Here is a 230,136-nt window from a genome sequence, read left to right as displayed (position 1 = left end):
GTTCGGCTTCACGTCCGCATGGCGCGTGTTCATCGCCGACGGCCGCGGCGCCGGCCTGCGCGCGCAGATGCTGATGCTGGCGATCGGCGTGCTGCTGTTCTTCCCGGCGCTTTCCGCCGGCACGCTATTCGGTCATCCGGTCGTCGGCGAAGTGTCGCCCGTCGGCACGTCGGTCCTGATCGGCGCGTTCATGTTCGGCATCGGCATGCAGCTCGGCGGCGGCTGCGCCTCCGGCACGCTGTATACGGTCGGCGGCGGCAGCACGCGGATGGTGGTCACGCTGATCGCATTCATCATCGGCTCGGTGATCGGCACCGCGCACATGCCGTTCTGGTCCGCGCTGCCGCATCTGCCGCCGATCTCGCTCGTGCAGACGCTCGGCGTCGGCCCGGCGATCGCGCTGAACCTCGTGGTGTTCGCGGCCATCGCCGCGCTGACCGTGCTGATCGAAAAGCGCCGTCACGGCCGTCTCGTCAGCGACGTGGATCGCGCCCCGAACGCATCGCCGTGGCTGAATGGCCCGTGGCCGCTCCTCGCCGGCGGCGTCGTGCTCGCGATCCTCAACTTCGTGACGCTCGCGCTGTCGGGCCATCCGTGGGGCATCACGTCGGCATTCGCGCTGTGGGGCGCGAAGGCGTTCTCCGCGATGGGCGTCGACGTCGCGAGCTGGCATGTGTGGAGCACCGGCCCGAACGCGGCCGCCCTTGCCGCACCGATCAGCCACGACGTGAAGTCGGTCATGGACATCGGCATCGTGATCGGCGCGATGGTTGCCGCTTCGCTCGCCGGCCGCTATGCGCCGGTGTGGCGTCTGCCGCTGCGCTCGCTGATCGCGGCGATCGTCGGCGGACTGATTCTCGGCTACGGCGCGCGCCTCGCGTACGGCTGCAATATCGGCGCCTACTTCAGCGGCATTGTGTCGGGCAGCCTGCACGGCTGGCTGTGGCTCGTCTCGGCATTTTTGGGCAACGTGGTCGGCACGAAGCTGCGTCCGGTGTTCGGCCTCGCGGTCGAGCGCGTCAAGCAGACGGGCTGCTGAGCGTGCGGCTTCGGCCGCCTATCGGGCGGGGGCTGCGCCGCCGGCCTCCCTTGCCTCCGTCTGAAGCCGTCGCGCGAGTTCGTCAGCGATCTGCTCCGCGCTTTTCCTGACCGCCGTCTTTTCATCGCGGCCGGACAGCACGACCTTCGCGGCGATCACGTAAGGGTTGAGCTTGATCACGGCGCCCGGCATATCCCTGCTCGCCCCCTCTTCAACAGTTTCATAGAGCGGCGGTAACTCCGGCGTAGCCAGGTTATCGCAGGAAACCGCGACCTGAAACTGGCTTTGGCCCGCGCCCATGCCCACCATCGCGCGACGCAGCCGATTACCCTCATCGACACTGAGAAAAACGCCGCGCACCTGCCAGCCGCCGTGGGGCAGCGGGTCACCCGGCGTGACGCGGCGCGCGTCTACTCCGGCCTTCTTCAGATCGTCCGTCAGAGATTGCGCCATCAGCGCAACCATGTCTCGCGCACGCGCCTGCGGATCCTGCTGCTGACGCAGCGGGCCCTCAGGCACGAGATTGCCCAGGATGCCTCGCGCGCGGTGGCCGGGCCCGCTGTCAGGGGCGATGTTCGCGGCGTCGAGATCGAAATCGGAGACATAGACGACCGGCGGCGCGACAGGAGCCGCGAGCGCCGCCGACGAATCCGCGGCCAGACATGCTTGCGCGCTGGCACACACGTACGTCGCCAGACACACCATTCGCACCCATCGAAACTCCATTGCGCACCTCCACGCTGATCGCCTGGCACTGGTTGCATGGCAGCGACGAAATACGGCATTCATACCGCGGCCGGTTCATCCATCTTAGGTCTTTCAGAAGCGCACCCATGGCTCGATCGTCTGCAGCGCGATCTGAAAATCCTATACTGGGTCGGTGCGGTTGCTGACTTCGCGCCTTGTCTGCACATCCGTTCGCGCGAGTCCAATCGTCCGACATGACGCCGCTGAAACGCGGTGGACCGCGCGTTACGTGATCTGCCTGACAGAACGGAAAACCAAGCCATGCTGACGATCGACGACATCCGCGCCGTGCCGCTGTTCTCGACCCTCCCCGACAGCGAACTGGAAATCCTCGTGCACGCGTGCGCCGACCTGCATCTATGCGCGGGCGAGTTCGCGGTCCATGAAGGCGGCGAGCGCGCGTTATACGCCGTGCTGTCGGGCAAGATGGAAGTCATCAAGACGTTCGACGGCATCGAGCGAACCTTGGGCTGGCGTCTGCCCGGTACGATCTTCGGCGAAGTGCCGCTCGCGCTGAGCTCACCGTTTCCGGGCGCGTATCGAGCGGCCGAGCCTTCGCGCGTGATGCGGGTCGACGCGCCGCAATACTATGCGCTCGCGGCGGCGTCGCCCGAGGTGGCGTTCAAGATGGGGGCGCTTGCTCGCGAACGCATCGGCGGGCTGCAAAGTCTTTCCGCCGAGCCGCCGAAGGCGCGTGTGACGATCGTCGGCAACCGTTGGGACAATGCGTGCACGCTGCTGCGCCAGTTCCTCGCGCGCAATCAGATCAGCGTCGACTGGCTGGCGCCGGATGCGCCCGAACTGGCCGCGCGCTGGCCTGGCACATGTCCGGCGGAAGGCGAGTGCCCCGCTTTGCGCCTCGTCGACGGCACGGTGCTGAGGCGGCCCGCGACCCGCGAGCTTGCGGGACTGCTCGGCCTCCAGACGCAGCCGCGTCTGGCCGGATACGACACGGCGATCATCGGCGGCGGCCCCGCGGGGCTGGCGGCGGCGGTATACGGCGCGTCGGAAGGTCTGCGCACGCTGGTGCTCGAGCGCGAGGCGCCGGGCGGACAGGCGGGCACGTCCTCGCGCATCGAAAATTATCTCGGCTTTCCCAACGGTGTTTCCGGCGACGAACTCGCGAGCCGCGCGCTGCAACAGGCACGGCGGCTCGGCGCGGAGATCCTCGTGACGCGCTCGGTCGAGCGCATCGATGTGCAGGCGCGGCGGATTCATCTCGATGGCGGCGACGCCGTGCACGCTCGAACCATCATTCTCGCGACGGGCGTCACGTGGCGGCGGCTTGCGATCGACGGCTTCGACCGCTTGATCGGCAAGGGGATTTACTACGGCGCGGCGCGCAGCGAAGCGAGCGCGACGCACGGCCTCGATGTCCATCTGATCGGCGGCGGCAATTCGGCCGGCCAGGCGGCGTTGTACTTCGCCAATCATGCGCGCAGCGTGACGCTCGTCGTGCGCGGCGATTCGCTCGAAAAGGGCATGTCGCGCTATCTCGTCGAACAGCTAGCGGGCAAATCGAATGTCGCGGTGCGGCTGCGCTCGGAAGTCGTCGGCGCGCATGGCGATACGCATTTGACGGCCATCACCGTTCGCGATTCGACGAGCGACGCAGTGAGCCGACACGACTGCGGCGGTCTGTTCGTCTTCATCGGAGCGGATGCGCAGACGGAGTGGCTGCCGCCCGAAATCGCGCGCGACGTGCGCGGCTACGTTCTGACCGGCGATGACGTCGTCAAGGCCGGACGCTGGTCGCATCAGCGCGATCCTTATCTGCTCGAATCGAGCGTGGCTGGCGTGTTCGCGTGCGGAGACGTGAGACTGAGTCCTGTGAAGCGCGTCGCTTCGGCCGTCGGCGAGGGCAGCATGGCGATTGCTTTCGCACACAGGTATTTGCAGTCGGACGGTGCTTGAGTTCGTCGCGTGAGTTTCTGCTGCGCGATCGGTTGCGCGGTCGCTATGTATTCGCAGGCAGCGCGACGCGTTCCAATACCGTCATCGGGCCGAGCCTTTCGATCACATCCAGTTGAGCCGCGTCGCGCACGAACAGCGAGCCCGCAAAGCCGAGCGCGTTGACCGACACGCCTTCGACTCGCTCTTGCGATCTCGGCACGAGCAACATCCAGCGCCGCGTGACCAGCAGGTTGTAGGGCGTCGCATGACAGCAGGCACGGTCGATTTCGAGCGCGCCGATATCCGCCGCGTCGAGCAGCGTGCGATAGCGGGAAAGCGCCAGCTTCGGCGCATCCGCGCGAGCCAGATCATCGGCATGAAAGCGTGCGAACGCATGCCGAAACGGCAGATCCGGCAAGCCGTTCTCCGCACCGAGCAAGGGCTCGACAGGCACGGACGGATCGACTTCCCCGAGCGGCAGCGGCACGATCTGCAGGTGCTTGTGCGGCTGGCTCGCGCCCGCCTGCGTGCCGGCGTTGTAAAAGCCGATGCCGTCGAATTCGGCCATGCACGCGAGCAGCGCTTCGAAATCGGCAAGATTGAGCAGCGCTTCCTGCGGTTCGAATTCGCGCGTGACGATCAGCAGATGATGATCGATCACGTTGAACTTGTTCAGCAACGCGAGGTGAGTATCGGAGATGTCGGCGACGAACAGATCCGGCTCATAGGGAAGAAATGGGTTCGCCTGAAGGTGCTTTGCCGTCTGCAGTTTTCGCGCTTGCTCGCGTTGCTGTTCCTTGCGCGTCAGGCTCGACACCTGACGCACGAGAAAGCGGATGCCGCCGCTGTCGATCACGGACTGTTGCGTGTCGATCGGTCGCAGCGCGCCGCAGCTCAGCGCATGTCCGGTCTGTCGCACAATGGCGGGCCACAGCGTGCCCGGAATCAGGCGTCGTTGTCGTTCCATAGGACGTCGGCAGGCGTGGCGGCGCGCGTGAAGCGGGTGAACGCGCAGCCGCTACAGCTTGTAGCCTATCGTGCGCAAAAGATCCTTGCGCCATTGAATGTCTTCCGCGCTTTCCGTGCCGACAGGCGAAAAACCATCGACCACGCCGACGATGCCTCGCCCCTGATCTGTTTCAGCGATCAGCACTTCGACGGGATTCGCCGTTGCGCAGAAGATGCGGCAGACCTCCGGCACGGCCTTGATCGTGTTCAGCACGTTGACGGGGAAAAAGCCGTCGCCCAGAAACACGAAGAAGCTATGGCCCGCGCCGACGTTGGTTGCGTTCTGGCATGCCATCTCGACGAGGCTTTCGTCCGTGCCGGAGCGCCGCACGAGGCGCTTGCCGGAAGCCTCGCAAAACGCGAGACCGAACTTGATGCCGGGCACCGTGCCGACCATCGCTTCGTGAATATCCTCGACAGATTTGATGAAGTGGCTTTGCCCGAGAATGAAGTTGGTCGCTTCGGGCTTGACGACCTTGACGGCGGACAATTGCATGGTGGACCTCGCTCCATTGCGGCAACACGCCGATGAAAACACGTCGAACATGGGCCAACGCGACCGTGGATGGTTCGCGCGTCAGCCGGTCTTCGTCGATCCGGCTTCTAGCCTAGTACTAACCGCGCGTGAGCGAAACCTCGACCGACCACGAGCCGCGGGATTCGAATGCGCCCAGACACCGCTTCCGAGTCGCGCCAGTCCAGGATCGCGCAGGCCGAGAAAGCCTGACTTATGGCGGCACTGATCGACCAAAAGCCGATTGATCCTCATAGCGTTTTGACCCGCTTTAAACCCCTTTCGCACCGCGGCGACCTCTCCGGGTCAACAAGGTCAACCGCCGGTTTACGCCCCCGACCGAGTGTGCAAGTATCTTCACCAAGCCGCATCCCGCACACTCTTGCGAGGTTCACGATGGCCTGGAAACTTTGGAAGACCGAGAAGCGGTACGACGAGACGCGAAGCTGGCCGAGCGGCACGCATGAGTCGTTGAAGCAGCTTCTGGATATGTACCTGGGCAGCGACTCGCCACCGTTTGCGAACTGGGCCGCGCCTGGAATTACTTTTGCGCCCGAAGTCGAAACGCTCGCGCGAAACGGAGTTCGGGGGTATCAGCTTGCCCTCTGGTTGTGGCTTTTCGCCGAGAAGCACGGCACGATCGCGGCAAAAATGGTGCGTGAGTCTTTGTGCCTGCTCGCCGACGCGATGCAACCGTCGTCCGGCGACAGGATCGACTCGCTCCTCGACCTCGAAAACCGCCTCGCGCATTCTGTCGAGGACCTTTCCGCTCAACAGCGCACCTTCCGACTGGAGGGCATGTCCGTCGAGCTACCCATGGAGTTTTTCCTCGCTACTGCCTTCCTCCGGCTCGCACCGGACTCGCCTTATGCCGGGAACGAAGGCACCTACCTGCAAGGCAACGACTTCAAACTGGCTGACTGTTTTCACCATGCGACCGAAGAGGGGCTGGCGGTATTCCGGCCCATGATAGACGCGGTCGACTTCGACGCGAAATCGCTGCCCAACTGGAGATGGAGCGCTCATCCCGGCGCCGCCGAGCGACACCTGCAACGCCGCCACAAGAATCCCCTTTTCGCCCTTCATCGCCAGATGGTGACGGCTCACGAGGTCTATGAGGCACGGCTTGCCGACGCTCGGGCCATCGAGGACATCAGGACCGAGCTCAATGAGACTAGCCGGTCGTTCTCCGAGACGACCGAATTGCCCTTGAACTGGCAGCCCTTCCTCGAAGGATACCGGGACCACGTCGACAGGCTTGACGAACGCCGGCTCGTCGTTGGCGGGCAGAGCACGCCGCTCGGCAATGCAATTGCAGCGTTGCGCGCCGACATACTCGCGACCTGGCGCGCTTCGATTCACAAGAACCGGCACAATCTCGCGACTCTGGAGCAGGAAGAAGCGAAACGGGCCGAGCGACGGACGCTGCTGTATGGATGCGAGTGGACGGCCCAGCTTTTGAGCCACGGGTCGCTGATTCCGCCGGAAGAGGTGGTTCCCGCCCTGCTAAGCGAGCCCCCCTCCGAGCTGGAAAAGGTGGTGACCGGTTTGCGGGGCGAACCGCGACTGCATGAGACGCTTGCGCAGTGTTGTGCAACTGCGCATCGGCTTGTGAACGAGCTTCGCGCGGCTGGCCATCAGCTTCCCGACATCGACGACAAGCTTCGCATTCTGGATGGTGCGCCCGGCCAGTTGCCGGTCTGATCGGCTTCCAGGTGTGCCATGTCTTGTTACCTAATTGGATGCCACGCCCGACCCACAAAAGGCCACTTATGAACTCTTCCTCTCGCGACGCGCTCGATGTAGCGACCGAGGCGGTATCTATGCTTTCAGAGTACCTGGAGCTTTCGCTAGACAAAGGAAAGAGCCTGATTTTTGTGCTCTCTCAAGGCGAAAATAGCGAAGTCTACCTTGGTGATCCTGGCGAGCCAGACGCGGACTGGATAAGCTGCGCGGCCATTCCGAACAAGCTGGTCCGCGCGCTTCTGGAGACCACGCGGTCAGGATTCAACCAATTGGTCATTGAAGGACAGGCCTACCGCTTCGCTCGGACCTTCGCGCAAGTTGCCGGGCAGGGCGCTGTCGTCTTCACGCCTGCGTAGACGTTGTAGCCAATCACGTTGATGCATTTGACCATGGATGATCGTGACGATTTCCTTGTGCGCAACATGTCGTTGCGCGAGGTCGATCTGGCGGTCGAATGGGCTGCGGCAGAGGGTTGGAATCCGGGCCTCGACGACGCGAGGTGCTTCTGGAATGCGGACCCCAATGGCTTTTTCGTCGGTACCTGGCGCGGGGAGCCGGTGGCATGTATCTCGGCAGTCGCCTACGATGAGCGCTTCGGTTTCATTGGCCTCTACATCGTCAAGCCGGCGTTTCGCGCCAGGGGTTTCGGTCTGCGCACCTGGCAGCACGCGATGCGCTATCTGGGCGATCGTACGATCGGCCTGGATGGTGTCGTTGCCCAGCAGCAGAACTATCAAAAATCCGGCTTCCAGCCCGCCTATCGCAACATCCGCTTCCTGGGCGTCGTGCAAGCCGCGTCGAGGCCAAACCTGACGAACGCGCGGGAGGTACCCTTCGCGCAATTGGTTGCCTACGACAGCGCATGTTTTTCGACCGCCCGTCCCCGCTTCCTGGCAGACTGGATCGCGCAACCACAGGCGCTGGCCCTGGCGGATGTGCGCAACGCTCAGATAAGGGGTTACGGCGTGCTGCGCCGTTGCGGGACCGGCTACAAGATCGGTCCGCTCTTTGCCGACGACGCACGGATTGCCAACGATCTGTTCGACGGACTGGTCGCGAGCGTCGCAGGCGAAGCCATCGCGTTCGACGTCCCGGAGGTCAACGCGGCCGCCGTAGCGCTCGCTGAACGCTACGGCATGGTTAGCGCGTTCGAAACGGCGCGAATGTACACTCGCGCCCCGCCGGCCATTCCCGTGCAACGCGTGTTCGGGGTGAGTTCGTTCGAACTAGGTTGACTGCAAAGATCGAGCCGCTGGAAAAAATCGGTCGGTGATGCGCTAGACCTCCACTACGATCCGAGCGGTCCGCCCCGAAAGGGAACGATCATCGAGCGACCGTAAGCGGCGACTCATGCTTCAAGCTTCACTTCGTCGCGCGAAGGCTTGGTACGAACGCTCAGATAGCCGACGGTCTTGCCGCCTTCAATCACCGGCGTGACGTTCGCGCATACCCAATAATGGTCGCCATTCTTGCGGCGGTTTTTCACGAGCGCTGTCCTCGCGACATGAACGTCACTTTCGCGAGACCCACTTCTTCCTTTCCGGAACTTCGACGACGGCGTCGACCGGTGTGAACGGTGCGTGAAAATGATCGACGAGGAAGTCGATGAAGGCGCGCGCCCGCGCGGTCTGATTGCGCTGCCTGGGGTAATAGACGAAGAGGTCCGCGGACGGCAGCACGGTATTCGGCAGCACCAGCTTAAGACGCCCGCTCTGTAAATACTTGGCCAGATCCCATTCAGAGCGAATCAGAATCCCATGACCGTCGAGCGCCCACCGAAGGGCAATGTCGCCGTCATTGCTCGATAGCGCGCCTTTCACCTTGATCGCCTCGATGTGGTCGTTCACGATGTAGCGCCACACGCCATAAGCGTCATCGTTCTGCCGATGAATGATGCAGCGATGCTGGTGCAGGTCCTCCACCCGCTCGGGCGTTCCAAAACGTTCCAGATATTTCGGGGACGCGCAAAGAAAACGGCGATTGCTCATGATGCGCCTGGCGCTCAGGCGACTGTCGGGTAGCTCGCCGAACCGTATCGCCATGTCGAAGGCCCCTTCGACGAGATCGACCGGCCGGTCTGTCACCTCGAATTGAACTTCGACATTCGGAAAACGCTTTGCGAAGTCAGAGACGAGCGGTGCGATGGTCGTCCTGCCAAAACCGAGCGTCGCGTTGACGCGCAACGGCCCATGCGGATCGCGTCTGGCGCCGGATATGGCCTCCTCCATCTCGCGGACCTGCCCGACGATCTGGGACGCGTAGCGCAGATAAGTCTCGCCCTCGGGCGTCAGGCTGACGCTGCGCGTGGTCCGGTTGACCAGACGCGCGCCGAGCCGCTGCTCGATGATCCCCAGCCGCTTGGTCGCCGCTGGCGGACTCAGATCGAGCGCCCGGGCGGCGCCGGACATGCTCCTGAGTTTCGCAAGGAGAATGAAGAACTCAAAGTCGGATGCGGGGGCAGTACTCACTTTGGGTGAAATATGTAGTGAACTTAAGTGAATTCTAGCAAGCTCTTTCGCGGCTAAGCTATGCACCACATTGAAGCCGGCGTGGCTCAATAACTGTTCAACTCTTGGAGACAGTGGCGTGAGAATCGTTGAAATCCGCGAAAAAACCATTCCGATCAGTTCCCCGATCCGGAACGCCTACATCGACTTCAGCAAAATGACCTTGAGTCTCGTCGCGGTCGTCACGGACGTCATTCGCGACGGCAAGCCGGTGATCGGCTACGGCTTCAACTCGAACGGCCGTTACGGCCAGGGCAAGCTGATGCGCGAGCGCTTCATCCCGCGCCTGCTCGAGGCCGCCCCTGCCTCGCTGGTCGACGACTCCGGCGACAACCTCGATCCCCACAAGATCTGGGCGACGATGTTCATCAACGAGAAGCCCGGTGGCCACGGTGAGCGGTCCGTCGCCATCGGCACGATCGACATGGCCGTCTGGGACGCGGTGGCGAAAATCGCGGGCAAACCGCTGTTTCAGCTGCTCGCGGAACGGCACGGCAATGGCCAGGCCAACCGCAAGATCTTCGTCTACGCGGCGGGCGGCTACTACTATCCGGGCCAGGACCACGAAAAGCTCAAGGATGAGATGCGCAGCTACATCGACCGGGGCTACACGGTCGTGAAGAAGAAAATCGGCGGTGCCTCGCTCGACGAAGACCTGCGACGCATCGACTCGATCCTCAGCGTGCTGCAGGACGGCCAGAAGCTCGCGGTCGATGCCAATGGCCGCTTCGACCTCGATACGGCGATCAGGTATGCGAAGGCCCTGTCGCAGTACGACCTGTTCTGGTACGAAGAGGCGGGCGACCCGCTCGACTTCGAGTTGCAGGCGACGCTGCGCAACTACTATGACAAGCCGATGGCAACTGGCGAAAACCTGTTCTCGATGCAGGATGCTCGCAACCTGATCCGCTACGGCGGCATGCGCCCCGATCGCGACTGGCTGCAATTCGATTGCGCGTTGAGCTACGGCCTCGTTGAATATCTGCGAACGCTCGACATGCTGCATCAGCATGGCTGGTCGCGCAGCCGTTGTATTCCCCACGGCGGGCACCAGATGTCGCTGAACATCGCGGCGGGCCTCGGACTTGGCGGCAACGAATCGTACCCGGACCTGTTCCAGCCATACGGCGGCTTCCCCGACGGCGTTCGCGTCGATAACGGATACATCACGATGCCGGAGCTGCACGGCATCGGCTTCGAAGGCAAATCCGACCTCATCGCCGAGATGCGCAAGTTGGCTGAATAACGCGCGCTCGCAACGGCACCGACCAATATTCCCGGTTGAATGGCTTATATAAAGACGGAACGAAGCCGGCTCAATGCGGCCTTTCCACGCTACCGCGTGGGAGGGCCGCATTTTCCCTTTGAAGACGCCATGCACAGGAGACAGACATGCCCGTATCGAAAGTAAGAAGAGCACTTTCCAAGCTGTACGTTCAGGTCCTCATCGGGATCGTGGCCGGTGTCCTGCTCGGCCACTTCTACCCCGAGCTCGCCTCGCAGATGAAACCGCTGGGCGACCTGTTCATCAAGCTGATCCGGATGCTGCTTGCACCGATCATCTTTGCATCGGTCGTGGTCGGGATTGCGCGCATGAACGACCTTCATCAAGCGGGCCGGGTTGGCGTGAAAGCCCTCCTGTATTTCGAACTGGCGTCGACCATTGCGCTGATAGCGGGAATGATAGTCGTCAATGTCATCAAACCCGGCAGCGGAATGAACATCGATCCCTCGCAGATCGATGCCGCCGCGATTTCGACCTACACGCACGCGGCGCAGCAACACGGCATGCTCGACTTCTTCATGAGCATCGTTCCGAATAGCATCGTCGGGGCATTCGCCAACGGCGAGATGCTTCCCATCATTTTCTTTTCAGTCCTGCTCGCCATCTCGCTGGCAAAGCTCGGACCTCGTGCCGCGCCATTCGTCGACATGCTCGACATGTTCCTTCAAGGAATGTTCGGCGTCGTGCGAATCGTCATGTACGTTGCTCCGATCGGCGCGTTCGGGGGCATGGCCTTCACCATCGGCAAATACGGCATCGGCACGTTGGCATCGTTCGGCGAGTTGATGCTTTGTCTGTATCTGACTTCGTTCTTCTTCGTGTTCGTCGTGCTCGGCCTCGTCATGAAAATGTGCGGGCTGTCGCTGTGGAAGTTTCTCCGCTACATCAGGGACGAGATTCTGATTACGCTCGGCACGGCGTCGACGGAAGCGGTGTTGCCGCAGATGCTGATCAAGATGGAGGCGATGGGCTGCGCTCGCCCAGTGGTCGGCATGGTCTTGCCCACCGGCTACACGTTCAATGCCGATGGAACGGCGATTTATCTGACGATGGCGGCCTTGTTCATCGCCCAGGCGATGAACGTCCACCTGAGCATCTGGGACCAGTTGCTCGTGCTCGGCGTACTGCTGCTCACGTCGAAGGGCTCTGCGGGTGTGGCCGGGGCGGGATTCGTCGCACTGGCCGCGACGCTCGCCTCGATGCACAAGATTCCCGTGGAAGGCCTCGTGCTGCTGCTCGGCGTGGACCGCTTTCTCAACGAGGCGCGCGCAGTCACGAACCTGATCGGCAATGGCGTTGCCACCGTCGTCGTCGCTCGCTGGGAGGGGCAACTCGACAGGAACCTGGCGCGCGCGGTGCTGGATCGCGACAATACGCCTCACTTCCGCACACCTGATCCTGCCGCGCAACCGGCGACGCCGCCGGCACCGACGACCGAAGCTGCCGCGGTTCTCGACGGCTCGCCGAATCATCGCTAGAACTGAACTTTTCCGGGTCAGTGCCGTTAATGCAGAGACATCTCACTCCACCGAATTCAGCATGAAACTGACCATCAAGTTCCGTCTTCTCGCCTCACTCGCCTTGCTCGGGTTCCTGCTGACGGTGACCGGCGTGCTGGGGATCGCCGGCATGCGTGGTTCAAACCATGCCGTTGCGCAGGCGTACACGAACGACGTGGCTGCCGCAACCGCGCTCGGCAAGTCCAACCTGAACCTGACGGTAGTGCGTACCACGCTCGACCGCGTGCTGCTGCACCCGGAAGCAGCGGACAGAGCCGCGCTCATCGATAAGGCGCGCAACTATCTTGCGGTCTCCGACAAGGCCTGGAAAGAGTACCGCGCACTGCCCGTTTCCGAGGCCGAGGCGGCCTTGTCGAAGGCCGTGGCCGACGCCCGTGAAGCGATGCTGCAGGGCGCACTCGAGCCGATGATGGACGCGATGAGCCGTGGCGATCATGAAGCCGCCGACCACGATGCGATGGTCTTGATGCCACCGCTGTCGGCGGCTCTCACGCAGAAAACCGCGGATCTGGACAAGTTTCGCAACGAGCAGGGTAATGTGCGTTACAAGACGGCACAGGACCGCTATGACACCCTCGTGACAATTACCGGAATCGCGATCGCCGTCGGTCTTCTGACCTGCGTCACCTGCGGTTTCACGCTGCTTCGCGCAATCGCGCGCCCGATCGATATGACGGTGCGTCATGTCGAGCGACTCGCTCAGGGTGACATGTCGCAGCAATTGCGCTTCGACAGTGATGACGAAATGGGTCGCCTCGTCAGAAGCGTCGGGCAGATGCAGAAGGACATCGGCACGATGATCGAACAGATCGCGCGCGGCAGCGAGTCGATCGCATCCGCGACCCAGCAGATCTCGGCCGGCAACGCGGACCTGTCGGCGCGCACCGAGTCGCAGGCGGCGTCCATCGAGGAAACGGCGGCGAGCATGGAGCAACTCACCAATGCCGTCACGGAGAACGCCGCGCACGCGCGTGAAGCGCGCGAGCTGGCCGACGCGACGAAGGCGACGGCCGGTGCGGGTGCGGACGTGGTGCGTCAGGTCATCGCCGCGATGAGCGACATTCACGACGGTGCGAAGAGGATGGGCGAGATCATTGGCGTGATCGAAGGCATCGCCTTTCAAACCAACATCCTTGCGTTGAATGCGGCTGTCGAGGCGGCTCGCGCCGGAGAGGAAGGACGTGGCTTTGCCGTCGTCGCTGGCGAGGTGCGCAATCTCGCCCAGCGCTCAGCGACAGCGGCGAAGGAAATCAAGGAGCTTATCGACGCGTCGACAGCCCGCGTCGCGGACGGTTCGCGCCTGGTCGGTCGGGCCGGTGAGACCATGGGCGAAGTACAGACGGCCGTCAGCCGCGTCACGTCGATCATGAGCGACATCGCGACGGCCTCGGCCGAACAGAGCGATGGCATCGAGGAAGTCAATCGGGCGATTACGCAGATGGACCAGATGTCGCAGCAAAATGCCGCGCTGGTCGAGCAGGCAGCCGCCGCGGCCGCATCGCTGACCGAGCAGACCGGTCTGTTGACGAAGGCGGCTGGTCGATTTCGCTTTGCGTCCCTGTCCTGATGCCGCGCTACGGGCTCGCCCGCCGCTGCTGGCCTTAGCTGCGCGCGTCGCCGGAGGTCGTGGCGTCGGGCTCACCGGTAGGCGCCGCCTCGAGAAAGCCGCGCCCCATCTCAGCCTCGAAGCGCGAAGCGCTGCCCTCCCAGATGATGCGTGCATGTTCGAGCACGTAGACACGGTCCGCATGCGGCAGCGCAAACCTGACGTTCTGCTCGCCCAGCAATACGGTAATGGGCGTGGACTTTTGCAGCGAATCCAGCGCTTTCGACAATTGTTCGAGAATCACGGGCGCGAGCCCCAATGTCGGTTCGTCGAGAATCAGCAGCTTCGGCTGAGACATTAGCGCGCGCGCGATCGCGAGCATTTGCTGCTCGCCGCCGGAAAGCGTGCGCGCGGTTTGGCCCTGGCGCGATTTCAGGATCGGAAAGAGATCGAACAGCCACGACAGCTGTTTGGCGCGCATAGTATCGGCGAGACGATATCCGCCGAGTTCGAGATTCTCGCGTACCGTCATGTCGCCGAACAGCTCGCGCGTTTCCGGGCATTGCACGAGGCCGGCGCGCGAGATCGCGGCTCCGCTGCTACCGCGCAGATCGCGCCCGTCGAAGCGAATCGTCCCCTTGTACGGCACGAGGCCCGACAGCGCGTTGAAAAGCGTCGTCTTGCCCGCGCCGTTCAGACCGACAACCGATACGAACTCGCCCTCGCGCACTTGCAGACTGACGTCGTCGAGTGCGCACGCCTTGTCGTATAGCACACGCACGCCGGTCACCTCGAGGATCGTCGACCTGGCAATGCCCGCGGCTCCGCTGCGCTGGCGCAACTCCAGCTTGCCGCCCAGATAAACCCGGCGCACCGTCTCGTTCTGCATCACTTGTTCGGCGGTGCCCTCGGCGACATGCTCGCCAAGGTACATCGCGAGCACGCGGTCGGCGAGCGCGGACAGACTTTTGACGTTGTGATCGACCAGCAGCACCGCGCGGCCCTCGGCGCGAAAGCCGCGAATCAGCTCGGAAAACGCCTCCGATTCCGCCACCGTCAGTCCCGCGAACGGCTCGTCCACCAGCACGACCTGCGGGTCGCGCGCAATCGCTTTGGCCATCTCCATGCGGCGCAGATCCGCAAATGGCAGTGTCGCGGGATGCCGATGCATGACGGTGGCAAGGCCCACACGCGCGGCAATTTCCTGCGCACGCTGGTGTACGTGCGGTTCGGCGGCCAGCTTGACCAGCGAATCTGGAAGCAGCGCGAGCTTGATGTGTTCCAGCACCGTCTGCCGATGGAGCGGCCGCGAATGCTGAAACACGATGCCCACGCCCACGCGCGCGATCCGGTGCGGCGCCCAGCCGGCCATCTCCACGCCATTCACCTTGACCGACCCCGCGTTGGGCCGCTCGATCCCCATGATCAGTTTCATGACGGTGGACTTGCCCGAGCCGTTTGGTCCGATCAGGCCCAGAATCTCGCCGGGCCGGATGTCGAAGCCGATATCCCTGACGGCGACGAGACCGCCGAAGCGCTTGGTCAGTCCGCGTACGGAGAGCAGCGGCGTGTCGTTCATTGGCGCTCCCTCGCACGCAGCAGATTGCCGAGCAGACCGTCTGGAAAGAACAGCAGCGCCGCCAGTGCGACCGCCGCGACGACGAATGTGTTGAGCTGGCCGAGCGGGCGCAGAAACTCGCCGGCGACGATCAGGAAGATCGAGCCGAGCACCGCGCCGAGTATCGTGCGGCGTCCGCCGAGCACGGCCGCGATGATGATCTGAACTCCCACGCTGAGATCCACCACCGTGCTCACGGAGGCCGTGCCCTGGTAGAACACCAGCATCGCGCCGGCCACACCGGAGAAAACGGCGCTGATGCAAAAGGCCACGAGCTTGTGTCGCGTGACATTGAAACCCAGCGCCTGCGCGCCGGTCGCGTCCTGGCCGCTTGCCTGCAGAATCAGACCGACTGCCGAACGCGACAGGCCGAACAGCAGGACGGCGCAAACGATCAGGAACGCGAGCGCGATCCAGTAGTTATGGTTCGCATCGATCGACATCACGTCCGGCACCATCATGCCGATCTCGCCGCCAGTTATGCCCGCAAAGATCACGATGGCGTTCTGCAGCAGCAGCACGGCCACGAGCGTAACCAGCCCGAAGTAAGGACCGCGCAACCGCAGCGCGGGCACCGCCAGCAGCAGGCCGCCCACCAGCGCGACGACGCCGCCAGCGAGCACGCAAACGGGTATGGGCAGACCCCATCTGGCGTCGAGGATCGCGGCCGAATAGGCGCCGAGTCCGATCAGGAACGTCGGCCCGAAGTTGACCTCGCCGGCAAAACCGAACAACAGGTCCCACGACATGGCGAACACGCCGAAGTAATACGCAACCGTGAGCACGCCGAGGATGTAGCCCGAAAGCCACCACGGCAGCGTCGCCGCCATCGCGGCGAGCGCAACGGCAATCCATGCGCCACGCGAACGGAGAAGAACGGACATGGGGATACGCTCCATTCGCACTGTTAGCGGCGTCCCAGGAAGCCCTGGGGTCTTACATACACCACGAGCACCAGCAGCAGCAACGCGGGCAGCGGCCGCAGGGTCGGCGCGATCAGATAGGCCGTCATGGTTTCCAGATAACCGACGACATATGCGGCCATCAGCGAACCGGACACGCTGCCGAGCCCGCCCAGCACCACAATGGAGAATGCGCTGGCCGTGAGCTGCCCGGCATTGTTGGTGCTCACGCCGAGGAACGAAGCGAGCAGCACGCCCGCGACGCCGGCCAGCACCCCATAGATGCTCCACGCGAGAAGATAGATTCGCGAGAGTTCGAAACCGAGCAGCGTGAGACCACGAGGGTTCATCGAAGCCGCGAGCAGCGCCTTGCCCACGCGCGTGCGGTTCACGAACAGCCACAACATGCCGATCACGGCCCAGCAGACCACCGCGATCATGATTTCGTTGAACGGCACGCGCACGCTGCCGACCATCGCCACACCGCTGATCAGCGGGCGCATCGTCACCGGGTTGTCGGTGAAGAGCCACGCCATGCCCTGCTGGATCATGATGCCCCACAGCAGCGTGCCGGTGAGCACGAAGATTTCCTTCTCTTCGCCGGGAATCGCGGCCGAGCGTTGAATGGGCCGCACCACCATCAGGTAGGTGACGAAGGCCGTCACGAGACCCGCCAACACGCCGAGCAGCGTGCCGAGATAGGTGCCAAGTCCCGCCTCGCCCGCGAGCATCCAGCCCATCAGCGCCGCGACCAGCATCACGCCGCCGTGCGCGAGATTCAAGATGCCGGAGACGCCGAAGATCAACGTGAAACCGATCGCGCCCAGCGCGTAGAGGGAACTGATTGCAAAGCCGTCGACGAGAATCTGCAGTAGCAACATGCCCGGCCTTTCATGTTGGTTAAGGTGTCGATGCGTGCGCTGTCCGGGCCTTCGCTATGCGCGGGTCCGGACAGTCGCGATCTTCGCGCTGCTAGTTCGCGCTTGCCTGCTGCACCTTGATGAAGGTCGGGAATTTGATCACGCCGTTGGCAATCGACCTGGGCCAGATCGCAACCTGCTTGCCGTTTTGCCATTGCAGGTCGATGCCCGTGATATAGCCGGGCCCGTACTTCAGCGCGTGCGTGAACTGATCGCTCTTGCCGTAGAACTGCCAGCGTCCGATCGTGCCCACGTAGTCGGTTTTCTCGAGTGCGTCGACCATCTGGTCCGGGTCGGTCGAGCCCTTGTTGCGCTTGATCGCGTCCGCGACGATGTAGACGAGGTCGTAGCTCGTGAAGCCGCAATACGCCGGAGAGACGCCGAACTTCTTCTGATACTCATCCGTAAAAGGTACCGTTTTCGGCGTGATCGCCACGCCCGGCGCCGCGGCCGAGGCCGTGATCACGCCTTCCGTCGCGCCGTTCGTGTCCTTCCAGAAGCTCGTGGTCGTGGCCTGCGAGCTTTGGCCCGACATCGGGATCGGCACCTGCTGGTCGTGCCATTGCACGGTCGGCTGCACGCCAACGTGGCTGATGCCGGTGGTGATCGTGTCGGGGTGCTTCGCCTCGATCTGGTTGAAGATCGGCGTGAAGTCGGAAGTGTCAGGATTGAAGCGGATGTGATCGAGCACCTGAAGTCCCGCTTTGGGCAGGCATTCGAGGTAGCGTTCGTCGAGCGGCTTGGTCCACGCCGCGTCCTCGCTCATGACGACCGTCGTTTTCATCTTGAACTGGCCGACCAGAACGTCGTGTGAGAAGTCGCAGATGGACTGCGCGATGAACGCCGACGTCATCCAGCCGTGGAACGTGTACTTGTAGTGGTCGTAGTCGTCGTGAACGTGCTTCGAAATGTCGTTGCTAGCCGCGCCGGGAGTGATGAAGGGCACCTTCAGACGTCCCGACCACGGCTCCATCGCGAGCGCCACTTCGCTGATGTAGCTGCCGATCACAGCGACCACCTTGTCCTGGGTCGCTGCGCGCTGGAAGGCGCGCACGCCGTCCGAAGCCGATGAATGGTCGTCGTAAGCAACGATCTGGATGGGCCGGCCATCGACGCCACCGCTGGCGTTGATCTGGTCCGCGGCGAGTTGCGCCGCCTTGCTGATCGAAGCGCCCGCCACCGAGGATTCTTCGCTGATCACGCCGATCTTGATCGGCTCTGCCGCGGCATGGGCGCCTGCCGCCAGACCGAGGCCCGCCGCTGCCATCCCCGTCGCGACGACGCAATGAAGGTTTCGCCACACGTTGTTCCTGGACATCATGCATCTCCGATTCGAAAGGATCGTTGAGCAACATTTGCCCGCCACATCGCAGCATTTGAAGAATGCGCACACAACAATATTCACCAGCCTTGCAGCGCTCAATCGGTACAAACGATGAGCGGGTCCCTACGGATTTCATGGTGCAGAGCGGAAAAAATTTCACTGCGCGCGCCGCCGGACGCGGTGTGTCCAAAGTGAGAGCGATGGCTATGGCCCGCGAGATTCGCGGCCTTCTTCCTCTCGCTCATTCGTCATCCGAAGCATTGTGGCCGCATCGCTTCGCGGGTTTGTGCGGCGGTTCAATGGACCAACCCGCGCCATGATCAGCTTCAAGAGCCATGGCTTCAATGATCCAGCGGACGGCCCTGTTCGCCTGCCTCCGCGCGTGCTCGACGTTCCGCCGACGCGCAAGAGCGTCTTCGTCAATCCGACGCTCGTCAAGCAATATCGCGGGTACCCGGACCAGCTGAAGGCGCTCGAAGCGGGCCGTGCGCGGCCTCGCGTGAAAGACTGGCAGCAGATCGAGGGGATTCTCGGCGACGCGTTGCAACTCGCGCTGACGGGGCAGGCCGCGCCCGGCGCAGCCTTGCATCAGGCGGTGCAGAAGATCGCCCAGGCCAACGCCGCATTGCAGTGACAGCGCTGACAAGCGTGGGAAAGAGTCGATGAGCGGGTTGCGACGTTATCTGCCGCTGATCGTAGTGATGAGTCCAGCCGCGCTCGTGCTCGGCTTGCTGGCGCTCTACCCGGTGGCGCGCGTGCTGATCGATTCGTTTTCTCCGTGAATTACGCGTCGGGGCATCGCTCGTTCATCGGGCTCGCCAACTATCGATCGGTCATTGCGGACGGCAAGTTCGGCACGAGTTTCGTCAATACGATCCAGTTCATGAGCGGGACCTCGCTCGCTGAAGTCTGCAATGCGGCATGGCCCAGTCGGTGCTGAACTCGGTGTGGGGATGTCGGCCATCGATGGCAGCCGCTTGCTGTCCGCACTGACCTTGACGGGCGGCCACGACACCTGCGCCTACACGGTCGATGACCGGCTCGCGCGCACGCAGCATGCCACGCTCGACGATCAGTTGCACCATGGCGTGCGGGTCCTCGACATCCGCTGCCGCCATGTGCGTGATCGCTTCGCGATTCATCACGGCGGCATCCCGCTGGGTCTGACTTTCGACGATGTGGTGCGGACATGCGCTCAGTTTTTCGCGCTTCGCCGCGGCGAATGTATCGTCATGTCCGTCAAGGACGAATGGCCCGCGCGTGACTGCGCCCGCGCGTTTGCCGCGACCTTCGAATGGTAGGTGGAAAGACATACGGATGTGCGCTGGCACCTTGCTTCCGGGCGGCCGCTGCTGGAGGCGGTACGCGGGAGCATCGTGCTACTGCGGCGCTTCGCAAGTGAAGAGCCGCTCGGCATCGACCTGACAGTCTGGCCCGAGAACGCGACGTTCGATATAGATGTCGTGCCGGCGCCGACATTGATCGCTTACCAATGGCGCACCATCGATTCACTGTTGAACCTCGCCCCCGCTCTGTGCGGCGAACGGTGGGTCATCAACTTTTGCAGCGGAAGGGGATGGCGGCGGCGCCGGTCGTCGTGGAGTGTGGCGATACACGGCATCGCGGCATTCACGAGCAACTTGCGGAGCGACTCGCGGCTCGTCCGGAACCATGCGGGCCGCCGATGCTCGACTTTCGCGACTGGCAGGACTGGCGCCTCGTTGATGCGTTGATCGACTGCAACTGGAGCCGATAAGGTTTCGCTGCGGGTATGACGTTGCCCGCGAACGTCAGCGCGGTTCCTTGTTTGCCCGAGGCTGCCGCGGTGGCTGCTTCGATTCTTGTCCGCGTTGCGCCGGTTCACGCGTACAGGCGTCCGGCGGCTTGGCATAAGGAACGTCTTCGCGGCAACACGCATAGATCGGAAATCCATACGCGTTCGTGCCGACGATGGTCGTTGGCCCGTGAAGCGGGCACACCGCCTTCATGACGCCTCCTTGAAACTCATCGATCAATCGCTTCCATCTTACGCTCGCGTGCGAACGGTGTTCTAGCCACGCCGCAGCGTTCGCCATTCTCGACAGCACGCGCCGGGGACGAGCGACGCTACCTGGGTAGCCGCCCTCTCGTGCAGCGAGCCGCCCGGGCCCCAGGCAGGAGTGCCTGATAGGGTCGGCTGAATTGTCATTTCTTGCATACCATGCAATGATGCAATCCCGTGGGGCCCACTGCAGTGTCCTGTCATTTCGGCCATTGTCGTGACATTGTTGGGGTGCTCTATAAAGCAATCGGAGAGCGCGCTCATCATCGCTGGCCATTCGCGTCCTTCATTCGCACGTTTAAACGTCGACTTAGCTCGACTACGACCCTAACAGCCGATCTTTCGGAATAGGGTATTCACCTAGCCCTTCTTCTCAAAAATTTAACAATTTGAAGTTAGAATGAATGTTCTAAAATCGATTGTTATGTCATTTCATGACAGTTGAAGTAGCGGGCAAAGCATCAGGTCAGCGGCACGGCCGGCCTGACGAGGGTTATGGCCAACTGATCGGCCGCGACCCGATGATGAACACCGTGCCGTCATTCGACTGTCGAATACCGACGATCAGAAGTGCGATCCGGGCCGAACTGCTTTTGTAGTGTTTATTTAGTCTTACTAATAACACTTTTGCTCCGGAATCCTTTCCGACCGACATTCAGCACATTCATTGCGCATGTCGTCTCCGGGGCAAGCGGGTTCGAAATCCATCCATGGAGAAGCAATGAGAGACCTTTCGTCCGAAGTTTTGCTGAAATTCTGCCGAACGAATGCGTCGATTTTTCTTTCGCTCGCCAGCGAAGCGTTTGAAGGGCACAGAAACTCGCCAACCTGAACCGGCAGGCGAGAAACACCTTTCGGGGCATCTGGAATCTTTGAGCAGTGCGCCGGCGCGGCATGTCGCCGCGAGCTGACGCACCGGGCTCCATTCGCGCAATACCACAAGCCTATAAAAACCCGCGCAGTTCAATCAATGCCGCGGCCGTTCCTCCCTCGACGCTGGAGGCGGCAGCGCGTTGTGGCAAAGCAATGGCGGGGTGTGCGAGACGGCCATTGGGTATTTACGATCCTCGCAGACATTACGATCACGGACGGAAACGATGACGAAACGAATCGTAGTAGTAACGGGCGGCATGGGCGGCCTGGGAGAAGCGATCAGTACGAAACTGCACGACGCAGGGTATGCGGTGGTAGTCACGCACTCGCCGAACAACACCGGTGCGGACAAATGGCTGGCTGACATGGAAACTCAGGGCCGGAGCTTCCGCGCTTACCCGGTCGATGTGGCCGACTACGACTCATGCCTGCGTTGCGCGGACAAGATTCGGGCGGAGGTCGGCCCGGTCGACATCCTGGTCAACAACGCGGGGATCACGCAAGACATGACCCTCAGGAAGATGGACAAGGTGAACTGGGATGCGGTCATTCGCACGAACCTCGATTCGATCTTCAACATGACCAAGCCGCTGTGCGAAGAGATGGTCGCACGAGGCTGGGGGCGCATCGTCAATATTTCGTCCGTCAACGGTTCAAAAGGCTCGGTCGGCCAGACCAACTACGCCGCGGCCAAGGCCGGCATGCACGGCTTCACCAAGTCGCTAGCACTGGAAGTGGCGCGCAAAGGGGTCACCGTCAACACGATTTCGCCGGGCTACCTGGCCACCAAGATGGTTACCGCGATTCCGCAGGAGATCCTCGATACGAAGATCCTGCCGCATATCCCGATGGGACGTCTCGGCAAGCCCGAGGAAGTCGCGGCGCTCGTGCTCTATCTCTGCTCGGACGATGCCGGCTTCGTGACCGGCTCCAATATCGCGATCAACGGTGGCCAGCACATGCAGTAACGCGACACGCCGCGCCGGTACGCCCCGGAACATCGGACCAAGCGGCGTGAACCATTCACGCAACACCCCTGTGCTTCCATGAGAGGAACGTGTCATGAGTGAGACCTGGATGGGCCTGATCATTGGGGGCTCGGCCCTCAGCATCGCAATGCTGATGGTGATTGATCACTATCGCCGTGAGCGCAGACGGGCACGACTGCTACGACATCTGGATCATCATGAGTGGTGGCATCAACCGCGCGGGCGAATGTAGGCGCATCGTCCGTGCCAATAACAAATCAGATACATCGAGAGGGCTGAAGAATGACACCGGAAACCACCGGACAACTAAAGGCCACAGGCCATCAGATTACGGTTCGTACGAGGCGCGGCTGCATGCGGGTCGCCGCGGTGTGGCAGGTATTGATGCCGGTCGCAGATGCCATCGAGGACGTACGGATTACGAGCAACCGCAAACATGACGTCGAAGACATGACGATCGCGTTTGCCGACAGGCTCTCCGGATCGCTGCACACCGTTCTCAGGCAGTTCCAGACGATGCCGTGGGTGGCCGCCGCGGAGCTTTGCTGAACACCGGGGCCGTGCCGCTTGCAATGGGTCGCGTCGCCACGCGACCCCGCGCGCGTCATGCTACCTGGCCCGCCGGGTAGCTGGCGGGCGCGCGCCCCGCATGGGTTGTTTGGCACGAACCGGCCAATTGAAGCCGGACGTATACGACCGGACCCAGCCGGTCACCACCTGAGAGAAGTGGATGAAAACAACAATCAAGAAAGGGCCCCCGGACAGGGAGAGCCCCTATACACCCCTGACCGCTGGAGATGCGATTTCCCATCTCGAACGGATCCTGTCCTCCGATGGCGCGGATTCGTTGTTCAGCCGGACCTACTGGCGCGCGCGTGTTCAGCAGGTGAGCGCTACTCAAGGACTGACTCCGCAGCAGCAGGCAAGGCTCGTGAAGTTGCTCGAGTCGCTCCCGCCCCCGGTCCCGAGCGAAGAATCATCCTAGTCACTTTTCGACCTCGCTACATCGTGGAGATTCGGGCGCAACTCGATTGGCAGGCGGCTGCCGGCTCGGACAGCCAATCGCCAATCCGCGGTCGGACGCCGTCCGCGATGGATCAGAGCTGATCGTCGACATCCAGCAGCCGATCCTCCACCTGCAGGTCTTCGGCGCACTCTCCCCGCAAGGGCAGCTCACCGCCTTCCGCTCGGAGTCGATCGCGGACCATTTGGCAGAGGCGTTCGCGCACGAGGATACGTTGTGCCGTGTCCATCTGCGCGTAACGCTGAATCTGCGAATCCGAAAAGTGGAGTGTGAGCACGCATCGCGCATCCAGCGTCGTGTCGCCATGGGACTCGACGACCCAGGAGGCCTGGATGAAGAACGTCCGGCCGTCGTCGTAGCTGCTGATCGCGGGCGCCTTCGGCGACTCGAATAGCGTGGAAAGAGCCAGTTCGATTTCTTCGACGCGCTGGTTCAGATCGATGTCTTTCATTGAAAGTCCTCCTTTTGGTCGAGGGCCCGGTTGCATGGCATCGGGCGTCGTCGTGACCGCGGGGTCGCTCGACGCTGCGCCCGCGTCGCCCGCTGGCACGACGGCGCGCGCGTGTCCGCACTATGCGTGCCGGCTTTGCGCCTGGCCCCGCCGAATAGATGAATCGATGAATACGCGAGCAAGAACTGTGTCCGGCTGCCGCTGGCCGCCCAATGAAGAGGCAGCGTGCTTCGGCTGGAGCCGTCGAAATCGCTGGCGCGTCCGGAAGTGGGCTCGCGGCTCGTGAAGCAAAGCGCGGACTACGCCCGTGCCGTCGAACAGATCGTCGGCTTGCAAGCCGAAGGCCTCCGTAGTCAGGCTATCCAAACCCTGAACAAGGACCTGCTGCCGATCTACGTCGGTTACACGGCGATACTCGAGGACATCAACCAGCTCTCATTGATTCTGGTCGAGCAGAACGCGCGCAAGGCGCTGGGCATCACGCACAACGCCGTGGTGCTCGAGCGCGGCTCGGTCGTTCATTCGAGTACGGCGGCCGAGTTGCTGGCCCAGGATCACAAGATCGATACCTTGCTGGCCGTGTCTCGACATTAGAGGCGCGCGATGCGCCGGGCTGCGCCCTATGGGCTACGCCGCGAAAGTCGCAACCGCCCTGTTGAACGCATCCGGTCTCGCGACATTCATCCCATGCGACGCACCGTCGATCGTTTCGCGTTCAGCAAACTCGATCCACTGTTCGAGCTTGTCGACCGTATTGCGGAACATACGGGGACTTTTCTGGCCATCGATCAACAACGTACGGCACTTGATATCGCGCGCGGCTTCCGGCGTATAGGCGGGAAGCGGATCGAGCAACTGCTTTGGCAGCGTCAGCGCATTGTCGAGCGCCATGCGACGAAAGCTCTCCGGGCTTTTGTTCCAGAAACCCGGCATGCTCACCGAGTCGACGAACATCGACAAGCCGGCGTCGAACTCGCCCCGCTCGATCAGTTCCGCGACCCGTGCGCGCAACACGTTGGTCGCCGGCGGCATGAACGCGGGCTGCCCCCTCGGTTCGGTTTGCAGCGGGCCGCCGGGATCGGCTAGCGTCAGCGTTTTCACGAGGCGCGGAAATTCTCGCGCGAGATGGAAAGCCACGCACCCACCCCGCGAGTGACCGACCAGATGAACGGGAGCAAGGTCGAGCGCCGTGATGAATCCGGCAATTTCCTCGACATGCGCCTCCCAACTGAAGTCGCTGTGTCCAAATGCATCGATCTCGGGCCAGTAATGGCTCAAGCTCGGCGCGAAGCAGCGAAACCGGCCCGACAGGGAGGCCATCTGGGCGTCCCAATAGCGATAGTCGCAAAGCGAGCCGTGCACGAACACCATCGGCTCGCCGCGCCCGGACTCGACATACGGTATCGCAAGACTCGATGCGGTGGTCACAAACGATGGCGCGGACGCGCCAAAGGCCGAGGCCAGAATCGATGGGCTGATACGTGCATTCATCACTGGGCTCCTTTGCCGCCACTATCGAGGGTGTCTTCGCAAAAGAAAATCGCATAATATTGATGGAATCGATCTACTTTTCTGATATCAACGATCATGGCAACGGAAATGAAAGCGCTCGATCTGGACGTGCTGTCCATGATCATCGCGGTCGCGGACGCCGGCACGATCAGTCGCGCGGCGCAGGTCGTGCATCGTTCGCAATCGGCGGTGAGCATGCAGATCAAGACGCTCGAGACGGCGCTCGGCAAGGCGCTTTTCGTGCGCAAGCCTCGCAGCGTGGTGCCGACGCAGGACGGCGAAATGCTGTTGACCTACGCGCGACGGATGATCGCCCTGCGCGACGAAGCGTGGGCGGCGGTGGTACGGCCCGACGTGACCGGACGCGTGGTGATCGGCGTGCCTGACGACTATGCGACGTCACTGTTCCCGCCGATCCTCAAGAAATTCTCGGCGACCTATCCGAAGGCGGAGATTCAGGTAGTGGGCCTGCCAAGCGTCGCTCTCGAGCCCATGTTGAAGGACGGCACGGTCGATCTCGTCTGCGCGACGCGCGTGAAAGGATTGCACGGCGAGTTCCTGCGTCATGAACCGATGGTCTGGGCCGCCGCGCCAGGCGCGACCGAGATCTGGCGTGAAAGGCCCTTGCCCATCGCCGTGTTTTTGCCCGGCAGCGTCGCGCGGGAGAAAGCCATCCGGAGCCTGGAGCGCGCGCGCATCACGTATCGAACCTCGTATGAAAGTCCGAGTCTGCTGGGTCTGCTGACGATGGCCGAGGCCGGACTCGCGGTGACTCCTTTGGCCAAGTGCGCGGTACCGGCTCACTTCTCGCTGCTGGGAGCCGCGAATGGCCTGCCGGAAATCGGCACGCTTGAAGTCGTGCTGGCGCGAAGTGCTGCTTCGAAACGACCTGTGTGCGATTTTCTCGCGGAACGCATTCTCGCCGACCTGAAGAATTAACCCGCAGATCGACGGTTGCGTATCACGCCGCGGCGGACAGTTCCGACGGAGCGTACTTCGAGGTCGCGAGCGCTTCGGCGGGAACGGCAACGTGCCCGCGCCGCACCGGCGCGCCGCCGCGAAACAGTTCGCTCGGGCGCTCTCGTCCGCCGCAAAAACGTGGCGGTGCCAACGACCTCAGGACGACTCCCCCTCCTCGACCCCGCGCGACGCGCACATCCGCCACGAAGCCTTCGGCACTGGAGCGGTTTGCGCAACGTCGCGCCACCAGCGTTCGCCGCGATGCACCGCGGTCAAATCGAGCCGCTCGCCCATGCGCGGTGTCGACAGCGCGACGCCGCGCGCGAGCGCCAGCCCCGTCACCCTTTCGAACGGCTCCTGCCAGCGATGCATCGCGAGGTCGAAGGTGCCGTTATGGATCGGCACGAGCCAGCGGCCGCGCAGGTCGATATGCGCCTGCACGGTTTCTTCGGGCTGCATATGGACGTATGGCCACATCGCGTCGTACGCGCCGGTCTCGATCAACGTGACGTCGAATGGTCCGAGGCGCTCGCCGATCTCGCTGAAACCATCGAAGTAACCGGTGTCGCCACTGAAAAACACGCGCAAATCGTGATCGACGATCACCCACGACGCCCACAACGTCCGGTTGCCGTCGAACAGGCTGCGCCCGGAGAAGTGCTGCGCGGGCGTCGCGGTGAACTCGATGCCCTCGACCGCCGTGCCCTGCCACCAGTCGAACTGCCGGACCTTCGCCGCATCGATACCCCATTCGATGAGCCGGTCGCCGACCCCAAGCGGCGTCAAAAACACCTCGGTACGCTGCGCCAGTATCAGCACGGTTTCGCGGTCGAGATGGTCGTAGTGATCGTGCGACAGGATCACGCCGCGCAGCGGCGGCAAATCGTCGAGCGAGATCGGCGGCGCATGAAAGCGCTTCGGACCGAGATTGCGGAACGGAGACGCCCGCTCGGCGAACACGGGATCGGTCAGCCAGAACTTGCCGCGCAACTTCAGCAGCATCGTCGAATGACCGAGCCGGTACAGGCTGCGGTCGGGCGCCATGTCGAGTTGCGCGCGCGTCAGCGTTTCGACCGGCAACGCGTCGGCCGGCACGGTGCCGCTCGGCTTGTTGAACAACACCGTCCACGCTAGCCCGAGCGTTTTGCGCAGGCTGTCCGCCGGACGCGGCTTGACGTTGCGGAAGCGCTCGCCGTCATGCTGCGGCGACAGGCTGAACCTCGCGCGGCTGCGCTGTGCGGCGTTCACGCCGAGCATTCGGCGGACAAAAGCGGGAAGCGACGTCATGAAGTTGACCTTCGAAGAAAATTTACACTCGGCAGTGTAGTTTCTTTTCAAGAAAAGTAAACTGGCCAGTGTAAAATCGCTCGATGGAATCCAGTCCCCGCCCCCAACGTCTGACTGACCGAAAGCGCGTCGCGATCGTCGCTGCTGCGATCGAGGAATTCCTCGCGGCCGGCTACGACGCAACCAGCATGGACCGCATCGCCGCCCGCGCGAATGTCTCGAAGCGCACGGTCTATAACCATTTCCCGAGCAAGGAAGCGCTTTTCGCGGCGATTCTCCAGCAATTGTGGGACGCGAGCCAGGACGGCGATGCGCCCTCTTATCGCGCCGACCAACCGTTGCGCGCGCAGTTGCTCGAGCTGCTGGAGCGCAAGCTGCGGCTGCTTCACGACGAGTCCTTTTTGTCGCTTGCACGGGTGGCGATCGCGGCTGGCATCCATTCGCCGGAGCGCGCACGCGAGATGGTCGCTCGCATGGGGGAACGCGAGGAGGATCTGACGGCGTGGCTCCGGGCGGCTGCCGCGGACGGCCGCATCAAGACCGAGGACCCCGTCTTCGCAGCACTGCAGTTGCAGGGGCTCGTGAAGGCTTTTGCCTTCTGGCCGCAAGTGGCGATGGGTCAAGTGCCGCTCGATGCCAGCGAGCAGAAGAGGATCGCGGAAGCGGCGGCGGATATGTTTCTCGCGCGGTATGCGTGAGTCGGTTCGTCGGGTTGGGGCGTCAGGTCGATCGCGTCGCGACGAGCGTACGCGTAGCAATCGCTGTGGCTTTACCCGACAGGGCAAGAAGTTCTTTGCTCGAAGGCGGAGGTGCACGCAGCAACCTTCCGGGAAGCGGCGCCGCGAGAGCGAACTCTTTCTTTTTCGCAAACGTTTGCCCCCAGGTATCAAGTCTCAGCATCCCAAGCCGAAAACGCGTACATCGCCACGAAACTTTGGAGACCCCGACGTGACGCGCGCCGTGCTCTTACTTGCCGTAATGTTTGTAACAGGCTGCGCACAACTGCAGCAGCCCAATACGGCTCAAGCCGAGAAACCTGCGGTGTCGAACGTGATCATGAAGTTCGACATTCCCGCCGATGCACTCGGCGCGCGCGATCCGCAACTGACTACGGTGCTCGCCAAGGCGGGTGCGCTCGCCGCCGCGCAGAAGCAGCCCACTGTGATCCGTGTAACGGCGCTGGGCCAGGACTTCAAGTACATCAACCAGGCGATCTGGCGGGGCGTGCCGCAGCAGGGGCTCAAACCCACGCTCGAAAACCTTACGACCGGCGCGAACCAGACGTACAGCGTCTCGATCCAGCCGCTACATGCGGGGAGCTGACACGATGCGCCTGATTGCTTTCGCCGCGGCATCGCTATGCTTAGGTTCGGCCGCATGGGCGGGCCAGCCCGCTGCCAGCGCGCCTGCGACTGCGGCCGGCACTGCCGCCGCTGCCACCACAGCCTCTGCGGACAAGGTCTACCCGCCGCTGCCCACGCTCTCCATGCTGCCGCCCTCCACCGGCGACGACGACGACCTTCCCGCGCCGCGCTCCACGTCGCACAACAAGAAGAAGACGCACCAGCACGATTGCCGCTGCGCGATGCCGACGCCGCGCCTCGTCGTCTCCGATGAGTCGCGCACCTATCTCAAGGACATCGAGCGGCAGCTCGATTCCGCGCTGGCGCAGTAAAGCAGGACCTGGAGCCCCGACCCATGGACAAGCAGAAGACCAACGCCTTCCGCCCTTTGCGGTCGTGGGCCATATGCGCCTGGGCGGCGCTGCTGGCGCTCGGCAGTTCGGCCGCGCAAGCCGCTCCGTCCGCCGACGATTGCTTCGACAAGGCCGGCGCTTACCAGGGCGTCAATCCGCACGTGCTGCGCGCCGTGGCATGGCGCGAATCGAAAGGCGACGCGAGCGCCATCAACCGCAACGCCAACGGTTCGATCGACGTGGGACAACTGCAGATCAATTCGATCCACTTTCCTGAACTCGAGAGCCGGGGCATTCCGCACCGCGCGCTGACGGACCCGTGCGTGAATATCTTCGTAGCCGCGTGGCTGCTCAAGCAGAAGATGGTGCGATACGGCAACACATGGCGCGCAATCGGAGCGTATCACTCGGAATCGCCGCACGAGCGCGACGCCTACGCGCGCAGCATCCAGGCGATTCTCGTGAGCTGGGGGCTGTTGCAGCCGGAGCGGTGAAGTTCAGGCGCAGGCCTGTCGGGGCCAAGCCGCCACGCCCGACCTGACGAAGCAGGCAAACGCACCCCGCGCCGCTAACTGCTCGCCGATGCAAGCTCCATTCGCTTGCGCTGCAGGAACCGACGCACGGCCGGATCACGCTCCAGACCGATCGCCAGATCGTACGCGCCGAGTGCTTGCGCGGTCGCGCCGGTGCGCGCGAGCAGGTTGGCGCGTGCGGCCCAGTAGGGCTGGTAGTCGGCCAGCCGCGGGTCGTCCGCATACGGCGCAAGCGCGTCGAGCGCCGCCTGCGGGCCGTCGCGTTCGGCCACGGCAAGCGCGCGGTTCACAGCCACTACCGGCGACGCCGCAATGGCGAACAGCCCATCGTAGAGCTGCACGATTTCGTCCCAGTTCGGGCGACGCGTCCGGCAGCGATCCACATGCGCCGACTGCAGCGCGGCCTCGAGCTGAAAGCGCCCGATTGCGTTGAGCGCGTTCGCGCGCCGCAGCAGTGCGTTCGCCGCGTCGATCATCGGCGCGTTCCACGTTGCAGGGTCCTGGGCCGACAGCGGAACGTAGTCGCCAGCCGCATCGCGTCGCGCATCACGTCGCGCCTGAGCAAACAGCATCAGCGCGAGCAGGCCCAACGTCTCGGGTTCGTCAGGAAGCAGCTCGACGAGCAGTCGCGCGAGATACAGCGCCTCGTCCGCCAGGTCGCGCCGCTCGGTATCGCCGCCGACCGGATCCGTCCAGCCCTCCGCATACGCCGCATAGACCGCTTCGAGCACCGCGTCGAGCCGGCCGGGCAGCTCCTCGCGCTCGGGCACGCTGAACGGAATGCCCGCCTCGCGGATCTTCGTCTTCGCCCGCACGAGACGTTTGCTCATCGCGGCGGGCGACATCAGGAACGCCGACGCAATCGTCTTCGCTTCCAGCCCCAACACCACTTGCAGCATCAGCGGCGTGCGAATCGCGGCCTCGAGCGCAGGGTGCGTGCACGCGAACAGCAGCGCAAGCCGCCGGTCGGGCAACGCGCCTGCCTCGCTCTCGTCGATCTGGTCGGCGAGGATCATCAGCTGGTTCGCCACGTCGTCGCCGACCTGGCGGCGACGCGCGCCGTCGATCGCCCGGCGGCGCGCAACCGTCATCAGCCACGCTTCGGGACTCGCGGGACAGCCGTGCTCCGGCCAGTCCGCGAGCGCGGCCGCGAATGCGTCGGCGAGCGCGTCCTCGGCTGCGGCGACGTCGCGCGTGCGCATTGCCAGCAGCGCGACGAGCTTGCCGTAGCTGCGGCGGGCGACCGCCTCGGCAATCGAACGCGCGGCGCCGTCATCGCCAAGGGCGCCGCCGGACGCACTCATGCAGTGGGTGCCTCGTAAGGCGCGGTCCAGACCGGGCGCACCTCCATGACGCCGTGCGCCGCGCCGGGACAACGCGACGCCCACGACATCGCCGCGTCGAGGTTCGGCACGTCGATCAGGTAGTAGCCGGCGAGTTGCTCCTTCGAATCGGAATACGGTCCATCGAGCACCTGCGGCTTGCCGTCGACGAGCCGCACCGTGGTGGCCGTGTTCGTGTGCTGCAGCCGGTTGGCCCCCACCAGAGCCCCCGCTTTTTTCAACGATTCGGTGTACGCGTGATAGGCGGCAACGCCTTGCTGCCGCTCGCTGTCGGTCATCTTGTTCCAGCCGTTTTCTTCCGAGTAGATCATCAACAGGTATTCCATTTGAGCCTCCGTCATGGGGTTGAGGCGGATGAATTGCGTCGGCCGCCATCACAATGACGCGCGGGCCGCATGCTGACGGACAGGGGCGTCAAAAAAATCGCGGACGACCACCTGGGACCCACGCCGCATTTGGAAAAAGACGCGTGGATCGCAGCCCGTTCGACCGTGTTTCGCAAAGCATTGTCGGACGGGTTCAGTGCCTTGTCGACGGGGGATCGGCTTCGGCGCGGCAAGGCCGGACCGCGATCCCTGTTCGGCATGATCCGGTGTCGGCGGAATACTCGCTAGATCCTGACCGGGACAAAGGCCGGACCGAGATCGGACGTGAGAATTTCCGAAACGAAATCGATAAATACGCGGGTCTTGGTCGGCAATCGTCGGCCGGCAGGATGAACGGCGTGGATGGGCATCGGCGCCGGCGCGAAATCCGGCAACAGGCTGACGACCGCACCGCTCGCGATCTCCGGTGCAAAGAGCCACGCCGGCGCTTGAACCAGTCCCATATGGGCGAGCACGGCAGCGCGAATCTGTTCCGCGTCGCCGGTGTGAAAATTGCCGGACGGGACGTGCAAGTCGGGACCGTCGACGTTTTCGAAGCGCCACGCCCGCGGCTCGCGCAGCGGTGCGAAAACGACGCAGGCATGTCGGGCGAGCTCCTGTGGCCGTTCGGGGCGCCCGTGTTTTTCGAGGTAATCCGGCGTTGCGACGACAACGACTGGGCTCGATGCCAGCTGCCTTGCAATCATCGAAGAGTCGGCAAGCCGCCCGCTTTTGATCGAAAGGTCGAAGCCCTCCTCGACCAGATTGACGGTTCGCTCCGTTGCCGACAGGTCCACGGATACGTTCGGATACCTGGCGAAAAATGCCGGCAGGCGCGGCACCACATGCAGCCGGCCAAAAACCGGCGCCACGGTGACCCGGACCATCCCGGCCGGCGAAACCTGACCGCGCCCGACGGACGATTCGAGCTCCGTGAAATCTCCAATGATGCGCAAACCCGCTTCATAGACCGATTGTCCCGTCTCGGTCAGCGTCATGCTGCGCGACGTGCGCCTGACCAGTTGCGCGCCAAGATGGCGTTCGAGCGACGCGATCTGCTTGCTGACCGCGGGCTGGCCCACGCCTATTTCGCGCGCCGCCGCTGCGAAACTCCCGCTCTCGACGATGCGGACGAAAAGTTTGAGCGCATCCAGACGGTCCACCCCTTGCCTCCCAAAACTTCCAGAATGGAATTGATTGTATTCCGTTCGGCCTTCTTCTGGACGCTCTGTGGAATCGATATCGTCTGCCCATCGACCACCGCTAACGAAGGAGCAAGTGATGAGCGTCGTACAGCAGATCAACCTGATCGAGATGCGGCACCCCTTGAGTGACGACGACCGCGAGGCGGCGATATCGGTGCTCGACCGTACTCAGCGACTCTTTGCGGAATTCGGCGGAGCCTCGCGTGAGGCCTACGACGCGATGACGGCGCAAACGCCTATTGCGGATGGCGTCGATCTTCAAAGAGTCGAGAGCGCGGACGTACAGGGTTGGTGGATTCGGCCCGAATCCGCCGTGGCCGGCCGCGCGATCCTCTTTCTGCACGGAGGCGCGTTCGTACTCGGGTCTGCCACCGGTTATCGCGGCCTGGCGAGTCAGATCGCCGTGCGTGCCGGCATCGACACCTTCGTTCTCGACTATCCGCTTGCGCCCGAGCATCCGTTTCCCGCGGCATACGATGCCGTGATCGAAGCGTTGCGGTGGATGGCGCAGTCAGGCATTCGCGACATCGCGCTGGTTGGCGACTCGGCAGGCGGCGGGCTCGCGCTTGCGGCGCTGGGCGCTGATGGAGGTCGGTCGATGAACGTTTCTTGTGTGGCCACTTTTTCGCCGTGGCTCGATCTTGCGTTGACGGGCCCGTCGTCGCGCAGTGAGGAGACCCGCGACCCGGTCTTGACGCGGCCCATACTCGCCGATGCCGCGGCCGCGTACCTTGGGTCAGCCGATCCCGCGGACCGACGCGCGTCGCCGCTGTACCACGTTCCCGCACATCTGCCGCCGATCGCCATTCAGGTCGGTACGGACGAACTGCTGCTCGACGACGCCCGGCGCTACGCGGCTGCCGCTGCACAGCGGGGAAACACGGTGCAGTTGGAAATCTACGAGGGACTCCATCACGTGTTCCAACGCTCGACCGACGAGCTTGCAAGCGCCCGATACGCGTTGGACCAGGTCGCGGGGTTTGTCTTGCGATGCGGATCGGCTATCGCTAGCCCCTGAGATTCCTCTGCGATCCCGGCGAGGCTGGCCCGCGCGGACCTCGACTCGAACGCCGCAAAAAAAATGGCGCCGCAGGCATTCAGCCCACGGCGCCATTTCGTGGCGCTACGACGCGAACCGCACGCCGTAGTCCGACAGCACACTTACATCGTCACGGCGTCGGCGACTTCCTTGAAGTCTTCGATCTGGTCGAAGTTCATGTATTGATAGATCTTGTCGCCGTTGGCATTGAGCACGCTCATGTCGGCCATGTACTCCTCCTTGGTCGGGATCTTGCCCAGGCGCGAGCAGATCGCCGCCAGTTCCGCCGAGCCGAGGTACACGTTCGTGTTCTTGCCGAGGCGGTTCGGGAAGTTACGGGTCGACGTCGACATGACCGTCGCGCCTTCGCGCACCTGTGCCTGGTTGCCCATGCACAGCGAGCAGCCCGGCATTTCGGTACGCGCACCCGCCGTGCCGAAGACGCCGTAATGGCCTTCCTCGGTCAGTTGCTTCTGGTCCATCTTGGTCGGCGGGGCCACCCACAGCTTGACCGGGATGTCGCGCTTACCTTCCAGCAGCTTCGACGCGGCGCGGAAGTGACCGATGTTGGTCATGCACGAGCCGATGAACACTTCGTCGATCTTCGCGCCGGCCACGTCCGACAGCGTCTTCACGTCGTCCGGATCGTTCGGGCAGGCCACGATCGGCTCGTGGATGTCGGCGAGATCGATCTCGATGACGGCTGCGTATTCGGCGTCGGCATCCGGCGACAGCAGTTGCGGGTCGGCCAGCCACTGCTCCATCGCCTTGATGCGGCGCTGCAGGCTGCGCGGATCCTGGTAGCCCTGGGCGATCATCCACTTCAGCAGCGTGACGTTGCTGTTCAGATATTCGATGATCGGCTCCTTGTTCAGGTGCACCGTGCAACCGGCGGCCGAGCGCTCGGCGGAAGCATCCGACAGTTCGAACGCTTGCTCGACCTTCAGATCGGGCAGGCCTTCGATTTCGAGAATGCGGCCGGAGAAGACGTTCTTCTTGCCTTGCTTGGCAACCGTCAGCGTGCCTTGCTTGATCGCGTACAGCGGAATCGCGTTGACGAGGTCACGCAGGGTCACGCCCGGCTGCATCTTGCCCTTGAAGCGGACCAGCACCGATTCCGGCATGTCCAGCGGCATCGTGCCGGTGGCGGCCGCGAAGGCGACCAGACCCGAACCGGCCGGGAAGCTGATGCCGATCGGGAAGCGCGTGTGCGAGTCGCCGCCGGTGCCCACGGTGTCGGGCAACAGCATGCGGTTCAGCCACGAGTGGATCACGCCGTCGCCCGGGCGCAGCGCGATGCCGCCACGGTTGCTGATGAAGTTCGGCAGCGTCTGGTGGGTCTTGACGTCCACCGGCTTCGGATAAGCGGCGGTGTGGCAGAACGACTGCATGACGAGATCGGCCGAGAAGCCGAGGCACGCCAGGTCCTTCAGTTCGTCGCGGGTCATCGGGCCCGTGGTGTCCTGCGAGCCGACCGAGGTCATCTTCGGTTCGCAGTACGTGCCCGGACGGACGCCCTCGCCTTCCGGCAGCCCGCAAGCGCGGCCGACCATCTTCTGCGCCAGCGAGAAACCCTTGCCGCTGTTGGCGGGCTGCTGCGGCAGGCGGAACAGCGTCGACGGGGCGAGGCCCAGCGCTTCACGTGCCTTGGCGGTCAGGCCGCGACCGATGATCAGCGGAATGCGGCCGCCGGCGCGCACTTCATCGAACAGCACGTCGGACTTGACCTGGAACTCGGCGATCACTGCGCCGTTCTTCAGGGCTTTGCCTTCGTACGGGCGCAGTTCGACCACGTCGCCCATTTCCATCTGCGACACGTCGAGTTCGATCGGCAGAGCGCCAGCGTCTTCCATCGTGTTGTAGAAGATCGGGGCGATCTTGCTGCCGAGGCACACGCCGCCGAAGCGCTTGTTCGGGATGAAGGGGATGTCTTCGCCCGTGAACCACAGCACCGAGTTGGTCGCCGACTTGCGCGAGGAGCCGGTGCCGACCACGTCGCCCACGTAGGCGACCAGGTGGCCCTTTTCCTTCAGCGACTCGATGAACTTGACCGGGCCACGCTTGCCGTCTTCTTCCGGCGTGATACCGGGACGCGCGTTCTTCAGCATCGCCAGCGCGTGCAACGGGATGTCCGGACGGGTGGTGGCATCCGGCGCTGGCGAGAGGTCGTCGGTATTGGTCTCGCCCGTCACCTTGAAGACGGTGATGGTCAGGCTTTGCGGCACTTCCGGACGGCTCGTGAACCATTCGGCGTCGGCCCAGCTCTGCATCACGGCCTTCGCATTGGCGTTGCCCTTGTCGGCCAGTTCCTTGACGTCGTGGAACTGGTCGAACATCAGCAGCGTTTTCTTCAGCGCGTCGGCGGCCACGGTGCCCACTTCGGCGTCGGACAGCAGTTCGATCAGCGGCTGGATGTTGTAGCCGCCCAGCATCGTGCCGAGCAGTTCGGTGGCACGGGCGCGCGAGATCAGCGCGCAGGCGGTCTGGCCTTGGGCCACGGCCGCGAGGAAGCCTGCCTTCACGCGGGCGGCTTCGTCCACACCAGCGGGCACGCGGTTAGCGATCAGGTCGAGCAGCGTCTGCTCTTCGCCAGCGGGCGGGTTCGTCAGGAGTTCGACCAGCTCGGCGGTTTGCTGAGCCGTCAGCGGCAAGGGAGGAATGCCGAGCGCGGCGCGTGCGGCCACGTGAGCACGAAAATTTTCAAGCATGGGGGACCTGCTGGTATTTGCGTTTCAGGGAAAGGCTTTTAAGGCACTCCAAGCTGTGCCGGGCACTGCTTCGATCGCGATTTTAATTGCAATACCCACGCAAGGTCAAATGTCTTATGTCTTATATAAGAGTCAGTTGCGAAAATCGTCGATGCGCCGTGCGCTTCAGGACCGCCAACCGGACTCCGCGCCCCCCGTCCTGTACCGCAAAAGCGCCGACTGTGTAAGCCGCTTCAATCATTCGCAGCGCCCCGAAGGCTTTGATTACTGCCCGCTTAACAGCTACAACAGAGGATGTCCGGCGATGTTCTTCCCAGCCGGATCCAACCGGCAGCGGAGGCGTGAATGAGCTATCAACTGATGGGCAGCATCCTCGAAGTGTGTGAATGCAAGGTGCTGTGTCCGTGCTGGATCGGAGAAGATCCCGATAACGGCATTTGCCGCAGCGCGCTTGCATACCACTACGATCAAGGCATGATCGACGGCGTCGATGTATCGGGCCTGACGATCGCGTTCGCGGCGTTCATTCCCGGCAACGTGCTCAAAGGCGGCTGGCGCGTCGCGATGTTCGTCGACGAGCGCGCGAGCGACGCGCAATTCGACGCCCTGGTTAGCGTGCACCGTGGCGAGCGCGGTGGCCCCATCGCGGATCTCGTGCAGTTGATCGGCGAAGTCGTGTCCGTGGAACGCGCGCCGATCGAATACGCAGTCGTCGACGGCAAGGGCAGGATGAAAGTCGGTGAAGCCATCGAGGCCGAGTTGGAGCCCTATCGCGGCCCGACCGGCGAGCCGACCAAACTGGTCGAAAGCATCTTTTCGACGATACCCGGTTCCCCGGCTTTCGTCGGCAAGGCGAACGCATTCCGCCTGCGGCACGAAAAGCTCGATCTCGACCTCGCCTTGACCGGACATAACGCCATTCAGGGATCGTTCAGCTTCGCGTCGTGAAGATGCTCGCACGCTCGCGGCTGTTCGCGCCGCTTTTCGTCGCATTGACGGGCAGCGCGTGGATCGCGTTATGGATATGGGATGCGGGGCCCTATGCGCGTTTTCTGCATCATGCGAGTTGGGCCGAACTGCCGCTCGTCGGCGCGATATGCCGTGAGGTGCCCGGCGCGAGCCTCACGATTGCGGCATTGCTGCACAGCGTCGCATGGCTGCTGATGATCGCGGCGATGATGCTGCCGACCGCCTTCCCGCTCTTCGACACCTTCCGGCGGATGACCATCGCGCGCGCAAACCGGCGCACGCTGATGGCGCTTCTGATCGTCGGTTATGCGACGACGTGGGCGCTGTTCGGCGTGCTCGCGCACGGCTTCGACGCGGCGCTCCATCTGGTCGTGGACCAGTCTGCGAGCTTGCTTGCAAACGGCTGGCTGATCGGCGCCGCGATCGTCGGGCTCGCGGGCCTTTATCAGTTCAGCAGTCTCAAGCATCGATGTCTCGACAAATGCCGCTCCCCGCTGATGTTCATCACCGAGCATTGGCGTGGCAGGAGCGCGCGCCGCGAGAGCTTTGCGCTCGGCATCGGTCACGGCGCTTTCTGCGTCGGCTGCTGTTGGGCCCTGATGCTGCTGATGTTCGCGGTCGGCACTGGCAGCGTCGGCTGGATGCTGGCGCTGGGCGCGATCATGTCGGCCGAGAAGAATTTCCGCTGGGGCAGGTCCATCGGCAAGCCGCTCGGCATTGCGTTGCTTGTGTGGTCCGCATGGATCGTCGTACAGCACGCCCGCATCGCCTGACCCATGCGCGGCATCTTGCGCCCGCGTAGCCCCGTTACCCCTCTCCGCTTCCAAAGAACGCAGTGAGTTCGTCAGCGACCGCGCGCGGTTGTTCTTCTGGAATGAAGTGCCCGCAGTGACTAATGGTGCGGCCTTTGACGTCGGTGAAAAAGGCTCTCAAAGGTGTTGCCATATCGGCGATGGAACCTTGATCGGCACCGAGCGTCAGCAGTGGCAGGTCGAGCATGCCTCGTTGCTTCAGTTCTGCATTCTGTTGGGCGGACACATGCGCGGCCCGGTAATACGCAAGGCCCGCGCGTAAGCCGCCGTCTTTCTTGAGAATGCGTAGATATTCATCGATATCGGCGTCAGTGAAAGTATCGGGATTGGCCGCCTTTCGCCGCAAAAACCAGTCGAGGTATTCACGTTCCTTGCCGGCGAGCAGCACTTCCGGCAGGTCCGGTAGCCCGTGAAATGCGAAATGCCAGGTGCGCCATGCACGCCCGGGCGCGCTCGGCAACGCATCAGGCAACGTCACGCCGGGGATCCCCGCATCCAGCAGCGCGAGTCGCCGGACCTTGTCGCCGAACATTACGGCGTAAGGAAAAGCCACTCACGCTCCAATGTCGTGTGCAGCAAGACAGTACCGGGTGATCCCCAGTTGCTGGAGCAAACCGTGAACATGGCTCGCAAGGGTTTGCGTGTCGTAGCCGTCCATCGGACGATCCGAATCACCTTGTCCGGGAAGGTCCGGTGCGACGACTCGGTAGGTCTTTGCAAGCAGTCCCATCACTTTGCGCCAGGCGAACCAGCTCTCGGGAAAGCCCGCGAGCAACACGACCACGTCGCCCTGTGGGTTTCCACCGGTGACGTAGTGCAGCCTCAGTCCGTCTACGGTTGCGAACTTGTGCTCGAATCCTGCTAGCCCCGCCACGGGCCTTGCTACTGGCAACGTGCTTACGATTCCGGAACTCCCTGATGGCATGGGCGAGTGATGTGTTTTCACGAACGAGACTCCTCTGGGTTGGGGGATGACACCGTTGAGCGGTTTTTCTCATCGGCGGATAATGTTAGGAAATAATCATTTCCTAATAGGGCGAGCGGCACGCGGAGGTCATGCGATGCTATGTCTTGCCGTGATTAGTCCAGCAGACGCATGGCCTGATCCGTCGCCGCCATCATGTGTGCCCGGGATCGCCCGACTTTGCCGACGACCCTGAAACCTTGCGTCAGACTCAGCAGAGCGCGGCCGGTAGCGTCTGGATCCACGGCGGACGCGATCGAACCGTCTGTCTGGCCCACTCGGATCAAACGACACAACAGACGCTCCGTTCGCTGCAAAGATGCGACCACATGACTCGCGATCTCATCGTCGAAGGCCAGCAGGTCGACTGCACTTCCGACTACGAGACAGCCCCGCTTGCCCTCATCGCCAATTGCAGACTCAGCATAAAACCGCAGAATGGCCCGTACCTTGTCGCGGCCGGTCTGCTCCGCGTCGAGCAGGCCCTGCAACTGGCCATTTCGTAGGTGGATGTAGCGCTCGAGCGCGGCAAGGAATACCGCTCGCTTATCTGCGAACGCCTTATAGATACTGCCGGCCGTGAGCCCCATCGCGGACCCGAGATCGCCAAGAGACGTCCCTTGATAACCGCGCTCGCGAAAAATCTGGATTGCGCCGTCCAGCGCGACGTCCATGTCGAATTCGCGTGGACGACCTGGAGCACGTGCCTGTCTGGCGGCATGGTTGCGTGTAGTCATACGGCGATTATAGGAAATGATCATTTCCTAATCAAGATGTGCCAACGTGTACAGGTATTCGCGCCAGGCTCGTCCACCGTCTCATCCACTTTTTCCGTGTCCAACTTATCTGAGGCCACTGGGGACGATCGGCCGCGACGCGGTCCAGCCAATCCGGTGTAGTCTGACAGTCTGGCGCTCATTTCGGAGGCAGCATGGAACGGGAACTGAAGCTGCGCGTTGCGAAGGAAGATCTCGGTAAATTGCGTAACGCGTCGATGCTTGCGCAATCAGAAGCCACAGCGGGAACGCCTCACCTGCTGACGAGCACCTATTTCGATACGCCCGATTTTTCATTTCACTGGTGCGGGGCTTCGCTGCGCGTGCGCACCGTCGGCAACGACAAAATCCAGACGCTGAAGCGCGAAGGATCGGCCAAGGCGGGATTGTTCGACCGGGACGAGTTCGAGATGCCCGTGAATAGCGACGCGCCCGATCTGACGCTGCTGTGCGATCAAATCCCCGACGACAGCGACTGCGGAAAGCTGATTCGCGACGAGACCGTTGCGGCCCAACTGAAGCCGGTGTTCGTCACGCGGATCAACCGATCAGCGTTTGTGCTGCGCCAGCCGTCCGGAGACGAACTCGAGCTTGCTCTCGACGAAGGAAGCGTCGAAGCGGATTCGGGATCAGTGCAGATCGCCGCGGTGGAACTGGAACTGAAACAGGGCAGTCCGGATGTGCTGTACCGCGTCGCGCTGGAAATGCTCGAAACTGTGCCGCTGTGTATCGATCGTCGCAGCAAGGCGGATATCGGGTATGCACTGCTCGTCGACGAGCACAGCGAGGCGGTGAAAGCGCAACCAGTGCGACTGAACAAACGCGATTCGGTCGAGGATGCGTTCTGCGCAATTGTGCGCAACTGTCTGGACCAGGTCCATGCGAATGAACGGGGCGTCGTATCGGGCCACGATCCATCGAGCGTCCATCAGATGCGCGTGGGACTTCGCCGCTTGCGTTCGGCTCTCGACCTGTTTGCGAAGGTCATCCCCGCCTCGTCCGGATTCGACGAGGAGTTGCGCTGGATTGCCTCGGAACTCGGCGCCGCGCGCGACTGGGCAGTGCTTGCGGGGTCGACGCTCGACCATGCCGGCGCCAACGGCAATGCGGACGAGATCCGGCCCGTCAGACAGGCGTGCGAGCAGATTGCCGTCAACAACCGGCAGCGCGCGGCTGCCGCGGTCGAGTCGGTTCGCTACACGCGGCTCGCGCTCCAGTTCGCGCTCTGGTTGAACCGCAAAGGTTGGCGAGATGAGATGTCCGACGAACAGCGCAACGCAATCAGCGGCCCGGTGAAGCCATTCGCCGCCGATGTCCTGCGTCGTCGGCACAAGAAACTGATCAAACGTGGCAAGGGTTTGGCCGATCTGGACGATCACCGTCGTCACCGCGCCCGCATCGCGGCGAAAAAAGTTCGATACGCCACCGAGTTCTTCGCGTCTCTATGCCCGAAGCAGGCCGTTCGCCATTATGTCGACGCGCTCACCGCGCTTCAGGATGATCTCGGCTGGCGCAACGATGCCGTCGTCGCCGATCAGCTTCTGAAGTCGTTGTTGAAAACGTCGCCGGAAGCAGTCTCGGGCGCGGCGTTCGCACGCGGCTTCCTCGCGTCACGCGTCGCTGCCGATCATCAGACATTGAAGAAGCTGTGGAAGCGCTTCAAACTGCTTTCGTCACCGCACTGACGCGACCAGTTCACCGCGATGTATCCGGGCGCGAACATGTCACGCGCAACACTCATCGTGAGGTCTCGCGATGTTCGAGATGGAACTCTTATTATCCGAACAAACGCGACCACGCCGCGCGTACGCGGCGCGCGCGATCCTCGAACAGGTACGACGCAGCGAGCGCAAACAGGCCTGACACGACCCCCGTCGCGATGTGTTCGAGAACATGAGAGCGGTAGTGGCTCAAATGAGAGTAGGCATCGCCGATAGCGGTCAGGCAACCGACGAGCAGTGCGTTGCTGTAGCGATTCCCGTACCACTTCGCCGCCGGCGTGAAGGTGAGCAGCAGGGCGAGCACACCGGTGAGCAGGCCGGTTTTGAATGCGATCGCCCAGTGCGTGAGGCTCATGATGTTGCCCCAGCTCCCCGGCATACAGGTCATGCACGCGCTGGTTGGCTGCCAGAAACGCTGGATAAACAGTTTGAAGCGGCGTTTCCATGCGCTTCCCATGATGTACTCCACGATATCCGGCGTGAGATTTCACGCAGACATGGTACATCGCGAGCGTGCCGTAGCGTGGCGAGTGATGAGCGTTCCCACCTGATGGATCCGACAAGCGAACGCCAATGGCTATGGCGACCGATCGCGATTACGCGCACGCGTGGCGCCCGTAATCACCGCAATGCCGAGCAGGATCACGGCCACGATTGCGATGATGTGCTGCGCGACATGCAGCGCCATCAATCCCCACGCGACGCCGCCAATGAAAATGATCCATCCGACCAGATAGATGAGCAGGGTCATCGATTTCTCCTTGTGGTTTCGGCCAATGGTGCGATGCACACGACGCCCTCGCCGCAAAAGCAATCAACGGGTCTATCTCCGAGCACATTGCGCGCCTGGCGCCGTCCCGCGTTATGTCGGGCATAGTCTGTGCGTCTCATCCAGATATCCTGAGGTCCATGACTATGCTCAGGAGGCTCAAAAGCGTCACCACGGCGGCCAGAATCGCAGCGAGATGCAAACCATCCTTCTGCAAGATGATTGAGCTCCGGCCGCACCATCGACCCGAACAGCCCCACGTTGATCAGAAAAATTGCCGGCCAACCGAAGCGGTCGACAATCCTGAAGCGCTGCGACGGGCGGTGTTGCGCGGCAAGGGCACCGCAATGCTGTCCGAGATTCTGGCGGCCGCGGATCTGCGAGCGAAGCGGTTGATCGAACTGCTGCCGGCGTTTGCCGCGCCCGAGCGGCCACAGAATCTGCTGTATCTGCGTGAGCGACAGACGTCGCCGAAGCTTCGGAGCTCTATTGAATTCATTGTCGAGCGCTTCGGCGCGGAGGCGGCATCGCACAACGGCGATTGATCAAAAGTAGACGAGCCTGAACGCTCGGCACCGACTCTCAACGCGAATCCCGCACTTGCCGCCTACGCAGGTCGTCCCGCACACGACGAGCGACCAGCACCGTCAGGTAGTCCGTAATTCGTGCACCTTCGCTGTATTCAATCCACGTCTGCGCGTACATCTGCGAGACCGTTTCCTCAGGAGTGTCGGTAGCGGTGGCAATCTGCCTGATGACATCCTCGACGTTGCGCGTGACCATTGCCTGCTCCGAGCGTGCGGTGATAAAGGATCGTCACACACACGTTACCCGCCTCATGCGTCAGTCAATTGACCTGCGTCAATTGATTTCGCCCATGCTCGATCACGAGCTGTTTGAGGCGGGTTGCGCCGAGGCCTTCACTGAAACACTGGCTTTCCCGCCGCGTCCTTGACCTTGGTCTTCCATTGCGCGCGGATTTCCGACACGACCGAATCCGGCAGCGAAATGTAGTCGAGATCGCTGGCAGCCTGCCCGCCGTTCTTGAACGCCCAGTCGAAGAACTTCAGCGTTGCCGCGCCTTGCGCCGGCTTGTCCTGCGTCGCATGCAGCAGCACGAAGGTCGCGCCGACGACCGGCCACGCGTCCTTGCCGGGCTCGTTCGTCAGGATCTGATAGAAGGACGTCTTCCAGTCCGCGCCCGAGGCGGCCGCCTTGAAGGTTTCGGTCTTTGGCGCAACCACGGTACCGGCCGAATTCTTCAGGCTGGTGTAGGTCATGTTGTTTTGCTTCGCATATGCCCACTCGACGTAACCGACCGCGCCCGGCAGGCGTTGCACGAACGCGGCGACGCCGTCATTGCCCTTGCCTCCCGTACCGGTCGGCCAGTTCACCGTCGTGCCTTCGCCGACCTTCGACTTCCACTCCGGGTTCACCTTCGACAGAAAGTTCGTCCAGATGAAGCTCGTGCCCGAACCGTCGGCGCGGCGCACCACGGCGATGTCCGTATCTGGCAGCTTCATACCCGGATTCAGCGCGGCGATCGCCGGATCGTTCCATTTCTTGATCTTGTTCAGATAGATGTCGCCAAGCACGGCACCCGACAGAATGAGTTGACCCGGCTTCACGCCGGGCAGGTTCACGACCGGCACGACGCCGCCGACCACGGTCGGGAATTGGAACAGGCCAGTCTTCGCCAGTTCGTCGTCCTTCATCGGCGCATCGGAACCTGCGAAATCAACGGTCTTCGCGAGGATCTGCTTGATGCCGCCCGCTGAACCGATGCCTTGGTAGTTGACCTTGCCGCCTCCCGCCTTATGGTAGGCGTCAGCCCACTTGTTATAGATCGGGGCCGCAAAAGTGCTGCCCGCGCCGGTGATGTCGACGGTTTGCGCTTGCGCGGCCGCGAGCGGTAGAGCAACGGCAAGAACTGCAATTCCTCGTTTGAACAGCATGGTTTGCCTCCACGAGATTGACTGACCGGTTCAATGGTTGCAGCAGACTACGCGCCGCGATCCCTCTCTTGCGCATTGCGCAGGCCCCGGCGTGCCCATCGCCGCGTCGAGCCTTGCCATCGGCTCGAACGTCTAAACTTAGGCGGTTCGAATGACATTTCGTTGACAACTGCGGCGCGGCGTTCAGACGGTTTGATTGCGGCGTCGTTCAGCAATGCGGTTGGCTTTGTCGCGTTGAAGGATGGAATCTCACGGACAGGCTTCGGCTTCTGCATAGTACCGGTTCGGCGCGGGGAAAACTCCGGTGATGACTTCAATCAGAAAGGGGCCGTCATATTGACATGCTTCACTCAATACGCCATCAAGCTCGTCGATGCGCTCAACCGCGCGCGCGGCCACACCGATCGATGATGCAAAAGCCGACCAGCTATGAGAGGGCAACTTGGTGAACTGCTCTGAAATCGAACCACTCCTGATAGCGTCGATATGGATTGCGCCATGCGCGGCGTTATTCAGAACCACGTAGATTACCTTCACGCCGTATCGAGCCGCAGTCTGAATCTCCATGCCGTGCATCATCATGCAGCCATCTCCCGTCACCACAACACACGGGCGTTCTGGGGCCGCGAGCTTGACGCCGATTCCGGCTGCGATGGCCCAGCCCATCGGGGCGAGCGAGCTCGACGAAAAGTAGTTGCCCTTACCTGACGACAGCCAGTAATGGGCCATGAAGATGCGGTGGGCTCCGGAATCCACCACGACGTTGCTGTCCTTCGGCAGCATCCGGCACAAGTGCTTAACTACGTCTCCAGGATATAGCGCTTCGTCACCGCTGGAAACTCGGGCTCCTGACTGCTCAAACTGGTGGTCGTACAGGGGGGTCTCGTTGATCTCGGCAATCCACCCCTTTCTTCTTTGCAGTGCTTGCGGCAGCCCGGGAGGGTCGTCCGCGGCTTTCTGAGCCAGCAACCGGAAGCTCGCGGAAATTCCGGAGAAGATTCCCTGACGCGAAATGTGCCCCATCGCCGGTGAATCGAAGCTGTCATCGAAGATGAATAGCTCCTTCCCTTCTGCCAGCCTCCTGCTCCAGTTCATGCTGTCTCGCTGGTTCAGGTCGCTACCAAACACGACTAGTACATCAAGTTCGTCGGAGTTGATCACCCGTGCAGCGCGCGAATGACTTGAAAATCCGTACACACCTAGTGCAAGGGCATGTTGCTCAGGAAATGCACCTTTTCCCGATAGCGTCGTTGCGACTGGAATATGGAATTTTTCGGCGACATCGAGAAGAAGCCTGGCAGTTTCCGCATCATTGCCGCGACTTCCGACCAGAAACGCGACCTTCTTCGACTGAAACAGATACTGGTCGCACAGGGCTTCGAGAGCGGCACGGTTCGCGGGCACTTCGCACGCGTTAAATTCGCGGTGAGCGTAGGGTTGCCGTGCCACGTCCTGACCGGGCAGGACATCCTGCTTTTGAACGTCTACGGGAATACTGATGAATGACTGCGCTCGACGCATCCAGTTCAACCCTTCGGTCGCACGACGCATCTCGGCCTGAGTATTTTCCTTGTTCTTTAGCTCGACGATATCCGTCACCAGACTTCTGACCACGCCGCTTTCAAAAATACCTCCAGGCGTGGCATCCTGGAACGCCCCTTTGCCTTCCGCGTGCGACGAGATTCCGCCGGCAATATAGAGCATCGGGATCCGGTCTGCGTGAGCGGCAGCCATGCCGGGAACGAAATTCATCGTGCCCGGGCCGGAAATTCCCGCGCAAACGCCGAATTTCCGGCTGGCGCGTGCATAGCCATCGGCCATGAAAGCACTGCCAGTCTCGTGAGCGCCTACGATTCCGCGAATCAAGGGGGAGTTGTCGATTGCGTCCAGCAGCGGATAGATCAGTTTTCCCGGGACCAGGAACACATGATCTATTCCGGCGGACTCCAACGACTTCACAACCATTTTCGACACATTGAGCGGAGCGTTCGATCCCATAGTTTTGGTTACGATCTGACGAGATACCGTTAATCGAATCTCACCGCTGCGCATCTGCACGTCACGCGCTGCATGTCGGAGCGACACGAGACGAGATCGGCGATGGCCAGTGCGCGGAGACGGCGAGACGACGTTCAAGGCGCTGCACGTCGAGTGCAGTCGCGCATCACGCTATTTCCTCGAACCCGCTTGACCGGCGGGCCCGGGTGTCTCCGTCCACAATCACACGCCCTGGCTGCACTGTTGATCATCCACGCTGCCTGCGTGCCTGAGGCAGTCGCCGCGGCGCATTGATAACCATCCGGCGCACGCGTATCGCGGATCTTCGCCCGCTCAACTCCCGCGGGGCTGGCACGCGCCGACGGTATGAATCGACGTCATCCAGCACCCGGAACCGGTCGGAATCGCTCAGAATTTCTGCCAGTCCGTCTCAGTCGCGGCGGCGACGACTACCGGACCTTCTGAAGAGGGGACTGGTCTCCTCGCAACCTTTGCCGGTGTTACGGCAGAGGACGGGGCCCGGTTCAGGGCCGTCCGTTGCGGTACTGCCGCTTGCGTCGTCGCTCGCGATGAAGCAGCCTTCTCGCCGTTGACCTTGAAAAATGCGACCGTCTTGCGCAGGCTTTCCGCTTGCTGAGCCATTGTCTGGGCTGCCGCCGACGCTTCCTCGACAAGCGCAGCGTTTTGCTGTGTGACCTGGTCCATCTGGTTGACCGCCTGATTGACCTGTTCGATACCCGTGCTTTGCTCGCTCGATGCCGACGAGATTTCGCCCACGATGTCGGTCACGCGCTTCACTGACTGCACGATTTCCTTGATCGCACCACCCGCTTCTTCGACGAGCGCCGAGCCTGCCTCCACCCGGCTTACGGAGTCGGAGATCAACTCCTTGATTTCCTTCGCGGCAGTGGCACTGCGCTGCGCGAGCGTGCGGACTTCACCGGCGACGACAGCGAAGCCGCGCCCCTGTTCTCCCGCGCGGGCCGCCTCGACCGCTGCGTTCAGCGCGAGGATGTTGGTCTGGAAGGCGATGCCTTCGATGACGCCGATGATCTCGGACATCGTGGTCGAGCTGGTTGAGATGTCACGCATTGTCTCAACCACGCGCCCGACGATCTCGCCGCCATGTTGCGCGACGCTCGAGGCTGTACCCGCGAGCGTGGCAGCCTGCGTTGCATTGTCCGTGTTGTGGCGGACCGCCGCAGTCAGTTCCTCCATGCTGGAAGCCGTTTCTTCGAGCGACGCCGCCTGTTGCTCCGTGCGGCTCGACAGATCCAGATTGCCTTGTGCGATCTGCGCACTCGCAGTCGCAACACCTTCGGCGTTCTCGCGCACCTCTGACACGACCCGCACCAGGGCATCGCACATGGCTTTCAGCGACGCCATCAGGCTGTTCGTGTCGCCGGGCCGCAGGGCGATACTGATGTTCAGGTCGCCGGCCGCCACGCTTCTGGCCACCGCAGCAGCCGTCGCCGGCTCCGTACCCAGTTGCCGCGTTACGCTACGCATCATCCATATGCCGATTCCCACGCCGATCGACACGGACATCGCCACGAAGACCAGCATCAGGTTTCGACCTTGCTCGTACACGGCATCGTTGGATTCAGCTGTGCGTTGCGCGTCGGCCTGTTTCAGGGCAACCAGATTGCCCATCAGCACGAGGGTCTTGAAGCCCTTCCGGTGGTACTCGCCCAGCATGTATTCGGTCAGGCTGTCCCGATCCCCTAACGCCGCGGCGTTGATCTTGCCTTTCATTTCATTGAAGGCCTGGATGTAGTCCTGCCAACCTTGATCGAGGTCGGCGAACGTAGCCTTACCTTTGTCGGTATAGACGAGCGGCTCCGCCTGATTGAGGTGCTCACGTGACGAGGCAAGGGCCTTGTCAGCTTGATCGAGCGAGCCAGCCCGCTGTGCGGCCGTCGTGGCCAGAACCGCGTTGCGCAGATAGGTACCGACTCGCAGTACGTCGGCGTTAGCCTGCTGTATCAGGTTGAGCCCGACAAGGTCCTGCCGATACGTCTTGTCTGCGTTCGCACTGATCTCCGCCATGTTGCGCAGGCCGATCCCGCTGACAACAGCGCTGATGATCGAAACCAGGATGAAAGCACTGATCAGCTTGGCGCCGAGTTTCATATTGCCGAAATTCATAGTTCGCTTTGTTGAGAATGTCAGAGCCCGAACGGATAAGCCGGTTCATCACCGCTTTGGCGCCCGCTGTAACACAAGGCCATGCCGACGCGAAACGCAGTACCGGACCTAACTGGTTATCGGCAACACGCTCCATTTCTTCAGATGTATAGCGGGGTCATCGCGAAGTTTTTTTACATCCCTGTAAGAGAGCAGGAATGCTCCATTTGGAGCCGATGAAAGTGCCAATCGGTGCACGCACTCGTGTCGGCCGCACTCGTTCGGTGCAAAGCTTTCGGTCGCCCCTAACATGCACGCTCTATATCTTTAGCTAAATATAATATTTATCGTTTGCATAACCCGGTGATAGCCTGAATTCGTCTCGCAGGCGTGCACCGCATCACGTCTGCTTCCGCTTCCATTTCTCCATCGAAACGAATATCCGGAAAGGAGCTACCGTGAGCATCGAATTCATCGGCATGATCCAGCAACGCAAGGTCTCGGAGACGCATGCTCCGCAAGGTCCCGCGATCGACACCGACTACGTGCGCGCATTCGCGCAAGCCCACGAAAACGCGGGCTTCGACCGCATCCTCGTGCCCCACGGTTCGACCAGTCCCGACGCGACCATCACGATCGCCTATGCGGCGAGCGTGACGTCGCGCGTGCATTTCATGCTCGCACATCGGCCGGGCTTCGTCGCGCCGACTTTGGCCGCGCGCCAGCTTGCGACGCTCGATCATTTTTCCGGCGGCCGCCTCGCGGTTCATTTCATCTCCGGCGGCAGCGACGAAGACCAGCGGCGCGACGGCGACTTTCTGAGCCATGACGAGCGTTACGCGCGCACCGACGAGTATCTGCAGATCTTGCGCCGGGTCTGGACCGAAGAGCGCCCGTTCGATCACGAAGGCCGTTTCTACCGCTTCGAAAAAGCCTTCTCCGATGTGAAGCCGAAACAGACGCCCCACGTGCCGATCTTTTTCGGCGGTGCGTCGGAACCCGCGCTCGCAGTCGCGGGCAAACACGCGGACGTCTACGCGCTATGGGGCGAATCGAAACAGCAGGTCCACGAGCAGATCACGCGCGTGCGAGCCGAAGCCGCGAAACACGGCCGTAGCGTGCGCTTCTCGGTGTCGTTCCGGCCGATCCTCGCGTCGACGGAAAAAGCCGCGTGGGAGCGCGCCGAACACATTCTCGACGAGACGCGCCGGCTGCGCGTCGAGCAAGGCTTCGCGCGCGGCGGCCCGCAGCAAAGCGAAGGTGCGCGGCGTCTGCTAGCGGCGGGCGGCGACGGCGTGCGCGCGGACGAGCGTCTGTGGACCGCGGTCGCCAGGGAGATCGGCGGCCGTTCGAATTCGACGGCGCTCGTCGGCACACCGGCACAGGTCGCACAAACGCTCGCCGAATATCACGCGCTCGGCGTCACGACGTTCCTGATCCGCGGCTTCGACCCGCTCGAAGACGCGATCGACTACGGCCGCGAACTGATTCCCGCCACGCGCGAACTGACGTCGCGCGCCCGCCATGCGGCATAACAGGAGCGTGACGACCTCATGAGCACCGTACTCGCCGATACGCCCTCGCTTGCGTTGCGCTCCACCCCGCTGCGCAAATTCTGGTTCGACGACGAAGCCGAGCCGCCGCGCTCGCTCGCGCAGGAGCGCCTGCACCGGCAACAGCGCCTCGCCGGCGCGTTCCGTCTATTCGCGCGTTACGGCTTCGCGCAAGGTCTCGCCGGTCACATCACCGCGCGCGATCCCGAATGGACCGATCATTTCTGGGTCAATCCGCTTGGCCGGCATTTCGGCCGCATTTGCGCGTCGGATCTGTTGCTCGTCAACAGTCACGGCGAGATCGTGATCGGCGACGGTCCCGTCAATCAGGCCGCGTTCGCGATTCATGCGGCGATTCACGAGGCACGACCCGACGTGGTGGCCGCCGCGCACACGCATTCGCTGTATGGCAAGGCATGGTCGACGCTCGGGCGCAAGCTCGATCCCTTGACGCAGGATTCCTGCGCGTTCTACGAAGACCATGCGCTGTTCGACGACTTTCGCGGCGTCGTGCTCGACACCTCCGAAGGCGCGCGCATTGCGGACGCGCTCGGCTCGCACAAGGCCGTGATCCTGAAGAACCACGGCATCCTGACGGCCGGTCCTTCCGTGGAAGCGGCCGCGTGGTGGTACATCGCGCTCGACAACGCGTGCCATGCCCAACTGCTCGCGCAGGCGGCCGGCACGCCGCAGCCGATCCCGCACGACATGGCGGCCCTCACGCATCAGCAGGTCGGCCGCGCGAACGGCGCGCGACACGCGTTCGACAGCCTGTATGAAGGGCTCGTCGAAGCCGAACCGGAGCTGCTCGACTGATGGCCATTCACAAACTGCGGCGCTTTGTCGGCGACATCGCGGCGCTCGTCGATTCCGGCGTGAACGAAACCGCATTGCTCGAACAAGGCGCACACGCGCTGCGCGAACTGATCCGAGTCGACGACTGGCTGCCGGACGCATACGTGCAGCCGTCCGTCGAGCGCTATCAACAGTTCCTGTTGTATGCCGATGCGCGCCAGCGCTTCAGCGTCGTCAGCTTCGTGTGGGGACCGGGCCAGCAGACGCCGATTCACGACCACACGGTGTGGGGCTTGATCGGCGTGCTGCGCGGCGCCGAACTCGCCGCGCCGTACACCCGCGACGACGACGGCACGCTGCGTCAGACGGACGCCGCAGTGCGCCTCGAAGCCGGCGACGTCGAAGCGGTATCGCCGGAGATTGGCGACATTCATCGCGTGCGCAACGCCTACGACGACCGCACGTCGATCAGCATTCACGTGTACGGCGCGAACATCGGCGCGGTGCGCCGCTCGACATACACGCCCGTTGGCCTGCCGAAGCCCTTCGTCTCCGGCTATTCGAACGACACCCTCCCCAACCTGTGGGACCTCAGCAAGGAACAGCATCACCGATGACGACCTATCCGGTTCGCACCTACGAAGACGTGCGCGAAGCGCTGCTTGCGCGCCGTGAGATCGCGCTGCTGGACGTGCGCGAAGAAGACCCGCATGCGCAGGCTCATCCGCTGTTCGCGGCCAATTTTCCGCTGTCGAAACTCGAACTCGACGCCTATACGCGTCTGCCGCGCCGCGACGTGCCGATCGTGCTGCTCGACGCCGGTGAAGGACTTGCCGCGCGCGCCGCCGACAAGCTGACGGCGCTCGGCTATACACAGGTCGCGTTGCTCGCGGGCGGCCTCGACGGCTGGACCCGCGCCGGCGGCGAGGTGTTTCGCGACGTCAACGTGCCGAGCAAGGCGTTTGGCGAATTCGTCGAAGCGCATCGGCACACGCCGTCTTTGTCGGCCGAGGCCGTCGAGACGCTGCTCGTCGATGGCGACGAAGTCGTCGTGCTCGATGCACGGCGTTTCGACGAATACCAGACGATGAACATCCCCGGCAGCGTCAGCGTGCCCGGCGCCGAACTCGTGCTACGCGCGCGTGCGCTCGCGCCGGACCCGAACACGCGCGTGATCGTCAATTGCGCGGGACGCACGCGCAGCATCATCGGCGCGCAGTCGCTCGTCAACGCGGGGTTGCCGAATCCGGTGGCGGCGCTGCGCAACGGCACGATCGGCTGGACGCTCGCGGGACAGTCGCTCGAACATGGCAGCAACCGGCAGTTCGATCCGCAAGCAGGGCTCGACGCGGACAATCTCGCCGCTTCACGTGGCGCGGCGCGCGCGCTCGCGGACCGCGCGGGCGTAAGCCGCACGACAATCGACGAAGCCGCGCGCTGGGCCGCCGAAGCGTCGCGCACCATCTATCGCTTCGACGTGCGCACGCCCGCCGAATACGAACGCGCGCATGCGCCCGGCTTTCAGGGCGCACCGGGCGGCCAGCTCGTGCAGGAAACCGAGATGTTCGCCCCCGTGCGCGGCGCGCGCGTCGTGCTGTTCGACGACGACGGCGTACGCGCGAACATGACGGCCTCATGGCTCGCGCAAATGAACCTCGACGTGTATGTCGTCGAGGGGGCGACGCCGCAAGAACTGAGCGCGAGCGGCGCATGGCGCGGCGCGACGCCAGAGCCGGCGCCCACACCTACCGTGTCCGCTGAAGACCTGGCCGCGCTCCTGGCGGACCCAGCGAGCGGCACTGTCGTGATCGACGTGACGGCCAGCGCAAATCATGTGAAAGCCCATATTCCGGGCGCCTGGTGGCTCGTGCGATCGCGACTGTGCAACACCGCCGACGATCTCCGCACGCTCCCCGACGCGAAACGCTACGTGGTCACGTGCGCGACGAGTACGCTCGCGCCGTTCGCGGCACCGGAAATTGCCGCGCTGACGGGCAAGCCCGTGCAGGTGCTCGAAGGCGGCACGTCCGCGTGGATTCGCGCGGGCCAGCCGACCGAAACCGGCGACGCTCATCTCGCGTCGCCGCGCATCGATCGTTACCGGCGTCCGTACGAGGGAACCGACAACGCGCGCGAAGCGATGAACGCGTATCTGGAATGGGAGTACGGCCTCGTCGCGCAGCTCGAGCGCGATGGCACGCATGGCTTTTTCGTGATCTGATCGACGGATTCAACGCGGGCGCCGCATCAAGCGCGCGCCCGCATCGCCGTTGTTACGCCGCGCGCGACATGCGCGCCGCCTTGAAGCTCTGCTCGACGCTTTCCGACAGCACGGCGAGCGCCGATTGCATCTTGCCGAGCGCGCGCGATCTGACGATCCACACCGCGATCTCGGGTTTGAAGTCGCTGACCTGAATCACGTCGAGCTGCGCGGCATGCGCACTGATGCGCAACAATGGCAGCGGAACCAGCCCCAACCCGACGCCATCGGCAACGAGGCCCAGTTGCAGTTCCGTGCCGAGCGTTTCGAGGTTGAGCTTCAGCGCGTAGCCTTGCGCGGCAAGCGCCTGCTGCAGCCCCGCCCGAAAACCGCAGCCGTCGGGATTCAGCACCCACCCATGAGACTGACATTCGGCCAGTGTATGTACGCGCTTTTTCAGACTCCCCTTTTGCGCGACGACAGCGAGCTTCAGTTCGCCGAGCGTTTCTCCGGCCAACGCATCGGGCAACACGCGATTAGCCGGCAACAGCACGATTGCGGCATCGAGTTCGCCGTCCTCGAGCTTCTGCAGCAACGGACTGCCCCATCCCGTCGACACGCGCGCCCGCAACTCCGGATGCGCGCCGCGCAGCGCATGCAACGCCTTCAGCATCGCGACGTCGGCGACCGTCTGCGCGACGCCGAGGCGCAGCACGCCGGCAAGCGGTGCGTCGTCGGTGACGAGATGCCTGAGCGCATCGACTTCACGGACGATCGCGCGGCACTGCTCGTACACGGCGCGGCCCATCGGCGTGGTCTTCAGCGGCTTGGTGTTGCGGTCGAGCAGCTCGACGCCGAGCGCTTCCTCGAAGTTCTGGATGCGTCGCGTGACGGCGGGCTGCGTCAGCGCGAGAGAATCGGCAGCCTGACTCAGCGACTGGCTGCGCACGACGGCGACGAAGGCCTCGATTTCATCGAGTTTCATGGAATGTTGTGTCCCTGGATGAAACGTTGAACGGTGCGCACACGCATGACCTTTTGCATGAGCTTAGCGTGTCGACGCACCGATGTTCAAGCGGCGCGCGCTTTCCTCGCTCGCATATTAACAAAGCAGAACAATGCGTTTGCCTTATAAAACGCGCGTACGTATCGTGTGCTTTTCCACATGGTCCCGCGCGTTCTTCCCATGTCCTCTATTGCGAATCGCTTTCTACTGAAGTTTTCCGGTCTTCTGCTCGGCGCGCTCGGCGCGCTTTTACCCTTTGCGGCGATGGCCGATTCCACGCTCAAGGTCGGCGACCAGCAGTTGCAGACTCGTGGCATTCTCGAAGCGTCCGGACAACTGAACAATCTTCCGTACAAGATCGAATGGTTCAACTTCCCGGCCGCGCAACCGCTCGGCGAAGCGCTCAATGCGGGCGCGATCGACGTCGGCGGTCTCGGCGATGCGCCGCTGATCTTCGCCTACGCCGCAGGCGCGCGGGTGCGCGCGGTGGCGGCGACCCGCTCGATCCCGCGCGACCTCGCGATCGTCGTGCCCGACGGCTCGCCGATCAAAACGGCTGCCGATCTGAAGGGCAAGCGCATCGCGACGACGCGCGGCTCGATCGGCCACTACCTCGCGATCGCCACGCTGGAGCGCGCCGGCATCAAGCTGTCCGACGTGTCACTGCGTTTCATGCAGCCGGCCGATGCGAAAGCGGCGCTCGCGTCGGGCAACGTCGATGCATGGTCCACGTGGGACCCGTACGTCGCGCTCGCCGAGCAAAAGGATCATGACCGCAGCATCGCCAACGGCATCGATCTTTCGTCGGGACTCAGTTTTCAGGCGGCGACGCAGACGTCGATCAAGGACAAGCACGCGGAAATTGCCGATTTCCTGAAACGCGTCGCCGCCGGCCAGCGCTGGGCGCTCGCGCATCCGGACGAAGTCGCCGCGATGCAATCGAAGGTGACCGGCTTGCCGCCCGACGTGCTGAAAACGGTCTACCAGCGCGCGCAACTGCACCCCGTTGCGATCGACGACGGCCTGATCGCCGAGCAGCAAAAGACCGCGGACCTGTATCACCGCGCGGACGTGATCAAGACGCGCCTCGATGTCACGCCAAGCTTCGACCGGCAATTTCCGCTCGACGCGCGATGACATCGCAGGTATCCAGGCAACCCGCAAGCGCAACCAATCCCCTCGCGATGACGAGCCGTCCCCCTGATAGCGCGCTTGCCGAAGCCGAGCGCGACGCCGCCGCGCTCGATGCGCTCACCGATCTCGACAGTCCGCAGGCCGGCGCGTGGCTCGACGCGCTGACCCGCGAGTTCGCGGCTGGTGCGGCCGCGCTCGACGCAGGCCCGCTGTTCCCGCACGACAACCTCGCGCGCCTGCGTCGCGCGGGGCTGCTGTCGCTGACCGTGCCGCGCGCGCTCGGCGGACGCGAGGCCACGCTCGCGCAAACGCTGCGCGTGGTCGGCGCGGTCGCGCGCGGGGAGCCGTCGACGGCGCTGATCCTCGTCATGCAATGCCTGTATCACCTGCGTCTACAGGCCAATCCGAACTGGCCTGCCGCGCTGAAGGAGCGCATCGCGCGCGATGCCGTCGAGCGTGGCGCGCTGATCAACTCGCTGCGCGTCGAGCCCGAGCTCGGTTCGCCGTCGCGCGGCGGCCTGCCCGCGACGATCGGACGGCGTGAAGACAATCACTGGCTGCTGAACGGCCGCAAGCTTTATTCGACCGGCAGCCCGGGCCTCACATGGTTTGCGGTTTGGGGCCGCACGGACGAGGCGTCGCCGCGCGTCGGTACATGGCTCGTGCATCGCGACACGCCGGGTATCCGCTTCGGCGAGCCCTGGAATCATCTGGGCATGCGCGCGACCGGCAGCCACGAGGTGATCTTCGACAACGTGCGCGTGCCGCTCGACCACGCGGTCGATTTACAACCGCCGCAGCAGGCTGCCGGCATGGACCCGCTAACCGGCGTCTGGATGAACGTGCTGCTGCCGTCGATCTACGACGGCGTCGCGCGGGCCGCGCGCAACTGGTTCGTGCAATGGGCCGCGCAGCGCGCGCCCTCCGGGCTCAACGCGCCGCTGTCGAGCCTCGAGCGGTTTCAGCAGACGGCGGGCCGCATCGACGCGCTGTTGTTCAACAACCGCGCGCTGCTCGAAGCGGGCGCGGCCGGTCTCGTCGATGCGGCGCAAGCGCCGGCGATCAAGTATCTGGTCAGCCAGCACGCGATCGAAGCCGTGCAGCTCGCGCTCGAAGCGAGCGGCAATCCGGGGCTGAGCCGCAACAACCCGCTGGAGCGCCACTATCGCGACGTGTTGTGTGCGCGCATTCATACGCCGCAGAACGATACGGTGCTCGGCAATCTCGGGCGCTCCGCCTTTGCGGGTGTTGCCTCTTCTTAGACTCGGCCGTGCGCGAAGCGCGCGTCGTCCTGTCCATTTCATTAGGAGAATCCACGGATGAGCATCGAATTCATCGGCTACGTGAGCCATCAGGAATCTAGCGAAATCCACTTGCCGAAAGGTCCGGCCGTCAATCCGGCCTATATCGCCGCGCTCGCGCAGGCACACGAATATGGCGGCTTCGATCGCGTGCTGATCGCGCATTCGAGCGCATCGCCCGATGGCTTCCAGATCGCGTCGTTCGTCGCGCAACAGACGAAACGCCTCGGCATCCTGCTCGCGCATCGGCCTGGCTTCGTTGCACCGACGCTGGCCGCGCGGCAGTTCGCGACGCTCGATCACTTCAGCGCGGGGCGGGCGGCAGTGCACATCATCTCGGGCGGCGACGACGTCGAGCAGCAGCGCGACGGTGACTACCTGTCGCACGACGAACGCTACCGTCGCACCAATGAATACCTCGACGTCGTCAAACGTTCATGGACGAGCGACGCGCCGTTCGATCACGCGGGCGCGTTCTACCGCGTGAGCGGCCACAAGTCGCAGATCCGGCCGCTGCAACTGCCTCATTTGCCCGTGTACTTCGGCGGTTCGTCCGACGCGGCGATCGACGTGGCGGGCAAGCATGCGGATGTCTACGCTCTGTGGGGCGAATCGCTCGCGGCCGTCGAGGAGACCATCGCGAAGGTGCGTCAAGCAGCTGCACGTCATGGACGCGACGAGCACATTCGCTTCAGCCTGTCGCTGCGCCCCATCATCGCCCCGACCGAAGACGCCGCGTGGAGGCGTGCCGAATCCATACTCGCGCGCGCAAAAGACGTGGTCGCCGCGTCGCCGAATTTCACGCGGCGGCCGAAGGAGCCGAAGAATGTCGGCTCGCAGCGGCTCCTGGCCGAGGCAAACAAGGGCAATGTCGTCGATCAACGTCTTTGGACCGGCATCACGGCACTCACGCGCGCGGCGGGCAATTCGACGTCGCTCGTCGGCACGCCTCAACAGGTGTCCGACGCGCTGCTCGAATACCACAAGCTCGGTGTGTCGACGTTCCTGATCCGCGGCTTCGACCCACTCGAAGACGCGCTCGCTTATGGCCGCGATCTGCTCCCGCTCGTACGCGGTGCTGTCGCGCAACGACAAGGCGCAGCCGAAGCGATTCCGGCGTAAGTGCTACCCGATTCGTGATACGGCGACGAAAGAGCGCGGCGCGTGCGAAGCTCACGCGCCGCGCGATCATTTGAACCAAAACTCTGTCAAGCCAGCACGTCGGAAAACACCCGTGTTGCGAAGCGTTCCGAACTCGTTCCGGCATTGAGCACGCCGACCGATTTCAGATCGTCCGCGTAAAGCGCGATTTCCTTCCTGAACGCATCGCCAACCGGATGGTGACGGTCGGTGTGGCTCTTCAGCATCTCGGTCAGTTGCGCGACGTTCGCACCCGGCGCATTTGGCGCGAAGATCGCCGCCGCCTCGGCCGGATGGTTCGCGGTCCATTCGGTCGCTTCGAGCAGCGCCTGCGTGAGCGCCTGCGCGGTCGCGCGGTCCTTGCGGATCAGCGACCCGCGCACGCCCAGCACGCAGCACACGCGGTTCGCGTACTCGCCGCACAGGTTGTTCGATACCTCCTGCAGATGATCGGTCTCGCGCAGCGTCCAGATGGTTGGATCGCCGTCGGCGATCGCCTGCACCTCACCCTTCTTGAGCGCCTCGCCGAGCAGCGGCGCCGGATACTGGCGCCAGCGCACGTCGTTGTCGGGATCGATGCCGAGCTTTTTCAGCGTGATCGCGAAGAAATTCCTGGCCGGGCTCGCCATATCGCTGACGCCGACCGTCCGCCCCTTGAGCCCCTGCAGATCGACGATGCCCGACGCACGCGTGGCGAGCAGCCGCATGCAGCCGCCGTGGATGCCCGCCGTCAGCTTCACGTCGAAGCCCTGTTCGAGCGGCTTGATCCAGCGCAGCGCCATGCCGACGCCGGCGTCGGACTTGCCCGTCGCGATCGCTTCGAGCAACTGGTCGGTCGAGCCCGCGAAGTTGACGAGTTCCACTTGCAGCCCATGCTTGCGGAACATGCCCTGCTGCGCGGCGACCGGCACCAGCGCCGTGCAGATCGCGCCCGCATTCCACGACAGTTTGAGCGGCTTCAACGCTTCGTCGGCCGATGCCCGTACGCCCGGCAGTCCGAATGCTGCACCGCCTAACGCGGCCGCGCCCGCGGCCCGTGCCGCACGGCCGAGCCATGCGCGGCGCGCGAGGTTCGTCGGCGCGCGGTCGTCGTCGAAATGATTCATTGCTGTGCTTTCCCAGAGGTGTGGTGTGGTGATGAATGAGCGGCTCGGAGATACCGGCGCGCGTGTCAGGTGTCGAGACCCAGTTGCGCCAGCACCTGGCGGCGCAGCGCGACGAGCGCGGGATCGTCGCGATGCCGCGGATACGGCGCGTCGTTGCGCACCTGCGCGACGATGCGCGCGGGTCGCTCGCTGAGCACGATCACGCGATTCGCGACATACAGCGCTTCCTCGACATCGTGCGTGACGAGCAGCACCGAAAACCCCTGCGCCTGCCACAGCTGCACGAGTTCGCCCTGCATGCGCATGCGCGTCAGCGAATCGAGCTTGCCGAACGGTTCGTCGAGCACCAGCAATTGCGGATCGTTGACGAGCGCGCGAGCCAGCGCCGCGCGCTGCGCCATCCCGCCCGACAGCTGATGGGGAAACGCGTTCGCGAATGCGGACAGGCCGACCAGCTCGAGCGCGGCATCGATACGCCCAGCGGCATCGCGCTTCGTGCGACGCGCCTCGGGGCCGAGCCCGACGTTCTCGCGTACGGTCCGCCACGGGAACAGCGTCGGGTCCTGGAACACGACCACGCGCGAGGGGTCCGGTCCGCTGACGCGCTCGCCGTCGGCGTGGATCGCACCCTGCGCCGGCGCTTCGAGGCCGGCCACGAGACGCAGCAACGTCGATTTGCCGCAGCCGCTCGGTCCTAGCAGCGCAACGAATTCGCCGGGCTCGATCGACAGACTGACGTCGTCGAGAACTGGCAACGCGGCGCCACGCAGCGCGAAGCGATGACTGACGTTGCGCACGTCGATGCGTGCGCCTTGCCGCGTATTGGCGGCGAAGCGCGCTTCGGTAACGGCTACCATTTCAGCATTCCTTTCTGCCAGACCAGCAGACGGTCGCGCACGCGAAACAGCAACGTGATGAGCCCGGAGCACATCAGCGCCATCACGAGCAGCGCGGCATACATGTTCGGATAGGCCGCCCACCCCTGCGCCCATTGCAGGTACCAGCCGAGCCCCGCCTTGACGCCCATCATCTCGGCGACGATCAACACGGCGAACGACGCGCCGAGCCCCATGAACAGGCCCACGAACACGGACGGCAACGCGGCGGGAATCGCGACGCGCAGAATCAGGAACGACGGCCGCGCGCCGAGCGTGCGGGCCACGTCGTAGTAAGCGGAATTGACGCTGGCAACGCCCGACCATGTCAGCACGGCAACCGGAAACGCCGTGGCGAGCGCGATCAGGAACACGCTCGCGCTGAAGCTCGACGGAAAGAAGAAAAACGCGAGTGGCAGCCACGCGGTGGCGGGCAGCGGCCCGATCAGCCGCAGCACCGGATGCACCCAGTAACCGACCGCCTTCGACCAGCCGATCGCGACACCGATCACGAAGCCAGTCAACGCACCGGCGACATAGCCATAAGCAAGCAGCACGACCGAATGCGCGACGCTCGCGGCAAGCCGCGGCAGATCGTCGGCGTAGACGGCGAGCAGCGCTTGCGGCGGCGCGAAGAACGGCCGCGGCAGCCATTCGAGCTGTGCGGTGGCGATTTCCCATCCGGTGATGCCGAGCGACAGCGCGAGCAGCCACGGCGTCGCATCGAGCCATGCGTCGAGACGCGTGCTTGCCGCGGCAGCCGGACGGAGTTTCGACGCGGCGCCAACGCGCCACCCGGCCGCGCCGATTGCCAGCGACGCCGCCGCGAGTACCAGCTTCAGAATCAGCAGTTCGCGCGTGTACGGCCAATCGTCGAGCGCGGGCCACCATTGCGTGAGCGCCGCGCCAGCCAGCCAGCCAAGCGCGGCCAGCACCGCGACACGCTTGCCTCGTTCGCGCGCGGCGGCTGCGGCGGTGTCGGGAAAGCCGGCGTGTTCGACAGCGTGAGATCGAGTCGACCGCGCGTCGCGCTCCGTCAAGATCAGATCATGCGTTGGCAAGATGAGTCTCCGAAATCGCGCGCACGTCGATGCGGCCTGGCAGGATAGCGTCGCGCTGCGCGCGGGCATCGCTCGTGCTGGCGAATGCGGATACCGCGGCGATTGGCGTCGCGGCCGGCGCACGCACAAGCGTGCGCCGCCGTATCGAAATAGGCGTTGAAGCAGATGCGGTCATAGGTCCTCGCTGTCGATGTGCAACACAGCGTAGCGACGAACAACCGCGCTGAGAATCATTCTATTTCGATATGTTTATATCGATTCAATATCTATGTTTTGCATCTTCCGGAGCAGCCGCACAGGCATGCAACAGGCGACGAAATTTTATCCAGGAGGCCCCTATGAGCAATTCGATCGCGCAGCTTTTCCGGCATTTGACTGCGGGTGTGTATGTGATCGGCGTAGCGGACGGCGAGCGCCGCAATGCGTTCACCGCAAGCTCGGTGATGCAGGTTTCGTTTGCACCATTGCTGATCGCGCTCGCGATCAGTCCCGAGCATGAGTCGTACGAACTCCTGCGCAGCGGCGCGGTGTTCGCGATCAGCGTGTTGCGCGCGGATCAACAGAAGCTCGCCGAGCACTTCGGCACGCAGTCGGGCCGAGCCGTCGACAAGCTCGCGGCGGCTCGCTGGCGTACCGGCGTGACCGGCGCGCCGCTGTTGCTCGATGCGCTCGCGCATTTCGACTGCCGGGTGACCGGCGACATCGAGGCGGGAGATCATCGGCTGATAGTTGGGCGTGTCGTCGATGGCGCGCTAGCCGGCGCGGACGGCGAGCCGCTGATCTACGCGCAGACCGGCAATCTCGACATGAGCGAGGATCTTTATCCGGAGACGTTTTCGTAGTTCGGTGGCGTGCTGGCTGCTCAATGCCAGTGCCCGCCATGTCCTCCGCGCCAGTGGCCGTAATAGCCGCCATGGCCATGGCCACCGCCCCAGTAGCCTCCGATCACCACTGACGGTCCCCACCATCCGTAGTAGCCCGCCCATGGATAGCCATAGGGATAGCCGTAATAGCCCGGATAACCGTAATACCCGGGATAGCCGTAATAAGCAGGCGCAGGTACCGCGACGTACGTGCAATTCTGTCCCGACAACGGCAAGTCGTTTGGCGCCGCATTCGCGGCCGCCGTATCGCTCGCCGGCGCAGGCGCGTTGCCGGACGATGCTTGCGCGGGGCCAGTGGCAGTGGCGCTGGTGCAGGCGTAATAGCCACCGGCTCCCGGATAGTACGAGTAAGGACCGTAATAGACGCAGCCAGACAGCGCACATACGCCCGCCACGCCAGCGCATAGACCAACGATTCCACAACGCATGATCGCTCCCCCTATCCGGGCGCAGCGCAGCCGTCTCGACACGGCGTGTTTTTATTCTAGTCTTCGAATCCGGTATCGGGTACGGGTCTTGCGAACGGCAGATATTCCGTGAAAATCAGGAGTTCCGACATGAACCCGCTCGATCCCCTCGACCCGAACGCCTCCGCGACTCCCGCACAGCCCCGCGCCGGCGCACGTATCGCCGGCGGCGGCGGCGGCAGCGACGGTCCCGGGCCCGAGGTCATGGCCGCCGCGACGCTCGACGGCAACAAGGTGATCTCTGCCGATGGCCAGGACCTCGGCAAAATCTCCGACATCATGCTCGACGTGCGCAGCGGCCGCATCGCGTATGCGGTGCTGACGGAGGGCGCTTTTCTCGGCATCGGCGGAACCTTGCACGCGATCCCGTGGCGTTCGCTGACGCTCGACACGGACCGCAAGTGCTTCCAGCTCGACGCCACGGCCGAGCAGGTGAAAAGCTCGCCGGGCTTCGACAAGGACCATTGGCCGGCGATGGCCGATCGCGCATGGGGGACGTCGGTCCATCAGTTCTATCATCGCGAACCGTACTGGGAAGCGACGCGCAGTGTCGTCGAAAGCGATCCCGCGACACGTGTCGATCCGACGAGCGGAATCTGAAGACACTCATCGCGACGCTCGAGCACCGCTACCTCGCACGCGTTGCTGTCGCGGCTAGCACGCGAGGCGCGGTGCGCTTTTACACCCCGATGGTCCGCGTCGTCTTCAGCGCGATCCACGTCATGCCTTCGCGCAAGCCTTCGAGTACCGCTTCTCTTTCCACGGCGAACGCCTGCGACTGATGAAAGGTGCGTTCGAAGTCACCCTCGGGCGACACATGTTTGACATGGATCGTCGACTGAAACCCGCCTTCCTTCGCCTCCTGCGTCTCGACGCTCACGGACCAGGTTCCTTCCTGCGCGTTTGCTGATATGGTCATTGGATGCTCCTCGGGGTTGTCGCGAGCGACTGCCATCGTCAGCGTAATGAGCCGCAACGCCTCTCTCGTTGATCCACGTCAACCGTCAACACGAACGGTGAGTCACGCTCGACGTCGTTCGCTTGCCTCGATACTTTCAGCTCCGTTTCAGACGCACGCCATCGCGTGAAAACCCTGCCGGGAAAACGCGCAATGCCTCTTGCACGCGGCGTGCTTGGCGCGCCGCGTGCACCGATTTCGCGCCCCTCGCCCCGACGTTTCGCGGTAAGCTTTGCGACGGTATCCGCGTCACGAGTTCGTGCCGGTGCGGCAACGCTGCCCTCATGATCGACGAACGCCGGAGTTCATCATGTGGTACGCCTTCATCGATGCACAGCAACGCCTCGCCCGCGCGATGGTCGGGGGAGTTCTATCCGAATCGGAGTCGGAGCCGCGCCCGCAAGCGGGTTGGCTCGGCCCGGAACAGGCGGCCGACGCGTTCAGCTACTGGCTGCTGAGATCCGCCTGCGCTTTCGAACGAACGCCGACATTCGCGATCCACTCCGTTGCGGGCAACGGTAGCCGCGTTACCGTCGACGAAAGCGTCGTCGCCTCCTTGCCGCTCGGCGCGCTGCTCAGGTTCAAGCGCAACCCCTCTACACCCCCTACCGACGCAAAACTGCCGGTGCTGTTGTGTGCGCCCCTCGCCGGACATCACTCAGTCATGCTGCGCGAGACCGTCGAAACGCTGCTCGAAGAACGCGATGTGTTCGTAACCGATTGGGCCGACGCGCGCGACGTGCCGCGCGAAGCGGGCCCGCTATCGCTCGACGACTACGTGCAGGCGCTCGAAAGCTTCGTCGGCGCCGTCCGCGCGTTCGGTTCGCCGGTTCATGTGATCGCGATCTGTCAGGCGAGCGTGCCTGCGCTCGGCGCCGCGGCGCTGCTCGCCATCGACGAGGCGGCGCCGATCGCGAGCCTTTCGCTACTCGGCGGCCCGATCGATACCCGTTTGAACCCGACCGTCACCGACCGCTTCGCCAGTTCCCATTCGCTCCAGTGGTTTCGCGACAATGCGATCGATATCGTTCCCCCGCCCTATTGCGGCGCGGGGCGTCTCGTGTATCCGGGCTTCATCCAGCAGACCGCGATTTTTGCCGCGCATCCGGAGCGGCAGTTGCGACTCGAAGCGGACTACTGGTCCCGATGGCTCGCCGGCGACATGCCCGGTGCGCGGCAGGCGCTGCGCTCGGCAAACGAATATGCCGCGGTGCTCGACATGGCGGAGTGCTACTTCCTCGACATGCTTCGTGTGGTGTTTCACGAACATCTGTTGCCGCGCGATCTGTGGTCGGTCGCCGGGCGCCGGGTACGAATCGCCGCGCTGCGCGATACCCCGCTGTGCACGATCGAGGGTGACAGCGACGAGATCACGGGCGCGGGGCAAACGCATTGCGCGCATGCGCTGTGCGATGCATCGCCGAGGCCACCCGCGCGGCAGCTCACCATCGAGCAGTGCAATCACTACGACCTGTTCATCGGGTCGCGTTGGCGCGATGCGGTTCATCCGGGGCTCTGCGAATTCTGGCGCGATGTCGAGCACGCCGCGTTGAAGGTTTGCCGGCCGCGCCGCGCGGCCAGGGGTTCGGCGAACCGCAGATCGGCGTGAGGTGGCCGGGTAAACGTCAGCAGTCCGCATCTGGCGATCGTCGAGCGTCACGTCACGATGCAAGTTCGTCAGTTCCCACGCTCGGTGCCGATCGCTGTTTCGAGGGTCATCTCCGCCATATCGAACGCGCGACGGATCGCCGCTTTGGCGTCGTCGTCAGCGCAGTGCGCGACGGGCTTGAGCTCGTGCGCGGGCGTGACCAGATCCAGCCTCACGTCATACCGCGGATGCGCCGATCCCGGACGCAACGCCTCGATGGCGAGATGGCAGTGCGACACGAGCGCGCCAAACCGCGCGAGACGGACCAGTTGCGCACCTGCTTCCGCTTCGAGCGGAGCCGCACCCGCAAAGCCAAGGTAGACGATCTGCATGTCGATGCCCATCTTCGCCTCCCCTTGCGAGTGTCGATCGAACCTGTTTCGCGCAGACTCAGGGTCCAGGCGCTTGCTATGGGGCTTATCTTGTTCTTGCCAGAAAGGCGGTCATTGACGTGGATCAAGCGCGGTGAAGGCGAGCACCCTCACTGCATATGCATACCCCCGTTAATCGCAATGTCCGCACCGGTGATAAAAGCCGCCTCCTCTGAGCATAGAAACGCGATCAACGCCGCCACCTCGTCCGGACGTCCCAGCCGGCCGACCGGAATCTGCGGCAGGATCTTCGTGTCGAGGACCTCGCGCGGCACCGCTTCGACCATCGCGGTCGCGAGATAACCGGGCGACACCGTGTTCACCGTGACGCCGTGCTTCGCGGTTTCGAGCGCAAGTGCTTTCGTGAAGCCGTGCACGCCCGCTTTGGCCGCTGAATAATTGGTTTGCCCGTAGGCGCCGCGCGAACCGTTGACCGACCCCACGTTGACGATGCGGCCGTGGCGCCGCTCGAGCATGCCGGGCAAGAGCGGCTTGCTCATGTTGAACAGGCCATCGAGATCGGTGCGCAGCACGGCATCCCAGTGCTCCTTGCTCATCTTCGCGAAGCTCGTGTCGTGCGTGATGCCCGCGTTGTTGATCAGCACGTCGACCACGCCCAGTTCGGTCAGCACGCGTTGCGCGCAGCGCGCGCATGAATCGAAGTCGGCGATGTCGGCTTCGTAAGCGTGAAAGTCGCGCCCCGTGTCGCGCTCGTGCTGCAGCCATGTCGACACGTGATCGTTGCGCGTCGAGTGCGTCACCGCGACCGTCATGCCCGCGTCATGAAGCGCCCGGCTGACCGCCGCGCCCAAACCGCCCATCCCGCCTGTGACCAATGCCACGCGATCCGTTCCCATCTGAACTCCTCCTTGCCGTGTCTGCCATTGACGGTGCGCGCGCCGGCTTTGCCGGCTCGCGCGGCTAAACGACGCCCGCGAACGGCAGCGCGTTCTGCGAGCTCCACCACCAAGCGCTCAGGCCGCCCGCGAGCGGCGCGACGCCTGGCGCGACGCCGTACGCCGCCTGCCACCACGCATACCAGGCGGCGCAAGCGCGGTTGGCCTCGTCGAACCGGTCCGCCTCGCGCTGCGCGGCGACAGCGATCGACTTGCTCCAGTCGGCGAGGCACCGCTCGGCGTACTCGTGTGCCGCGCCCTGTGCGGTCTGATACGCCGCCGCGTAGTCGAGCCAGCCTTCGGGCGGTCCGGATGCCGTCGAGGTCCATGGTGAAGCGGGGCGCCCGAGCGGCGCATCGGATTCGGAAATCATGATCGCTGCCCTCCAGAGCACAGCATAGGATTGCCAGGCGCGGTTGCAAACCGTCGAGCGCGCCTGCCACTGTATCGAGCGCGCGGCGGCCCGCGCTTGATCTGCATCAACAGCCGCGGCCGCCGGGCTCATAGACTCCATTTGACGACGGGCTCGAGCCTGCTTGCGCCCGTTTCCCCACGTTCTGTCACGGAGCTTCGGCAATGAGCTACAAAAGCATTCTCGTTCACCTCGATACGAGCGTTCGTGCACATCCGCGCCTCGAAATCGCATTGCAGCTCGCACACCGCTTTCATGCGACGCTGACCGGCCTGTTCTCGACGTACGTGCCACCGCGGCACGCGTTCTTCGTGATGGCCGGCACCGCCGACTACTACGCGGAGCACGAGCGCCTGCGGCACGAGCGTGCCAGCGCGCTCGAGCGGCTGTTTCGTGCGGAACTCGCGCGCGCGAACGTCGACGGTCATTGGATCGCCGCGAACGGCTACGCGAACGACGTGGTGCCGCCCTATGCGCGTCTCGCCGATCTGATCGTGCTCGGGCAGACCGACCCGACCGATCCCGAGGCGTTCGTCGCCGAACAGTTCGTCGAGCACGTCGTGCTGTCGGTCGGGCGGCCGGTGCTGCTGGTGCCGTCGGGCGGCACCTTCGCGGCACCCGGCCGCCACGTGCTGGTCGCGTGGGACGGCAGCCGCGAAGCCACCCGCGCGATCCACGACGCACTGCCGTTCCTCGCGCACGCGGCCAAAGTGACACTGCTGACGGTTCATTCGTCGGCCGATCGTCCGCCGCGCGACACGGTTCCGGGCGACGACATCGCACTCACCGTCGCGCGCCACGGCGTCAAGATCGACGTGCGCGAACTGAGCGTCGCAGACGACACGCCGGTCGGCGACGCGCTGCTGTCGCAGGCGGCCGACCTCGGCTGCGACATGATCGTGATGGGCGCCTACGCGCATTCGCGTCTGCACGAAGTCGTACTGGGCGGCGCGACGCGCACGATGCTCGAGTCGATGACCGTGCCGGTGCTGTTGTCGCACTGAAGTGCGCGCTTAAAGGAGTCCGCCATGTTTCACCGCCTGCTCGTCGCGCTCGATGGCAGCGACACCGCCTCCCGTGCGTTCGACGCCGCGCTGACCCTTGCCGCCGAATCGGGCGCCGAGCTGCAGCCGCTGTACGTGATCGACGTGCCCGTCATCGCCTACGACGCGCCCGGCTTCGACCCTTGCGTGATCCAGGACGCCTTCATCGACGAAGGCAAGCGGATCGCGGCCGATGCCCAGAGCCGGATGACCGCGCGCGGGATCAAAGGCACGGCCCGCAGCGTCGAAGCCGCGATCACCGGCGAAGACGTCGCGCATCGCATCGTCGAGGCGGCGCTCGAATGGCACGCCGACGCGATCGTGATGGGCACGCACGGCCGCCGTGGTGTTCAACGACTGATGCTCGGCAGCGTCGCCGAGCGCGTGCTGCGCAGCGCCAGCTGCCCGGTGCTGATGGTTCCCGCGCACGCGAACGGCGCGACGCGCGATCAGTCAGTCCCGGCCTGCGCCGAAAACGAACTCACCTGAGCCGCGAAAACCGGGCTGCTGCGCGGCCGCTCCCACGCGATCGCGCCACGGCTCCGCGACGCGGCGCTTCAGGGACGCGCGTGCCCGTGTTCGTCATGCCGCACGATCAGCACCGGCTTGTCGGTCGCACGCACGAGCGACTCCGCGACGCTGCCGAGCAGAAAGCGCTGCACGCCGTGGCGGCCGTGCGTGCCCATTACGATCAGATCGGCTTCGATTTCGTCGGCGACGCGCGCGAGCACCGCGGACACGCTTTCGGCGTACGCGTCGATCACCCGCACGCCGCCGGGCACCTGCGCCTCGCGCATCAGCTCGCGCGGCGCATCGAGCGCGCGGCTGGCGAATTCTTGCGCCGCGCCCGCCGGTTCCGGCTCGAAAGCCACATCGGCATTGTCCGACCACTTGCCGTGCCCTACTACGCAGCAGGCTTCGAGCGTGGCGCCTGTCAGCTTCGCGAGCTTCAGCGCCTCGGCAAAGGCGCGCTGCGCGCTGGGACTGTCGTCGAGCGCAACCAGAATTCGTGCATACATGTTGGACTCCCTGTGAAAGCGCTGGCATGAACCGAAGCGGTGCCGTCGCGCGGCTTGACGCAGGTCAATGGGTCTTTATCGGCTTGTTCCGTGATTACTTAATCAACTGCATGCCTGCGACCTTCGAAGCCGTCACGTCGAAAGTGGCCGTGTACTCGCACTCGGCTACATACCCCATCGCCAGCCATGCACTAGGAATATTCCTACAACATTACCCGAACTCCTAGCGCCGCTTAAATCCCCGCCGATATATTTCTGAGATGAGGTCGCCAATACTGGTCGGTATGGACACCGCCCCGCCAGCCACCTTATCGAGAGTCTTCCTCGTCGACGATGCGACCGAGGTCCGGCGCCGGCTTGCTCGCCTGATCGCGCTGATTCCCGGCATCGAAATCGCCGGCGAGTCCGCCGGCGTCGAGCACGCGTTCGACGACATCGTCGCGAGTCGCGCCGATGTCGCGGTGCTGGACCCGTGCTTCTCGGGCAAGACCAATCTGCTGCTGCTCGCGGCGCTGTCGCGGGTGCGGCCGTCCATCGTCAGCATCGTGTTGACCAATCATTGCGCGACGGCGTTTCGCCGAGCGTGCGAAGCGGCGGGCGCCGACTTCTTCTTCGACAAGACCTCGGAGTTCGAACTCGCCTGCCGTGCCATCGAAGCGATTGCGTATGCGCGTCGTGCGCATCCGGTCTGACCGCCAGGAGCCGATCATGCAAGTTGCCGCAGTCTGTGAACCCCGCCACGACGCGCCCCGCACTTCGCACGTCGTACCGATCCACGTCGTGCCACGCACCGCGGCGGCACGCCACGCCGCGCCGCGCTGCTCGACCTGCGCGATGCGCGCGATCTGCATGCCGCCCGAGCTGACATCCGACGAACTGAGCCGACTCGACACGTTGATCTGCTCGACGCGCTCGATCAAACGCGGTGATGCGCTGTATCGCGCGGGCGATGCGTTTCAAAGCATCTACGCGATCCGCGCCGGGTCGTTCAAGACCGTGGTCATGCATCGCGACGGCCGCGAGCACGTGACTGGCTTCCAGATTGCCGGCGACTCGCTCGGCCTCGACGGCATCGGCGCGGGCAAGCAGAATTGCGATGCGATCGCGCTCGAAGACAGCGTCGCGTGCATCATTCCGTTCGCGCAGCTCGAGGCGATCTGTCGCGAGATGAAGCCGATGCAGCATCACATCTATCAGATGATGAGCAGCGAGATCGTGCGCGAATCGAGCCAGATGATGCTGCTCGGCACGATGACCGCCGAACAGCGCGTCGCGACGTTTCTGCTGAATCTGTCGAAGCGCTTCAAGGCGCGCGGCTTTTCCGCGGCGGAGTTTCATTTGCGCATGACCCGCGAGGAAATCGGCTGCTTTCTGGGCATGAAGCTCGAAACGGTGAGCCGGATGTTCTCGAAGTTCCAGCGCGAGCGCCTCGTCAAAGCGAACGGCAAAACGATCCGCATCGAAGACGCGGAAGGACTGGCTCGGGTTTGAACGCCGACGCGACGCTCGCCTCACGTTCGTTCGCGGGACATGCCGGGTGGAACAAGCGCTCCCGAACTGATATAACTCGGTGCATCGCGGTGCGCGGCCTTGCGTGACCGCCCGGAGGAGCGATGGGTCTGTCGAGCGGCGAGTCTTCCTGCTTCACCGGTGCGGCGTCCGTGTCGGACGTGCCCGTCGAGGATCGCTATTTCATGTTGATCGAAGCGGTTCAGGACTATGCGATCTTCATGCTCGACGTGTCCGGCCGCGTGACCAGCTGGAATTCCGGCGCACAGCGCATCAAGGGCTACACGCCCGAAGAAATCATCGGCCAGCATTTCTCGAAGTTCTATACCCCGGAAGACATCGCGGCCGGCAAGCCCGCTCGCGAACTGGAAACCGCCGCAGCCGTAGGCCGCGCCGAGGACGAGGCCTGGCGCGTACGTCGCGACGGCTCGCGTTTCTGGGCCAACGTGGTCGTTTCCGCAGTGCACGACGCGTCGGGCGCGCTGCTCGGCTTCGCCAAGATCACGCGCGACCTGACCGAACGTATGCGCCTCGCGGAACTCGAACGCGCGAATCAGGTATCCACGCACGTGCAGATCGCCCGCGAAAACGAGCAGAAACGTATTGCGCGCGAACTGCACGACGATCTCGGCCAACGACTGACCGCGCTGAAAATGAGCGTCGCGCTGCTCGAAGCGAAGCTGAAAAGCCAGGCCGACACCGAGCCGCTGGCCGCGCAGACGCATGAACTGCAAAAGCAGATCGACTGGATGGCCGCTTCGCTGCGGCGTATCGCCGCCGATCTGCGGCCCCCGCTGCTCGACGACCTCGGGCTCGCCGCCGCGCTCGACTGGCTGGCCGAAGACTTCACGAAACGCTACAACGTGCGCTCGAGCGTGCATCTCGAACCGGCCGAGCCGGTGTGCGGCGAATTCGCGGCGACGGCGCTGTTTCGCATCGTTCAGGAGGCGTTGACGAACGTCGCGCGGCACGCCAAGGCCGGGCGCGTTCGCATCGACATGACCTGCGCGGGCTCCATCGTGTCGCTCGATATCGAGGATGACGGCGTGGGTGTCGCGCTGGATCGGTCGTGGGGAACAGATTCATTCGGTCTGCTCGGCATTCGCGAACGCGTACGGCAGTTGCGCGGCAACGTGTCGTTCGCCAGCTCGCCGGGCCATGGCTTCAGGATCTCGATCCAGATACCGGCCGACGCGCTCGCGTAATGTTCACGCGCTGCCGCGCCCCGCTGTCGCGGGTTACTCTGCAGGCGCATCCTCGGTGCTTTGCTCGCGCATGAGCAGCACCGGACAGGTCGAGAAACGCAGCACCCGCTCCGCCACGCTGCCGATCACGAGGCGCCGCACGCCGCGTCGCCCATGCGTGCCCAGCACAAGCAGATCGGCGTGGATCTGCTCGCCGTGGCGCAGCACGATCGCGGCGACGTCGTCGGACAGGCTCTCCGACTCGATCATTTCAGGGCGGCAAGGCACATCGGCGGCGGCGCAGGCCTGTTCGGCCTCCTCCAGCACCGATTGGCCGTCCTGGCGCAACGCCTCGACGAGCGTGAGCGGGTCGTAATAGCCGGCATAGGAAAAGAGCGGCGTCTTGTCGACCACATAAACCGGATGCACGACGCCCTTCGTCAACGCGGCGAGATTCACCGCTTCTTTCAGCGCGCGTTTCGAGAAAGTACTGCCGTCTAGCGCGACGAGGATATGTTGGTACATGCCGATTCTCCACTGAGGTTGGATTTGTCAACGCGCGTGGCGCGCTCCTGCTACAGATAAAAGGGCCCGCCCGGACTGCCCAGATATGGCTCCCGCCACTCGCCGTGCGGCACGTCGTCCGCCCGCAACGACGACGCGCCGCGCGGACACACGAGCACGGGACACGCCGCGTCGCGCAGCGTGCGCGACGTCACGTGCCCCGGCAACGGATGCGGCGCGCCGCGCATGCCGTGCGAACCCATCACGATCAGGTCCGCGTGCCAGCGTTGCGCTTCGTCGAGAATCGCGCTCGACGCATCGCCGGAATCGTCGTCGAACTCGAGCAACGCGGTTTCGGCCGCGCGCCGGCTTTGTTCGAGCATCGCCGCGCCGCGCCGCAAGACATCGATTCGATGCTGCGACACGACTTCGAACGGTAACCATTCGCACCACGCGAACCGGTCGTCGGCCGCGTAGACGACCTTGATGCGCGCGTCGGGCCGCGCTACCGCGAGCGCGGTGCGCAGCGCGTCGAGCGCGGTGTCGCTGCCATCGATCGCGACCAGCACGCGGCTCACCGCCGACGCATCGCTCGTGTCGGTTGACCTCGCCGGCATGTACAGCACCGGACGCGCGATCGACGCGACCAGTTCCTCGGGATCGATACGGCTGTCCCAGCGATGTTCACGCGGATGCGCGGCCACCGCGACCAGATCCGCGTCCCATTGCGTCGCCGTGTGGGCGAGCGCTTCGGCCGCGCCCTGATGCAGCGCGGTGAGATCCACGATCTCGGCGTCGGTCGCCGCGACGACGCCGTGCAACGCGATCACCGTGTCGCGCAGCGCGGCCTGCGCGCCGTGCAGCATCGCGCGATGCGCCTCGCACCAGTCCGGATAGCTAAGCATCAGCGTCGGATAAAGCGCGGCCGGATTGCAAACGATATCGACGAGACGAAAGCGCGCATCCGCCGCGACGAACTGCCGGGCGACGCGCGTGCCGAGCGGCAGTCCGCTGCCGCCCGCGGACGCGATCATCACGCGGTGGAAGGTGTTGCGCTCGGCAGCAGTATTCATCGGCTCTCCTCGGATCGTCGCACCGCGAGGCGGCGCGCCGACCGCGTCGCTTCACACCTCGGCCCGTGACGGGGACGCCAACGGTTCGCGCTTACATGATGAACGCCGACGCGGCGCGCGGCTTGATCTGTATCAAGCGTCAACGGCTCGCTAGCGGATCACGGGCGGACCGCGAGCACCGCCGCACCGGTCAGGTTGCCGTTGCGCAGATCGTCGAGCGCGCGGTTCGCGTCGCGCAACGCGTAAGTCGTCGTCTCGATCGCGAGCTGCATCTCGGCGGCGCTGCGCATGAACTGAAGCCCATCGTCGCGGGTCAGATTCGCGACCGACACCACGCGCCGCTCGCCCCACAGAAACGCGTAAGGGAACGACGGAATGTCGCTCATATGAATGCCGCCGCACACCACCACGCCGCCTTTCGCGACCGCCTGCAACGCCAGCGGCACCAGTGCGCCGACCGGCGCGAACAGCAGCGCGGCGTCGAGTTCGCCGGGCGCTGCCTCGTCGCTGCCGCCGGCCCATGCTGCGCCGAGGCGCAGTGCGAGTTGCTGGGCCGCGTGGTCGCCGGGACGCGTGAACGCATAGACGGTGCGCTGCTGGTGACGCGCCACCTGCGCGACGAGATGCGCGGCCGCGCCGAAACCGTAGATGCCGATCCGTTCGGCGTCGCCCGCCATGCTCAACGTGCGATAGCCGATCAGACCCGCGCACAGCAGCGGCGCGGCCTCGATATCGCTGTAGTGCGGCGGCAGATGAAAGCAGTAGCGGCTATCGGCGACCGTGCGCTCGGCGTAGCCGCCGTCGATCGTGTAGCCGGTGAAGCCGGCGTCGTCGCAGAGATTTTCGCGGGCGGACAGACAGTAGCGGCAGTGGCCGCAGGTGCGCCCGACCCACGGCACGCCGACCCGCTCGCCCACCGTGAAACCGCTGACGCCCGCGCCCAATTCGGCCACCACGCCGACGATTTCGTGGCCGGGAATCACCGGCCGCTTTGGATGCTCGAGCTCGCGGTCGACCAGATGCAGGTCCGTGCGGCACACGCCGCACGCATGAACGTCGATCAGGATCTCGCCAGCACCGGGCCGCGGATCAGGCACTTCCCGCTCGGTCAGCGTCGCCGAGCTGCCGTCGAACACCATCGCTCGCATCGGGTTCTCCTTCAGAAGCTTCGGCGGCGACGAGCTGCCGTCATGGCAGACAGCGAGGCGTGCGCCGTTTTCATCAGCATAGGCGCGCCATTGTGTCGCGCGATCGGGGCCTGCCGTAGACCGTTTGATCGAGGTCAATGAGGGCCGTTCCGCCGCCCGTACACTGATCTTATTCCTGATACGGGAGTACGTGCCGTGAATGCGCGAATCCGAAATGGTCTGCTCGTGTGCGCGGCGTCCGCGCTGACGGCCGGCGTCGCCCATGGCGAGCCCGAGCCGAGCGCGCTCGTCGATCAGCAGCACTGCATGTTTTGCCATACGCGCGATGCGCCGTTTCTCGCGCCGTCGTTTCAGCAGATCGCCGAGCGCTATCGCAACGTGCCAGACGCGCAGACGATGCTGGAGCACAAGCTGCGACTCGGCGGCAAGGCGCACTGGGGCGATACGCCGATGCCGCCGCCGGCCGAGCGCGGCGGGCCCTTATCGGCGCAGGACGCGCACACGCTCGTGCAATGGGTACTTAGCCAATAAGCACTCGATGCGCACGCAGCGGGCCTGGCGCCGACGCGCGATGGCACTGGCAATGCGAATCAGTCATATATGTTGCGGGAGACTTGTCATGCGTTTGACCGTTCACCTCGACACGTTCGATCGTGTCAACCCGATGGCCTTCGCCATTCTCTGGCTCGACAAGGACACGCGGCAATGGTCGCGCGAAGGTCATTTCGGGCTGGAGTTGCCCGAATGGGGCGCGTTGCATATGGATTGCGGCAATACGCTGGTGTGCGCGCCGCATAGCACGGTGCCGGTCTGCGTGCTCGAGGGGTTCGATCTAAACCAGCTCGACGGACCGTTCGAAGGCGAGGTCGGCCGCGTGCAGTGGTGCGCCGAACGCGACCGCATGACGAGCGGCCACTGGCGGGTGCAATGTGTCGACGCCGAACAGACGGAACCGGAAAACGGCGTATTCGCAAGCGGCGAAGACGCCTGAATCGGTGAATCACAATCGAGGAGGCACCAAGTCGCCGCGCAGCAGATCCTGACAACAGCGTCGACAGGCGGCCTCGACGATCGCTCCTTAACCTGACCTTAAGGCCGGCAGTGTACGATCCTGTGTCAATAAAAACCTCTACTCACAGGCTCGTCTATGCATCTCTCAACTGAACCCCGCTATGACATCGTTGCACGTTTGCTCCATTGGCTCGTCGTCGGGCTGGTTGCCGCTCAGTTCGTGATCGGCTGGACGATGCCGGACGTGCACCGCGATACCGTGCCGAACGGCGAAATCGCGTGGCACCTTGGCGTGGGCACCGCACTGCTCGCAGCGATGGCGTGCCGCGTGCTGTGGCGTGCGACTCACCGGCCGCCGCCGGACAACCTGCCGCCGTTGTTTCGCATCGCCTCGAAAGTCGCACACCTGGCGCTGTACGTGCTGCTCGTGCTGGTGCCGCTGCTCGGCTGGATCAACGCTTCGTCACGCGCATGGACGGTTCGCCTCGCCGGATGGGTTCCGTTGCCTCCGCTGTCGGCGGCGGGCTCGTCATTCGGGCATGCAATGGGTGATGTTCACGGCGTTCTCGCGTGGGTGTTGTTCGGCGTCATCTGCCTGCACGTCGCAGCAGCGATGTTTCATCAGTTCGTCGCCGGCGACCGCGTTCTGCAGCGCATGAAATTCTAGCGCGGCCGCCGCTCCCCCTCGCCGCGTCGGATCAAAACATCAGGCAACAGCGCGACCCGGCCGAGGCCGGCGCGCCACCCTACATGGCAATCACCTTGCCGGGGTTCAGGATATTGTGCGGATCGAGCGCGAGCTTGATCGCCTTCATCGCGGCGAGTTCGGCCGGCGAGCGTGACAGGCCGAGCACGCTCAGCTTCTCCTCGCCGATCCCATGCTCGGCCGATACGGAGCCGCCCATTTCCCCCGTCAGTTCATAGACGACGCGCTTGACGTCGTCGATGGCCTCGTCGGTCCAGCCAGGTTCTTGCACCACCACGTGCAGATTGCCGTCGCCGAGATGCCCATAGACGAGGATCGTCGCTTGCGGCCAGCGCGCGCGCAACCGCTCGTCGCAACGCTGCGCCGCGTCGCCCGCCTGCGCGACCGCGAAGCTGATGTCGAACGAGATGCGTCCTGGGATCAGGCGCGGATATTCGGCTGGCGCGTCGCGAATCGCCCAGAACGCCGCGGCGTCCGCGTCCGATTGCGCGATTGCGGCGTCGGCGATCACGCCGGCATCGAGCATGTCGGCGAGGAACTCCTCGAAAGCCGCCGACTGCCGTTCCGGGTCCGCGCCGCAAGTCTCGAGCAATACGTAGTAGGCGTGATCGCTCGCGAGCGGCACGCGCAGTTCGGGCAGGCGTTGCCGCACGAAGTCGCAATAGCTGGGCCACATGACCTCGAAAGCGGATACGCCGGCCGGCAGCCGCTCCTGCGCGCGGCCTAGCAGCGTGGTCACCGCCGCGTAGTCCGGCATGCCGCACCATGCGGTCGAGATCGCGCGCGGCTTGGCCCGCAGGCGCAGCACCGCGCGCGTGATGACCGCGAGGGTGCCCTCGCTGCCCGTCAGCAGGTTGCGCAGGTCGTAGCCGGTATTGTTCTTGATCATCTTGCGCTCGCTGCCGATCACGCTGCCGTCGGCGAGCACCGCTTCGACATCGAGCACCTGGTCGCGCATCATCCCGTAGCGGATCACGCGATTGCCGCCCGCATTGGTCGCGATGTTGCCGCCGATCGTGCAACTGCCGCGCGCGCCGAGGTCGAGCGCGAACATGAGACCGGCGTGATCGGCCGCTTCCTGCACGACCTGCAGCGGTGTGCCCGCGAACACGGTCATCGTCGCGCTGACTGGATCGATGTCGATGACGCCGTTCATCCGCTCGACGCTCAGTGCGACCTCCCCGCCAAGCACACAGGCGCCGCCCGCGTGCCCGGTCATGCCGCCTTGCGTGACGACCGGCTGGCGGAATCGATGGCAGATCCTGAGCGCGGTGGCGACCTCTTCGGTCGTGCGCGGGCGGATCAGCGCGATCGGATCGGTCGATGGCGTGCCGCTCCAGTCCGCGAACTGCCGCCCGCCAAACTCGGCCGGCAGGCTCACGATGTCCGCGCCGAGCGCCGCGCGCAGCGCGGCGACGGCTTCGTTACCGCGGGTCGCGGAGATCGGTTCGTGCTGCATCGGATATCTCCAGTTCGTCAGACGGGCAGAGCCGCTGCGCGCGCTTCACGTCGCGGCCTGAATAAAGGCGGCGTTCCAATTGCATCCTCCAATGCATGATCCATTCGGTGATTCGGCTGTGTCGCTGCAATGCACCCGCTCAGGTGACCACGCCGACCTGCCACGGCACGAACTCGCTTTGCCCATAGCCGTGCAGTTCGCTCTTCGTGCGCGTGCCGGACGCGCAGTCGAGCATCATGCGAAAGATCGCTTCGCCGAGTTCGTCGATGCTCGCGCTGCCGTCGATCACACCGCCACAATTGATATCGATGTCGTCCTGCTGGCGCTCCCACAACGCGGTGTTGGTCGACAGCTTCAACGACGGCGACGGCGCGCAGCCGTACGCGGAGCCGCGCCCGGTCGTGAAGCAGATCAGGTTCGCGCCCGAGGCGACCTGTCCCGTCGCCGACACCGGATCGTAGCCGGGCGAATCCATGAACACGAAGCCCTTCGCGGCGATCGGCTGCGCGTATTCGTAGACGTCGACCAGATTCGTCGTGCCGCCCTTCGCGACCGCGCCGAGCGATTTTTCGAGGATCGTCGTCAGGCCGCCCGCCTTGTTGCCCGCCGATGGGTTGTTGTCCATCGCGCCGCCATTGCGCGCGCAATAGTCCTGCCACCATGCAATGCGCGCGAGCAGCTTGTCGCCGACCGCGGCGCTCACCGCACGCCGCGTCAGCAGATGCTCGGCGCCGTAGATTTCCGGCGTCTCGGACAGGATCGCGGTGCCGCCATGCCGCACGAGCCGATCGACCGCGGCGCCGAGCGCGGGATTCGCGGAGATGCCAGAGTAGCCGTCCGAGCCGCCGCACTGCAGACCGACGCATAGATGCGAAGCCGGCACCGGCACGCGCTGCACGCGGTTCGCGTCGGCGAGCATCTCGCGCACCATCGCGATACCGCGTTCGATCGTCTTGCGCGTACCGCCGCTGTCCTGGATCGTGAAGCTGCGCAGCTTCGTCGTGCTGGCGTCGAGACCGCCCGCGGCGAGCACGCCGTCGATCTGATTCGTCTCGCAGCCCAGGCCGACGAATAGCGCCGACGCGAAGTTCGGATGCACCGCGTAACCGGCGAGCGTGCGACGCAGGATCGCAATGCCCTCGCCTTGCATGTCGATGCCGCAGCCGAGCCCGTGCGTCAAGGCGATCACGCCGTCGACGTTCGGATAGTTGGCGAGCGCGTCGGGACGCACGTCGCGCCGGAAATGATCGGCAATAGCGCGCGCGACCGTCGCCGAGCAGTTCACACTGGTCAGAATGCCGATGTAATTGCGCGTCGCGATGCGCCCGCCGTCGCGGCGAATGCCCATGAAATGCGCGGGTTCGTCGACGTAGACGGTCGGCTGCGCATCGACGCCGAACGCGTGCTCGCGCGCGAACTCGGACATGCCGAGATTGTGCGTGTGAACATGCTGGCCGCGCGCGATCGCCTCACGCGCGACGCCGATGATCTGGTTGTAGCGCTTGACCGGCTCGCCTTGCGCGATGTCGCGCGTCGCGATCTTGTGCCCCGGTGGGATCAGTCCGGCGACGACCAGTTGTTCCGCGTTGATGCGCGTGCCCGGCAGCAACTGCCGGGTCGCGATGATGACGTCGTCGCCGGGATGCAGGCGGATGATCGCGGACGCGACGCTAGCTTGAGTCGACATGAAAAGCCTCGAAAACAGGGTTATCCGTATGCGTTGACACAGAATACGTCAGATCGTGGAGCGCGCGCCCTTCGGCAGTTCGCGGCTTGCCGATTCCAGCGACAGCGGCTCGATGCGTCCCACGATGAAAAGATAGCTGAACGCGCCGAGAAAGCAGAAACCGCCCGCGACGACGAGCGGGATCGTGAACGAGCCCTTCGTCATCGCGACCATCACGCCGGTGAACGTCGTGATCACGATCCCCGCCAGATTCGACGCAAAGTTCTGGATGCCGCCGATCGACGCGACATGGCGCGGTGTCGGCGCGACGTCGCAGGGCAGCGACCAGATGCTCGCCGCGGCGAACGCGAGGCTGCCATAGGCGATACCGAAGAACGCGAGCATCAGATACGTGTTCTCCGTGAACGCCGACAGCGTGATCACCGACGACAACAGCATGCCGCCGACCATGCAGGTCTTGCGCGCAGCCGTCAGGCTCCAGCCGCGCCGGAACAGCGTGTCGGACACATAGCCGCCGAGCCAGCCGCCCGGAATCGCGATCAGCGCCGGAATCATGCCGAGCGTGCCGAGCGATTTCAGCGAGAAGCCGCGCGTCTGCACGAGATAGCTCGGAAACCACGTAATGAAAAAGTAGATCACGAAGTTCAGGCAGAAGAAGCCGAGCATCATGCCCCACAGCGTGCGATGGCGAAACAGCGATGCCCAGGTCACGTTGTCCTGGCCGCCTCTCGCTTGAGCCGCCGGCGCAGCGTTGCGCGCGGTCAGCATCGCGTCCCGCACGGGATTCCGATAGATCACGAACCAGCCGACGATCCACACCGCGCCGAGCAAGCCGGTGAGGACAAAAGCGGCCTTCCAGCCGAGCGTGCCGATGATCAGCGCGACCACGGGAATCGACAGCGCGGAGCCGACCCGCGAGCCGCTATCGAAGATGCTGGTCGCGATCGCTCGCTCCTTGGGCTCGAACCATTGGCTGACGAGCTTCGTGCAGGACGGATACGCGCCGGCCTCGCCGACGCCGAGCAACAGGCGGCAGCCGAACATGCCCGCGACGCTGGTCGTGACCGCGGTGGCCGCGGTAAACACCGACCACCAGCCGACCGCGAGCGGCAACGCAATGCGCGCGCCGACACGATCGACGAACCAGCCGAACGGCATCTGCATCAACGCGTAGGTCCAGAAAAACCCACTCAGGATGAAGCCCATCTCGGCGGGGCCGATGCCGAGCGCCTTTTCGATTTGCGGCGCGGCGACCGCGAGATTCGCACGATCGATGTAATTGACCGCGATCGCGAGAAAGCACAGAAAAATCACTACCCAACGCATCTTCTTCTTCATGAAACCGTCTCCTCCTGGGCTGGCATCTACTCTATTTGGATGAACCATGCGGCCTCGTGGCCGCCGGTGTGCTGCCGGGGTTTGCTACAGATCTACTGCGGATTTGCGGCTCGCGCCGTTAGCCGTCGTGCGCGCATTGATCGGGTGTCGGGATGCGGAGCGGCCAGCAGGGCTGCACGGCTGGCGTCTCCGTGGCGTCAATCTGGCCTTACCAATTTGCAAAAATAACGGCGAGTGCGATACTGGTCAAGCCAATTCGCACGAAGTTGGGGAAACCCCGAACGCTGTCGCCGCGCCGCCGAGCGCGCACGATTTGCGCGCCGGGCGCTTCGATCTACAATCGGCGCTCGCCTTATGGGGCTTGCACAAGCTACATCGCCGGGAATCGTTTCGTGACCACCAGACCTGCCGACACTCGCCGCCTCTATCTCCAGATCGCGGAAAAATTGCGCGATCTGATCGCTCAGCCGGACTTCGCGCCGAACGGCCGTCTGCCGTCCGAGCGCGCGCTGGCGGAGACGCTCGGCGTGTCGCGGCCGTCGGTGCGCGAGGCGCTGGTCGCGCTGGAACTGGAAGGGCTGGTCGAGATTCGCATGGGCTCGGGCGTCTATCTGTGCGCGACGCCGTCCGCGCAGAGTGATGCGTCGCTGTCGCAGGCCGAACTCGGCGATAGCCTGCTCGACATCCTCGGCGCGCGCTGCCTGATCGAAGGCTCGATCATCGCGAGCGTCGCACCGTTCTGCAAACCGAAAGACCTGAAGATGCTGCGCGCCATCTACAACGAGATGGAGCGCGAAGTAAAGGCCGGCAGAATTCCGGTCGCGGCCGATCGCGCGTTCCATCTCGCGATCGCGCAAATGTCCGGCAATGAGGTGCTGGTGCGCACCGTCAGCTCGCTCTTCGATGCGCGACATAGTCCGCTGTCGGAAAAGCTGCGCGGCCACTTCGAGAACGAGACGACGTGGGGCGCCGTGCCCGACGAACATCTCGTGATTCTGGAAGCGCTGGAAGCGCATGATGCGATTCAGGCGCAAGCGGCGATGCAGCGTCACCTGAAGCTGTCGTTGGAGCGGGTGATTGCGGGGGGGCAGCGGACGTCTTAGGTGCCGCTGCGCGAATACCGCTGATTCACCAGTGCCCGTCGCCGTCAAACGTCGGTATAGACCTGCATCGCAATCCGCTTGTTCTGCGGCGCGCCCGCCGAGATCTGGATCAGCTCGCAAGCACGGCGTTCCGGTTGCGCCATGCCGGGCGTCCACACCCAGTAGTGATTGCCCGGCAAGCCATTGACCGCCACCACGCGATGATTGTCCGCGGCATCGATCGCATGGATCGTCACGCGGCTGATCAAGCCGCCTTTGAGCGCGCGCATATCGTCGACGGCCTCGCTGACCGCGCGCTCGACGCTCATCCCCATCTTCATGTAGAGCACCACCGCGCGCGCAGTGCCAGCGCGGATCGTCATCTCTCCAGCACCCGTGCAGGCGCAGGCGCCGTAACGGCTATCGGCATAGGAACCCGCGCCGATCACGGGACTGTCGCCGAGACGGCCCGGATATTTCCAGCCCCATCCCGACGTACTCGTGCCGCTCACGACATTGCGCGCGCTGTCCAGTGCGAGAAAAACGGTCGTGTCCTTGCCGATCTCCGGATCGACCGCGTCGTGGCAATAGCGTTCGAGCGGCACGTTGGGCCACGCGGCCTTGTCGGCCGCGCTGACTTCGCTGTCAAACCAGCGCGCATACGCTTTGCGCGAGTGATCGGCGAGCAGCTCGCACCGCTCCGCGCCCGTTTCGGCCGCATAGCGCGCGGCGCCCTCGCCGATCAGCAGCTCGTGCGGCAGCCGTTCCATCACCGCGCGGGCGACGCTGACCGGATGCCTGAACCCCTTCATGCCGCCGACCGCGCCGGTGCGCAGCGTCGAGCCATCCATCACCGACGCATCGAGCTCGACTTCGCCGAGCAGATTCGGCCAGCCGCCGCGCCCTACGGTGCGCACCTCCTCGTCATCTTCGACGAGCCGGATGCCCGCCTCGACCGCGTCGAGCCCGGCACCGCCATTGCGCAGCAGTTGCGCGGTCAAGCCGATGCCGGATTTACCTTCGTTGTTGGTCAGAATGATCATGTGTTCAGGTCATGCAGCCAGAAAAATGCGGAGCCTCAGCGCCAGAATCAAAGTCCAGCGCGGAAATCCTTGTTCCAGAAGTCGAGCATTTCCGTCTTGTGTTTCATCAGCATCGCGAAGTCGACCGGCACGATCCGCTCCAGCTCCTTGCCCGAGAAGCCCACCGCCTGTTGCAACGACGGCGGCAGGTTCGCGTTCGCGATCGTCGGCGCATAGCCCATCGATTCGGCGAACGCGCGCTGGGAACGCGGATCGAGCATCGCATTCAGATAGGGAAACGCGCAGGCGGACGATTTACTGCCCGCGGTGACGGCGGCCTCGAACGTGGCCGGCAACGCGCCCTCCTTCGGAAACACGTAATCGACCGCGAGGCCCGCCTTTTTCCACTGCAGCGTGCGCGCCTTCCACGTGACGGTCACGACGATCTCGCCGCTCTTGAGCGCCGACGCCAGCGCATCGACAGACGGATACACTCGCGGCGATGCCTCGCGCAGCGCGCGCAAATACTTCTGCCCGAGCGTGAGATCGTTCGCTTGTCCGCCCGAGGCGAGCGCGCCCGCGAGCGTCAGATAGTCATACTGATCATCGACCAGACCGATTTTTCCCTTGAATCGAGGGTCCAGCAGCGCGGCGAGTCCGTCCGGCCGTGTGCGCACCCTGTCCGTGTCGTAGACGAGCACGAGCGCGCTGAAGATGTGCGGCACCGCGTAGCTGCGGCGAAATTGCGGAATCACGTTGGCAAGGTTTGGCAGCAGCAACAGACGATGTCAGGCCTCGGTGGCCCGATCTGTATTCATTGGATAGGTGGGGAACGCCGCTGCCGCCGCGAAGCGGCAATCGGTCAACTCGCAGCCGTCAAACGTGCATTCACGGCCGCCAGCACTTCTTCGAGCGTCTCCTCCATCACTTTCGACAATTCGTCGAGATGCGGAGCCGGCGCGGCGCCATGCGGGGTGATCTTCAGCGTGTAGAAAGGCATCGCGTGCTCGAAGCGGCGCAAGATCAGATTCGAGTCGAGAAAGTCGTACGCCGACACCGGATGCAGCAAACCGATGCCGAGGCCTTCCTTGACCATCGTCGCGATGTTGACCGAATACGGCGCGGTCGCCACCACCTGCGATTGCAGCTGACCGGTCGCCAACACCTGATCCATGCCCCAGCGCACGAGGTCGGGCAGATCGTACGACACGATCGGCTGATTCCGCAGATCGGCCACCTTGATGACCTTGCGCTTGCCCAGCGGATGACCGGCCGGCAACGCGCAGATCGCGTCGAGCTGCGCGAAGGCGGTCGAATCGGTGCCGGTCACGTCGACCGTATTCGTGACGAGACCGAGCGCGAGTTGACGCGACACCACCTGATCGCGAATCAGCGACGATGCCCCGGTCGTCAACGCAATCTGCACGGCCGGATGCCGGCGATGAAAGTTCGCCACGACGCGCGCGAAGTAGCCGAGCCCGAACGATACGACCGAGCCCACGCGGATCACCGCGGTCGACGGATTGCGCAAGCTCAGCGCGAACTCGCGGATGTTGTCCAGGCCGGCATAGCGTCGCTCGACTTCCTCGAACAGCGCCAGGGCTTCGACGGTGGGTTCGAGCCGGCCGCGGCTGCGATCGAACAGCGTGAGACTGGTCGAGCGCTCCAGATCGGTAATCAGGCGGCTGATTCCCGACTGCGAAGTGCCGATGACCTGCGCGGCGCGGGTCGTCGTGCGCGTGAGCATCAGCGCCCTGAATGCGTCGATGTGCCGAAAGTCCATCCGTTCTCTCCGGATTGCATGGGCCGCCGGCGCTCCCCGTTGTCAACCTCGCTCGCAAGGGAGCGCTCCGCATGTCACGCCGGCAAATCAAAGGCATGGATTTTACCGCCCTTCATCACGACCGGAATGCGCTCGCCCTGCCCCAGCAGACAGTCGAGCGACGCAAGCGGATTGCCGTCGACGACGAGCATGTCGGCGTGCGCGCCTGCCGTGATCTGCCCGAGCTGCCCGACCTGGCCGAGCACCTGAGCGCCGACCACGGTCGCGCTGCGCAGGATCTCGAGCGGCGTCAGCACTTCGCTGCGCAAGCGGAATTCATCGCTTTGCAGACGCTGCGATTCGCCGAGCAGATCGCTACCGAAGCCCATCGGCACGCCCGCCGCGCGGAAGATTTCGAGCGAACGCAGGCCCGCCTGGCGCACGCTCCCGATCTTCGCGACGCTGTCGGCGGGTAGGCCGAGCGCTTCGCCTTCGTTCGCGAGCGCGTCGTAGGTGACGAGCGTCGGCACCGCGAACGCGCCGTGCTCGGCCATCACCCGCGCAGCCGCTTCGTCGACCAGATTGCCGTGCTCGATCGTCCGAACGCCGCAGCGTACCGCGCGCGCGATCGCCTCGGCCGTGTATGCATGCGCGAGCACGTAGGTGCCGCGCGCCCGCGCCTCGTGGACGATCGCCCTGATCTCGTCTTCCGAATAGCCCCATGCGCCGATCGGATCGGTGGGCGAGGCGACGCCGCCCGAGGCCATGATCTTGATCTGGTCGGCACCCATCTGCAGCTCTTCGCGCACCGCGCGACGCACGGCATCGACGCCGTCGGCGACACGCGATATCGCGCCGACCCGCGCGCAACACGCGCATGGGCTATCGGTGCCGATGTAGTCGCTGCGGCCGCGCATGTCGCCGTGTCCGCCGGTCTGGCTGATCGCGCGGCCCGAGACGAACAGGCGCGGACCTTCGGCGAGCCCCTGTTCCAACGCCTGTTTGAGCGCGAAGCCCGCGCCGCCTGCATCGCGCACTGTCGTGAAGCCACGCCGAAGCATGCCTTGCAACAACGGCAACGACTTCAGCGTGACCAGCACGTTCGGCAAGTTCACCTGTGCCGCGAGATTGAGCTGCGTCGCATGCACGTGCACGTGCAAATCGATCAGGCCAGGCATCAGCGTCTTGCCGCGCACATCGATTTCGCGTGCGGACGCGCTGCGGATCGGCCGGTCCGAGACTTCCTTGATGCGTCCGTTTTCCACCAGCACCGCGTGGTTCTCACGCAATTCGCCGGCAGCCGGATCGAGCAGCGCGCAGTGCGAGAACAGAATCGACTCCATCATGTCTCCTCCCGGTACAAGATCCGGGTCATCTCCAACGTTGAAGGGTGTCGCGCGCTGCGCGACTCAATCGATGGTCGCGTGCGCGAGCGTGCGCGGGGTCTTCGTGAGCAGCTCCGGCGTCGGGCCGGTCACGACCGAATCGTCGAGCCGGAAACCGCCGAGGCCGTACACATAGATGCCGGGCTCCGCCGAGTACACCTCGTTGTCCAGCAGCGCGCGGTGATTGAACGCCATGTCGTCCGGATACTCGTGACCGATGATGCCCATGCCATGCCCCGTGCGATGACGGATGTGCTTCGCGCAGCCGGCCTGCTCGATCACCGCCTGCGCGGCCGCGTCGATACCCGAAACCGGCTGACCCGTGACGGCCGCCGCGACGGCCGCCTCGTTGGCCGCGCGCGCGACCTCATGAAAACGCGCCTGCTCGGCGCTCGGTTTGCCGCAGAACCAGGTGCGCTCGTTCTCGATCACGAGACCGTTCAAACGCGGAATCACGATATTGACGAGCCCGTCGCCCGCCTTGATCTGCGCGCCGCACGACGCACCGTCGCCGTGCGGCGACGCCGATGCCGGTCCCGACAAGGTCCAGCAACGCATCACTTCGAGGTTCTCCCCAGGAAAGCGGCGCGCGCCTTCGGTCACCATCAGGGCGGCCATCTGATAGTCGAGTTCCTGAACGAGCCGTCCGGGGCGAATGTTCTCGCGATAGCGGTCCTGCACCCAATCGGCGAGGCTTGCGGCGGCCCGCATGATGGCAATCTCCTCCTGGTGCTTGACCCAGCGCAACGAGCGCAGCTCGGCGAGCATCGGCAGGCACTTCGCGTCCGGCAGCAGCGACGCCGCGCGGCCGAGCGGACCGCCGGCGGCTTCGACGCCGATTCGCGATGCGCCAAGCCCGGCGGCACGCAAACGCGCGGCGATCAGTTCCGGGACTTCCGCGAGTAGCGGCTGCCGCTCGACCACGCGCGGATGCTCCGAGTAGAACGAGATATCGTCGAGCCACAGATGTCCGCGCTCGCGCGCCATCATCACGTGATGCGTCGACAGCTCGTTCATGATCGCGAACGGCTCGCCCGACAGCGGCACGCACACGGCGATCGGCCGCTCCCAGGTCTGTACGTCGACGTGGAAATTGGTCGCCCACTGGAAGAAGTCGGCGGACGTGAAGATCAGCGCATCGACTCGCAGACGTTCCATCAGTTTTTGCATCAGGTCGTGACGGTAAGCGCGAGTCTTTTCGGTGAGGATTGGCATCTGTCGTTCCTTCAGGAAGAAGAATTAAGGAGAGGCGCATCCCACACACCAGCGCGCGGCGCGCCTGCCAGTTCAGGTCATCATCGTCTTCGCGTAGCGCCGCTGGATGATCCAGTGCGACAACAGCGCCAGCGCAAACGTGACGACCATCGATACGATCGATAGCACGGCCCCGAACGGCCAGTTGTTCGCCTTGGCGATCTGGTCGTAGATCGCGGGCGTCATCATCGTGATGCCGGTGCCGCCGAGCAGAACCGGTGTCGCGTATGCGTTCATGCACAGAATGAACACGAGCATCGTGCCGGCCGCGACGCCGGGCGCCGCGATCGGCAGCACGACGCGCGCGAGCGTCTGAGCGAAGCTCGCGCCGAGATTGCGCGCGGCTTCCTCGATCGAGAAATCGAGGCCTTCGAGCACGCTCTGCAAGGTCAGGATCATGTACGGCAGAACCACGGCGGTGGTACCGGCCACCACCGCGAACGGCGTATACAGCAGCCGCACCGGTTGATCGACGAGGCCGAGCGCCATCAGCATCGCATTGACGAAACCCGCGTTGCCGAGCATGACCATCCAACCCGCCGCGCGCACGACGTTGCCGACCAGCAGCGGAAACACCAGCAGCATCACCAGTTGGCTCTTGAAGCGGCTCTGTGTTTTAGCAAGCACGTAGGCGACCGGAAAACCGAGTACGAGCGACAGCGCCGTGCACAGAGCGGCGACCTTGATCGTGGTCCACAGCACCGCGTGGTAGTACGGATCGGTCAGAAACTGGACGTAGTTCTCGAGCGTGAACGCCGCCTGCATCATCTGGACGGAGTCGAAATGATTGAAGCTGTAGCGCACCAGTTGCACGCCCGGCAGCACGATCACGAATAGCACGACCAACACGGCGGGCGAAGCGAGCAGGCCCCCGGCGAAGTCGCGGCGCCGCGGCGCGGCGTTCAGTGCGCTCGTCGTCATGGTTCAAAGTCCCGGCTTGAATTCCTTGTTCCAGAAGTCGAGCAGCGCCGGTTTTTCCGCGGTGAAACGCGCGTAGTCGACTTTGACGAGGCGATCGAGCTCGGCATTCGTGAAGCCGACGCTCTGTTGCAGCGTCGGCGGCAAGGCCGCATCGGTGACGGTCGGCGCATAGCCCATCGTCTCGGCGAAGCCGACCTGCGCGCGCGGATCGAGCATCGCGTTCAGATAGTTGAAGCCGCACGCGCGCGTCGGCGCGTTCTTCGGCACGGCGGCCTCGAACGTGACCGGCACGCCGCCCTCTTTCGGGAATGCGTAGTCGACCGGCACGCCGCCTTTTTTCCACTGCAGCGCGCGCGCTTTCCACATGCAGGTCATCCAGATTTCGCCGCTTTTCAGCGCCGCCGCGACCGTTTCGTTCGACGGATAGACCTTCGGCTGCTGCTTGCGCACCTCCCGCAGAAACTGGATGCCGGCCGCCGTGTCGCCATTGTGCTGGCCCGCCGCGAGCGAAGACTGCAGCACGTTGAAGTTGTACAGAATGTCGGAAAAGCCCACCCGTCCCTTCAGTTTCGGATCGAGCGCGACCGCGAGCGAATCGGGTTTCGCCTGAAACTTCTCCGGGTTGTAGACGATCACCATCGCACTGAAGATGTGCGGAATCGAATACGGGCGGCGCAGCGCTTCGATCGTGCGCGCCGAGTTCGGCACCAGTTTCGTGTCGAGCGGTTCGAGCACCCCCGAACGGTTGACGTCGAACATGTCGATGTCGGCGAGACAGGCGACGTCGAGCGAACCGTGGCGCGACATTTTCTCCGCGCGCAATTTCGTCATGCGGCCGATCTGATCCGCCGAGTCGTACGTGACGCGACCGCCAGCGGCCTCGATGATCGGCTTGCCGATGTTCTGTTCGAGCAGGTTCAGATAATCGCCGCCCCACGTGCCGACGACGACGTTGGGGCAAGCGTCGGCCGCCAGCGCCGCGCGCGGATCGAAACCGAGCGACGGAGCGACGAGCAGACCGGAAGCAGCTTTCAGAAACGTGCGGCGCGTGATGGGATAGCTCATTTTATGGTCCTTCAGGCGGAAAAAAGCAGGCAATCTTCGGTTCTGAAGCACGCGTGCAGCGTGTCGCCCGGCAACCATGCGCCGGCACCGGCATGCGCGGTGTTCGGCACGAGCGCGACGAGGCTCTGGCCGCGCTCGCTCGTGAGGCGCAATTCGACGGTCGCGCCGAGATAGATCCGGTCGGCCAGCCGGACCGGGATCGACGCTTCGCTGTGCTCGGGCGCCGCGGCGAGACGCAGGCGCTCGGGTCGGATGCCGAGCGTGTTGGCATTGCGCGCGGCAGCGTGGACCGTGATCCTTTCGCCGTTCGCCGTGATGAATTGGCCGTTGTCGACGCGGCCCGCGAGGAAATTCATGCGGCCCAGGAAGCTCGCGACGAACGGGTTGGCGGGCCGCTCGTACAACGCGTCCGCGCTGCCGATCTGCTGCACGCGTCCGTCGTGCATGACGGCCACGCGGTCCGCCATCGCAAGTGCTTCCTCCTGATCGTGCGTGACGAAGATCGTCGTGAGACCGAGACGCTGCTGGAGCGCGCGAATTTCTTCGCGGACCTCGACGCGCAGCTTCGCGTCGAGGTTCGACAACGGCTCGTCGAGCAGAAACACGTCGGGCCGGATCGCGAGCGCGCGCGCAATCGCGACGCGCTGCTGCTGGCCGCCGGACAATTGCCGGGGATAGCGTTCGGCGAGCGAGCTCAGCCGCACCATGTCGAGCGCCTCGCGAATGCGCGTGTCGCGCTCCGCCTTCGGTACACGCCGCATTTCCAGACCGAACGCGACGTTCTGCGCAACGGTCATGTGCGGAAACAACGCGTAGCGCTGAAACACCATGCCGGTATTGCGCTTGTCGGGCGCGAGCCGCGTGACCTCGGTGTTGCCGATCCAGATTTCGCCGTCGCTCGGCTCGACGAAGCCCGCGACCATGCGCAGCGTCGTCGTCTTGCCGCAGCCGCTTGGGCCGAGAAATGCAACCAGCTCGCCCTCGGCGATATCGAACGACACGTCGGCGACCGCGGTCGTCGAACCGTACTGCTTGCGCAGATTGCGCAGGGATACCTGAGCCATGATCAGATCACCTTGCCGAGCTTCACGAAACGATCGGTGATCAGCATCACGATGCCAAGCAGCACGATCTGCGCGGCCGATACCGCCGCGATGGTTGGGTCGAGATTGAATTCGAGGTACTGCATGATTGCGATCGGCAACGTCGTCTTGCCGGGGCCGACGAGCGGCAAGGTCATCTCGAGGTTCTCGAACGAGACGATGAAGCCGAACAGCGTGGAGGCGACGATCGCCGGCCGCAGCATCGGCAGCGTGACGCGCCACAGCGTGCGCCACGCACCGGCGCCGAGATTGCGCGCCGCCTCCTCGACGGTGGTGTCGAGCCGGCCCAGGCTCGCGGTGACGAGCCGGATGGTCCATGGGATCGTCAGGCAGATATGCGCGAGCAGCAGGCCGCCGAATGTGCCGACGATGTCGGTGTCGAGCGCATTCTCGGCGCGCAGATAGAACAGATAGGTCGCAATGCCGGCGACGATCCCAGGCACGACTAATGGCAGCAGCAGCGTGTTGCTGACGAGGCGACGCCCAGCAAACCGGTAGCGCGCAAGTGCGAGCGAGGCGGCGACACCGAGCACCACGCCGCCGATCGCGGCGCCGGCCGCGAGCTTCAGCGACAGCACGAAGCCGTTCGCGAACGCGTCGTTACGCCATGCGTTGACGTACCACGACAGCGTGTAGCCGGACGGCGGGAACGTGATGATCGCGTCCTTGAAGAAGCTCAGCCAGATCACGAAGATCAGCGGGCTCAGCATGAACAGATAGATGAGCGCGACGCCCGCCCTGACGAACCATTTCACCGGGGACAGACGTGGGTGGGACAAAGCGCGCGCGGAAACGATGCTGCTACGGTCGATCGGAACCTGCGTCACCGCGCTTTCTCCTTGGTCGGGATTACACGTTGGGGTGCGTCCGGCGCAGAGGCGACGTCAGGCCACCCCCGCTTCGCCTCGGCTGGTGGCAATGTAAATTTGCATAGCCTGACTAACTGCGATTCACAGTAGCATGAATAAAAAAAGGAGCAAAGCGGGTTCTGGCTAGCCGCGCGCTGGGGTTTACGCGGGCGCCGCTCGCCCAGGGGAAAGGTGTTTGCGCCGGAATGGCAAACGTGTTGACCGTCGAGGTGGCTTGTATCAGCGCGCCGCCGCTGCCCGTGCCCTGCCCGACTTCACGCGCCAGTTCGCGAGCGCGCCGAGCGCCATCAGCACGCTGGTGCCGAGAAACACCGCGCGCATGCCGACGTGTCCGCCGACGAAACCGCCCAGCAACGGGCCAGCCACCTGCCCCGCGTATTGCGACGACACCGAGTACCCAAGGATCGCGCCCGTCACGCTCGCCGGCACGCTATGGCGGATCACGCTCGCGATGCACGGCAGCAGGCCGCCCAGTGCCATCCCCATCAGAAAACGCAGCACGATCAGCTGCCAGCTCGCGGTGACGAACGCCTGCGGAACGAGCAACACCGCCGATACGGCGAGGCAGCCGACGATCACATTCCAGTGCCCGGCACGATCGGCGAACTTGCCGAGACGCGACGACGAGATCACGCTGCCGAGCGCCGCGCCCGACATCACGAAGCCCGCGACCATCGTCACGCTTTGAGGCTTCGTGAGCTGGGCGACGTAGACGGTGATGATCGGCTCGATCGACATGTTCGCGACCATCAGCAGCAGACCCGTGGCAAGCATCGCGATGGCCGGCCCCTTGTCGTCCACCGAGGCCCACGCGCCCTGCTTCGGCGCGCCGTCCGCGTGCTTGCGAACCGGCATTTCGCGAATCAGGAACGCCGTCGCGAGAAAGGCGACGAAGATCGCCGCGCCCGAGGCCCAAAAGGTCGCGCGGATGCCGATCAACGGCGGCAGGAAGCCGCCGATCAGCGGGCCGACCAGATTGCCCGCCATGATCCCCGACGACAGCACGCCGAGCGCCCAGCCCGAACGCGCCTTCGGCGTCTGCGTCGCGACGAGGATCATCGAGCCCGACGCATAGCCGCCGAGCAACCCGGCGAGCAGCCGCAACGCGACCAGTTGCCACGCCGAGTGCGCCATGCCGATCAGCGACATCGCGACCGCCATGCCGAGGCTCGAGCGGATCAGCATCAGCTTGCGGCCGTAGAGGTCCGCGAGCTTGCCCCACAGGGGCGCGACGAGCGCGGCGCTGAAGAAGGTCGCGCCGAACGCGCCGCCGGACCACTGCACGATCGCCGCATGATCCTTTACGCCGAGCTGCTCGACATAGAGCGGCAGGAACGGCAGCAGCAGCGTCATCGCGACGATGGTCGTGAACGAGCCGAACACGCACACGCACAGATTGCGCTGCCAATGCGCGGCGGCTTCATCGCCAGCCGGCGGGGCGGCCTTGGCTGTCGCCGTGCCCTGCGCCTGCGGTGGCACCGGTTCGACCGATGGTACGTCGAGCTTGCGATTCATCTTCGAGGCTTTCCAGGGTGATCAGGGTCTGTTCGAGCTATCCAAAGCATCGTAACGGGCGGCGCCGCCGCCAGGCAGTCAACCCATCATCCTGGTATCGCTACTACCTCTTCGGAACGCGCGGGCCTGGCTGCGCGCCTCCTTTGCAACTAGTGGCCCGCGGGCGACGTGCTGTGCGACGTCTGCGGCGCGGTCGCCGCCGATGCCGCCGCATCCGACACCCCCACCGCACCGCCAGGCAGATCGGCCGGCCGCGTCGAACTCACCGCATCCGGATAGAGCTGCATCAGCACGCGCAGCACGCCATTGGTCCAGCCAAAGCCGTCCTGCAGCGGATACTCGCCGCCCCCCGCCGACTTGCCGCTCGCGTCGACGTCGTACTTCTCGACCAGCTTGCCGGTGCGCTGGTAGTACGCGACGTCGGTGCGGATCCAGCGTGTCGCGATATCGCGCGCGAGCTCCGGCTCGCTATAGCGGCGCAGCCCGATCACCGCGAGGTACTGCAGCGGCGCCCAGCCGTTCGGTTCGTCCCACTGCTGGCCGGTGTTGGTCCGCGTCGTCGCGAGACCGCCCGGACGCAGCAGATCGCGCCGGATCGTCTGCGCCACTTCGCGCGCGTCGTTGCGTGTCGCGACGCCGGCGTAAAGCGGGTACACCGTCGCGGCAGTAAGCCGATGCGTGGGCGTGCGGTGCACGAAGTCGTAGTCGCCGAAAGCGTGCAGTTGCGGATCCCACAGCACCCGGCGGATCGCATCGGCGCGCACCCGGGCGCGTAGTTCGAGATTCTCGGCGTGGCCTGCATCGCCGGTCACACGGTAGGCTTTCGCGAGCGTGCGTTCGAGGTCCACCATCAGGCAGTTCAGGTCCACTGGCACTAGCGAGGTCACGTCGATGGTCGCGAGCGTCCTGCCGTCGGCAAACCAGCGCGAGCTGAAGTCCCAGCCGGTTTCGCCGCCCGCGCGCAGGTTGCGCCATAAATCCTGCGCGTCGCGTTGCGGCATCTGCTGCGCCGTCATCACATCCTCGCGGTACGACTCGTCGCGCGGCGCCGCGCGCTCGTCCCAGTAGCGATTGAGCAGCGTGCCGTCGGCGAGACGCACGAGATGGTGCGCCGCGTTGCCCGGCGCGAGATGGTCGCTGCCGGCCATCCAGTACGCGTATTCACGGCGCAGCTCGGGCAGATAGCGGGCGTAGACCTGATCGCCCTCCTTCCGCGCGACGAGCTGCACCATCTGCGCGAAGAACGGCGGCTGCGAACGGCTCAGGTAATACGTGCGATTGCCGTTGGGGATGTGGCCATAGCGGTCGATCAACGTCGAGAAATTGTTCAGCTCGTCGTCGACGAGCGCGTGCTGGCCGCTCGCGTCGAGCCCCAGCAGGATGAAGTACGAATCCCAGTAGTAGATCTCGTCGAAGCGGTCGCCCGGCACGATGTACGGCGACGGCAGCGGCAACAGCGACGAGTACGGGCTCGCGCTCGCATCCGGTTCGCGACGCAGCACGTTCCACAGCGTATCGATGTGCGCGGTGACGCTCTCGTCAGGATCGGACGCGTAGCGCTTCGGCGCGCGCGGGGGCAGCGTGAAGCGCTGTTCGACAAACTGTTTCAGGTCGAAGCGCGGCTGAGAACGCTGGCTGTCGTAGTCGGCGATGACCTCGGTCGGCGGCTCGCTTGGCGACATATCGGCAAACGTCTTGCTGTCCGGGTAAAGATGCGCGAGTTCGACGTCACGATACAGTTCGCCGTACAGCTCGGACGGCGGCGTCGGCACGACCGGCGACGGCTGCGCGTGATCCGTGCTTTCGACGTGCCGGTCCGCGGCGCTGCTGGCGGTACTCGCGGCGGCGGCCGATGCGGGCAGCGTAACCGCCGGCACGGCCGGCTGGGTCTGCGCGACCGTCGGCGCGGATTGCGCAATGACGCTGGTGCTTGCGGCGAGCGCCAGCGCGGCGGCCACGTTGGCTACAACGCGGCGGTACGGCCACTCGCGGGAAAGCCAAACGGGAAGATCGTAACGAAATGGCATCGGCGGACCCGTTGAGGACGACGCGGTGACGTCGACGTAGGCGGCCCGCCGCGCGCGCCGATGACATGCTGCACGCAACCGCGGGGCTTCGAGACGGTCTCGCCAGCAAGTGCGGGACCCGCTTCGCAAAACGATGTCGCGCGCAAGCGTTTCTCACCAAACTGCGCTCAAGGCATGAGCCTTCATCAGGCCGTGCATCCCGCCGTGCGCGCTGCCATTCAGGATCCAGCGCGGCCCGGTCCGGCGCCCGCTTGCGGCCCGCTCATTTTAAGCGGAAACCCAGCTTAGCCTCCGGTCCGGAATCCTAGTGACGCCGCCTTCGCGCGCAGATCCGCGAAGCGGTCCGCCGTCGGGTTGATCGCCAGCTTTTGCGACTGATCGATCGCCGCTACGGAGCTTGACGGCGAGGGCGCGGCCGCCCCCAGACAGGTCCCGCCGAACGGCCCTTGGGCGACCGTGAACGCAGGAGCGTCGGTGCGCGGCGCGTCGTTGAGATCGAGCGCGTAGGCGAGATTGAACGTCGCCGGATCGCTGCCGCGCACGCCAAGCGGCTGTAAGCCGAAGCGCCATTGCAGCAGCGCGTGAATCGAGCTGGGGTCGAACGGATAGCGGGTGATCGAGTTCGCGCGCACGCGCGGGCCGAGCAGCGCGAGCGGCACGCGAAAGCCGAGCTTGCCGTCGTTGCCGAGTGTGAGCTCGCTGTTGCTGATCGGCCTGGTGGGCGGCACCACGTGCTCGAAAAACCCGCCCCATTCGTCGTAGACGACGATCATCAGCGTGCGGCTCCACGTCGGGCTCGTGCGCAGCGCCTCGTAGACCTGCGCGAGAAACGCCTCGCCGTCGCGGATGTCGGCATGCGGATGATCGTCGTCGGAAACGCCTTCCGGCTCGCCCGTGAAGGACGGATCGACCATGCAGAACGGCGGCAACGTCCCGGCCGCGGCATTCACGAGGAAATCCGCAAACGGGCGCGAAATGCCCAGATAACGTGTGCCATAAAGCGCCGTGAACGGCACGTCGTGGTAGTAGTAGCGACAGTCGATATTGCCGTCGCTCAGCTTGTCCCAGATCGTGGCGAGCGACGAAGTGTCGACGCTGTCGTCGAGCCGATCCGTTGCGCCGCTATGCAGATAGAGGCGATTGGGAAAGGTGCTGGTCAGGATGCCGCTGAAGTAGAAGTCGCCGATCGTATAACTGCTCGCCACGGCGTTGAAAAATTGAAGATCGGCCGACGTGTAGTAGCCGATAGGCAGCAGGTCGCCCGGGATCAGGCTCGTGCCCGGCGTGAGCAGCCAGCCATTCATCGCACCCGATGCCAGTTGCGTGCGCGCCCCCGAGAAGCCGTGATTGGGGTCCTGGTAGGCGCACGCCTGATAGCCGTACGCGGCATTCGCCGCGAGGGAAAACGGCGTTTGCGTCGCGCCGAACGCGTCTTTGAAGTGCTGGTTCGCGGGCATGCCCTCGGCCCCCGGCACCCAGCCGAGGAAATGGTCGAAGGAACGATTTTCCATCGTGACCAGCACGATGAAGTCGATGCCCGAACTGGCCGGCGCGGGCAACGCCGGGCGCGGCAGGCTGTAGCGGTCGGCGGCGTTGGGCGATGGAATGTCGGTAATCGAGGACGCGGGTTCGCTGGCGCTCCCGCCGCCCGGTTGGTCGTCTCCGCCCAATCCACCACCGCCTCCGCAACCCGCTAGCGCAACGCTGCCGGCCACCGCGGCCACGCCCGCAAGAAAGCGGCGGCGGTCGTGTCCGTGATTCTGGTGAGTCTCGTCGCCCATGACACGTCTCCTCGTTGGATGCGGCGCGGGCGTCCGTCCATGCCAGCCTGCCGCGAAGCAAAACGCGCGCGCCGATTCGAGCGGCGGGTTGGTGGTGGGCAGCAAGTTTCGAACCCGAGATATCCGGGGGCCGTGGCGAAGCGGCGCTCAACGGTAGCGTGGGACAAGGACGATTCGCCTCCGCCTCGCGTGCTGACTACGCAGGCGCGGCGGTTACGGGGCCGAGGAGTATCGAAGCAGGCCCGCCGCTGCTCCACGCTGCTGAACGGCGCGCTCTAGATCTCCACGCGCGCGCCGACTTCGATCACGCGATTGGCCGGCAGTTTGAAGAACGCCGCGATATTGCCCACGTTGTGCAGCATCACCGCGAAAAGCCGCTCGCGCCATAGCGCCATGCCGTGGCCGCGTTTGGGCACGACGGCCGCGCGGCTCAGGAACCACGATGTGTCGTCCAGGTTGAAGGCCAGTTCCGGCGTTTTGTAGGCGGCCAGCGTGCGCGGCAAGTCCACTTCGTCCTTGAATCCGTACTTCACCGTTGCGTGCCAGCAACCCGTGCACAGCGGCCTGATCTGCACGCGCTCGGTTTCGGCCACCCACGGCACGTTCTTCGTTATTACGCTTAGGAAAACCGTGCGCTCATGCAGCACACGGTTGTGCCGCAGGTTGTTGACGAGCGCGTGCGGCACCGCTTCGGCGTCCGGCGTCAGGAAGATCGCCGTGCCGCCCACGCGCGTCGGCGAACTTTCGAGCAGCGCAGCGAGGTACGGCTTGAGCGGCGTCTTGCCCGCCCGCACGCGCGCCTCGGCCAGCATCATTTCCCACCCGCGTCCCCACGTCGCCATGACCGTGAACACGATCGCGCCGATCACGAGCGGGAACCAGCCTCCATCGACGATCTTGAGCAGATTAGCCGAGAAGAACAACGCGTCGATCACGAAGAAGAACGCGGTGGACAGCAGGCACAGCAGCCAGTTGTAGCGCCACGCGTAATGCACGACGAAAAACGTCAGGAACGTGGTGATGAGCATCGTGCCGGTCACGGCGATGCCATACGCGGACCCGAGCGCCGTGGACGAGCGGAAGCCCAACACCGCCGCAACCACGGCGATCAACAGGATCCAGTTGATGCCGGGCACGTAGATTTGCCCGATCTCGCGCTCCGACGTATGCACGATGTTCATGCGCGGCAGGAAGGAAAGCTGCATGGCCTGCATCGTCATCGAATAGGTGCCCGAAATAACGGCCTGCGAGGCGATCACGGTGGCGATCGTCGCCAGCACGATCATCGGCACGATGGCCCACTGCGGGAACAGGCGGTAGAACGGGTTTTGCACCGCGCCTGGGTTCGCCAGCAGCAGCGCGCCCTGGCCCAGATAGTTGAGCGCGAGCGCGGGAAAAACGACGCCGAACCAGGTAAGGCGGATGGGTCGCTTGCCGAAATGGCCCATGTCGGCGTAGAGCGCCTCGGCGCCCGTCAGCGAGAGCACCACCGCGCCGAGCGCGACGAACGCGAGCCAGCGGTGGCGCATGACGAAGCCGAGCCCTTCCAGCGGATTGAGCGCATACAGCACGACCGGCGCGGCCATGATGTTCGCGACGCCCGCCACGCCGATCACGACGAACCAGAGCACCATCACGGGCCCGAACACGGCGCCGATGCCGCCCGTGCCGTGCTTTTGCGTGACGAACAGGATGATGAGCGCGGCGAGCGTCACTGGAATCACATAGGTCTTGAGTGCGGGCTCGACGACTTCGAGCCCTTCCACGGCGCTCAGCACGGAAATGGCCGGCGTGATCACGCTATCGCCGAAGAACAGCGCCGCGCCCATCACGCCCACCACGAGGAGGCCGCGACGCAAACGCGGCCGCGACGCGATCGACGACGCCGCGAGCGCGAGCAGCGCCATGATGCCCCCTTCGCCATGATTGTTCGCCCGCAGGATCAAGACGACGTACTTGAGCGAAACGACGATCATCAGCGACCAGAAGATCAGCGAGACGATGCCGACGATATTGAAAGCGTTGAGCGTGAGACCGTTGCTGGGATCGAACACGGTGGCGAGCGTATAGAGCGGGCTCGTGCCGATGTCGCCGTAGACCACGCCGAGCGCTGCCAGCGCGAGCGCTGGCAGCGCCGGCGAGGCTTCGCCGTGGCCTTCCTTCGCCGGCGCGGCGGATGCGGAATGTGCCATGTCTGCCTCCTCATATGAATCGCGCGTGAGCCGTGAGGGCCGCGCCGCGGGTTCGCTTTGATTCTCTCGTTTCGTTGACGTGAATTCGTTTGGGTCGTACGGGCTGGATCGTACCGGGTGTGCGCTAGAGAAAGTATAGAAATTTCCGGCGAAAATGCGCTTGGCGCGGGGCTGCCAGCTGCCGTCCATTGTCAGCTTTGCGTCGGGCGGAACGGCGAAAGCGAAGCTGGTCGGGATAGCTCATCGAGCGTTAGTGACGGTCTGCGAATGGGCACGCCAGATCGAATATTCAGTTAAGGGCTTATTCAGCGAAGCCGTCAAACGACAGAAGGTGCTGCTCACCGAGTCCGGCGCAGCCCGTCAGCAGACCGCCTCGTCTGTCCGCCTCGAAGGCGCCGTGCCGGCCTGCTCGCCGAGTTCCATGATTTCCGCGAGCCGCTGCTGGTAGTGCTCTGGCAGATACTCCGCGAGTGAATACCTTCTGCCCTTGTCCGCCAGATGCATCGCCAGTCGATCCAGTGCCAGCTTGAGGCTCTCCGGCTGAGACCGGAATTTGATCTTGTTGCCCACCGCGTCGCCAGTCGATGCCATGCTGCCGCCGTCGTGGACGAGGGCAGGCAAGCCGAGCATGGCGGCCTCGATAATGACGAGCGGCGCATTTTCGGCTCCCAACGATGGCACGACGACCGCGTCGGCAAATCGCCGCATCTGCGGAAACAATTCTTCTTGCGGCAATCTGCCGAAAAAAACCACTTTGCCGCGCTCGATAAGCGACGTGAAGCGCCGCTCCATGGCACGACGATCCGGACCGTCCCCGTAAACGCCTATTACGTCGATGCGATGAAAGTTCACGCTCTCTGCGAGTTCGATAAATTCCGCGAGTCCTTTTTCCTGCGAAATCCTGCCGACAAAGGCAATCTTGAATCTCTGCTTGCCAGCAGCGCTCGAAGGCTGATGCGCGACCGGTACTGAAGAGGGATTAAAAACGACCCTCGTATTCGTGATGCCACTGCGATGCAGCGCTTCTTCCATGAAAGCGCTTGGACATACGATCGTCTCGAAGATCTGCGCGGGAGGGAATGCCTCGCGTACTGCGTGCCAGTAACACTTCGTCATCAGGTCGTGCACAAGGCCTTTCGTCGTCGATCGATGAGTCAGCGCCGCGCGCGTGCCCAACACCTCCAGCGGCAGAATCACCGGGCGCCTCTTATCGAAGTATTGCAGTGCCGGGTTGTAATAGACGAGATGGTAGTCATGGCTCGTGTGATATACGCGAAAACCGAGCTTTCGCTTTTGACGCGCGAGAACGCTCAGTATCGAATTCGATAGCGCGTTATGGTAGTTGTGCACCATCACCCGATGCGGACGGAAACCGACAATGGTCTCTTCGAGCGCACGCGCGGCCGCGATATTCCAGGACCTGGACCACTTGGTGGTTCCCACCGGAAAGCGCGTGTCGTCGAAGCGTTCGACTTCGACCCCGGGCAATCGACTCAGAAGGTCTGCCGATTGTTGATAAACAACTTCCGCGCCGCCCATCGACGCATAATCGTTTATTACCAATACCCTGCAGCGCTTCATATCGAGGTCCATTTTTGGTGCACAACTCACGACGTCGAGTACATGCATAGTGGTGGTCAATTCGTCGGGAATTTTATGAAGTCATTTTCGACGACTGTGTGTGAGAGCGCACCAAGCCAGTAGCCGTTCTCTTACCGGGTCTTACAGGCCAGGATCATTTCAGAAGAGTTAATACGCCGCGAAACAAACGCCAAAAGATCAGCGCCAATTCCGGTATCGACGATACCGAGGCTGTGACGTCGCGCGTTTCCTGACGCGGATCAACGAGAGGACAAAGGCCGCCCGCCGCCAGGGTTTCCCCTCCTTCGCCATACCGGAAAATATCCTAGTATCAATGGGTTAAAACTAACTAACTCATCAATTAGTCTGGTTTCCATGCCGCAAGCCGCCCGCTCCCGAATGGGTCGCCGTCCTCATCCGCAGGACTTCGACGCACGCGAACATCTGCTCGATGTCGCGGTGGCGCTGTTCGCCGAGCGCGGTATCGCCAACACGACAGTTGCGCAGATCGCCGCGGCGAGCGGCGTGACGTCCGCGATGGTGCACTACTGGTTCCAGACGCGCGAAAAGCTGCTCGACGCGTTGTTCGAGGAAAGGCTCGTCGCCGCGTTCGGCGCGATCTGGGACCCGGTCGATCCCGAACACGACGAACCGCTCGCGCTGACGCAAGGCATCGTCAGGCGCATGTTCGACGTCACCGAAACCATGCCGTGGCTGCCTTCGCTCTGGCTGCGCGAGATCGTCAACGAAGGCGGTTTGCTGCGCGAGCGCGCGTTTGCGCGCATCCCCGTGCAAAAGCTCGCCGCGTTCGGTCAGAACATCGCGCGTGGCTGCGCGTCGGGTCAGTTGAACGCACAGCTCGAACCGTTGCTGCTGTTCAACTCGGTGCTCGCTCTGGTGATGCTGCCGCAGGCAACCGCGAGGATCTGGCAGCGCCTGAATCCGCGCACCTCGTTCGATCGCGCGACGCTCGAACGCCATGTCGTCGCGCTGCTCGCGCAGGGCATGAGCGCAACCGCGGCGGTCGAGACCAACGCCAAGGCCAGAACCGGGGCGACGTCCACCGCACGCCGCGCGAAGGGGAAGCCGTCATGACCGTGTTCGCCAGCTCATCCAGACGTGCCGCGTCGCTCGCTCTGTGCATCGCGTGCGCAAGCTGTTCGCGACCACCGGCGAACACGTGGCAAGGCTATGTGGAAGGCGAGTTCCTGTACCTCGCGTCTTCGCAGGCGGGACAGTTGACCGAGCTCGCGGTCTCGCGCGGGCAGACCGTCGCGCAGAACACGCCGCTCTTCGCGCTCGAAGCGCAGAACGAAACCGACGCCGTCGCGCAGGCGGGCGAGCAACTGCGCTCGGCCCGCGCCCAGCTTGCCGACCTTGGAACCGGCAAGCGTCCGCCGGAAGTCGATGTGACGCGCGCGCAACTCGTGCAGGCCGAAGCCGATGCGGCGCGCGCCGCGACGCAGTTCCGCCGCGACCAACAGCAATTCGGCGCGGGCGGCATCGCGCAAAGCCAGCTCGACGACTCGCGCGCGACCGCGTTGTCGAGCGCCGCGCACGTGCGTGAGTTGCAAAGCCAGCTGGCCGTCGCGCGTCTGCCTGGGCGGACCGAACAGATCCGCGCGCAGCAGGCGCAGGTCGACGCTGCCCAGGCCCAGCTCGGCCAGGCCCAATGGAAGCTCGATCAGAAAAGCGTGCACGCGCCGCACGCCGGCCTCGTGTTCGACACGATGTATCGCAGCGGCGAATGGGTGCCGGCCGGCAGCCCCGTCGTGCGCATGCTGCCGCCGGAGAACGTCAAGGTGCGCTTTTTCGTGCCCCAGGGAGTGGTCGGTTCGCTCGCGCCGGGCCGTCGCGTATCGATTCATTGCGACGGCTGCGCGGCCGATGTGCCGGCCGTGCTCAGCTTCATTTCGGACCAGGCGGAGTACACGCCGCCGGTGATCTTCAGCAACGAAAGCCGCGCGAAGCTCGTGTTCATGGTCGAAGCCCGACCCCAGACCGCCGATGCGCCGAAGCTGCGGCCCGGCCAGCCCGTCACGGTCACGCTGCAATGAGTGCGCCCGCGCCCCCCGGCAATGCCAGCGACCCCGTGTACGCGATCGACGTGCAGGGGCTGAACAAGCATTTCGGCACCAAGCACGTGGTCAACGATGTCACGATGCGCGTGCAGCGCGGTGAGATTTTCGGCTTTCTCGGCCCCAACGGCAGCGGCAAGACCACCTGCATCCGCATGATGTGCGGACTGCTGACGCCCGACTCCGGCAGCGGCACGTGTCTCGGCTACGACATCGTGCGGGACAGCGCGCAGATCAAGCGGCGCACCGGTTATATGACGCAGCGCTTCTCCTATTGGGAAGATCTGTCGATCCGCGAAAACCTCGACTTCGTCGCGCGCATCTACGAGATGAAGAACCGCCGCGAGGCGGTCGATCGCGCGCTCGAACAGCTTGGCCTGCAAAGCCGTGCGAAGCAGTTGGCCGGCGCACTGTCGGGCGGATGGAAGCAGCGTCTCGCGCTGGCCGCGTGCATGCTCCATGAGCCGGAACTGCTGCTGCTCGACGAACCGACCGCAGGTGTCGACCCGAGCGCGCGCCGCGACTTCTGGGAAGAGTTGCATCGCCTCGCGGCGCGCGGCATCTCGGTGCTCGTCAGCACGCACTATATGGACGAAGCGGAACGCTGCCACAAGCTCGCTTATATCGCCTACGGCAAGCTGCTCGCGCAGGGCACGTCGAAACAGGTCATCGATTCGCAAGGGCTCGTGACGTGGGCCGTGTACGGCCAGAATCTCGTCGAGCTCGGCGACCGGCTGCGCCGCTCGCCCGGCGTCGAGCAGACGGTGGCGTTCGGTTCGTCGCTGCACGTGAGCGGTCCGGACACGCCCGAACTCCACGCCACGATCGACCAGCTGGCTCATTCGGACCCGGCGTTGCGGATCGAACCACAGGAAACCGGCCTCGAGGACGTGTTCATCTTCATGATGAACCGCTCGACCGACAATTACGCCACCCCTTCGGGCAAAGCATCGTGAATTCCGCGCGCCGACTTCCACGCTTTTCGCTGATGCGTTGGTGGAGCGTCGTGCGCAAGGAGTTTTTGCAACTGAAGCGCGACCGCATCACGTTTGCGATGATGATCGTGCTGCCGATCATGCAGATGGCGCTGTTCGGCTTCGCGATCAATACCGACCCCAAGCATCTGCCGACCGCCGTCATCGCCGCCGATCACAGCGAGTTCACGCGCAGTTTCCTGATGGCGATGCGCAACTCCGATTACTTCGACATCGTATCGACGCTGCCCGACGAAGAATCCGGTCGCCGCGCGCTCGCGCAGGGCAAGGTGCTGTTCGTGCTGAATATCCCCGTCGGTTTCACGCGCAATCTGGCCAAGGGCGCACGGCCATCGCTGCTCGTCGAAGCCGACGCGACGGACCCCACCGCGGTGGGCACCGCGCTCGGCGCGCTGCCGTCGATCGCGCAGTCGGTGTTGCAGAAGGACCTCACGGGTCCGCTGTCGACGCTCGCGGTCGGCCCGGCCGCTTTCGACGTTCAATTGCACCGGCTCTACAACCCCGAAAGCCTGACCCAGTACAACGTGGTGCCCGGCCTGATGGGCGTGATTCTGACGATGACGATGGTGATGATGACCGGCCTCGCGATCACGCGCGAACGCGAGCGCGGCACGATGGAAAATCTGCTCGCCACACCGGTACTGCCGCTCGAAGTGATGACCGGCAAGATCGTGCCTTACGTGGCGATCGGACTGGTGCAGGTCAGCATCATTCTCGCGGCGGCGCGCTTCGTGTTCAACGTGCCGTTCGAAGGCAGTCTGATCGCGCTGTATCTGTCCGCTCTATTGTTCGTCGCGGCCAATCTGACGATCGGCATTACGCTGTCGTCGCTCGCACAGAACCAGTTGCAGGCCATGCAACTGACGATGTTCTATTTTCTGCCCAACATCCTGCTGTCGGGTTTCATGTTTCCGTTCGCGGGCATGCCGAAGTGGGCGCAGTACATCGGCAACCTGTTGCCGCTCACCTACTTCAACCGGCTCGTGCGCGGCATTCTGCTCAAGGGCGTCGGTTGGGCCGACATGTGGCCGCATGTATGGCCGCTGCTGATCTTTCTGTTCGTCGTAATGGGTATCGCCGTGAAGTTCTATCGGCGCACGCTCGATTGAGGAAGGCCTGCAATGTGTTCCGCTCCTGGCTTTCGTGACGTGGTTGTTCATCGCGCGGCTTGTTGGTCCCAGCGTTGCGCCATGCGCCGGCTCGCCGGCTTCTGCGCAAGCGCGGCATTGTGCGCGTGCACCGTCGGCCCGGATTTCCATCGACCCGACGTGACCAGCGTGTCGAGCTATACCGCCGCGCCGCTCGCGGCAAGCACCGTCGCAGCCGATGGTCCCGGCGGCGCCGCCCAACACTTCGTGCCGACAGACGTACCCGGCGACGGCTGGTGGCGCGCCTTCGGCTCGCCGGTGCTGAACGCGCTCGTGCAGCAGGCGCTCGACGACAGCCCGACTCTCGCGCAAGCCCGCGCGAAACTCGACGAAGCGCAGCAGGACTATCGCGCGCAGGCGGGCGGCACGCTATGGCCGCAAGTCGATGCGAACCTGTCGACCACGCGCGAGAAAATCGATCCCGAGGCGCTCGGCTTCGGTCAGCTCGCGCAGGGCCACGCGTTTGCGCCGTTCACGCTGTACAGCGCACAGGTCACGGTGTCGTACACGCTCGATCTGTTCGGCGCGAATCGCCGCGCGCTCGAAGCGGTGGCCGCGCAGGTCGACTATCAGCAATACGAACTCGAAGCCGCGCGTTTGACGGTCGCCGGCAACGTCGTGACGGCGTCGATCCGGCGCGCGTCGCTCGCGCGGCAGATCACCCTCACCCAAGCGCTGCTCGCCAACCAGATGCAGCAACTCGATATCGCCGAACGCCGCTATCGCGCAGGCGGCATCTCCGAGGTCGATCTGCTGGGCCAGCGCACGCTCGTGCAGCAAACCCGCGCGACGTTACCGCCATTGAGCACGCAGCTTGCACAGACCGATCATCAACTCGCGATCTATCTGGGACGCGCGCCGGCGGAATTGGCCACCACCCACGACCTCGCCGCGCTCGACCTCGACACGCTAGTGCTGCCGGCCGATCTGCCGCTGACCTTGCCGTCGACGCTCGCGCGGCAACGGCCCGATATCCGCGCGTCCGAGGCGCTGCTGCATCAGGCGAGTGCGAACATAGGCGTCGCGACCGCGAACCTGTATCCGCGCATCACGCTGTCGGGCAGCGCGGCGACCGAACGCGTCAACCTGTCCGATCTACTGACGGGCTTCAACGTGTGGAATTTCGGTGCGGGTCTCACGCAGCCGCTGTTCCACGGCGGTGAACTGCTGGCGCGCAAGCGCTCGTCGGAGGCGGCCTGGCAAGCGGCGCTCGCTGTCTACAAGCAAACCGTGCTGCAGGGACTGCAACAGGTCGCCGACGCGCTGCACGCGCTCGATCAGGACGCGATTGCATTGCAGGCACTCGACGCCGCGCAGCGCAGCGCACAACACAGCGCAGGGATCGCCAGCCAGCGGTATGCGGCGGGCGGCATCAGTCAATTGACACTGCTCGATACGCAGCGTCAGCAATTGCAGACCGGACTCGATCGCACCAAAGCCGCCGCGCAGCGTTATGCCGATACCGCCGCGCTCTATCAGGCGCTCGGGGCGCGGCCTTGAGTCGATCGGTTGGTCATCGGTTTGCCGCCGTCTCGCGCCGCACCTTGTTCAGCACGAGGTACGCGAACGAGCCGATCACGATGCCCCAGAACGCGGAGCCGAGCCCGAGGAACGTCATACCGGATGCGGTCGCGAGAAACGTGATGACGGAGGCCTCGCGATGGTCTTCGTCCTGGATCGCGCCCATCACGTTCGACGTGATCGCACCGATCAACGCGAGGCCCGCCAGAATCGCGACGAACTCCTTCGGCAGCATCGTGAACAGCGCGACGATCGCGCCGGCGAACGTCCCGCCGATCAGATAGAACACGCCGTTCGCGATGCCCGCGATATAGCGCTTGTCCGGATCGTCGTGCGCATCCTTGCCGGTGCACAGCGCCGCCGTGATCGCGGCGATCACGATCGTGATGCCACCGAAAAACGCCACGCCGATCGACGCGATGCTCGTCGCGGTGATGATCAGCCGGGCCGGCGTGTGATAGCCGGACACGCGCAGAATCGCCATCCCCGGCAGAAACTGCCCGGTCAGACTGACGACCACGAGCGGCAACGCAAGACTCAGCGTCGAACTCAGCGTCCATTCGGGTTCGATGAAGATCGGCCGCGTGACTTGCAGCGGCAGCGCGCCCAGGTGCGCGGCGCCGAGAGCAATGGCGAGCACCGTGCCCGTCAACAGCACCAGCACGATGCAATAGCGCGGCAGCAGGCGCCTGAACACGATGTACGCGCCGATCATGCCGAACGCCAATGCGGGCATCGACGCCGCCGCCTTGAACGCATGCGTGCCGAACTGCAGCAGAATGCCGGCCATCATCCCGCAGGCGATGCCCTTCGGAATGCTGCGCACCATGCGGTCGAAATAGCCCGAGATACCGATCAGCAGAATGATCACGGCGGCGCTCAGATACGCGCCCACCGCCTGATGCAACGTCAACGCGGGAAACAGTCCGACCAGCAGCGCGGTGCCGGGCGCCGACCACGCGGTCACGACCGGCACTTTCAGCTTCCAGCTCGCGAAGATGCCGGAGACGGCCGCGCCGATCGAGATGCCCCATACCCACGACGCGACCATCTCGTTGGGCATGTGGGCCGCTTGCGCCGCCTGGAAGAAGATCACGAGCGGGCCCGCGTACGAAATCAGCACGGCCAGAAAGCCGGCCACGACGGCGGACACGGACCAGTCGGCCGCAACGGCGCGCGTGGTCGGCGCCTGGCTAGGGGTGGGATTCATCGTCGATGTGGGTCAAGGCGGCCCGCTGTTGGTGACACGCGCCTCGCGGCGCAGGTTGCCGCTGGTCGTCGCGAGTCACCGTCAGAGAGCGGAGTCATTCCGGGCCGATAGTATGAAGGACGATCGCCGCGCGGCCTGTCGGCATTGTTCAGCGGCCGCCGCTCGCTAGCCCTGATCGCCGCCGCCGACCGGCAGCACCGTACCGGTGATATACGACGCTTCATCGGAAGCGAGGAACAGGATCGCGCCAACCTGTTCGTCGATCGTGCCGTAGCGATGCATCAGGCTCGACGCGATCGTCTGATCGACGATGCCCTGATACCACGTCGCTTCCTGCTCGCTTTGCGCTGCCGTATTGCGCGGCACGCGGCGCGGCGGCGCTTCGGTGCCGCCGGTGGCGACCGCGTTGATGCGGATGCCGTGTTCGGCATGCTCGAACGCGAGGCTCGCGGTCAGCGCGTTGACGCCGCCCTTCGAGGCCGCATACGGCACGCGATAAATGCTGCGCGTCGCAATCGACGACACGTTGACGATCGCCCCGCTCGCGCGCTTCAGCATCGCGGGCAACACCGCGTGGCAGCACCATAGCGTCGGGAACAGCGAACGCCGCACCTCGGCCTCGATCTGCTCTGCTTCATATTCCTCGTACGGCTTCGCCCAGATCGTGCCGCCGACGTTGTTGACGAGCGCGTCGATGCGGCCGAACGCCTCGATCGCGAAGGCCGTCATCGCGGCCGCGCCCGCATAGGTTTCGAGGTCGGCGATGAACGCGCGCGCATCGCCGCCTTCGCGTGCGATCTCTTCGGCCACCTCGCGCACGATCGGCGAACGGTCGACCAGCACCAAAGCCGCGCCCTCGCGCGCCGCGCGCAACGCGACGCCACGGCCGATGCCCTGGCCCGCGCCGGTCACGACGAGCACCTTGCCCTTGAAGCGATCGGTAAAGGTCGAAGTCATGCTACGTTGCTCGCCGAAAATTTTTCGTAGTAGAAGTTCACGGGCTCGACGCTGCTGTCGCGCAGCCAGCCCTGCACCGCTTCGACCATCGCGACCGGGCCGCACAGGTAGACGTCGACGTCGCCGTCGTTCAGCCATTCGCTATCCACATGAGCGGTCACGTAGCCCTTGCGCTCGTGGCTGCTCGCGGAATCGACGACACAGGTGCGATAGCTGAAATCCGGCAGCGAGCGCTGCGCCTCTTCGATCTGTTCGAGCGCAACCAGATCGATGTCGCTGGTCACGCCGTACACGAGGCGCACCGGCTGCAGGTTGCCGCTCGCCTTCAGTACGTCGAGCATCGACAGAAACGGTGCGATGCCGGTGCCGCCCGCGAGGAACAGCACCGGACGCTGCGGATCGCGCAGATAGAAGCTGCCATACGGACCCGTGAAGCCGATTCGCTGACCAGGCTGCGCATCGTTGCTCAGAAAGCCGCTCATCTTGCCGTCCGGCACGTTGCGCACGACGAACGCCGCGCGCGTCGCACCCGGCGCCGAACTGAACGAATACGACCGGCTCTCGCCGCTCGCACCCGGAATCTCGACGTTCACGTATTGACCGGCGAGAAAGCTCGGCGCGCTCGCGCCGTCGATATCGATCGAGAAATGGATCGTCGAATCCGACAGCGGCTCGACCGCCGCCAGCGTGCCTTCGAAACGCGACACACCGGTCTTGCACGCCGCCGACGACGCCTGCACGCGAATCACCAGATCCGAGCGCGGCCGCGTCTGGCACGCGAGGATATAGCCCTGGCTCGCTTCCTCGGGGGTCAACGCATCTTCGACGTAGCTCGACTCGGGCATGTCGTACGCACCCGATTCGCACAGCCCCCGACAGGTGCCGCACGCGCCTTCACGGCAATCGAGCGGAATGTTGATCTTCTGCCGGTAAGCGGCATCCGACAGCGTTTCGTTCTCGCGGCAGCTGATGAAGCGCGTGACGCCGTCTTCGAACTGAAGTGCAATAGTGTGTTCCATGACCTGTCTCCTGCAACCGCACCGGCTAGATGTGGTAGATGTCGATGACCTGATTGATGTAGTCGTTCTTCAGCCCGACGTACTTGCTCAGGATTTGCGGCTGCGCGCCGTTGAAGTCGATCACGTAGCGCGACATGCCGAAGTAGCTGTAGTTCGTCTTGTAGCGATGGCTCAGCGTGTGCCAGTTGAAGCGCACCGTGTACACGCCGTTGTCCGCGCTCTCCACTTCGACGTTGGCGACGTTGTGGCTCGTGCGCGTGTCGGGCATCGTCGCGCTCGAACGCTCGGTCTTGATGCGGAACACGCGGTCTTCGAGGCCCTGGCGGTTCGGGTAGTAGATCAGCGAAATCTCGCGCTGCGGATCGGTGACGAGCTTGTCCTCGTCGTCCCACGAGGGCATCCAGAACGACGCGTCCGGGTGATAGCAGGCGAGCCACTCGTCCCATTGCTCGTCGTCGAGCAGGCGGCTTTCGCGGAACAGGAAAGCCTGAATATCGGTGATGGCGATGTTGCTCATGCGCGGCTCCCCGGCGCATTCAGCGCCTTTTTCATCGTGTCGATCCAGTAGCGGTGCTGCACCGTGTAGAGGCCCTCGTCCTCGGTCTTCACACCGCTCATCACCGGATTGAGGCCGATCTTTTGCGCGGCTTCGTCCGCGCCGTCGATCCAGTGCTTCGAACCGCGGCACATGTCGTTCCATTCGACCGCGCGGCCCGCATAGCCCAACTGGCAGGCGCGGAATTCCTCGAGGTCGTCGGGGGTGGCCATGCCGCTCACGTTGAAAAAGTCCTCGTATTGACGGATGCGGCGCGAGCGCGCTTCGTCGGACTCGCCCTTCGGCGCGATGCAGTAGATCGTCACCTCGGTCTTGTTGACCGACAGCGGCCGCAGCACGCGAATCTGCGAGCCGAACTGGTCCATCAGATACACGTTCGGGTAGAGGCACAGGTTGCGCGAGTTCTGGATCATCCAGTCCGCGCGCTCGGCGCCGCAGCGCGCGGCGAATTCCTCGCGGCGGCTGAAGTTCGGACGGTCTTCGGGATTCGCCCAGCGCGTCCACAGCAGCATGTGACCGTGCTCGAACGCGTAGAAGCCGCCGCCCTGACGGCCCCAGCTGCCGGCATCCATCGCGCGGATCTTGTCTTCGCGCGCGTTCTCTTCCTTGCGATGATTGGTCGTTGCCGCATAGTTCCAGTGCACGGCCGACACGTGATAACCGTCCGCGCCGTTTTCGGCGGTCAGCTTCCAGTTGCCTTCGTACGTATAGGTCGACGAGCCGCGCAGCACTTCGAGACCGTCTTCCGACTGGTCGACGATCATGTCGATGATGCGCGCAGCCTCGCCGAGAAACGTCTCGAGCGGCGGCACGTCATCGCTCAGGCTGCCGAACAGGAAGCCGCGATAGTTGCCGAAGCGCGCGAGCTTCTTCAGGTCGTGCGAGCCTTCCTTGTTGAAGCAGTCGGGATAGCCCGCGCCGTCGGGGTCCTTGACCTTCAGCAGCTTGCCGCTGTTGTTGAAGGTCCAGCCGTGAAACGGGCACGTATAGGTCGCCTTGTTGCCGCGCTTGTGGCGGCACAGCATCGCGCCGCGATGCGTGCACGAGTTGATGAACGCGTTCAGCTCGCCCTGACGATTGCGTGCGATCACGACCGGCTGACGGCCCATGTAGGTCGTGAAATAGTCGTTGTTGTTCGGAATCTGGCTTTCGTGCGCGAGGTAAATCCAGTTGCCCTCGAAAATGTGCTGCATTTCGAGTTCGAACAGACGCTCGTCGGTAAACGCGCTGCGATGCAGGCGGTAATCGCCGCGCTCGCGGTCTTCCACGAGAAAATCGTCGATGTTCTTCAGTTGCGGAGTGTGATCCGGGTAGATCGGAATCATGCCTGTCTCCTGGTTCGGACTGTTGGTATGCGTGCGACGCACGCGTATAGGGAGCGGCCTGCCTGCCGGGAGGCCGGTGGCCGGTTGGTCTTTCACGTCGGGGAGCGGAGGCGGTGCGCCTCCGTATGGCGTCAGGCCGTGGCGCGCACGCGCTCGACCTTCGGCACGGGAGGCGGGACCTGGTGCCTGAGGGAATCGGTGGACAACCCTTTTATCGGGGCTGCGATATCAGCATGTCTCATTGCTGCTCCTGAACTCTTTCTAGGTCTTGGATCCCATGCGCGAGGATTTGCCTGCGCCGTCTCCAGGGGCCGACCGACGCTTCAGACCGGGCCGAGTCATCGATGCTCGGGAGGTATAATTTTGCGGGGCGTCTACGGTAACTGAAGGATAGTTCTACGCCATTTGCATCGTCCAACACTGATTTAGTATCGCGACGATACTTAAAAGGTATTTCTATGGAACTGCGCCATCTGCGCTACTTCGTGGCCGTCGCCGAGGAATGCAATGTCACGAAGGCCGCCAAACGTCTGCATATTGCGCAGCCGCCGCTGAGCCGGCAGATCCAGCAGCTCGAAGAGACCCTTGGCGTGCAGCTGTTCGAGCGCAACTCGCGGCCGCTGAAGCTGACCGAGGCTGGCCGCTTCTTCTATTCGCACGCCGTGCAACTGCTCGCGCAAACGACGGAAATCGAGGCGATGACGCGGCGCGTCGGCAAGATCGAGCGTAGTTTGTCGGTGGGCTTCGTCGGCTCGACGCTGTACGGCATGCTGCCGAAAATCATCCGCCGCTTTCGCACCGAGAACAGCACCGTCGAGCTGAGCCTGCACGAGATGTCGACGATGGATCAGATCAAGGCGCTCAAGGAAGGCCGCATCGACGTCGGCTTCGGCCGCATCCGTCACGAAGACCCGAGCATCCGGCGCGTCGTGCTGCGCGAAGAACGGATGATCGTCGCGCTGCCGCTCGGCCATCCGCTGATCGCCGCGAAGCCGGTGCTGTCGCTGCACGACCTGACCGGCGAAACGCTGATCATTTTCCCGAAGGCGCCACGGCCCAGTTACGCGGACCAGGTGCTCGCCGCGTTTCACGATCGCGGTCTGAAGCCGCAGCGGCTCTACGAGACCCGCGAATTGCAGATCGCGCTCGGCCTCGTCGGCGCGGGCGAAGGCATCTCGATCGTGCCGGCGAGCGTGTACGGCTTGCAGCGCGGCGACGTCGCCTACAAGGACCTCGACGATCAGAACCTCGTGTCGCCGATCATCATGAGCATGCGCATGCTCGACGAATCGGCCGACATCCAGCGCATGCTCGAACTGATCTACGCGCTGTACGACGAAGAGCACATGACGTATCTGCCGCCTGCGCATTCGTAGAGCGGATTGCGCGGTTCGCGGCCCGACGCCCAGGCGGGCGTCGCCGTAACGAAGTTGTATGGACAAGATATCCGCCACGGTATAGAACGCAGGTACGCGCGAAAATTCCGGCTGCGCCCGCAGCCCTTCAATTAGCCTTCCAAGCATCGGGCACGGGCTCGAAGTGCCAGCGGGATATGTGCAGCGCAACAGGCTGTCCGAGCGCGGCGGGTATCTGGCGACCGAGGCGCTGCTCGCTCTCGACGATGCGCCTGACGCGCCGATGTTCCAGAGCGACTGCATGGCGATCGGCGCCTATCGAAAGCTTCACGAGCTGGGCCAGGTGCCGGGCCGCGATCTGGCGATCTTCATCGCATCGCATTGCGGCGCGAGCGTCGGACCGCCGAGGCGCACGAACACGCCACGATGCGTATTGCCGCGCAACCACGTCCGATGCACCTGACGCACCCGTTCGCGCACTTCGCGCATACCGGGCTTGTCGGTCGCGAATACCGCGGAAAAAACGTGCCATCGTCGTCAACTCCGATCGAGGATGAAGTCGTAGCGCGCTTCGCGGAACGGTCCATCGAAACCGAAGCGGTGCGCGAGTTCGTGATCCACGGAGCACTCGCGATAGTCGACCATCAGCGAGGGCCTCACGCCGAACACCGCGTCCGAATCCAGATACGGATCCTCGCGATCGAACACATGCGTGACCAGTGTCCGATGCCCCGGCGCATCTATCATGAAGTGCAGATGCGCGGGTCGCCACGGATGCCGTCCGGTCGCTTCGAGCATGCGGCCGACCGGGCCGTCGGTCGGAATCGGATAACTGACTGGCACGATCGTCGAAATCGCGTAGCGGCCTTCGGCGTCGGTGCGAAAACGTCCACGCAGATTGCCGTGCGGCTGCTCGGTGTCCTGCCCCGAGTACATGCCGTTATCGGCGGTCTGCCAGACGTCGAGCACCGCGTTGGCAAGCGGCTCTCCGTCCGTCGACAACACGCGCCCATGCACGAGTGCGGGCGTGCCCGGTGTGAACGCGATGTTCTCGCCATATGCGCGCTCGGGCATGCCGCGAATATAGAACGGACCGAATACGGTGGTGTCGGTCGCGCCCGTCGCGAGACGGTGATTGATCGCGTCGACGAGCATCGACACGCCGAGCGTATCCGACAACAGGATGAATTCCTGACGCACGAGGTCATCGCACATCTTGCCGGTGTCGGTCAGAAAGCGAATGGCCGACATCCATTCGGCCTCGGTCGGCTCGACTTCACGCACGAACGCATGCATGTGCCGCACGAGGCTTTGCATCAGCGTGCGCAGCCGTTCGTCGGGCGTGCCCGCGAAGCTTGCTACCACCTGCTCGGTCAGGGCCTGCTCGGCCTCTTTGCTGTCTGTCGACATGTCTTCCTCCATCGATTGTTCTGGCGGCGCTGCGTTGGCCAACGCTCAGGCCGTGGACGTCACGACTTCTGCACTTTGGCATAAATCCTTTCGCCGCTTAGCGGGAGTCGTCCATCACATCAGAGCCATCGGCGACTTACTGGGGGTTACGACTCCGCAGAATCGTCGTGCTGTGATGGTCAACGCCCTGTCATTATCCGGAGGATTTTCTGCACGATGCGCTCATGCTGCTCCAGCGCCTCATCGAGCGTACTTGCTCCGTAGCTCCTGTTGTCTTGCGCCTGCATTCCGGCGACGCGCGTCACGAACAGCAAAGCCTGCCCGGTTTTCGGTTTGGACACACCACGGAAGCGGGTCGTGACCGTTACACCGTAGTCGTCCAGCAGCGTGCGGCGGAAGATCAGTTCGTTTTCCGTCATCCAGCGCGACCACGCGCCGTGGTCGAACACCTCGACAGGCCTGTTCTTCGCGTCGAGAACATAGATGCGCTCCGAGCTGGACGGGACCGGTGGCGTCTTCATATTTCAATGCAAAGGCGTAAGCAGGAAGTCGGTCGCCCCCCGCCACCAGGTTTCGTCGACGTGGCCAATCCAGTCGTTATGGTCAGCCGCCTTCACCACCACGAGTTTTCTCGGTGCGGACAGCGAGTTGTAAAGCGCCTCGCCGTAGCGCGCGGGGACGATGCTGTCGCGTTCCGCAACCACGACGAGAATCGGGCGGTCGAACGACGCCAGGTGGGTCACGCTGTCGTATCGGTCGCGCAGCAGCCACCTCACGGGCAGCCACGGATAGTGATAAGCGGCGACGTGCTCAAGCCGATCCCATGGCGTGATGAGCATCATGCCTGCGATCTTGTCGCGTTCACGCGAGCCGGCCGCAGCGACCACGCCGGCCCCAAGCGATTCGCCGATGAGCAGCAGCGGCGCTCCATAGAGGCGATGCGCCAGCGCGATGGTCTGTTGAGCATCGTCGACCAGACTCGCTTCGCCTAATGCACCGGTGCGCGGCCCATAGCCTGGATATTCGGCGAGAATCACGCGCAGCCCGAGCCGGGTGAGCGCTGCGGCATAGAACGAGCGGTGGCCGGCATGCCCCGCATTGCCATGGAAGACGATGACCGTGGCGCGCGCGGAACCGTCCGGCTCCGCCACGAGGCCCCTGTACGCCTCAGGTGTCGGCCAGGCGCGCAGTCCGCCAGAGGTGACCTCCTCGATTGCGGACTTCTGAGGGAAGTAGAGAAAACGATCCTGCAAGATGGCGACTCCGGCTAACACGGTCATGTACGCGACGGCGAGGCCGACCATCATTCGGGTGAATTTCATCGTCTTGCGCTCGACCCACCGAACTTTTCGATAGCACACACCCAGTTTAGCGCGCAGTCGCCACCGCTCATATTCAGGCGTGTCGTCAGGATTTGGGCGGCTTGTCGCGGTCGAAATGCAGAACGTACCGGATTTCTCCGGTTAGCGGATTCCCATTTGCGTCAATCGCGGTCATGGGATAGACCGCGTCCTTCGGGCCGTTCGCTCCGAACCGACCAGGCTCACAATGGCCCGTAGAGGATAGCGTGTCTCGTATCGCCCCAGGTTCAGCGGAATCCGCCAGCCATTGCGGACATTGAGCAGGACTTTGTCCATTGCCGATGTCGTCGCGCTGAACAACGCGCGTTCTACTGTATTGGTATTAGACGGACTCATCGCGAGCGCCGGCACTTCGTTGTGCATTTTTGCTTCGCCACGTCGAAACACTGCAACCGAAGCGGCCGCCGAACCAGCGCGAGAATGCGCTCAACGACGAGAAGCCCACCAGCGCCGCGACTTCGGACAGCGGCCGGTCGGCGTTATCGACATATCGCATCACCAGTCCGGCCCGCACCGTATCGACAATCGACAAATAGCTGTCGCCATGCTGGGCGAGATGGCGATGCACGGTCCTGCGATCCACGCCCAGGTGCTGCGCGATCCGATCGACCGAACAGGTGCCGGACGGTAGCAGCGCGACGACCAGTTTCGTGACCTTGTCGGACATCGTCGCGTTGGTCTGCAGCAGCATCGAATCCAGATACCGGCGTACCTGCTGCGCCATGACCGGATCGTAAGCCGGAATCGCGGCGTCGAGATCGGATGTGACGCACACGATGCCGTCGAAATCCTGGTTGAACTCGACTGGAGCGCCAAATACGCGCGTATGCATGGCGACGCTGGCTGGAGCACTGTGCGTGAAACAGATGGTGCGGGGCTTCCAGCTGGCGCCGAGCACCATACTCAGTAACCGGAACAACACAGCGAGCACCAACTCTGTTGCCTGGCGCATCGAGCCGGGCACAACACCCATGAGTTCTTCGCGGATGATGGCGAGCCCTGCCGTTTCCTCGATGCGCATGACGACCGCTTCGTTCTGCAGCCTCAGGTAGTGCGCCATCGATCCGAGCGCGCGGCGCAAGGTCGGCTGTTCACGCATCACGAAACCGAGCGAACCAAGGTTGGAGAGTTCACGCGTCTCGGCCATGCGTAGCCCGAAATCCTCGATGGCAGCGGCGCGCGCCGATGTCTCCAGAAGCCTCGCCACGGCTTCGGCTGGAATCATGATGTCGGGGTCCAGCAGCACAGACCGGTCGATGCCGGCATCAGCCAGCTTGCGATAGGGATCGAGACCTACCGAACGGGCCACTTCGACGTAATTGGTCAGCGCCGCACTACGCAGCAGATAGGACATATGGTTTTCCCATGCTGTCCCAAAATGTAAATTAGTTGTCCCGGAATGTCAAACGGCAATCGGCCCGCCCCGGATACTTGCTTCCGTAGACGCATGACGCTCATGCGCCGCGCGATTCGGACATATCGAGGAGACGAACGATGAGCAATGAGACTAGCAGCGCCACGCCGGTCAGCGATCAATTGCGCGCCACGGGTAACTGGAATCCCGCCTGGGACGCAATTGCGCAACTCGATCCCATCTGGGCCGAGAAATTCATGGCGATGGGCATGCACCCCGTGATCTCGGGCGTGCTGGAACCGAAAGTGTTCGAGTTCCTCGCTATCGCCGTCGATGCGTCCTGCACGCATATGTATGCGCCGGGCACACGCCGTCACATCCGCAAGGCGATCGAGCTGGGCGCCACCCAGCAGGAGATCGCCGCGGTGCTGCAAGCGGTGAGCGTTCTCGGCATCCATTCGAGCAGCCTCGGCGCGCCGATCCTGCTGGAAGAACTGGCCGCCTTCGAGAAGGCACAGGGCGAGGGTGCGCAGGCCGCTGCCTGACATCCAGCCTCACCACTCCACGCATTCCTTAATAGGAACACAAACATGCATTTTCTAGACGACTCCCTGCTGCCTGAGAACCAGGAAAAACTCGTGATTCAGGTCGCGCCGTATGGCCCGCAATGGATTCCCGGCGATTCGGACGATATTCCGGTCACGCTGGACGAACAGGTCCAGAAAGCCGTCGACTGCTACAACGCAGGCGCGACCGTGCTGCACGTGCACGTGCGCGAAGAGGACGGCAAGGGCAGCAAGCGCCTGTCGAAGTTCAACGAGATGCTGGCGCGCCTGCGCGACGCGGTGCCGAACATGGTGCTGCAAGTCGGCGGCTCGATCTCGTTCGCGCCTGAGAATGAAGGCGAAGCCGCCAAATGGCAGAACGACGATACGCGTCATATGCTCGCGGATTTGGACCCGCGGCCGGATCAGGTCACCGTCGCGATCAACACCAGCCAGATGAACGTAATGGAACTGATGACCGAGGCTGACATCGCGGGCACCTCGCTCATGAATCCGGCGCTCCAGGCGGCTTACCGCGACATGATTGTGCCGTCCAATCCGTCGTGGCACGTCGAACACATCAGGCGTCTCGTCGCCAACGGCATCCAGCCGCAGTTCATGCTGGGGAATCTGACGCAACTCGAAACGGTCGAGCGTCTTATTCGCAACGGCGCGTATAGCGGTCCGCTGAATATCAATTACGTGGCAATTGGCGGCGGCGCGGCCGGGTTGCATCCCGCCGACATGATCGAGTTTGCCCGCCGCACCCCGGAGGGCGCGGTGCTTACGTTCGAAACGCTGAACCGGAACGTGGTGCCGATGAATACGCTGGCGATTGCGCTGGGCCTGCATGTACGGGTCGGTATCGAAGACACGCTGTTCGGCCCGAACGGCGAGCGGGCGACTTCAGTGCAGCAGATCCAGAAGATGGTGCGCATTGCGCGTGAGCTCAACCGCGATATCGCAAACGGTGAGGACGCCCATCGCATCTACCAGACCGGCAGGCAATGGGGTTCGGTCGACGAGACGCTCGTCAAGCTGGGCATGGCGCCGAACCGCAAGACAGTCCAGCGCGACGTACCCGCACGCAAGGTCGCCTGATCGAGGATGACGAGACGGGCTGCGGCAGCGTATCGCATTCCGCCTCGCTTGCAGTGAATCCCTCAGGCACGGAGACAGATGATGTTCTGGAAGAAAAGCCCCCCTGCAGTTCTGGTGTCGCTCATGGTGATTCACCTGCTGGCGCACATCGATCGCAATATGCTGCTCGGTTTCTCGCCGCAGATTGTCAAGGATCTGGCGCTCAGCAATGCGCAATACGGCTTTCTGGTCGGTGCAGTATGGGTGATGAGCTTCGGCGTGATGGCGATGGTGATGGGTTCCCTTGCGGACCGCTTCAGCCGTCCACGGGTCATCGCCGCCGGCGTGCTGATTTGGAGCGCGTGCACGCTGGCCTCGGGCCACGCCCAGACCTTCGAGCAACTGGCGATCGCGCGCTTTTTCGTGGCCAGCGGCGAGGCGGCACTGGTACCTGCTGCCGCGGCCCTGCTGACTGAACTCTTCTCCGAGAAGCGGCGCGGTACCGCCATGGGGCTGTTCTTCATGGGAATTCCTCTGGGTGTCGGCTGCAGCTTCCTGCTTGCCGGCAGCTTCGGCGCCACGCATGGCTGGCGGACCACGTTCTATGTGCTGGGCATCCTCGGCATTGCCATCGCGTTGCCGCTGGGACTTCTGAAGGAAGACCGCAGCAAGCTAGCACCGCAGGAGCGCGGCGCGCCCTTCGTGCCGCAGGCGCTCGCGGTGATGCGTACCGTCGGCAGCGATCGCGCACTGTGTTTCACGATCGTCGGCTTCGTGCTGGTCCACCTGGTGTTTGCCAGCTTCTCGTTCACGCAGTTGTGGCTGGTCAACGAGCGTGGCATGAACGCAGCCGGGATTGCGACCCGGATCGGCGCGCTGCAACTGGCGTTCGGCACGCTTGGCGCGCTAGTGGGCGGTGTCATGGCCGATCGCCTTGCTGCGAAATTGCGGGGAGGACGCGCGAGTTTCATGGCGCTGCTCGTCGTCGTCTGCGCGCCGATGATGCTGGCGTACCGTTTCGTGCCGGCCGGTTCACCGCTGTTCTACATCGGCATGTGCGCCGGATTCTTCCTGCCGCTGGCGGTATATGGCCCGGCTGCTGCTGCCATCACGAGCATGGCGCCGCAGAAAATGCGCTCGACGGTCTTCGGTTTCACGATGCTGTCGATCAATGTCTTCGCGTTCGCCATTGGCAACGTGGTTGTCGGCATGGTCGCCGACCATTTCATCGAGGCTGGGGCAACCGCTCCTCTGACTGGCGTGCTGATCGCCACCGACGTGCTGGCGATCAGCTCAGCCCTGTTCTTCGCACTCGCGGCACGCGCCACAGGCCGGCAACGCGCGGCTGCGATGGAAAACATACAACCTGCGAGGTAATCAAGATGCAAAACCAACGTCAGAATCTGGAAGGGCGTGTGGCCCTCGTCACCGGTGCCGGTCGCGGCATGGGCGGTGCGATCGCCGTCGACCTGGCCCGCGCAGGTGCGCGAGTCGCCATCTGCGATATCGACACGCCGGCACTGGAACACACGCGCGCGGCAGTGGAAGCAGCTGGTGCACAGTGTCTTGCGCGGCGCTGCGACGTGTCGTCCAGCAGCGAAGTCGCCAGTCTGTTCGCCGCCATCGCCGAGCGCTTCGGCACGCTGCACATCCTGGTCAACAACGCTGCGCTCGTGCCCGCGAGACCAGTCGATACCGAGCGCCGCAACAGGCATTACGCGTATCTGACCACGCCGGTGCCGCGCCAGTCGCTGGGTTTCACCAGCAACATCAGCGATGAAGAGTGGCATCGATACTGGGACGTCAATGTGCACGGCCTGTTCTATTGCACGCGCGAGGCGCTCAAGCTGATGGAGCCGCAGCGCGACGGCAAAATCGTCAACATCGCGTCGATTGCCGGTATCTCTGCGATGAGCGCGCATAGCCCGCACTACAGCGCGACCAAAGGCGCGGTGGTCGCCTTCACGAAGTCGGTTGCGGCCGAAGTGGCTGGTGCCAACATTTTCGTCAATGCGATGGCGCCGGGAGGCGTGGCCACTCCCGAGTTCACGAAGTACTTCGAAGCCGCCGGCGAGGAAAAGCGCAACCAGTTCTGGCAAGTGTGCCCGGCTGGACGCCTTGGGACGATGGAGGAGTACGCGTCGATGGTGACCTACCTCGCCGGCGATCACTACCTCGTCGGCCAGGTAATCAGCCCGAACGGCGGCGCAGTGATTTGACCGCAAGCGCCGCATGACTCCACGCGAAGCCGTTGGAAATCCCTGCATCAATATTTGCAGGATGGACCAGAACAATAAGTTCTGACAAGGATGCTGGAGAACGCCCATCGAGATAGGCCTCTGGGAACAGATGAACGATCTGCAAAAGGCCGACCTTGCTGAATTGCTTGAATGCCGTGGAAGCGCAAAGGTGTCGCGGGCGGGGACGTCCTGCGCCCCTCTTCTAGAGAATGGACTGACGAAATGAACGGTTTGATGCTTCAAAAACGGTTGTTGATTTCCTCGCTGATCGTGCATGCCGATCGTCACCATGGCGGTACGGAAATCGTGTCGCGCCGGGTAGAGGGTGACATCCATCGCTACACCTTCCGCGACTGTCACCGCCGCGCCCGGCAGATGGCCAACGCGCTCACCCGTCTCGGCGTCAAGGCGTCTGACCGCATCGGCACGCTGGCATGGAACGGTTATCGCCACATGGAGCTTTACTACGGCATATCCGGCATGGGAGCGGTGATGCATACGATCAATCCGCGCCTGCACGTGGACCAGATCGCCTACATCGTCGACCATGCGGAGGACCAGTATCTGTTCTTCGACCTGACGTTCCTGCCCCTGGTCAAGGCCATTGCCGGTCGCTGCAAGACGGTCAAGGCGTTCATCGCGATGACCGACCTCGCACATATGCCGCGGGATACTGACATCGTCAACCTGCTGTGCTACGAGGATCTGCTCGAGCGGAGTTCTGCCGCATACGAGTGGCCGAACTTCGACGAGGATACCGCCTGCACGCTGTGCTACACGTCGGGCACGACGGGAAACCCGAAGGGCGTGCTGTACTCCCATCGCTCCGCGCTGCTGCATACCTATGCCGCAGCCCTGCCGGACGCGCTGAACTGCTCGGCGCGCGACGTGATTCTGCCGGTCGTGCCTATGTTCCATGTCAATGCATGGGGCATCCCGTACATCGCGTGCATGGTCGGGGCCAAACTGGTATTCCCCGGTCCCGGCCTGGACGGCGGATCGCTGTACGAGCTTATCGAATCCGAGGGGGTGACATTTTCAGCCGGTGTGCCAACGGTATGGCAAGGCCTGCTGACCCATCTCGAACAGGGCGGCCTGAAATTCTCGACCATGAAGCGCACCGTTATTGGCGGCGCAGCCTGTCCATCCACGATGCTGCGCAAGTTTCAGGATGACTATGACGTCGAGGTATTGCACGCGTGGGGCATGACTGAACTGAGTCCGCTCGGGACGGTCGGCGCGATGAAAGCCAGACACCTGGCGATGAACCCCGAAGAGCGCTGCGCTGTGCAATCGAAACAGGGGCGTGCCGTGTTTGGCGTCGATATGAAAATTGTCGGCGCAGACGGTCACGAACTGCCGTGGGATGGCGTGACTTCGGGCGAACTGCTGGTGCGCGGTCCATGGGTGGTGCGCAACTACTTCCGGAATGAAGGCGGAAACCCGTTGCGGATCGATGCCGATACTCACGGCTGGTTTCCGACTGGCGATGTCGCGACCATCGACGCTGACGGCTTCATGCAGATCACCGATCGCAGCAAGGACGTGATCAAGTCGGGCGGCGAGTGGATCAGCTCGATCGAAATCGAGAACATCGCAGTAGCGCACCCCGCCATAGCGAGTGCGGCCTGCATTGCGGCAAAGCATCCGAAGTGGGACGAGCGGCCGCTGCTGCTCGCCGTGAAGCGGCCTGAGGCACAAGTGAGCGCAGAAGAACTGCTGGCGTTCTTCGAAGGAAAAATCGCGAAATGGTGGACCCCGGACGCAGTCGTGTTTGTCGATGCGGTGCCGCTTGGTGCCACCGGCAAGGTGTTGAAGAACCAGCTGCGTGATGCGTTTCAGGACTATCTGCTGCTTTCATGAGTGGGCAGGCAGCCTCTGTTGTGTTGGGTGTCGATGCAAGTCGTTACGGGCCTTTTAAAGCAATAAAACTGGAGACGCAATGAAGTTGAACTGGATCGCAGCGGCCACGCTCGCTGCAATGGGAAGCACCACTTATGCGCAATCGTCGGTGACGCTGTACGGCGTCGTCGATTCGGGGCTGTTATATCAAAGCACCGCTGCGGCCTCGTTCAGTCCGGCGGCGAAGAACCTCGGGGCGGTCTATCGCTACAAGGATGGCGGTATCTATTCGAGTATCTGGGGCATGAGGGGCACCGAAGACATTGGCGGGGGCTATTACGTCAACTTCAAGCTGCAAGGTTCCTTCGACAGCGGCACCGGCAAGCCGGGTCTTGCCGATACGGCGGGTGCCACCGCGATCTTCAACCAGGTGGCGACTGTCGGCGTGTCCAGCCCGTTCGGCTCCATCAACGCGGGTCGGCAGATCGTGCCGATGGCCTATGCAATGGCTGAAACCGACGTCCGCTCGGCGAATTACTTCGGCAGCATCCTGACCGCGTGGATCGGCATGAATACTGCGGCAGGCTGGCAGGGTACCAGCACCAACGGGCCGATCGGCGCGCTGTACGACAGCAATGCGATCGTCTATGAGTCACCGAAATTTCACGGCGTGTCGGGCTTGCTTGAATATGCGCCAGGCGGTGTGGCGGGCAGCTTTCAGGGCGGCACGCGTGAGTCGGCGGTGCTGAAGTACTCGAACTATGGTCTCAATCTCTCGGCCGTGTACTACAGCGGACATGACACCAACCCTGGGCCGACGAGCATCGCCACAGGTCTTCGGAACAACCGCTTCTGGTATCTGGGTGCGAAATATACGACGCTCAATGGCATCTCGATGTCCGCGTCGTATAGCAATGGCGCTAACCCCGCGACGAAGAATGCAGCGAATCCGTTCGGCGGTACGAGCCTCGACCTGTATTCGGGCGGTCTCGGCTATCAGGTCTCGCCGGCGGTGAAGGTGACCAGCGGGATCTATTACCTCAAGGACCGCAACAACTCGAAGAACACATCGCTTGAGGTCGCTGGTGGCGCCGAATACAGCCTGTCCAAAACCTCGCTGGTTTATGGGCAGGTGGGTTGGGTCAACAATCACGGAAATATGACCCAATCGATTACCTATGGCCAGCCGGTGGCGCCAGGCATGGGGACGACCGCGGTTATGCTGGGCATGCGCCACGCGTTCTGAGCGTCGCTCAGATCGGGGCGCCCGCATGGATGACCGTTATACCTGGGACGTTGCCCCAGGGCGCTGCGCAAGGACCAGTGGCAGAGGCGGCTTGACGATGACCATCGGCTTTGCGCGAAACCGACCATTCGTACAGCGCGATTCACGAGCCGAGCAGATGACCGCTTCGGCCGATCATGCAAACTTTGAGATTATGGAAAGCACCCGGCGTCCCGTTGCAGAAGGTCAGGCTTTCTGTGTGTTCCGCGACGCCCGATGCGCGAACATGCTCAACATAATTTTCGCGTTCTCTGGTCTCGTAGTGTTCAACGAAGGCGACGTTCCAAGAGCTTCGAGCCAGAGCTGATTTGAAAGTGAAGCTGGGTGGCCTCAGCGTACAGGCAGGTCGCCGCGGAGTACATGCCGAGTGGAAAGACGACGGACCATTCACCCGCCGTATAACGAACTGGCTCGCCGATGATCACGTGCTTCTCGATAAAAAGCGCGGCAAGCGGAGGAATCCAGAATGTCGCCATGACCATCGCGAAGGACGTCGATTGGAATGCCTGCAGCCAGGATTGGCGTGGTTTCAACGCCGGCATTTATTGCTCTTCGACGTCGAATAACCGCCACCTTTGGGGATGCATGGTCAAATCGTCAAAGCGCCGGCGGTGGCAATGGAGGTTTTCACGGAGGTGCGAGACGCGATGATGTTCGCCGCGCTCTGCGTAGTCGCGTTGTGAAGCGTCGCACGCCGTGCTGTGCCGCCCGACGCCGTATACTCGGCAATGTGGACGGCAAGATTCGTGTATGCAGTCCAACTCAGGCAACGCACAGCTAACGCCAAAGGAACAACGCGAAGGCGAAGTCGCCACAACCCGGCAGCTCGCCTGCAAGCCGGACCGCTTCGTTTAGACGAAGTGAATGTACGAATGAACGAATTTGGATGTCATACCCGACATGCGAAACGCGCCATACATCAAAGGCCGGTTGCTGATCGTCGCGATGTTCGCGTTGCCCGCGTTCGTGTTCACCAACGGCTGTAAGTCGACGGCGACGGCGACGGCGACACCATCCGCGACCGCGCCGGGCGCAATCGCCACTGACGACGCTGCGCTCGCCCGCCGGGTGAAGCAGGCGCTTGTCGCGGACCCCGCGCTACGATCGTTACCGATGAGCGTGGCAACGTATCGAGGCGTCGTGCAGCTGTCGGGATATGTGGATTCAGAGGCACAGATTCTGAAAGCACTTGCGGTGACCCACGGCGTGCCGGGGGTGCAATCCGTGAGCAACGATCTGCACCTCAAGCAGCAATGACATGCGTTCGCCGGTAGACGGATGACACGAGAGTAACGCGGCACAGCGCACTCAAGCGAGCGCGGTCTCACAGCCGAAAACTCGGCGCGAGACCCTGGGCCGCTTCTGGAGCTCTCCGGACTTCGCTTTGGTCCAGCTCACAACGACAGCGGGCCGCGCAAGGCCATCTTCATATCGTGCCCCTCGTACCGATCAGCTTCTGCGTCACATCCAGTTCCACGATCGACCCTCCGTGGCTCGGTCATGCCTCGGCTTTCAATATATCGCATGTGATATTTCACCCAACAGGCCGGCCGCGAAACTGGTGTTCGACAATCGAAAGGTATGCCGATTGCTCATGTTATGACGAGGCGGTTTGCGATTGACCGGTTCACTGTCACTTTGTCACCGTCTGATTGTGTCTCGAAAGGAGTTTCGATCGTGTCGCTCTCTCGCCGTCATTTCATGATACTTGCCGCATCCGTTGCCTCAACGACGGTTCTCTCGACAAAGTCAAACGCGGACGCGCCTGTGCTGGCCGAAAACGATCCGACCGCACAGGCCCTTGGATACAAGACGGACGCATCGAAGGTCGACAAGACGAAATTCCCTCGGTACCAGACAGGGCAGACCTGCGCCAATTGCCAGCTGTATCAAGGTAAACCCGGTTCCACGAATGGTCCGTGTCCGATCTACGGAGGCAAGCTGGTCGACGCAAAAGGGTGGTGTAACTCCTACGTGAAAAAGGCGTAATTTACTTCTTGGCGAGCGCGCGGGGCTATATCTCGGCTTCCGTGGTTTCCGCTGAAATCCTGCCGACGCGGTTGCGCGCCTCGGGTTTGGGCGTGTCCGTTGCTTTCGGTCGAGTGGGCGCAATGGTTACGCCGCTACTGCTGACGAGTGCCTTCAGCACGACGGGCGCACCTTCCGCACCATTCTCCTACTGCTGGCGCTTGCGCTGCCCGGTCCGGTTGCCGCCGCGATCTGGTGGGTCAAGGGACGCGAAACCCGGAATATTTCGCTGAAGGAAGGTAGCGACGATGCGTTGACGGAAGCCGCAGGTCAGCAAGAATTCCGATCGCGCGAAGCATCAACGCTCGGAGAGCTGAAGGCCTGCAGAGAGAAATCCCTGCAGCTTTTTCTTCAAATCGTCCGTCTTAAGACAACAGGCTTTCCACCCATCGTCTGTTTCGTCATCCATGCAGCAAGCGCCGAATCCAGGTAGTCGGCGTGTCCCGGAAACCAGTTGTACAGATGCATGCCGATGTCATGCACCAGCGCGCAACCGGCCTGCCCTGCTTCGACCGCGGCTTTAACGTCTCGGACTGAATTCAGCACGGCTTCGTGCTCTTCGATGTGGCAGTCGCGCGGGGGAAAGTTTGTCGTGCGCATCCATTCGTCTTCCTGCTCGAAATGGCTGACGGCGTGTTTTTCGAATTCGTCGATTGCGGCAAGGGCGCTCGCATCGGTGCAGGTCACGAGCCGTAGCGCGACTTCATAGAATTCCTTATGCACGTCATCCATCGGCGTGAAGCCGAGTAGCCGTGCGTCCGACCACACAAGGCTGTTGTCACTTTCCCGCACAGGGGCTTCGACATCTTTCAATACAGAGTCTGTCATGTTCGATCAATCCGGCTTTATCAAGATCTATATCATAGCCGCGACATATAGAACGCCGCGAATTTCCCTGCATTCCACATAAGCATTGCCTTAAATGCCGTTCTGCATGCTGGTTCTGATTCAGGAAGTCCTGACGGCTGAAACCAGCATTTCCTGGGACGACATTCCTCCGGCGCCGATTGGACGCACGCACCGATCTCCATAGCATCGATTCATCGTCTATCGAAGGGAAAATCATCGCGGGCAACAGATCACTGCGTTCTGAGGTCGAAAAACTCGTTGGCCCGACGCGGGGCCGCGGGGCGTGCGTGCGTCTGCTGGGTCGCTCCCGCTCGGGTGGAACATGTCGCGTCCGCATTCAAATCGATCGGCCGACCGGGACGTTTTCACTCCTCTTCTTTCGCCATGGCGACGGCACATGGCACGTTTTTCCGCCGGGCCAGCGCCGTCCGGAAATGGGGATAGGCCGCCTGGCTGCCTGACGTTCGGCAAGCTGCGCGCGTGGCTCAGCGACTGGTACGACCATGCCTTCGCCGTGGGCTACATCCACCCGAACGATTCAGCCCTTCATGAAAGAATTGGCGCTCTGCACTTCCGGGCGGCGGAGACCATTGCTCGAAAAAATGGTGAAGTCAATCAACGAAACATCACGTTGTCGGGCGTTATAGCGGATTCGTTATCGAAGCGCACATGGAGCCGCGAACGGCCCGTTTGTCCGATGGAATCGCACTGACATATCGCGTCTCGTGGTCGTTAAGTAGAAGGACACGTAAACAACACGTCGCCGGTGACTCATGTGCATCGACCGCGAGGCTCGCGCTCTTATCGATGCCATGCTGGCAAATCACGCTGAGCACACGCCAGATGGTCTTCTGCAATCATGAATGCGGAGAAATTCGACCCATATTGGCGCGACGACCATTGACTGCTGCCCATCGCAAGGGCGACGCATGATGCGCGCGTGTCGCTGCCAGGACCCATGCATTGATGGGACTGGCGGCTACCACGCGTTCTGCAGATCCGCGATCGTCGCCGCCAGGAAGCGCGCCGCTTCGCCGCCTGTCACGACGCGGTGATCGAACGTCAGGCTGAGCGGCAAGATCCGGTGCACGGCAGGCACGCCGTCTGCCGCGACTACCTGTTCATGGATGCGCCCCGCGCCGAGGATCGCGACAGTCGGCGGCACGACGATGGGCGCTGCGTACTTCCCCGAAATCATCCCGAAGTTCGACAGCGTGATCGTGTTGCCGCGCATTTCTTCCGGCGGAATCTTGCGCGCGCGGATATCGGCGCGCATCCGGTCGAGACCACCGCGCAGATCCGCCGCATCGCGATGCGCGACGTCGCGCAGCACCGGCACGAAAAGCCCATCGGATAGATCGACGGCAATGCCGAGATCGATCTTCTCCAGTACGTGGCGCCGCCCCGTATGTCCGTCGAACCATGCGTTCAGTGCCGGCTCAGCGCGGCAGCCCGCGACCAGCGCGCGGATCAGACGGATCGTCACGTCGGTGTGCGGCGGCCACGCGTGAATGTCGGCATCGTCGATCACGGTCGCGGCGGCCACTTCGCTTTGCGCGCGCGCCATGTTGTGCGCCATCGCACGCCGCACGCCGCGCAGCACTTCGGGCGGGCCGACTTCGCCAAGTATCTTCGCGACGCGCTGCACGTCAGCCGCCGTGATGACGCCTTCCGGGCCGGACGGCGTCACCATCGAGAGATCGACATCCAGCTTGCGCGCAAGCGCGCGCGCCGCCGGAATCGCCTTGATCACACCGCCGCCGGCGCCGACGCCGCCGCCCGTGCCAAGCGACCCAGGCGCTTCCTGCACGATATGCTGGCCAACTTCCATATGGCCGACGACAGTGCCCGCGTCTGCATCGTCGCCCTCGCCTTCGAACGCGACAAGCGGCGCGCCCAGATGCACGATATCGCCCGTCCGTCCGAACAGCTTCGTGATGCGGCCGGATTGCGGCGACGGAATATCGACGATCGCCTTCGCCGTTTCGACCGACAGCAACGGTTGATCCGCGCGCACTTCATCGCCATCGTTCACATGCCATTCGACGATCTCCGCTTCCTGCAAGCCTTCGCCCAGGTCGGGCAGTTTGAAGATTTTCATGGCTTTATGACGCCTCCATAGCTTGCCTCACCGCGGCGACGATGCGCGAGGCACCTGGCATGTATTGATTCTCGAGCCGGTATAGGGGCACCACGACGTCGTAGCCGGTTACGCGCTGCACAGGTGCGAGCAGCGAATAAAGTCCGCGCTCGGCGATGTTGGCGACGATCTCCGCGCCGATGCCGCCAGTGCGCGAGCCCTCGTGCACGATCACGCAGCGGCCCGTCTTCGCCACCGACGCCAGGATCGTGTTCATGTCGATCGGCTTGAGCGTCGCGACGTCGATCACTTCGACCATCACGCCTTCCTGCGCGAGCAGATCGGCGGCGCCTTGTGCGTCCTGCACGGCTCCGCCCCAGCACACCAGCGTCACATCCGAGCCGTCGCGCAGCGTAAAGCAGGTGTCGAGCGGCAGCCCTTCGCCGTTGTCTTCCACTGTCTGCCTGAACAGCCGATAGAGGCGCGTCGGCTCGAAGAAGATCACCGGGTCGGGATCGCGAATCGCGGCCAGCAACAACCCGTACGCGCGCGCCGGCGACGAAGGCGTGACAACGCGCAAGCCGGGAATGTGCGCGAACAGGGCTTCGGGGTTTTCGGAGTGATGCTCGGGTGCATGGATGCCTGCGCCGCACGGCGCGCGGATCACGAGCGGACAGGTGAGGCGTCCGCGCGTCCGGTGCCGCAAACGCGACGCATGATTGAGCACGTGATCGATCGTCGGATACATAAACCCGCTGAACTGGATCTCGGCGACGGGCTTCAGTCCCATCGCCGCCATGCCGATTGCGGTGCCCGCGATCGCTGTTTCGGCGAGCGGCGTATCGAGCACGCGTTGCGCACCGAAGCGCGCCTGCAGGCCGACCGTCGCGCGAAACACGCCGCCATTCACGCCGATGTCCTCGCCGAGCAGCACGACGGCGGGATCGTGTTCGAGTTCGTACGCGAGCGCCAGATTGAGCGCATCGATCATGTTCAGATCAGCCATGGTCGTTGCCTCCGTTCCGACCATGCCGACCATTGCCCGCTATCGGCGCGAATCGCTGCGCGCTTTCCAGTTGCTCACGCATTGCATGCGGCAGGGTCTCGTACAAGTGATCGAACATCGCGGATGTATCCGGCGGCGGCACGGCGAGATACGCTTCGACGGCTGCTTCGACCTGCGCGTGACACGCGCGGCCGAGTTGCTCGTCCTGCGCCTTGTCCCAGACGTTTATCCGCATCAGATACTTGCGCAAACGCAGCAGCGGCTCGTAGTCCCATTGCTTCTGAACCTCATCCGAGTCGCGATAGCGCGTTGCATCGTCGGCGGTGGTGTGATCGCCGAGTCGATAGCTGAGCGCTTCGATCAGCGTCGGGCCGTCGCCTCGCCGCGCTTTCGCGAGCGCCGCATGCATCACCTGATGCACGGCAATGACATCATTGCCGTCGACCTGCAAGCCGTCGATGCCCGCCGCGATTGCCTTCTGCGCGAGCGTCTGCGCCGCGCTCTGCGTGCTGCGCGGCACCGAGATCGCCCACTGGTTGTTGTTGACGACGAGCACGAGCGGTGCCTGCCAGACGCCCGCCATGTTCATCGCTTCGTAGAAGTCGCCCCTCGACGTGCCGCCATCGCCGAAGATCGTCACGGCGACGCGCGGCTCGCCGCGCAGCTTGAACGCGTAGGCCGCACCGGCGGCATGGCACACCTGCGTGCCAATGGGGACGCAATTCGGAAAGTCGAGTCGCGGCACGCTGAACTCGCTGCCGCGTTCGTCACCGCCCCAATACAGCAGGCTTTCCGTCATCGTGACGCCGCGCAGCAATTGCGCCGCATGATCGCGATACGAAGGGAACAGCACGTCATCGGCTTGCATCGCGCTCGCGACGCCCACACCGATCGCCTCCTGCCCCACCGACGATGCGAACGTGCCGAGTTTGCCAGTGCGCTGCAGCGCAACTGCTTTGGTATCGAATGCGCGGGTCAGCACCATCGCACGATAGAGGGAAATCAGCGCCTCAGGTTCCTGCGCAAAGGCCGGCAATGGCTGCACGGGCTCGCTTTCGGGACCGAGATATTGCGTATACCCGATGTGAAAACTGGCAGTCGTGGTCATGACCGCCCTCCTTGTTCTTCAGATCTCGAATGCGTGCAGGAGATCACGTGCACAACCCGTGCCGGTTGGCGCGGACGTGCCCGGCGCCCTGAACGGCGGTTCGGGCGGCCTTATCTTTTGACAGGGAAAGCGGGTATAAGGTGCGAAATTTTCCTGCTGTGTAATGCGTGCCAATGCAGGCGGAGAAGCGCACGCAGAGGCATGACTGGCGGCCGTTCAACGGTAGCCTGTCGGCGCGCTCGGTGGCGCATGCGCTGTCGGTTCTGGGGCGCGCTGTTCCGCTGGCTGATCGAGCAGCACTATGTGCTCGCCAATCCGTTTGCCGGCGTCAAGGTGCGGGAGGCCAGCGGCGCCAGCGTGCTGGATACATCACACGCGTTCAGCGAGGGCGAATGGGCGCTCGTGCGCACGATCGCCGATGGACTCGAGTGGTTACCCCGGTGCCAACCAGACATAACGCAGCGACGGCAAGTCGTCGTGGCCGCCTTTGTCAGCGCGTTTTGGGGCGAAGCCCGAGTGTGATGGCAGCATGGCGCCCGACCGTTAGTTGCGCATCCGACAGGAAAACGTTCGGTCATCTGCGCCAACGTATCGGAGACCGCAGTTCGGCGCGAAGCGGACGAAGTTCGCCGGTCGGATGGCTTTACACTTGTGTCTCGTCATCCCTTGCCGAGCGGCGGCCGACTCGGGAATCCCGCCATATTGCTCAGCTGGGCCAGTTCATTCGCCGCCTCGCGCAGCGGAATCGAGTACTCGTGAATCTTCTCGGTCGTCAGCCGCACCCGCGGACCGGCCAAACTGATGACGCCGACGCAACGCGAGCCGCTCACCACGGGCACCGCCACCGCTGACATGCGCGGGGCAAACACCTCGTCGATCATCGCGTAGCCACGCACGCGCGCAGCGTGCAGGAAGCCCAGCAGCGCCTTGAGCGTCGTCGGCGCATTGGGTCCAAACTCATTGGGCTGTCCAAAACCCTGCTTCAAAACCAGTGTCGCCGCCTGTTCGTCAGTCATTGTCATCAGCCATGCGTGTCCGGTCGACGTGCATGAAAGTCGTGCTGCCTGGCCCATGTCAGGATCGTAGCGAAAGCCGATGCGCTGTCCGTCCGCCTTCCCCACCCAGATGATTGCTTCGCCGTCCACCAACGACAGCCGCGCCAGTTCACCTGTCTGCGCAGCGACGCGTTCGATGATCGGCTGGGCGATATCCGCGATGCCCGTCAGGCTCAGGAATTCCAGCCCGTTCGACGTCATACGCATTGTCAGAATGTAGCGGCTGTGATCGACCAGTTGCCTGACATAGCCGCCTTCGATGAGCTCGGCGAGCACGCGGTGGCACGTGCTGCGGGGCAGGGACAAAGCGTCGGCAATCGCCAGAAGACCCGCGCCTTCGGCTTGCGTCGCCAGGAAATCAAGAATTCTCAGGCCGTTTTTGAGCGACATTTCGCGTGATTTTCATTATGTGCAATGCAGTTCCGGTGCGGAACGCCTCGCTTTCTGAGCGCAAACAATAGCACTTGTTCGTCGCCAGAAACGAACGGTTCGACATATGAAGAATTCAGGAGACAACATGTCATTTTTTGCTGATTCAGGCCTTGCCGCGGAACAACAGTCCGCGCAGGCTCATTTGATGGCGCGTCGGGCGGTGGCAGGCGCAACCGTCGGAACGGCGCTCGAATGGTTCGACTTCGCGCTGTATGGTGTGGTCGCGGCCACGATCTTTCCAAAGCTGTTTTTCCCATCGCTGGACCCGACCGCCTCGCTGCTCGCGTCGCTGGCTAGTTTCTGGGCAGGGCTGGCCGCCCGCCCGCTAGGCGCGGTGATCTGCGGGATGCTCGGGGACCGTTGGGGACGCCGCAAGCTGATGCTTATCACCGTGTCGGTAATGGGAGCTTCATCGTTCCTGATGGGGCTGTTGCCCACTTACCACCAGGTTGGCATCTTCGCGCCGACGTTGCTGGTGACACTGCGCATCATCCAGGGATTCGCGCTTGGCGGCGAGTCGACGGGCGCGCAACTGATGGCGGTCGAGCATGCACCTGCTAACCGACGCGGTTTGTATTCGGGCCTGCTTGGCATCTGCTCGCCACTCAGCCAGATTCTCGCCAACTTCTCGCTCTTTACACTGGCCGCGGTGCTTTCATCGGACGACTTCGACTCCTGGGGATGGCGAGTCCCGTTCCTCGCAAGCTTTGTGCTGGTGCTGCTGGGCATCTACATCCGCAGGAAGGTTAGCGAGACACCCGCCTTCGAGGCGCTCAGGAAGAGTGGCTCGCCCACACGCGCTGCCAATCCGCTAGGCACCGTTTTCAAATATCACTGGCGCACCGCGCTTCGCCTGACGCTGTTCTTCTGTGGCCCGGCCGCACTGTTTTATCTGATCGTGGTTTTCTCGCTCAGCTATCTGACGAAACACCTCGGCGTACCAAAGCAGACCGGTTTCATGCTGCTGATGGTTGCGAATGTCTGTGCCATCGCGGGAGCGCTGGCGGGCGGTTATTTGAGCGATCGGATCGGACGTAAACGTGCGCTGATGATCGGCTCGTTCTGCACGCTGATCTGCTGCCTGATCTACTTTCCGATTCTCAACCAGAACTCGATCGCCATGACGATGGCCGTGATGGGCGCCTTCCTCGGCTTCACACAGTTCCAGAGCGGCATCCAGCCGGTGTGGTTCGCCGAGTCGTTTCCGACCGAGGCGCGCTACACGGGGTCCGCACTGTCGTACTCGGGAGCCAACCTGCTCACCGGCGGCCCGATGCCCATCGTCGCCGTGGCGCTGCTCAATGCCTTTAACGGTTCCCCTTGGGCCATCGTAGCGGTCTGCGGCTCGCTGAACCTGATCTCCTTCCTGATGATCGCAATATCCCGGGAAACCAAAGACACGGCCCTGGAACGCTCTTCTACACACTGACACCATGACTCGCAAACTCTACATCCTCAATGGCTCCAACCTGAACATGCTGGGCGCGCGGGAGCCTCATCTTTATGGAAGCACTACGCTGAAGGACATCGAACAGAACTGCCTCGCGCTGGCCGACGCCCTCGAGTTCGACTGCGTATTCCGACAAACGAACAGCGAAAGCGAGTTGATCGACTGGATCCAGGAAGCGTTCTTGCAGGACGCCGCGCTGATCATCAATCCAGCCGGCTTTTCATTCGGTCGGATTCCGGTGCTCGACGCAGTCAAGCTCATCCGCCGACCAGTAGTGGAATTGCATATCACCAACATCCACCGACGCTCGGAGGAATATCGTCACTCGACGATTTCGGTGGCGGCTACGGCGGTAATTTGCGGGGCTGGCGCAAACGGATACTTGCTAGCAATCCGCGCGATTGACGATCTGTGGGGCAACCAGACCTGAGCCGGCTCCTCTATTCATGAAGCACGCGGGCTCCTCGATGGAGCCCGCTTCGGCCGCGGCACCGGCTTACTCTGCCGAGCGGATGTCCAAGCGTCTCGAGCAGGATTGGCATGGCGAGCCTGTCAAACACGTCGAGAAACTCGGGCATCTTGCGCAGCGCGATCGTGTAGACCCGGAAATCCAACAGGGGAACGGCGCGTGAATCGGGCGATCGACTCCGAACTGATAGGGCTCGACATCAAGGGCTGGCTGATGTCGGCGTCCGTCAGCGCGGCGCTGTTGCTGGCGTTTTCGATTGCATGGCTGCTCGAACGAATCGGGCACGGCCACCTGACACCGTACATCGACCCCGGCGTGCTCGCACTGCTGACGCTCGTCCTGATTCCGATGCCGATCGGAACCGTGATCGGCGTGGTCAAGGAAGTGTTGCTGATCACGCCGCCGGATCTGGAGCGCGAGCTGCTTGACCTGATGCAACAACTGACCGCCGACTACGGCTTCGTCAAGCACTCGCACTATGCGACGCGCGGCGGCCGCGGCCTGTTCGTCGAGGTGCATATCGTGTGCCCGCGGCGATGGAGCACGCCGGCGTCCGCCAACTCGATCAGATCCGCGACAGGATCTCGCGCGCAATCGGCGAATCGGGCCCGGACCGCTGGCTGACGATGGCGTTCACGCGCGACCCGCGCTGGTTGTAACTTTCGCGACTAGTCCCCGAACGGGTTGCCGGTGTCCTTCACTTCGGTACTGAGGTTGTATTCCGCACGCATGGCCTTGAGTACGCCCTCGATGTCGCGCTCGAAGCCGATCGCGTTACCGAAGTGGGTCATGTTCCAGTTGCAGCCTGTCTTGTCAGCCTCTTGCAATTGCGGCCGCGGCACGCGAATCTTCACGCCATCCTCGACGATTTCCTGCAGTCGATGGATTCGCCGACTGACCTCCTGCTGAAGCTGCGAGGCATTAAGCGTCTTGCGTATCATCCAGGTCTCCTCCCGGTTGCTCGAGCCAGTCTAACGCAAGTGAGGCGATTCGCGACCTGGCGCTGAAATGCGAAGCGCCAGAGAGAAAGCAGGCGTATTGGTTCGTGGGGGTGCGTCAGCCAGCGCCGACGAGCGCGAAAGTCTGGCGGCTTTAGACGACGTTGGTTGTGCGTCGCACCACACATTCGTTCGGCTTCTCTGTCGCCGGCCTGGATTGTTTCCCCGATAGCCAGACATACGGATTACGAGGAACATAGGCATGCGCTAAAGGTTGCCAACGTGTAAAACCGGTGGGGGTAAGCATGGGACAACTCGACTTCAGTACCTTCGAGCACGAAGGTTGGGAGCGGGTCGCGCAGGCCTATCATGAGTATTTTGGTGATCTGACCGCCCAGTCGAACCAGGCCATGCTCGAAACCCTCTGCATTCGGCGGGGAGCCCGTTTTCTCGACGTCGCCTGCGGCCCGGGCTACCTCGCGGCCGCCGCCGCGCGCAGCGGCGCGGATGTGGCCGGCGTGGATTTCTCGGTCGCGATGGTCGACAAGGCGAGACGCGTCTTTCCGGCACTTGAGTTCCGCGTCGGCGACGCGGAGGATTTGCCGTTTCCCGACGCAAGCTTCTCGGCAGTGGGAATCAGCTTCGGAGTGTTGCACTTTCCGCACCCCGAGCGCGCACTCGCGGAGGCGTTTCGTGTACTGCAACCTGACGGCAGAATCGCCTTCACCGTATGGGCGACACCGAACAAGGCGGTTGGCTTCGGCATGGTGTTGAAGGCGATCGAGGAGCACGGGACGACCGACGTACCCGTCCCGCCGGGACCACCCTTCTTCCGATTCAGCGATTGGGAGGAATCGAAGCGCATGTTGCTCGATGCCGGATTCGTCCAACCGGAGGTGCGGGAGTTGGACCTCACGCTCGTGCTTCGTGCTCCCACTACACCTTTTCATGCACTCCTTCGTGGTGGCGTGCGGGTTTCCGCGTTGCTACACGCGCAGACGCCGGCCGCGCTAGCGTCTATTGAACGGGCCGTCGCACACGACGCGGAGGCGTATCGCAGCGATACTGGGGACCTGCGGCTTCCGATGAGCTGCGTTCTGGCTTCCGCGCTCAAGCCTTAGGGGAGCGGATTGACTCAACTCAACTAGACCGTCGCGGCGAGCCTGAATTCATCGAACCTGGCTACTGGTGGCGATAGTTCCTGGACTTCCAGACGGTCCACCAGACCTGCATGGGCACCGTCAACCAGCCAATGACAGATTCGCTCGAGTTCTTCAGCGTGTCCTTGCAACACAGCCTCGACCGAACCGTCCATCCGGTTGCGCACCCAACCCGTGATGCCTCGAGCCGTGGCCTCGTTGATGCAAGCCTGCCGGTAACCTACCCCCTGCACGTGACCATATACCCTGACCAGTCTGGTCCGTAAATCGGTATCGAACTGTGGCGTCATGATGCACGTAACTCCAGGTCGGATAAGACGCAGCGCAATTGCCTCTGGTCGCTGTCGCTGTCAGTCCGCAAACAAAAGCTCTGCTGGACACGAATCGCGGATTCGACGGTCAACCTCCGCGCGCCTCGTCAGTTTCGCCTGCCGAGTCTGTCGCCTCCCAATCCGCCTTCGTCGTTGCTGCTGGCGTCACCGGCTTCATACGTGTCCACCATGCGGTATTTGCCGGTGCATGGAAGCGGAACTGCGTGCTCCATGCCGCCCAGAACTCCCGCTGTGCGGCCTGGGACGTCGGGAGAACAAAACCTAACTTCTCAGCGAGTGCCGGCAGATAAAGGTCAAACGCTGATTTGACGACGTCGCCCCAGCTTCTTGCCGCTAGAATCGCAAGCCGATACGCAATTGCCGCAATGGCGGCCGCAATCGCAGCGTTCAGAAAAAGATCCGCCAACAGGTAATTACCGGCCAGTCCGTCCGCAAGCCAGATATCAATCGCTCGCACAAAGGTAAAGATGGACGTAAAGGTACCCAGAACGACGAGTCCGACCAGAAAGTCAACTGGAGCTCTCGAATCCGCAATGATTGCCTGATAGTCCTTTGGGATGACTGCAAGAAGACGCGGCCATACGAATATGCTGTCAACCTTATAGACTTCGCTCGAGTAACCCTCGAATGCACGCAACGTGTTCCCAAAGGCCGTAGGAAGAACGAGATTTTCATACCGGGGGAAATCACGGGCGTTCCGCTCCTGGTTGCGGTACAGCCTCGCCCTTACGGTGGCCCGGTTCGATTCAGCCTTTCGGTATTCCAACGATTCCTTTGAGGCTTTAAGCCGCTCGATTGTACTGTTCTCTGTAGCGAGTTCCGTACGGAGGCGTTCTATGAGGTCCAGCTGACGATTGCGGCGATTTCGCTCATCGCGCTTCCAGGCCTCGCGATTGAATGGCCATTTGTATCCTTCGAGGACCTGATAAAACCAGTTGTTCAATACCAACAGGATCAGCGATAGGACCCATACGATTAGGAGGAAAGAGAACAAACTTCCAACCTTGTCGCTGTCCGAGGTCACTTTGTGTAGCAAATCGCAAAATGCCGGGATATCGGCGTTTGCCGCGAGAAAGCCTGTAAAGCCAAGCAGGGCCGGCAAAAAGAAGCCGAGGATAAATGCTTTGTCCAGCAGTTTCGATAGGCCCGAGAGCATCGGAGATTATCCCTTGGCAAGTTCAGCGACGCACTGGCGGTGGGTTGTCGTCATCTGGGTCCTGCTGCGACTGTCCCGGAAGACCTCCGAATTGAAGAGCCCGGTGAACGGCATTCAAATCGATGCTTGCCAGTTACTCGATGTTAGTACAGCTGTTCGGTAGGAGGAAACAGTATATCGGTGCGCACGCCGCAGAAGTGTCACGTGGACTTCGCAGCAAGTGAACTATCGCCGGGTTCCTCACTGCCTCGCACATAGGATTGTTCAAGCGATTGGCACAGGACAATCCCTGAACGCTTGCCGGGCAATGTTCAGGAAAATGCGGGCCCAATTCTCCGCAGCGAAATGTTGGTTTCGGACCGTCGCAGCCCGGTCAAGGTGTAGGGTGAGTCCCACCACCGAGTCCCCGTCGCCACTGTCACGCGAGCACTCAACGCCTACACAGCCGGTTAGCGGCACACTTGCCTGACAGCCCCTCCGTCGGCACGGCCTTTGCATACAGAAACCGCGTCAACCGGAGATAGCCATGATGCAATGTTTTGCGGACTTCGCTCCCAAGCAAGCGCTGCGCGGCAGTGCAGCCGTACTTGCTGCCACCCTACTCCTAACAGCATGCGGGACGGGGATCGCGGCATTCGCCGGACTGCTTCCGAAATCCGACGGGGTAGCGATCGCAGTGACCGCTACGCCGTTGGTCGAACTGCAGACCACGATGACGAATCTAATCGAACCCGGTTACGAGGACATTTCCGCAACTGCTGACTAAGCTCGCCCGCAAGCTCGGCGGTGCCGCGCCGCGCCGCGTGATATCACTGTCGGAACCGACTTCACCGTTCATCAGGCGTTGAACACGGTTCGTCTTCAACTCTGTTCTCTGCCATTAGCTATGCTTCTCTCTGTGTCTTGCGCACGACCCAATGATCGGTCCGACAGGTACCGTTACGTCACCAGCGGGTAGGCACGGTCGCATTGATTGCGTTCGAGCAATGCCCAACACCTGGCGGTCCACCGCGTACTGCACGAACATAGGAGCGAAACGTGGCAAATATTGACTTCGAGAACCTCTGGCAGTTGTTTCCAGTCATCGACGATATTCCCGAGACCGCCCGCCTCGCGGAGCCGATTCATCAGCGCGTCTCGCTCGTCGATGGAGAATTGAAGGCATGGGATGGCGCCTGCAAGAACGTGCAGTCCCCAGTTTGCGTGCGACAAGCCTCCGGCGACGCTGAACAGGTCGTAATTGGCAGTTATCCGGTCATGGGCGAGGTCGAGAGCGATGCCGCACTGAACGCAGCCGTGCGAGCCTACGATCACGGCCGCGGTGAATGGCCAACGATGACAGTCGCGCAGCGCATCGGCTGCATGCAAGACTTCATTCGTCTCATGGCGGCCAGGCGCCATGAGATTGTGAATCTGATCATGTGGGAAATCGGCAAGAGCCTTGCCGATTCGCAGAAGGAGTTCGACCGCACCATCAGCTATATGCATGACACTATCTCGGCGCTCAAGGAGCTAGACAATAACAACTCGCGCTTTGTCATCGCCGAGGGCACCATCGGCCAGATTCGCCGCACCCCGCTGGGCGTCGTACTGTGCATGGGGCCTTACAACTATCCGCTGAACGAAACGTTCGCGACGCTCATTCCCGCATTGCTGATGGGCAACACCGTCGTGTTCAAGCCACCCCAATATGGCACGCTGCTGTTCTTTCCACTGCTCGAGGCTTTCCGCTCTGCTTTCCCGAAAGGCGTCGTCAACACGATTTATGCACCGGGTGCGGTGGTGGTGCCACACATGCTCGCCTCAGGAAAGATCGACGTGCTTGCTCTGATCGGCTCAAGCAAGGTTGCAGACCACCTGAAAAAACAGCACCCAAAGTCGCATCGGCTACGCGCCGTTCTCGGCCTTGACGCAAAAAACGCCGCGATTGTGTTGGCTGACGCCGACATAGACCTCGCCGTGAAGGAATGTCTGCTCGGAACGCTGTCGTTCAATGGTCAACGGTGCACAGCGCTCAAGATATTGATGGTCCACCGTTCGATCGTCGATACGTTTCTTCAGCGCTTTAACGCAGCGCTCAAAAATCTCAAGGTGGGCATGCCGTGGGAACAGGGTGTGTCCATTACACCGCTGCCGGGCATGCATCGCACGGCCTACATGACCCAGGCAATTGACGATGCGAAAGCGAAAGGCGCGGCGGTCGTGAACGAAGGTGGAGGCGTGTTCTGCAAAACTCTTTTCTATCCGGCCGTGGTGTACCCCGTCAAGGAAGGGATGATGCTCTATCGTGAGGAGCAGTTCGGACCGATCATCCCAGTCGTGCCGTTCGATGACATTGATACACCACTCGAGTATGTCATCACTTCGGACCACGGTCAGCAGGTCAGCATTTTCGGCACCGACGCTGCCCAAATTGGCTCGCTGGTCGACCCGCTCGTCAATCAGGTGTGCCGCGTCAATCTCAACAGCCAGTGCCAGCGAGGCCCAGACGTCTTTCCGTTTGCCGGCCGCAAGGATTCTGCGGAAGGTACGCTATCGGTCACCGATGCGTTGCGCGCGTTCTCGATCCGCTCCATGGTCGCGGCCAGGGAGACCGATCTGAACAGGACGCTGCTCGATACGATGGTCACGAATCATCACTCGAAGTTCGTGAACACCGGTTTTATCTTTTAGCGGCTCGATGGGTATCGAGCTCGAGTCCCGGTGTGGAGATTCAGCGCGCGACGCCGTAAAGGTCAGCGCATCGCGCGCATGGTTGAGTGAGAGGGTCCATTCGTCAGTTGGGGCGATTTCGCGTGACGTCCGGCCAGTCGATGCCCGTAGAAAGCATGGGTTTAAAAGCGACGGGTATTTGCAACTTCCTATGGTGCTGCTTCATGCATCAACCCAACGTTCTTCCCTGGTTCAGGATGCGCGGAGCGGGTCACTGCGGGTCCGGATGAGCCAAGCCCGCTGCCTCGATAATCTGCTCGTATCGTTCCACGCCGACTACGGCTCGGTACTCCTGCATGCCGGATGAGCGCGTGCGACGTCCTGCAAATCGCACCGCAGACTTCCAGCTGCTCAGCGTGCACCATGGCCTGCCCCAAAGTCATGGCCACTTCGGTCTACTTATTGCAGCTGAACAGCGAGCAAGTCGTTGGCGAACGCGGGCCGGGCGGAGGCGAACTCCATCAGGTCGAGGAAGCCCTCGCTGACCGCAAACTCATGCAGCGCATCATCGCCGCTGTCAGCTTTGATGCGACCGTAGCTTTCGACCATTTTCAGGTCGGTAATCAAGTACATCATCTCAACCTCTTTCTGTCTGGGAATGCCCCGAGTTGTCACGCTCATACCTCGACGGAAAGAATGCGCCCCGTCGGGCCGTTGTCGTCTCATGCTTCGGTCCGAAGAGTACGTAGCGTGGCTTAATTCAAGCTTAAACAATGCCAACGATGAGAACGCCTCGCCGGAACGGAGACTCGGCAGCGCCCAATCGGAAAACCTCGCGGAATAGCATCAAATCCGTCGCGAAGCGGTTGAACACTGGACGGTCGTTTGGCGGGGAGAATAAAGTGCCCTCGGGTCACTGCGGTTCACAGCGAATATTGCTGCATCGCACTACACAACATGTCGGTTGGAACCGACCTTATCGTTGATCAGGCAGTGAAAGCAGTTTGAAGCGGACTTTGTTGCATCCCATTAGCCGCCGCGTCGGAAACGGACCGGCGTTGCGCATCTGTGGGGCATCATCGAATCCGAAGAGGAGAAGCGCGCGATCCGCGTCGGCGCGGAAAATGTGCCCGGCATCAAGCGGGTAGAGAGCTATCTGGAGTCGCCGAGGGTGATTCCGACGCTGTAGCCGGCGCACCGTGTACGTGCCGAACGTTCCCAGCTTGACTGCGGGCGGCGCGGTTTGGAGCCGCGCCGAGTTCGGCTGTTTCCTGATCACGATTTGAAGGTCGCCAATCGCGCAGCAAGTGGGACGAAGGATGCAATCGTCCCCGCTGCGCTTTGCGAGGAGATATTTGCCCGATGACGGAGCACGCGGCTGTTATTGAATGTCAGTCCGCAATCTCCGGCTCGACCAGCTTCGCCAGTTGCGCGAGCGACTCCTGCCAGCCGAGGTAACACATCTCGACCGGAATCATCTCGGGGATGCCTTCCTGCACGATATTCAGTTCGGTCCCGCACGACACCTGCCGCAACGAAACGGTCGTGTGCATCTGACCGGGCAGATTCGGGTCGTCGAAATGGTCCGAATAGCGGATCGTTTCGAACGGCACCAGTTCGATGTACTCGCCGCCGAACGAGTGCCCCTTGCCCGAGCCGAAGTTGTGAAACGACATCCTGTAGGTGCCGCCGACGCGCGCATCCATCTGATGCACGTCGCAGGTGAAGCCATACGGCGGTAGCCATTTCGCCATCGCGGCGGGTTCGAGGAACGCGCGATAGATACGCTCGGGCGTCGTGCGCAAAACACGGTGGAATTTGACGGTTCCGGTAGCCATGATGAGTATGCCTTTCACTGGATGGGTTGAACATACTGTCACGACGCGCCCGCGTTGCGGGAATCGACACGCACGAGACCAGGCAAAACCCGTAGACGGTTGACACTCGTTTAACAGGTGCATCCCCCTCTCGAACGTTTGTTACACCGCATTGCCCTTTCACTCGCGCCAACGGATACAGCAGCGTGCCCGCTCATTGCAAGCGGCTCGATCTTCGAATCGTCGCGCATTGCGTTCCATACGGACTGCGTTGCGGTCGAAGCGTCCCCGGTCGCCATAGCATCCCCGTCCTTTTTAGATGATCGATGATAGCAACGCGTGCCTTCTGTTCGCCTAAGATGGGTGGTTCCCGTCACAGCCACCAAGGAAGGTCATGAGCATCGACTCGACACATCAAACCGCCATCAAAGCTTTCGTGTTCGATGTCTTCGGAACCGTGGTTGACTGGCGAAGCGGCGTCGCGCGCGAAGCGCAACCGTTTCTGCAGCGGCACATGCCGAATCTCGACGCATTCGACTTCTCGGACGCATGGCGACGCGAGTATTCGCCCGCGATGGAAGAAGTGCGTAGCGGACGCAGACCGTATGTGCGTCTCGACGTGCTGCACCGGGAAAACCTCGTCAAAGTGTTGGCGCGTTTCGGCATCGCCAACGTTCCCGAGCCGGAGATCGATGAGTTGAACCAGGCCTGGCATCGGCTGGACCCCTGGCCCGATGCCGTCGACGCATTGCAGCGCCTGAAGGCGCGCTTCATCATCGCACCGCTATCCAACGGCAACATTCGCCTGATGGTGGACATGGCAAAGCGTGCCGGTCTGCCCTGGGATGCCATTCTAGGTGCCGAAGTCGTCCGCGCTTATAAGCCCTCGCCGCTGGTCTATAGCGAAACGGCGGAAATTCTCGGCATTGCGCCACGCGAATTATGCCTCGTGGCCGCACATAACAACGATCTCGCCGCTGCCCGGCGTGTCGGCTTGAGCACCGCGTTCGTGGTGCGACCAACCGAGCATGGCCCTCAACAGACGAGCGATCTGAAGGCGGACGAGGCGTGGGACTTCATCGTCGACGATCTGCACGAACTGGCGACGCAACTAGACTGCGCGCGCTGACGCAAACCCACGCAAGGCGACGTACTGCAACAGCATGATCGTCTTGCCGTCGACGATTTCCCCTGCGTCGACCGCTCGCAACGCGGCTTGCAACGGCAATTCGATCACCTCGAGATCTTCCCCTTCATCCTCGACGCCGCCGCCGTCGTTGACCCGCATCGACGCGTCGTACTCGCCGACATAGAAGTAGAGCTTTTCGGTTACGGATCCCGGGCTCATGTAGGCCTCGAAAATTTTGTGGACCTGACCCATGCGATACCCCGTTTCCTCCTCGACTTCGAGCCGGATGCGTTCTTCCGGCGAAGCGTTGTCGAGCAACCCGCCCGGCGCTTCGATCATCATGCCGTCGTGACCGTTCACGAACGCGGGCATGCGGAATTGTCGCGTGAGTATCACGTTGCCGGTGCGCGGACTGTGCAGCAGGATCGTCGCGCCGTTGCCGCGATCGTAGGTCTCGCGGTTCTGCCGCTGCCATGTGCCATCGCGACGCAGGAAGTCGAACGTCACCTTCTTCAGCGTGTACCAGTCGTCGGATAGCAAGGTCGTTCCGACGATGCGAACCCGGTCTTTCGTTGCGGTCATGGCGCCTCCTGTCGACCATGGACAATGATTCATGGTATCGTGCAACTTCGTGCAATTTCAAGATATTTCATGCAATGCAATGTTGACGACCCAACGCAAGAAAGCGATCCTCGACGAACTCGCGCGCAACGGGCAGGTCCTGGCAGGCGAGCTGAGCGCGGCGTTTGGCGTGTCGGAAGACACGATCCGCCGCGATCTACGCGAACTGGCCGCGGAGGGGCGCTTGCAGCGCGTCCACGGCGGCGCGTTGCCCGCGTCGGCGGCGCTCGCGTCATTCGAGCAGCGTCAGGACATAGAGACGCTCGCCAAGCGGCGCATCGCTCGGCGAGCGGTCGAACTGATCGCGCCGGGGCAAACCGTGATCGTCGACGGCGGCACCACGTCGGCGCTATTGGTCCAGGAGCTGCCGTCCGATTTGCACGCGACCATCGTCACGCATAGTCCGAGCGTCGCCACGGCGCTTGCCGCGCATCCTTGTGTCGAGGTGATCCTGATTGGCGGCCGGCTTTACAAACATTCGATCGTGGCCGTCGGCGCCGCGGCGATGGAAGGCATTTCGCGCATCCATGCCGACCTGTACTTCATGGGGGTGACCGGCGTGCATCCCAGCGCTGGGCTGAGCACCGGTGACTTCGAGGAAGCCGCGATCAAGCGCGCGCTCGCCGCACGGGCGGCGGAAACGGTCGTGCTCGCGTCGTCGTCGAAACTGAACGCCGCATCGCGGTTCGTGATCGGCGAGATCAAACTCGCGCAGACCATCGTGGTCGAGAAGAAGACCAGCGCGGAATTGACGAAGCCGATCGAAGCGGCTGGGGTGACTGTGGTGAGAGCGTAGAGGTGGCGCGCCCTGGATCACGCCGACGTCCTGGCTTTCGAGCAGGTACATGACGAAATCGCTGTCGTTGGCGATCACGCGTCCGTCGGGCGTACGCCGCCCGATCACACCCGCGCATGACGGATAAACATAGAATGCGCCGGTCGGACGAGGACAATAGAGTCCATCGATCGCATTCAGTCTATCCACCACGAGATCGCGCCGCTGCGATTTTTCGAAGCCGGAGTTTCATCCGCGCGCGCCCGCTTCCGAACAAAGATAAAACAGGCGACTTTTGAAGTGCTAGGATGACGCGCGCAACCCGGCCTGTTCCACGAAACGACACTGCCGGGTTGCCGACACGATGGTGAAATCGTTGCGTTGTGCAGCCTGATACTCAAGTACAGAGGAGACACTCAATGAAACTTTCGAAGCTGCTTATAAACGCGTTAGCGCTCTCGGCTCTCAGCTTTACCGCAGTCGCGGCTCATGCCGAAGATCTGCTCGACTCGGTCAAACAGGCCGGAGTCCTGAAGATCGGTCTCGAAGGCACCTATCCGCCGTTCGACTCGCGCAACAAGGACGGCGAGCTCGAAGGCTTCGACGTCGACGTCGCGAAAGCCGTGGCGGCGAAACTCGGCGTAAAGCCGGTATTCATTCCGACCGAGTGGAGCGGCATTATCGCTGCGCTGCAGAGCGGCAAATTCGACGTGATCATCAATCAGGTCACCATTACCCCGCAACGCAAACAGGTTCTTGATTTCAGCCAGCCGTACACGTACTCGGCCGCGCAGCTGATCCAACGGGCGGACGACAAGCGTGAGTTCAAATCGCTCGACGAATTCAAGGGCGACAAGAAGATCGGCGTGACGCTCGGCACCAACTACGACCAGATGGCGCGCGCGGTACCTGGCATCAACGTGCAAACTTATCCGGGTGCGCCCGAGAAACTGCGCGATCTCGCCGCCAGGCGTATCGATGCGACGATCGACGACCGGCTGATGCTGCCGTACATCATCAAGAACTCGCAGTTGCCGCTGCGTACGGGCGCGGTGCTGAAAGGCGCCGAGCAGGAAATGGGCATCCCGTTCCGCAAGGACAATCCGAAGTTCGCGAAAGCACTCGACGACGCGTTGACCCAAATGAAGCAGGACGGCACGCTCAAGAAGATCTCGATGCACTGGTTCGGCACGGACGTGACTCAGCCTATCGCGCAGTAATCTTCTCGTTGTTCTCGCGTACCCGCGCCGACCTGCAGGATGCTCGACGCAGGTACGTCGCTTGCTCGCTGAGCGGTTTCTGCCGCGGAATCGCTCGCGATCAACGCTTCCATTGCTTCGAATCACGAAGCAAGCGCGGATACGCCATTACGCGCATCTTCTCCCTCGTTCATCACGCTTCCTTCTTCATGCTGAATGCATGCACGCTCTGCTGCGCCGCAGTTGCCTGATGCTTCGAAAGCGTGCGATGCTTTCGGAGCCATTGATCCGGCCACCTCGTGTCGGACTCGCATGTCGCCGGGAGACGACCTCGAATGGCACGCGATGAGACCAGTGAAATGCCCACAACCTTGGAGGCATCATGAGCATTCAATCACTGTCTCGCAGCAGCGCCGCGTCAACCGCGCATCTCTTCCCCAGCTCAAAAGAGTACTTCGTGCCGCGGCGTTCGCCGATCACGCTCGGCGTCGCCTGCATCGCCTCGCTCGTCTTCGCATCCGCGAGCTGTCTCGCCGATACCCAGGTGGGCGCCACGCTGCCGCCGGCGCCCGACATTCTGTACGGCGATCTGTTCGTCGCCGTGCAAACCGCGCAGATCTTCCCCGACCAGAAGACGTTCGTCGACGCGACGCCGAATGGCAATCCCGCCGCGATCGTCCAGCTATACGAAACGCAGAAGAACCAGACCGGCTTTTCGCTGCAGAAATTCGTCAGCCAGTACTTCACGCCGCCGCCCGATCAGAGCATCACGCCGCCGCCGAACCAGAGTCTGCGCGAGCACATCGACTGGCTCTGGAACGGCCTCACGCGCACGACGACGAGCGCGCCCGACTACAGCTCGCTGATCCCGCTGCCCAAACCATACGTCGTGCCGGGCGGCCGCTTTCGCGAAGGCTACTACTGGGATACCTATTTCACGATGCTGGGGCTGCAGGAGTCCGGGCGTGAAGATCTCGTCGACGATATGCTCGACAACTTCGCGTACATGATCGACACGTTCGGCCACATACCGAACGGCAATCGCACGTACTATCTGAGCCGCTCGCAGCCGCCGTTCTACTCGTATATGGTGGAGCTCGCGGCGCAAAAGGAAGGCAACAAGGTTTATCAGAAGTACCTGCCTGTGCTACGCAAGGAGTACGCGTACTGGATGCAAGGCTCGTCGAGCACGCCGCGCGGCGGCGCTACGCGCAATGTGGTCGTGCTCAACGATGGCACCGTGCTGAACCGCTACTGGGACGATCTGGACACGCCGCGCGACGAGTCGTACCTCGAGGACGTGCAGACCGCGCAGGCGAGCGGCCGGCCGGCCAACCAGGTCTACCGCGATCTGCGCGCGACCGCCGAAAGCGGCTGGGATTTCAGCTCACGCTGGTTCGGCGACAACCAGACGCTCGCAACGGTGCGCACGACATCGATCATCCCGGTCGATCTGAACAGCCTGTTGTTCCATCTGGAGACGACGATCGCGCGCGGCTGCTCGGAGACACGCGACTTCCGTTGCGTCGCGCAGTTCATCGGCTACGCGGCGCGGCGCGCGGAAGGCATCAACCGCTATCTGTGGAATCGCAACGGCTACTACGGCGACTACGACTGGCAACTCGGCAAGTCGCGCGACAACCAGACACCGGCGATGCTGTATCCGCTGATGGCCGGCGTGGCATGGCCCGATCGCGCGTGGAAGACCGCCCGGACCGTGGAGAATGTGCTGCTCAAGCAGGGCGGCCTCACGACGTCGACCTATAACACCACGCAGCAATGGGACGCGCCGAACGGCTGGGCGCCGTTGCACTGGATCGCGATTCAGGGCCTCAAGCGCTACGGACGCGCCGACCTCGCGCAGCCGATCGGCACGCGCTTTCTCGCGGACGTCGAGAACGTCTACAACACGCAGCACAAGCTCGTCGAGAAGTACGTCGTCGAAGGCGCGGGCGAAGGCGGCGGCGGGGGTGGCGAGTATCCGCTGCAGGACGGCTTCGGGTGGACCAATGGCGTAACGTTGATGCTGCTCGATCTGTACGGCAATGGGCAGTGAGTCCCCGCGGCATCGTCAAGCGAGTGCCGTGCGGCTAGTCCCAGTGGAAGCAGAATGATCTGGCTCGCCAATATTGTTCTCGTGCTGCACGCGCTGATCGTGGTGTTTATCGTCGGCGGACTATTCGCCATCTGGATCGCCCACGGTTTGCGACTCCCGTGGGCGCGAAATCGCACATTCCGGACGGTACATGTTCTCGCCATCGGTATCGTGGCGACCCTTGCGGTGCTCAATGTGCCGTGCCCGTTAACCGTTCTGGAGGATCATCTGCGCACGGGAACTGTCGGTCCGCAAGGCTTCGTACAGCGCTGGGTCAGCGCCTGGCTGTATTACGACTTTCCGGGCTGGGTGTTCGTAGTCGCCTATGTCGCGTTCTTGCTGGCAGTGATTCTTACGTGGTACCGAATTCGGCCACGAGCGTGACGGGCGTACCGCCGCCCGGACGGAAATTCCCCAGCCTGCCCTTTTTAGTTCTATTGAGGACACATTTTCACCGGTTAAATTTACCATTGAGTTATTTTTATAAAACGCAATTAATTCCGACAGCATAGGCACGAAAATCCGCAGTTCCTCATCGCCATTCAATGCAATTCAAATAAATGCGCCAGCGTTTTTCTTCCCCCATGCGGCGGCGACCGCGCCAGCGCTCGATCACAAAGCGCTACCCCTCCATAAGATGCGACTTTATTCTGAATCGCATAATTGCCGCTTGATCCTTGACAAAACCGCATTTCGCATCCTATTTTCACTCTTGCTGTAAGCATCGGAAAGATTCAATTTTAAATTTCTCTTGAAATGTCGAGATAAATCGACAGGGAATTCCTTTATCCATTCAATCATTAATCAAAGAAAGCGGATGGAAATATTAATGAAAGTATTTTGAATTAATGCATTGCGAAAAGCTGTCCATGCAACCGCTGCGTGCCATCGAGTGCGATGCGGGTTATTCGATCTCCAATGCGCGCGACCGGCGAGAAGCGGCCTTTGTGTAGCGGTATCACTCACCAGGGAACGAGATGAAACCAGACAGAAGGAGTACCGACGATGGTCGCGTCCGTCGTCATGGCCGGCTAGCCGCGCTAAGCGCGCTGACACTCGGAATCGTTATCCTCGCCGGATGCGGCGGCAGCGACGGAGGTTCGTCGGCGTCGGCGGTACCAAGCGGCATGGCGCAGGTCGCCAATCAGGCGCAAGCGGCGTCGGCGCCGCAGACGCCATCCGCCAATCAGCCCTACACCGATCTCACCACCTATTCGACGAGCGCGACGTCCGGGATAGCTGCGTCGCTGGTCGCGGAGAAAGCGGCGATCATGCATTACCAATGGACGTCCGGCAGCACCACCGTCAACTACACGACGACCACCGGCCACCTGAGCGCAATGGATCTGACGAGCGGCGCACCCGAGGCGACGATGTCCTACGTGGCCTACACGGCGCCGAGCACGAATGGCAAACCGCGCCCTGTTACGTTCGTCTATAACGGCGGGCCGGGCTCTTCGTCGATCTGGCTGCGTCTCGGATCGTTCGCGCCGACGCGCGTCGCGACCACCGATCCGCTGCTGAACGGCACCAGCTGGCCGAACTACCCGCTTGTGAACAACACCGAGAGCCTGATCGACACGACCGATCTCGTGTTCATCGATCCGCCGGGCACGGGCCTCTCCGAAGCGATCCTGCCGAACACGAACCAGACCTACTGGAGCACCGATGCCGACGCGAACATCATGCGCGACTTCATCATCCGCTACCTGACGGTCAATTCACGCAGCAGCTCGCCGGTCTATCTGTACGGCGAATCGTACGGCACGCCTCGCACCGACATCCTCGCGCTCGCGCTCGAATCGGCCGGCGTGCATCTGACGGGGATCACGCTGCAGTCTTCGATCCTGAACTACTTCGCGGACGCGATCGAGGCGGTGGCAATCACAGGTTCGCCCGACCAGCTCGCGCTCGAAACCGATACGTTGAGCGGCTACATGCCTGGCTATGCCGAGGTCGCGGCGTACTACAACCAGGTATCGCCAGCGCCACTGAGTCAGGCGACCTACGCGCTTCGCAGCGAGGCGTTCGTGACCGCCAACTACAATCTGTTCAAGAATTATTCGCTGTACTGGACCTTGAGCCAGCTCGGCGCGCCCACCTACGCGGGACCGCCGAACTTCCCGCCGACGTGGCTGGAGAAGGTCTGGGACGCCGAATCCGGTCTCACGTTGCAGGCGATGCAGGGCTACTTCAACATCAATCCGTTCAACCTCACGCTGGTGCCAGGCTCGACGATAGGCCGCTACGATGGGCGCGTGTCGTTGCCCAACTCGGACTCGCGTCTGCAGAGCGACGGCGACCCGTCGGACATCCTGATCTCGCTGCCATTCACCAATGCGTTGGCGACACAGATGCCGGATTACCTCGGCTACACGGCGCCGAACGCGGCGTACATGCCGCTGAACGACGCGATCATCGAGGTGTGGGATTTCTCGCACGGCGGCCAGCCGCTGCCCGACACGATCCCCGATCTGCTCGGCGCACTAAAGCTGAATCCGCAACTGAAGGTGCTGGCGGAAAACGGCTACCACGATCTCGCCACGCCGTTCTTCAATACCGAGAAGCAGCTCGCGCGGCTCAAGACGGTCCAGGGTCTCAACCCGAATCTGCAGGTCAACTTCTTCCAGGGTGGACATATGATTTATCTGGATGATGTGGCGCGGCCGCAGATGAAGGCGGATCTCGCGGCCTTCTATGGCGGCACGCCGATAGCGGGCGCACTCACGCTCGCGACGCTGCCGCAGCCGTGGGCCGACGAAGCGCCAGCCGCTACGCCGACGAGCGAGGCGCTCGCCGCGGCCGCGCCCTGATCGATGGTGGTTTCGCTTCGCGCGAAACCCTCTGACTACTCTTTATGGCGAATGATCATGTCTTCAATCGATATCTTGCGACGTGCTCTGGCGTTGATCGTCCTCGGTGTGATCGTCGGCAGTGCGCATGCGTTGCCGCCCCAGCCGGTGGCGCCCGTGACGCTGCCCAACGGCGGACATGGCGTGGACGGTCCGTTCTTTCCTCATAACCGTGCCAACGCGGTCGCGCCGACCACCGGCTCGACGCTGCAGCAGCAGGCTCAGCAGCGCGTGGAGAACAGACTGGGCGCGAAATCGGTGCTCAGCAACGGCTCGTCGATCACCAAGGCCCAGGCGCAAAGCAATGGGCTCGGCTATATCGCCAGGCATTTTGACGAGATCGATACCGCGCATTCGGGCCGCGTGACGTTGAACGACGTTCGGCAGTATCTGCAGCAGCATCAGCAGTGAGAGTCCGGTAGTCCGGTAGTCCAGTGGTCCGGGATGACGACCGGCGGTGCGTCGCGATCGTGCGAAGCACCGCCGGCCGTATGAGGCTGCGCGCCGCGCCCGCGCGCGGCGGATCGCTGACGCTCACTTGCCCGTTGCCGCCTGGATCATCTTCCATCCATTGCCCGCCGGATCGCGAAAGCCCGCATCGACGCTGCCGAAACGATCCACCGGCTCCTGCGTGAATTCGACGCCGCGCGCCTTCAACTGCTCGTAGCTCGCGCGACAGTCGGCGACGGACAGCACCAAAGGCGGCATCGCCCCCTTCGCGACCATCGCGCGCAGCGTTTGCGCGGTCGCTTCATCGTGGACCGGCGGCCCCGGCGCGAACAGTCCCAACTGGAAAGACGGCTGTTCCGGGTGCTGGACCGTGAGCCAGCGGTAAGCACCGTTGCGCACGTCGGTGTGGACGCGAAAGCCGAGTTTGTCGACGTAGAACGAAAGCGCCGCATCCTGATCGTCGACGTACAAACCGACCACATTGATACCCTGATTCATGACTCCTCCCTCGCTGGTTGAGGGTTCGACTGTATCGCTGGCCACGCGGCGGCGCTTCTCCAAAACTGCGATCGGCAGGTTCGGGCGTTTGCCCGGCCTTCGGCACCTTGGCGCGAAGGGACGCAGCGCGCACGTCGATACCCTCATTCACGACGTCTCGCTGGTAGGAGGCTCGACAGTGTCGCTGACCACGCGGCGGCGCTTTTCCAGAACTGCGGTCGTCAGATCGGGGCGTTGCGCGGCCTTCAGCACGCAGGCGGGCACGCGATCGAGGTCAGCGGGATTGGCGCGTGCCTGCACGCGCATCTCGCTCGGGCTCAGGCCGGTAATGTCGCGAAAGACGCGGCCGAACGTGCCGAGGCTTTCCCAGCCGGTCGCGAACGCGATGTCCGTAATGCCGAGGTCGGTGTCACGCAGCAGCGTGGTGGCCTGTTCGATACGCCGCGTCAACAGATAACGGTGTGGCGGCACGCCGAAGGCCCGCTTGAACGAACGCGCGAAATGCGCCTCCGACACGCCGCTGACTTCGGCCAGCCGCCGCACCGGCCAGGCTTCGTGCGAGGCGGCATCGATGCGGTCTTTCGCACGCAGCAGGCGACGCAGCAGCGCCGGGTCTTCGAGTGCTTCGGCGCCGCCCGAGACGGGAGTCGGCTGGACTGCAGGGTCGTGTGAGCCGGGCATATGTTCGCGTTAGAGCCGATAGCCGATGCCCGGCCGCCGCCGCGGCAAGAACGATCGCGGCCATGAGGAGCGTCCAGGCAGGCTTTGTCATCGAGCGGCGGGCCTCGTGTTGATGGAAAGACGCACAGGCTGCGGCCCCTGGCCCTGGCCGCAACCCGAGGCCATTGTTGCACGGCTTTGCGTGAACCTCGCGTCAAAGGCCGCTCGAAAATTTTTCGATTTATTTAAAGAGATGGCAACGGTGCTGTGTACGATACCGCGAACAACACCGACGCGTTCGAGCCGGGTTCGGCCTCGAAGGCGGTCACGCAGGCGTTGAGGACCGGCAGCACCACGACTTCGTCGGCCGGCAAGATCGTGTTCGACGGCTACCTGAAGAACGTCGTGTTCGCCTACAACTACATCAGCAACGGCGACGACCGGCCAGACGTGGCCAGACTCTTCGCAGTAAGCAGCAAGCGTTAAACGCTGATGGCAACAGCGTGCGGCGACGGTAAGCCGCACGCGTCGAGATAGACGTGTTTCATTCGGCGGCCCGCGCGGACTATTCCGCACGGACCGTTTTCATTTCATGCGCCGGGTCGATCATATGTCCGCCACGGTGGGCGCTTCACGCGGCCTGTTCGGTCTTGCCGTAAGTGAGCCGGCCGTTTTTCGACAGCAGCACCGCGACCGGCCGCGTCATTTCGAACTCGGAGAAAATGATCGTCATGCTGGCGGTGATCGGCACCGCGAGAAAGGCGCCCGGCACGCCCCACAAGGCCGACCACACGGCCATGCTAGCGAGAATCGCGAACGGGCTCAGGTTCAGGGAGTTGCCCGTCAGATACGGATCGAGAATATTGCCGATCACGAAGTGAATCGCGGTCAGCGACACCAGCACGACCAGGATCGAATTCAGGTCGCCGAACTGCAGCACCGACATCAGCACCGGGAACACGATCGCGAGCACCGAGCCGATATATGGCACGTAGTTCAGCAGCGCGGTCAGTATCGCCCACAGCCCGGCGAACTCGAGGCCGACGCTGCGCATCGCGAGCCAGCAGATCCCGCCTAGCAGCACGCCGAGGAACGTCTTCAGCGCGAGATAGGCGCCAATGCGCCGGTTGATGTCGGTGACCACGCCCCGGATGCGCGCCGCGTTGGTCGAATTGGCGGTCATGTTCGTCAGCTTGTCGCCGAACGTCCGGCGCTCGACCAGCAGAAAACTCGCATACAGCACGATCACGAACAGGTCGATGATCACCGACGACAACGACGCCAGCATGCCGGTCACCATCGCCTGAATGTTCAACTGCGTGAGCATGTTCCGCCGCAGCGATTCCCACGTCGGCTCGCTTTCGAGGTGCAGCAGCGTCGAAATCTTGTGGATCATCAGCAGGACCGAGTCCTGGTAGCGCGGCGCGAGCGCGACGAGCGCGTCGTAGTTCTCGACGAGCATGTCGACCGCGAAGAAGATCGCGGCGCCGATCAGGAACATCGAGAGTCCGTAGCGCAACTGGACCGGCAGCCGCGGGCCGATCACCGGAATGCGTTGCAGCAGCCGCGTGAAGTCGACCACCACGTATACCGCGATCGCGCCGAACACGATCGGCACGAAAACCGCGCGCCCGATATACAGCACCCAGCCCACAATCAGCAGCAGCACCACTACATAGACGGACGCCTGCAATCTGTCGGTCATTGGTCAGTACTCCATGAATCCGCAAACAGGTGCGCCAGAGAGTCACCCCAAGGTCACCCGAGGACGAAGGCGATGGCCGGGCACGCGCCCGCCGTACGATCCCCTTGCCAGCGGGTCGCGCGAGGGACAGCACTGATCTTCGCACAGAACGATGACAGCTCACATAAAAAGCGCGCCAGATCGCTCCGCCGGCAAACTCCGGGCCGACACCTCGAAATGCGCCAGTAGAATGTCGCGAAACGTTGTGATGCGCCGGATTCGCTCATGAAACCCATCTGCTACGCTGCCCTAATCGGTTTCAATCTCCTGACGTCATCGGAAGCGAGCGCCTGCGTCACGCGGTGGCAGCGCACGGCCGAATCCACGCAGTGAAGCCGCGCCGCGCGTGCCCGTGCGATGTCCGCGCTATATCTGTGCGTGATGTCCGACTGCACGCATCCTCTCACCTCACGGCATGGGAGTACGAGATGCTGCAACGGCTAGGGTCGCGATTCATCGCAGTCGGTCTGATGTGGACTTTGTCCGCTTGTGGCGGTGGTGGGGGCGGCAGCGCCGCCGACCCGGGCAGCACCGGCTCGAACGGCGCGGCTGGCGCGACCACGCCAGCATCGAGTCCCGCGCCCGCGTCGAGTCCGACACCGGCATCTAGCCCGGCCCCCGCGTCGAGCCCGTCGAGCGCATCCGACGCGAGCGCCACGACACCGAAGCTCGCCGCCGCGACGCCGGTCATCGACGGCACGACACTCGGCGCCGCGATCTGGCCCGCGGGCGTCACGTCGTCGGGAGGAACCGGTCAGCCCGTCAGCGGACTGAACTGCGGGTTGCGCAGTACCGCGTACACGTACGCACATCTGTCGATCTACCAGAACGGACAACTGCTGACGCTGCCGCCAAACATCGGCATGGTCGAGCCAACCCTCACCACGCCGACTGGCTGCGCATATCCGGTGCACACGGTCGATTCGAGCGGCAAGATCCATATGGACGCGACGACCGGCGCGACCTATACGCTCGGCCAGTTCTTCTCGATCTGGGGCGAGACGCTGAGTGCGTCGAACGTGGCGGGTTTGACCGCCTCGCCAATCGCGATCTACGTGAACGACGGCGGCACGCTCACGCAATATACGGGCGACCCCGCGAGCCTCGTGCTGAAGCCGCACACCGAAATCACGGTCATGGTCGGCACGCCTGTCACACAAGTGCCCACCTATACCTGGACCGATCCGCCGCCGGTCGACCCGAACCCGATCACGCTCGTCTTCGGAGGCGTGGTCGGCTCGTCGTTCTGGCCGAACGGCACGACCTCGACGGGCGGCACCGGCACGCCGGTCGACGGCCTGACCTGCGCGCCGGACATGAGCGTGCTGTACCACGTGCACGCGCACCTCGCGATCATCAAGGACGGGCAGTGGCTCGCGTTGCCGATGAACGTCGGCATCCTGTCGCAATGCACGTATGAGATGCATACGCACGACAACACCGGCATCATCCATATCGAAGCGCCGAACCTCAAGACCTATACGCTCGGCGAGTTCTTCGATATCTGGGGCGAGCCGCTGACGAACACGAACGTCGCGGGCATCATGGGGGACGTGGTCGCGTATATCAACGACAACGGCGATTCGCGCCGCTATATGGGCGACTTGCGCAGTATCGAGCTGACGTCGTTGCGCGACATCACGCTGCAAATCGGTACGCCGCCGGTAAGCACGTTGGCGACGTATTCGTGGTACGAACCGCAGTGACGTCGGCCGGAGGCCGCGTCACTTCGCCATGGCGCGGCTTCAACGCGAAGTACCCGAATGCCCGATACCGCCCGGCCGGCGCGACACGATGCCCGCGACGGAGCGCGGCGCCGCGTTCGCGACCAGAATCATCGCCGCGCCGGCGAGACCGCTCGACACGTGCTTCAACGCATGGCCGGCGATCACGTGATGCGTCAGCTCCCATATCTGCCAATCGAGGCTTTCGAAAATCTTCGCGACCCCGTAGAAGACGATCACGAGCGTCCACGCGATGACGCCGTCCACCTTGCGCGTGAGCGTCAGGCCGACGATCAGCATGAGCCCGCCGAACTGAAGAATCGCGTAAGGCCACAGGCTGTTGAACACGAGCCAGTAGCCGACGGTGGCGGGCGACACGACCACCATGATCAGCATCTGCGCCCAGCCGATGCGCTGTCCGCTCCACGACGTCCATAGCATGGCGAGGATGCCGGCGAACACGATGGTCATCGGCAGACGGTCCCAGACGAGCGTCGCATCGTTCGGCGCCATGTGGTAGTAAGCCGAGCCGAACGCGGTGAAGAGCAGCCCGAGCGCGGCGACGACCATGCCGGGAAATTGCGCCGGCTGGTTGGACGCATGCCGCCTAACCCAGCCGAGACCAAGCATGCCGGCGATCAGAATGACGACGTTCGACAGCACGTCCGCCGCATGGTGCAGTGGCCCCAGCGAGCGTTGATCGGCGAAGTGGTGATACGAGGCCGGCTGCGCGAGCGGCCATATCATCTGCAGCACGGTGCCCACCACGAAAAGCAGCACGCTAGCAAGCAGCAAGCGGGAGATCTTCACGTTGCTCGACTCCACAGTGGGCGAAACGCTCGAAGACGCCGTGAACCGGACCCTTTATGACCCTTTGCGCTGACACGGAGCGGATCACGCTCGATTGCATGGAAACCATGCGGTCGACGCGCGGCCGGGTTGGCCCTCGTTCGAATTCGCGCAGCCTGCCCGTATCATCGGACAAAGCGCTTTGCGCAACAAGAGCGTCGGGCGGCGCACCGATGGGCATGCGCTCATAGTATTCTTCTCAACCAATGCAAGTTGCGTGCAAGCATGCGCGCGACACCGTCAGTACAGGCGGTCGAGCGAAGCTTTGTCGAGCAACGCCACGATGTTCCGATTCTGGAACCGGCCGGGTCGCGCGACCCAAGGGAAAACCTGGACTCCATGCAAGCGCAGATACACCCCCGCTCGTTCCCGCATCGCCGATGGAGAGGCGCGCTGTGCGCGCTGCTGTGCGCAAGCCTGCTGGCCGGCTGCGCGCCGTTACCGTCGCTCGAGGGTCGCAAGGAGTCGCGTGCGTTGTCGCCCGCGGTGGCCGCCAGCACGGATCTCGGTCGCGCGGTCGCGCCCGAGCTGGCCGCGCACGCGGGGCTGGCGGGCATTTATCCGCTGGCGGATGCGCATGTCGCGTTTGCCGCGCGCATGGACCTGATCCGTTCCGCGCAACGCACGCTCGACATCCAGTACTACATCTGGCGCGACGATCTGACCGGCACACTGCTGCTAGAACAGATCCACGAAGCGGCGGACCGGGGCGTGCGGGTGCGCCTGCTGCTCGACGATCTCGGCATCGCCTCCGCGCTCGACCCGACACTCGCGGCGCTCGACGCGCATCCGAACATCGAGGTGCGCCTGTTCAACCCGTTCGTCGTGCGCAGCCCGAAAATCCTCGGCTTCGTGACCGACTTCTCGCGCGCCAATCGGCGCATGCACAACAAGTCCCTGACCGCCGACGCCACCGCGACGATCCTCGGCGGCCGCAACATCGGCGACGAGTACTTCGATGCCACCGACGGCGTCGTCTTCGCCGACCTCGACGTACTCGCGGTCGGACCGGCCGCGACCGACGTCTCGCGCGATTTCGACCGCTACTGGGCAAGCGCGTCGGCGTATCCGGTCGGCAAGATCCTCGCGCACGAGAGCGTCGATGAGCTGGCCACGCTGGAGCGTAATGCGCAGGCGATCGAGCAGGATCCTGCCGCCGCTGAGTATAAGGAGGCGCTGCGCGGCCCGCGCGTCGTGCAGAACCTGCTCGACGACAAGCTGCCGCTCGACTGGGCCAAAACGAAGATGATCAGCGACGACCCCGCGAAAGGCCTGAACGACGCGCCGCCGGAAGCGCTGATTGCCCACCAGCTACACGAAGTGATGGGCCAGCCGACCAAGTCGCTCGACCTCGTCTCCCCGTACTTCGTGCCGGCAAACACGGGCACGCAGTATCTGAGCGGGCTCGCCGCTCAGGGCGTCGACGTGCGGGTGTTGACGAACGCGCTCGAAGCGACCGATGTCGTCGCCGTGCATTCGGGCTATATGAGGCGGCGCGTCGAGTTGCTGCAAAACGGCGTGCACCTGTATGAATTGCGGCGCGAGGCGGGCGCCACCTACAAGAAAGAACAGTCGCCGGGGCCGTTCGGCAGTTCCGGGTCGAGCTTGCATGCGAAGACTTTCATCGTGGACTCCCAGCGGGTCTTCGTCGGTTCGTTCAACTTCGATCCGCGCTCCGCGCATCTGAATACCGAGCTTGGACTCGTAATCGACAGCACCGAGCTCGCGACGCGGGTCGATCGCAAGTTTCTCGCGCTGCTGCCGACCGTCGCGTACGCGGTGCATCTCGACAAAAACGGCAAGCTGTACTGGATCGAAACCAACGGCGACGTTGAAACCCGCCACGACACCGAACCGAATACGACGTGGTACGCACGGCTCGGTGTCTGGATGCTGTCGATTATGCCAATTGAGTCGCTGCTATAGCTCGCAGTTCAGAATCGTCGCAAATCGCGATCTCGCAGTGGATCGGGCGTGCGCTGCGTCTCGCGCAACACACCGTTGGTGTCGAACGCGAAATTGAATAGCATATGGTGGATGTTGCTTTCGATATAACGATACGACCAGACTTCGCGTTGCGAGAGCCGGAAGAACTGCGTTTGCACGGGGCGGCCGAAATTGATCAGCACATCCTCGCGCGTCCATTTGCCGATTTCCGCGCGATTGAATTCGCTCAACTGCAAGACCTGACGCACGTTCACGATCTTGCCCGAAGCGTCGATATCGGCGGCGACGGTGGTCGAGCCCATCGGCTGGGTCGGCCACATCAGTCGGCGGCCGCCCCCCGGCAGGTCATAGACTTCGCGCGGCGGACCCATGCGGGCGACGATCGCCGCTTGATCCTGACCCGCCTGGAATTGCTGCCACGGTTGCGCGCAAGCCGCGAGCATCAACGCCGTCGCGCACGTGAGCGCGGCGCGGCGCAATGCCAGCGGCGCGCGCGCGGTTCGCGCGGCAGCGTTACGAACGTGGGCGAGGCGGGTAAGCAAGGGTTCCTCCCGTTACGTTCGATCGCACGATCCCTCACCGCGCAAAAGCCGAGGCGACACGGGCTGCGCGCCCGCTCGCCCATGGCTGCAGTCAGGTAACCGACGCTTACTGCACGAGCTTCGCGCGCAGACGCGAGTGCTCTTCCCCGGAAATCGAACCGGACGCTTTCAGCTTGTCGAGCTTCTCGATTTCGTCGGCGACACTGAAGCCCACCACACTGCGAAGATCTTCGCGCACCTGCTTGGCCCGCGCCTGATCGCGTTCCGCCATGCCGCGATGCTGTGTGAGCAGATACGCGAAGATGCCGATATACGGCAGGATGATGAGAAAGATCACCCACAGAACCTTGCCCCATCCGGACACGTCATGGCGGCGGAACAGGTCGCTCGACACCGTGATCAACAGCCAGAACCACAGGATAAAGATGAAGATGGAGAAAACGTCGGCCAGAAAATTCGGGAATGTGAAACCATCATTGAAGAAAAGCATTGTTGTTCTCCAGTCATTCCGGTTGCAATTGAAAGGCTTAACGGATTTCGACCTATGGTTGCTCCGCTATGGATGGCGCATACGATCAGCACGGCAGCGCCGAAAACCTACCATGACCGCATGTCGATTGCGCACGCGTATTCATACTGTATGAAAGACATCCACGAGTTTCAATGGCGCGTTTAAAGCCACAAACCTGCTGTTCGTCACGTCTTTCATTTGTGCTCCTCACTTCGGGCGCCGCAAATGCATGATGCGGACCTTTTTGTCTTTATAGCTTATCCCGATCGTGTAACGCGAGCAATTTTTAAGGATTCCGTTTGATTGACGATTTCTGGTGGTGTGGCGATCATGCCGCGTGGCATTGAACATGCATAAGTGAAAATGATGTCAAAAACCAGCGCTTTTGCGCGGCTGCATGGATGCTTCGCAAACGTCTCTTTTGGCATTTTTTTTGCCGACCGAACCACGAGCGCTTCAACAGATGCCGCGGCCGGATCGGTCACCTCGATCGTCATATGCGTGAGCGCGCTTTTTGCTGCAAACGCATCGAGCCACTGCCGGGCGAGGCGCGGCAGCACGTGCTGTTCGATGAAGCCGATCAAAAGACGCGCACCGGTCTCCTTCACGAAGCAGCGACCGACGATGTAGTCGACCACCTCCGCCGCATAACTCAGCGCGATGCGGTTGTTGTCCGCCATCCGCCGAACGACTCGATCGAGATGCAAACGCACGATCCGCGCGAGCGAATCCGAGCCCAGCGGACGATATGGCACCAGCGTCACGCGTCCGAGGAAGGCGGCCGGAAACGCCGTCAGCAATTCCGTCGAAAGCGCGGAACGCAGACTGTCGAAGTCCGGCGCAAGCATTTTCGTCCGCGCAGAGACTCGCGGTCAGATCGGAGCCGACGTTGCTGGTCATCAGGATGGTCGTATTGCGGAAATCGATATAGCGACCATCGCCGTCTTCCATGTAGCCCTTGTCCTGCACCTGGTAGAACATTTCGTGCACGTCGCCGTGCGCCTTTTCAATCTCGTCGAGCAACACGACCGGGTACGGACGTCGGCGCACCGCTTCGGTCAGCACGCCGCCATCGCCCTGCTCGCCGCCATAGAGCGCCTCCGCCAATGCGAGCGCAGTTTCCGTCTTGCCGACGCCGGACGGCCCCGCGAGCAGGAAGACGCCAAGTGGCTTGCGCGGGTCCGCGAGCCCGGCGCGCGCCGTCTGCACGCGCTCGCCGATCTGCTGCAACGCGTCGTGCTGGCCGATCACGCGCGCGGTGAGCGTGGCGGGCAGCACCTGAACGGCGCTGACCTCATCGGTGATCATGCGTCCGACTGGAATACCGGTCCAGTCAGAGACGCATTCGCCAGGCCGCGATCATGTGAGCCGTGCAGCGCGCGAGCGGCAACCTACCTTCGTGAGCACCGTCGTCCGCACCGGCCATTGCCCGCGTCGCAGGGCAACCGGCGAGAGGCCAGACTATGTGTAGGCACGCCCACAAGCGAGCCTTAAGCCGAAAAATGATTGCGCACCAGATCGACGAACGCGACCAGCCCGGTAAGCAAAACTACAATGAACAGCCAGCGTTCCAGCAGCGTAAACACAGGCCGTTTCCCCTTGCGACGCTCGGCGATGTAAAACCACACGGTCGCCGCCGTATAAAGCACGGTCGACATCAACAGATAATGCAGGCCGCCCGCGTACACGAGAAAGAGCGCGTAGCCGCAGCCCAGCAGCGCGAGCATGAAATCGATGCGCCGTGACCACGGCTGCCCCGCATACGATTCGCCGCTCGCTGCGAGCTTCAACCCATAGCCGGCGACGAGCAGATACGGGATCAGGCTCATCGATGTCGTGAACTCCTTGGCCAGCGTGAACGCTTCTTTCGAAAACAGCGTCACGATCAGAAAAGCCTGAATCACGAGGCTCGTCATCCACAGTGCGGCGACCGGTACGTGGTTGCGGTTTTCTCGCCCGAGAAACGCGGGCATCGTGCGGCTCTTGCCCGCCGCGTGCAGAATTTCGGCGGCGAGCAACGTCCATGCAAGATAAGAACCGAGTACCGATATCAACAGGCCGAGCTTGACCACGACCGCGCCCCAGGCGCCGACCGCGGCGCTCAGCACGCCAGCCATCGACGGATTTCTCAGCGTGCCCAACTGCTCCAGCGGCAACACGCCATACGACAACGACGTAACCATGACCATCAACGCAAGCACGCAGAGAAAGCCGAGTACGGTCGCGACCCCGACGTCGCGCCGTTCGCGTGCATGCCGTGAATAGACACTCGCGCCTTCGACGCCGAGAAACACGAATACCGTGCCCAACATGGTCTTGCGCACCTCGCCGAACAGACCGGTCGCCGACGGCTCGGGAATGGTCCACAGGTTCGCGACGAACAACTGCCACTTGACACCCGATAGCACGAGCACCGCGAACAGTCCAAGCGCGAACAACTTGGCGGCGGTCATCGACGCATTCACTACCGACGAGCCCTTCACGCCGCGCAGTATCAGAAAGTGAAACACCCAGATCATCAGCGAGGAACTGACGATCGCGCTAAACGTATTGCCAGCGCCGAATGAAGGCGCAACGACCGCGAGCGCGGACTTGATCAGCACGAGATAGGCCACGTTGCCGAGACAGCTGGCGCACCAGTAGCCGAACGCCGACAGAAATCCCGTGTAGCGTCCAAACCCGACGCGCGCATACGTGTAGACGCCAGCGTCGAGTTCCGGCTTGCGCCATGCGAGCCGTTGAAAGATCAGCGCGAGTATCAGCATGCCGGAGCCGGTGATGGTCCAGCTGATCAACGAACCGACTACGCCGGTATATTTGCCGAGCGCCTGCGGCAACGAAAAGACGCCGACCCCGACCATCGAGCCGATCACCATCGCCATCAGGCCCGGCGCTGAAAGTCTGACGCGCTTGTCCATGGCTGCGATCGCTCTCCCGCGAACACGTTCCGATCGAGCCGCGCTCGTGCGACTACGATGATCGACCGCTCAGATGACGATCGTGCCGGTCGCGAGGCCGATCAGCGCGCCAAGCGCGCCGCAGGCCGCGACGGCAAAGATGACCCACTCGACTTTCGAAAACACCCGCTGGCCGCGCTCGCGTTTGGCCACCACATACAGCACCGTACCGGGCGCATAAAGCAGCGCCGATAGCATCAGGAACTTCAGGCCGCCCGCGAACAGCAGAAAGGCCGTATACAACGTCGCGAACATCGCGACGAAATACTCGTTGCGCAACGCGCCGCTCAAGGTGCCGCCATTCTGTCCACTATCGTAACGCGCGGCCTTGATGCCGTATGCGGCCACGAGAAAATAAGGAATCAGCGCCATCGAACTCGTGAGATTGAGCATCAGCGCAAACGCATCGGTCGACCAGTACGTGCTGATTACGAAACACTGCACCACGGTACTCGTGAGCCAGATCGCGGCGACCGGCAGCTTGCGCTCGTTTTGTCGCGCGAAGATACGCGGCATCGTCTCGAGACGCGCGGCGGCGAACAGCACCTCGGCACAGATCAGCGACCATGCGAGGTACGCGCCGAGGATCGAAATGATCAGACCGGCGCTGACGAACACGACACCGAATGGGCCGAGCAGCGCGCCGAGCACCGCGGCCATCGACGGCTGGCGCATCACCGCGATATCGGCGCGCGGCAAGGTCGCGTAAGGCAGCAGCGTCACCAGCACCAGCAGACACAGCACGGCGACGAAGCCGGTGATCGTCGCGGCGCCGACGTCCGAGCGCTTTTTCGCATAGCGCGAGTACACGCTCGCCCCTTCGATACCGACGAACACGAAGACGGTGACGAGCATCGTCGCGCGAACCTGCGAGAACAAGCCCTTGCCGATCTGATCGCTGCGTTCCCATAGATTCGCGCGAAACATGTCCGCGCGAAACAACGCGATCAGCATCACGATGAACAGGACGATTGGAACCAACTTCGCGACCGTGACGATCGTGTTGATCGTCGTGGCCTGCTGGACGCCGCGCAGCATCACCAGATGAAACAGCCAGATGCCCACCGACGACACGATGATCGCGGTCGCCGTATTGCCGTTGCCGAAGGCCGGCACGAAAGCGCCAAGCGTCGATTTGATCAGCACCCAGTACGACACGTTGCCGAAGCAGCCGGCCATCCAGTAGCCGAATGCGGATAGAAAGCCCGCATAATCGCCGTAGCCCGCTCGCGCGTATGCGAACACGCCCGCATCGAGTTCGGGCCGTCGCTGCGCGAGCGCCTGAAAGACGCGCGCCAGCGCATACATGCCGATGCCCGCCACGCACCATGCAATGACCGCGCCGAACGGTCCGGTCGCGCGCGCGAAATTGCGCGGCAACGAGAAAATCCCTGCGCCCACCATTGAGCCGACGACCATCGCGGTCAATGCGGGCAACGACAGTTTCGTCTCGACCTGGGTTGCCATCGTCCACCCTTCAGAAAAGCTGATTTCTTCCAGAAAGGGACTTACGCGGAGCAGGTACGCGTGCATTGCGCATCTCCTGTCAGTCCTCCCCGACTGAAGCCAACGGCCTTGCGGGTCCCGGACCGCACTCCTCCTGGTCGTTCACTGTGCGGCCGGCGCCGGTGCGCTCGCGGTGGCGGGCGCGGGTTCCGTCGGCGCTCGTGTATTCGAGGCCACTGGTGGATTGGCCAACCAGCCGCCTCCCAACGCCCTGAACAGCGCGAACTGTGCCTGCAGTTCGCCGACCTCTTCCCTCGCCTGCGACGACTGGCTTTCGAGCAGCGCAACCCGCACCTGATCGATATCGACGCGGCCGGTATCGCCGAGTTCGTAGCGACGTCGCACCTGGCTCAACTGCGTGGTGCGACGCGTGACTTCTTCATTGCGTGCCTTGAACAACTCGTCCTGCCGGTTCAAACGCGCCAGCGCACGGTCGACGTCATAGAACGCGCCGAGCGCGGTCTTTTCGTAGTTCAACATGGCCTGCTGCGCCTGCGCATCCGACGACTCCACCTGCGAGCGGCGCGCGCCAAAGTCGATCAGCGGCAGCGCCATCGCCGCGCCGAATAGCCAGAACGTGCTGGCCCCGAGGCTTTGACCCGCGATCTCCCAACCATTGCGTGCAAGCAAACCGCTCAACGACATGGTCGGCCAGTAGTTGAGCCGCGCGACATCCGACTGCCTGAGCGCCGCATTCACGCGTGCCTGCGCCGCGATCAGATCCGGGCGCCGCATCAGCAGGTCAACCGGCTGGCCGGGCTCGATATGCGGCAGCGCGGTCATCAGCGTGTCGCTTTCATCGAGAATCCCCGCGAATTCCGCGGGCTGCACGCCGCATAGATTCTGCAAATTGAGTCGTGCCTGCGCGATGCCGTTCTCCACGTCCTGCAAACGCGCATCGACCTGCGCGCGGCCAGCGCGCGCTGCTTCGATGTCCGTACTCAGCACTAGACCCGCGTCAAAGCTCTTCTCGGCGATGTTGACGAAGTCGTCCGCGATCGCGCGGCTCTGCAGCAAAATCGCGCGCTGACGCAGCAGCCCGCGATAGGTGACGTACAGATCCGCGACACCCGACACCACGCTCAGGCGTACCGCCTCCGCGTCGCCCGCGGCCGCGCGTGCCTGTTCGCGTGCCGCCGAGAGCCTTGCGCGTCCCTGACCGAACAGGTCGATCTCCCATTGCGCCTGCAAGCCGACACGCCAGAACTGCGCATCGGTATTGTTGATGCCGAGGAATTCCGCGAATTCGAGCTGCGTCTCGGCGCCGTGGTACTTCGCAGCGCTCACGCGAGCACCGACCGACGGCAGCAGTTGCGAGCGGGCCAGGCGGATGCCGGCCTGCACCTGATCGACGCGTGCGTAAGCGGTCGCGATGTCGAAGTTGTGCGCGAGCGCGAGATCGATCAGTTTGTTCAGCGTCGGGTCGTTGTACTGGGTCCACCATGCTGCGAGCTGCTGCTCGGACATCGGTGTCGCCACGCCCGGCTGCGCCTCCGAATACTGCGGCGGAAACGCGGCGGGCTTTTGCAGCTGCAATGATCCCGTACAACCGGCTTCGAGCAGCAAGGCCGCGATGGCGAGAAGATAAGGGCGCGCGCGGATCATTTTGCTTCCGGGTGTCGACCCGTCTCCCATTCCGCCTGCCTGATCGAGAACAGCATCGCATACAGCGCCGGCACGGCGACCAACGTCAGCACGGTGGCAAAAACGAGGCCCGCCATAATCGTGATCGCCATGTCCTTGAAGAAAGGATCCCACAACAACGGCGCCATGCCGAGCGCCGTCGTACCGCCCCCCAGTATCACCGGCCGCAGACGGTTCATCGCGCCGTGGGTCACCGCCTGCATGCGCGGCACGCCCGCGGCGATCTGCGAATCCATCTCTTCGACGAGCACCACGCCGTTCTTGATCAGCATACCGATCAGACTCAATAGACCGAGCAACGCCATGAAGCCGAACGCGCCGCGAAACAGCAGCAGACCGAGCGTGACGCCGACGATCGACATCGGCACGACGAGCAGCACGACGAGCGCCGGCTTCAGGCGTCCGAACATCATCAGCACGAGCAGCGCCATGCCGATGAAGCCGAGCGGCAGTTGACGGAACAGGCTCTGCTGCGCGCGCGTCGACGATTCGTGCTCGCCGCCCCATTCGAAGCTATAGCCCGGTGGCAGCTTGATGTTCTCGACGCTGGAGCGTATGCGGTTGAACGCGTCGACACTGTTCTGCCCATAGATCGGGTTGGCCGAAACCGTCAGCGTGCGAATCCGGTTTTCGCGCGCGATCTGGCCTTCCTCGGTACCGACCGTGAAGCCGTTGACCACGTCGCCGAGCGGCACGTAACGGCGCAGCCCCGCGCTGAACACCTGCAGGTCCTGCAGACCCGCGACGCCACGCGTGTAGTCGGGCGAATGCAGCACGATCGGCAGTAGCTGATCGCCTTCGCGATAGATGCCCGCCCGCAGGCCTTCGCTTGCATAAGCCATCGTGTCGCTAACCTGACGGCGCGTCACACCGAGCGAGCGCGCCCGCGATTCGTCGAATTCCGGCCGCACGATGCTGATCGGGTTCTCCCAGTCGTCGCGAATCGCGATGATGCGGCCGTCCGCCTTCAGCACATTCTGTGCTTCTTGAGACAAGCGGCGCAGCACGGCCGGATCGGGTCCCGAGAAGCGTGCCTGAATGGCCGCGCCGCCGCCGGGACCGAACTTCGGCCGCGTGACCGTCCAATGCTGTTCTGGGAAGCGCTTCTTCAGGTCCGCTTCGATGTCCGGAATCATGTCGTCGATCAGGCTCTGGTCCTTCGCGCCGACGATGAACTGCGCGTACGACGGATTGCGCGTTTCCGGATCGTAGACGAGGGAGAACCGCGTCGCGCCCGAGCCAATATACGTCTGCACGTTGGTGACGTCCGCATGCTTGAGCAGCACCTTCTCCACCTCGCGGCTCTTTTCGACGACCGCGCGAATATCGGCGCCGCGCGGCAAACGCATGTCGACATAGAAGATCGGCGTGGTGGACGCGGGGAAGAAGCTCCGCTCGACGAAACGGAACGCCCACCCGGCCAGCACGGTCAGCGCGACGAGGCCGATGACCACGAACACGCGCTGTCGGGTGACCCATGACAACAGCTCGCCGTAACGCTTGTACAGCTTCGAGTTGAACGGGTCGTCATCGATGATGTCCGCGGGCTTGAAAAGATACGTGCCGAACAGCGGTGTCAGGGCGATGGCGATCACCCAGCTGAATAGCAGCGAAATCGCAGCGACGGCGAACAACGACGCACAGAATTCGCCGACCGCATCCGGCGACAGGCCGATGCCCGAGAAAGCCAGAATCCCCACAATGGTCGACGCGAGCAGAAGCCATTGGCTTTGTTTGAGAATCTCGGTCGCCGCCTGGAGATGCGACATGCCTCGTTGAACCTTCACGAGCATCCCCTCGACCACCACGATGCTGTTGTCGGTCAGCATGCCCATCACGATGATCAGCGCGCCGAGTGAGATACGTTGCAGCTCGATGCCTGCCGCGTACATGACCAGCAGCGTGCCGAGGATCGACAAGAACAGCTCGACGCCCAGCACGACACCCGCGCGCCAGCCGAGCGCAATGCCCAGCGCGACACCGACGATCGCCACGGACAGGAACACGTCGAAGATAAAGCCGCGCACGCTCTCGTCGACGACCTGCGGCTGATCGTAAAGCGAGTGCAGCTCGATGCCGATCGGGCGGTCACGCTCGAGTTCGGCGAGCCTTGCCTTGAGCTCCTCGCCGACCCTCACCACGTTGACGCGCGGCCGCGCGCTGATACCGATCGTAACCGCGGGCTGGCCGTTATAGTGAATGACCTGGCTCGGAATCGTCGCGTAGCCGTGGCTTACGCGCGCGATGTCGCCGAGCAGCAGCGGGCCGGGCGTATTGTTGACAGGCAGCGAACGAATGGCCTGCAGTGAATCGAGCGAGCCGGACGGCGCAATCCGCAACGACAGGTCGCCGACACGTTCGCGGCCCGCGGGCCGAACCTCGTTCTGCACGAACAGCGTCTGCGCAAGATCGTCGGTGGACAGATTGTTGGCGATCAGTTGCGACTGGTCGACGTCGACCGAGATCTGCTCCTGCTGCTCACCGGCGATCACGATGTCGGACACGTCGCCGAGTGTCAGCAGTTGGCGGCGCAGTTCGCGCGCGTACTCATACAGTTGCGCCTGCGTGTAGCCCTCGCCGGTCAGCGCGTAGAACATCCCGTAGACGTCGCCGAAACGGTCGAGCACGAGTGACGGTCCCGCGCCCGGCGGAAGCCGGGGCTGTGCATCCGATACCGACTTGCGCACCTCGTCCCACACCTGCGGCAATTGCGCCGACGTGTACTGGTCGCGAATCTCGACGCGGACTTCAGAGTAGCCCGGTGTCGAACGCGAGGTCAGCTTGTCGACCTGCGGCATCTGCTGGATCGCGCTTTCGAGCCGGTCCGTCACTTCCTGCTCGACCTCGTGCGCACTCGCGCCCGGATACAGCGTCACGACGACCGCAGTCTTGATCGTGAACTTCGGGTCTTCGAGCCGCCCTATGTTGTAGTACGCGAAGATGCCGCCCAACAGCGAGATGAGCGTCAGAACCCACGCGATCAGCGGCTTTTCGATAAGGGGGCGCGCGAGGTTCATTGAGGCGCATCCATTGGACGGACGGCCATTCCCTCTTTCATGAACTGCGAGCCGCCGGCCACCACGCGGTCGCCCGCCGCAACCGCCCCCGCGACGACCACATCGTCATTGCGAATTTCGCGCACGCTGACCGGCACCGCATGCACACGGCCGGACGCGGCGTCGTAGCGCCACAGACTGCGCTGACCGTCCGCGCCGATCGACACCGCGGCGATCGGAATCGCGAAGTACCCTTTGTTGTCGTTTTGCGCGACCTGACGCGCCGTGTCGGAAATCTGTACGCGCAGCGCCATGCCGGGGAACAGCATCGCGCTTTGCGGTCCTTCGATCGAGAACACGAGCCGGTAGGCCGCCGAAGTCGGCGAGCTCTGCGTGGTCCGTTCGCGAAACACGAGCGGGAAGCGGTTCTGCGGCCGCTCGGGCAGCCACGCCTCGGCTCTCAGCGTCTTGTCGACGAATAGCCGTTCGGCAATGCTCTGAGGCAAATCGACGCCGACATCGACACGGCCGATGTTTTCCAGATTGAACGCGGGCGCCCCAGCCTGCACGACCTGCTGGATCTCGATGTTGCGGCGAGCGATCCGGCCGTCGAATGGCGCGACGAGCTGGGTATTGCGTAAGTCGCGGCTCGCCATGTCGCGTGCCGCGCGTGCGGCATCGGTGGAAGCCGACAACTGCTCATAGGCAGCCTGAGACAGAATCCCGTCCTTGCGCAATACCGCCTGGCGCTTCAGGTTGTCGCTCAGCTGCTGATACTGCGCGTTCGCGCGTTGCAGTTGCAGCCTGTAGGGTTCCTCGTCGATCCGCGCGATCAGTTGCCCGCGTTTCACCGACGCGCCTTCGAGCACCGCGATCTGCACGACGCGGCCCGATACTTCGAAGGCGAGCGGCGAGATGCTGGTCTGCTCTACCCGCCCGGTAAAAATGCGAATGGCGGAAGCGTCGGCCGGTTCGACCCTGGTGAGCTGCACGGCTGGCCTCGTATCGCCACTCTGTGTTTCGGTCTGCCGCTGGCAGCCTGACAGTGAAACGACAAGCGCGCAGGTCAACGCGCACGACACTGCGCTGGTCAGTGCGATTCCGGCTGATCGGCGAGGCCGCGGTGCATCGGAGCGGTTTGCATTCATGACGTTCTCGGCTGACTGCTGGCGCAACCCATGTCGTAAGCCCGGCGGCAACGTAGTTCACGGCCCAGCGAATACGAGACCCTACAGGTTGCTCAGCAATTCATAGGGGCCCATAACAGTGGACCGATGGGTGCATCCGCTTCGACTTCCACGGCCAGGTCAGACTCGAGGAACAGCGGCATCCCTTCTGTCGGACCGGCAACGTCGTTCAAACCAGTCTATCGGCGACAATGGTGTTGTGGCCGTCCAGACTACAGCTGCAACCTATTTGTCGTCATTCCGGCTCCGTTCATCAGGCATCCTGTCTAACTTCCAAACTGCTTCGCCACGCCGAAAAAAGACTGAGGAAATTGACGAGTCCGCCCTGTATGGAATGCACGACGATTCCGCATAACCTGAAGACGAATGAATATGCGGGCGGATTGCAGCGTTGAATCAGATCCCTTCGATTGAACCTTGCTGCAAAATTATTAAAGTTCCCAAACAATTCGCTGTCAAGAGCCTCACCGGCGCAGCGCGATCGTATCGATTGCTTACCTTAAGCGGTATATCAAAGCCGTCATAGGCGTTCATGACTTCGCGCAGTTCACTAGTGGTTTGCCCGTGTCATGCGTGCGTCATTGCCCCTTTCAGTTCGTCACAGGCATCATGGCCGAACAATGCGCAAGCCGTCAATCGATTCGCGACTTGCTACGGTCATACCGACTCGTTCTATGGTTGCTTCGGCTTCTGTTGATGAAATATAAGCATGGCTATTCTGCTGTACTAGTCACGAAATGCCATGGGGAAAAATGCTATAGGTTTCAAGGAATTTTTGTTTCGCCGATGGAGCAGCCGTGTTTGTTAGATCGGAATATTTTCTCATTGAAGCCAAGGCGCGCTGTGAGGGACGGCCCTCTCGCACGAACCGGTTCGACGCATCATGACGCGCTCGCTCGCATCGTGGACATCGCGGTGCGCGGCACTCGCGCTGCTCACCAGCGGTCTTCTGTGCGGTTGCGCGATGGTGACCGTCAGCTCGCAAGGCCCGGAGCAAGACATCGTGATGCGCCGCGGCGACATTCTGTCGACCGGCCGTCTGAGCGCCGCGACGCGAGACACGCTGCACATCGCGGCACTCGATGGGAACACCTGCCAACGTGAGCCGCCCGATTGCATCAATACGATCTCGACCGTCAGCGGAATCAATACCGACCGGCGATTGTCGAGCCTCGCCGAACTGTCGTTGCAGATGGCCATCACCAACACGCCGGTCAACGCCAGCGATTGGAGCGACGCGCAATTCGATCTGTGGCTCAGGGCCGCGCGCTTCGCGTATGCGTTTCTGTTCCTCGGTGAACGCACTGCTGGCGGACGTGCATTCGAAGATCGCCAGACCCAGGTCCGTGACAACTACAACTACGCGGTGCAGGAGCTTGCCCACGCGCTGTTTCTGCGTGGCGCGCTTGCTACCGATGCCGGCAACGGCGTGCCGGGCACGCAGTACATCGCAGGCTGGTCCATTCATCTCGACCTGAGCCGAACCCGGCTACCCGAAGGCGTGCGCGAACCGCGCGAAGTCATCCCGACGTCGCGGCTGTCGTTCGCAGGGATACGTAGCATTTATCGACGCGATGGTTTGGGGGCGGAACTCGTTGCTGTGATGAACGTGCCGCCGCCTGAAGATGACGTCGATGCGGGTGGCGATGCGGGTGGCGATGCCAGCGCCGACACGCGTGTGTCCACCGGCGTCGATGGTCGCGCGAGCGCACCGTTCAACCCCGGCGTGTAGTCAGAAGCCGCGGGACGGCCAAGGCCGGCGTCGCGCTGTTTGCGCGAGATGCCGTCGCCGAACGTCACCGCGTTGATCTGGTTCAGCCAGGGCACGCTCGAACAGGTGCTTACCTCGCATGAGGTCGTGCTGTCCGTCTATGATCCGTATCGCGAAGGCAGTGTCGAGCGACACGGCCAGACTGTGCCACTTTCGGCCAACTTCAGCGCGGGCTACGGCATCTGGCTCGCGCGCTCGGGCTTCGCCGGGCAATCGTTGCGCACGCTGTTTGGAAGCGCACACGGTATCGATACGCCTCGCATCTACATGACGCAACCGTTCGATCCCAATCGACGGATCATTCTGATGCTGCACGGCCTCGCGAGCAGCCCCGAGGCATGGGTCAACGTCGCCAACGATATTCAGGGCGATGAAGTGCTTCGCCAGCATTTCCAGGTGTGGCAGGTGTACTACCCGACCAACGTGCCGATTCTGGTCAACCTCGCGCGCTTCCGCCGCGCCACGCAACAGACGCTCGTGCACTTCGATCCAGACGGTACGGCGCCGGCGTCGCATGGCATGGTGTTGATTGGTCATAGCATGGGCGGCGTTCTGGCGCGGCTGCTTGTGTCGACTTCCGGCGACGCGCTTTGGGCAACGTTCGAGGACAAGTACGTGCCCGAGGGCACCGATATCGATCGCGAGGACGAGCGGCTGAATCGGCTACTGAACTTCACGCCGATGCCGCAAGTCGAGCGCGCCATATTTATCGCGGCCCCCCATCGAGGCACACCGTTCGCGAGCAACCGGCTGTCGCGCTGGGCAGCCAACCTAGTGCGTCTGCCGCTCGCCCTGCTCAACGAGATCGAGGAAGTGATGCAGACGGCGACGAACATCGAACCGCAGGGACGGACCTTCCATGTGCCTAACAGCATCGAACATCTGCGCGAAACCGATCCGTTGATTCGCGCGACGTCGCAGTTGCCGATCAGCGCCGAGGTTTGCTTCCATTCGATCATCGCGCGGCGCCGCGAAAACGGGCCGCTCGAAGATTCCGACGATGGCGTGGTCCCTTATCGCAGCGCGCATCTCGTGGGCGCGCTGTCGGAGAAGGTGATTGTTGCTGGACACGGTGTGCAGGAGACGCCGCGGGCGATCCTCGAGATTCGGCGCATCTTTTGCGTGAGGATATTGCGCAGATCGATCAGCGCGGGGAGGTTTGCGGGGAGGCTGGGGATACGAAGTGATCGCGGAGGGGCCAGCTGTCTTTTGCGGCGGCTCGGACTTGACGAGGTTGCTGTTGCAGGGCTCTGTTCGAATCACTGGTACAGCGCTCCGAATCAAGCCAGCGTGACCGAGGCAGGCGTGGAAGACCGTTCGAAATTCTTTCGCTACAAATTACGTATTGAATGTTACGGATTGGCGGGGCGCGTGTGTTCATTGTGGCGTGTTGTCGCCGTTTGGCGGGAGCGATGGGGTATTGTGCACCAATTTGTCTGATTGGCGTGAAACAATGGCGTGCATTGTTGAAAAAATGCTTTTAAAACAATAGGTTATCTGGTATTAAAGACGTTTCGTTATGTTTCACGCCGTCTCGGATGGCTAGATCGGTCGAAGAATCGAAGGTTCTCGCTCGTATCGGCTAAGAGTCACTCGTTTTTCGATATTTAGTTCGCAAAAGTTGACTACGTGTTGGGTCCCTATGTTGTTAGGTTGGCGACGCGCGACTGCTGTATCGGTTGAAATTCAAATTGGCCACACGCGAGGCGACTGACAGTCGGTCGCACTGCGGATCATGTGATTCGCGATCGTCTTGCCAATCGATATCACAAGGCGGGACGGGAGAGACTCTTTACGTCCGCGAGATTTGCGCGCTTGCCCTAACCTATCCTGCCGACCATCGTCCGACAGATTTCTTGCGGATGATCTGAGAGCAGCGATGTTGATTTCGCGCTGAACGAGTGGACTGACGCAGGCCCATCCGGGTGGCGTGACATACGATCGGACGGAGATCATTCGTTGCGGTCGAATCACCCATTACTCCGGTGCTTGCCCAAAAATGATCGGCGCGGTCGCGATGCATACCTTCGAATTCGTCTATCTGGATGTCTACCCTGCGGGTAGGTAGATCGGTAGGCCTGACGACCGACATCGACTATCTTTAGAGTGTCCTCTCTTGACGACGGTGGGATGTTGGCTCAACGCGATTACAGCCAATTTATCGCGGCCGGCAGGCGTTCGCGATTGACTTTCTGGTCGTCGATCAAGATGCTGGATCCAGCAACGAGATCTGATTTCAGGACGAGCTTGCGCCGTGGCGAACACCGTTTTCGGAATGGCGACTGCTTGGTTTCAGAGTACGCGCGATACAAGTTTCAGCAGCGCTTAACGCGACGTTCCAGTAATAACTGGCTCCCGCCGCACGTTGACGCATGTTGTCTGTTCGCTGAGGCTAGCCCCATTCACAGCCTTCCTTTGCGCGTTTGTTCATGCCGCTTTCATCGCTAATCGTACGGAACGGCTTTTCCGGCAGAACGACTGCTGACTTTGCGGTCGATGAGCGATGGCCTCAACGCTGCGCGTTCATTGCCTGAGGTACACCGGGAGTGTGAAGCATCCGTGCGAGACGTCGACGATCTTCGCCGAGGTTTGCTGCGGCCGGCAGCGCCATCATGATCACAGCTGTTCAGGGACAACCATGTTCAATGCACGTCGCGCACGAAGGGCAGCGGCCTTTCTCATTGGGAAGATTGGGACCGACGACAGCGGAGTCGAGTCGTCTCAACCCAACGCGCTGATGCGGCGTTGGGTTGAGAATGATTGTGGATGGTCTGCCGGGAGTCTACGTTTAGGATAGAAGGCTGGCCCTACATCCCGTCCGTAATATGTCGGCTGTGCGATTTTGTATGTGCTGCGGGCAATGCGACCGTCAGCGAGGCAGCCGGACACAGGTTAATGGATGCATCAGAAATCCCCAGTCATTGGCGGTCTCGCTCAAGGCGAGCGGCTGACCCGCAACGGGTGCTTGCGAGATCGCTCGCGAACGCAACACTGCGCAAATCGCTCCACAGGTCGTGCAAGGCACGAAGGATGTGCGTTCGCGTGGACGCGGCACGCTTTCATCGGCATCGGGGTGGGTCGTCAAGAGTGTCTAGAGTCTAGACACCGGATGGTGCAAGGGTTGGGCTGCTGAGTGAATGTCTAGACTCTAGACACTCCTCGATTTGGACTGATTTGATTGGTCAAAAAAAGCCCGCACTAAGCGGGCCTTTTAAGACTACAACCGAGCCACCGATTAGCTCGTCTTCGGCTGCGATTGGAACATCTGTCCGATCAACTGTCGTATCTGAACTTCTTGCGCCTCGGTGATCACCCCGGTCTTGATCTTGATCGTGAAGTTACTCACATCCTTGGTGATGCTCCCAGCGTGCTCTCGTCCGGCGAAAAATTTCTCGATGCTGCGTCCGCTGGTACCACCCGACGTCGTCTGCCGGGTCGCCAGGGCGGTGATTGCCGCCGCGACCTTGCCCTGATCTATTTCGCCTCTCACCAACAGAGGCCAAATTTCGCGAGCGGCTTTAACGCCATCCTCGCCATGCTTTTTGATAGCCGCTGCAATTGCTTGCGCCGCAGTCCCCCCCAATAGTCGCGGTTGAATATCGAGATCTTTCTTGATGAAGTCCGGAAGATTGTCGAACGACAAGAACTGATACAGACCTGCCCGCGACAATCCCATCGCTTCCGCCAGTCGCTTGCGATTCGGGAACTCTGCTTCCGATCGACGAATTGCCACGCCGATTTCATAGTCAGCAAGGTCGTCGCGGCTAATGTTTTCGACCATTGCGAGCACGGCCATATCCGAGTCCGAGCAATCCGCGACCACGGCCTTGATCGTATCCAGCCCCAACATCTTGTGCGCACGCCAGCGTCGTTCGCCGGCGACGATCTGATAGTCGTCCGCAACACGACGGACCACGATCGGCTGCATCAGTCCAACTTCCCGGATCGACTCCGCAAGCTCGGCTAACTTTGCTTCGTTGAACACGCGACGCGGCTGCCAAGGGTTCGGCAAGATGCCCGCAACCGCCAGTTGCGATGAGACGCCAGTCGATTCCAGTTCCTGCACGCGAAGTTGCGCAACGGCCAGCGCGCCGGCAAGGCCGGGCGCCGTTTGCGTGCGGTTGCTGCGCTTCACCTCGTCCTCGTTGATCGACGAAGTTTTGCGAATGCCGGACGTCTTGGCCAGCAACTGTTCTCGCATATTGCTCATTGCGCGTTCCTCCATTTTTCCGAATAGATCTCGTCGATCCAGCGACAGTAGTCGACGAGAGGTTGCCGCACGCGTTGCAGCGACTTGGCCGCGCTGTGATTGCTGCTGATGTCGAAGACGGTCGAGAACGCCAACGCCCCGGTGCTCATCACCGAGCTCGCCGGTACCTCGATCGAATGCAGCCAGTTTTCGTACGCGCTTTGCGCCCACGCGCGCACGATCGGCGCCGACGAGTTCCGCCCATAATCGACCCGCGACAACACCAGCGACACGAAGTCGTACTTCTTGTCCGTCTCGAATTTGATAAAGCTCTTGGACACGTCCGAGAAAAGTCGCCAGAACGACAGCGAGCTGATGAAGTCCAGGTTTTCCGGCACCATCGGCATCACCATGGCATCCGCGGCCATCAGCGCGTTCAGATTGAGGTACGACAGCGACGGCGACGTATCCATGAGAATGTAGTCGTACTTCTTGCGCAGCGGCTCGAGCCCTTGACGAAGCACGGTCCAGAAGCGAAAACCCGGCCGCATCTTTTGCATCGCCGGCAGATGGAACTCTGCTCCAATCAGTTCCGTGTGCGCAGGAATCACGTCGATGCCATCCCAGTACGTCGACTGGACCCGGCCCTCGAGTCCGCCTTCGATGTCCTGGTCGTAGACGTACGGCAATACCGTATCTTCAGGCGTCACGTCTTTTTCCGCATACAGTCCACACAGTTCCGAAAGCGACGCCTGCGGGTCGAGATCAAGCACCAACACTTTGCGTCCCCGCAGCGACAGCCCTTGGGCGAGGCACATCGTCGTCGTCGTCTTGGCGGAGCCACCTTTGAGCTGCGCGGTGATAATGATCTTCCCGTCTGGCTCCTTCAGGCGCGTGACCAGTGGAGTCTGGTAGATGTCGGAAATCTTTTGTACCCAGATCCGCGCCTCTTCCAGCGTGAAGGTCCGGGTACGGCCCGTGCCTGCCGCCGTGCCCGAAGGCAGTTCTCCGTCGCCTTTTGTCGCGAGATACTGAACCTGCGAGTGTGAGACGTTGCACATCTCGGCAATCTCGCCAGTTTTGAAAACGGGAGCCGTTTTTCGAGGACGCGGTGCCAGAATCGTGTCACGCAGCTCATTAGTGAAAATGGTGACTTTTTCTGCGAACTCACTGATCTGCTCAAAGTGAACGGTTCGGTCTACGGCAGGAAGTTGGCTCGTTCTGACCATTCTGAGGTTTTTCCATAAAATTCCAGAAACCTCAGAATACAGGAAATACTTGAAAATAGCTTTTTAAATTACTGTTTTTATGCGGATTTTCTGCAAATTTCTGTATTTCCAGACCGTTTGCGGTTGCGGAACCGCCGTGGAAACTTAAGGAGCCCCGAAACACCGTGTCCTCGAAGGCACAAATGACCTCACCTTTCTCGCATTCTGGGTACCCGAGTCGGCACTTCCTGCTCAAGACTTAAGCACTTGGTGAGGTCATTTGTGCACTTTCTCATTTCCTGAAAGACCGGTCAGGCAATGTTCTGCACAACCGACCTCACCATTATCAGCTTTTCGCCACCGCCCGCCGAGCGCTCCCCTGATTTAGGACGCAAATGCACAATCAACCTCACCTACGGAAGCGGCAATACGCCGGAGCCAGGCCGTCAGCCAGAGGTTCAGCTCATCGCCACGAGTTGCCAATCACTGTAGCAGCACAACCAACCTCACCTTGACTGCAGCCCTACGCAGACCCGTTCAACGTCTCGCACAATCAACATCACCATGCTGCATCGCGCAATCCTACGCCGCATTTATTGTGAAGCCGAGTTGGTAGGTTTTTTTAAAACCGAGAGCAAACCCACAAACCAACGCAACCAAACACTATTCAATCCATTCAAGCACTTAAGTCCGAAAAGGTGAGGTGTGTTGTGTTGAAGGTGAGGTTCGCTGTGCTCCGAGGTGGGGTTCTTTGTGCAGCAAGGTGAGATCGATTCCCCACCAAGGTGCGGTTCAATGTGTCTGCCATTGCGTCGAATCGCGAAGGTGAGGTGGGTTGTGCGTTTGGTGGGAACGGGGTTGAAAGGGCCGTCGCATAAGGCCTTGCGGCGCGAAAGCTCGCCCGCAAGGTGAGGTTCTTTGTGAACATGGTGAGGTTCTGTGTGCCGATCCGCGGAATGCACGCCGAAACGGCCTCCGCCGCGGTCGTCCAATGGTGAGGTTCTGTGTGTTGACAGCTCACCACCGCATGCTTACAGTCCCAGGAGCGAAAAAGTGGATGAAGAACATGGCCGCGGACAATCCGGAAGAGGGCAGGTCGAAAGCGACGTCACGCCAGATGGCGCTCGCGCTGTTCGAAGACATGTTCGATCAGGGATTGCGCATCAACGAGTCCAATCGCGAGATCGGTTATCAGCGCAACGATTTCTTCACCGAAATCGTCAATATGGGGCTGCCGGCGCGGCGCTTTCTCGACGCCGCGTACTTCATCGTCGCGCAGGAGCCCGAGCAGCGCGATCAGTACGACGTCGAACTCAACTACTTCAAGTGGCTGATGCGTTACGACAGCCGCAACCTGAAGCATTTGCGCACGATCGCCGACGAAGCGCAGAACGCGAAAGTTCGCGTGACGAATACGCCCGCGGACCGCGAGCCCAACGAAGACGATCTGTGGGTGCAGGTTCAGTTGATCGGCATGGTCGGCTTTCATCGCGGACGTATGCGTTTCGACGTCCATCCGCGGCTCGTGCCGCATATCCGCGATCCGCAGAAATCGCATTGGCTGAGCTTGCGCATTTCCACCGCGTTCACGCGCAGTCTCGCGCGCGCGATCTACGACAAAGTTTTGCCCAACGTGCCCGCGGGACGCACCGACTGGATCCAGCTCGAGGAAATGCGCAACTGGCCCGGCAAAATGGGCGCGAATGCCGCCATTTTCAAATACTTCAAGCGCGATTGGCTCGAGCCGGCGGTGCGCGAGATCAACGAAGTGTCGGACGTCGAGATATCCTACGAGACGCGGACTGCAACCACGACGTCGAAGAAAATCGACCGCATCCGCTTCCTGCTCAAGCGCAAGGACACAGCCGACGCGGTACTCGCGAGCCTCGCCGACGCGAGCCATCTGTACAAGATTCTCACCCACGAATTCGGGCTCTCGACCAAGCAGTTCAGCGAGATTTCGGAGAACCGCGAACTCTGGACCGACGAACGCATCCAGCAGGCCGTCGAATACACGCGCTTCAGGATCAAGCGCGGCCAGGTCAAGAGGAGCCCCGCGGGCTACCTGATGCGCGCGCTACGCGACAACTGGAAGATCTCCGACGCCGAGCGCACGATGGTCGACGTACAGGCCAAACTGCTCGCCGACGAAGCGCAGGAACAGGCGGTTAAGACCGAAACGAGAAAGACCGTGGCGCACAGCATCGCGACGCGCGAAGAAGAAGTGCGTGCGCGCATGAACGAGGATTCGCGCAAGGGCCGCGACCATTTCAACGCCGCCGATGCGAAGACGCGCAAGGAACTGATGCATGCGTGGACGACGTCGCGCGAAGGCAAGCTGATGCTGCGTCGGATGAAGCTCGAACCGTCGACGGTCACCGAAGATGCGATTTTCGCAAATACCGAGCTGGTATGGTATCTGGGGCAGTTCGTGTTCGGCCGGATGAATGCGGCGCGCGCGGCGGCGTGAAGTGAGCCGGAAATCGGCTGCAAAGCAGCCCAAACTGAGCCGACGGGCAAATAGAAAGGGGTCTTGCACTGACGGATAACAACGTCAGTGCAAGACCCCTTGATACTTCAGAACTCTCAGAACGACCCGAACAGCGAGCCAAGCACGATCACCACCACCAGCGCGAGTAACGCGCCGAGAATCCCGACGATCACGATGTCGCGATAGCTTTCGCGGTGGTTCGACCCACACACGGCAAGCAGCGTCACGACCGCGCCGTTATGCGGCAGGCTGTCGAGTGTGCCAGAGGAAATCACTGCGACCCGATGCAGCAGCGCCGGGTCGATGCCATATTGCGCAGCCAGTTGCAGATAGGTGCTGCCGAGCGCGTCGAGCGCAATGGTGAGACCGCCCGAGGCCGAGCCGGTCAGCGCCGCGAGCAGATTGGTGGCGACCGCGAGCGATACGAGCGGACCACCGCCGATACCCAGCACCCATTCGCGCACGAGCGCGAACGCTGGTAGCGCGGCGATCACCGCGCCATAGCCGACCAGACTGCCGACGTTGAGCACCGGCAGCACCGATGCATTCGCGCCCGCGTCGATCGTCTCGCGCAGCGCTACCAGGCGATGCCGATTGAGCAGCACGAGCACGACGATCGCGACGGTGAGCGCCACGCACACGCCCCACACACCGCCGACCGCCGCAAGCGACGTCTCGCCCCAACGGACCTCGGCCAGATAGTCGGCGTCGATGCGCGGCAGCACGATCACGTTCATCAAGAAGTTCGTCAGCACGACGAGCACGAGCGGCGCGAGCGCGACGCCGAACGAAGGCAGACTCTCGCTGACATGCCCGCGCTTCGCTTCCTCCGGATCGAAACTCTGCGATACGCTTGCGCGCTCGCGCACGAGGCTGTCGCTGGCCGGCGCCCTGGCGGATTTCACCACCGCCTTCAGTCCGTCGAATCCTTCATTGGCCGCCTTCGCGCGCGATTGCTGCAAGGACAACCACCAGATCCCGAACACCACCATCACGATACTCGCGATGATGCCAAGCCCAGGCGCCGCAAACGGCGTCGTACCAAAGAACGGCATCGGGATCGCGTTCTGGATAGCCGGTGTGCCGGGCAGCGCGGACATCGTGAACGTCGACGTGCCGAGCGCGATCGCGGCCGGCATCAGACGGCGCGGAATATTGGCGGCCTGGAAGAGGGCGGTGGCCATCGGCGCGAGCACGAAGAACGCCACGAAGAGGCTGACGCCGCCATAGGTGACGAGCGCGCCACCGATCACGACCGCGAGAATCGCCCGATTCGCGCCAAGCTTCTCCGTCATGTAACTGGCGATCGCCTTCACGGAGCCGCTGTCTTCCATCAGCTTGCCGAACAGCGCGCCGAGCAGGAACAACGGAAAGAACTGCGCGAGAAAGCGCGCGGCGCTGAGCATGAAGGTCTGGGTCCAATGCGCGAGAATCGGTTCGCCCGAAATCGCGGCGGCCAGCATCGCGGCGAACGGCGCGAGCAGCAGCACGGTCCAGCCGCGGTACGCGAAGCCGATCAGCAGCGCGAGACTCGCGAGCATGCCGAAAAGCCCTAGACCGATCGCGAGCGGTGACAGGGTGATGACTTCCATGGTCAGACTCCGTCGAGCAACGCGTCGAGATCCAGCGAGGAGCGCACGCCGATCGAATCGCCGTGCTCGGCGAGGAACGCGTCGGCGGCACGCCGGCCTTCGTCGCGCAGCATCGTCAGAAAGCTCCACTCGGCGTTCAGCTTCGACGAGTAGCCGAGTTCGGTCATCAGCTCGCTCGCGATCCGATGGATGCGCATCGCCGCCCAATGGCGGCCTTCGTCGCTGCCGGGGTCCGCCGCGCGGCGCAGCAGCGCGATCATGCGCAGCTCTTTCAGCAGCGGCGCGTTGAAGGCAACTTCGTTCAGGCGACTGATGATGTCGCGCGCGGTGCGCGGGGTTTCGTCCCGCACGACGGGATTGACCTGGATCAGCAGCGTGTCGCTCGACGTGCATTCGCGTACCAGCGGCGTCATGGTCGGATTACCGGCATAGCCGCCGTCCCAGTAGTCCTCACCGTCGATCTGCACGGCCTGAAACAGCGTGGGCAGGCAGCCGGAGGCGAGCAGCACGTCAGGCGTCAGGTCGCCATTGCGAAACACACGCGCCTGGCCCGTGCGCACGCGCGTCGCGGTGATGAACAGCTTGATCGGCGCGTCGCGCAGATGCGCGAAATCGATCGAGTCCTGCAGAATCTTCGCCAGCGGATGTACACCGCGCGGGTTCAGGTCGTATGGAGAAAACACGCGCGCCGCGAGGTCCATCGCGATGAAGAGCGGCGAGTAGTCGAGCGTCCAGCGGCCCATCAACACGTCGAACGGGGTACGGCGAAACGGGCTGTACACCGATGCTTCGAATACTCGCCGCCAGAAGGCTTCGAGCGCGGCGCGCGCGCCAGCCGCGCCGTCTGCCTGATAGCCGCTCACCAGCACCGCGGCGTTCATCGCGCCAGCCGATGTACCCGATATTCCTTCGATCCGCAGCCACGACTCTTCGAGCAAACGGTCGAGGACGCCCCATGTAAAAGCACCGTGCGATCCGCCGCCTTGCAATGCGAGGTCGATAAGGGCGGGTTCGCGGCGGGCGGGTTGGTTTTTTGTTGCAGCCAAGACGACTCCTGTAGTGAGGAGTGCTCCATTTCGCGAACTGACGCCGCATGCACGGCGGACGAATGAACTGCTGGCCAATGCTGTGAACTACCGAATGAAGTGAGGCGTGTTTCAAAGGCGAAACATCGCACTGCACCATCGGTATTGGAAGTGGCCAGTGACTAAAAGTCAAGCGTATTCAACTTGATTCACAGAGCTTGCCAGCAATCGGCTCGTGGCCGTCATCGCCCGCTTGCTGGCCACGCGCGATGGTGCCTGGCCATGCCGGCTATTCAAGCGGAAGATAGAAAACCCGGTTGGTCACGCCGAGGTCAAAAACAGCGTGTAGGGAGGCCGGCCGGCGCGCCACGTTGCGCCGCTTACATAATCATGGATAGGCGGAGTATCTTTACACGGTTGAGCGCGATAATGCGGTGGCAATCAAGCAACCTGCGGTATCCGTTTGCGCGTGCCGCTTAAATGCTAATTCGCGTGTATATCTTCGCTGTTTCGCCTTGTGCTAATCGCCGCGGCTTATTGCAATGTAATGTATCGTCTCGGCGGCCGGATACATTACGACATAATTCGACTGATGAAGCGGGCTATAAAGCAGGCATCGTCAAATCACGGAGAGCATCATGAACGCCGGGTTGCTGCAAGGGTCCTGTCACTGCGGGGCCGTCAAGTTCGAAGTTCGCACCGAAATCGTTCCGGCCGGTCGTTGCAACTGCAGCCTGTGCCGCCGCAAGGGCGCGCTGATGACGCCGCTCTTTCCCGCCAGTCAGTTAAAGATTCTGAGTGGCGAGGATTCACTGACGCTCTACCAATTCAACACGAAGGTCGCGAAACACTACTTCTGCAAGCATTGCGGCATCTATCCTTTTCATCAGACGCGCAAGGATCCGCAGCAATGGCGCGTCAATATTGGCTGCCTCGACGGGGTCGATCCTTACGCGCTCGAAGCCGGCGTGGCCGATGGCGCGAGTCTTTCCGTGCTGGAGGACGCATGAAACGCCTGTTCGCCATCGCTGTGTTCGTGGCGGGCGGCTTCGCGGCCGAACTCGCGCATCCGTTGCAGTGTGCATTGATCCAGTCGAGCGGCGTGCAACTCAAACGCCGCAGCAGATAATCCGTCGATGGAAACCTCCGACCACGTACTGATCGTCGATGACGATCGCGGTATCCGTGAACTGCTCGCGGGATACCTCGAGAAAAACGGCGTGCGCGTCTCGCTCGCGGCCAATGGCCGCCAGATGCGCGCCGCGCTCGAGAATGGCGCGCCCGACCTGATCGTGCTCGACCTGATGCTGCCCGGCGAAGACGGCCTCGTGCTGTGCCGTGAGTTGCGCGCGGGCAAGTTCCGCACGGTGCCGATCCTGATGCTGACGGCGCGCAGCGAGGAAGCGGACCGGATCGTCGGCCTCGAAATGGGCGCCGACGATTACCTGACCAAACCGTTCGCCGCACGCGAGTTGCTCGCGCGAATCCGTTCGGTGCTGCGCCGCGCGCGCATGCTGCCGCCCGGCATGGAGGTGACGGAGTCGGCGCCGATGCTGTGCTTCGGCGACTGGCGGCTCGACACGACCGCGCGCCATCTGCTCGACGCGGACGGAACCGAGGTGGCGTTGAGCGGCGCGGAGTACCGTCTGTTGCGCGTGTTTCTCGATCATCCGCAGCGCGTGCTCACGCGCGATCAGTTGCTGAATCTCACCCAGGGACGCCAGGCCGATCCGTTCGACCGCTCGATCGATCTGATGGTGAGCCGCCTGCGTCAACGCCTGCGGGACGGCGCGCGCGAGCCGCGCTACATCAAGACGCTGCGCAGCGAGGGCTATGTGTTTTCAGCGGCCGTGACCGCGATCGGAGATCCGGAATGAACGCATCTCCATCACCGTCGTTGCTGCGCTGGCCGCATTGGCCGCGCACGCTGTTCGCGCGGCTCGCGGTGATTTTGTTCGTCGGGCTCGCGCTCGCGCAGGCGCTGTCGTTCTGGCTCACGATGACCGAGCGCGACCAGACGATGACCAACATCATGATGGGCTACATCGAGCGCGAAGTGGCGAGCTCGGTCGCGCTGCTCGATCATCTGCCGCCCGACGAGCGCGCCCAGTGGCTGCCGCGGCTCGCGCGGCGCAGCTATGAGTTCATGCTCGGCCCGGGCATGCCAGGCGCCCCGGTCGACGCGAACCTGTCGGCGCGCGTCGCGCAGTCGATCGGCGATGGCATCGGCACGCGTTATCCATTGACCGTCAATGCAGTGCCGGGCGATCGCGAGCGTCTGCAGGTGCACCTGAAACTGAGCGACGGCACGCCGCTCACCATCGACCTGCGGCCGATGCCCGGCGCCCCGTTGTCGCGCTGGCTGCCGCTCGTGCTGACGCTGCAGCTGCTCGTGCTCGCGGCCTGCTGCTGGCTGGCGGTACGGCTCGCGACGCGCCCGCTCAATCAGCTCGCAGTCGCGGCCGACACGCTCGGCCCCGACCTGAAGGCCGAGCGTCTGCCCGAAGCCGGTCCGTCTGAAGTGGCGCGCGCCGCGCGCGCGTTCAACGCGATGCAGGACCGGATCGCCACGTACATGACCGAGCGCATGCAGATTCTCGCGGCGATTTCGCACGATTTGCAGACGCCGATCACGCGCATGCGTCTGCGTGTCGACACGATGGACAACGACAGCGAGGCCGCAAAGCTGCGCCAGGATCTGCGGGAAATGGAGGCGCTGGTCAAGGAAGGGGTCACCTATGCGCGCACGATGCATGGCACGACCGAGGTGCCGCGCCGCATCGATCCCGATGCGCTGTTCGACAGCCTGGTCTGCGATTACGTCGACGCGGGTCAGCAAGTGTCACTGCAGGGCCACTTCGGCCAGTCGCTGACGATGCGTCCGCAGGCGTTGAAGCGCATCGTCGGCAATCTGGTCGACAACGCGCTGAGGTACGGCGGCGCCGCGCAGATCGATATCGGGGCGTTGCACGATGGCGAGGCTACCGTGTCGGTGCTCGATCGCGGTCCCGGCATTCCAGCCGAGTCGCTGGAGACGGTGTTCGAGCCGTTCGTGCGGCTCGAAGGGTCGCGCAATCGTCAAACGGGCGGCACGGGGCTGGGGCTCGCGATCGCGCGGCAACTCGCGCTCGCGATGGACGCGACGCTTACGCTGCACAACCGCGTCGGCGGCGGTCTCGAAGCGCGGCTGACGTTGAGGAAGTTGCACGAGTCATAGTTGGACGTCTTGCGGCGCGGCCACGCGGGCGATTCCGTCAGAAAAATTCACAAAGCCCGCCATTACGAAATCGCCATCGGGTTTGCACTATTAATGACCCCCGCGCGCCATTTCGAGCTGTGGCTCTGGTGCTTCTCAGTAGTTCTGAACGACCACCGGTTCAGCTCGCTTCAGCGATTCCCCATCATTTGAGAAAACCGCGGCGGTGATGCGGCAGGTCGCATCATTGTTAAATCATCGATATTCAGTGCGACTTATCGATGCGAGCGATTCAGATGCGTGGTGAATTGCTAATTCGCGCATTCAACCAGATTCGGCAACGCAGCATCGATGGATTCGATCGCATAGCGAGCCACAGTCCGTTACCTTGTCTTCGATAAATTGACAAACGCCAACGGACAGACCATTCTTTTCGTGTGGTGGTTGCAGAGTAGCACGGCTGATCAACAGCAAGATTGGCCGAGAGACACGTTTCGTTCGAATCTGATTAAAGATCCTTGTTAAAAAGGTAACTAAAAGGAATCCGAATGGCGTCCACTCCACAAAAGCTGTCAAAAATGCAACTCACCGGGATGGTGGTGGGCGGCATGGTCGGAGCCGGGATCTTTTCCCTGCCGCGCACTTTTGCCAATGCCACCGGTCCGTTGGGTGCCGTGATTGCCTGGCTGATTGCGGGCACGGGCATGTATATGCTGGCGCGCGTATTTCAGGCGCTGGCCGAACGAAAACCCGAACTGGACGCCGGCGTGTTTGCGTATGCGAAAGCGGGCTTTGGCGACTATCCGGGTTTTCTCTCCGCATTTGGCTATTGGATCGGTAGCTGTATCGGCAACGTTTCTTACTGGGTGCTGATCAAGTCGACACTCGGTGCGTTTTTTCCCGTGTTCGGTGACGGCAATACGGTCGTCGCTATCGTCGTTGCATCGATCGGCATCTGGCTATTTCATTTCATGATCCTGAAGGGCGTGCAGCAGGCGGCCTTCATCAACAGTATCGTCACGGTCGCCAAGGTCATTCCGATTCTGGTGTTCATCTTGATCCTGATCTTCGGCTTCCGGTTGGACCTGTTCCAGGCCAACCTCTATGGCGGTGGACTCGAAGGCAATATCCTCGAGCAGGTGCGGACCACGATGCTGGTCACGGTGTTCGTGTTCATCGGTATCGAAGGGGCGAGCGTTTATTCCCGTTATGCGAAGAAGCGCTCCGATGTCGGACAGTCGACGATTCTCGGCTTCGTCGTCGTGACCTCGCTGATGGTGCTCGTGACGATGCTGCCTTACGCCGTGCTTCAGCGCGTGGACATCGCGGCCATGCGGCAACCGTCGATGGCGGCGGTGCTCGAAGCGGTGGTCGGTCATTGGGGCGCGGTTTTCGTCAGCATAGGCCTGCTGATTTCGGTACTGGGCGCTTATCTCGCCTGGTCGCTGATCTGCGCCGAAGTCTTGTTCACGGCGGCAAAGACTGAAGACATGCCCGCCGTATTCGCGAGGGAAAACGCTAACAAGGTACCTGCCAATGCATTGTGGCTGACCAACATCGTGGTGCAGCTGCTCGTCATCAGCACCTACTTCTCGCGCGATGCGTTCGCGCTGATGCTGAATCTGACGAGCGCGATGTCGTTGATTCCGTACCTCTTCGTCGCGGCGTTCGGCTGCATGAACGCGAATCGCGGCGATGGTTACGACGCGCGCGCCGACGAGCGCCGGCGTGACTTGATCATGGCCGCAATCGCCTCGATCTATACGGTCTTCATGATCTGGGCGGGTGGCCTGAAATTCATTCTGCTTTCCGCCGTCCTGTATGCCCCAGGAACGGCGCTTTATATTTGGGCTCGGCGCGAGCAGAACAAGAATGTCTTCATCGCTTCCGACTGGATCATTTTTATCGTTGCGATCATTGGCGCGATCATCGGCATCTATGGCCTCGTAACCGGAAGGATCGAGATTTAGTTTTAGTGAAATCCGATTGAACAGAGCGGGCCAACATTGGCATTCAGGAGATCATCATGGCGAACACGGACGCGAAAGCGGGTGAATTGGGTGTCTACTCGGAAGTCGGGCAGCTGCGCAAAGTGATGGTCTGCGCACCGGGGCTCGCGCATCAGCGTCTTACCCCGAGCAATTGCGATGAACTGCTGTTCGACGACGTACTGTGGGTCGAGAACGCGAAGCGCGACCACTTCGACTTCGTCACGAAGATGCGCGACCGCGGCGTCGAAGTGGTGGAGATGCACAATCTGCTCGCCGAAACGGTCGCGGTGCCCGAAGGCAAGAAGTGGATTCTCGACAACCAGGTGGTGCCGAATCAGGTCGGCCTCGGCTTTATCGATGAATTGAGAAGCTATCTGGAAGGGCTCGACAATCGCAAGCTGGCCGAAACGCTGATTGGCGGGCTATCCACTCACGACTTCCCGGAAGCGCACGGCGGCAAGGCGCTGGAGGTCGCGAAAGAAGCGGCGGGCGGCACCGAATATCTGCTGCCGCCGCTGCCGAACACGCTGTACACGCGCGACACGACGTGCTGGATCTATGGGGGCGTCACGCTGAATGCGCTGTACTGGCCGGCCCGCCACGAGGAGACGATCCTGACCACGGCGATCTACAAGTTCCACCCCGATTTCGCGGCCAAGGTCAACGTCTGGTGGGGCGACCCGACTCAGGACCACGGTCTCGCCACGCTGGAAGGCGGCGATGTGATGCCGATCGGCAAGGGTGTCGTGCTGATCGGCATGAGCGAGCGCACCTCGCGGCAGGCCATCAGTCAACTGGCGGCAACGCTGTTCAAGAAGGGCGCGGCCGAGCGCGTGATCGTCGCGGCGATGCCGAAGATTCGCGCGGCAATGCACCTCGATACCGTGTTCACGTTCGCCGATCGCGATTGCGTGCTGGTCGCCCCGGACTTCATGGCGAAGACGCGCACCTATTCGTATCGGCCGAGCAGCCATCCGAGCGGCGTCGAATTGCACGCCGAAAACAAGCCGTTCACCGACGTCGTCGCCGAGGCGCTCGGGCTGAAGCATCTGCGCGTGGTCGAGGCGGGCGGCAGCGACTATCAACGCGAGCGCACGCAGTGGGATAGCGGTGCGAACCTCGTGTGCGCGTCCCCGGGCGTCGTCTATGCATACGACCGCAACACGTACACGAACACGCTGTTGCGCAAGCAGGGCATCGAGGTGATTACGATCGTCGGTGCGGAGCTGGGCCGTGGACGTGGCGGCGGTCACTGCATGACCTGCCCGATCATCCGCGATGCGGTCGACTATTGATCAGTCAAGCGAATCAATCTGGCCGGTGACTGGCAAAGTGTCGCCCGCTCGCTGAAGTGGCGAGCGGGCGACAGCGCGGCGCGCGTCCGCCGCCGCCAGGAAGGCGCGATCCGTCCAGACGATCGACGCGACGAATCGAATCGCCCCGCTAATCGCCGGGTTGACGCACGCGCTAGTGGTGGGCATGTCCGGCTTGAAGTCGAACTTCCTTTTACTATACTTTTTAACGACTTCGCGCCTGAATTATCGAATTTGATATCTCGCGATTTGCAAAGATTACATTCGATACACCAGCAATCGCTGCAATGAAGTTCGAGTTAATGAATCTGCGAGTAGCTGGACGATCACTTTTCACGTCAATCGCGTGAATGCTCGGGGCTTTCTACCACCGCACGGAGGTTCGAACATGAATAATCGCTTTGTTGCGCAACTCGTCGCCTTGTCATTTGCCGGTATGTCCGCGCTCGCGATTGCGGCTGGGCCGCCCAAGGACGAGGGTGGCGGCCAGATGGCCGGTACGGGCCGTCAGCAGGTGATGCCGTCGATTCCGCACCGTGACTGGCATAAAGGTCAACGTGTGCCGGCCGAATATCGCAACTACAACTTCATGATGGACGACTGGCGTGGACACGGCCTCAATGCGCCGCCGCGCGGGCATAAATGGCTGGGTGTCAATGGCGACTATGTGCTCGTAACGACGAACAACTGGACCATTGCAAACATTGTCCCCGGAACGCAGTAATACTTCCTCGTGGTGCCCGGGCTATCCGGCGACCCAGTTTTAGCGCCGGAACCTGGGCCATTCATCGACACGACATGATTTCGTCATTTTCGCGTCGATTTAATGCTGCGTGTCGTATAGCCGGTCGGGAACGAACAATGCAGTCACGCCGCTCAAAAAGAACACCGCGCCGACCACCAAAAAGCCGAGACCGATCGAGAACTGCGTCGCGATGAAACCGATGACAATCGGCGCCGCCCCCGAACAGAAGCGCCCGAGATTATACGAGCCGCCCACCGCGGTGCCGCGCACCGGCGTCGCAAAACTCTCCGACATGAACGTGCCGATCGTGCCGAGCGGCACGCCGTACAGAAAGCCGAAGAAAAGCATCAGCGTGGAAATGTTGTCGCGGGTATGCCAGAAAATGATCACGGGCAGAAAGAGTGCCGCACCGATGCAGCCCAGCACGTACACGCCGCGCCGGCTCCAGCGGTCACCGAGCCAGCCCGCGAAGATCTTGCCGATGAAGGCGACCATGTATGTGCCGATCATATAGCCGGTCAGCGAGCTGAACTTGATGTGCAATTCCTTCTCGAGATACGTCGGCAGCCAGTTGTTCAGGCCGTAAAAACCGGAGAGCACGAAGACTGACGCGAAGGTCCACAGGATGAATATCGTGCGCGCCTGGCGGTCGCGGAAAATCTGCGCGTAGCGATTGTCGACGAGCCGCGTTTTGCTCGCACGGTCGGCAGCCCGGCTAGCGAGCCATGCCGCCGGTTCGGGCACCGCGAACTTGATCGCGAATGCGAGCAGCACCGGCACGGCAGACACGTAGTACAGCGTGCGCCAGCCGTACTGCGGCAGGATCCAGTTGCTGAGGGCGATCACGACGATATAGCCGGCCGAAATGCCGGTTTGCAGCATGCCGAGTACCAGCGAGCGCCGTTCGGTCGGCACATATTCGGCCACGAGCGTGGTGACCAGCACCATGCAGCCAATGCCGAGCGAACTGATAAAGCGCACCGCCGCGAATTCGACGAAGCTGTGCGTGAACCCGAGCATCCCCGCGCCGAGCGAGAACAGCGCGAGCGCCCATGCGATGACCCGCACGCGGCCGAGACGATCGCTCAACCAGCCGCCGACGATGCCGCCGATCGCCATGCCGAGCAAGGTCAGGCTGCCGAGCGCGCCCGCTTCGACATTGGTCAGCCCGAAATCGTCCTTGATGCGCGACAGGGTGAGGCCGTACATCATCACGTCGGCGCCATCGGCGATCAGCGCGAGGTAGCCGAGCACGAAGACCAGCACCCAGCGGCCTTGCGAGACGGCGGGATGGGTCACCGCTCGATAGTTTTGCAGGTCGGATGGTGTTTTCATGAACGGGCGGCGCAAGCGGGGGACGCCGTATTCTGCTTGAGCAGAGCGGGGGCAAGGAAGGCGCCGATCAGGAGGCCTATGCTTTCATGACGGCTGGTGTACCAGCCTTCCTTGTGGGTCAGGTTCATCGTACCGATGCACACGCCATCATAGGCGATCGGAATGTTCAGGATCGAGCCGAGACCGATAGCCGTCATCACCGCATGATCGTCGAAGACCTCGCGAATGCCTTGCGACGTGGCCGCACGAAACGGCTTCCGATCCTGAAGTATCTGTCGCGCCCACGCGGTGCCTTGCTTCTTTTTGCGGCCACCCAGTGGGTAGACGTCCGGCATGTTCGTGTAGACCCGCTCGACCTCATGACGCCGCGCATCGTAGGACATGATCGTGAACAGGCTTAGGCCTATCGCCTTTGCCGCCACCGCGTGAACCGCGCGGAACAGCTCGAGAGGTTGGTTCTTCAGGCGCATCGCCAGCGCGAGACGCTCGAGGTCTGCGATATCCAGCATCTGCGTTTCGTGCGGTGCGGGTTCGGTCAGGTTGCCTTTCATCATTTGCATCGCGTTTGCATCGGAAAGTGTGAAAAGTCGCAGTGCGTTCAGCCGTGCATGCGGGTGGAGTTCAGCTGGCCTCGCGCGTCGCGAGCCGGTTCGAGTTCGCTCGCCTCGATATCTTCGAGCGAGCGGTTGCGCGTTTCGATGCCGAGGAAGAACACCACGCATGCGCCGATCACCAGCACCGTCGTGGTCATCGCGAATACACCGGGGAAACCGGACAGCGGATAAACGAGGCCGACGAGGATCGGCGCGCTGACCGAGCCGATGCGGCCGAACGATGACGACGAGCCCGTGCCCGTCGTGCGTATCGCGGTCGGAAACACTTCCGGCGTGTAAGCGTAGACGCCGGCGAATGCGCCGTTCATGAAAAACGACAGCGCGATGCCCGCCGTCATGATCTGTATGCCGGTGTGAGAAAACGCGAGCGTGATCGCGGCGATGCCGCCGAGCAGCATGTAGGAAGCGACCACCGCCTTACGCCCGATCTTCTCGTTGAGCCACGCCGCCGAGAAGTAGCCGGGAATCTGCGCGCCATAGATTGCAATCGAATAGCCGAAGCTCTTCGTCATCGTCAGCCCTTCCTTGACGAGCAGGCTCGGGATCCACGAGAAGAACGAGTAGTACGCGAACGCGACCGAGAACCACATCAGCCAGCTGACCGCGGTCGTGCGCGCGAGTCGCGGCGACCACAGCGTGAGCACGTTGCGCCACGCGTTGCCGCGCGCCGGCGTCGAGGCCGGCGTGGGCACCGCGTGTAGCGCGTGGTTCGCAGTCACGGGCGCAAGCGCAATGCCGCGCTCGACGAACGCCGCTTCGATGCGGCCGACGATGCCGTTCGCTTCGGCCGCGCGGCCCTGGCTTTCGAGCCAGCGCGGCGATTCGGGCAGCGTCCGGCGCCACCACAGCAGCATCACGACGGGCAGCGACGTGATCACGGCCAGATAGCGCCAGCCGTCGGCGAAGTTGCGCACGACCGCGAAGCCGAGAATCGACGAGGTCAGATAGCCGAACGACATGAAGCCGACCAGCGCGCCGCAGAAAATGCCGCGATAGCGGCGCGGCACGAACTCGGCGAGAAACGGCGCGATCACGACCGTCTCCGCGCCCGAACCGAAGCCGGCGACGACGCGCAGCGCGAAGAACGTGTGCCAGTCGTGCGCGGTCGCGCTCGCGAGCGACGCGACGCAATAGATGGCGAGCGCGCTCATCATGATGCGGCGCCGGCCGATCACGTCGGCGAGCACACCCGACAGGAACGCGCCGAAAAAGTAGCCGATATAGGTGCTGCTCGCGACGAGCCCAGTCTCAGCGCTCGTCAATTGCCACAGTTTACTGACGACCGGCAGCAGGAACGCGAGCGACGACGAATCGAGCCCGTCGAACATGTACCCGAGCCCGCCGATCAGCAGCAGTCTGCGGTGAAAGCTCGACAGGGGAAGTCTTTCAAGACGGGCGGCGACGGCGGACACGGCAACTTCTCCTGAAGGAAATGGCGCGGCGACGCCGCGCGTTCTGCGCTGATGGATGCTTCGGGCCGCTTATCGGCCGATTGCGTAGGCCTGCATCTGACGCGGTGTAGCGGCGCCTCGCATCAAACCGTTGCGGATCGCGACCGCGCAGACCCGGCCGAGCGCCCACGGTTCCGCGACGGTGAGGTCGTGGCCCCGCGCGCGCAGTTCGTCGAGCGTGCTGTCCGGAAAGCGCGACTCGGCCGACATCTTGCCGAGCTGCATCGCGCGCGGATAGAACGAGCCGGGGAAGTGCGCGGTCTGGAACGAGGGCGCATCGGCGGCGGCCTGGAAGTTCATGCCACCATGCACGTGCTTGAGAAACAGCTGCAGCGACCACTGATCCTGCTGGTCGCCACCCGGCGTGCCGAAGGCCGCGTACGGTTTGCCGTCGCGCGTGACGAGCGTCGGCGATAGCGTGGTGCGCGGCCGGCGGCCCGGGCCGAGTGACGAAGGCAGTCCTTCTTCCATCCAGAACATCTGCGCGCGCGTGGTGACGTTGAAGCCAAGACCCGGCACCGCCGGCGACGCCTGCAGCCACCCGCCCGACGGCGTAGCCGACACCATGTTGCCCCAGCGGTCGACCACGTCGAGATGCACGGTATCGCCGCGCAATTCGGGCAGCGGCGCGAAAGTCGGCTCACCCTGGCCAAAGCCGCCGGCCTGCTCGCGCCCGGCATTCGCGACGATGCGCGCGGCGCGTTGCTCGCTGTCGCCGAGCAGCCCGGGGCGGAACTCGAACGACGCGCGGCGCGGGTCGATGAGGCGGCGCCGCTCGTTGTTGTACGCGTCGCTGAGCAGCGCGTCCATCGGCACATGCGAAAACGCCGGGTCGCCGTAGAACACTTCGCGATCGGCGAATGCGAGCTTCGAGCACTCGATCACCGTGTGCACGAAATCGGGCCCGAGGGGGGCCATCGCGCCGAGATCGAAACCCTTCAGCAGCGCGAGCTGTTGCAGGAACATCGGGCCTTGGCCCCACGGGCCGGTTTTGTGCACGCGCATGCCCGCGTAGTCGTAAGACACCGGGTCTTCGTAGGTTGGCTCCCAGCGCGCGAGATCGCCCGCATCGAGCAGACCGCTGTTGCGCAGGCCCGACGTGTCGAGCACGGCGGTCGAACGGAAGTACTGGTCGATCGCGTCGGCGACGAAGCCGCGATAGAAGACATCACGCGCGCGTTCGCACTGCTCGGCGCGATCGCTGCGCGTATTCGCCTCGCGCAGGATGCGCTTGTAGGTTTCGGCGATCACGGGATTCGCGAACAACTGGTTCGGCATCGGCGCCTCGCCGTTGCGCAGCCATTGCTCGGCCGAGGTCGTCCATTCGGTGCGGAAGAAGTCCTGAATCGCGAGAATCGACGATGCCATGCGTGGCAGCACCGGATAGCCGTTTTCCGCGTAGCCGATCGCATAGCTCAGCACTTCTTCGAGCGGCAACTGGCCATAGTCGCGCAGCAGCGCCATCCACGCGCCGAATGCGCCCGGCACGACCGCAGGCAGCAGGCCCGTGCCCGGCACCACGTCGAGCCCCATCTTGCGCATCCGCTCGATGGTCATGCGCGCGGGCGTCACGCCTTGTCCGCACAGCACGCGCACGCGGTCTTCGCGCGAGCTGTAGAACACCACCGGCAACTCGCCACCCGGACCGTTCAGATGCGGCTCGACGATCTGCAGGACGAAGCCGGCCGCGGCGGCGGCGTCGAACGCATTGCCGCCTTTTTCGAGGACCGCCATCGCCGATGCGCTCGCGAGCCAGTGCGTCGAGGCCACCATGCCGAAGGTGCCGATCAGTTCTGGACGGGTTGTAAACGACATGCGCGACTCCTTGGCGACGACGATCCGAACGGAAGAACCAATATTGAATGGTTCAATTGGAGAAAATGAAAGCGTAAAACTAACGAAGCCGGGTTGCACCCGGTGTTAACCATCAAAACGCGACCCAGTGTAGCGGATCAAAAATCGGCGGGTGCTGCTATGTCATGCCGCCGCGATTCTGGTATCGTAGGAACCAATACAAATTGGTTCGGTTGACAACATGGACAAACCGGTATTGGATGCGCTGCTCGACTACATCGCCGACCGTCAGTTGAAGGACGGCGACGCGCTGCCGCCCGAACGAAAGCTCGCCGAGGAGCTGGACGTGAGCCGTCGCGAGCTGCGCGCGGCGCTGGCTTCGCTCGAGGCGTCCGGCCGCGTGTGGCGTGGCGTCGGCCGCGGCACCTATCTGGGCGCGCGGCCGCTGAAGTTTGCGCCGACGCTGCGCGGCTTGCGCGCCGGCACCAGTCCCGCGGATATCGCCGAAATGCGGCTGCTGTTCGAGCCGGCGCTGGCCGCGCTGGCCGCGACGAAAGCGAGTGGCGACGATCTGCAGGAGCTGGAGAAATGCGCACGCAAAAATGCCGCCGCGAAAAATGACGACGAGTGGCAGCAATGGGATCATCGCTTTCATTTGCTGATCGGACGTGCCACGCGTAATCCCGCGTTGATTGCGTTGATGGAGGTGATCAACGGTATGCGGGTGAAGCCGGAGGTGCGCGAGAAAACGTCCGCGCAGGAGACGCGGCAGTTTTTCGCGCAACAGCATCAGGCGATCGTCAATGCGCTGAAAGCGCGCGATGCGGATGCGGCCGCGCAATGCATGCGCGAGCATCTGCTGAGCGTGCAGTGGCGTGCGTCGGCGAAGACCGATGGAGCGGCGGCGCGGCGTGCGTGAGGTTGCCGCGGTGCCGCGCGTCGATCAGGCTAGCGGAGCTTTACTGCGCAAGCTTCCGGTTCAGCCGGCGCATGCCGTCGAAGACCGCATCGGCCACGTCCAGCGGAAAGTCGGCGGGCAGTTGCGACGAGACTGTGTCGATCACCGTCTCCGTTTGCGCGGTCAACCGATCGATCAGCGTATCGACGTCCGCGGCGGAAAAACCGACGCGCTGTCCTTCGGCCACCCAGTGCCGGCGCTGGATCTGATTGAGCAGGTAGTGGACGTTCTTGCCGCGAACCGCCATCGCCAGTTTCACTTTTTGCGCCGCGAGACGCCCCGCGCCGCTGCCGATGATCGGATGCGCGGACAGCACGTCATAAAGCGGCGTGGATTCGTAGCGATTGCCGGGCAGATGCGCAATGCTGAAGTTCTTCGCGTGGCCATCGGTCGCGGCGAGCAGCCAGAAAACCAGCTGCGTCGCGAAGAAGTTGCGCCGGTCCGTCGTCGCGCGTGTGGACCTCGCGAGTATCTCCATGATCGCCTCGATGCCCGGACCGCCGTCGGACTCGTACTTGTGCAGCGCCGACGTGCCAGTGGCCTGGCACATGTCCTCTTGCGGCAGACGCACGATCCACGTGGCGTCGCTCGACAAACGGCGATCGAAGCGCTCGACGATCAATACCTTCTGCTCATCGAATCGCGCGATTTCGCAACGCGCGACGGGGAGCCCGTAGGCCGCGACGATCTGCGAGCACAGCCATTCGTTTTCCACCGACGTGCGCATATCGGCGCGCATGTTGCCGACGAGCCCGAGCGGCAGCTTGAAGATGTGCGTGGTCGGCGTGCTGCCTTCGGGCAGCAGCCAGCGATTGCGATGACGGAGCAGCGCGGTTTTTTCCTGCGCGCCGGCGATCGACAGACGCAGGTCTTCGAGCGGATCGTGCTGCCCGAGCGGCGCCGCCGTCGTCGTGCCGCGCAGCAACGCCGCGACGTCGCTGTCGCTGAGTTCGCGACCGTGGATGCTCGTCAGATCGCTCGGTTCTTCGTCAGGAGGCAGCAGTTGCAGCGCGCCGACGCAGTCGCGTCCGAGCGCGGTGAGCAACGCAAACGGCGCGGCGCTGCCGGTCCGGTAGCGCGCGGCGATGCGGCGCCGGATCGGTTCGCTGTCGGGCAGCAGGTTGTCGAAATAGTCGGCGACGATCTGGCCGCGATATGCCTGATTGCCCGGTGTGAACGGCAGCGACAGCGATAGCGGACGTCCTTGCGGATCGTCGATCCATTCGTCGGCATAGCTCAGGCGTTCGCCGCTGCGTGTCGTTTCCCAGGCGCCGACCCGCAGGCCGTTCATCCACAGATTCAGACGGTTCGGTGTGCTGCGCGCCATGCTTACCAGTCCTCCCGTTTCTTGCTGATGCTGGCCGCTTTGGTTGTCTTGGCGGGTTTGACCGCTTTGAGCTTTTGCGCCGACGGTCCCAGTTTGAGCGGCACGCGCGTGGCGCGTTTAGCGTTGCGTTTTGCCTCGGCCGGCGCTCCGGCGACCGGCGTTCCGCTCCCGGCGCGGCGGGAGCGGTTCGGCGCCGGCGCGGCGTCTTCCACGGCCACGCTTTGCGTCGATCCGCTCTGCGCGAGCTTCAGATCGACCTGCAAGACCCGCAACACCCTGAAGAGCCGTTCGACGCTGACGGTCGCCGGATTCGCTTCGAGTTGCGCGTAGGTCTGTTGCGTGACCCCGAGATGCGCGGCCATCGCGGCCTGAGTGAGGCCGGCGGCCTTCCTGAAGCCCTGCAGGATCGGTCTGAGCTGGCTCAGTGTCTTGATGGCGTAGTCCACGGTCGGTCTCCGGTTCGGCTGCGGCGGCGTAACAGGCCAAAACCTGTAAATAACAGATACAGTCTATACTATGTATTTAGCAAATACAAGCTAGAGACTGTTAATGACGAGTACGACCACATTTGAAACGGCGTCCCGTCACGCTACTCACCACGCAACTAACGGTCAACCGCGCACCACCAACCCCTTCGCTGCTGCGCAGCCACTCCGCCGCAGGCAACCTGTGGTCGACCGAAAATAAAGATGATGGACAAACGCATCCATAAAATCGCATCTGTTTCACTGTTGGTAAATCGTTTTCGATTGACGATCTAATCAGGAAGCCGAACATTCAGGCCAAACAAAAGCTGTTTTCGCATTGCGTGGCGAGAACACTGAATGGCCGTCGATAATGAATCGCTAGCAATATCACGGGCGCTCAATCGAGCGCAGGATAACTGATGAGTGTTGACGCGCATTGCATCGTATCCTTTCGCTCGCCGAATGAAATTTGACACAAATGTCACGCGCCGCGCATCGAGCGGAAACGGGCTTGGAAATTACAGAAAAGGCTGTAGACTCTATAGCGTGTCTTACGCGGCGAGGCCAACACGAGTCAATCGTTGCGCGCACACAGCATGTGTGCAAATCACTCCAATCCGCCACGAGATTTTCTGCCATCAAGGTGTCTATTCGCTGATACGACCCAACGCCAATAGAACCCGAACTGGCGAACCACGCCGACCGGTGAACCTGAAAGGAGATTCGACGAGACATACAGACCATTCTTCCAAATAGTGCGATCGACGCCGCCGGATGCGGTCGCCGGCGGGCCGCTGGAGAACATAACTTCTTTGGAGTATGTGATGGCAAGCAAACCACAATGGCGAACGCTGTTATCTCTGACTTTTCTATCGCTGGCAATGATGGGCAACGTCGCGCGTGCGGAGAGCATTCCAATTGTCACAGGCCAGCAATGGATGCAGTCGACCGATGAGCAGAAGAAAGCGTATCTGGTCGGCATCTCGAATGTGATCGACGTCGAGCGCGCCTATGCCGGCAAAACGGCGAACAGCAATGACATCGCGCAGCGCTTCGGCAAGGGCATGCAAGGCCAGACACTCGACAGCGTGCGTCAAGGCCTCGACGGCTACTACGCCGCCAATCCCACGATGATCCAACACCCGGTGATCGAGACCCTCTGGTTCCAGATGGTCGTGCCCGGCCTGAAGAAAAATCAATGAGGAGAACGATCATGAAACGACTTGGGTGGATCGTCAGTATTGGCGCACTGGCCGCGATGATCGGTTGCACGGACATGAGCCCGCAGACGCAGGGAACGGTGAGCGGCGCGGCACTTGGCGCGGGCGCCGGTGCGGGCATCGCGGCGATCTCCGGCGGCGATGCGTGGACCGGCGCGATCATCGGCGGCGCGGCGGGCGGCGTGGCCGGCAATATCCGCGGCCGTCAGTAATTACCGGCGAACAGGCAAGGCTGGGGCGCGACCTGGGTCACGTCCCGGTTTCGTTACTGAAGCGCAAGCCCGATTAGGCCTTGATCAGGCATTCCACGGCCGTCGAGTGAAGCGATTTCCGAGGCGTCGCTGAAGGACCGTTCTTCCATGGGGCACCTCTCCCTTCCCCGCGACGCCGTATGCATTCCGTGCCATTTTCCTCACGTCGAATGTCAAGTAACGAAGCGAACGGGGGCGAATTCATTCGCGCTCGCGACATCGCGCATCCCCACTTCGTCATGAAAATCATCCGTTCATACACGAGCCGCTGTCGACGTCGCGTTGCCCGCCCGGCCGACAAAGTTTGAACCGGTGATTAAAAGCCCTTAGGATATCCACACCGGAAGCCGCCGCGATGGCGGCATGCGCATACCACGCAGAGAGCAGCCTGCGCGCGGTGCAACCTTCATCTCATCAAGAGAACACGAATGCTGCACACGTCACTGAAGGTAATAAAGATAAGTGCATGGGTTCTGGTGCTGCTGGCGGTGCTCGCATTGGGACTACGCGCGTGGTATTCGCAGCGCGGGCCGGAGCTGTCGGTATGGCACACCTATGTGCCGCGCGAAATGACCGTCGAGGAAATGGACACCGCCGACTGGAACGCATACATCAAGGCGGAAAATCGGATTTTCGACGACGTGCGCGTCAATGTCGTCGAAAAGCTGCGGCCGTCCGAGCGCATTCCGGCGAACCGCTATTACGAGGGCTCGCCGATTTTTCCGTGGCATTTCGCCGAAAACTGGAATCACTCGTACATTCTCGAGCCGTCTGGGCCACCCGTCGGCGCGGTCGTGCTGCTGCACGGCATGACGGATGCGCCGTACAGCATGCGGCATATCGCGCGTCGATATCGTGATCGCGGTTTCGTCGCAATCGGCATCCGCTTACCAGGACATGGCACGGTGCCGGCGGGGCTCGTCGACGTGCACTGGCAGGACTGGACCGCGGCCACTCGGCTCGCGGTGCGTGAAGCGCGCCGTCGCGTGGGGCCGGACAAGCCGATCGAGCTGGTCGGGTTTTCGAACGGCGGCGCGCTGGCCCTGCAATATGCGCTCGACGCGATCGAGAATCCCGCGCTCGCGCGTCCGACGCGCGTCGTGCTGATCTCGCCGATGATCGGCGTCACGCGTTACGCACGCTTTGCCGGTCTCGCCGGATTGCCCGCGGTGCTGCCGGCCTTCGCGCGCGCCGCGTGGCTCGGCATCGTGCCCGAGTTCAACCCGTTCAAGTACAACTCGTTTCCCGTGAATGGCGCGCGACAGTCCTTTCTCCTCACGAGCGTGATTCAGGAACAGATTGTGCGGCTCGAGCGCGAGAACCGGCTCGATAAGTTGCCGCCAATCCTGACGTTTCAGTCGGTGACGGATTTCACGGTCAGCACGCCGGCGGTGATGTCGGCGCTCTACGACAAGCTGCCGGAGAACGGCAGCGAGGTCGTGCTGTTCGACGTGAACCGCAGCGTGCGCTTCAGGACCTTCCTGCGCTCCGCGTCGTACACGGCGCTCTCGCGCCTACTACGCATCGGTCCGCAGAACTATCGCACGACGGTGATCGCCAACGTGTCGCCGGATTCAGCGCATATTGTCGAGCGCAGCGTTTATGCGGGCGAAGTGCAAACGCGAGTCAAGCCGCTGGATATCGACTATCCGCAGGATATTTTCTCGTTGTCGCACGTCGCGATTCCATTCCCGATCACCGACGCGCTGTACGGCATCGCGCCGGACGATTCGGAGAACTTCAACGAGAACCTCGGCACGCTCGCGCCGCGCGGCGAACGCGGCACACTGATTTTGACGCTCGATTCGATGATCCGCATCGCGTCGAATCCGTTCTTCCCGTATCTGCTGCAGCGTATCGACGAAGGCATCGGCAAGATGCCGCCGCCGGTCGTCAAGTTACCGCCGCGCACGCATGAAACCGCCGACGGTCCGCCCGACGATTTCGCCGAAAATCTGAATGCGCTCGAGCAGGTTGGCTCGGACGAGCCTTGAAATCGCGATGTTTTGAATCAAGCTGACGGCAATTGCACTGCCACCCTTGAGAGATGTGACCAGACGGCCCGCACCTACCGCGGGCCGCCTGCTTTTCGGCTCGAAGATCGACGTTACGGCTGATACGACGAATCGACGATCGTCCACAGCGCCGCTTTCGGCTGCAGGTTCGCATCGAACGGCAGCGGCAGGTTGTTGCGCGGCACCGGCGTTGACGTCAGCCACGTGTGCTTGTCCGAATAGCCCCAGAACGTGATCGCCTTGATGCTCGGCTCCTGCTCGAACAGAGCGAACACGGCGCGATAACGCTCGGCCTGCGCGCGCATGATGTCGTTCGGCACTGTATGCCCGAGGTCCGGCAGACATGCATGCGGATCGCTCCAGCATTCACCGGGATCGGCATAGAGGCTCACGTCGAGCTCGGTCACCTGGTTTTCGAGGCCGAGCGCGGCGACGTCGTCGAACGCCTGCTTGATGTTCGGCAGCGGCGGCCAATTTACGCTGATATGCATCTGATGCCCGACACCGTCGATCGGCACGCCCTGCGCGCGCAAATCGCGAATCACCGCGAGCAGCTTTGCGCGCTTGCGCGGATCGTCGGTGTTGTACTCGTTGATGTAGAGCTTCACGTTCGGGTCCGCCGCGCGCGCCGCGCGGAAGGCGATCGCGATGTAGTCCTTGCCGAGCGTCCGATACCACGGACTGTCTTCGCGATACACCTGATGCGGATCGTCGCTGATCACTTCGTTGACTACGTCCCACGCGTAGACCTTGCCTCGGAAGTGTGTGACGACGTCGGTTACATATCGATCGAGCCGCTTCGCGACGATGTCGTGATAGAGCGGATCTTTCGGATCGCCGGCGAAGAACCAGTCCGGCGCCTCGGTCCAGTCGCCGGCCTTGAAGTGCCACAAGAGCGTGTGCCCGCGCACCGCAATGCCGTGCGCTTGCGCGAACGCGACGATCCTGTCAGCCGGTTCGAAGTTGTACTTGCCTTCCGCGACGCCGATCGTGCCCGGCTTCATCTTGTTCTCGGCGGTCAGGCTCGAGAACTGGGCGGCGACGAGCGCTGCGTCGGCGGGACTGTCGATTGAACCAGGTTCAATCGCCGCGCCGACCTTGAAGTGCGCGGCCATCACACTGCGCAATGGCGGCAGCGCTTCAGCGGGCGCCGCGGCGAGCGGCTGGCCGTCATGAGCGACGGCCGCCTGGTTGTGCGCGCAGCCTGCGGTCCATGCGAGCGCGCAAACGGCGACGGCTGCGCAGAGCATGCGCGTCGAAGTCCTCAAAGGACGCACTCCTGGTCTCCTTGTGACGGAATGCCGGTTCGGATGTCTTCTCTAACTATGTCTATCGTTACCGGTAACAGTGGAGATGTTAAGCAGCCTCTGTCAGCCCCGCTATGAGGGATTTACCTGACATATCGACGAGACATGGATGGTGAATCAGCGTCGAGTCGACCGGCTTGACACGGCGTGGGTTGAAAGCGCTTTCAGATGGGGATCGCACAGACCAGACGCGCGGCTAACGGCGCGAAACAGGGCGCCAGTCACTGAATCCCAACTGGCGAGACAGGAAAACCGAATCAGTTCAACGCGCGGGTCTGCTTCAATCGTCGTCCGCGCAGCGATTCGGTTTAATTTCAATGCCCGTTCAGCGAGCCAGCGTCGGGCGAGAGCCGGTTGTCCACCGAGGTGACACCCGGAACCGACATCGCACTCTGCTCGGCACGCGCGACATGGTCCCGCTCGGGCACCCATCCGAGCAGCGTGATCTGCCCCGAGTGGGCAAAGACGAACACATGTGACATCCCGACGCCGCTGCGCGCCTCCGCGACCCGCACGCTATGGGCGAGTTGTTGGTCGGTGGCCTGCGAATCCTGGGCATGGGCCGCCGGCGCTATTGCGCTTGAAATCAGCAGCGCGAGTGTAGAAACAAGGGCTGTTTTCACGATACCTCCTTACTAGTGCCACGGTGTGCCGGCAGATTCCGCCGGCAAGTCTTCCGGTCAGACTCAACGCGAGGCCTCGGAAGTGCATTGGACAAAATCCTCGCTGCACTGCTTGCGTCGCGGTTATCGCGATGGCGCGTCGAGGTTTTGCCAGGCGGGGCGATGGGCGGTCGTGCCGTCGCCCGCAGAAAAGTTTGCAAGGGCAGCGTGTTCGAGCGGGACGTCGCATGCGCGGCGTGGCGGGGGAACAGCGAGAGCCGGGGATGGAAGCTGGTTGGAGCGTTCGTATTGGAGCGCGAGAGCCAGACGGATGCGCTGACAATCCCGCACTCAACCTGCTACGCGGCTGAGCCCGGCTCGTTGCCCGACATCGTATGCATTGATGATAGTCGCTAATGTCCACCACTGCTGGCGGCTCCTGCGCCAGTTCGTCAAGCCCAAACCGGCAATGCAAGCGAGGCGGCTCGTTGCATCTTCGCAACGTCAAGCGCGAAATTTTGCTTGCATTCGAGCGCGTTTTCCTTGTTAAGCAAGCGCTGAGCGACGCGCGAGACCGATTCGCGCATGGTTTCGGTGCATGAGTTCAAACGGATTTCCGACGCTTGTGACCATCACGTAATGGTCACAAAGCAGGGCGCTACTGCGGGATCGTCCGGCGCGCAACTGTTATCGATAACAGCGTTTTCCCTGAGCAGTTAGTTTGATGCGCGGCGCAAGGCCATCCCTATAATCGCCTCGAAATGTGAAGCGAATAAGTAGCGAACATTTCGGCAAGAGGGGAAACGTGTGAGAACGCGTGCGTCCTGTGCGGCTTGGAGACGCCAAAATATATATATAGGATATCTAAATGAAGAAGAAGCTTATTGCTGTGTCGGTGATGGCAGCCGCGACGACGGTGGCCCATGCGCAGAGCAGCGTCACCTTGTACGGCCGTATCGACAACGGCATCCAGTTTGAAACCGGCCTCCCAGGCGGCCACGCGTGGTCAGCCCAAAGCGGCGACTGGGGTTGCTCGTGGTTCGGCCTGCAGGGCGCCGAAGACATCGGCGGCGGCACGAAGACGGTCTTCCAGCTCGAAGGACAGCTCAACACGATGACCGGTGCATCGGCGGGCAATCTGTTCGGCCGTCACGCAACGGTGGGCCTGACGAACGACCACTGGGGTTTGTTCAAGATCGGTAACCTCGGCGCCGGCGAACTTTCGCAGGACAGCTGGGGCACCGACCCGCAGGTGATGCAGCGCTACGCGATCTCGACACTGGTGCGCGGTCGCAACTGGGCGAGCACCAGCAACGGCGCGGAGTACAACTCGCCGGTGCTGTTCGGCGGCCTCGTGCTGAAGGGCCAGTATTCGCTGACCAACAACACGAGCTGGAACTCGGCGCCTGTCAACTCGGCTGGCGTGCCGACCGGCCAGGGTCGTACGAACGCGGTCGAAGGTGTGTACACGTGGGGCAACGGCGACGTCCGCGTGATCTATGACGAAGTGCGCGGCGCCAACGGCTCGTTCAACAACGTCTACTCTGCTTCGCGGATGGCCCTTGTCGGCGGCACGTACGTGCTCGGTCCTGTCAAGCTGTACGCGGGCTACCAGCACCTGAGCGCGCCTGACGCGACCAACGCGAGCGTGGGTGTAACCGATGCGTCGCAGCCTCTCGGCGTGAGCGCGCCGACCAGTGTGAACCACGAATGGGTCGGCGCTGCATGGCAGGTCACGTCGCCCACGCTGTTGACGGCTGCGGTCTACCACGCGAACGCGAACAACGGCAACGGCAATGGAACGCTGTTCACGCTCGCCGCGACGTACGCGCTGTCGAAGCGCACGTTCCTGTACACGGAAGCCGGCTACGTGCACAACAGCTCGACGTCGAACCTGAACCTCGGCAACGGGCCGTACGGCAACAACAACTTCGATGCGGTGACGGGCACGTCGTCGAACAGCAACCCGAACTATGGTCATAGCCAGACCGGCGTCTTCGCCGGGATCATGACCTCGTTCTGAGTTGAGGTTGCCTGATCAGCAATCGCAGTGATCTCTTTGTTTCAAGGACTGTTTATTTCTCTTTCATAGAGAGGCCGGTGCGACGCCTCCTCCACCCTCGTCGCATCGGCTGCTTTTTCTTTTTTTCGAATTCATCACCGGACGTACTGCGTTTCTTCGTATCTGAAAGCGCTTCCATCACAGGATTCAGGCAGAACACATGACCCACGACGGCTCCAACGACAAACCCGGCGCGCCCAAGGTATCCGACGTACCCGCTGCGCCCAACGTGACGCTCGAAGCCATCGCGCGCGCGGCCGGTGTTTCTCCGAGCACCGTATCGCGGATCCTGAACGGTTCTGCGCGCGTGCTTCCCGCCAAGCAGCAGGCGGTGGAAGCGGCGATCGCGCGTTTCAACTATCGGCCGAACGTGCTCGCGCGCAGTCTCGCGAGCGGGCGGACCGAAACGATCGGCGTATTGACGCAGGCGGTGTCGAGCCCGTTTTACGCCGAGTGGCTGCGCGGCATCGAGGAGTCGTTGTACGAGCCGGGCTTTACGCCGATATTCGTGAGCAGCCGCTGGAACATCGACGACGAAAAGGCGCGCCTCGAGCAGTTCATCGCGCGGCGCGTGGATGGAATCATCTTGCTGCACGCGCAACTCGATGAGTCGACGTTGACCGACTACTCGCGGCACGCGCCAATGCTCGTACTCGGCCGCTCGGTACAAAACAGCGCGACGCTCGCTGGCCTGCCGATCGACAACATGCAGGGCGCACGCGACGCGACCCATCATCTGATCGAGCAAGGCCATCGCGAGATCGCCTTCATCGCCGGGCCGGCAAGTCACGAGGATGCAATCGAGCGCCTCGTCGGCTACCGGACCGCGCTCGAGGAAGCGGGCATCGGCTTCGATGCCGATCTCGTCGAGCAGGGCGATTACCTCGAAACGGGCGGCGTCGCCGCGATGGAGCGCCTGATGGCGCGCCATCCATCGTTCAGCGCGGTGTTCTGCGCAAATGATCAAACCGCGTACGGCGCGCGCCTCGCGATGTTCCGCCGCGGCGTGCGGGTGCCGGACGACGTGTCGCTGGTCGGCTTCGACGATTTGCCGACATCGTCGTACATGACGCCGCCTTTGACGACGGTCCGCCAGCCGACTTACGAAATCGGCCGTCTCGCCGCACAGGGCATCGTGCAGATGATCCGCAAGCAGTCGATCGCGCTAAGCCCGATTCCGCTCACGCTCGTGACGCGTGAAACCACGCGGCGAATCACGCCGCCGGTAAAACGGGGCGATACGCGTACCTAGCGGCTGTTTTTTTGGCCTCAACGTGAAAGCGCTTTCAGGTATCGGCAGTCAAGCAGAAATTCAGCAGCGCATTCAGCATCAGGCAAAGCAGCACCAAAGACAACAGGGGAAGTAGGTCGCAGCAACCGTGTATTCATTGAATGCAATTCAAACAGGGTTCTCTAGGAGACGAGTAATGACATTCCGCTTTTCAGGCTCTGCCGCCGCCGTTCTGCTCAGCCTGGCCGCAGTCGGCGCGCACGCCAACACCACGTTGACGGTCGCGGTCTTTCCGAAGCTGGATCAGGAAATCAAGGACGCGCTTCCCGCGTGGAAGAAGCTGCATCCGGACGTCGACATCAAGGTCTCGTCGCTCGCGATCGCCGATCACCACAACGCAATGACCACCGCACTCGCGACGAGCTCCAATCTGCCCGACGTGATGGCGGTCGAGGTCGGCTTTATCGGCCGCTTCGCCGCGGGCGGCGGTCTCGAGGATCTGTCGAAGGCGCCGTATAGCGCGGGCCAGTACAAGAGCCAGTTCATCAACTACACGTTCGCGCAGGCGACCACACAGGACGGCACGATCGTCGGCATGCCGGCCGATATCGGTCCAGGCACGCTGTTCTATCGCAAGGACCTTCTCGACAAGGCGGGCGTGACCGAAGCCGACCTGACGAAGTCGTGGGACTCGTACCTGGCGGCCGGCGCAAAGATCAAGAAGGCGACGGGTGCGTACCTGATGGCATCGTCGCGCGATATCGAGGACATCTACATTCGCGCCGACCTGAAGGAAGGCGATGGCGTGTACTTCGACAAGGCCGGCAATCCGGTCGTCACGTCGCCGCGTTTCGTGAAGGCGTTCGAGCTCGCGAAGAAAGCACGCGACCTCGGTCTCGACGCGAAGATCACGCCCTGGTCGAACGAATGGGCCGAAAGCTTCAAGCGCGGGACCGTCTCGACGCAGATGATGGGCGCGTGGCTCGGTGGCCACCTGTCGTCGTGGATCGCCCCGGACACGAAGGGTCTGTGGCGCGCGGCCAATCTGCCGAACAACGCGTACGCATCGTTCGGCGGCACGTTCTACTCGATTCCGGCGAAAGCGACGCAAAAGCCGATGTCGTGGGAATTCATCAGGTTCCTGACGACGCGCCAGGACACGCAGCTCGCATCGTTCCGTTCGATCGACGCATTCCCCGCGTTGCTCGCCGCGCAGAACGACACGTTTTTCGCGGAGCCGGTCGCATTCCTCGGCAACGAGAAAGCGCGTCTGATCTGGCGTGACGCAGCCTCCCACATCCCGGCGATCCAGCGTAGCAAGTACGACCAGGTCGCCGAGGAAGCGGTGCATTCGGCGCTCGACAAGGTCGTCGACGACGGTGCAGACGTGCATACGGCGCTGCAGGAAGCGCAGGACCAGATCGCGCATCGGGTCCGCCGTTAAGCGGTATCGATGCAAGGTCGCGGCACGCTGCGTGCCGCGACCGAAGTGTGTCGCAGTGCGCTGCAAGTCTGCTGCAAACAGCGTGGCCGGTCATCGATCCCGGCTACGCCCGACTGGACGGAACTATTGATGAACACCCCGCTGCCCACGACCACAGAGGTCGCCCGCGATGCGCGCGCGAGCGACGTGCTGAGCTCGAGCGCGCCGTTCGCCGCGCCGCGCAGAACTTCGCGGCTCGATCCGGTGAAAGTCGCACCCTACCTGTTTCTCGGGCCATTTTTCCTGCTGTTCGCGCTATTCATGGCGTTCCCGCTGCTGTTTTCGCTGTACCTGTCGTTCCAGAGCTGGGACGCGACGGCGGGGCTCGCGAGCATGAAGTGGGTGGGTCTGTCGAACTTCACGTTCACGCTGACCGACCCGTGGTACTGGAAGTCGCTGTACAACACCGCGTCGATGGCGATCATGTCCGGCGTGCCGCAGCATCTGGTGGCGCTGCCGCTCGCATTCTTTCTGCAAACCGCGTTTCGCCGCTGGCGCAACCTGGTGGTCGGCCTGTACTTCCTGCCGTTCATCACGTCGAGCGTCGCGATCGCGCTGATCTTCTCGTCGCTGTATTCGACCGACTTCGGCATGATCAACCTCGCGATCGCCGAGCTCGGCAAGCTGCCCGGCCTGCACTGGATCGTCCCTGCGCATCCGATCGAGTGGCTGTATAACCCGAAGAACGTCAAGCCGGCGGTGTCGGTGGTGATCTTCTGGCGCTATGTCGGCTGGAACACGGTGCTGTATCTGTCGGCGCTGCAAACCATTCCGAAGGACCTTTACGAGGCCGCGCGCATCGACGGCGCGAACGGCTGGCAACAGTTCACCCGCATCACGATTCCGCTGATCAAGCCGATGATTTTCTTCGCGGTCACGCTGTCGATCATCGGTGGGCTGCAACTGTTCGAAGAGCCGTTCATCCTGCTGCCGAACGAAGGCATGGGTACCAGCCAGTCCGGTCTGACCACGGCCGTCTATATGTATCGCACCGCATTCCACGACGGCGATTTCGGCACCGCGAGTTCGATCGCGTGGCTGCTGTTCATTTCGATCGGCGCGTTGATGTGGTTGAACACGCGGATATTTCACCGCAGCGGCATGAACGAGGAGACACAGCGATGAAATCGTCGAGCAACAAGGGCCGTTATATCGGCTACGCGATCGTGGCGGCCGGCGCGCTGCTGATGTTCTCGCCGTTCTACTTCATGTTCGTGTTCGCGACGCACACGAGTTCCGAAATTTTCTCGATGCCGCCCCCGCTGTGGTTCGGCAGCGCGTTTCTCGACAACATGGCCTCGCTGATGCGGCACATTCCGTTCTGGCGCAATCTCGGCTGGAGCTTCTATACGGCCACGATGCAAACCGTGCTGACGCTGCTCGTCACGTCGATGGCCGGCTACGCGTTCGCGATGTACGAATTCCGCTTCAAGAAGACGCTGTTCGCGATCGCGCTGACCGCGATGCTGGTGCCGCCGTTCCTCGGCATGATTCCGACCTTCATGACGATGAACCTGCTCGGCTGGATCGATCAGCCGCGCGCGCTGTACGTACCTGGCGCGGCCGCCGCGCTCGGCGTGTTCCTGATGCGCCAGTACGTCGCGGCGGCGATTCCGTCCGAGCTGATCGAGGCGGCGCGCATCGACGGCTGCGGTGAATTCCGCATCTACTGGAGCATCGTGATGCCGCTGCTGGGACCGGCGCTGGGCACGCTTGGACTGATCAGCTTCATTCAGGCGTGGAACAACTTTCTGTCGGCGCTCGTCGTGCTGCGTTCGCCGTCGATGTACACGCTGCCGCTCGCTCTGCGCATTCTGCAAAGTCCGACCAATTCGGATTGGGGCGCGGTGATGGCGGGCTCCGCGGTCGCGGTGCTGCCTTTGCTGGTGCTGTTCGCATTCACCTCGCGGCGTTTGATCGACGGTCTGACGACCGGCGCGGTCAAGGCTTGAGATTCTTTCTTTCGTTTTTCACGCCCTCGCGGGCGTGACCATTCAGGACAACATCATCTATGTCGGCGTATCGATTCAACGAAGACTTCGTCTGGGGCGTGGCCACGAGTTCCTACCAGATCGAAGGCGCAGCGCATGAGGACGGCCGCGGCCCGTCGATCTGGGACACGTTCTGCAACGTGCCGGGCAAGGTCGTGAACGGCGAGAACGGCGATGTCGCATGTGATCACTATCACCTGGTCGAGGAAGATCTCGACCTGATGGCCGAACTCGGCGTCAACGCTTATCGCTTTTCGATCGCCTGGCCGCGCGTGCAGCCGACTGGCCGCGGCGCGTTCAACGACAAGGGCCTCGCGTTTTACGAGCGCCTCGTCGACGGTTTGCTAGAGCGCGACATCCAGCCGTTCGCAACGCTGTATCACTGGGACCTGCCGTTGTCGCTGCAGCACACGCAAAACGGCTGGGAAAGCCGCGACACCGCTTATCGCTTCGCGGACTACGCGCGCAAGATCGGCAGCGTGCTCGGCGATCGCGTTGCATCGATCGCGACGCACAACGAACCTTGGTGCACCGCGTGGCTCGGCAATGCAACCGGCTATTTCGCACCGGGCAACGCCGATCTGAAGAAGGCCGCGCATGTCGCGCACCATCTGCTGCTGTCGCACGGTCTCGCGTTGCAGGCACTGCGCGCCGATGGCGTGAAGGCGCCGCTCGGCATCGTGCTGAACCAGTCGCCGGCGCATGGCGCGACGGATGCGCCCGAAGATCAGGCCGCCGCGTCGCTCGAATACGCGAAGTTCGTGCGCTGGTACATGGACCCGCTGTTCAAGGGCGAGTATCCGGCCGAGGCGCTGGAATGGTATGGCGCGAACGGTCCGCAAGACGTGATCCGGAGCGGCGATTTCGACGTGATCGGCACGCCGATGGACTTCCTCGGCGTCAACTACTACACGCGGATCTTCGCGAGCGCATCGGGCGAGAAGCGTCCGCCGGGCGCGCTCGGCTTCACCGACATGGATTGGGAAGTCTATCCGCAAGGTCTCACCGAATTGCTGACGCGCATCAACGCCGACTACAAGCTGCCGCCGATCTACATCACCGAGAACGGCTGCGCGGCGAAAGACGTGCTCGATAACGGCCACGTGCACGACGCCGAGCGCGTGCGCTTCTACGACCTGCATCTCGCCGCCTTGTCGGACGCGGTGAAACAAGGCGTCGACGTGGCGGGCTATTTCGCCTGGAGCCTGATGGACAACTTCGAATGGGCGTCGGGCTACGACAAGCGCTTCGGCATGGTCTACGTCGACTACGCGAGCCAGGAGCGCACGCTGAAGGACAGCGCGTTGTGGTATCGCGACGTGATCGCGCAACACGCCGGCGTCGCGGCCGTGCGCTGAGGCGCACGCCCGGCGGCGGGCGCATCGAACCTCGCGTGGCGCGACAGTAGTGCGGCAGTGGGATAGCGTCACGCGGGGTCTGCAAGAAGGATTGAGGAGGAGGCATCAAATGGGCGAACTCGTATTGCGCAACGTCACGAAGACGTATGGCGAAGGACCGCAGGTGATCCAGGGCATCGACCTGCACATCCCGGACGGCCAGTTCACGGTGTTCGTGGGACCGTCGGGCTGCGGCAAGTCGACGATGCTGCGCATGATCGCGGGGCTCGAGTCGGTGACTGGCGGCGACATTCTGATCGACGGCGTACGCGTCAACGATCTGCAGCCCACGGACCGCGGCATCTCGATGGTGTTCCAGAGCTACGCGCTCTACCCGCACATGACGGTCGCGGAAAACACGGGCTTTTCGCTGAAGCTGTCGGGCAAGTCGAAAAAGGAAGTGCGCGAGGCGGTGGGCCGTGTCGCCGAGATCCTGCAGATCACACATCTGCTGGAGCGCAAGCCGAAGGCGCTGTCGGGCGGCCAGCGCCAGCGCGTCGCGATCGGACGGGCGATCGTGCGCAAGCCGCGCGTGTTCCTGTTCGACGAACCGCTGTCGAATCTCGACGCTGCGCTGCGCGTGCAGATGCGTATCGAACTCGCGAAGCTGCATCGCGAACTCGGCACGACGATGATCTACGTCACGCACGATCAGGTCGAGGCGATGACGCTCGGCCAACAGATCGTCGTGTTCAACAAAGGCCGCATCGAGCAGACCGGCGCGCCGCTCGATCTGTATGAGCGGCCGGCGAACCGCTTCGTCGGCGGCTTCATCGGCTCGCCGCAGATGAACATGCTGACCGCGACGCTGGTGTCGCGAAGCGATGCGCAAACCGTCGTGGCGCTCGCCGGCGCGAGCCAGCGCATCGTGCTGCCCGGCCGGCTGGTGCAGCCGGTCAGTGGCGAGTTGACGCTCGGGGTGCGCGCCGAGCATCTGGGCATCGGCTCGCTCGACGAAGGTCTCGCCGCGCGTGTCGAACTGGTCGAGCATCTCGGCGACGTTTCGATCCTGCATGCTCGACTCGATGGCATGGCGCACGCGATCGCGCTGAAGCTCGACAAGAAGGACGCGCAGCACGCGGTCGGCGCGCGTGTCGGGATCAAGGTGGCGTCGTCGTCGGTCACGCTGTTCGATGCGAACGGCGCGGCGGTGAGCCTCGCGCGACCCGAAGTCGGCCAGGACGTCGGCGCGGTGGTTTGACAGGCCGATGTCGACGAGTGAGCAACGGTACACCGATGGCGGATAGTGCAATGGAGAAAAATGTAGCGAACCAAGATGGCGAGGCCGCGGCTAACAATCCGTCCGGGCACCGGTCTGACCGGTCGTCTGGTGAAACCGCTGCTGGCGCGGACCGCGGGCAACCGGCTATCGAACGCGAGCCGCAGCAGCGCGGCAGACTGAAGAAGCCGCGCGAATCGCTGCATGCGTGGATCGTGCATTTCGATGCGGAGCCTTCATCGGGCCTCCCTGCATCGAACGACGAAAAGTGACGCGAGCACGGATAATTTTATCCAGTTCACGCAAAATATTACGTTTTAATTTCTAGACCTTGCATCTAACTTTCCCTTAGCCGGGCGTGCTTCAGAGCGTTGGTCCGGGGAGGCGGATAGTGGTTTGGAGCTTAGGTAAACTCCGCATGGCGGCGGCGAATGTCCGCCATTAACATCCGCTAACGTTAAGGGTAACGTTCGGTACGTTTGCATCTATTCGAAGAGCTACAAAACGGCGCAAAACATTCAAACCCAAGACGGGGCGCGCGGCTATCCGGCACGACCCGGTATGGCCAGAGCGGTCTGTGTAAAACCAATTGATTAGGTGAAAGTGCAGCGGTTGCGCGCAGGAATTGGCGCGACCGTTGCAGGCTGTGTCGCGGCTACGGTAGTTGTCGCCGCGAGTTGGATTGGAGCTTGAGGGAGCTCCTGGCAGTAGGCTGGGAAGCAACGACTGAGAGCAAGGTTGATAAAGAATGTCGGGCCACGCATCGCGGGTGTTCGCCTGCGGGCGCACCGCCCGATACAAAAAATACCGTTGGATTATTGCTGGGTGGAGAGCGTCATGGAAAAGCGAGTATCTAAAGCCATTTTCAAGTCCCGGGCCTGCGAGCTGTTCCGTCAGGTCGAGGCATTGGGCGAAACCGTGGTCGTCACCGACCGCGGGCAGCCCACCATCGAAATCCGGCCGTATCGCAGCAAGCAGGAAAACCCGCTCGAGCTGCTGCGCGCGTCGATTACGCATTTCAACCTGAAGCACGCGCTGCAGCCTGTCACTGCCGAGCAGGACGAGTAATGATCACGCTCGACACGCTTGCGCTCGTGTGCTGGCTCGGCAGGCAGAAAGCGCTGAGCCAGGCCGCGCACGATGCGATCGATCGGGAGCTCGCCGGCGGCGAGATCCTGATTTCGGCAATCAGTGCGTTCGAAATCGCGGAGTTCGTGAAGGTCGGCAGTCTCGGGCTGTCGATGGACGCGCGCAGCTGGATGTCGACGTTTCTGTCGCTCGACGGCGTGCGGATGATTCCGGTCAACACCGAGATCGCGTTTCGCGCGGCCACGCTGCCGCCAACGCTCGCCTTGCATCAACGCCTGATCGTCGCGACCGCGCGCACGCATGGCGGCGCGCTCGTGACTTCGGATGCGAAGGTGCGCGCGTCGACTTACGTCGAAACGATCTGGTGACGGACGCGGCGCTGTCTGGCGCGGACGGGGCCGGTGGAATCGCGCACCACCAGTTCCGCCGGCAGCGTGATGCGCTGCGAAGCGGCGTCGATCCCGGCGATCTGCGCGAGCAGCGTGTTGACCGCCGAGCGCGCCATTTGCTGGAACGGTTGGCGGATCGTGGTGAGCGCCGGGTGAAACTGCTCGGACATCGGGATGTCGTCGAAGCCGATCACCGAGATGTCGTCCGGCACGCGCAGACCCGCTTCGCGGATCGCGGCGATCACGCCGAACGCGCTCTGGTCGTTGGCCGTGAAGATCGCGGTGGGCGGCTCGGCGAGGTTCAGCAGGTCGAACGTGACGTCGAACGCCATCATTTGCGAGAGGTCGCCCGCGGCGACCAGCGCGTCTTCGCGTGGCAGGCCGAGGCGAGCCAGCGTGTCGTGATAGCCGCGTTGCCGGTCGCGCACGCCTTCGATCGTTTCGTCGCCGGCCAGAAACGCGATGCGCTTGTGACCGAGCTCGGCGAGGTGCTCGACCGCGAGACAGGCGCCGCCGTAGTTGTCGACCGACACCGACGGGAAGCCCGTCAGCGTGCCGCGCTGATCGACGACGACGACCGGTACCTTCGCGGTGGCGAGCGCCTCGAGGCACAGCGACTCGCGCGGAAGAATGGCGAGGATACCGTCGGAGAATTGCTGAATGAGCCCGAGCAGGTCGTGATGCGTATGACGATCTTCGTCGAACACCGTGTAGACCAGCATCTCGCAGCCCGCGCCACGCGCCGCGCGGCCCGCGCCGAGAATCAGTTCGCTGGAGAATTGCGTGTCGAGTGTCGGCGTGATGATGCCGATGATGCCGTTGCGGCCGCCCGACAGTTTCTGCGCGGTGCGGTTGACGACGTAACCGATATCCGACGCGATTCTCAGTACTTCGTCGCGGGTTTCGCGCGACACGCCGGGACGGCCGTTGAGAGCGCGCGACGCGGTCATCTGCGACACCCCGGCAAGCTTGGCAACGTGCTCAAGCGTTGGGGTCTGTCTTGCCATGCGGGTCGAAGGTGTGCGAGAGGTCATTGGATGGGTCGACTCGCTAATCGCGTTAGCGATACCGTTTATGTAGTCGTTATTCTAGCAGAACCCTATATATTTCAGCTTTCCCACGATCGGTCAATCTTATGCGGCAGTTGCGTCGCAGTCCGCCGGGACCAGGTAAAATCCCGCATAGCCTTCCTTCACGCATCGATCTAACATTGACTAACGTTAAGGCTAACGTTAACGTTTCGGCGATTTCTTATAAATCCAGAAGAGGGGACACACCCATGGCGTACCCGGCTTTGTTTAAAGCGCGGCCCATCATCGGCGCGACGGCGCTGCTGTTTTCGTTGTCTGCAGTTGTTTCGAACGCCGTAGCGGCGGACTCCAAAACGATCACGGTATGGGACCAGCAGACCAATGCGTCGTCGAGCAAGATCATTCGCGACGCGTCGGATCGATTCGAAAAGGCGGTTCCGGGCTACAAGGTCGAGAATTCGCACGTCCTGAACGAGGCGTACAAGACCAAGCTGAAGGTCGCTTTCGGCGCGAACCAGCCGCCGTGCGTGTTCGAGAACTGGGGCGGCGGCGGGCTGCACGAGTACGTGAAATCCGGCCAGATCGCCGACCTCACGCCGTACCTGGAGAAAGATCCGGCGTACCGCAGCCGCTTCATGCGATCGTCTTGGAATGTCACGACGTTCGACGGCAAGACCTACGGTGTCGCCGCCGAAAACGCGGCGGCCGCGGTGATCTTCTACAACAAGGAAGTCTTCAAGAAGTACGGCATCACGCCGCCGAAGACGTGGGATGAACTGATGCACGTCGTTGAAGTGCTGAAGTCGCACAACGTTGCAGCGTTCTCGCTCGCGAACAAGAACAAGTGGACCGGTTCGATGTACTACATGTACCTCGTCGACCGTATCGGCGGTCCGCAAGTCGTGAAGGACGCGATCGAAGGCAAGGGCAAGGGCTTCGAAGATCCGGCGTTCGTCGAAGCCGGCAAGCGCATTCAGGAACTCGTGAAGGCTGGCGCGTTCGCACCGGGCATAAACGGTCTCGATTACGACTCGGGCGCCTCGCGCCGCCTGCTGTACACGGGCAAGGCTGCCATGGAGCTGATGGGCGCCTGGGAAGCTTCGACGATCGCGAACGAAAATCCGACCTTCTCGAAGGATCTGGACTTCTTCGCGTTCCCGAGCGTGCCGGGTGGCAAGGGTGATCCGCGCGATCTGATCGGCACGGTCGGCGATGGCTTCCTCAGCATCTCGGCCGAGTGCAAGACGCCGGACGCAGCGTTCAAGCTGATCCAGGCACTGACCGACGAGCAGGCGATGCAGGCTCGCGCGTCGGATGACCACAAGCTTCCGCCGGTCAATAACGTCAAGATCGACGATCCGTTCACGCAGCGTCTGCAGCAAATGCTTGCCGCGGCCCCGAGCGTGCAGCTCTGGTACGACCAGGCACTGCCGCCGGCCCTCGGTGAAATGCACAAGGACACGACGCAAGCACTGTTCGGTCTGTCGCTGACGCCTGAGGCTGCTGCGCAGCAAATGGAAGCCGCTTCGAAGAAGGGCGGCTGATCTCCAGTCTTAAAGAAAAGTCCGACCGGCACCGCGAGGTGCCGGTCGGCATACAAGCCCGTGAATATCGCACTTTCCGCTACACCCGAACGCCGGCTGAGATTTTCATCGCAAACGCTCGTCACGGTTGTGTTTCTTGCGCCGTCGCTGCTGCTGCTGGCCGTGTTCCTGCTTTATCCGCTCGTCTCCAGCCTGCGGCTGTCGCTGCTCGACTGGAACGGCCTCGGCAACACTGCCCGTTATATCGGGCTCGCGAACTGGGCGCGGCTCGCGCACGACATGGTGTTCTGGCAATCGCTGAAGAACAACGTGATTCTTGCTGTCGCGTCGATCGTCGTCCAGCTTCCGATCGCGCTCGCGCTCGCCGTGCTTCTGGAGAAGGCCGGTCGTGGCTCGCGCTTGCTCAAGGTTCTCTATTTCCTGCCGCTGCTGATGTCGAGCGTGGCGATCGGCGTGCTGTTCAAGCAAATCTACGATCCGAATTTCGGTCCGGTCAACGTCGCGCTGCAGGCATTCGGGCTTGATGGCCTCGCGAAGGACTGGCTGGGCGATCCGCATTTTTCGCTAGGTGCGACCATCGCCGTGATCATCTGGCAGAACGCGCCTTTCTACATGATTCTGTTCCTCGCCGGCCTCTCGTCGATGCCGGCCGAGGTCAACGAGGCTGCGCTCCTCGACGGCGCATCCGAGTGGACCATTTTCTGGCGCATCAAGCTGCCGCACCTGCAAGGCACGGTGCGCACCGCTGTGCTGCTGTCGGTGCTCGGCTCGCTGCGTTACTTCGACCTCGTCTTCGTCATGACCGGTGGCGGCCCCGAAGGCTCGTCCGAGGTGATGGCCACCTACATGTATCGCACGGTGTTCAGTTCGTTCCAACTCGGCTACGGCAGCACCATCGGCTCGGCGATGTTCCTTATCGTCATCACGGTGGCGGCGGTGTCGATGTACTTCACCCGCCGTTATGCAACCGAGGTCTGAACCATGAACAAGAAACTACGCTTCCCCCGCGTGGGGGTTCCTCTGCTGGCGCTGATCTGGCTGGCCGTCACGACGATTCCGTTTCTCTTCATGGTCGCATCGAGTTTCAAGAGCCAGGAAGAGACCTTCGCGACGTCAGTGTGGGCGCCGCCGAGCCACCTGTATTGGGGTAACTACGCGGCTGTGCTGCAGGGGCCGTTCTTCACTTATGTCCGTAACAGCGTGTTCACGGTGGGCGTGTCGGTGCTGCTGATCGTCATCATCAGTGCGATGGCGGCCTACGTGTTTGCGCGCTTGCGCTTCTCGCTGAACAAGACGCTGTTCGCTCTGGTGGTCGCCGGTATGATCGTGCCGCTGCATGCGACGCTCGTGCCGATCTATCTACTCACGCGCAACCTCGGCCTTTACGACACCGCGTTCGCGCTGCTCGGCCCTTATGTGGCCCTCAGTCTGCCGGTGTCGATCTTCATCCTGACCGAGTTCATGCGCCAGATTCCGCGCGAACTCGAAGAAGCGGCGCAGCTCGACGGCTGCAGTCCGTTCCGCATCTTCTGGCGTATTTTCTTCCCGCTTTCGGCACCGGGGCTCGCCACTGTGACGATCTTCAACGGCATTGGTCTGTGGAACGAGTTCATCTTCGCGTACATGCTCACGTCGACGGCCGAGCACCGTACGCTGCCGCTCGCGATTTGGGACTTCATGGGGCAATACGCGTCGAACATACCCTCGATGCTGGCCGTCCTCGTGCTCACGTCGCTGCCGCTGATTGTTGCCTACGCGTTCGGTCAGGAGCGCGTGATCAAGGGGATGATGGCTGGCTCGCTGAAGGGCTGATCCGCATCGCACACCACCTCGAATCGTGCGGGCTAAAGTGGCCCGCACACCGAACTTCGCATAAACGATATGGCAAGCATCTCTCTCACTAACGTACAGAAGTCCTATACGAGCGGTAACTCGGTGATCCGCGACGCCAACCTCGAAGTCGGCAAGGACGAATTCTGCGTGTTCCTCGGGCCGTCGGGCTGCGGCAAGTCCACGCTGCTGCGCATGATCGCCGGTCTCGAATCGATCACCGACGGCGAACTGCGCATCGACGGTCAACTGATGAACAACGTCGAACCCGCGAAGCGCCAGGTCGCGATGGTGTTCCAGAACTATGCGCTCTATCCGCATATGAGCGTGTACGAGAACATGGCATTCGGCCTGCGTCAGGCGAAGGTCGATAAGGCCACCATCGACAAGAAGGTGCGCAGCGCCGCTGCCGCGCTGCAACTCGACAGCTACCTCGAACGCCGCCCCGCTGCGCTGTCCGGCGGCCAGCGCCAGCGCGTGGCGATCGGACGCGCAATCGTGCGCGAGCCGGGCGTGTTCCTGTTCGACGAGCCGCTGTCGAATCTCGACGCCGCGCTGCGCGTGCAGACGCGTACCGAAATCGCCCGTTTGCATCGCGAGTTCAACCGCGCGAGCGCGGTGTACGTCACGCACGACCAGATCGAAGCGATGGCGCTCGCCGACAAGATCGTGTTGCTGCACGCCGGCGCGGACATGGAAAAACACGGCAGCATCGCGCAGATCGGCGCGCCGCTCGATCTGTACCACCGGCCGAAGAGCCGCTTCGTCGCTGGCTTCATCGGTTCGCCGAAGATGAACTTCATGCCGGCCACGGTGCTCGCGGTCGACGACAAGGGCATTCAGGTCGAGCTGACCACTGGCGAGCGCGTGCGCGCCGAGGTCGACGGCCGCAGGCAGCGCGTCGGTTCGCAGGTCACGCTCGGCATCCGGCCGGAGCATCTTGCCCTGCCGTCGGCGCAGCCCGGCGTGCAGACAATCCGCTGCGCCGTGCGCCTGGTCGAACGGATGGGCGAGCACAGCTACGTGCATGTGGACGGTGGCGTGCGCGACGGCAACACGATGATCGCCAAGCTGCCCGGCGACGGTGGCGTGACGCACGACGAGCGCGTCGAACTGGCGTTCGCACCGCACGCGTGCCACGTGTTCGACGACAAGGATTTCGCGCTGCCGCGTCTGCACTGATCCGCTTGCGATCGCGGTCCCATTGCATCGCGTCGCTAGACGCAACGAACGACCCGTAGTCGATCAAGCACGGCGAATTCGAGTCGCGGCTGCGTTCGATCGATTAGCAGGACTGCGAAGTCTGGAAAGGTATCTGAAATAGAAGGCAATGGCATCCGGGCTGAAGCAACGCCATGCCGCACGCTTGTCAGAAACAACGGATTTGTCGGCGCTTCATGCGCTTCGTACACCACGATAAAAAAAGGAGTTTTCGATGTTGCTTCGCCAAAGTGAGGTCCCGCTCTACCGCAATCCAGCGGCAGCCGTGGAAGAGCGCGTGGCCGATCTGCTCGCGCGCATGACACTCGACGAAAAGATCGCGCAGCTTCACGCCGCGTGGCTGAAGCTGTCGGCCGATGGCAATCACAAGGCGCGTAGCATCGATTTCGCGCAGAGCGCCAACCAGATAACGGTCGACGAGATCCTGCAGCATGGCCTCGGCCAGATCACGCGTCCGCTCGGCACGCATACGGTCGATCCGAAAGAAGGCGTACGCGCGCTCAACGAGCTGCAGCGCAAGATGGTCGAAGACACGCGCCTCGGCATTCCGGTGATGTCACACGAGGAATGCCTCGTCGGGCTCATGATCAAGGACGCGACGCTGTTCCCGTCGCCATTGAACTATGCGGCGACGTGGAATCCGCAACTGGTCGGCGAAGTGGGCACGATCATCGGCGAGCAGGCACGCTCGATCGGCTGTCATCAGGGGCTCGCGCCGGTGCTCGACGTGTCGCGCGACCCGCGTTGGGGCCGCACCGAGGAGACGCTCGGCGAAGACCCGTATCTGGTTGGCGTGCTCGCGTGTCATTACGTGAAGGGCCTGCAGGGCGAACAGCGCGACCTGCTCGCGACGCTCAAGCATTTCGTCGGTCATTCGGCGAGCGAAGGCGGCCGCAATCATGCACCGGTGCATGTCGGTCCGCGTGAGCTCAACGACGTGTTCATGCTGCCTTTCGAAATGGCCGTGAAGCTTGCGAACGCGGGCTCGGTGATGCCCGCCTATCACGACGTCGACGGCGTACCCTGTCACGGCGATCGCGCGCTGCTGCACGACACGCTGCGAGAGAAATGGGGCTTCGACGGTCTCGTCGTGGCCGATTACGCGGGCGTCGACCTGCTGTTCAGCCATCATGCGGTGGCGCGCGACAGCGCGTCGGCCGCGGCCCTCGCGTTCAACTCCGGCCTCGACGTCGAGCTGCCGGGTCACGAGTGCGCGGTGCATCTCAAGGAAGCGCTCGAGCGCAACGAGATCAGCGAAGCGACGATCGACACCGCCGTCTCGCGCGTGCTGCGTGTGAAATTCCAGCTCGGCCTGTTCGAGAATCCGTACGTCGATCCCGAACGCGTCGACGTGAAAAGCGCGACCGCGGGCGATACCGCGTATCAGGTCGCGCTCGAATCGGCGGTGCTTCTGCGCAATCAGGGCGACGTGCTGCCGCTCGACGCGCACGGCTCGGAAAAGATCGCGGTGATCGGCCCGACCGCCGACGATCCGCTCGCGCTGCTCGCCGGCTACAGCTTCCCGGTGCACCTGATCAACAGCGGCGAGCAGTCCATTGCTTCGATCGCGACGCCGCTGCGTTCGCTGCGCGCGTTGCTCGGCGACGAGCGCGTCATTCACGCGCAGGGTTGCGACATCATCAAGGAGCGCCGCGCGGGCGCGCCGGTGTTCCCGGGCGACGTGTCGCTCGATCTGACCGGCGACGCGCATTGCGACGAGCTGATCAGCAAGGACACCGACGGCATCGCGGCCGCGCTCGAAGCTGCGCGGCAAGCGGGCGTCGCGCTGGTGTTCGTCGGCGATCTGGCGGGGCTGTTCCAGTCCGGCACGGTCGGCGAAGGGTCCGATACCGACAGCCTCGACCTGCCGGGTGTGCAGCAGGCGTTGCTGCAGGCAGTGGTCGATAGCGGCACGCCGACGGTCGTCGTGATGACGGGCGGCCGTCCGTACAATCTCGGCGGCCTCGAAGACCGCATCGCCGCGCAGATCATGGCGTTCGCGCCGGGCGAGCGTGGCGCCGAGGCGCTGGCCGATCTACTGGTGGGCCGCGCCAATTTCAGCGGCCGTCTGCCGCTGTCGGTGCCGAAGAGCGCGGGCGCCGTGCCGTACGTGTATAACCATCGTCTGAAGAGCGCGGGAACGCCGATTGCATACCATTTCGGCTGCCGCTATCCGTTCGGTTTCGGTCTCGGCTATACGCAGTTCCGTTACGGCGATCTCGCGCTCGCGCACAGCGAAGTGCCGATCGAAAGCGGTACGATCGAGTTGAGCTTCACGGTCGACAACATCGGCGCGCGCGACGGCACCGAGATCGTGCAGATCTACGTGCGCGACCGGCACGCGTCGGTCGCGCGGCCGGTTCGCGAGCTGAAGGCGTTTGCGCGCGTGCCGCTCGCGGCCGCTGCGTCGGTGCGTGTGCGCGTGAAACTGCCGGTCGACATGCTGAACTTCACCGACGCGTGCGGCGAGCGTATCGTCGAGCCTGGTGACTTCGATCTGCTGGTCGGCAGCTCGAGCCGCGACATTCATCTGAGCGGCACGGTCGCCGTCGCGGGCTCCGCGACGAGAACGCTCGAACGCAACTGGCGCATGCTGAGCGAGGTCGAGATCGTGGCCTGAGCGGCGGGTCAGGGCGGCGAGCGCCTACCTGTGTGTGGTCCTACTCGTAACAAGTGGAAAATCTGATGTCGTACGCAACCTATCCAAGTCTGTCGGACAAAACCATCGTCGTGACCGGCGGCGGCAGCGGGATCGGCGCCGCGATCGTCGAGGCGTTCGCGCAGCAAGGCGCGCGCGTGTTCTTCCTCGACGTCGCCGAGCACGATTCGCTCGCGCTGCAGGAAACGCTTCGCCACGCGAAGCATCCGCCGCTGTTCCGCCGCTGCGACCTGAAAAATGTCGAAGCGATCGAACACACCTTCGCCGCAATCGTCGATGCGGCGGGCCCGATCGACGTGCTCGTCAACAACGCCGGCAACGACGACCGGCACGAAATCGGCGAGCTCACCGCGAGCTACTGGGACGACCGTATCGCGGTGAATCTGCGCCACCAGTTCTTCTGCGCGCAGGCCGCCGCGAACAGTATGCGTCGCGCGGGGCGCGGCGTGATCCTGAATATGGGCTCGGTGTCGTGGCATGTCGCGCTGCCCAACCTCGCGATCTATATGACCGCCAAGGCCGGCATCGAAGGCCTCACGCGTGGTCTCGCGCGTGATCTCGGCAGCGCGGGCATCCGCGTGAATTGCGTCATCCCGGGGGCGGTGAAGACGCCGCGGCAGATGCAGCTGTGGCAATCGGCGGAAAGCGAAGCGAAGGTCGTCGCGAGTCAGTGTCTGCAACTGCGCATCGAGCCCGAGCACGTCGCGCGTATGGCGCTGTTCCTCGCGTCCGACGACGCGTCACGCTGCTCCGGCCGCGATTACTTCGTCGACGCAGGGTGGTACGGAGAATGAGCATGCCGGTCCCTGTGTGCGTATGGGCGGTCGGCGCCGAGCTGGCCGAAGGGCCGCTATGGCAGGCCGCCGAAAACGCGGTGTATTTCGTCGATATCAAGGGGCGCTGGATTCATCGGCTGTCCGTCGCGACCGGCGAGCAGCGGACGTGGCAGGCGCCCGATCAACCCGGTTTTCTGGCGCCGCTCGCGGACGGCACGTTCGTATGCGGGCTGCCATCCGGCTTGCATCGCTTCGATCCGGCGAGCGGCGAGTTCGGTAAGCTCGCCGACGTCGAACCGCATCTGCCGGGCAACCGCCTCAACGACGGTTTCGTCGATGCGCGGGGACGCCTGTGGTTCGGCTCGATGGACGATGCGGAAGAGGCGCCGAGCGGCACGCTGTATCGCGTGAACGAGCAAGGCGCGGTGATCGCGCAGGACGACGACTACGTGATCACGAACGGCCCGGCGATGAGCCCGGCCGGCCGCACGCTGTATCACAACGACACGATGCGGCGCGTGGTTTATGCCTTCGACGTCGCCGCGGACGGCACGCTGTCGGGCAAGCGCATCTTCGCCGCGATCTCCGGCGACGGCCATCCCGACGGCATGGCCGTCGATGCCGACGGCTTCGTGTGGATCGCGCTGTTCGGCGGCTGGCGGATCGAGCGTTACTCGCCGGCGGGCGAGCTGGTCGATCAGGTGCCGTTGCCGTGCGCGAACGTGACGAAGCTCGCGTTCGGCGGCGACGATCTGCAAACCGTCTATGTGTCCACCGCTTGGAAGGGACTGACGGCGGTCGAGCGCCAGCATCAACCGCAGGCGGGCGGGCTGTTCTCGTTCCGCGCGCCGGTGGCGGGGCAGGCTCAGGCGCGCTGCACGGTGGGCTTCGAGCGCTAGACGACAACAACACAGCGGCAGGACAGGCCGCAAAACGCAACCCTGACGTTGCCTGGTCGCTCCGCGAGGAGCGGCCCGCTATCATGTGCGTTCCATGACTTTCGCGCATTCGCCCCGATACCTATCATGACGTCCAGGCCGCCAGTTCCGCCCCGCATGTCCGATGTTGCCGAACGCGCGGGCGTCTCGAAGATGACCGTGTCGCGCGTGCTCGCCGGCCGCAACGTGTCGCAGGCGACTCGCGAACGCGTGCAGAAGGTCATCGACGAACTCGGCTACGTCGCCGATGCGGCGGCGGGCGCGCTGTCGTCGGGACGCTCGGCGTTCGTCGCGGTGCTGGTGCCGTCGCTGTCCAGCTCGAATTTCTCCGACACCGTGCGCGGACTGAATGCCGTGCTGGGCCCGCACGGTCTGCAACTGCTGCTCGGCGACACGGACTACCGTCTGGAACAGGAAGAACTGCTGGTGCGCTCGATGCTGCGCCACCAGCCGCGCTGCGTCGCGTTGACGGGCGGCCGGCACACCGAGGCGACGCGCATGCTGTTGCAGCGCGCCGGCATTCCGGTCGTCGAAATGTGGGATCTGCCCAGCGATCCAATCGATACGGTCGTCGGCTTTTCGAACTCGGCGGCGGCGCGCGCGATGGTCCGGCATCTGCACGAGCGCGGTTATCGGCGGATCGGCTTCATCGCGGGTGCCAGCGAGCGCGACCGGCGCGGGCACGACCGGATGCGCGGCTACGTTGCCGAAATCAAGGCGCTCGGTCTCGGCGAGCCGCGCGTGATCCGGCTCGGCGATTCGCCGATCACGATGAGCCACGGCGCACCGGCGATCGGCGCATTGCTCGACACGTGGCCCGATACCGAGGCCGTGATGTGCGTGAGCGACATGTCGGCGTTCGGCGCGATCATGGAGTGTCACCGGCGCGGGCTGTCGGTGCCGGGCGACATCGCGGTCGCCGGGTTCGGCAACTTCGAGGTGTCGTGGTGCTGTCAGCCGAGCATCACGACGGTGTCGGTCGACGCGTACGGCATCGGCCTGCGCGCTGGCGAAACGCTGCTCGCGGCGCTCGCCGGTCGCGAAGCCGGTGAGGTGCAGCGCAGGAAAGCGGTGAAGATCGATTTCACGGTGATTGCACGCGATAGCGCATAGAGGGCACGCTGCGAGCATCAGCGGCGCGACGCTGAATTCGCAAGCCGCGAACACCTCGAACTCCCCTTAATTAAACAGCTCAGGGATATCCCTTGGTTGCCCGGAGCATAAGCCGGGCGTAATATCCACAGCCAGAAATGTTACCGGTAACTCAACGGCGAGGTTCGCCGGCTCGAATCGCACGAGCCGCGAAGCAACGGCATTTCCCACCATAAAACAAGCTGATGGAGAAACGAATGACCGCTGTACCGCCCGCCATCGTCGCGCCCGCCGCGCGCGTCGACGAGTTCGAGGAAAGGACCTATCGCAAGGTCGTGCGCCGGCTGCTGCCGGTACTGTTGCTGTGCTATGTGGTTGCGTATCTGGATCGCGTGAACGTCGGCTTCGCGAAGCTGCAGATGCTCGACGATCTCGGCCTGTCCGACACGATGTACGCGATCGGCGCGAGCGTATTCTTCTGGGGCTATTTCATCTTCGAAGTGCCCAGCAACGTGTTTCTGCGTCGCTACGGCGCGCGCTTCTGGATCGCGCGGATCATGTTCACGTGGGGGCTCGTGTCGATGGCGCTCGCGTTCGTCGCGCCGCTCGCGCGCGTCGCGCACGTCGAAACCGCGACGATGTTCTACATCCTGCGCTTCCTGCTCGGGCTCTGCGAGGCCGGCTTCTTCCCCGGCGTTATTCTGTACCTGAACTTCTGGTTTCCGTCGCAGCGCCAAAGTCGCGTGATGTCAGGCTTTCTGATCGCAATGCCGGTCAGCCTGATGCTCGGCGGCGTCCTGTCGGGCTGGCTGATGAACCATACGGCCGGCCTGCTCGGCTATCAGGGCTGGCAATGGATGCTGCTGATCGAAGGCGTGCCGTCGCTGCTGACCGCGTTCGTGGTGTACTTCTCGCTCGACGACGGCATTGACCGCGCGCGCTGGCTCACGCCGCAGGAGAAAAGCCTGCTCGCGGCGAATCTGCAGCGCGAAAGTGCGCACAAGACAGCGCGCTTCGGCTCGGCGGTGCGCGATCCGCGCGTTTGGCTGCTGGTCGCGATTTTGCTCACGTTCAATACCGGCTTCTACGGCCTCGCGTTCTGGCTGCCGTCGATCATCAAGGCGACCGGCGTGCAGGATCCGCTGCATATCGGCCTGCTGACCGCGATCCCGTACGGCGTGGCCATCATTGCGACGCTCGCGAACGCCGCGCATTCGAAGAAAACCGGCGAGCGGCGCCTGCATGCGGCGATTCCGGCGCTGATCGGCGGCATCGGCCTGATCATGAGCGCGGCTTTGGCGCATCATGTGGTGTGGGCGATTACGTTTCTGACGATCGCCACCGCCGGCATCCTGGCATTGATGCCGATTTACTGGACGTTCCCGGGGCAGTTGCTGTCGGGCGCCGCCGCGGCGGCCGGCATCGCGATGATCAACGCGATCGGCAATCTGTCCGGCTTTACCGGTTCGATGATCACCGCCGTGGCGAAAGATTTGACCGGCGACATCAACAACGGCACTTACGCACTCGGTGCGTGTCTGCTGGTCAGTTGCGTGCTGATCCTGCTCGTGCCGCGCACGATGCTGACGCGGGCCGCCTCGAACGAAGGCAGCGACCCCGGCCGCGATGCAGCGCGGGCACAGAAACACGCAGAGCACGCATAAGAAACCTTTACCCAGACAGAGAGACAAGCATCATGTCAGCATCCACCCCGCGCCGGCTGCGCAGCCAGGAATGGTTCGACGATCCCTCGCACGCGGATATGACGGCGCTGTACGTCGAGCGTTTCATGAACTACGGTCTGACGCGCGAAGAGCTGCAGTCGGGCCGGCCGATCATCGGCATCGCGCAGACCGGCAGCGATCTCGCGCCGTGCAACCGGCATCACATCGAGCTTGCGGCGCGCACGAAGGCCGGTATTCGCGACGCGGGCGGCATTCCGATGGAGTTTCCGGTGCATCCGCTCGCCGAGCAGAGCCGCCGGCCGACCGCCGCGCTCGATCGCAATCTCGCGTATCTGGGCCTCGTCGAAATCCTGCATGGCTTTCCGCTCGACGGCGTCGTGCTGACCACCGGCTGCGACAAGACCACGCCCGCGTGCCTGATGGCGGCGGCTACCGTCGACATGCCGGCGATCGTGCTGTCCGGCGGTCCCATGCTCGACGGCTGGCACGACGGCAAGCGCGTCGGGTCGGGCACCGTGATCTGGCATGCACGCAATCTGCTGGCGGCCGGCGAGATCGACTACGAAGGCTTCATGGAGCTGACTACCGCGTCGTCGCCGTCGATCGGTCACTGCAACACGATGGGCACCGCGCTGTCGATGAACAGCCTCGCCGAAGCGCTCGGCATGTCGCTGCCCGGCTGCGCGAGCATTCCGGCCGCTTACCGCGAGCGCGGCCAGATGGCCTACGCGACCGGCAAGCGCATCGTCGACCTCGTGCGCGAGGACGTGCGGCCGTCGAAGATCATGACGAAAGAAGCGTTCGAAAACGCGATCGTCGTCGCATCGGCGCTTGGCGCGTCGACCAACTGCCCGCCGCATCTGATCGCGATTGCGCGGCACATGGGCGTCGAGCTGAGTCTCGAAGACTGGCAGCGCGTCGGCGAGCAGGTGCCGCTGATCGTCAACTGCATGCCCGCCGGTGAATATCTCGGCGAGAGCTTCCATCGCGCGGGCGGCGTACCGGCCGTGATGCGCGAGCTCGCGAAAGGCGGCCTCGTGCACGAGGAATGCCTGACCGTCTCGGGCCGCACGATGGGCGAAATCGCGGCCGCCGCGCCCGCGCCGGATCGCGAGGTCATCAAGTCGACCGACGATCCGCTGAAGCACGGCGCGGGCTTCATGGTGCTGTCCGGCAACTTCTTCGACAGCGCGATCATGAAGATGTCGGTGGTCGGCGATGCGTTCCGCAAGACCTACCTGAGCGAGCCCGGCGCGGAAAACACCTTCGAAGCGCGCGCCATCGTGTTCGACGGCCCCGAGGACTATCACGCGCGCATCAACGACCCCTCGCTTGAAATCGACGAGCGTTGCATCCTGGTGATTCGCGGCACGGGCACGGTCGGCTATCCGGGCAGCGCCGAGGTCGTCAACATGGCGCCGCCGGCGGCGCTCGTGCGCCAGGGCATCACGTCGCTGCCGACGCTCGGCGACGGCCGTCAGAGCGGCACGTCCGCGAGCCCGTCGATTCTGAACATGTCGCCGGAAGCGGCGGTGGGCGGCGGGCTTGCGCTGTTGCGCACGAACGACCTTATCCGCGTCGATCTGAATTCGCGCAGCGTCAAAGTGCTGGTCGACGAAGCGGAACTCGCGCGACGTCGCGAAACCGTGCACTTCGAGATTCCGCCCGCGCAAACGCCGTGGCAGGAGCTGTACCGCAAGACGGTCGGCCAGCTTTCGACCGGCGGCTGCCTCGAACCGGCGACGCTGTATCTGAAGGTGATTGCCGAGCGCGGCAACCCACGGCATTCGCATTGACCTGCGGGTGACAAGGCCGGGCTTCGCACGCAACGCGACGCCCGGCCTTGCCCGTTTTCCCACTTATCCGAAAGAGCCCATCCCATGTCCGCAACTTCCCCCTCCAGCTTTCTTCCCGGCGATCTGAACGACGCACTGCTGATCGGCCGCGTGTGGCGCAAGACCGAGCAGCATGAAGGACCTTGCGTGGTCGTCGTGCGCGGCGGCGAGGTGTTCGACATCACCGCGGCCGTGCCGACTACCGCCGACCTGTTCGAGCGCGACGATGCCGCGCAATTTGCGCGCAGCGCGCCGGGCGTGCCGCTCGGGCCGGTCGCGCAGCTGATCGAGGCGAACCTGCCGGGCGCGAGCGCACCGGCCGTGCGCGTGCTCGCGCCGTGTGACGTGCAGGCGATCAAGGCCTGCGGCGTCACGTTCGCGGTGAGCCTGATCGAGCGCGTGATCGAGGAGCAGGCCGGCGGCGATCCGGCGAAGGCGAAGGAAGTGCGCGAGACGATCGCGTCGACGATCGGCACCGATCTGTCGAAGATCAAGCCGGGATCGGAGGCGGCGATGAAGCTGAAGGCCGAGCTCGAGCGTCGCGATGCGTGGTCGCAATACATGGAAGTCGGCATCGGTCCGGATGCCGAAGTATTTTCGAAATCGCAGCCGATGTCGGCAGTCGGCTTCGGCGCGGACGTCGGTCTGCTCGCCGCGTCGGTCTGGAACAACCCGGAGCCGGAGATCGTGCTCGCGGTGAATAGCCGCGGCGGCATCGTCGGCGCGACGCTCGGCAACGACGTGAACCTGCGCGACATCGAAGGCCGCTCGGCGCTGTTGCTCGGCAAGTGCAAGGACAACAACGGCTCGTGCGCGATCGGCCCATTCGTGCGGCTGTTCGACGACACCTTCTCGCTCGACTCGGTGCGCGCGGCGAGCGTGTCGCTGCGCGTCGAAGGCGCCGACGACGACTTCGTGCTCGACGGCGTGAGCCACATGAGCGAGATCAGCCGCGACCCGGCCGACCTCGTCGCGCAGACCTGCGGCCGTCACCACCAGTACCCGGACGGCTTCATGCTGTTCCTCGGCACGATGTTCTCGCCGATCAAGGACCGCGACGCGCCCGGCGGCGGCTTCACCCACCACCTCGGCGATCGCGTGACGATTTCGACGCCGCAGCTCGGCGCGCTGACCAACACGGTGCGCCTGTCCACCGAAATCGAGCCGTGGACGTTCGGCGTGCGCGCGCTGTATGGCAATCTCGCGGCCCGTGGCCTGCTTGTTGCTGAATAACCGGATTGTCGCTGCAATTTTCGAAAGGAGGATCAGGACATGAGTCAGTTCGCAAACTACATCGACGGACAGTGGGTCGACGGCGCGAGCGTGTCGCGCAACGTCAATCCGTCGAATCTCGACGACGTGATCGGCGAATTCGCGCAAGCCGACGCCGAGCAGACGCATCGCGCGATCAGCGCCGCGCGCAAGGCCTTCGCGCAGTGGTCGTTGTCCACGCCGCAGCAGCGCTTCGACGTGCTCGACCAGGCGGGCAGCGCGATCCTCGCGCGCAAGGCGGAGCTCGGCAAGCTGCTCGCGCGTGAAGAGGGCAAGACGCTGCCCGAGGCGATCGGCGAAGTGGGCCGTGCCGGGCAGATCTTCAAGTTCTTCGCGGGCGAAGCGCTGCGCGTCGGCGGCGAAATAGTGCCGTCGGTGCGGCCGGGCATGACGGTCGAAATGACGCGTGAGCCGGTTGGCGTGGTCGGCCTGATTACGCCGTGGAATTTTCCGATTGCGATTCCGGCGTGGAAGATCGCGCCGGCGCTTGCGTACGGCAACACGGTCGTGATCAAGCCGGCCGATCTGGTGCCGGGCAGCACGTGGGAGCTGGTCAAGATCATCGCCGAGGCGGGCGCGCCGGCGGGGGTGATCAACCTCGTGATGGGGCGCGGTTCGGTGGTTGGCGAGGCGCTCGTGTCGTCGCCGGATGTCGATGCGATCAGCTTCACCGGTTCCGTTTCGACGGGCCGCGCGATCGGCGCGAAGTGCTTCGATTCGGGCAAGAAATTCCAGCTGGAAATGGGCGGCAAGAATCCGATGGTCGTGCTCGACGACGCCGATCTCGACGTTGCCATCGAAGCGTGCATCAACGGCGCGTTCTACTCGACGGGCCAGCGTTGCACGGCATCGAGCCGGCTGATCGTGACCGCGGGGATCTATGACCGTTTCATCGACGGCATGAAGGCGCGCATGCGCGCCCTGAAGGTCGGCGATGCGCTCGCGGACGGCACGCACATCGGCCCGGTCGTCGACGACAAGCAGTTGGCACAGGACGAGCGCTATCTGGCGATCGCGCGCGAAGAGGGCGGCACGGTGTTCGGCGGCGAGCGCGTCGAAGGCTCGATGCGCGGCTATTTCCTCGCGCCGGCGCTGGTC

Annotated in this window: 211 protein-coding genes and 5 pseudogenes (2 of these 216 cut by a window edge); 114 read left to right on the top strand and 102 right to left on the bottom strand. The window is 63.0% G+C overall.

Features of this window, described 5'->3' with window-relative positions; translation table 11 throughout:
- Positions 1-1,039, top strand: partial view of a YeeE/YedE family protein gene (locus HDG39_RS10515; protein WP_184005650.1) — the 3' portion only. 185 nt of this gene lie to the left of the window's left edge; the window shows 1,039 of its 1,224 coding nt (coding positions 186-1,224); its start codon lies beyond the left edge, outside the window; the stop codon is at positions 1,037-1,039.
- Positions 1,040-1,057: 18 nt separating this feature from the next.
- Here the strand turns inward: HDG39_RS10515 and HDG39_RS10510 are convergent, their stop codons facing one another.
- Positions 1,058-1,723, bottom strand: a complete 666-nt coding sequence (locus HDG39_RS10510; protein WP_311666761.1) for a DUF4410 domain-containing protein — start codon at positions 1,721-1,723, stop codon at positions 1,058-1,060.
- Between the two features lie 324 nt (positions 1,724-2,047).
- Between HDG39_RS10510 and HDG39_RS10505 the strand changes: the two genes are divergently transcribed.
- Positions 2,048-3,700 (top strand): FAD-dependent oxidoreductase, encoded by a 1,653-nt coding sequence (locus tag HDG39_RS10505; protein ID WP_184005646.1) that lies wholly within the window; start codon positions 2,048-2,050, stop codon positions 3,698-3,700.
- A gap of 43 nt (positions 3,701-3,743) precedes the next feature.
- Here the strand turns inward: HDG39_RS10505 and HDG39_RS10500 are convergent, their stop codons facing one another.
- Positions 3,744-4,646 carry an ATP adenylyltransferase family protein gene (locus tag HDG39_RS10500; protein WP_184005644.1) on the bottom strand — a complete coding sequence of 301 codons (903 nt, stop codon included), beginning with the start codon at positions 4,644-4,646 and terminating at the stop codon, positions 3,744-3,746.
- Between the two features lie 51 nt (positions 4,647-4,697).
- On the bottom strand, positions 4,698-5,183 hold the full coding sequence (locus HDG39_RS10495) for an adenosine-specific kinase (RefSeq protein WP_018422486.1): 486 nt from the start codon (positions 5,181-5,183) through the stop codon (positions 4,698-4,700).
- 414 nt (positions 5,184-5,597) lie between these two features.
- Here HDG39_RS10495 and HDG39_RS10490 point away from each other — a divergent pair, with 414 nt between their 5' ends.
- The 3 genes from HDG39_RS10490 (at position 5,598) to HDG39_RS10480 (ending at position 8,182) form a co-directional block, all read left to right on the top strand.
- Positions 5,598-6,905, top strand: coding sequence for a tryptophan leader peptide (locus tag HDG39_RS10490; protein ID WP_184005641.1), 1,308 nt, complete (start codon positions 5,598-5,600; stop codon positions 6,903-6,905).
- 68 nt (positions 6,906-6,973) lie between these two features.
- On the top strand, positions 6,974-7,303 hold the full coding sequence (locus HDG39_RS10485; protein WP_184005639.1) for a hypothetical protein: 330 nt from the start codon (positions 6,974-6,976) through the stop codon (positions 7,301-7,303).
- A 33-nt stretch (positions 7,304-7,336) separates the two neighbouring features.
- Positions 7,337-8,182 (top strand): GNAT family N-acetyltransferase, encoded by an 846-nt coding sequence (locus tag HDG39_RS10480; protein WP_184005637.1) that lies wholly within the window; start codon positions 7,337-7,339, stop codon positions 8,180-8,182.
- A 113-nt stretch (positions 8,183-8,295) separates the two neighbouring features.
- Here the strand turns inward: HDG39_RS10480 and HDG39_RS10475 are convergent, their stop codons facing one another.
- Positions 8,296-8,433, bottom strand: coding sequence for a hypothetical protein (locus HDG39_RS10475; RefSeq protein WP_184005636.1), 138 nt, complete (start codon positions 8,431-8,433; stop codon positions 8,296-8,298).
- 25 nt (positions 8,434-8,458) lie between these two features.
- A complete protein-coding gene (locus HDG39_RS10470; RefSeq protein ID WP_184005910.1) occupies positions 8,459-9,415 on the bottom strand; it encodes a LysR family transcriptional regulator in 957 nt (318 codons plus the stop codon).
- Between the two features lie 118 nt (positions 9,416-9,533).
- Between HDG39_RS10470 and HDG39_RS10465 the strand changes: the two genes are divergently transcribed.
- The 3 genes from HDG39_RS10465 to HDG39_RS10455 all read left to right on the top strand — a co-directional run bounded on the left by HDG39_RS10465 (position 9,534) and on the right by HDG39_RS10455 (position 13,826).
- Entirely contained in the window at positions 9,534-10,700 is a 1,167-nt protein-coding gene (locus HDG39_RS10465) for a mandelate racemase/muconate lactonizing enzyme family protein (protein ID WP_184005633.1), read from the top strand.
- 146 nt (positions 10,701-10,846) lie between these two features.
- On the top strand, positions 10,847-12,217 hold the full coding sequence (gene dctA, locus HDG39_RS10460; RefSeq protein WP_184005631.1) for a C4-dicarboxylate transporter DctA: 1,371 nt from the start codon (positions 10,847-10,849) through the stop codon (positions 12,215-12,217).
- A gap of 61 nt (positions 12,218-12,278) precedes the next feature.
- Positions 12,279-13,826 carry a methyl-accepting chemotaxis protein gene (locus HDG39_RS10455; protein WP_184005908.1) on the top strand — a complete coding sequence of 516 codons (1,548 nt, stop codon included), beginning with the start codon at positions 12,279-12,281 and terminating at the stop codon, positions 13,824-13,826.
- 34 nt (positions 13,827-13,860) lie between these two features.
- Here HDG39_RS10455 and HDG39_RS10450 read toward each other — a convergent pair whose 3' ends face one another.
- The 4 genes from HDG39_RS10450 to HDG39_RS10435 all read right to left on the bottom strand — a co-directional run bounded on the left by HDG39_RS10450 (position 13,861) and on the right by HDG39_RS10435 (position 18,563).
- Positions 13,861-15,384, bottom strand: coding sequence for an ATP-binding cassette domain-containing protein (locus tag HDG39_RS10450; RefSeq protein WP_184005629.1), 1,524 nt, complete (start codon positions 15,382-15,384; stop codon positions 13,861-13,863).
- The gene (locus HDG39_RS10445; RefSeq protein WP_184005627.1) at positions 15,381-16,307 is read right to left on the bottom strand and encodes a branched-chain amino acid ABC transporter permease; all 927 of its coding nucleotides are present in this window, start codon (positions 16,305-16,307) and stop codon (positions 15,381-15,383) included. Before HDG39_RS10445 ends, HDG39_RS10450 begins: the two co-directional genes overlap by 4 nt.
- A 23-nt stretch (positions 16,308-16,330) precedes the next feature.
- The gene (locus tag HDG39_RS10440; protein WP_184005625.1) at positions 16,331-17,206 is read right to left on the bottom strand and encodes a branched-chain amino acid ABC transporter permease; all 876 of its coding nucleotides are present in this window, start codon (positions 17,204-17,206) and stop codon (positions 16,331-16,333) included.
- Between the two features lie 91 nt (positions 17,207-17,297).
- Positions 17,298-18,563: an ABC transporter substrate-binding protein gene (locus tag HDG39_RS10435; RefSeq protein ID WP_184005623.1), complete on the bottom strand. Its 1,266-nt coding sequence runs from the start codon at positions 18,561-18,563 to the stop codon at positions 17,298-17,300.
- 391 nt (positions 18,564-18,954) lie between these two features.
- Here HDG39_RS10435 and HDG39_RS10430 point away from each other — a divergent pair.
- From HDG39_RS10430 to HDG39_RS35030, 6 genes and pseudogenes are all read left to right on the top strand, one after another.
- Positions 18,955-19,203, top strand: a pseudogene (locus HDG39_RS10430) (ABC transporter substrate-binding protein); the annotation flags it as partial.
- 144 nt (positions 19,204-19,347) lie between these two features.
- Positions 19,348-19,509 carry a hypothetical protein gene (locus HDG39_RS35035; RefSeq protein ID WP_260327680.1) on the top strand — a complete coding sequence of 54 codons (162 nt, stop codon included), beginning with the start codon at positions 19,348-19,350 and terminating at the stop codon, positions 19,507-19,509.
- A gap of 55 nt (positions 19,510-19,564) precedes the next feature.
- Entirely contained in the window at positions 19,565-19,870 is a 306-nt protein-coding gene (locus HDG39_RS35620) for a phosphatidylinositol-specific phospholipase C domain-containing protein (protein WP_311666754.1), read from the top strand.
- A gap of 1,837 nt (positions 19,871-21,707) precedes the next feature.
- The gene (gene phbB / locus HDG39_RS10415) at positions 21,708-22,451 is read left to right on the top strand and encodes an acetoacetyl-CoA reductase (RefSeq protein WP_184005622.1); all 744 of its coding nucleotides are present in this window, start codon (positions 21,708-21,710) and stop codon (positions 22,449-22,451) included.
- Positions 22,452-22,754: 303 nt separating this feature from the next.
- On the top strand, positions 22,755-23,021 hold the full coding sequence (locus HDG39_RS10410; RefSeq protein ID WP_184005620.1) for a hypothetical protein: 267 nt from the start codon (positions 22,755-22,757) through the stop codon (positions 23,019-23,021).
- Positions 23,022-23,202: 181 nt separating this feature from the next.
- Positions 23,203-23,457, top strand: a complete 255-nt coding sequence (locus HDG39_RS35030) for a hypothetical protein (RefSeq protein WP_260327678.1) — start codon at positions 23,203-23,205, stop codon at positions 23,455-23,457.
- Positions 23,458-23,569: 112 nt separating this feature from the next.
- On the opposite strand, the gene HDG39_RS10405 is transcribed toward HDG39_RS35030, so the two are convergent.
- Positions 23,570-23,947 (bottom strand): DUF3022 domain-containing protein, encoded by a 378-nt coding sequence (locus HDG39_RS10405; RefSeq protein WP_018422505.1) that lies wholly within the window; start codon positions 23,945-23,947, stop codon positions 23,570-23,572.
- Between the two features lie 225 nt (positions 23,948-24,172).
- On the opposite strand from HDG39_RS10405, the gene HDG39_RS35025 reads away from it, so the two are divergent.
- Positions 24,173-24,541, top strand: a complete 369-nt coding sequence (locus HDG39_RS35025; protein ID WP_260327677.1) for an ATP-binding cassette domain-containing protein — start codon at positions 24,173-24,175, stop codon at positions 24,539-24,541.
- A gap of 33 nt (positions 24,542-24,574) precedes the next feature.
- Here HDG39_RS35025 and HDG39_RS10390 read toward each other — a convergent pair whose 3' ends face one another.
- A complete protein-coding gene (locus tag HDG39_RS10390) occupies positions 24,575-25,438 on the bottom strand; it encodes an alpha/beta fold hydrolase (protein ID WP_184005618.1) in 864 nt (287 codons plus the stop codon).
- Between the two features lie 108 nt (positions 25,439-25,546).
- Between HDG39_RS10390 and HDG39_RS10385 the strand changes: the two genes are divergently transcribed.
- Positions 25,547-26,398, top strand: coding sequence for a LysR substrate-binding domain-containing protein (locus HDG39_RS10385; protein WP_026226163.1), 852 nt, complete (start codon positions 25,547-25,549; stop codon positions 26,396-26,398).
- Between the two features lie 177 nt (positions 26,399-26,575).
- Here the strand turns inward: HDG39_RS10385 and HDG39_RS10380 are convergent, their stop codons facing one another.
- Positions 26,576-27,706, bottom strand: coding sequence for an MBL fold metallo-hydrolase (locus HDG39_RS10380; protein WP_184005616.1), 1,131 nt, complete (start codon positions 27,704-27,706; stop codon positions 26,576-26,578).
- 83 nt (positions 27,707-27,789) lie between these two features.
- Here HDG39_RS10380 and HDG39_RS10375 point away from each other — a divergent pair, with 83 nt between their 5' ends.
- The 4 genes from HDG39_RS10375 (at position 27,790) to HDG39_RS10360 (ending at position 29,896) form a co-directional block, all read left to right on the top strand.
- On the top strand, positions 27,790-28,404 hold the full coding sequence (locus HDG39_RS10375) for a TetR/AcrR family transcriptional regulator (protein ID WP_184005614.1): 615 nt from the start codon (positions 27,790-27,792) through the stop codon (positions 28,402-28,404).
- 250 nt (positions 28,405-28,654) lie between these two features.
- A complete protein-coding gene (locus tag HDG39_RS10370) occupies positions 28,655-29,029 on the top strand; it encodes a hypothetical protein (protein WP_184005612.1) in 375 nt (124 codons plus the stop codon).
- A gap of 4 nt (positions 29,030-29,033) precedes the next feature.
- On the top strand, positions 29,034-29,381 hold the full coding sequence (locus HDG39_RS10365) for a hypothetical protein (RefSeq protein ID WP_184005610.1): 348 nt from the start codon (positions 29,034-29,036) through the stop codon (positions 29,379-29,381).
- A gap of 23 nt (positions 29,382-29,404) precedes the next feature.
- Positions 29,405-29,896, top strand: a complete 492-nt coding sequence (locus HDG39_RS10360; RefSeq protein WP_018422514.1) for a lytic transglycosylase domain-containing protein — start codon at positions 29,405-29,407, stop codon at positions 29,894-29,896.
- Between the two features lie 74 nt (positions 29,897-29,970).
- On the opposite strand, the gene HDG39_RS10355 is transcribed toward HDG39_RS10360, so the two are convergent.
- The 3 genes from HDG39_RS10355 to HDG39_RS10345 form a co-directional block, all read right to left on the bottom strand.
- Positions 29,971-31,239, bottom strand: coding sequence for an RNA polymerase sigma factor (locus HDG39_RS10355; RefSeq protein ID WP_184005609.1), 1,269 nt, complete (start codon positions 31,237-31,239; stop codon positions 29,971-29,973).
- Positions 31,236-31,604: a YciI family protein gene (locus HDG39_RS10350; protein WP_018422516.1), complete on the bottom strand. Its 369-nt coding sequence runs from the start codon at positions 31,602-31,604 to the stop codon at positions 31,236-31,238. Before HDG39_RS10350 ends, HDG39_RS10355 begins: the two co-directional genes overlap by 4 nt.
- Before the next feature lie 284 nt (positions 31,605-31,888).
- Positions 31,889-32,806: a LysR family transcriptional regulator gene (locus HDG39_RS10345; protein WP_184005907.1), complete on the bottom strand. Its 918-nt coding sequence runs from the start codon at positions 32,804-32,806 to the stop codon at positions 31,889-31,891.
- A gap of 34 nt (positions 32,807-32,840) precedes the next feature.
- On the opposite strand from HDG39_RS10345, the gene HDG39_RS10340 reads away from it, so the two are divergent.
- The gene (locus HDG39_RS10340) at positions 32,841-33,866 is read left to right on the top strand and encodes an alpha/beta hydrolase fold domain-containing protein (RefSeq protein WP_260327676.1); all 1,026 of its coding nucleotides are present in this window, start codon (positions 32,841-32,843) and stop codon (positions 33,864-33,866) included.
- A 143-nt stretch (positions 33,867-34,009) separates the two neighbouring features.
- Here HDG39_RS10340 and acnB read toward each other — a convergent pair whose 3' ends face one another.
- Positions 34,010-36,595: a bifunctional aconitate hydratase 2/2-methylisocitrate dehydratase gene (acnB, locus tag HDG39_RS10335; protein ID WP_184005604.1), complete on the bottom strand. Its 2,586-nt coding sequence runs from the start codon at positions 36,593-36,595 to the stop codon at positions 34,010-34,012.
- Here acnB and HDG39_RS10330 point away from each other — a divergent pair.
- The 3 genes from HDG39_RS10330 to HDG39_RS10320 are packed head-to-tail and all read left to right on the top strand — an operon-like array spanning position 36,594 to position 38,337.
- Complete coding sequence (locus HDG39_RS10330; RefSeq protein ID WP_184005602.1) at positions 36,594-36,944, top strand: hypothetical protein; 351 nt, start codon at positions 36,594-36,596, stop codon at positions 36,942-36,944. The genes acnB and HDG39_RS10330 overlap by 2 nt on opposite strands.
- Positions 36,941-37,543 (top strand): DUF1326 domain-containing protein, encoded by a 603-nt coding sequence (locus tag HDG39_RS10325; RefSeq protein WP_184005600.1) that lies wholly within the window; start codon positions 36,941-36,943, stop codon positions 37,541-37,543. The genes HDG39_RS10330 and HDG39_RS10325 overlap by 4 nt, the downstream gene beginning before the upstream one ends.
- A gap of 2 nt (positions 37,544-37,545) precedes the next feature.
- Entirely contained in the window at positions 37,546-38,337 is a 792-nt protein-coding gene (locus tag HDG39_RS10320) for a DUF2182 domain-containing protein (RefSeq protein WP_184005905.1), read from the top strand.
- Positions 38,338-38,371: 34 nt separating this feature from the next.
- On the opposite strand, the pseudogene HDG39_RS35820 reads toward HDG39_RS10320, so the two are convergent.
- Both HDG39_RS35820 and HDG39_RS10310 read right to left on the bottom strand, forming a co-directional pair.
- A pseudogene (locus tag HDG39_RS35820) lies at positions 38,372-39,301 on the bottom strand (alpha/beta fold hydrolase).
- A 155-nt stretch (positions 39,302-39,456) separates the two neighbouring features.
- Positions 39,457-40,014, bottom strand: coding sequence for a TetR/AcrR family transcriptional regulator (locus HDG39_RS10310; RefSeq protein WP_184005903.1), 558 nt, complete (start codon positions 40,012-40,014; stop codon positions 39,457-39,459).
- Between the two features lie 257 nt (positions 40,015-40,271).
- Here HDG39_RS10310 and HDG39_RS10305 point away from each other — a divergent pair, with 257 nt between their 5' ends.
- Positions 40,272-41,801: a CYTH and CHAD domain-containing protein gene (locus HDG39_RS10305; protein WP_184005598.1), complete on the top strand. Its 1,530-nt coding sequence runs from the start codon at positions 40,272-40,274 to the stop codon at positions 41,799-41,801.
- A 91-nt stretch (positions 41,802-41,892) separates the two neighbouring features.
- On the opposite strand, the gene HDG39_RS10300 is transcribed toward HDG39_RS10305, so the two are convergent.
- Both HDG39_RS10300 and HDG39_RS10295 read right to left on the bottom strand, forming a co-directional pair.
- Complete coding sequence (locus HDG39_RS10300; RefSeq protein ID WP_184005596.1) at positions 41,893-42,294, bottom strand: hypothetical protein; 402 nt, start codon at positions 42,292-42,294, stop codon at positions 41,893-41,895.
- Between the two features lie 120 nt (positions 42,295-42,414).
- Positions 42,415-42,588 (bottom strand): hypothetical protein, encoded by a 174-nt coding sequence (locus tag HDG39_RS10295; protein WP_184005594.1) that lies wholly within the window; start codon positions 42,586-42,588, stop codon positions 42,415-42,417.
- 158 nt (positions 42,589-42,746) lie between these two features.
- On the opposite strand from HDG39_RS10295, the gene HDG39_RS35815 reads away from it, so the two are divergent.
- Positions 42,747-43,151, top strand: a complete 405-nt coding sequence (locus tag HDG39_RS35815) for a LysR substrate-binding domain-containing protein (RefSeq protein WP_409259188.1) — start codon at positions 42,747-42,749, stop codon at positions 43,149-43,151.
- Between the two features lie 37 nt (positions 43,152-43,188).
- Here HDG39_RS35815 and HDG39_RS10285 read toward each other — a convergent pair whose 3' ends face one another.
- The 4 genes from HDG39_RS10285 to HDG39_RS10270 form a co-directional block, all read right to left on the bottom strand.
- Positions 43,189-43,389: a DUF3562 domain-containing protein gene (locus HDG39_RS10285; RefSeq protein ID WP_184005592.1), complete on the bottom strand. Its 201-nt coding sequence runs from the start codon at positions 43,387-43,389 to the stop codon at positions 43,189-43,191.
- A 137-nt stretch (positions 43,390-43,526) separates the two neighbouring features.
- Positions 43,527-44,561 (bottom strand): phosphate ABC transporter substrate-binding protein PstS, encoded by a 1,035-nt coding sequence (pstS, locus tag HDG39_RS10280; protein ID WP_184005590.1) that lies wholly within the window; start codon positions 44,559-44,561, stop codon positions 43,527-43,529.
- A 249-nt stretch (positions 44,562-44,810) separates the two neighbouring features.
- Positions 44,811-46,613 (bottom strand): thiamine pyrophosphate-binding protein, encoded by a 1,803-nt coding sequence (locus HDG39_RS10275; protein WP_260327721.1) that lies wholly within the window; start codon positions 46,611-46,613, stop codon positions 44,811-44,813.
- A 354-nt stretch (positions 46,614-46,967) separates the two neighbouring features.
- Positions 46,968-48,707 carry a methyl-accepting chemotaxis protein gene (locus HDG39_RS10270; protein WP_184005588.1) on the bottom strand — a complete coding sequence of 580 codons (1,740 nt, stop codon included), beginning with the start codon at positions 48,705-48,707 and terminating at the stop codon, positions 46,968-46,970.
- Between the two features lie 437 nt (positions 48,708-49,144).
- On the opposite strand from HDG39_RS10270, the gene HDG39_RS10265 reads away from it, so the two are divergent.
- The 4 genes from HDG39_RS10265 to HDG39_RS10250 are packed head-to-tail and all read left to right on the top strand — an operon-like array spanning position 49,145 to position 53,255.
- Positions 49,145-50,221 carry an LLM class flavin-dependent oxidoreductase gene (locus HDG39_RS10265; RefSeq protein ID WP_184005586.1) on the top strand — a complete coding sequence of 359 codons (1,077 nt, stop codon included), beginning with the start codon at positions 49,145-49,147 and terminating at the stop codon, positions 50,219-50,221.
- A gap of 18 nt (positions 50,222-50,239) precedes the next feature.
- Positions 50,240-51,055 carry a class II aldolase/adducin family protein gene (locus tag HDG39_RS10260; RefSeq protein WP_184005584.1) on the top strand — a complete coding sequence of 272 codons (816 nt, stop codon included), beginning with the start codon at positions 50,240-50,242 and terminating at the stop codon, positions 51,053-51,055.
- The gene (locus HDG39_RS10255) at positions 51,055-51,651 is read left to right on the top strand and encodes a cysteine dioxygenase family protein (protein WP_184005582.1); all 597 of its coding nucleotides are present in this window, start codon (positions 51,055-51,057) and stop codon (positions 51,649-51,651) included. Before HDG39_RS10260 ends, HDG39_RS10255 begins: the two co-directional genes overlap by 1 nt.
- Positions 51,648-53,255, top strand: coding sequence for a rhodanese-related sulfurtransferase (locus HDG39_RS10250; protein WP_184005580.1), 1,608 nt, complete (start codon positions 51,648-51,650; stop codon positions 53,253-53,255). The genes HDG39_RS10255 and HDG39_RS10250 overlap by 4 nt, the downstream gene beginning before the upstream one ends.
- 52 nt (positions 53,256-53,307) lie before the next feature.
- Here HDG39_RS10250 and HDG39_RS10245 read toward each other — a convergent pair whose 3' ends face one another.
- The gene (locus tag HDG39_RS10245) at positions 53,308-54,219 is read right to left on the bottom strand and encodes a LysR family transcriptional regulator (protein ID WP_184005578.1); all 912 of its coding nucleotides are present in this window, start codon (positions 54,217-54,219) and stop codon (positions 53,308-53,310) included.
- Between the two features lie 201 nt (positions 54,220-54,420).
- On the opposite strand from HDG39_RS10245, the gene HDG39_RS10240 reads away from it, so the two are divergent.
- The 3 genes from HDG39_RS10240 to HDG39_RS10230 are packed head-to-tail and all read left to right on the top strand — an operon-like array spanning position 54,421 to position 57,797.
- Positions 54,421-55,377, top strand: a complete 957-nt coding sequence (locus tag HDG39_RS10240) for an ABC transporter substrate-binding protein (RefSeq protein WP_260327670.1) — start codon at positions 54,421-54,423, stop codon at positions 55,375-55,377.
- Between the two features lie 47 nt (positions 55,378-55,424).
- The gene (locus tag HDG39_RS10235) at positions 55,425-56,636 is read left to right on the top strand and encodes an acyl-CoA dehydrogenase family protein (RefSeq protein WP_184005574.1); all 1,212 of its coding nucleotides are present in this window, start codon (positions 55,425-55,427) and stop codon (positions 56,634-56,636) included.
- Positions 56,637-56,693: 57 nt separating this feature from the next.
- A complete protein-coding gene (locus tag HDG39_RS10230) occupies positions 56,694-57,797 on the top strand; it encodes an LLM class flavin-dependent oxidoreductase (RefSeq protein ID WP_184005572.1) in 1,104 nt (367 codons plus the stop codon).
- 86 nt (positions 57,798-57,883) lie between these two features.
- On the opposite strand, the gene HDG39_RS10225 is transcribed toward HDG39_RS10230, so the two are convergent.
- From HDG39_RS10225 to HDG39_RS10215, 3 genes are all read right to left on the bottom strand, one after another.
- Positions 57,884-58,921: an ABC transporter substrate-binding protein gene (locus HDG39_RS10225; protein WP_184005570.1), complete on the bottom strand. Its 1,038-nt coding sequence runs from the start codon at positions 58,919-58,921 to the stop codon at positions 57,884-57,886.
- A 65-nt stretch (positions 58,922-58,986) separates the two neighbouring features.
- Complete coding sequence (locus HDG39_RS10220; protein WP_184005568.1) at positions 58,987-59,778, bottom strand: ABC transporter ATP-binding protein; 792 nt, start codon at positions 59,776-59,778, stop codon at positions 58,987-58,989.
- On the bottom strand, positions 59,772-60,839 hold the full coding sequence (locus tag HDG39_RS10215; protein WP_184005899.1) for an ABC transporter permease: 1,068 nt from the start codon (positions 60,837-60,839) through the stop codon (positions 59,772-59,774). The genes HDG39_RS10220 and HDG39_RS10215 overlap by 7 nt, the downstream gene beginning before the upstream one ends.
- A gap of 356 nt (positions 60,840-61,195) precedes the next feature.
- On the opposite strand from HDG39_RS10215, the gene HDG39_RS10210 reads away from it, so the two are divergent.
- Positions 61,196-61,699 carry a flavin reductase family protein gene (locus HDG39_RS10210; RefSeq protein WP_184005566.1) on the top strand — a complete coding sequence of 168 codons (504 nt, stop codon included), beginning with the start codon at positions 61,196-61,198 and terminating at the stop codon, positions 61,697-61,699.
- Between the two features lie 20 nt (positions 61,700-61,719).
- Here the strand turns inward: HDG39_RS10210 and HDG39_RS10205 are convergent, their stop codons facing one another.
- On the bottom strand, positions 61,720-62,169 hold the full coding sequence (locus HDG39_RS10205; RefSeq protein WP_184005564.1) for a hypothetical protein: 450 nt from the start codon (positions 62,167-62,169) through the stop codon (positions 61,720-61,722).
- A 129-nt stretch (positions 62,170-62,298) separates the two neighbouring features.
- On the opposite strand from HDG39_RS10205, the gene HDG39_RS10200 reads away from it, so the two are divergent.
- Complete coding sequence (locus tag HDG39_RS10200; RefSeq protein ID WP_184005562.1) at positions 62,299-62,808, top strand: PRC-barrel domain-containing protein; 510 nt, start codon at positions 62,299-62,301, stop codon at positions 62,806-62,808.
- A gap of 79 nt (positions 62,809-62,887) precedes the next feature.
- On the opposite strand, the gene HDG39_RS10195 is transcribed toward HDG39_RS10200, so the two are convergent.
- Complete coding sequence (locus HDG39_RS10195; protein ID WP_184005560.1) at positions 62,888-63,127, bottom strand: hypothetical protein; 240 nt, start codon at positions 63,125-63,127, stop codon at positions 62,888-62,890.
- A gap of 349 nt (positions 63,128-63,476) precedes the next feature.
- Between HDG39_RS10195 and phaZ the strand changes: the two genes are divergently transcribed.
- Positions 63,477-64,775, top strand: coding sequence for a polyhydroxyalkanoate depolymerase (gene phaZ, locus HDG39_RS10190; protein WP_184005557.1), 1,299 nt, complete (start codon positions 63,477-63,479; stop codon positions 64,773-64,775).
- A gap of 68 nt (positions 64,776-64,843) precedes the next feature.
- Here phaZ and HDG39_RS10185 read toward each other — a convergent pair whose 3' ends face one another.
- From HDG39_RS10185 to HDG39_RS10175, 3 genes are all read right to left on the bottom strand, one after another.
- Positions 64,844-65,158 (bottom strand): hypothetical protein, encoded by a 315-nt coding sequence (locus tag HDG39_RS10185; RefSeq protein WP_184005555.1) that lies wholly within the window; start codon positions 65,156-65,158, stop codon positions 64,844-64,846.
- Between the two features lie 137 nt (positions 65,159-65,295).
- Positions 65,296-66,042, bottom strand: coding sequence for an acetoacetyl-CoA reductase (gene phbB, locus HDG39_RS10180; RefSeq protein ID WP_184005553.1), 747 nt, complete (start codon positions 66,040-66,042; stop codon positions 65,296-65,298).
- A gap of 64 nt (positions 66,043-66,106) precedes the next feature.
- The gene (locus tag HDG39_RS10175) at positions 66,107-66,454 is read right to left on the bottom strand and encodes a polyketide synthase (RefSeq protein ID WP_221305681.1); all 348 of its coding nucleotides are present in this window, start codon (positions 66,452-66,454) and stop codon (positions 66,107-66,109) included.
- Positions 66,455-66,657: 203 nt separating this feature from the next.
- On the opposite strand from HDG39_RS10175, the gene HDG39_RS10170 reads away from it, so the two are divergent.
- Positions 66,658-67,497 (top strand): universal stress protein, encoded by an 840-nt coding sequence (locus tag HDG39_RS10170; protein WP_184005552.1) that lies wholly within the window; start codon positions 66,658-66,660, stop codon positions 67,495-67,497.
- 24 nt (positions 67,498-67,521) lie between these two features.
- Positions 67,522-68,025 (top strand): universal stress protein, encoded by a 504-nt coding sequence (locus tag HDG39_RS10165; RefSeq protein ID WP_184005550.1) that lies wholly within the window; start codon positions 67,522-67,524, stop codon positions 68,023-68,025.
- Positions 68,026-68,093: 68 nt separating this feature from the next.
- Here HDG39_RS10165 and HDG39_RS10160 read toward each other — a convergent pair whose 3' ends face one another.
- The gene (locus HDG39_RS10160; protein ID WP_018422555.1) at positions 68,094-68,555 is read right to left on the bottom strand and encodes a universal stress protein; all 462 of its coding nucleotides are present in this window, start codon (positions 68,553-68,555) and stop codon (positions 68,094-68,096) included.
- Between the two features lie 284 nt (positions 68,556-68,839).
- Here HDG39_RS10160 and HDG39_RS10155 point away from each other — a divergent pair, with 284 nt between their 5' ends.
- From HDG39_RS10155 to HDG39_RS10145, 3 genes are all read left to right on the top strand, one after another.
- Positions 68,840-69,247, top strand: a complete 408-nt coding sequence (locus tag HDG39_RS10155) for a response regulator (RefSeq protein WP_018422564.1) — start codon at positions 68,840-68,842, stop codon at positions 69,245-69,247.
- Positions 69,248-69,263: 16 nt separating this feature from the next.
- Complete coding sequence (gene fnr / locus HDG39_RS10150; protein WP_184005548.1) at positions 69,264-70,046, top strand: fumarate/nitrate reduction transcriptional regulator Fnr; 783 nt, start codon at positions 69,264-69,266, stop codon at positions 70,044-70,046.
- A 122-nt stretch (positions 70,047-70,168) separates the two neighbouring features.
- On the top strand, positions 70,169-71,269 hold the full coding sequence (locus HDG39_RS10145; protein ID WP_184005545.1) for a PAS domain-containing sensor histidine kinase: 1,101 nt from the start codon (positions 70,169-70,171) through the stop codon (positions 71,267-71,269).
- 33 nt (positions 71,270-71,302) lie between these two features.
- Here HDG39_RS10145 and HDG39_RS10140 read toward each other — a convergent pair whose 3' ends face one another.
- The 3 genes from HDG39_RS10140 to HDG39_RS10130 all read right to left on the bottom strand — a co-directional run bounded on the left by HDG39_RS10140 (position 71,303) and on the right by HDG39_RS10130 (position 73,973).
- The gene (locus HDG39_RS10140; RefSeq protein ID WP_184005543.1) at positions 71,303-71,773 is read right to left on the bottom strand and encodes a universal stress protein; all 471 of its coding nucleotides are present in this window, start codon (positions 71,771-71,773) and stop codon (positions 71,303-71,305) included.
- 50 nt (positions 71,774-71,823) lie between these two features.
- Positions 71,824-72,825, bottom strand: a complete 1,002-nt coding sequence (locus HDG39_RS10135) for a universal stress protein (protein WP_184005541.1) — start codon at positions 72,823-72,825, stop codon at positions 71,824-71,826.
- A 158-nt stretch (positions 72,826-72,983) separates the two neighbouring features.
- Entirely contained in the window at positions 72,984-73,973 is a 990-nt protein-coding gene (locus HDG39_RS10130) for a zinc-dependent alcohol dehydrogenase family protein (RefSeq protein WP_184005893.1), read from the bottom strand.
- A 225-nt stretch (positions 73,974-74,198) separates the two neighbouring features.
- On the opposite strand from HDG39_RS10130, the gene HDG39_RS10125 reads away from it, so the two are divergent.
- The 3 genes from HDG39_RS10125 (at position 74,199) to HDG39_RS10115 (ending at position 75,651) form a co-directional block, all read left to right on the top strand.
- Positions 74,199-74,504: a c-type cytochrome gene (locus HDG39_RS10125; protein ID WP_184005895.1), complete on the top strand. Its 306-nt coding sequence runs from the start codon at positions 74,199-74,201 to the stop codon at positions 74,502-74,504.
- Between the two features lie 88 nt (positions 74,505-74,592).
- Positions 74,593-74,964 (top strand): DUF3564 domain-containing protein, encoded by a 372-nt coding sequence (locus HDG39_RS10120; RefSeq protein ID WP_184005539.1) that lies wholly within the window; start codon positions 74,593-74,595, stop codon positions 74,962-74,964.
- A gap of 156 nt (positions 74,965-75,120) precedes the next feature.
- On the top strand, positions 75,121-75,651 hold the full coding sequence (locus tag HDG39_RS10115) for a cytochrome b (RefSeq protein ID WP_018422572.1): 531 nt from the start codon (positions 75,121-75,123) through the stop codon (positions 75,649-75,651).
- A 79-nt stretch (positions 75,652-75,730) separates the two neighbouring features.
- On the opposite strand, the gene HDG39_RS10110 is transcribed toward HDG39_RS10115, so the two are convergent.
- From HDG39_RS10110 to HDG39_RS10100, 3 genes are all read right to left on the bottom strand, one after another.
- Positions 75,731-77,149 (bottom strand): FAD-binding oxidoreductase, encoded by a 1,419-nt coding sequence (locus HDG39_RS10110; protein ID WP_184005537.1) that lies wholly within the window; start codon positions 77,147-77,149, stop codon positions 75,731-75,733.
- 139 nt (positions 77,150-77,288) lie between these two features.
- Positions 77,289-78,836 (bottom strand): UxaA family hydrolase, encoded by a 1,548-nt coding sequence (locus tag HDG39_RS10105; protein WP_184005535.1) that lies wholly within the window; start codon positions 78,834-78,836, stop codon positions 77,289-77,291.
- A gap of 48 nt (positions 78,837-78,884) precedes the next feature.
- Positions 78,885-80,174 carry an MFS transporter gene (locus HDG39_RS10100; protein WP_184005533.1) on the bottom strand — a complete coding sequence of 430 codons (1,290 nt, stop codon included), beginning with the start codon at positions 80,172-80,174 and terminating at the stop codon, positions 78,885-78,887.
- A 392-nt stretch (positions 80,175-80,566) separates the two neighbouring features.
- On the opposite strand from HDG39_RS10100, the gene HDG39_RS10095 reads away from it, so the two are divergent.
- A complete protein-coding gene (locus tag HDG39_RS10095; RefSeq protein WP_184005531.1) occupies positions 80,567-81,277 on the top strand; it encodes a FadR/GntR family transcriptional regulator in 711 nt (236 codons plus the stop codon).
- Positions 81,278-81,321: 44 nt separating this feature from the next.
- Here HDG39_RS10095 and HDG39_RS10090 read toward each other — a convergent pair whose 3' ends face one another.
- The 14 genes from HDG39_RS10090 to HDG39_RS10025 all read right to left on the bottom strand — a co-directional run bounded on the left by HDG39_RS10090 (position 81,322) and on the right by HDG39_RS10025 (position 99,745).
- Positions 81,322-82,299 carry a glycosylasparaginase gene (locus HDG39_RS10090; RefSeq protein ID WP_184005529.1) on the bottom strand — a complete coding sequence of 326 codons (978 nt, stop codon included), beginning with the start codon at positions 82,297-82,299 and terminating at the stop codon, positions 81,322-81,324.
- Positions 82,300-82,346: 47 nt separating this feature from the next.
- Positions 82,347-83,057 (bottom strand): ABC transporter substrate-binding protein, encoded by a 711-nt coding sequence (locus HDG39_RS10085; protein WP_260327668.1) that lies wholly within the window; start codon positions 83,055-83,057, stop codon positions 82,347-82,349.
- A gap of 83 nt (positions 83,058-83,140) precedes the next feature.
- A complete protein-coding gene (locus HDG39_RS10080; protein ID WP_184005527.1) occupies positions 83,141-84,061 on the bottom strand; it encodes a LysR substrate-binding domain-containing protein in 921 nt (306 codons plus the stop codon).
- Between the two features lie 74 nt (positions 84,062-84,135).
- A complete protein-coding gene (locus tag HDG39_RS10075) occupies positions 84,136-85,383 on the bottom strand; it encodes a metal-dependent hydrolase family protein (RefSeq protein ID WP_184005892.1) in 1,248 nt (415 codons plus the stop codon).
- Between the two features lie 66 nt (positions 85,384-85,449).
- Positions 85,450-86,640: a M24 family metallopeptidase gene (locus HDG39_RS10070; protein ID WP_184005525.1), complete on the bottom strand. Its 1,191-nt coding sequence runs from the start codon at positions 86,638-86,640 to the stop codon at positions 85,450-85,452.
- A 72-nt stretch (positions 86,641-86,712) separates the two neighbouring features.
- A complete protein-coding gene (locus HDG39_RS10065; protein ID WP_184005523.1) occupies positions 86,713-87,600 on the bottom strand; it encodes an ABC transporter permease in 888 nt (295 codons plus the stop codon).
- Positions 87,601-87,603: 3 nt separating this feature from the next.
- Positions 87,604-88,665, bottom strand: coding sequence for an extracellular solute-binding protein (locus HDG39_RS10060; protein WP_018422583.1), 1,062 nt, complete (start codon positions 88,663-88,665; stop codon positions 87,604-87,606).
- Between the two features lie 11 nt (positions 88,666-88,676).
- Positions 88,677-89,729: an ABC transporter ATP-binding protein gene (locus tag HDG39_RS10055; RefSeq protein WP_184005521.1), complete on the bottom strand. Its 1,053-nt coding sequence runs from the start codon at positions 89,727-89,729 to the stop codon at positions 88,677-88,679.
- 2 nt (positions 89,730-89,731) lie between these two features.
- Positions 89,732-90,595 carry an ABC transporter permease gene (locus HDG39_RS10050; RefSeq protein WP_184005519.1) on the bottom strand — a complete coding sequence of 288 codons (864 nt, stop codon included), beginning with the start codon at positions 90,593-90,595 and terminating at the stop codon, positions 89,732-89,734.
- A gap of 261 nt (positions 90,596-90,856) precedes the next feature.
- Positions 90,857-92,152 (bottom strand): MFS transporter, encoded by a 1,296-nt coding sequence (locus tag HDG39_RS10045; protein ID WP_184005516.1) that lies wholly within the window; start codon positions 92,150-92,152, stop codon positions 90,857-90,859.
- A 149-nt stretch (positions 92,153-92,301) separates the two neighbouring features.
- Entirely contained in the window at positions 92,302-94,179 is a 1,878-nt protein-coding gene (treA, locus tag HDG39_RS10040) for an alpha,alpha-trehalase TreA (protein WP_221305680.1), read from the bottom strand.
- Positions 94,180-94,463: 284 nt separating this feature from the next.
- Positions 94,464-95,960 (bottom strand): alkaline phosphatase family protein, encoded by a 1,497-nt coding sequence (locus HDG39_RS10035; protein WP_184005514.1) that lies wholly within the window; start codon positions 95,958-95,960, stop codon positions 94,464-94,466.
- Between the two features lie 275 nt (positions 95,961-96,235).
- Entirely contained in the window at positions 96,236-98,152 is a 1,917-nt protein-coding gene (locus HDG39_RS10030; protein ID WP_184005513.1) for a potassium transporter Kup, read from the bottom strand.
- Between the two features lie 360 nt (positions 98,153-98,512).
- A complete protein-coding gene (locus HDG39_RS10025; RefSeq protein WP_260327667.1) occupies positions 98,513-99,745 on the bottom strand; it encodes a glycosyltransferase in 1,233 nt (410 codons plus the stop codon).
- A 387-nt stretch (positions 99,746-100,132) separates the two neighbouring features.
- Between HDG39_RS10025 and HDG39_RS10020 the strand changes: the two genes are divergently transcribed.
- From HDG39_RS10020 to HDG39_RS10000, 5 genes are all read left to right on the top strand, one after another.
- The gene (locus HDG39_RS10020; RefSeq protein WP_018422590.1) at positions 100,133-100,828 is read left to right on the top strand and encodes a TetR/AcrR family transcriptional regulator; all 696 of its coding nucleotides are present in this window, start codon (positions 100,133-100,135) and stop codon (positions 100,826-100,828) included.
- The gene (locus tag HDG39_RS10015; RefSeq protein WP_184005511.1) at positions 100,825-101,790 is read left to right on the top strand and encodes an HlyD family secretion protein; all 966 of its coding nucleotides are present in this window, start codon (positions 100,825-100,827) and stop codon (positions 101,788-101,790) included. Before HDG39_RS10020 ends, HDG39_RS10015 begins: the two co-directional genes overlap by 4 nt.
- A complete protein-coding gene (locus HDG39_RS10010) occupies positions 101,787-102,767 on the top strand; it encodes an ABC transporter ATP-binding protein (protein WP_184005509.1) in 981 nt (326 codons plus the stop codon). The genes HDG39_RS10015 and HDG39_RS10010 overlap by 4 nt, the downstream gene beginning before the upstream one ends.
- 32 nt (positions 102,768-102,799) lie before the next feature.
- Complete coding sequence (locus tag HDG39_RS10005) at positions 102,800-103,915, top strand: ABC transporter permease (protein ID WP_184005508.1); 1,116 nt, start codon at positions 102,800-102,802, stop codon at positions 103,913-103,915.
- A gap of 81 nt (positions 103,916-103,996) precedes the next feature.
- Complete coding sequence (locus HDG39_RS10000) at positions 103,997-105,454, top strand: efflux transporter outer membrane subunit (protein WP_260327665.1); 1,458 nt, start codon at positions 103,997-103,999, stop codon at positions 105,452-105,454.
- Between the two features lie 13 nt (positions 105,455-105,467).
- Here HDG39_RS10000 and HDG39_RS09995 read toward each other — a convergent pair whose 3' ends face one another.
- From HDG39_RS09995 to benA, 5 genes are all read right to left on the bottom strand, one after another.
- The gene (locus HDG39_RS09995; protein ID WP_184005504.1) at positions 105,468-106,685 is read right to left on the bottom strand and encodes a benzoate/H(+) symporter BenE family transporter; all 1,218 of its coding nucleotides are present in this window, start codon (positions 106,683-106,685) and stop codon (positions 105,468-105,470) included.
- 165 nt (positions 106,686-106,850) lie between these two features.
- Entirely contained in the window at positions 106,851-107,642 is a 792-nt protein-coding gene (locus HDG39_RS09990; protein WP_184005503.1) for a 1,6-dihydroxycyclohexa-2,4-diene-1-carboxylate dehydrogenase, read from the bottom strand.
- Positions 107,639-108,661: a benzoate 1,2-dioxygenase electron transfer component BenC gene (benC, locus tag HDG39_RS09985; RefSeq protein WP_184005501.1), complete on the bottom strand. Its 1,023-nt coding sequence runs from the start codon at positions 108,659-108,661 to the stop codon at positions 107,639-107,641. The genes HDG39_RS09990 and benC overlap by 4 nt, the downstream gene beginning before the upstream one ends.
- 25 nt (positions 108,662-108,686) lie before the next feature.
- Positions 108,687-109,178: a benzoate 1,2-dioxygenase small subunit gene (gene benB / locus HDG39_RS09980; protein WP_184005499.1), complete on the bottom strand. Its 492-nt coding sequence runs from the start codon at positions 109,176-109,178 to the stop codon at positions 108,687-108,689.
- Positions 109,175-110,542 carry a benzoate 1,2-dioxygenase large subunit gene (benA, locus tag HDG39_RS09975; protein ID WP_184005497.1) on the bottom strand — a complete coding sequence of 456 codons (1,368 nt, stop codon included), beginning with the start codon at positions 110,540-110,542 and terminating at the stop codon, positions 109,175-109,177. The genes benB and benA overlap by 4 nt, the downstream gene beginning before the upstream one ends.
- 458 nt (positions 110,543-111,000) lie before the next feature.
- Between benA and HDG39_RS09970 the strand changes: the two genes are divergently transcribed.
- Both HDG39_RS09970 and HDG39_RS35810 read left to right on the top strand, forming a co-directional pair.
- Positions 111,001-111,918 (top strand): LysR family transcriptional regulator, encoded by a 918-nt coding sequence (locus tag HDG39_RS09970; RefSeq protein ID WP_184005495.1) that lies wholly within the window; start codon positions 111,001-111,003, stop codon positions 111,916-111,918.
- A 178-nt stretch (positions 111,919-112,096) separates the two neighbouring features.
- Complete coding sequence (locus HDG39_RS35810; protein ID WP_184005493.1) at positions 112,097-112,360, top strand: type 1 periplasmic-binding domain-containing protein; 264 nt, start codon at positions 112,097-112,099, stop codon at positions 112,358-112,360.
- A gap of 74 nt (positions 112,361-112,434) precedes the next feature.
- Here HDG39_RS35810 and HDG39_RS09960 read toward each other — a convergent pair whose 3' ends face one another.
- The 4 genes from HDG39_RS09960 to HDG39_RS09940 all read right to left on the bottom strand — a co-directional run bounded on the left by HDG39_RS09960 (position 112,435) and on the right by HDG39_RS09940 (position 116,022).
- Complete coding sequence (locus tag HDG39_RS09960) at positions 112,435-113,307, bottom strand: intradiol ring-cleavage dioxygenase (protein WP_184005491.1); 873 nt, start codon at positions 113,305-113,307, stop codon at positions 112,435-112,437.
- 179 nt (positions 113,308-113,486) lie between these two features.
- Positions 113,487-113,828 carry a hypothetical protein gene (locus tag HDG39_RS09955; protein ID WP_184005489.1) on the bottom strand — a complete coding sequence of 114 codons (342 nt, stop codon included), beginning with the start codon at positions 113,826-113,828 and terminating at the stop codon, positions 113,487-113,489.
- Between the two features lie 3 nt (positions 113,829-113,831).
- On the bottom strand, positions 113,832-114,629 hold the full coding sequence (locus HDG39_RS09950; RefSeq protein ID WP_184005487.1) for an alpha/beta hydrolase: 798 nt from the start codon (positions 114,627-114,629) through the stop codon (positions 113,832-113,834).
- Between the two features lie 361 nt (positions 114,630-114,990).
- Entirely contained in the window at positions 114,991-116,022 is a 1,032-nt protein-coding gene (locus HDG39_RS09940) for an AraC family transcriptional regulator (RefSeq protein ID WP_184005483.1), read from the bottom strand.
- Positions 116,023-116,162: 140 nt separating this feature from the next.
- Here HDG39_RS09940 and HDG39_RS09935 point away from each other — a divergent pair, with 140 nt between their 5' ends.
- From HDG39_RS09935 to HDG39_RS09920, 4 genes are all read left to right on the top strand, one after another.
- Positions 116,163-116,567 carry a carboxymuconolactone decarboxylase family protein gene (locus HDG39_RS09935; RefSeq protein ID WP_184005482.1) on the top strand — a complete coding sequence of 135 codons (405 nt, stop codon included), beginning with the start codon at positions 116,163-116,165 and terminating at the stop codon, positions 116,565-116,567.
- Between the two features lie 45 nt (positions 116,568-116,612).
- Positions 116,613-117,668 carry a beta-keto acid cleavage family enzyme gene (locus tag HDG39_RS09930; RefSeq protein ID WP_184005480.1) on the top strand — a complete coding sequence of 352 codons (1,056 nt, stop codon included), beginning with the start codon at positions 116,613-116,615 and terminating at the stop codon, positions 117,666-117,668.
- 78 nt (positions 117,669-117,746) lie between these two features.
- On the top strand, positions 117,747-119,024 hold the full coding sequence (locus tag HDG39_RS09925) for an MFS transporter (RefSeq protein WP_260327663.1): 1,278 nt from the start codon (positions 117,747-117,749) through the stop codon (positions 119,022-119,024).
- Between the two features lie 5 nt (positions 119,025-119,029).
- On the top strand, positions 119,030-119,866 hold the full coding sequence (locus HDG39_RS09920) for an SDR family NAD(P)-dependent oxidoreductase (RefSeq protein WP_184005478.1): 837 nt from the start codon (positions 119,030-119,032) through the stop codon (positions 119,864-119,866).
- Here the strand turns inward: HDG39_RS09920 and HDG39_RS09915 are convergent.
- Positions 119,838-120,011: a hypothetical protein gene (locus tag HDG39_RS09915; protein WP_162634037.1), complete on the bottom strand. Its 174-nt coding sequence runs from the start codon at positions 120,009-120,011 to the stop codon at positions 119,838-119,840. The genes HDG39_RS09920 and HDG39_RS09915 overlap by 29 nt on opposite strands.
- 98 nt (positions 120,012-120,109) lie before the next feature.
- Between HDG39_RS09915 and HDG39_RS09905 the strand changes: the two genes are divergently transcribed.
- Both HDG39_RS09905 and HDG39_RS09900 read left to right on the top strand, forming a co-directional pair.
- On the top strand, positions 120,110-121,750 hold the full coding sequence (locus tag HDG39_RS09905; protein WP_184005476.1) for a 3-(methylthio)propionyl-CoA ligase: 1,641 nt from the start codon (positions 120,110-120,112) through the stop codon (positions 121,748-121,750).
- A gap of 79 nt (positions 121,751-121,829) precedes the next feature.
- A complete protein-coding gene (locus HDG39_RS09900; protein ID WP_184005474.1) occupies positions 121,830-122,975 on the top strand; it encodes a porin in 1,146 nt (381 codons plus the stop codon).
- Positions 122,976-123,280: 305 nt separating this feature from the next.
- Here HDG39_RS09900 and HDG39_RS09895 read toward each other — a convergent pair whose 3' ends face one another.
- Positions 123,281-123,556 carry an SLAC1 family transporter gene (locus HDG39_RS09895; protein WP_184005472.1) on the bottom strand — a complete coding sequence of 92 codons (276 nt, stop codon included), beginning with the start codon at positions 123,554-123,556 and terminating at the stop codon, positions 123,281-123,283.
- A gap of 358 nt (positions 123,557-123,914) precedes the next feature.
- Here HDG39_RS09895 and HDG39_RS09890 point away from each other — a divergent pair, with 358 nt between their 5' ends.
- Both HDG39_RS09890 and HDG39_RS09885 read left to right on the top strand, forming a co-directional pair.
- Positions 123,915-124,271: a BON domain-containing protein gene (locus HDG39_RS09890; protein ID WP_184005470.1), complete on the top strand. Its 357-nt coding sequence runs from the start codon at positions 123,915-123,917 to the stop codon at positions 124,269-124,271.
- 420 nt (positions 124,272-124,691) lie between these two features.
- A complete protein-coding gene (locus HDG39_RS09885; RefSeq protein WP_184005468.1) occupies positions 124,692-125,003 on the top strand; it encodes a high-potential iron-sulfur protein in 312 nt (103 codons plus the stop codon).
- Between the two features lie 390 nt (positions 125,004-125,393).
- Here the strand turns inward: HDG39_RS09885 and HDG39_RS09880 are convergent, their stop codons facing one another.
- Entirely contained in the window at positions 125,394-125,870 is a 477-nt protein-coding gene (locus HDG39_RS09880; RefSeq protein WP_184005466.1) for a bacteriohemerythrin, read from the bottom strand.
- Positions 125,871-126,106: 236 nt separating this feature from the next.
- On the opposite strand from HDG39_RS09880, the gene HDG39_RS35010 reads away from it, so the two are divergent.
- Both HDG39_RS35010 and HDG39_RS09875 read left to right on the top strand, forming a co-directional pair.
- Positions 126,107-126,352 (top strand): hypothetical protein, encoded by a 246-nt coding sequence (locus HDG39_RS35010; RefSeq protein ID WP_311666791.1) that lies wholly within the window; start codon positions 126,107-126,109, stop codon positions 126,350-126,352.
- Positions 126,289-126,603, top strand: coding sequence for a hypothetical protein (locus tag HDG39_RS09875; protein ID WP_184005935.1), 315 nt, complete (start codon positions 126,289-126,291; stop codon positions 126,601-126,603). Before HDG39_RS35010 ends, HDG39_RS09875 begins: the two co-directional genes overlap by 64 nt.
- A 267-nt stretch (positions 126,604-126,870) precedes the next feature.
- Here the strand turns inward: HDG39_RS09875 and HDG39_RS09870 are convergent, their stop codons facing one another.
- From HDG39_RS09870 to pdhA, 3 genes are read right to left on the bottom strand one after another with little or no spacing between them, the layout of a single operon-like run.
- Positions 126,871-127,992, bottom strand: a complete 1,122-nt coding sequence (locus HDG39_RS09870; RefSeq protein ID WP_184005464.1) for a dihydrolipoamide acetyltransferase family protein — start codon at positions 127,990-127,992, stop codon at positions 126,871-126,873.
- 4 nt (positions 127,993-127,996) lie between these two features.
- Entirely contained in the window at positions 127,997-128,977 is a 981-nt protein-coding gene (locus HDG39_RS09865) for an alpha-ketoacid dehydrogenase subunit beta (protein ID WP_184005462.1), read from the bottom strand.
- Entirely contained in the window at positions 128,970-130,085 is a 1,116-nt protein-coding gene (pdhA, locus tag HDG39_RS09860) for a pyruvate dehydrogenase (acetyl-transferring) E1 component subunit alpha (RefSeq protein ID WP_184005460.1), read from the bottom strand. Before pdhA ends, HDG39_RS09865 begins: the two co-directional genes overlap by 8 nt.
- Positions 130,086-130,288: 203 nt before the next feature.
- Here pdhA and HDG39_RS09855 point away from each other — a divergent pair.
- Positions 130,289-130,517: pseudogene (locus tag HDG39_RS09855) on the top strand (integrase); the annotation flags it as partial.
- 227 nt (positions 130,518-130,744) lie between these two features.
- Here HDG39_RS09855 and HDG39_RS09850 read toward each other — a convergent pair.
- The gene (locus tag HDG39_RS09850) at positions 130,745-131,530 is read right to left on the bottom strand and encodes an IclR family transcriptional regulator (RefSeq protein ID WP_184005458.1); all 786 of its coding nucleotides are present in this window, start codon (positions 131,528-131,530) and stop codon (positions 130,745-130,747) included.
- Positions 131,531-131,657: 127 nt separating this feature from the next.
- Here HDG39_RS09850 and HDG39_RS09845 point away from each other — a divergent pair, with 127 nt between their 5' ends.
- Both HDG39_RS09845 and HDG39_RS09840 read left to right on the top strand, forming a co-directional pair.
- Entirely contained in the window at positions 131,658-133,001 is a 1,344-nt protein-coding gene (locus HDG39_RS09845) for an MFS transporter (protein WP_409259187.1), read from the top strand.
- Between the two features lie 4 nt (positions 133,002-133,005).
- Positions 133,006-133,452, top strand: coding sequence for a type II 3-dehydroquinate dehydratase (locus HDG39_RS09840; protein ID WP_090810774.1), 447 nt, complete (start codon positions 133,006-133,008; stop codon positions 133,450-133,452).
- A 73-nt stretch (positions 133,453-133,525) separates the two neighbouring features.
- Here the strand turns inward: HDG39_RS09840 and HDG39_RS35005 are convergent.
- Positions 133,526-133,639 (bottom strand): annotated as a pseudogene (locus HDG39_RS35005) (NIPSNAP family protein); the annotation flags it as partial.
- 11 nt (positions 133,640-133,650) lie between these two features.
- Between HDG39_RS35005 and HDG39_RS09830 the strand changes: the two are divergent.
- On the top strand, positions 133,651-134,115 hold the full coding sequence (locus HDG39_RS09830) for a hypothetical protein (protein WP_260327660.1): 465 nt from the start codon (positions 133,651-133,653) through the stop codon (positions 134,113-134,115).
- 44 nt (positions 134,116-134,159) lie between these two features.
- Here HDG39_RS09830 and HDG39_RS09825 read toward each other — a convergent pair whose 3' ends face one another.
- A complete protein-coding gene (locus HDG39_RS09825; RefSeq protein ID WP_184005456.1) occupies positions 134,160-134,432 on the bottom strand; it encodes a hypothetical protein in 273 nt (90 codons plus the stop codon).
- A 302-nt stretch (positions 134,433-134,734) separates the two neighbouring features.
- On the opposite strand from HDG39_RS09825, the gene HDG39_RS09820 reads away from it, so the two are divergent.
- Positions 134,735-135,550 (top strand): class I SAM-dependent methyltransferase, encoded by an 816-nt coding sequence (locus HDG39_RS09820; protein ID WP_184005454.1) that lies wholly within the window; start codon positions 134,735-134,737, stop codon positions 135,548-135,550.
- 23 nt (positions 135,551-135,573) lie between these two features.
- Here the strand turns inward: HDG39_RS09820 and HDG39_RS09815 are convergent, their stop codons facing one another.
- Together HDG39_RS09815 and HDG39_RS09810 are read right to left on the bottom strand one after the other, a co-directional pair.
- The gene (locus HDG39_RS09815; RefSeq protein WP_184005452.1) at positions 135,574-135,879 is read right to left on the bottom strand and encodes an acylphosphatase; all 306 of its coding nucleotides are present in this window, start codon (positions 135,877-135,879) and stop codon (positions 135,574-135,576) included.
- Positions 135,880-135,988: 109 nt separating this feature from the next.
- Entirely contained in the window at positions 135,989-137,077 is a 1,089-nt protein-coding gene (locus tag HDG39_RS09810) for a hypothetical protein (protein WP_184005450.1), read from the bottom strand.
- Between the two features lie 1,038 nt (positions 137,078-138,115).
- Between HDG39_RS09810 and HDG39_RS09805 the strand changes: the two genes are divergently transcribed.
- Positions 138,116-139,750 (top strand): NADP-dependent glyceraldehyde-3-phosphate dehydrogenase, encoded by a 1,635-nt coding sequence (locus HDG39_RS09805; protein ID WP_311666710.1) that lies wholly within the window; start codon positions 138,116-138,118, stop codon positions 139,748-139,750.
- 438 nt (positions 139,751-140,188) lie between these two features.
- Here HDG39_RS09805 and HDG39_RS09800 read toward each other — a convergent pair whose 3' ends face one another.
- Together HDG39_RS09800 and HDG39_RS09795 are read right to left on the bottom strand one after the other, a co-directional pair.
- On the bottom strand, positions 140,189-140,365 hold the full coding sequence (locus HDG39_RS09800) for a hypothetical protein (RefSeq protein ID WP_184005448.1): 177 nt from the start codon (positions 140,363-140,365) through the stop codon (positions 140,189-140,191).
- 755 nt (positions 140,366-141,120) lie between these two features.
- Positions 141,121-141,567 carry an SRPBCC family protein gene (locus HDG39_RS09795; protein WP_184005446.1) on the bottom strand — a complete coding sequence of 149 codons (447 nt, stop codon included), beginning with the start codon at positions 141,565-141,567 and terminating at the stop codon, positions 141,121-141,123.
- 373 nt (positions 141,568-141,940) lie between these two features.
- Between HDG39_RS09795 and HDG39_RS09790 the strand changes: the two genes are divergently transcribed.
- Positions 141,941-142,675: a haloacid dehalogenase type II gene (locus HDG39_RS09790; protein WP_184005444.1), complete on the top strand. Its 735-nt coding sequence runs from the start codon at positions 141,941-141,943 to the stop codon at positions 142,673-142,675.
- On the opposite strand, the gene HDG39_RS09785 is transcribed toward HDG39_RS09790, so the two are convergent.
- Positions 142,658-143,257 (bottom strand): NUDIX domain-containing protein, encoded by a 600-nt coding sequence (locus HDG39_RS09785; protein ID WP_184005442.1) that lies wholly within the window; start codon positions 143,255-143,257, stop codon positions 142,658-142,660. The genes HDG39_RS09790 and HDG39_RS09785 overlap by 18 nt on opposite strands.
- Before the next feature lie 79 nt (positions 143,258-143,336).
- On the opposite strand from HDG39_RS09785, the gene HDG39_RS09780 reads away from it, so the two are divergent.
- The 6 genes from HDG39_RS09780 (at position 143,337) to HDG39_RS09755 (ending at position 150,628) form a co-directional block, all read left to right on the top strand.
- Positions 143,337-144,092, top strand: a complete 756-nt coding sequence (locus tag HDG39_RS09780) for a DeoR/GlpR family DNA-binding transcription regulator (RefSeq protein WP_184005440.1) — start codon at positions 143,337-143,339, stop codon at positions 144,090-144,092.
- A 398-nt stretch (positions 144,093-144,490) separates the two neighbouring features.
- A complete protein-coding gene (locus HDG39_RS09775; RefSeq protein WP_018422645.1) occupies positions 144,491-145,291 on the top strand; it encodes a transporter substrate-binding domain-containing protein in 801 nt (266 codons plus the stop codon).
- A gap of 361 nt (positions 145,292-145,652) precedes the next feature.
- Positions 145,653-147,326 carry an alpha,alpha-trehalase TreA gene (gene treA, locus HDG39_RS09770; protein WP_184005438.1) on the top strand — a complete coding sequence of 558 codons (1,674 nt, stop codon included), beginning with the start codon at positions 145,653-145,655 and terminating at the stop codon, positions 147,324-147,326.
- Positions 147,327-147,380: 54 nt separating this feature from the next.
- The gene (locus HDG39_RS09765; protein WP_184005436.1) at positions 147,381-147,749 is read left to right on the top strand and encodes a DUF2784 domain-containing protein; all 369 of its coding nucleotides are present in this window, start codon (positions 147,381-147,383) and stop codon (positions 147,747-147,749) included.
- Positions 147,750-148,342: 593 nt separating this feature from the next.
- Positions 148,343-150,178, top strand: coding sequence for a S10 family serine carboxypeptidase-like protein (locus HDG39_RS09760; RefSeq protein ID WP_184005434.1), 1,836 nt, complete (start codon positions 148,343-148,345; stop codon positions 150,176-150,178).
- Positions 150,179-150,229: 51 nt separating this feature from the next.
- Positions 150,230-150,628 carry a 2-oxoglutarate dehydrogenase gene (locus HDG39_RS09755; RefSeq protein WP_184005432.1) on the top strand — a complete coding sequence of 133 codons (399 nt, stop codon included), beginning with the start codon at positions 150,230-150,232 and terminating at the stop codon, positions 150,626-150,628.
- 123 nt (positions 150,629-150,751) lie between these two features.
- Here the strand turns inward: HDG39_RS09755 and HDG39_RS09750 are convergent, their stop codons facing one another.
- Entirely contained in the window at positions 150,752-151,165 is a 414-nt protein-coding gene (locus HDG39_RS09750) for a VOC family protein (protein WP_184005430.1), read from the bottom strand.
- Between the two features lie 147 nt (positions 151,166-151,312).
- Positions 151,313-151,846 carry a helix-turn-helix domain-containing protein gene (locus HDG39_RS09745; RefSeq protein ID WP_184005428.1) on the bottom strand — a complete coding sequence of 178 codons (534 nt, stop codon included), beginning with the start codon at positions 151,844-151,846 and terminating at the stop codon, positions 151,313-151,315.
- A gap of 246 nt (positions 151,847-152,092) precedes the next feature.
- On the opposite strand from HDG39_RS09745, the gene HDG39_RS09740 reads away from it, so the two are divergent.
- Positions 152,093-152,311 carry a hypothetical protein gene (locus HDG39_RS09740; RefSeq protein WP_184005427.1) on the top strand — a complete coding sequence of 73 codons (219 nt, stop codon included), beginning with the start codon at positions 152,093-152,095 and terminating at the stop codon, positions 152,309-152,311.
- Between the two features lie 145 nt (positions 152,312-152,456).
- Here the strand turns inward: HDG39_RS09740 and HDG39_RS09735 are convergent, their stop codons facing one another.
- Complete coding sequence (locus HDG39_RS09735; RefSeq protein WP_184005425.1) at positions 152,457-153,530, bottom strand: AI-2E family transporter; 1,074 nt, start codon at positions 153,528-153,530, stop codon at positions 152,457-152,459.
- Positions 153,531-153,997: 467 nt separating this feature from the next.
- On the opposite strand from HDG39_RS09735, the gene HDG39_RS09730 reads away from it, so the two are divergent.
- Positions 153,998-155,275, top strand: a complete 1,278-nt coding sequence (locus tag HDG39_RS09730; RefSeq protein WP_184005423.1) for a hypothetical protein — start codon at positions 153,998-154,000, stop codon at positions 155,273-155,275.
- 39 nt (positions 155,276-155,314) lie between these two features.
- Here the strand turns inward: HDG39_RS09730 and HDG39_RS09725 are convergent, their stop codons facing one another.
- Positions 155,315-156,103 (bottom strand): hypothetical protein, encoded by a 789-nt coding sequence (locus HDG39_RS09725; protein ID WP_184005421.1) that lies wholly within the window; start codon positions 156,101-156,103, stop codon positions 155,315-155,317.
- A 378-nt stretch (positions 156,104-156,481) separates the two neighbouring features.
- On the opposite strand from HDG39_RS09725, the gene HDG39_RS09720 reads away from it, so the two are divergent.
- A complete protein-coding gene (locus HDG39_RS09720; protein ID WP_184005419.1) occupies positions 156,482-158,068 on the top strand; it encodes a phospholipase D family protein in 1,587 nt (528 codons plus the stop codon).
- Between the two features lie 8 nt (positions 158,069-158,076).
- Here HDG39_RS09720 and HDG39_RS09715 read toward each other — a convergent pair whose 3' ends face one another.
- The 8 genes and pseudogenes from HDG39_RS09715 to HDG39_RS09680 form a co-directional block, all read right to left on the bottom strand.
- The gene (locus HDG39_RS09715) at positions 158,077-158,631 is read right to left on the bottom strand and encodes a hypothetical protein (protein WP_409259186.1); all 555 of its coding nucleotides are present in this window, start codon (positions 158,629-158,631) and stop codon (positions 158,077-158,079) included.
- Between the two features lie 106 nt (positions 158,632-158,737).
- Positions 158,738-159,121 (bottom strand): SHOCT domain-containing protein, encoded by a 384-nt coding sequence (locus HDG39_RS09710; protein WP_018422661.1) that lies wholly within the window; start codon positions 159,119-159,121, stop codon positions 158,738-158,740.
- A 461-nt stretch (positions 159,122-159,582) separates the two neighbouring features.
- Positions 159,583-160,489, bottom strand: a pseudogene (locus tag HDG39_RS09705) (AAA family ATPase); the annotation flags it as partial.
- Positions 160,490-160,632: 143 nt separating this feature from the next.
- A complete protein-coding gene (locus HDG39_RS09700) occupies positions 160,633-162,060 on the bottom strand; it encodes a basic amino acid/polyamine antiporter (RefSeq protein ID WP_184005417.1) in 1,428 nt (475 codons plus the stop codon).
- Between the two features lie 69 nt (positions 162,061-162,129).
- Positions 162,130-163,566, bottom strand: coding sequence for a basic amino acid/polyamine antiporter (locus HDG39_RS09695; protein ID WP_184005415.1), 1,437 nt, complete (start codon positions 163,564-163,566; stop codon positions 162,130-162,132).
- 141 nt (positions 163,567-163,707) lie between these two features.
- Positions 163,708-165,210, bottom strand: coding sequence for an efflux transporter outer membrane subunit (locus HDG39_RS09690; protein WP_184005413.1), 1,503 nt, complete (start codon positions 165,208-165,210; stop codon positions 163,708-163,710).
- On the bottom strand, positions 165,207-168,266 hold the full coding sequence (locus HDG39_RS09685; protein ID WP_184005411.1) for an efflux RND transporter permease subunit: 3,060 nt from the start codon (positions 168,264-168,266) through the stop codon (positions 165,207-165,209). Before HDG39_RS09685 ends, HDG39_RS09690 begins: the two co-directional genes overlap by 4 nt.
- Positions 168,263-169,237, bottom strand: coding sequence for an efflux RND transporter periplasmic adaptor subunit (locus tag HDG39_RS09680; protein WP_184005409.1), 975 nt, complete (start codon positions 169,235-169,237; stop codon positions 168,263-168,265). Before HDG39_RS09680 ends, HDG39_RS09685 begins: the two co-directional genes overlap by 4 nt.
- A 1,078-nt stretch (positions 169,238-170,315) precedes the next feature.
- Between HDG39_RS09680 and HDG39_RS35000 the strand changes: the two genes are divergently transcribed.
- Together HDG39_RS35000 and HDG39_RS34995 are read left to right on the top strand one after the other, a co-directional pair.
- Complete coding sequence (locus HDG39_RS35000) at positions 170,316-171,164, top strand: hypothetical protein (RefSeq protein ID WP_260327657.1); 849 nt, start codon at positions 170,316-170,318, stop codon at positions 171,162-171,164.
- Positions 171,165-171,290: 126 nt separating this feature from the next.
- Complete coding sequence (locus tag HDG39_RS34995; protein WP_311666701.1) at positions 171,291-172,643, top strand: esterase/lipase family protein; 1,353 nt, start codon at positions 171,291-171,293, stop codon at positions 172,641-172,643.
- A gap of 1,795 nt (positions 172,644-174,438) precedes the next feature.
- Here the strand turns inward: HDG39_RS34995 and HDG39_RS09670 are convergent.
- Both HDG39_RS09670 and HDG39_RS09665 read right to left on the bottom strand, forming a co-directional pair.
- Positions 174,439-175,413, bottom strand: coding sequence for a ParB/RepB/Spo0J family partition protein (locus HDG39_RS09670; protein ID WP_184005407.1), 975 nt, complete (start codon positions 175,411-175,413; stop codon positions 174,439-174,441).
- On the bottom strand, positions 175,410-176,621 hold the full coding sequence (locus HDG39_RS09665; protein ID WP_026226186.1) for a ParA family protein: 1,212 nt from the start codon (positions 176,619-176,621) through the stop codon (positions 175,410-175,412). Before HDG39_RS09665 ends, HDG39_RS09670 begins: the two co-directional genes overlap by 4 nt.
- A 1,045-nt stretch (positions 176,622-177,666) precedes the next feature.
- Between HDG39_RS09665 and HDG39_RS09660 the strand changes: the two genes are divergently transcribed.
- Positions 177,667-179,070 carry a replication initiation protein gene (locus HDG39_RS09660; RefSeq protein WP_184005876.1) on the top strand — a complete coding sequence of 468 codons (1,404 nt, stop codon included), beginning with the start codon at positions 177,667-177,669 and terminating at the stop codon, positions 179,068-179,070.
- A 116-nt stretch (positions 179,071-179,186) separates the two neighbouring features.
- On the opposite strand, the gene HDG39_RS09655 is transcribed toward HDG39_RS09660, so the two are convergent.
- Both HDG39_RS09655 and HDG39_RS09650 read right to left on the bottom strand, forming a co-directional pair.
- Positions 179,187-180,683 (bottom strand): GntP family permease, encoded by a 1,497-nt coding sequence (locus HDG39_RS09655; RefSeq protein ID WP_184005405.1) that lies wholly within the window; start codon positions 180,681-180,683, stop codon positions 179,187-179,189.
- Positions 180,684-180,685: 2 nt separating this feature from the next.
- Entirely contained in the window at positions 180,686-181,729 is a 1,044-nt protein-coding gene (locus tag HDG39_RS09650) for a patatin-like phospholipase family protein (RefSeq protein WP_184005403.1), read from the bottom strand.
- A 617-nt stretch (positions 181,730-182,346) separates the two neighbouring features.
- On the opposite strand from HDG39_RS09650, the gene HDG39_RS09645 reads away from it, so the two are divergent.
- From HDG39_RS09645 to HDG39_RS09620, 7 genes are all read left to right on the top strand, one after another.
- On the top strand, positions 182,347-182,718 hold the full coding sequence (locus tag HDG39_RS09645; protein WP_090810665.1) for a GFA family protein: 372 nt from the start codon (positions 182,347-182,349) through the stop codon (positions 182,716-182,718).
- Entirely contained in the window at positions 182,715-182,837 is a 123-nt protein-coding gene (locus tag HDG39_RS34990) for a hypothetical protein (RefSeq protein ID WP_260327655.1), read from the top strand. The genes HDG39_RS09645 and HDG39_RS34990 overlap by 4 nt, the downstream gene beginning before the upstream one ends.
- 7 nt (positions 182,838-182,844) lie before the next feature.
- Complete coding sequence (locus HDG39_RS09640; RefSeq protein WP_184005401.1) at positions 182,845-183,585, top strand: response regulator; 741 nt, start codon at positions 182,845-182,847, stop codon at positions 183,583-183,585.
- A complete protein-coding gene (locus tag HDG39_RS09635; protein WP_184005399.1) occupies positions 183,582-184,925 on the top strand; it encodes an ATP-binding protein in 1,344 nt (447 codons plus the stop codon). Before HDG39_RS09640 ends, HDG39_RS09635 begins: the two co-directional genes overlap by 4 nt.
- Before the next feature lie 527 nt (positions 184,926-185,452).
- On the top strand, positions 185,453-186,874 hold the full coding sequence (locus tag HDG39_RS09630; protein WP_184005397.1) for a basic amino acid/polyamine antiporter: 1,422 nt from the start codon (positions 185,453-185,455) through the stop codon (positions 186,872-186,874).
- A 56-nt stretch (positions 186,875-186,930) separates the two neighbouring features.
- Positions 186,931-188,190: an arginine deiminase gene (gene arcA, locus HDG39_RS09625; protein ID WP_184005395.1), complete on the top strand. Its 1,260-nt coding sequence runs from the start codon at positions 186,931-186,933 to the stop codon at positions 188,188-188,190.
- Positions 188,191-188,596: 406 nt separating this feature from the next.
- Complete coding sequence (locus tag HDG39_RS09620; RefSeq protein ID WP_184005393.1) at positions 188,597-188,932, top strand: RcnB family protein; 336 nt, start codon at positions 188,597-188,599, stop codon at positions 188,930-188,932.
- Positions 188,933-189,031: 99 nt separating this feature from the next.
- Here the strand turns inward: HDG39_RS09620 and HDG39_RS09615 are convergent, their stop codons facing one another.
- The 4 genes from HDG39_RS09615 to HDG39_RS09600 all read right to left on the bottom strand — a co-directional run bounded on the left by HDG39_RS09615 (position 189,032) and on the right by HDG39_RS09600 (position 194,168).
- A complete protein-coding gene (locus HDG39_RS09615) occupies positions 189,032-190,288 on the bottom strand; it encodes an MFS transporter (protein ID WP_184005391.1) in 1,257 nt (418 codons plus the stop codon).
- Positions 190,285-190,848: a GAF domain-containing protein gene (locus HDG39_RS09610; RefSeq protein WP_184005389.1), complete on the bottom strand. Its 564-nt coding sequence runs from the start codon at positions 190,846-190,848 to the stop codon at positions 190,285-190,287. The genes HDG39_RS09615 and HDG39_RS09610 overlap by 4 nt, the downstream gene beginning before the upstream one ends.
- Positions 190,849-190,886: 38 nt before the next feature.
- Entirely contained in the window at positions 190,887-192,314 is a 1,428-nt protein-coding gene (locus HDG39_RS09605) for an MFS transporter (protein ID WP_184005387.1), read from the bottom strand.
- 69 nt (positions 192,315-192,383) lie between these two features.
- On the bottom strand, positions 192,384-194,168 hold the full coding sequence (locus tag HDG39_RS09600) for a gamma-glutamyltransferase family protein (RefSeq protein ID WP_184005385.1): 1,785 nt from the start codon (positions 194,166-194,168) through the stop codon (positions 192,384-192,386).
- Positions 194,169-194,388: 220 nt separating this feature from the next.
- Here HDG39_RS09600 and HDG39_RS09595 point away from each other — a divergent pair, with 220 nt between their 5' ends.
- The gene (locus HDG39_RS09595; RefSeq protein WP_018422690.1) at positions 194,389-195,066 is read left to right on the top strand and encodes a FadR/GntR family transcriptional regulator; all 678 of its coding nucleotides are present in this window, start codon (positions 194,389-194,391) and stop codon (positions 195,064-195,066) included.
- Positions 195,067-195,106: 40 nt separating this feature from the next.
- On the opposite strand, the gene HDG39_RS09590 is transcribed toward HDG39_RS09595, so the two are convergent.
- Both HDG39_RS09590 and HDG39_RS09585 read right to left on the bottom strand, forming a co-directional pair.
- A complete protein-coding gene (locus HDG39_RS09590; RefSeq protein ID WP_184005383.1) occupies positions 195,107-196,432 on the bottom strand; it encodes a type II toxin-antitoxin system HipA family toxin in 1,326 nt (441 codons plus the stop codon).
- Between the two features lie 2 nt (positions 196,433-196,434).
- Positions 196,435-196,878 carry a helix-turn-helix transcriptional regulator gene (locus tag HDG39_RS09585; RefSeq protein ID WP_184005381.1) on the bottom strand — a complete coding sequence of 148 codons (444 nt, stop codon included), beginning with the start codon at positions 196,876-196,878 and terminating at the stop codon, positions 196,435-196,437.
- Between the two features lie 845 nt (positions 196,879-197,723).
- On the opposite strand from HDG39_RS09585, the gene HDG39_RS09580 reads away from it, so the two are divergent.
- The 3 genes from HDG39_RS09580 to HDG39_RS09570 all read left to right on the top strand — a co-directional run bounded on the left by HDG39_RS09580 (position 197,724) and on the right by HDG39_RS09570 (position 200,364).
- Positions 197,724-198,101, top strand: coding sequence for a hypothetical protein (locus tag HDG39_RS09580; protein WP_184005874.1), 378 nt, complete (start codon positions 197,724-197,726; stop codon positions 198,099-198,101).
- An 11-nt stretch (positions 198,102-198,112) separates the two neighbouring features.
- Complete coding sequence (locus HDG39_RS09575; protein WP_018422694.1) at positions 198,113-198,331, top strand: YMGG-like glycine zipper-containing protein; 219 nt, start codon at positions 198,113-198,115, stop codon at positions 198,329-198,331.
- Between the two features lie 467 nt (positions 198,332-198,798).
- Positions 198,799-200,364 (top strand): alpha/beta hydrolase, encoded by a 1,566-nt coding sequence (locus HDG39_RS09570; protein ID WP_184005379.1) that lies wholly within the window; start codon positions 198,799-198,801, stop codon positions 200,362-200,364.
- Between the two features lie 113 nt (positions 200,365-200,477).
- On the opposite strand, the gene HDG39_RS09565 is transcribed toward HDG39_RS09570, so the two are convergent.
- Together HDG39_RS09565 and HDG39_RS09560 are read right to left on the bottom strand one after the other, a co-directional pair.
- Positions 200,478-201,635: an endo-1,4-beta-xylanase gene (locus tag HDG39_RS09565; protein ID WP_184005377.1), complete on the bottom strand. Its 1,158-nt coding sequence runs from the start codon at positions 201,633-201,635 to the stop codon at positions 200,478-200,480.
- 371 nt (positions 201,636-202,006) lie between these two features.
- Entirely contained in the window at positions 202,007-202,315 is a 309-nt protein-coding gene (locus HDG39_RS09560; RefSeq protein WP_184005375.1) for a BON domain-containing protein, read from the bottom strand.
- Positions 202,316-203,162: 847 nt separating this feature from the next.
- Here HDG39_RS09560 and HDG39_RS09555 point away from each other — a divergent pair.
- The 10 genes from HDG39_RS09555 (at position 203,163) to HDG39_RS09510 (ending at position 213,134) form a co-directional block, all read left to right on the top strand.
- Complete coding sequence (locus HDG39_RS09555; RefSeq protein WP_090810635.1) at positions 203,163-204,317, top strand: porin; 1,155 nt, start codon at positions 203,163-203,165, stop codon at positions 204,315-204,317.
- 199 nt (positions 204,318-204,516) lie between these two features.
- Complete coding sequence (locus HDG39_RS09550; protein WP_018422700.1) at positions 204,517-205,608, top strand: LacI family DNA-binding transcriptional regulator; 1,092 nt, start codon at positions 204,517-204,519, stop codon at positions 205,606-205,608.
- Positions 205,609-205,783: 175 nt separating this feature from the next.
- Entirely contained in the window at positions 205,784-207,031 is a 1,248-nt protein-coding gene (locus HDG39_RS09545) for an ABC transporter substrate-binding protein (protein WP_184005373.1), read from the top strand.
- 129 nt (positions 207,032-207,160) lie between these two features.
- Complete coding sequence (locus HDG39_RS09540; RefSeq protein ID WP_184005371.1) at positions 207,161-208,195, top strand: carbohydrate ABC transporter permease; 1,035 nt, start codon at positions 207,161-207,163, stop codon at positions 208,193-208,195.
- Positions 208,192-209,022, top strand: a complete 831-nt coding sequence (locus HDG39_RS09535) for a carbohydrate ABC transporter permease (RefSeq protein ID WP_184005369.1) — start codon at positions 208,192-208,194, stop codon at positions 209,020-209,022. The genes HDG39_RS09540 and HDG39_RS09535 overlap by 4 nt, the downstream gene beginning before the upstream one ends.
- A 59-nt stretch (positions 209,023-209,081) precedes the next feature.
- Positions 209,082-210,419 carry a GH1 family beta-glucosidase gene (locus HDG39_RS09530; protein ID WP_184005367.1) on the top strand — a complete coding sequence of 446 codons (1,338 nt, stop codon included), beginning with the start codon at positions 209,082-209,084 and terminating at the stop codon, positions 210,417-210,419.
- A gap of 109 nt (positions 210,420-210,528) precedes the next feature.
- Entirely contained in the window at positions 210,529-211,659 is a 1,131-nt protein-coding gene (locus HDG39_RS09525) for an ABC transporter ATP-binding protein (protein WP_184005365.1), read from the top strand.
- Positions 211,660-211,709: 50 nt separating this feature from the next.
- Positions 211,710-211,949, top strand: coding sequence for a hypothetical protein (locus tag HDG39_RS09520; RefSeq protein WP_184005363.1), 240 nt, complete (start codon positions 211,710-211,712; stop codon positions 211,947-211,949).
- Positions 211,950-212,415: 466 nt separating this feature from the next.
- A complete protein-coding gene (locus HDG39_RS09515; protein ID WP_409259185.1) occupies positions 212,416-212,745 on the top strand; it encodes a type II toxin-antitoxin system Phd/YefM family antitoxin in 330 nt (109 codons plus the stop codon).
- Positions 212,745-213,134 (top strand): type II toxin-antitoxin system VapC family toxin, encoded by a 390-nt coding sequence (locus HDG39_RS09510; protein ID WP_018422706.1) that lies wholly within the window; start codon positions 212,745-212,747, stop codon positions 213,132-213,134. The genes HDG39_RS09515 and HDG39_RS09510 overlap by 1 nt, the downstream gene beginning before the upstream one ends.
- On the opposite strand, the gene HDG39_RS09505 is transcribed toward HDG39_RS09510, so the two are convergent.
- Entirely contained in the window at positions 213,113-214,162 is a 1,050-nt protein-coding gene (locus tag HDG39_RS09505) for a LacI family DNA-binding transcriptional regulator (RefSeq protein ID WP_184005361.1), read from the bottom strand. The two genes, HDG39_RS09510 and HDG39_RS09505, sit on opposite strands and share 22 nt — an antisense overlap.
- Positions 214,163-214,434: 272 nt before the next feature.
- On the opposite strand from HDG39_RS09505, the gene HDG39_RS09500 reads away from it, so the two are divergent.
- From HDG39_RS09500 to HDG39_RS09445, 12 genes are all read left to right on the top strand, one after another.
- Entirely contained in the window at positions 214,435-215,730 is a 1,296-nt protein-coding gene (locus tag HDG39_RS09500) for an extracellular solute-binding protein (protein WP_184005359.1), read from the top strand.
- Between the two features lie 60 nt (positions 215,731-215,790).
- Entirely contained in the window at positions 215,791-216,708 is a 918-nt protein-coding gene (locus HDG39_RS09495) for a carbohydrate ABC transporter permease (RefSeq protein WP_239499173.1), read from the top strand.
- A 3-nt stretch (positions 216,709-216,711) separates the two neighbouring features.
- Positions 216,712-217,542, top strand: coding sequence for a carbohydrate ABC transporter permease (locus HDG39_RS09490; RefSeq protein ID WP_184005357.1), 831 nt, complete (start codon positions 216,712-216,714; stop codon positions 217,540-217,542).
- 69 nt (positions 217,543-217,611) lie between these two features.
- Entirely contained in the window at positions 217,612-218,742 is a 1,131-nt protein-coding gene (locus HDG39_RS09485; RefSeq protein ID WP_184005355.1) for an ABC transporter ATP-binding protein, read from the top strand.
- A 253-nt stretch (positions 218,743-218,995) separates the two neighbouring features.
- Complete coding sequence (locus tag HDG39_RS09480; RefSeq protein ID WP_184005353.1) at positions 218,996-221,401, top strand: glycoside hydrolase family 3 N-terminal domain-containing protein; 2,406 nt, start codon at positions 218,996-218,998, stop codon at positions 221,399-221,401.
- A gap of 65 nt (positions 221,402-221,466) precedes the next feature.
- Positions 221,467-222,234 (top strand): D-xylose 1-dehydrogenase, encoded by a 768-nt coding sequence (gene xylB, locus HDG39_RS09475; RefSeq protein WP_184005351.1) that lies wholly within the window; start codon positions 221,467-221,469, stop codon positions 222,232-222,234.
- Positions 222,231-223,115, top strand: a complete 885-nt coding sequence (locus HDG39_RS09470) for an SMP-30/gluconolactonase/LRE family protein (RefSeq protein WP_184005349.1) — start codon at positions 222,231-222,233, stop codon at positions 223,113-223,115. Before xylB ends, HDG39_RS09470 begins: the two co-directional genes overlap by 4 nt.
- Positions 223,116-223,271: 156 nt before the next feature.
- Positions 223,272-224,267, top strand: coding sequence for a LacI family DNA-binding transcriptional regulator (locus HDG39_RS09465; protein ID WP_184005347.1), 996 nt, complete (start codon positions 223,272-223,274; stop codon positions 224,265-224,267).
- Positions 224,268-224,503: 236 nt separating this feature from the next.
- A complete protein-coding gene (locus HDG39_RS09460) occupies positions 224,504-225,910 on the top strand; it encodes an MFS transporter (protein WP_184005345.1) in 1,407 nt (468 codons plus the stop codon).
- Between the two features lie 32 nt (positions 225,911-225,942).
- Positions 225,943-227,727 carry an IlvD/Edd family dehydratase gene (locus HDG39_RS09455; RefSeq protein WP_184005343.1) on the top strand — a complete coding sequence of 595 codons (1,785 nt, stop codon included), beginning with the start codon at positions 225,943-225,945 and terminating at the stop codon, positions 227,725-227,727.
- Between the two features lie 84 nt (positions 227,728-227,811).
- Positions 227,812-228,999 (top strand): fumarylacetoacetate hydrolase family protein, encoded by a 1,188-nt coding sequence (locus HDG39_RS09450; protein ID WP_184005341.1) that lies wholly within the window; start codon positions 227,812-227,814, stop codon positions 228,997-228,999.
- A 39-nt stretch (positions 229,000-229,038) separates the two neighbouring features.
- Positions 229,039-230,136, top strand: partial view of an aldehyde dehydrogenase family protein gene (locus tag HDG39_RS09445; protein WP_184005339.1) — the 5' portion only. 345 nt of this gene lie beyond the right edge of the window; 1,098 of the gene's 1,443 nt are visible here — the first part of the coding sequence; it begins with the start codon at positions 229,039-229,041; its stop codon lies off the right edge, out of view.

The sequence above is a fragment of the Paraburkholderia lebeckiae genome (assembly GCF_014201005.1).
Lineage (GTDB): Bacteria > Pseudomonadota > Gammaproteobacteria > Burkholderiales > Burkholderiaceae > Paraburkholderia > Paraburkholderia tuberum.
Note: the sequence above shows the minus strand (reverse complement) of the source record. Positions and strands in the feature narration are given on the sequence as shown.

Bases quoted from the DNA above. Each gene is read 5' to 3' on its own strand.
- benB (WP_184005499.1), bottom strand. From the start codon at position 109,178: ATGAGCAACATCGCCATCACCGATATTCAGGCTTTCCTGTTCCGCGAA.
- HDG39_RS10405 (WP_018422505.1), bottom strand. From the start codon at position 23,947: ATGAAAGACATCGATCTGAACCAGCGCGTCGAAGAAATCGAACTGGCT.
- HDG39_RS10160 (WP_018422555.1), bottom strand. From the start codon at position 68,555: ATGTATGCACGAATTCTGGTTGCGCTCGACGACAGTCCCAGCGCGCAG.
- HDG39_RS10375 (WP_184005614.1), top strand. From the start codon at position 27,790: ATGGAATCCAGTCCCCGCCCCCAACGTCTGACTGACCGAAAGCGCGTC.
- HDG39_RS10495 (WP_018422486.1), bottom strand. From the start codon at position 5,183: ATGCAATTGTCCGCCGTCAAGGTCGTCAAGCCCGAAGCGACCAACTTC.
- HDG39_RS10010 (WP_184005509.1), top strand. From the start codon at position 101,787: ATGAGTGCGCCCGCGCCCCCCGGCAATGCCAGCGACCCCGTGTACGCG.
- fnr (WP_184005548.1), top strand. From the start codon at position 69,264: ATGCAAGTTGCCGCAGTCTGTGAACCCCGCCACGACGCGCCCCGCACT.
- HDG39_RS09620 (WP_184005393.1), top strand. From the start codon at position 188,597: ATGAATAATCGCTTTGTTGCGCAACTCGTCGCCTTGTCATTTGCCGGT.
- HDG39_RS09750 (WP_184005430.1), bottom strand. From the start codon at position 151,165: ATGAATCAGGGTATCAATGTGGTCGGTTTGTACGTCGACGATCAGGAT.
- HDG39_RS10110 (WP_184005537.1), bottom strand. From the start codon at position 77,149: ATGCAGCACGAACCGATCTCCGCGACCCGCGGTAACGAAGCCGTCGCC.
- HDG39_RS09950 (WP_184005487.1), bottom strand. From the start codon at position 114,629: ATGAAATTCACCCGAATGATGGTCGGCCTCGCCGTCGCGTACATGACC.
- HDG39_RS09730 (WP_184005423.1), top strand. From the start codon at position 153,998: ATGCTGCAACGGCTAGGGTCGCGATTCATCGCAGTCGGTCTGATGTGG.
- HDG39_RS10295 (WP_184005594.1), bottom strand. From the start codon at position 42,588: ATGACCCTGCTCATCTATCTGGTCGGATGGATCATTTTCATTGGCGGC.
- HDG39_RS10355 (WP_184005609.1), bottom strand. From the start codon at position 31,239: ATGAGTGCGTCCGGCGGCGCCCTTGGCGATGACGGCGCCGCGCGTTCG.
- HDG39_RS09490 (WP_184005357.1), top strand. From the start codon at position 216,712: ATGAACAAGAAACTACGCTTCCCCCGCGTGGGGGTTCCTCTGCTGGCG.
- HDG39_RS10055 (WP_184005521.1), bottom strand. From the start codon at position 89,729: ATGGCTCAGGTATCCCTGCGCAATCTGCGCAAGCAGTACGGTTCGACG.
- HDG39_RS10270 (WP_184005588.1), bottom strand. From the start codon at position 48,707: ATGAATTTCGGCAATATGAAACTCGGCGCCAAGCTGATCAGTGCTTTC.
- HDG39_RS09595 (WP_018422690.1), top strand. From the start codon at position 194,389: ATGGACAAACCGGTATTGGATGCGCTGCTCGACTACATCGCCGACCGT.
- HDG39_RS09815 (WP_184005452.1), bottom strand. From the start codon at position 135,879: ATGACGCCACAGTTCGATACCGATTTACGGACCAGACTGGTCAGGGTA.
- HDG39_RS10130 (WP_184005893.1), bottom strand. From the start codon at position 73,973: ATGCGAGCGATGGTGTTCGACGGCAGCTCGGCGACGCTGACCGAGCGG.
- HDG39_RS10500 (WP_184005644.1), bottom strand. From the start codon at position 4,646: ATGGAACGACAACGACGCCTGATTCCGGGCACGCTGTGGCCCGCCATT.
- HDG39_RS09450 (WP_184005341.1), top strand. From the start codon at position 227,812: ATGTCCGCAACTTCCCCCTCCAGCTTTCTTCCCGGCGATCTGAACGAC.
- HDG39_RS09960 (WP_184005491.1), bottom strand. From the start codon at position 113,307: ATGTCGACAGACAGCAAAGAGGCCGAGCAGGCCCTGACCGAGCAGGTG.
- HDG39_RS09470 (WP_184005349.1), top strand. From the start codon at position 222,231: ATGAGCATGCCGGTCCCTGTGTGCGTATGGGCGGTCGGCGCCGAGCTG.
- HDG39_RS09480 (WP_184005353.1), top strand. From the start codon at position 218,996: ATGTTGCTTCGCCAAAGTGAGGTCCCGCTCTACCGCAATCCAGCGGCA.
- HDG39_RS09995 (WP_184005504.1), bottom strand. From the start codon at position 106,685: ATGAATCCCACCCCTAGCCAGGCGCCGACCACGCGCGCCGTTGCGGCC.
- HDG39_RS10485 (WP_184005639.1), top strand. From the start codon at position 6,974: ATGAACTCTTCCTCTCGCGACGCGCTCGATGTAGCGACCGAGGCGGTA.
- HDG39_RS10380 (WP_184005616.1), bottom strand. From the start codon at position 27,706: ATGACGTCGCTTCCCGCTTTTGTCCGCCGAATGCTCGGCGTGAACGCC.
- HDG39_RS10455 (WP_184005908.1), top strand. From the start codon at position 12,279: ATGAAACTGACCATCAAGTTCCGTCTTCTCGCCTCACTCGCCTTGCTC.
- HDG39_RS10435 (WP_184005623.1), bottom strand. From the start codon at position 18,563: ATGTCCAGGAACAACGTGTGGCGAAACCTTCATTGCGTCGTCGCGACG.
- benC (WP_184005501.1), bottom strand. From the start codon at position 108,661: ATGGAACACACTATTGCACTTCAGTTCGAAGACGGCGTCACGCGCTTC.
- HDG39_RS09520 (WP_184005363.1), top strand. From the start codon at position 211,710: ATGGAGAAAAATGTAGCGAACCAAGATGGCGAGGCCGCGGCTAACAAT.
- treA (WP_221305680.1), bottom strand. From the start codon at position 94,179: ATGCCATTTCGTTACGATCTTCCCGTTTGGCTTTCCCGCGAGTGGCCG.
- HDG39_RS09990 (WP_184005503.1), bottom strand. From the start codon at position 107,642: ATGACTTCGACCTTTACCGATCGCTTCAAGGGCAAGGTGCTCGTCGTG.
- HDG39_RS10240 (WP_260327670.1), top strand. From the start codon at position 54,421: ATGTCCTCTATTGCGAATCGCTTTCTACTGAAGTTTTCCGGTCTTCTG.
- treA (WP_184005438.1), top strand. From the start codon at position 145,653: ATGAGCATTCAATCACTGTCTCGCAGCAGCGCCGCGTCAACCGCGCAT.
- HDG39_RS09955 (WP_184005489.1), bottom strand. From the start codon at position 113,828: ATGAAGACGCCACCGGTCCCGTCCAGCTCGGAGCGCATCTATGTTCTC.
- HDG39_RS10490 (WP_184005641.1), top strand. From the start codon at position 5,598: ATGGCCTGGAAACTTTGGAAGACCGAGAAGCGGTACGACGAGACGCGA.
- HDG39_RS09925 (WP_260327663.1), top strand. From the start codon at position 117,747: ATGATGTTCTGGAAGAAAAGCCCCCCTGCAGTTCTGGTGTCGCTCATG.
- HDG39_RS09900 (WP_184005474.1), top strand. From the start codon at position 121,830: ATGAAGTTGAACTGGATCGCAGCGGCCACGCTCGCTGCAATGGGAAGC.
- HDG39_RS10410 (WP_184005620.1), top strand. From the start codon at position 22,755: ATGACACCGGAAACCACCGGACAACTAAAGGCCACAGGCCATCAGATT.
- pdhA (WP_184005460.1), bottom strand. From the start codon at position 130,085: ATGACCACGACTGCCAGTTTTCACATCGGGTATACGCAATATCTCGGT.
- acnB (WP_184005604.1), bottom strand. From the start codon at position 36,595: ATGCTTGAAAATTTTCGTGCTCACGTGGCCGCACGCGCCGCGCTCGGC.
- HDG39_RS09535 (WP_184005369.1), top strand. From the start codon at position 208,192: ATGAAATCGTCGAGCAACAAGGGCCGTTATATCGGCTACGCGATCGTG.
- HDG39_RS09780 (WP_184005440.1), top strand. From the start codon at position 143,337: ATGTTGACGACCCAACGCAAGAAAGCGATCCTCGACGAACTCGCGCGC.
- HDG39_RS10140 (WP_184005543.1), bottom strand. From the start codon at position 71,773: ATGTACCAACATATCCTCGTCGCGCTAGACGGCAGTACTTTCTCGAAA.
- HDG39_RS10015 (WP_184005511.1), top strand. From the start codon at position 100,825: ATGACCGTGTTCGCCAGCTCATCCAGACGTGCCGCGTCGCTCGCTCTG.
- HDG39_RS10300 (WP_184005596.1), bottom strand. From the start codon at position 42,294: ATGGGAAGCGCATGGAAACGCCGCTTCAAACTGTTTATCCAGCGTTTC.
- HDG39_RS10170 (WP_184005552.1), top strand. From the start codon at position 66,658: ATGAGCTACAAAAGCATTCTCGTTCACCTCGATACGAGCGTTCGTGCA.
- HDG39_RS10000 (WP_260327665.1), top strand. From the start codon at position 103,997: ATGCGCCGGCTCGCCGGCTTCTGCGCAAGCGCGGCATTGTGCGCGTGC.
- HDG39_RS10165 (WP_184005550.1), top strand. From the start codon at position 67,522: ATGTTTCACCGCCTGCTCGTCGCGCTCGATGGCAGCGACACCGCCTCC.
- HDG39_RS09655 (WP_184005405.1), bottom strand. From the start codon at position 180,683: ATGGAAGTCATCACCCTGTCACCGCTCGCGATCGGTCTAGGGCTTTTC.
- HDG39_RS10175 (WP_221305681.1), bottom strand. From the start codon at position 66,454: ATGATTTCCGAATCCGATGCGCCGCTCGGGCGCCCCGCTTCACCATGG.
- HDG39_RS09645 (WP_090810665.1), top strand. From the start codon at position 182,347: ATGAACGCCGGGTTGCTGCAAGGGTCCTGTCACTGCGGGGCCGTCAAG.
- HDG39_RS10090 (WP_184005529.1), bottom strand. From the start codon at position 82,299: ATGATCATTCTGACCAACAACGAAGGTAAATCCGGCATCGGCTTGACC.
- HDG39_RS35000 (WP_260327657.1), top strand. From the start codon at position 170,316: ATGACGCGCTCGCTCGCATCGTGGACATCGCGGTGCGCGGCACTCGCG.
- xylB (WP_184005351.1), top strand. From the start codon at position 221,467: ATGTCGTACGCAACCTATCCAAGTCTGTCGGACAAAACCATCGTCGTG.
- HDG39_RS10440 (WP_184005625.1), bottom strand. From the start codon at position 17,206: ATGTTGCTACTGCAGATTCTCGTCGACGGCTTTGCAATCAGTTCCCTC.
- HDG39_RS10100 (WP_184005533.1), bottom strand. From the start codon at position 80,174: ATGAAGAAGAAGATGCGTTGGGTAGTGATTTTTCTGTGCTTTCTCGCG.
- HDG39_RS10480 (WP_184005637.1), top strand. From the start codon at position 7,337: ATGGATGATCGTGACGATTTCCTTGTGCGCAACATGTCGTTGCGCGAG.
- HDG39_RS09610 (WP_184005389.1), bottom strand. From the start codon at position 190,848: ATGCAAATGATGAAAGGCAACCTGACCGAACCCGCACCGCACGAAACG.
- HDG39_RS10120 (WP_184005539.1), top strand. From the start codon at position 74,593: ATGCGTTTGACCGTTCACCTCGACACGTTCGATCGTGTCAACCCGATG.
- HDG39_RS09795 (WP_184005446.1), bottom strand. From the start codon at position 141,567: ATGGCTACCGGAACCGTCAAATTCCACCGTGTTTTGCGCACGACGCCC.
- HDG39_RS35030 (WP_260327678.1), top strand. From the start codon at position 23,203: ATGAAAACAACAATCAAGAAAGGGCCCCCGGACAGGGAGAGCCCCTAT.
- HDG39_RS09895 (WP_184005472.1), bottom strand. From the start codon at position 123,556: ATGCCGGCGTTGAAACCACGCCAATCCTGGCTGCAGGCATTCCAATCG.
- HDG39_RS10080 (WP_184005527.1), bottom strand. From the start codon at position 84,061: ATGGACTTTCGGCACATCGACGCATTCAGGGCGCTGATGCTCACGCGC.
- HDG39_RS09505 (WP_184005361.1), bottom strand. From the start codon at position 214,162: ATGGCAAGACAGACCCCAACGCTTGAGCACGTTGCCAAGCTTGCCGGG.
- HDG39_RS09710 (WP_018422661.1), bottom strand. From the start codon at position 159,121: ATGCTTTTCTTCAATGATGGTTTCACATTCCCGAATTTTCTGGCCGAC.
- HDG39_RS09465 (WP_184005347.1), top strand. From the start codon at position 223,272: ATGTCCGATGTTGCCGAACGCGCGGGCGTCTCGAAGATGACCGTGTCG.
- arcA (WP_184005395.1), top strand. From the start codon at position 186,931: ATGGCGAACACGGACGCGAAAGCGGGTGAATTGGGTGTCTACTCGGAA.
- HDG39_RS10320 (WP_184005905.1), top strand. From the start codon at position 37,546: ATGCTCGCACGCTCGCGGCTGTTCGCGCCGCTTTTCGTCGCATTGACG.
- HDG39_RS09615 (WP_184005391.1), bottom strand. From the start codon at position 190,288: ATGAAAACACCATCCGACCTGCAAAACTATCGAGCGGTGACCCATCCC.
- HDG39_RS09555 (WP_090810635.1), top strand. From the start codon at position 203,163: ATGAAGAAGAAGCTTATTGCTGTGTCGGTGATGGCAGCCGCGACGACG.
- HDG39_RS09940 (WP_184005483.1), bottom strand. From the start codon at position 116,022: ATGTCCTATCTGCTGCGTAGTGCGGCGCTGACCAATTACGTCGAAGTG.
- HDG39_RS35815 (WP_409259188.1), top strand. From the start codon at position 42,747: ATGACTATGCTCAGGAGGCTCAAAAGCGTCACCACGGCGGCCAGAATC.
- HDG39_RS10360 (WP_018422514.1), top strand. From the start codon at position 29,405: ATGGACAAGCAGAAGACCAACGCCTTCCGCCCTTTGCGGTCGTGGGCC.
- HDG39_RS09820 (WP_184005454.1), top strand. From the start codon at position 134,735: ATGGGACAACTCGACTTCAGTACCTTCGAGCACGAAGGTTGGGAGCGG.
- HDG39_RS09905 (WP_184005476.1), top strand. From the start codon at position 120,110: ATGAACGGTTTGATGCTTCAAAAACGGTTGTTGATTTCCTCGCTGATC.
- HDG39_RS10505 (WP_184005646.1), top strand. From the start codon at position 2,048: ATGCTGACGATCGACGACATCCGCGCCGTGCCGCTGTTCTCGACCCTC.
- HDG39_RS10205 (WP_184005564.1), bottom strand. From the start codon at position 62,169: ATGCGTTGTGGAATCGTTGGTCTATGCGCTGGCGTGGCGGGCGTATGT.
- HDG39_RS34990 (WP_260327655.1), top strand. From the start codon at position 182,715: ATGAAACGCCTGTTCGCCATCGCTGTGTTCGTGGCGGGCGGCTTCGCG.
- HDG39_RS10105 (WP_184005535.1), bottom strand. From the start codon at position 78,836: ATGTCGACTCAAGCTAGCGTCGCGTCCGCGATCATCCGCCTGCATCCC.
- HDG39_RS10325 (WP_184005600.1), top strand. From the start codon at position 36,941: ATGAGCTATCAACTGATGGGCAGCATCCTCGAAGTGTGTGAATGCAAG.
- HDG39_RS09640 (WP_184005401.1), top strand. From the start codon at position 182,845: ATGGAAACCTCCGACCACGTACTGATCGTCGATGACGATCGCGGTATC.
- pstS (WP_184005590.1), bottom strand. From the start codon at position 44,561: ATGCTGTTCAAACGAGGAATTGCAGTTCTTGCCGTTGCTCTACCGCTC.
- HDG39_RS09455 (WP_184005343.1), top strand. From the start codon at position 225,943: ATGTCAGCATCCACCCCGCGCCGGCTGCGCAGCCAGGAATGGTTCGAC.
- HDG39_RS10030 (WP_184005513.1), bottom strand. From the start codon at position 98,152: ATGGCACATTCCGCATCCGCCGCGCCGGCGAAGGAAGGCCACGGCGAA.
- HDG39_RS10385 (WP_026226163.1), top strand. From the start codon at position 25,547: ATGAAAGCGCTCGATCTGGACGTGCTGTCCATGATCATCGCGGTCGCG.
- HDG39_RS09570 (WP_184005379.1), top strand. From the start codon at position 198,799: ATGCTGCACACGTCACTGAAGGTAATAAAGATAAGTGCATGGGTTCTG.
- HDG39_RS10260 (WP_184005584.1), top strand. From the start codon at position 50,240: ATGAGCACCGTACTCGCCGATACGCCCTCGCTTGCGTTGCGCTCCACC.
- HDG39_RS10005 (WP_184005508.1), top strand. From the start codon at position 102,800: ATGCGTTGGTGGAGCGTCGTGCGCAAGGAGTTTTTGCAACTGAAGCGC.
- HDG39_RS10200 (WP_184005562.1), top strand. From the start codon at position 62,299: ATGAACCCGCTCGATCCCCTCGACCCGAACGCCTCCGCGACTCCCGCA.
- HDG39_RS09745 (WP_184005428.1), bottom strand. From the start codon at position 151,846: ATGCCCGGCTCACACGACCCTGCAGTCCAGCCGACTCCCGTCTCGGGC.
- HDG39_RS09500 (WP_184005359.1), top strand. From the start codon at position 214,435: ATGGCGTACCCGGCTTTGTTTAAAGCGCGGCCCATCATCGGCGCGACG.
- HDG39_RS09575 (WP_018422694.1), top strand. From the start codon at position 198,113: ATGAAACGACTTGGGTGGATCGTCAGTATTGGCGCACTGGCCGCGATG.
- HDG39_RS10330 (WP_184005602.1), top strand. From the start codon at position 36,594: ATGGGGGACCTGCTGGTATTTGCGTTTCAGGGAAAGGCTTTTAAGGCA.
- HDG39_RS10065 (WP_184005523.1), bottom strand. From the start codon at position 87,600: ATGACGACGAGCGCACTGAACGCCGCGCCGCGGCGCCGCGACTTCGCC.
- HDG39_RS09685 (WP_184005411.1), bottom strand. From the start codon at position 168,266: ATGAACCTCGCGCGCCCCCTTATCGAAAAGCCGCTGATCGCGTGGGTT.
- HDG39_RS10230 (WP_184005572.1), top strand. From the start codon at position 56,694: ATGAGCATCGAATTCATCGGCTACGTGAGCCATCAGGAATCTAGCGAA.
- HDG39_RS09460 (WP_184005345.1), top strand. From the start codon at position 224,504: ATGACCGCTGTACCGCCCGCCATCGTCGCGCCCGCCGCGCGCGTCGAC.
- HDG39_RS09850 (WP_184005458.1), bottom strand. From the start codon at position 131,530: ATGTCGCTCAAAAACGGCCTGAGAATTCTTGATTTCCTGGCGACGCAA.
- HDG39_RS09485 (WP_184005355.1), top strand. From the start codon at position 217,612: ATGGCAAGCATCTCTCTCACTAACGTACAGAAGTCCTATACGAGCGGT.
- phbB (WP_184005622.1), top strand. From the start codon at position 21,708: ATGACGAAACGAATCGTAGTAGTAACGGGCGGCATGGGCGGCCTGGGA.
- HDG39_RS10310 (WP_184005903.1), bottom strand. From the start codon at position 40,014: ATGGACGTCGCGCTGGACGGCGCAATCCAGATTTTTCGCGAGCGCGGT.
- HDG39_RS09550 (WP_018422700.1), top strand. From the start codon at position 204,517: ATGACCCACGACGGCTCCAACGACAAACCCGGCGCGCCCAAGGTATCC.
- HDG39_RS09765 (WP_184005436.1), top strand. From the start codon at position 147,381: ATGATCTGGCTCGCCAATATTGTTCTCGTGCTGCACGCGCTGATCGTG.
- HDG39_RS09565 (WP_184005377.1), bottom strand. From the start codon at position 201,635: ATGCTCTGCGCAGCCGTCGCCGTTTGCGCGCTCGCATGGACCGCAGGC.
- HDG39_RS10025 (WP_260327667.1), bottom strand. From the start codon at position 99,745: ATGGACCTCGATATGAAGCGCTGCAGGGTATTGGTAATAAACGATTAT.
- HDG39_RS09875 (WP_184005935.1), top strand. From the start codon at position 126,289: ATGGCACGTTTTTCCGCCGGGCCAGCGCCGTCCGGAAATGGGGATAGG.
- HDG39_RS10365 (WP_184005610.1), top strand. From the start codon at position 29,034: ATGCGCCTGATTGCTTTCGCCGCGGCATCGCTATGCTTAGGTTCGGCC.
- HDG39_RS10390 (WP_184005618.1), bottom strand. From the start codon at position 25,438: ATGAATGCACGTATCAGCCCATCGATTCTGGCCTCGGCCTTTGGCGCG.
- HDG39_RS09880 (WP_184005466.1), bottom strand. From the start codon at position 125,870: ATGACAGACTCTGTATTGAAAGATGTCGAAGCCCCTGTGCGGGAAAGT.
- HDG39_RS09590 (WP_184005383.1), bottom strand. From the start codon at position 196,432: ATGGCGCGCAGCACACCGAACCGTCTGAATCTGTGGATGAACGGCCTG.
- HDG39_RS10450 (WP_184005629.1), bottom strand. From the start codon at position 15,384: ATGAACGACACGCCGCTGCTCTCCGTACGCGGACTGACCAAGCGCTTC.
- HDG39_RS10115 (WP_018422572.1), top strand. From the start codon at position 75,121: ATGCATCTCTCAACTGAACCCCGCTATGACATCGTTGCACGTTTGCTC.
- HDG39_RS10145 (WP_184005545.1), top strand. From the start codon at position 70,169: ATGGGTCTGTCGAGCGGCGAGTCTTCCTGCTTCACCGGTGCGGCGTCC.
- HDG39_RS09665 (WP_026226186.1), bottom strand. From the start codon at position 176,621: ATGGTCAGAACGAGCCAACTTCCTGCCGTAGACCGAACCGTTCACTTT.
- HDG39_RS10305 (WP_184005598.1), top strand. From the start codon at position 40,272: ATGGAACGGGAACTGAAGCTGCGCGTTGCGAAGGAAGATCTCGGTAAA.
- HDG39_RS10185 (WP_184005555.1), bottom strand. From the start codon at position 65,158: ATGGGCATCGACATGCAGATCGTCTACCTTGGCTTTGCGGGTGCGGCT.
- HDG39_RS09775 (WP_018422645.1), top strand. From the start codon at position 144,491: ATGAAACTTTCGAAGCTGCTTATAAACGCGTTAGCGCTCTCGGCTCTC.
- HDG39_RS10135 (WP_184005541.1), bottom strand. From the start codon at position 72,825: ATGAATACTGCTGCCGAGCGCAACACCTTCCACCGCGTGATGATCGCG.
- HDG39_RS09735 (WP_184005425.1), bottom strand. From the start codon at position 153,530: ATGACCGACAGATTGCAGGCGTCCGTCTATGTAGTGGTGCTGCTGCTG.
- HDG39_RS09720 (WP_184005419.1), top strand. From the start codon at position 156,482: ATGCAAGCGCAGATACACCCCCGCTCGTTCCCGCATCGCCGATGGAGA.
- HDG39_RS09660 (WP_184005876.1), top strand. From the start codon at position 177,667: ATGGCCGCGGACAATCCGGAAGAGGGCAGGTCGAAAGCGACGTCACGC.
- HDG39_RS09865 (WP_184005462.1), bottom strand. From the start codon at position 128,977: ATGGCTGATCTGAACATGATCGATGCGCTCAATCTGGCGCTCGCGTAC.
- HDG39_RS10250 (WP_184005580.1), top strand. From the start codon at position 51,648: ATGACGACCTATCCGGTTCGCACCTACGAAGACGTGCGCGAAGCGCTG.
- HDG39_RS09840 (WP_090810774.1), top strand. From the start codon at position 133,006: ATGACTCGCAAACTCTACATCCTCAATGGCTCCAACCTGAACATGCTG.
- HDG39_RS09935 (WP_184005482.1), top strand. From the start codon at position 116,163: ATGAGCAATGAGACTAGCAGCGCCACGCCGGTCAGCGATCAATTGCGC.
- HDG39_RS10075 (WP_184005892.1), bottom strand. From the start codon at position 85,383: ATGGAGTCGATTCTGTTCTCGCACTGCGCGCTGCTCGATCCGGCTGCC.
- phbB (WP_184005553.1), bottom strand. From the start codon at position 66,042: ATGGGAACGGATCGCGTGGCATTGGTCACAGGCGGGATGGGCGGTTTG.
- HDG39_RS10035 (WP_184005514.1), bottom strand. From the start codon at position 95,960: ATGGGCGACGAGACTCACCAGAATCACGGACACGACCGCCGCCGCTTT.
- HDG39_RS09600 (WP_184005385.1), bottom strand. From the start codon at position 194,168: ATGTCGTTTACAACCCGTCCAGAACTGATCGGCACCTTCGGCATGGTG.
- HDG39_RS09530 (WP_184005367.1), top strand. From the start codon at position 209,082: ATGTCGGCGTATCGATTCAACGAAGACTTCGTCTGGGGCGTGGCCACG.
- dctA (WP_184005631.1), top strand. From the start codon at position 10,847: ATGCCCGTATCGAAAGTAAGAAGAGCACTTTCCAAGCTGTACGTTCAG.
- HDG39_RS10350 (WP_018422516.1), bottom strand. From the start codon at position 31,604: ATGGAATACCTGTTGATGATCTACTCGGAAGAAAACGGCTGGAACAAG.
- HDG39_RS09700 (WP_184005417.1), bottom strand. From the start codon at position 162,060: ATGGACAAGCGCGTCAGACTTTCAGCGCCGGGCCTGATGGCGATGGTG.
- HDG39_RS09785 (WP_184005442.1), bottom strand. From the start codon at position 143,257: ATGACCGCAACGAAAGACCGGGTTCGCATCGTCGGAACGACCTTGCTA.
- benA (WP_184005497.1), bottom strand. From the start codon at position 110,542: ATGATTCCGATCTACCCGGATCACACTCCGCAACTGAAGAACATCGAC.
- HDG39_RS09755 (WP_184005432.1), top strand. From the start codon at position 150,230: ATGATCATGTCTTCAATCGATATCTTGCGACGTGCTCTGGCGTTGATC.
- HDG39_RS10255 (WP_184005582.1), top strand. From the start codon at position 51,055: ATGGCCATTCACAAACTGCGGCGCTTTGTCGGCGACATCGCGGCGCTC.
- HDG39_RS09760 (WP_184005434.1), top strand. From the start codon at position 148,343: ATGAAACCAGACAGAAGGAGTACCGACGATGGTCGCGTCCGTCGTCAT.
- HDG39_RS10245 (WP_184005578.1), bottom strand. From the start codon at position 54,219: ATGAAACTCGATGAAATCGAGGCCTTCGTCGCCGTCGTGCGCAGCCAG.
- HDG39_RS09525 (WP_184005365.1), top strand. From the start codon at position 210,529: ATGGGCGAACTCGTATTGCGCAACGTCACGAAGACGTATGGCGAAGGA.
- HDG39_RS09670 (WP_184005407.1), bottom strand. From the start codon at position 175,413: ATGAGCAATATGCGAGAACAGTTGCTGGCCAAGACGTCCGGCATTCGC.
- HDG39_RS09630 (WP_184005397.1), top strand. From the start codon at position 185,453: ATGGCGTCCACTCCACAAAAGCTGTCAAAAATGCAACTCACCGGGATG.
- HDG39_RS09580 (WP_184005874.1), top strand. From the start codon at position 197,724: ATGGCAAGCAAACCACAATGGCGAACGCTGTTATCTCTGACTTTTCTA.
- HDG39_RS09845 (WP_409259187.1), top strand. From the start codon at position 131,658: ATGTCATTTTTTGCTGATTCAGGCCTTGCCGCGGAACAACAGTCCGCG.
- HDG39_RS09690 (WP_184005413.1), bottom strand. From the start codon at position 165,210: ATGATCCGCGCGCGCCCTTATCTTCTCGCCATCGCGGCCTTGCTGCTC.
- HDG39_RS10155 (WP_018422564.1), top strand. From the start codon at position 68,840: ATGGACACCGCCCCGCCAGCCACCTTATCGAGAGTCTTCCTCGTCGAC.
- HDG39_RS10195 (WP_184005560.1), bottom strand. From the start codon at position 63,127: ATGACCATATCAGCAAACGCGCAGGAAGGAACCTGGTCCGTGAGCGTC.
- HDG39_RS10285 (WP_184005592.1), bottom strand. From the start codon at position 43,389: ATGGTCACGCGCAACGTCGAGGATGTCATCAGGCAGATTGCCACCGCT.
- HDG39_RS10445 (WP_184005627.1), bottom strand. From the start codon at position 16,307: ATGTCCGTTCTTCTCCGTTCGCGTGGCGCATGGATTGCCGTTGCGCTC.
- HDG39_RS09890 (WP_184005470.1), top strand. From the start codon at position 123,915: ATGCGAAACGCGCCATACATCAAAGGCCGGTTGCTGATCGTCGCGATG.
- HDG39_RS09540 (WP_184005371.1), top strand. From the start codon at position 207,161: ATGAACACCCCGCTGCCCACGACCACAGAGGTCGCCCGCGATGCGCGC.
- HDG39_RS09970 (WP_184005495.1), top strand. From the start codon at position 111,001: ATGGAACTGCGCCATCTGCGCTACTTCGTGGCCGTCGCCGAGGAATGC.
- HDG39_RS10020 (WP_018422590.1), top strand. From the start codon at position 100,133: ATGGGTCGCCGTCCTCATCCGCAGGACTTCGACGCACGCGAACATCTG.
- HDG39_RS10060 (WP_018422583.1), bottom strand. From the start codon at position 88,665: ATGAGCTATCCCATCACGCGCCGCACGTTTCTGAAAGCTGCTTCCGGT.
- HDG39_RS10275 (WP_260327721.1), bottom strand. From the start codon at position 46,613: ATGCGCAGCGGTGAGATTCGATTAACGGTATCTCGTCAGATCGTAACC.
- HDG39_RS09510 (WP_018422706.1), top strand. From the start codon at position 212,745: ATGATCACGCTCGACACGCTTGCGCTCGTGTGCTGGCTCGGCAGGCAG.
- HDG39_RS09545 (WP_184005373.1), top strand. From the start codon at position 205,784: ATGACATTCCGCTTTTCAGGCTCTGCCGCCGCCGTTCTGCTCAGCCTG.
- HDG39_RS10220 (WP_184005568.1), bottom strand. From the start codon at position 59,778: ATGGTAGCCGTTACCGAAGCGCGCTTCGCCGCCAATACGCGGCAAGGC.
- HDG39_RS10045 (WP_184005516.1), bottom strand. From the start codon at position 92,152: ATGAATCGCAAGCTCGACGTACCATCGGTCGAACCGGTGCCACCGCAG.
- phaZ (WP_184005557.1), top strand. From the start codon at position 63,477: ATGTGGTACGCCTTCATCGATGCACAGCAACGCCTCGCCCGCGCGATG.
- HDG39_RS09825 (WP_184005456.1), bottom strand. From the start codon at position 134,432: ATGATACGCAAGACGCTTAATGCCTCGCAGCTTCAGCAGGAGGTCAGT.
- HDG39_RS09635 (WP_184005399.1), top strand. From the start codon at position 183,582: ATGAACGCATCTCCATCACCGTCGTTGCTGCGCTGGCCGCATTGGCCG.
- HDG39_RS09790 (WP_184005444.1), top strand. From the start codon at position 141,941: ATGAGCATCGACTCGACACATCAAACCGCCATCAAAGCTTTCGTGTTC.
- HDG39_RS10070 (WP_184005525.1), bottom strand. From the start codon at position 86,640: ATGCCAATCCTCACCGAAAAGACTCGCGCTTACCGTCACGACCTGATG.
- HDG39_RS09810 (WP_184005450.1), bottom strand. From the start codon at position 137,077: ATGCTCTCGGGCCTATCGAAACTGCTGGACAAAGCATTTATCCTCGGC.
- HDG39_RS09920 (WP_184005478.1), top strand. From the start codon at position 119,030: ATGCAAAACCAACGTCAGAATCTGGAAGGGCGTGTGGCCCTCGTCACC.
- HDG39_RS09695 (WP_184005415.1), bottom strand. From the start codon at position 163,566: ATGGCAACCCAGGTCGAGACGAAACTGTCGTTGCCCGCATTGACCGCG.
- HDG39_RS09800 (WP_184005448.1), bottom strand. From the start codon at position 140,365: ATGATGTACTTGATTACCGACCTGAAAATGGTCGAAAGCTACGGTCGC.
- HDG39_RS10225 (WP_184005570.1), bottom strand. From the start codon at position 58,921: ATGAATCATTTCGACGACGACCGCGCGCCGACGAACCTCGCGCGCCGC.
- HDG39_RS10210 (WP_184005566.1), top strand. From the start codon at position 61,196: ATGAGCAATTCGATCGCGCAGCTTTTCCGGCATTTGACTGCGGGTGTG.
- HDG39_RS09930 (WP_184005480.1), top strand. From the start codon at position 116,613: ATGCATTTTCTAGACGACTCCCTGCTGCCTGAGAACCAGGAAAAACTC.
- HDG39_RS10235 (WP_184005574.1), top strand. From the start codon at position 55,425: ATGACGAGCCGTCCCCCTGATAGCGCGCTTGCCGAAGCCGAGCGCGAC.
- HDG39_RS09870 (WP_184005464.1), bottom strand. From the start codon at position 127,992: ATGAAAATCTTCAAACTGCCCGACCTGGGCGAAGGCTTGCAGGAAGCG.